This window comes from Pseudomonas graminis (assembly GCF_004364335.1).
In the GTDB taxonomy this organism is placed as follows: Bacteria; Pseudomonadota; Gammaproteobacteria; order Pseudomonadales; family Pseudomonadaceae; genus Aquipseudomonas; species Aquipseudomonas graminis_D.
The window spans coordinates 1-216,962 of sequence record NZ_SOCR01000011.1; the positions used below are offsets into that span (position 1 = coordinate 1).

Genomic DNA, 216,962 nt, shown 5'->3' on the forward strand with positions numbered 1-216,962 from the left:
AAACCGAGTGGGAAAAGACTGATTATGCCGTATGGATGCGGTCAGAGAGGGGGAGCAAGCTCCCCCTCTGGACTTTCCCCGGACACTAGTGACGCGGAGCGTGGGAACGATCATGGCGCCTGGAAAGGCCTCTTCCCGGCTGAAGCCAGTCCCACGGAGACCCCGCGTTCACCTGCAGGACTGGCTTTAGCCGCCCGCGTTGAATCAACGCGGTGAAAGGTGAACCACCATCAGTTGCACCGTTTCGTTGCCGCGGAATTCGTTCAGGTCCAGCTTGTACGCCAGCTCGACCCAGCGCACGGTCGGGTTGGGCCACACGTCGCGGTCGACGCTGAAGGCAATGCCCTCGAGCCTGACGCTGCCGCATTCGGTCTTGAGTACCATCTTCAGATGGCGCTCGCCGACCACTCGCTGCTCAACCAGCTGGAACACGCCATGGAACAACGGCTCGGGAAAGTGTTGCCCCCACGGGCCGGCATTGCGCAACGCACGGGCGAGTTCCAGATGAAACTCTTCCACCGCCAGGGTGCCGTCGGACAACAACCGGCCGGTCAGGTCTTCTTCATTGAGCTGACGGCGAACCTCGGCGTCGAAGGCTTCGGCGAATGCCGGGAAGTTGCCTTCCGGCAGCGACAGCCCGGCCGCCATCGCGTGACCGCCGAACTTGCTGATCAGCTCGGGATGTTTCGCCGCCACGGCATCGAGTGCGTCGCGGATGTGAAAGCCCGGCACCGAACGCGCCGACCCCTTCAGGACACCCTCGCCTGCACTGGCGAACGCAATGGTCGGGCGGTGATAACGCTCTTTCAAACGCGAGGCCAGAATGCCGATCACGCCTTGGTGCCACTCGGGTTCGAACAGGCACAGACCAAACGGCATCGACTCCAGCGGCAGGTCCTTGAGCTGGGCGAGCGCCTCGCGCTGCATACCCTGCTCGATGGATTTGCGGTCCTGATTGAGCTCGTCCAGCCGCACGGCCATTTCCCGCGCCTCGGTCTCGTCATCGCACAGCAGGCATTCGATGCCCAGGCTCATGTCATCCAGACGCCCCGCTGCGTTCAGGCGCGGGCCAATGATGAACCCAAGATCGGTGGAGGTGATGCGCGACGCCTCGCGCCGGGCGACATCAAGAATGGCGCGCAACCCCGGACGTGCACGCCCGGCGCGGATGCGCATCAGGCCCTGGTGCACCAGAATCCGGTTGTTGGCATCCAGCGGCACGACGTCAGCGACGCTGCCCAGGGCCACCAGATCCAGCAACTCGCCCAGATTGGGTTGAGCGCGGCCCTCGAACCAGCCGATGTCCCGCAGTCGCGCGCGCAAGGCCATCAACACATAAAAGATCACGCCGACCCCGGCCAGCGACTTGCTCGGGAAGGTGCAGCCGGGCTGGTTCGGGTTGACGATGGCATCCGCTGCCGGCAATTCGTTACCAGGCAAGTGGTGATCCGTGACCAACACCTGCAAGCCTGCCGCCTTCGCTGCCGCCACGCCTTCGACGCTGGAAATGCCGTTGTCCACGGTCATGAGCAAATCAGGCTGGCGTTCAAGGGCGACCTGGACGATTTCCGGTGTCAGGCCGTAGCCGAATTCGAAACGGTTCGGCACCAGGTAGTCCACATGGGCGGCACCGAGCAGGCGCAGGCCCATCACGCCGACGGTGCTGGCTGTCGCGCCATCGGCGTCGAAGTCGCCGACGATAAGGATGCGCTGGCGCTGCTGCAACGCCGTCACCAGCAAATCGACGGCGGCGTCGATGCCCTTGAGCTGTTGATACGGAATCAACCGGGCGAGGCCCTTGTCGAGTTCGGCCTCCGAGGCGACACCGCGGGCCGCGTACAGCCGAGTGAGCAAAGGAGGCAGGTCGCCAAGAAAAGGCAGGGTGTCAGGTAACTCGCGTGGTTCGATGCGCATTCAGGTTCCGCTGGTGTTCTCGTGGAGGCCGGCTAGGGGTTGCGATGCACTCGCGATGCCGTCGTAGCAGCGTCGCGATACCGTCGCACTGCAGGACTGAATCAGCCCCGCTCGCCCGCCAGCCACTGCAGTTGCACTTCGTGCTGGCCGCGATCATCTGTGACGAAGATCGTGCCTTCGCTGATCATCACGTCCCACTTGATCACCCGGGGCATGTCCTTGGACAGGATTTCCAGCGCCTCCTGGGGTACCGAAGCGATATTGACGTTCTTCAGCGTCTTGATCGCCGGTATGACCTTGCCTTCCCACACCCGCAGACTGCCGTAGGCCAGCAGGCTGGTGCGCTCGGTGCGGCGCGAGCACCAGGTCAGGCGGTCGGCGTCGGGCTGGCCGACTTCGATCCAGTGCAGGACACGATCGTCCAGACTCTTTTCCCACAACGCGGGTTCGTCGACGTCCGACAGACCCCGGCCAAACGACAGGTGCTCGTTGTACCAGAAGGCGTAAGCCAACAGGCGCACGGTCATGCGCTCTTCGGTCTCCGAAGGGTGACGGGCGATGGTCTGCTTGACGGTTTCGTAGACCCCGCGATCAAGGTCGGTGAGATTGAGTTCGAACTTGTAGGTCGTGGACGGCTGGGCCATGAACGGGCTTCTAGAGAGACGGGAAAGGCGCCAAGTCTACCCGATGCAGCCCCGTTGAACGACCGAACTCGATGAGCGATGCGGCTCGCCCCTCAAATGGGAGATGGGATACAACGTTCGCGAGCGGTTACTCAAGCTCACATGACATGTGTTACATAAATGAAGCACACCATCGATTCATTGCTGCGAGACGTCGTCAATGAGGGTCAACGCTTCCATGCCTGTCACCGGTCCCCGAATGCGCGTCCTGCTGATCGCCGCGTTGCTCGCCTGCGTGCCCGGTACCGTATCGGCACGAGAAACGCTGATCTGGCTGCTGCGCGATTTCCCGCCCCTGACCATATTTTCCGGCCCAGTGGCGGGCCAGGGGGCCATCGACAAGCTGATGCCCGAGCTGACCGCGCGGATGCCGGAGTACGATCACCAGATCATGCATGTCAACCGCGCGCGCGGAACGCAGATGCTCAATGACCCTGCCGTGTTTGCCTGCGATCCGACTCTGCTCTGGACGCCCGAGCGCGACAAAACCATTCTGTTTTCCATCCCCGCGTATGCCACGCCCAGTAATGGCGTGACGATCGAGCGCAGCCACCACGCGCTGTTCGCACCTTTCATCGACGCCGACGGCCGCCTCGACCTTGCCGCCCTGCTGGCCAGCGACAGCGTCGATGTCGGCATCGTCGGCGAACGCAGCTACGGCCCGGTCATCGACGAAGTGTTGCGCAAGACCAATCGCCCCGATCGTCTGATCCTGCACTACGGCAATACAGCGGTTGGCAGCATGCTGGAAATGGAACGGCTGGATCGCTTTCAGGCGATCATCAGTTACTGGCCGGAAGCCCGCTTTCACGCTCAGCAACAAGGGATTCCCCTGGATGAGCTGGAATTTCTGCCGGTCAAGGGCGTGCCCAAGTATCAGTTCGCCCACATTGCCTGTTCGAAGACCGAGAAGGGTCGCGCGGCGATGGAGGTCATCAACCGGGAAATGCGAGTGCTGCGAGTGACGCGACTGATCGGGTTTTACGCGGAGTGGATGGTCAAGAAGGAGGAATACCTGCGTGACGCCCAGACATTCTTCGATGAACCGCCGAACTGACACTGGGTGAAATTCGTGTCAGGGATCCAGTTACCGAATTGCAGACAAAAGAAACCCCGAGCAGCGGGGAGACTGCTCGGGGTCAACCGTGGTCCATCTTGGACCCGTACGGGAGGCAGCATGAACATCGGAGCACAATGCCTGCGCCTGCCGTAACTGATAGGAGCCTACTGAATAGAGAAGGTTCCCTGCGGCTCAGACGAAAGGTCGAGCTGCAGCGTAAGCGGCGGACTGGGAAACGTTGCGCATGGCAGCAATGACGCAAGGCTCGATGCGCCCTTCTGCCACCATCAAATCACGGTGAAGACCGTCTACTACGTCAGTCAGCTGACGCTTGTCGCCCAATTGCGATGCGGAAAAAACCCGTTCAATCACACTCGCACCCGCTGGACTTTTCAGCGTCACCATACGCTCGCCCAGAATACCGGCAGGGCCAATGCTCACCTGATAAGGGGACAGCGCTTCGCTCAGTAGCAAGCTGATATTTTCCATCCGGATCACCACTCAACAATTTGAATGCAAAGGTGCTAACCAATGACCATTGGCAGCAGTGGAAAGTTCTGAGCACTGTGGCGCATTGACACATGCGCACTGCCTGCCGCAGCCTGATTCCGGAGCATGCCTGCCGAATGTGACAGGCAGAGTTCACCTCCCTGACGCCTTCTCCTGCCCCAGATCGTCAAGCAGCGCCTTCAACTGGCCTGCCGCCCGCTCTGCGGCCTGACGTGCCTCGCGCAACTCGCTTTCCAGGCGCTTGCGCTCGCTGATGTCCATCCAGCCGCCGAGCAATCCCTGCATCTGACCGTCGGCGCGATGGTAGGGTACCGTCCATTGCCAGGCGTAGACCTGTCGCCCGGCCAGCGTAAGGGTGCGTTCGGTAAACACAGGCTCCTGCGTTTCCAGCAGCTTCATGTAATCCGCGTGCATTTGCCTGGCCATGTCACGGTCAACGAGATCGACGTCGATCAGGCGACGGCCCTGCATCTGTTCATAACTGATCCCGAAGCTTTCCTCATAACTGCGGTTGCAGGCGACGAGCCGGCCTTGAAGGTCACGCACATAAACAGGATTGGGGAAGGCATCGAGCAGTGTCCGTTTGAAGGCAAGCTGATCACCCAGTTGTGCCTCGGCGCGCTGGCGCTGATGAATCTGATACTTCAGGCGGCTACTCCAGGCCAGCGACATCAGGCCCAGCAACAGTGAGCCGCCCGTGACCCAATAAACCCAGTAGGGAATACGGTTCCAGACCGAAGCCGGAGCGGCTGCCGCGCCGAGCCATTTGAGGCGAATGGCGCGCATTTCCGTCACGGAAAATTCTTCCAGGGCCTTGTTCAGAATGCCGAGCAATTCGGGATGGGCCTTGACCACGGAAAAACGGTCCGGAGACCACAGCCCTTCGACGCTGCGCCCCACTTTCAGCTCGCCGGGTGGATACCGCCAGGCGCCTGCTTCGTTCTGAATAGTGGCGTGCGCCTCACCCTCCTCGACGAGCTGGCGGGCCTCGGCATAAGTGGGCACGAGCAGCAGGCGGATCTGTGGGTAGCGTGCCTGAATGAACTCCAGCAACGCATGTCGCGCGGGGAGCGCAAGGACCTTGCCGGTCATGTCCGCCAGCTGAAGGGACACGTCGCTGTCGGCGCGCTCCAGAAACACCCAGCTGTTGCCTCCAAATGCATAGGTGAAATACAGCCATTTCTTGCGCTCAGGGTTCTCGGCAAGGGTGGTGTTCATGTGGGCGCTGCCGTCTGCCAGGGTCTCAAGCAGCGACTGGGTGGAAGGCGCTTCCTGATACACAAACTGCAACCCGGTCAGGCGCGAAATTCGCGCCAACAGATCAACATTCAACCCCACCCATTGACCGCGAGTGTCTTTGTAAATGTAGGGAGGGTGCTGAGTTGACGCGACCACCACCCGCGGATGTTTACGAATCCATAACTGTTCAACGGAATTGAGACTGACTTGCCGACGAGCAGGGTCAGCGCCAAGCCCGACGGTCCATCGCCCCAGGATTTCCCGGTGTAAAGCCTCGTCCATTTCGGCCAGTACGCGGTCGATTAGCTGGTGAAGTCTCGAGTCTTCCTCCCGAAGTGCGAACGCAAAACCTGCAGGTGGCAACAGACTGTCGAACTTGCTGTGCAGCCGCAGATACGGGCGCAAGAGGCTGTAGGACTGCACCACGAGCTCGTTGGCAATCAGAGCGTCAGCGTCGTCGTGGGCCAATGCCTCCATGGCGCTATAGAGCGTCGGCGCAAGCACGATGTTGCTTGCGGGATAGATGCGCTGCACAACCGCAGCATCGGCATAGCCATCCAGCACCAGTATGCGTTTGCCTGCCAGGGCAGGCTTGAGGCGGGTGTCGTTGACTCGCCCGAACACCACCGCGCGGTCCGGCACATAGTCGCGGGTCAACGCCAGACCGGCTTGGTTTCGCTCGAATCCGCTGGCGCTGGTCAGCACGTCGATGTCGCCGTCGAGCAGTGCTTGCACCGCTTGCGCACGTTTGGCGAACCCTCGCACGTGAACGGGGATTGCCAACCGGGCGCTGACCACGCTGAGATAATCCGCGCTGATGCCCTGATAGCGATTGCGGTCGGTGGTGATGTCGACGGGCTCGTGATCGGCGACGGAAATACCAACCCGGAGTACTTTCCGTGCGTCCAGCCACTGACGGTCCGCGTCATTGAGGACGAGAGGCTGTTGCGGGAGGAAAGGCGCGCCCAGGGCGAACGGCAGGTTTTCACTGGAGTGACCGACGCGACTGTAGAGGCACACGAGCAGCAGAAATGCCCATAGTGCCGGTCCGAGATCAAGGTAACGGCCATTGAATGCCGTTGAGTACACATGTTTAACAACCACAGGCTTATCCGAAAAATGAAAATTCTTCGGAAGTGTGGCACGCAGAAAAAACAAGGCCCGCTGCGAGGCGGGCCTTAGTTGTTACACGGCGATACGGTCAGAGAGGTTTGCCACGATTACCGTGTTGGCTGACGAAGGCCTGTACGGCCTTGAGGTCATTTGGCAGGACGGTGCAGCGTTCGTCTCGCTCAAACAAATCAGACAAATGTGCAGGCAGCTCAAGTGCTTTTCCTACACCGGCCTTCAGCACGGCGTCCGGGAACTTGACCGGATGTGCCGTTCCCAGAATCACCATCGGCGTGTCCAGGCTGCGGCGGCAGTCACGTGCGGCTTTCACGCCAATCGCAGTGTGCGGATCGAGCAGCTCGCCGGTGCTGGCGAACACTTCGGCGATGGTTTTGCAGGTGTCTTCGTCACTGACCGCCAGCGAATCAAACAGCTTGCGGGTTTCGGTCCAGCGTTCTTCATCAACGCTGAAACCGCCGCCTTGCTTGAACGTGTCCATCAGCTTGGCAATCGCGCCGCCATTGCGACCGTGCATGTCGAACAGCAGACGCTCGAAGTTGGACGACACCATGATGTCCATCGACGGAGTCAACGTCGCGTGCAGGGTTTCCTTGACGTACTGATTGCCGCTCATGAAGCGGTGCAGGATGTCGTTGCGGTTGGTCGCGACCACCAGCTGGCTGATCGGCAAGCCCATGTTGCGGGCCAGGTAACCGGCGAAGATGTCGCCGAAATTGCCGGTCGGCACGGAGAACGCCACCGAACGCGCGGGGCCGCCCAATTGCAGCGATGCGTGAAAGTAGTAGACGATCTGGGCCATGATCCGCGCCCAGTTGATCGAGTTGACCGCCACCAGACGCGTGCCTTTGAGGAAGCTCTGGTCGGCGAAGCTGTTCTTGACCATTTCCTGGCAGTCGTCGAAGTTGCCTTCGATCGCGATGTTATGGATGTTCTCGCCGAAGATGGTGGTCATCTGGCGGCGCTGAACATCGGACACGCGGTTGTTCGGGTGCAGGATGAAGATGTCGACGTTGTCGCAACGACGGCAGCCCTCGATGGCGGCCGAGCCGGTGTCGCCCGAGGTAGCGCCGATGATGACCACGCGCTCGCCGCGCTTTTCGAGCACGTAGTCCAAAAGACGACCCAGCAGTTGCAGGGCGAAATCCTTGAACGCCAGGGTTGGGCCGTGAAACAGCTCCAATACCCACTCGTTGCCGTTGAGCTGACGCAGTGGCGCAATCGCAGCGTGGGAGAACACGCCGTAGGTTTCTTCGAGAATCTTCTTGAAATCCGCGTCGGGGATACTGCCCGTCACGAACGGACGCATCACGCGAAAAGCCAGCTCGTGATAAGGCAGACCGGCCCAGGATGCGATCTCTTCTTGAGTGAAGCGCGGCAGGTTTTCCGGCACATAAAGGCCGCCATCGCTCGCCAGACCGGTCAGTAGCACGTCTTCGAAATTCAGGGCCGGTGCCTGGCCGCGGGTACTGATATAGCGCATTGTTCAAACCTTCGGTTTGGGCGGCAAGCCTCAAGGGGCAAGCGGCAAGTCAAAGCGGTTTGTCTTTGACCTGCAGCCCGGTGCCCTAAGCTCACCGCGATATAAGTTTGCTGTTACTTGCGGCTTAGCGCTTAACGCAGGCGGCTCATCTCAGTTCAGATGCTCGACGCGGATGCGTACAACCGGGCCGGCGATATCTTCCAGCGCTTCCAGCGCTTCGATCGCATCGTTCATGCGCTTCTCGACCACACGGTGGGTCAGCAGAATCATCGGCACCAGGCCGTCATGTTCTTCGACTTCTTTCTGCATGATCGATTCGATATTGATGCCGCGCTCTGACAGGATGCTCGCCACCTGCGCCAGCACGCCCGGATGATCCTTGGCCTGGATGCGCAGGTAGTAGGCGCTTTCACACGCGTCGATCGGCAGAATCGGGTGGGCCGACAGCGAATCGGGCTGAAAGGCCAGATGCGGGACGCGGTTTTCAGGGTCGGTGGTCAGGGCACGGACCACGTCGACCAGATCCGCCACCACGGATGAAGCGGTCGGCTCCATGCCGGCGCCTGCGCCGTAGAACAGGGTCGAGCCGGCTGCGTCGCCGTTGACCATCACGGCGTTCATCACGCCATTGACGTTGGCGATCAGGCGGTCCGCCGGGATCAGGGTCGGGTGAACGCGCAGTTCGATACCGCTCGGGGTGCTGCGGGCGACGCCCAGGTGCTTGATGCGGTAACCCAGCGCTTCGGCGTAATTGACGTCGGCGGTGGTCAGCCTGGTGATGCCTTCGGTGTAGGCCTTGTCGAACTGCAGCGGGATGCCAAAGGCGATGGACGCCAGAATGGTCAGCTTGTGCGCCGCGTCGATGCCTTCAACGTCAAAGGTCGGATCGGCTTCTGCATAGCCCAGCGCCTGCGCTTCAGCGAGGACGTCCGGAAAGGTACGGCCCTTTTCACGCATCTCGGTGAGGATGAAGTTGCCGGTGCCGTTGATGATGCCGGCGACCCAGTTGATACGGTTGGCCGACAGGCCTTCACGAATGGCCTTGATCACCGGAATGCCACCCGCCACTGCCGCTTCGAAGGCCACGATGACGCCCTTCTCACGGGCCTTGGCGAAAATCTCGTTGCCGTGCACGGCGATCAGCGCCTTGTTGGCGGTGACCACGTGCTTGCCGTTTTCGATGGCCTTGAGCACCAGTTCGCGGGCGATGGTGTAGCCACCGATCAGCTCGATGACGATGTCGATTTCAGGGTTGCTCGCCACGTCGAACACGTCGGTCGTGGTCGGGGTACCGGTAATCTGGCAATTGGGGTTTGGTGTACGCATGGCAATCTGCGCCACTTCGATTCCACGCCCGGCACGGCGGGCAATTTCCTCGGCGTTACGCTTTAGCACATTGAAGGTACCGCCACCGACAGTACCCAGCCCACAGATGCCTACTTTGACCGGTTTCACTATGAACTCCCCATAAAACGGCCGACGCGAGGCCGGCCGTGGAATCAGCCGCATTCAACACGGCTCGCTATTGATGAAGCGCTGCAGACAGGCCGCTTCAACGTCTACCGCAGGAGGCTGCGATAAACGAAATTACTTGGCACTCAGCGCCAGTTTGGCGACTTGTGGCGCCGGCTGGTAGCCCGGGATCAGCTGACCGTCGGCCAACACGATGGCCGGTGTGCCGTTCACGCCGATCGACTGGCCGATTTCAAATTGCTTGGTGACCGGGTTGTCGCACTTGGGCGCCTGAATATTCTTGCCGTCGACCATACGGTCCATGGCACCGCGACGGTCCTTGGAGCACCACACTGCCTGAAGTTGCTCGTCACCCGGCGAACCCAGGCCCTGGCGCGGGAACGCCACGTAACGCACTTCGATGCCGCGCTTGTTCAACTCCGGCACTTCGGCGTGCAGTTTGTGGCAGTACGGGCAAGTGGTGTCGGTGAATACCGTGATGTGGGATTTGGTTTCGCCAACCGCTGGGTAGACGACCATTTCAGCGGCAGGAATGCCGTTGATAGTCTTGGAAATCGCCTGACGCTCGACCTTCTCGGTCAGGTTGACCGGCTTGCCGGCCTGCATCTGGTACAGGTTGCCCTGCATCACGAACTGGCCGTCGGCACTGGCGTACAGAACACGACCGCCTTTCAGATTGACTTCATAGAGGCCGTTCAAAGGACTGCTGGAAATGCTCTCGATGGGAATTTCCAGATTGAGCGATTCCAGGGTCTTGCGAATGGCTTTGTCGGACGCCTCATCGGCGTGGGCAAACAGGCTGAAAGAGCTGGCCAGCGCTACAACGGCAGCACCGAGAAAACGAGTAACGCGCATGAAAACTCCTCGAGCGGTGAGCAGACGGGCCGCGCTGAAAACGGGTGGCGGAAAAGCACCGGGATGTTTTCAGGGCCTTGATCTGCGAAACCGGCAAAGCCTATCACATAAGGCTCGCAAGGCCGACGCCCGCTGATGTAAGACACGTCGTAAATTACTGAAGCCACCTACCCTCTCGGGTGATGCTTCGCATGGATTTCCTGCAACCGCGCACGGGCGACGTGGGTATAGATTTGCGTGGTCGACAGGTCGCTGTGGCCGAGCAGCATCTGCACCACGCGCAGGTCGGCGCCGTGGTTGAGCAGGTGGGTGGCGAAGGCATGACGCAGGGTGTGGGGCGACAGGGATTTGCCGATACCGGCGACTTTGGCCTGGTGCTTGATGCGATGCCAGAAGGTCTGGCGGGTCATCTGTTCACCGCGCTGGCTGGGGAACAGCACGTCGCTGGGCCGACCGTTGAGCAATTCGTGGCGAGCGTCGCGCATGTAACGCTCGACCCACACGATGGCTTCCTCCCCCATCGGCACCAGCCGCTCCTTGCTGCCCTTGCCCATGATGCGCAACACGCCCTGGCGCAAGTTGACCTGCTCCAGCGTCAGGCTGATCAGTTCGGTCACCCGCAGTCCGCAGGCGTAGAGCACTTCAAGCATGGCTCGGTCGCGCTGACCGATGGCGTCACTCAGGTCGGGGGCAGCCAGCAAGGCTTCGACGTCGGCTTCGGACAAGGATTTGGGAAGTGGCTTGCCCAGCTGCGGCATGTCGACCTGCAACGTCGGGTCAACCGCAATCAGCTTTTCTCTGAGCAGGTAGCGATAGAAGCCGCGCACGCCGGAAAGCAAACGTGCCGTCGAGCGAGGTTTGTAGCCATTGTCGACCCGCCACCCCAAGTGGTCGAGAATCGCTTCGCGACTGACGCTCATCAGGTCCACGCCCTTTTCCTGCAACCAGCCGTTGAACAGCGCGAGGTCACTGCGATAGGCATCGCGCGTGTTGTCCGACAGCCCTTTCTCCAGCCACAGGGCATCGAGGAAGCGGTCGATCATGGGATGGTCAATGGCAGGCATGGGTTCTGACTTGAGTGATGGAAAGCGGCGGGCAGTTTTTCATAACTGCGCAGGCGGGACAAAACCAAATGCCAGAAAGCAAAAAAGCAGCCCGTAGGCTGCTTTTTCATTCGCATGGGAAGACTGGGATTAAACCAGTTTTTCCTTGATGCGAGCTGCTTTACCGGACAGGTCACGCAGGTAGTACAGCTTGGCCTTGCGAACGTCGCCGCGACGTTTCACAGCCATGCTGTCGATTTGCGGGCTGTAGGTCTGGAAAGTACGTTCAACGCCGACACCGTTGGAGATTTTACGAACAGTGAAAGCACTGTTCACACCACGGTTACGCTTGGCGATAACAACGCCTTCGAACGCCTGCAGACGAGCGCGGTCGCCTTCCTTCACTTTCACCTGAACGACAATGGTGTCGCCCGGGGCAAAGGGAGGGATCTCTTTGGTCATCTGCTCTGCTTCGAGTGCAAGGATGATTTTGTTAGTCATGCTGTGCTCCTAAGGTAAACCGGTTTGATTTACCATCGATACGTTAACTATCGTCCCGCTCGCGGAGGTATTCCGCCAGCAGCTTCTTCTCTTCTCCAGAAAGCGAGCGGCTTTCCAGAAGATCGGCGCGTCGTTCATAGGTCCGCCCAAGGGACTGCTGTAAACGCCAACGCCGGATGTGTGCGTGATTGCCACTAAGCAATACGTCGGGAACACGCTGATCCGCATACACCTCCGGTCGGGTGTAGTGCGGGCAATCCAGCAGACCATCCGTGAAGGAATCTTCCTCCGCGGAATCTACATGCCCTAAAGCTCCAGGCAGCAGTCGCGTAACCGCATCTATCAGGACCATGGCTGGCAGCTCACCGCCAGATAACACATAGTCGCCAATCGACCACTCTTCATCGACATGAGCTTCAATAAAACGCTCGTCAACGCCTTCATAACGACCGGCAATCAGGATAAGTGCTTCTTCCTGCGCCAGTTCGCGTACCGCAGACTGATCCAGCTTGCGGCCTTGTGGTGACAGGTAAATCACCTTCGCCGCATCCCCCGCTGCCTGCCTGGCCTGAGCCAGAGCATCTTCGAGGGGCTTGATCTTCATCACCATGCCAGGGCCACCGCCAAACGGGCGATCGTCCACAGTGTGATGTCGATCAGTGGTGTAATCCCGCGGATTCCAACAGGTGAGCTGCAACAGCTCCTGTTTCACCGCACGGCTGGTAATGCCGTATTCGCTGATGGCGGAAAACATCTCGGGAAACAGCGTGATGACTTCTATGCGCAGGCTGGCCATTGCTTAGAAATCCGCGTCCCATTCCACCTTCATCTCGCCTGCAACCAGATCAACTGCCAACACGCATTGCTCCGTATAGGGCAAAAGGCGTTCGCGATCGTCCAGACTGCCTGCGCAGGGTTTGACCACCATTACATCGTTGGCGCCGGTTTCCAGAAGATGATCGACCTTCCCGAGCAACTGCCCAAGACCATCAATGACCTTCAGACCTTCAAGCTGGTACCAGTAGTACTCGCCGTCGGTCAATTCAGGGAACAGATTGCGCGGCACGCAGATCTCATAACCGGCCAGAAGACGGGCTTCTTCACGATCATCAAGACCCTTGAGCTTGGCGACCAGGAACTTGTCGTTCCCGCGTCCACTGACCAGCTCGACCTGTTTCACATTGCCCTCGCGCTTGAGCGTCCAGGTTTTGTACTGCAACAGGTTTTCGGTTGGATCAGTAAAGGAATAGACCTTCACTTCGCCGCGAACGCCGTGTACCGAGTAAATCTTGCCGATGACGATCAGATCGTCGGCGGAAGCTGGCGTCGCGTTCATATTGCTCAGGCCGCAGCCTTGGCAGATTCCTTCAACAGCGAAGCAACACGCTCAGAAGGTTGTGCACCAACGCTCAGCCAGTAGGCCAGACGCTCTTGGTTCACGGACAGACGGATTTCCTGACCACGGGCAACCGGGTTGAAGAAACCGATTTGTTCCTTGTGGGAACCGTCACGTGGGTTGCGGCTGTCGGTGACAGTCAGGTGGTAGAACGGGCGCTTTTTAGAGCCGCCAAGGGCAAGACGGATTGTTAGCATTGAACAATTTTCCTGTAGTCGGTGCTGCAAATCTAAGATGCACAGCGGGCATGGGTGCCCGAAAGGCCGCATATTCTAAGGAATATCCGGATTTTTGCAAATGACTTTTTCCGGCGTACGCCGTCGGGCCACCTAGATCTGCCATGGAGCCGTCAGGGATGACGGCGTTGAGTGCCTGCAGAAGCAGGCCACCGGGACGGTTGCCCCAATGAAGAACGCGCGGGAATAACGCCCGCGCGATGCAATTTACATTTTGGGCATACCGCCGCCGGGCAACATTCCGCCCATGCCGCGCATCATTTTGGCCATACCGCCCTTGGTCGAAAACTTTTTCATCATCTTCTGCATCTGTTTGTGCTGCTTGATCAGACGACCGATGTCCTGCACCTGGGTACCGGAACCCATGGCGATACGGCGCTTGCGTGAACCGCTGATCAGGTCAGGGTCGCGACGCTCGGCCGGGGTCATCGAATTGATGATGGCTTCCATCTGCTTGAACTGCTTTTCGGCCGCGCCTTGCGCGTTGCCCATCTGCGACAGGTTCACGCCACCGATGCTTGGCAGTTTATCCATGAGCCCGCCCAGGCCGCCCATGTTCTTCATTTGTTGCAGCTGATCGCGGAAGTCTTCGAGGTCGAAGCCCTTGCCCTTCTTCAACTTCTTGGCCAGTTTGTCGGCCTTGTCCTTGTCGAGGGTCTGTTCGGCTTGCTCGATCAGGCTGAGCACGTCGCCCATGCCGAGGATCCGCGACGCGATACGGTCCGGGTGGAAAGGCTCCAGCGCCTCGCTCTTCTCGCCCATACCGATGAACTTGATCGGCTTGCCAGTAATGGCGCGCACCGACAGCGCAGCACCGCCACGGGCGTCGCCGTCGACCTTGGTCAGGATCACACCGGTCAGCGGCAGCGCGTCACCGAACGCCTTGGCCGTGTTGGCGGCGTCCTGACCGGTCATGGCGTCGACGACGAACAGCGTCTCGGCCGGCTTGACCGCCGCGTGCAGCGCCTGGATCTCGCCCATCATCTCGGCGTCGATGTGCAGACGACCGGCGGTGTCGAGAATCACGACGTCGATGAACTTGAGCCTGGCTTCTTTAATAGCTGCTTCGGCAATGTCCACCGGCTTCTGGCTGATGTCGGACGGGAAGAACGTCACGCCGATGTCGTTGGCCAGGGTTTCCAGCTGCTTGATCGCGGCCGGACGATAGACGTCCGCCGACACCAGCATCACGGTTTTCTTTTTGCGTTCTTTCAGGAATCGGGCGAGCTTGCCGGCAGTGGTGGTCTTGCCCGCACCTTGCAGACCCGCCATCAGGATGACCGCCGGCGGCGTGACGTTGAGGGTCAGCTCTTCGTTGGCCGCCCCCATCATCTCTTCCAGCTCGGCCTGGACGATCTTCACGAACGCCTGGCCCGGCGTCAGGCTGCGCGACACCTCGGTGCCGACGGCGCGCTCCTTGATGCGATTGACGAAGTCTTTGACAACCGGCAAGGCGACGTCGGCTTCAAGCAGCGCCATACGCACTTCACGCAGTGTGTCCTTGATGTTGTCCTCGGTCAGCTTGGCCTTGCCAGTGACCTGGCGCAGCGTCTGCGAGAGACGATCTGTCAGATTTTCAAACATGCGTGATCCTTTGGGTTCGCGCTGAACCCCGATTGATGCGGCCCGGCCCGTAGCGGCCTTTTCAGTCGGCTGCCGACATCGCGACGCCTGCGCTTTACAGGATGGCTATCAATAATAGCGACGCTATAAAGGCGGCTGAAACAGCGATCGGCGAGCCTGTGGCTTGAGCAGGTCGCGGATTATAGCGAAGAGTCCGGCGCACGGACACCACGGCGTCTGCTTCTGTAGTCTTTCGTGAAATGCGCGTTTTATGCCAAACTCACCCGCTTTCGGGCACGCCCAACAGGATCTATGTTCCCCTTGTCACCGAGTTTGCTCTTCAGCCTCGCCGCCGCCGTCTTTTACGCCGCTGCGACCGTCTACCAGGGTATGCGCCTGCGTCAGGGCCAAAAGGCTGACAAATGGCTGCTGTGCCTGATCGGCACCCTTGCCGTTGCCTGCCAGGCCAGTGCCCTGTTCGGCCAACTGGTGCGCCCTATCGGCCTGGGTCTGGACTTTTTCAGTGCCGCCAGCCTGATTGCTGTTGCCGTGATCATCGTGACCATGCTCGCGTGCATTCGCCTCCCGGTCGAAATCCTGCTGATCCTTCTGTTCCCGCTGGGGCTGCTGACGACCCTGATGGCCCAGTTCGCGCCCTCCGGTACGCTGCAGCCCATCATTGAAGAACACGGCATCATCAGCCATATCCTGCTGTCGATCCTCGCCTACGGGATGTTCACCATTGCAGTCTTCCAGTCTTTGCTCTTGCTGCTGCAGGATCGTCAACTGAAGAACAAGCACCCCCTTGGCCTGATCAAAAGCTTCCCCCCGCTGCAGACCATGGAAAGCCTGCTCTTCGGCTTTCTATGGGCCGGCTGGGTCCTGCTGTCGATGTCGCTGATTTCCGGCTGGCTGTTCGTCGAAAACCTGTTTGCCCAGCATCTGGTGCACAAAACCCTGCTGTCGATCCTCGCGTGGATGGTCTTCAGTGTGCTGCTCTGGGGGCGTCATCACCTGGGCTGGCGCGGCCACAAAGCGATCCGCTGGACGCTGGGCGGGTTCCTGCTCCTGATGCTGGCCTACTTCGGCAGCAAGCTCGTTCGTGAATATATCCTGCACATCTGACGGGCGTTGATCATGGATAATCTGCCGGTCGGCACAATGCTCGCGCTGCTTGCCCTGCTCACGCTGTGGTCAGGGCTGTTCAGTGCAGTCGAGGCGGCGCACCACAATCTCAGGGCGATGCCGGTCAATCCACGCTCCAACGAGCCACCGAAGCCGGTTCTTGCGTTCAACCTCAACAGCCTCATTCTCGGCAACACGCTGCTCAAGGCGCTGATTACCGTCCTCGCCACGTTGCTTGCCATCGGGCACTGGAATTTCCACGGTCCGCTGATTGCCTGGCTGGGCGTCGCCAGCGTGCTGGTGGTGGTGACCGAGTTCATTCCACGAAAGCTGGCGGCCCGTCGTCCCGAGTCGATCCTGTTGCTGGGCAACAACGTGCTGCGCATTCCGGTTCGGCTACTGCAACCGCTGACCTGGATCTACAAGAACATCGCCAAGACGCTGCTGCGCCCTTTTCTGTCGAAGCGTCGGCCAGACACCATCGATGACGAAGACGACACGCACCCGGCGGTCTATCAGGACAACGAAAGCCAGTATGGCCGCGCCCATGTGATCTCCGGGATTTACGCGCTGGACCGCATGACCGTAAATGACATCCTGGTGCCGCGCAGCGAAGTCGACGGTATCAACCTCGACGACAGCATCGAGGAGATCATCGACAAGCTGATCATCTCCCGTCACACCCGTCTGCCGGTCTATCACAACGACATCAATCAGGTGGAAGGCGTGCTCAACACGCGGATGATCAGCCACCTGCTGCCGCGCAACGAGCTGACCAAAGAGGCGCTTCAAGCCGCCTGCTACGAACCCTACTTCGTGCCGGAGAGCACGCCGCTGCAGATGCAACTGCTCAATTTCCACAAACAGCAGCGGCGCATGGGCGTGGTGGTCGATGAATACGGCGAAGTGCTGGGCATCGTCAGCCTTGAGGACATTCTCGAGGAGATCGTCGGCGAGTTCGAAAGCGAGCAGGCCCTCGATAACCCGCACATCCAGCCGCAGCCTGACGGGCGCCTGGTGATCGAAGGCGCGGCGTCGATTCGCGATCTGAATAAAAGCCTCGGCTGGCATCTGCCCTCCGATGGTCCCAAAACCCTCAACGGTTTGATCACCGAAGCGCTGGAAACCATCCCCAACAGCGCGGTCTGCCTGAAGATCGGCCCCTACCGCCTGGAAATCCTCGAGACCGAAGACAACCGCGTCAGCCGGGTGCTGATGTGGTTGAACACCCGCACCAAAGACGTGATCTGAAAAGGCAGCCGGCGCTTTGTAACACTTGTTTCCGCGCCGATCCCCTTCCTATAATCGATCCGCTTACCCAGCCCCGCCGCTCCGCGTGCTATCCGCACAATCCGCGATCCGGCCAGTCCCACAGCCTGACCGCTCACGCGACACCCTGGCTTTCGCTCCCATCCCGAGCACGCCACGCGCCTTTGCCCGCATCCGGGCTAGTCTGTTCAGCGCTGGACCAAAAAAACAATTAACGATTGCCGCAGCGCGCGTACGAATCTTCGTCTCCCGCTGACAGGCGATACGACTGCCAGGGATATCCCCATGACCACGACTTCTGCCTGTCCAACCCGCGACGACAGCGAGGCCCGCCCCGCCAATTCTGCGGCCCGCGTCGCCACCGCCAGTTTCATCGGCACCGCCATCGAGTTCTACGATTTCTACGTGTACGCCACCGCCGCCGCGCTGGTGATCGGGCCTGTGTTCTTCCCGCAAACCTCCAGCACCGCACAGATGCTGTCAGCGTTTCTGACATTCGGGATCGCCTTTCTCGCACGTCCCCTGGGCTCGGCGCTGTTCGGCCACTTCGGTGATCGCGTCGGCCGCAAATCGACACTGGTCGCCTCACTGCTGCTCATGGGCGTCTGCACCACGTTGATCGGCATTTTGCCGGGCTACGATGCCATCGGGTCATGGGCGCCGATCCTGCTTTGTGTGCTGCGCTTCGGCCAGGGCCTCGGACTGGGCGGCGAATGGGGCGGCGCGGCGTTGCTAGCGACCGAGAACGCCCCCAAGGGCAAACGGGCGTGGTTTGGCATGTTCCCGCAACTGGGCCCATCGATCGGCTTCCTCGCGGCAAACGGGCTGTTTCTGACATTGGCGATGACCCTGGATGACGAGCAATTCCGCTCCTGGGGCTGGCGCGTGCCGTTTCTGCTCAGCGCTGTGCTAGTGATCATCGGGCTGTATGTGCGCCTGAAGCTTGAGGAAACGCCTGTTTTCGCCAAGGCCATCGCCCGCCATGAGCGTGTGAAATTGCCGATTGCCGAGCTGTTCGGTCAGTACTGGAAGCCGATGCTGCTGGGGGCAGCGTCAATGGTGGTGTGCTACGCGTTGTTCTATATCTCCACCGTCTTCTCGCTGAGCTATGGCGTGAAAACGCTTGGTTACAGCCGCGAGTCGTTTCTGGCGATGCTGTGTTTTGCGGTGCTGTTCATGGCCCTCGCCACGCCGCTTTCGGCTTTGGCGAGTGACCGATTTGGTCGCAAGCCGGTGCTGGTCATCGGCGGCGTGCTGGCGATCCTGTCGGGCTTTCTGATGGAGCCTTTGCTGACCCACGGCACGACTTGGGCGGTGACGCTGTTTCTGTCGATCGAGCTGTTTCTCATGGGTGTCACCTTCGCGCCAATGGGGGCGATGTTGCCGGAGCTGTTTCCTACGCGGGTGCGTTATACCGGCGCGTCGGCGGCTTACAACATCGGCGGCATTGTCGGCGCCTCGGTCGCCCCTTTCTTCGCGCAGAAGCTGGTGGAAATGGGTGGTCTGAGCTGGGTCGGTGGGTATGTGTCGGCGGCGGCGCTGATCAGCGTGGTTGCCGTGCTGTGCCTGAAAGAAACCCGGCACGCGGATCTGGACACGATTGCCTGACCGCACCAGAAACGTACGTGTAGGAGCGCGCTTGCCCGCGAATGCGGTGTGTCAGTCACTGCATCCGAACCTGACACACAGCAATCGCGGGCAAGCGCGCGCCTACAGTGTCTGCGGTGTGGCGGGTGACAGAGTTATGCCTTGGCAACCGCATACGTGAGCACAGTGACCAAACAAAAACGGCGCCCCTGAGGGCGCCGTTTTTTATTTAGCGTGACGCTTACAACTGAACCTTCACCGCCATCGACGCGCGGGTGGCCTTGCGACGGGCTGCTTCGACGGACTCGTCACGGGCCAGTGCCACGCCCATGCGGCGCTGACCATTGACCTCGGGCTTGCCGAACAGACGCAGCGCGGTGTCCGGTTCGCTCAGGGCTTGCTCCAGGTTGGCGAACGCCGTCTGGGTCGAGTGACCTTCCACCAGAATCACCGCCGACGCCGATGGGCCGAACTGGCGAATCAACGGGATCGGCAGGCCGAGAATGGCGCGGGCGTGCAGCGCGAACTGCGACAGGTCCTGGGAAATCAGCGTGACCAGGCCAGTGTCGTGGGGGCGCGGCGAGACTTCGCTGAACCAGACCTGATCGCCCTTGATGAACAACTCGACACCAAACAGACCGCGGCCACCCAGCGCCTCGGTTACCGCCTTGGCGACGCGCTCGGACTCGGCCAATGCCACCGGGCTCATGGCCTGGGGCTGCCACGATTCCTGATAGTCGCCCTTCTCCTGACGATGGCCGACCGGTGCGCAGAAGGTGGTGCCGCCGACGTGACGTACGGTCAGCAGCGTGATTTCGTAATCGAAATCGATGAAGCCTTCGATGATCACCCGGCCTTTGCCGGCACGACCGCCTTCCTGAGCATAGTCCCAGGCCTTCTGAATGTCAGCGTCGGTTTTCAGCAGGCTCTGGCCCTTGCCCGACGAGCTCATCACCGGCTTGACCACGCACGGGAAGCCCAGGTCTTCGACGGCCTTTTTGTAGTCTTCGAAGGTGTCGGCAAAGTGATACGGCGAGGTCGGCAGGTCCAGCTCTTCAGCGGCCAGGCGACGAATGCCTTCGCGGTTCATGGTCAGCTGCGCAGCGCGGGCCGTCGGAATGACCGTGAAGCCTTCGGACTCCAGCTCCACCAGGGTCGCGGTGGCGATGGCTTCGATTTCCGGGACGATGTAATGGGGCTTCTCAGACTCGATCACCGCACGCAACGCTGCCCCGTCGAGCATATTGATGACATGGCTGCGGTGCGCGACCTGCATCGCCGGAGCATTGGCGTAACGGTCGACGGCAATCACTTCAACGCCCAGGCGTTGCAGCTCGATCACCACTTCCTTGCCAAGCTCGCCGCAACCGCAGAGCAAAACGCGGGTCGCGGTCGGCGACAGTGGAGTTCCGATTTGAGTCATCTCAGGTCCTCGTGGAGCAGGTCGAGGGTTGCTCGCCGTGTGCAGGCAACCGCAGGTAGAAAGGCGCGCAATTTAACATGAAGGCCGGGGAATGGGGTGCAGCGGCGCAGGGTTGGCTCAACGTCGAGGGCTGCTGCCGCTCACCTTAAACATCATCCCGCTTGCCCTCGCCCGCTCCTCGCAGGCGATCAACACCGCGCGGCGCTGCTGATTGTCCATGCGGCTCCAGCCAGTGATCTCGGCCACGGTGCGCTGGCAACCGGTACAGATGTCGGCGTCATCCAGCGCGCAAATGCTTACACAGGGCGAGCGGACCGGCTTTTCATGGATCGGCGCTTCATGGGACGGAGAGTCGGAGCTGGACATCAGTCTTCCTGTGGGGCCAGGTCACGCGCGTAGCGCTGGGCGTTGTGAACGTAATGGGCGGCGCTGGCGTCGAGCATCTGCTTCTGCGCATCGGTGAGCTCGCGGACGATCTTGCCCGGCGAGCCCATGACCAGGGAGCCATCGGGAATGACCTTGCCTTCGCCGATCAGCGAATTGGCGCCGATGATGCAGTATTTGCCGATCTGCGCGCCATTGAGGATGACCGAGTTGATCCCGATGAGCGTGCTGTCGCCCACGCTACAACCGTGAAGCATCGCGTTGTGACCGATGGTCACGTTGCGGCCAATGGTCAGCGGCGAACCCATGTCGGTGTGCATCACCGTGCCGTCCTGCACGTTGCTGTTCTCGCCGATGTCGATCAGCTCGTTGTCGCCGCGCAACACGGCGCCGAACCAGACGCTGGCGTTGGCCTGCAAGCGCACATTGCCGATGACGGTGGCTGTCGGCGCGATCCAGCTGCTGGCGTGCGCGTCGACGCGGGCATCGCCCAGACGGTATTTCATGGTCTGCTCCTCATGGCTCGGACCTCATCGCTCATTCCTTACGCACGGCGCCAGGGCAGCGGGTCAGGATTTCAGCGTGTGGATGATCGATCGTTTGGGCGGCTGGTTGAGGTCGATGCCGCTGTCAAACAACAGGTTCATCAGCTCAACGATCATGATCGCGGTCAGGCCCCAGATCTTGTACTCGCCGAAGCGATAACTCGGCACGTACCAGCTGCGCCCCTGATAGTCGATGCGGTGGGTGTGTTCGCGGGCGTCCTGCCGGAAGAAATCCAGCGGCACGCTGAAGACCGCCGCGATCTCGCCATCATTGGGGGTGTACTCAACGAAATCCGGAATGATGCCGACGTAGGGCGTCACTCTTATGCCGTGCTTGGAGATCAGCGGACTCAGCGGGCCGATCACTTCCACCAGGCCAGGCGGCAGGCCGATCTCTTCCTGGGCTTCGCGCAGCGCGGTGAAGACCAGGTCCGGGTCTTCCGGGTCACGCCGCCCGCCCGGGAAGGCCACTTCACCGCCGTGGGTCGACAGGCCGCTGGCGCGCAGGGTCAGCACCAGTTCGGGCTCCGCGTTGCGAGTAATAGGGAGAAGCACGGCGGCCTCGGGGAAGCGAGCGTCCGTCTCCAGCATCACCGGCTTATGGCTGCTCATACGATTAAGTAGCTCATCCAGCATGGGAATTCTCGATCGGTTGCCTGCCCGGCATCATGCACCAAAGCGGCGACGCGCCCAAGTCTTGTAGGACAACCCGCGCGCGAAGACGCCTCTTGCCGTCCACCCGCGCTACAGCTCAAGATAGCCGCTGCCAACAGGAACCCGATTCGATCATGAAATTCTGCAGCAATTGCGGCAAACAGGTCATCCAGCGTATTCCCGAGGGCGACAGCCGTCTGCGTTACGTGTGTGAACATTGCGACACCATTCACTACCAGAACCCCAACATCGTGGCCGGCGTCGTGCCGGTGTGGGGCGAAAAGGTGTTGCTGTGCCGCCGCGCCATCGAGCCGCGACTGGGCTACTGGACGCTGCCCGCCGGGTTCATGGAAAACGGCGAAAGTGTCGAACAGGCCGCCCGCCGGGAAACCCTTGAAGAAGCCTGCGCGCAGGTCAAGGACCTGCAGCTGTATTCGATGATCGACGTGCCGTACATCAATCAGGTGCATATCTTCTACCGCGCGAACCTCGTCAGCCCGGAGTACGCCGCGGGCATTGAAAGCCTTGAGGTGAAGTTGTTCGACGAAGCCGATATCCCGTGGTCGGAGCTGGCTTTCCAGACCGTAAGGCGTACCCTAGAATGCTTTTTCCGCGACCGGCAGCACCAGGATTTCCAGGTGCACACCGATTGCCTGTCCGCTACCCCCCCTCTTAAAACCACTTGATCAAGACGACGACGCGCGATCGCCGCGCAGGCTTCAGGGATACCCTTTTCATGCGTTGGTTGCTTGCCGTTTTATGCCTGTCGGTTGTGCCGCTGTCCCAGGCTGCATTCACTCAGACCATCGTGCCCAAAGGCAGCGAACAGAAGTTCGTCGGCGGTAAGGTTGTCGACACCCAGAACATCGCTGACCGGACCATCGATAAAGTGCTGGTGCTCAAATCCGCTCATCAGTTGCAGCTGATCAGCCGTGGCGAGGCGCTGAAGACGTACCGGATCTCACTGGGCAAAGCGCCCAACGGACCCAAACTGCAAGAGGGAGACCAGCGCACGCCGGAGGGTTTCTACTGGCTCGACTGGCGCAAGACCAGCGACGCCTACAACCTGTCGATGCACATTTCCTACCCCAACATCTCCGATGCCGCACGCGCCCGTCGCGAAGGCGTGAAACCCGGCAGCATGATCATGATCCACGGCACGCCGATCAACGACGATTACCCGGAGTGGTATTTCCACACACTGGACTGGACGAACGGCTGCATCGCCATGCGCAACAGCGATATTCGTGAGGTATGGGATCTGGTGAAAGACGGCACGATGATCGAGATCAGGCCGTAAGCATCTGCGAGGGTCATGCAGAAAGCATCTGTCTAAAGCAAGGCTGCGGGGAAAGCTAGATATCTTCCAGCTTCCAGACGTCATAAGCCGGTACTTCGTAAGGATGACTGTCCTTCAGCGCAGTCACCACCCGCCTGATCAGCTCGTCTGACACGACAAGCTCAACCTTCCATTCCTGAACCTGCTCGACCTCGCCGGCTTGCCCGATAAACGGCTGACTGCCGTCCAGCGGGCGAAACTGGCCTTGCCCTAGCACCTGCCATGAGCAGCAGTCATACGCGCCGATTCTCCCCGCACCGGCGGCGAACAACGCGTTTTTGACCTGCTCCACATGGCTGGGTGGCACAAAGAAGGCCAACTTGTACATCAGCGATCAGTTCACCCAGACGCGCGCATTGCGGAACATGCGCATCCACGCGCCATCTTCCGCCCACTCATCCGGACGCCACGAGTTGGTCACTGCGCGGAACACGCGCTCAGGGTGCGGCATCATGATGGTGACGCGACCGTCGAGCGTAGTCAGACCTGCGATGCCACGGGGCGAACCGTTCGGGTTGGCCGGATAGGTTTCAGTGACCTTGCCGTGATTGTCGACGAAACGCACGGCAACGGTGCCGGACAGATCGGTTTCAATCAGCGACTCAGGGGTCTTGAACTCGGCGTGACCTTCACCGTGGGCAATGGCGATCGGCATGTGCGAGCCGGCCATGCCTTGCAGAAAGATCGACGCCGATTTCTGGATTTCGACCATCGCCACGCGCGCTTCGAACTGCTCCGAGCGGTTACGCACAAAGTGCGGCCAGAATTCGCTGCCCGGAATCAGCTCGCTGAGGTTGGACATCATCTGGCAACCGTTGCAAACGCCCAGCGCGAAGCTGTCGGTGCGGGCGAAGAAGCCCTGGAACGCGTCCCGTGCACGGCTGTTGAACAGCGCGGACTTGGCCCAGCCTTCACCGGCACCCAGCACGTCGCCGTAGGAGAAACCACCGCAGGCAACCAGACCTTTGAAATCGTTGAGGTCGACGCGACCGGCGAGAATGTCGCTCATGTGCACGTCGACCGAGACGAAACCGGCGCGGTCGAAGGCAGCGGCCATTTCGACCTGACCGTTGACGCCCTGCTCACGCAGTACCGCCACTTGTGGGCGAACGCCCTTCTTGATGTAAGGCGCAGCGATGTCGTCGTTGACGTCATAGCCCAGCTTCACGTTCAGGCCAGGGTTGTCTTCTTCCAGCAGCGCATCGAATTCCTGATCGGCGCAATCGGCGTTATCACGCAGGCGCTGGATCTGATAGCTGGTTTCGCTCCACTGACGCTGCAGCAGGCGACGATCGCCTTTGAACACGGTATCGCCGCTCAGGCTGATGATCACGTCGCTGTTGTTGATCGGCTTGCCGATCACGGCGACGCAATCCTCGCCCAGGCCGGCAGCGCTGAACTGCGCGAGCACCAGCGGCGTGGCGTCCTGGCGAACCTGGATCACTGCACCCAGCTCTTCGTTGAACAGAATGGCCGCAACTTTTTCGCGCTTGCCGGTCAGCGTGTCGAGTTCGAGATTCAAGCCGCAATGACCAGCGAAGGCCATTTCCAGCACGGTCGCCATCAAGCCACCGTCGGAACGGTCGTGGTAGGCCAGCAAGTGGCCGTCGGCGTTGAGGCCCTGGATGACGGCAAAGAAGGCTTTCAGGTCTTCAGCGTCATCGACGTCCGGCGCGACGCTGCCGAGCTTGCCGTGGGTCTGGGCGAGAATCGACGCGCCCATGCGGTTCTGACCACGGCCCAAGTCGATCAGGATCAGATCGGTCAGGCCCTTGTCCATGCGCAGTTGCGGGGTCAGGGTCTTGCGGATGTCGGTGACCGGTGCGAAACCGGTGACGATCAGCGACAGCGGCGAGGTCACGGTTTTTTCGGTGCCTTCGTCGCTCCAGCGGGTCTTCATGGACATCGAATCCTTGCCCACCGGAATGGTAATGCCCAGCTCGGGGCACAATTCCATGCCGACGGCTTTCACGGTGTCGTACAGACGCGCGTCTTCGCCCGGGTGGCCGGCAGCGGACATCCAGTTGGCGGACAGCTTGATGTCGGAAAGCTGGCCGATGCTCGATGCGGCAATGTTGGTCAGGGTCTCGCCAATCGCCATGCGGCCGGACGCCGGAGCGTCCAGCAATGCCAGCGGCGTGCGCTCGCCCATCGCCATGGCTTCGCCGGTGTACACGTCAAAACTGGTTGCCGTAACGGCGACGTCCGCCACCGGCACTTGCCACGGGCCGACCATCTGGTCGCGATTGACCATGCCGGTGATGCTGCGGTCGCCAATGGTAATAAGGAAGCTCTTGCTTGCCACTGCCGGGTGATGCAGCACGCGCTGCACGCTTTCTTCGATGTCGAGCGCGCTCGGATCGAAGTCGTCACCCAGCTCGGTTTCACGCTCGGCTGAACGGTGCATGCGCGGGGCCTTGCCCAGCAGCACTTCCAGCGGCATGTCGACAGGGTTGTTGCCGAAGTGGCTGTCGGTGACGGTCAGTTGCGGCTCTTCAGTTGCCTCACCGACTACTGCAAACGGGCAACGCTCACGTTCGCAGATGGCTTTGAAGCGCTCGAAATCAGGGGCGCTGACGGCCAGAACGTAACGTTCCTGGGACTCGTTGCTCCAGATTTCCAGCGGTGCCATGCCTGGCTCGTCGTTCGGCACGTTGCGCAGTTCGAAGCGGCCACCGCGACCGCCGTCGTTGACCAGTTCCGGGAAGGCGTTGGACAGACCGCCCGCGCCGACGTCATGGATGAACGCGATCGGGTTGGCTTCACCCAGCTGCCAGCAGCGGTCGATGACCTCCTGGCAGCGGCGTTCCATTTCCGGGTTTTCACGTTGTACCGAAGCAAAGTCCAGGTCAGCCGAGCTGGTACCGGTGGCCATGGAGGAAGCTGCGCCGCCGCCCAGACCGATCAGCATGGCCGGGCCGCCGAGCACGATCAGCTTGGCGCCGACGGTGATTTCGGCTTTCTGCACGTGCCCTTCGCGGATGTTGCCCATGCCGCCTGCGAGCATGATCGGCTTGTGGTAGCCGCGAACCTCATCGCCGTGGGGCGTGCTGATCGACTGCTCGAAGGTACGGAAATAACCGGTCAGGGCCGGACGACCGAACTCATTGTTGAACGCCGCGCCACCCAGCGGGCCTTCGATCATGATGTCCAGCGGCGTCACGATGCGCTCGGGTTTGCCGTACGGCTTTTCCCAAGGCTGCTCGAAACCCGGAATGTTCAGGTTGGACACCGTGAAACCGGTCAGGCCGGCTTTCGGTTTGGCACCACGTCCGGTGGCGCCCTCGTCGCGGATCTCGCCGCCGGAACCGGTGGCCGCGCCCGGGAACGGGGCAATCGCCGTCGGGTGGTTGTGGGTTTCGACCTTCATCAGAATGTGCACCGGCTCCTGAACCGCACCGTACTCACGGCTTTCAGGATTCGGGAAGAAGCGGCCGGCCACGCTGCCGACGATCACCGAGGCGTTGTCCTTGTAGGCGGACAGCACGCCTTCGTTGTGCATCTGGTAGGTGTTCTTGATCATGCCGAACAGGCTTTTTTCCTGGCTCTGGCCGTCGATGTCCCAACTGGCGTTGAAGATCTTGTGACGGCAATGCTCGGAGTTGGCCTGCGCGAACATCATCAGTTCGATGTCGTGGGGGTTGCGCTTGAGGCCGGTGAACGCGTTCACCAGGTAATCGATTTCGTCTTCGGCCAGGGCCAGCCCCAGTTCGACGTTGGCTTTTTCCAGCGCCGCGCGGCCGCCACCCAGTACGTCGATGGCGATCAGCGGCTTGGGTTCAGCGTGGCTGAACAGGCTGGCGGCCTCTTCCAGCGCGCCCAGTACGATCTGGGTCATGCGGTCGTGAAGCGCGTCGGCGATCAGCTGTGCGTCGGCGTCGCTGAACTGGCCTTCTACATAAAAAGCGATGCCGCGCTCAAGACGCTGGATCTTGGTCAGGCTGCAATTGCGCGCGATGTCGGTGGCCTTGCTCGACCATGGCGAAATGGTGCCGAAACGCGGGAGGACCAGGAACAGGCGGCCCGCAGGCTCCTGAACCGGCACGCTCGGACCGTATTTGAGCAGGCGGGCAAGGACTTGCTGCTCGTCTTCGGTCAGAACGCCATTGACCTCAGCGAAGTGGGCGAATTCAGCGTACAGGCCACTGACAGCCGGAACTTTATCGTTCAGCTGTGCAAGTAATTTCTTGTGGCGGAAGGCGGAAAGGGCGGGAGCACCACGCAGGATCAACATCGTCGGGACAGCCTCGGGAAGGGGGTGTGCTTTGAGGCCGTGCATTCTAGCCTAATCAGTCTGCATCGGCACCCGAAACCACGGCATGGGATGCACCCGAATGTCGGCTCCGGGCGCTTGCCTGCGCCGGAAGGTAAAAAATCCTCTGCTCTATCAGACGCGACCCGCGCTGTCGAGATATGGCGGTATGGCTCCTTTGCGTATACTGCACCGATGTTTTCCCAATCAGATTTCCGCCCACGCTGTGCCAAGTGGCTCATCGCAACCGGAATCTTCCTGCTGCTCGGCGCGTGTGTGGAGAAACCCAACACGCTGGAACGAGTCAAGGAGGATGGCGTTCTGCGCGTCGTCACCCGCAACAGCCCGGCGACCTATTTTCAGGACCGCAACGGTGAAACCGGTTTCGAGTACGAACTGGTGAAGCGTTTCGCCGATGATCTGGGCGTTGAACTGAAAATAGAAGCTGCCGACAACCTTGACGACCTGTTCGATCAGATGGGCAAGCCCGGCGGCCCGGTCCTGGCGGCAGCGGGCCTGGTCAGCAGCGAAAACCGCGCGAAGCAGGTACGTTTTTCACACTCTTATCTTGAAGTCACTCCGCAGGTCGTTTACCGCAACGGGCAGTCGCGCCCCACCGATCCGGGCGATCTGGTCGGCAAGCGCATCCTCGTGCTTAAAGGCAGCAGCCACGCCGAGCAACTGGCAGCGCTGAAGGTCAAGTATCCCGGCATCAACTACGACGAATCCGATCAGGTCGAAGTCGTCGACCTGCTGCGCATGGTGGATGAGGGCCAGATCGACCTGACCCTGGTGGATTCCAACGAACTGGCGATGAATCAGGTGTATTTCCCCAACGTTCGCGTCGGCTTCGACCTCGGCGATGGCCGCGATCAGCGTTGGGCCGTGGCATTGGGCGATGACAACAGCCTGCTCAACGAGATCAACGCCTATCTCGACAAGATGCAGAAGAACGGCATGCTGCAGCGGCTCAAAGACCGCTATTACGGGCATGTCGACGTCCTCGGTTACGTCGGTGCCTACACCTTCGCCCAGCATTTGCAGGAACGCCTACCCAAGTACGAAAAGCACTTCCAGACCGCTGCCAAAGCAGAACAGGTGGACTGGCGCCTGCTGGCGGCGATCGGTTATCAGGAATCGTTATGGCAGCCGGGCGTGACGTCCAAGACCGGCGTGCGCGGCTTGATGATGCTGACGCAGAGCACGGCCCAGGCCATGGGTGTGTCCAATCGGCTTGACGCCAAGCAGAGTATTCAGGGCGGCGCCAAGTATTTTGCCTACGTCAAGGAACAGCTCGACGACTCGATTCAGGAGCCGGATCGCACCTGGCTGGCGCTTGCGTCCTACAACATCGGCACCGGCCATCTGGACGACGCGCGCAAGTTGGCGGAAAGCGAAGGCCTGAACCCGAACAAGTGGCTGGACGTGAAAAAAATGCTGCCGCGTCTGTCGCAGAAAAAGTGGTACAGCAAGACCCGCTACGGGTACGCCCGGGGTGGCGAACCCGTCAGTTTCGTTGCCAACATCCGCCGCTATTACGACATCCTGACCTGGGTGACGCAGCCGCAGATGGAAGGCGGACAGGTCGCGGAAGGCTCGTTGCATGTGCCCGGTGTGGACAAGACCAAGCCGTCGGAAGAAAAAGCACCGCTTTAATCACCCGCCAGAATCCGCTCAAAGCCGCACTGAATCAGCCCTTCGCCCGCCTCATCCTGAAAAACTCGCTCAGCATCGTCCCGCACTCCTCCCCCAGCACCCCGCCTTCAAACAGCACGCGATGGTTCAGGAAAGGCTGCGTGAAGAACTGACCCTGACTCTGTACCACCCCCGCTTTCGGCTCGGTCGCGCCATACACCACGCGGCTGATGCGCGAGTGGACGATCAACCCCGCGCACATGCTGCAGGGTTCCAGGGTCACGTACAGCGTGCTGCCGGGCAGGCGGTAATTACTGAGTGACTGCGCCGCTGCGCGAATGGCGACCATCTCGGCGTGGGCACTGGGATCGCTGCCGCTGATGGGGCAATTGAAACCGCGACCCACGATTTCACCGTCCTGCACCACCACCGCGCCGACCGGCACCTCGCCCAGCAGCGCACCCTCCGCCGCCAGCGCCAAAGCTTCACGCATGAAGTGCTGATCGCGGCTGCGATCGATGATAAGCGGCTGACGCATCAGGAAACCTCGATAGCGGCCATGAGACCGGTTTCCATGTGATCAATCACATGGCAGTGAAACATCCACACGCCGGGATTATCCGCCACCAAGGCGACGCGGGCGCGCTCGTTGCGCCCCAGCAGGTAGGTGTCGGTGAAGTACGGAATCACGTCCTTGCGATTGGAGGCGATGACTTTGAAGCTCATGCCGTGCAAGTGAATGGGGTGCTGATACTGGGTCATGTTCTTCAGCTCGAAGATGTAACTCTTGCCCCGTTCGAGCCTGGCGATCGGCCGGTCGGCGCAGGTCTTGTCGGTTATGTCCCACGCCTGGCCGTTGATCTGCCACAAGCTCGGCGGTTTACCGTTGTCGACATTCACTGACACCGAACCGACCCACTCGAAATTGAAATTGAGCTTCTCGGCGTTCGCCAGATCAGGCTCGGCGACCGGATTGGCCGGCAGCTCAGGCGGCCAGTCGCCCGGCGTATCGGTGCTGGCGATCGAACGAAATGTGCCCAACCGCACCGGGCCGTTGCGCAGGGAGATTTCTTCACCGGCGGCAGGCGCCTTGATCGCCAGACAGATGCGCATGCCCGGCCCCAGCCAGTAATCCTTGCCCAGCGGACGGGGTTGGACCGGGTTGCCGTCCAGGGCGTAGATCATCGCCTCGGCGCCCGGCAGGTTCAGGCGATAGGTCACGGTGTTGTCGAGATTGAGAAGGCGCACGCGGGTGATCTGCCCGGCAGGCAGCTCTACGATGCCTTGTGGCACGCCATTGATCGTCGACAATCGCCCGGCCGTGCCCTCGCGTGCGGCCTCGCGAATGACGCTGAATTCAGTGAAAGCGCCCTCCTCGTCAACGTGCCAGCTCTTCAGGCTGACGACGCGCTCGTGGGCAAATCCGCTGGGCTCACGCTCCTCGACGATCAGCGGACCGACCAGCCCGCGGCCCAGTTCTTCGCTGCTGCTGACGTGGGGGTGATACCAATAGCTGCCGGCGTCCGGCACACGGAATGTATAGTCGAAGTACTCGCCCGGCTTGACCGGCAATTGCGAGACATAAGGCACGCCGTCCATCTCCAGCGGAAGCCGAATGCCATGCCAGTGAATCGTGGTTTCAACGGGCAGATGATTGATGAAGCGCACCCGTAGCCACTCGCCCTGTCTGACGCGCAGTTCAGTGCCTGGCGCCGAGCCGCCGAATGCCCAGGCGGGCGTCTGGTGCCCGGCCACCAGCTCGACGTCCAGCGGCGCGGCGATCAGTTCGTAATCATGCCCTTCTCCCGGCCCGCGTTTGCCCAGCCAATACCGTGAAGCGCCGCCCGCGCCAAGCCCGACCACGGCAAGACCGGCCAGACCTCCGAGTATCTGTCGACGGGTAAAAGACATGTACAAAAAACCTCAACAACGACTGGCCACATCCGGGAGCGATGCGTGGGGCGCACACGATACACCGGCACTTACAGAAATTTAAGGTGACTGCGTACGCAATACATATTTAGTGCCAAATGAATCGGCAATCACGCCAAGCTTGTCTTCCCATTCATCAAGGAAGACGAATATGACCTTTGCACCTGCCCGCCCACCCGCTACCTCCCTGAGCCAGGACCGAACCGCGCTCATCAAAATGAGTGAGGGCCTGGTCGAGGCCTGCCCGGACATGCGCGAAATGGCCCGCAGCATCGCCCGAGAAATCCTCCTGCGTCACACCGGTCACGACACCGAGCCCGACACCGTTTACTGGCACTGCTTCCACACGGCAGAGAACAGTCCGCGATCGTTCAATGGCTGGCAACACCGGGACGCGCCCTATCAATCGATGACCCTCCCGCAGCTGGTCATGCACCGTTTCAATCCCCAGGATCAGGACAACGCCGACACCCTGCCGATGCTCAGCGGGTTCTACACCGCCGGCGCTGATGCAGACGCGTTCGATGAACGCAACGAGGTCAGGATGTTGCCCGCGCAGGTCATGAGCGACTTATGGGCCGTGGACTTCAAATCCCGCTATCAAGAGAAGTTGAAAGCGTTCTGGCGCGACTTCGCCGATGATTTCCGCACCATGGCCAAAGCCAACTTCATCGCCAGCGCCTTCGAAGACCACCACGCCGGCTGGCTCAGTGAAGAAGATCTACGAACCGTCTTGCGTGCGGCTAACGTTGAACCGACCGATTCTCCGAGCCTGCAAACACTCCAGGCCAGCGCGCCGGCCAGTGTTGACGCAAACGTCTGGACCTTCGACGTGATCGGCTATGAGGCCAGCGACATCTTGCGCATTGTGACCGCTGGCGGCCGGCAAATTCTCTACACGCCCGGCGAAGTACAGGCGTTTCATGCCTTCGCGACAGCGGAAGAATTGCACTGGTGGCTACTGTCGCAGAACAACCGCCCGGAGCGGCGCGCACGCTTCATGGGGCACTTCCCGTTGTCGGCACATGGCCAGGCTGATGAAAACATCGGGCTGTATCACGGCCTTGATGTGCTCTACACCACATGGGGATCTGCTCACTCCGGCCTGATCAATCAACAGAGTCGGCCTGTGTCAGGGGACCCGTTCGCTCATCTGCGCGATTCGATCCGAGCTCGAATGTTTGCCGACGCAGATCTGGCGCTGCATTCAAATGCCGACCTGCGCAAACAGATGTGGATCGGTTATCTGCGAGCGTTCTCTCAGCTTTCCGGTGCACTGGCAGCGATTGACTGGCCGGTTGCGCTGGCAGCAGTGGGCGCCGGCATCGCCGACATGGGCCTCAACATTGATCAGGCCGTTAACGGCGCGAGCACGGCACAACGCAAGGCCGGGGTCATCGGCGCCGTCACTGCGGGCATCGACACGCTGTTTAATAGCGCATTTCTTGCCGGCGGAGAGGCGTTGGCGGAAGGCGAGTTACCGCAGCCTGAAGCCGGGCTGGAGCCATCCCCCGAAGTCGATGAACCCGTTAGTGGGTTCGTTGAAGCGCCGTGCTTCGAACCCGAATCCGTTTACCCCTTTGAGCGCAACAATGCGCTGGCCTCCTTCGAGACCAACATGCTGCTGGATGCCTTCGAACCCGTCCGCGAAGAAGGCCGCATGAAAGGCGTCTACCTGACTGATCAGGGCGAGACGTTTATCGAGATCGATGGCTTCGCCTATGCCGTTCGCTACATCAACGAGCTGAAATGCTGGGCCATCATCGACCCTGAGAACCCCTTCTCGTTTTATCAAAACAGACCCGTACGGCTCAATAACGGGGGCAGGTGGGAGCCCATCATTCCGTTGAGCCTGCAAGGCGGAGGTAAAGCGCTGAGCAAGATAGGGATTGGACATGGGCCCGGCGTTTCACCGCACACAGCGCCTCTGCCCAGCCCCTACGAAATACCGGAGGCACTCAGGTCCGATGTAATGGAAGGCGCGCAATTTGGTGGACGTCGTGTGGATGAGCGTTACCACAGTGGCGATTTCAGCACGCGCGACCCCTACGATGATTTCAAACGCCTGCGTCACGATCTGCGCAATGACGCCGACGCATTTTTCACGACACTCCAACTGCCCCCGCGTCCGGAAATCCCGGAACTGCCTACCGACGCGCCGTTGAAAAGCACGCTGAAAACACTGTTCAAGCGCTCACCGGGTCTGGTCATCGGCGAGAGTCACGCGGGTGTGGGCAGTAAACGATTTTTAATCGAACAAATGCCGCGGCTCGCCAAGCTCAAGGTCCGGACACTGTACATGGAGCACCTGCTGACAGATTTCCACCAGGCAGAGCTGGATGCCTTTTCGAAGACAGGGGAGATGTCGCTTCAGCTTGAAGCGTATATAGACACGCTCGACAAAGGGCATCGGACTGATCCCACCGGCAAATACACATTCATGGCCGTGCTCAGAGCCGCCCGAGCCAATCGGGTGCGAATCAGAGCCATCGACTGCATGGCCAGTTATCGCCTAGATGGCGCACGGGGTGCTGAACGGACGCTCAGGCAAAAAATGATGAACTATTTCGCCAAAGGCGTTATCGATTCCCATCAGGCGGCAATGGGCGGTAACTGGGTTGCGCTCGTCGGTAACTCCCACGCCAACACGTTTCTGGGTATCCCCGGCGTTGCCGAACTGGAAGGCGCCGTCGGGTTGCGTATCGAAGACGTCCGCGTCATTGAATCGGTTGGGATAACGCCGGACCCAGGCGCCGAAATGTCCGACTCGTTGGGCCGTCGCGCGGGGACCGTGAGGAGCGACTTACGCCTGCAATACCTGCGAGAAGCGCCCAGCCAGCGGACCGACCTGGAGAGCAGGTTGCTCCACCCTGGCATGTTCACGCTCGAACGAACCGGCGACGGGGTGACGCTCGTGCACCGCAACAAGGCAGGCTCTACGGTGCGTACGGAGGTCAAACACGAGAGGAATCGCGTGTACATCGACCGCCCAGCTTGGCCCCGTGTGAGTGGGCGGCGATTCGATACCTTGGCGGATCTGACGACTGCGCTGGAGCTGATGGGGATGAGGTTGGTGGGTTGATTATCTGGGAGTGAAAAACCGAGTGAGACGTTGAGGCTCACTCGGCTTTCGCTTAAGAAGGTATAGCAGCTCTAAACTCCGCACAACCAACCTAACCCCGTGTCGGGCTGGTAATTCGTGCTGAAATTCAGTTAGTGTTCTGACCTGAATTTTTTGAAAAGCAAGGAGCTAATCATGTCATTTGATGCATTTATGAAGGTTGATAGGGTTGAGGGTGAGTCTCTTGACGATGTCTGTATATGGTGTAACTAAGCCGGTCTTAAAACCAGATTCTTGGCGCCTATTTAGATACATTAGAACTGACTATGTTCGCGCATATAGAAATACGTCAGTACCTGCATTAGTTCTAGACAGGGCCGCCGACGCTATCACAGTAGGCGGAATGCAAAAATAGTGAACCAACAAAAAGCTGGACGCATCATTTCAAACGCAAGAGTTTATTTGTTTGCGATTGCGTGCGCTGCCTTTCATTCAGTATGGATATTGCTTCTCGTTAATTATTTCTTTGATTTAAGCATTTTCGTGGCTAGATGTATTTTAGGAATATGCTTTATCATGATCTCATTCGTTTGCATTAAGTTATTTCATCGAAAAATAAACAGGCTTTGAGGGGCCCTATACTTCTCCTAGAGAAACGTTGTTCATACTGGAGCCCCCCAATACACGCCAGCTTGAAATTTAAAAAGATCAAGTTTTTATGATGTTAATTGCAAGCTCAATGGTTGACCCCCAATTTGAGCCAGCGGCGACATTTCCTTATAACGCCATGCACATAGCAATAGTTCCGGCTACCGCCCCCCGCGACGTAAACCGGATGATCAACCCAGCTTCGTTGATTCGCCTACGAGACGTAGCCGAGTCGCCGATTTGCGAAGGCTGACAGGTTCAACGTCGAGCCCAGCAGCAACCGCAATACCTCTGGATCGTTGCTCCTGAGAAGCTCGACCAGATCCTCTTGGTGAGGCTGCCCAAGCGCCGCGCGATGATGACGCTGGCGCGTCGAGCGATAACCTGAAACCGAGTGAGGCATTGGTGGCTTCACTCGGCTTTTTCGGGACGACAAGGCGGTGAGCCCGTACCGTGGGGGAAGATTACACGTTCACAAAACATGGACCTTTGACTAGCCGACGCCATTTTCCATCAGCTGTTGCGATGGTTAAGGATTGCAGTCATCAAATCCTGCACGTCGTCACTCAGGCGATTATCAATAACTTCTGCCACCCAAGGGCAGCCCGCCTTGAGCAAGTGATTGCGCCAGTCGCCTGGCCAATCTTCGAGCTCTAATAAGCCCAATCGAATTGCGCCACCACGTTCAGCATGTCCACCTCCTATCGACTCCTCAAAACAGAATGGTTTATCCGGTTCGCCGGGGATGATGTGGACCGCATAGACCCAATGCCCCGGCTCAACGGCGTTATTTTTCGCCCCTATTGTTATCCAGCGCGGCTTCGGAGCAGGAGCGTCAATTACGGATGAGTTCATTTGCGGTTCGCCGTTCCCGTAGTGTTATCCAAGATTCGCCTTCCTGTATTGATTGCAGAAGCTGCCAGAATTTGCCAGCCCCAAAAAGCCAAAAGCCCGCAATTGCGCGGGCTCCAGGGCATTTCTTGCTAGATGGTGCCGGACAGTGCCGGACGTCCCATCATTCCCACTCAATCGTCGCAGGCGGCTTGCTCGACACGTCATAAGTCACGCGCGAAATACCTTCGATCTCATTGATGATCCGGCCGCTCACCGTTTCCAGGAGTTCGTAAGGCAGGTGCGCCCAACGTGCGGTCATGAAGTCGATGGTTTCTACCGCACGCAGGGCCACGACCCAGGCGTAACGACGACCATCACCGACCACGCCAACCGATTTCACCGGCTGGAACACAACGAATGCCTGGCTGACTTTGTGGTACCAGTCGGCTTTGCGCAGTTCTTCGATGAAGATGTGGTCGGCGCGACGCAGCAGGTCGGCGTATTCCTTCTTCACTTCACCGAGGATGCGTACGCCCAGGCCCGGGCCCGGGAATGGGTGGCGGTAGACCATGTCGTACGGCAGGCCGAGTTCGAGGCCCAGACGACGGACTTCGTCCTTGAACAGTTCGCGCAGTGGCTCGACCAGTTTCAGGTTCATCTCTTCCGGCAGGCCGCCCACGTTGTGGTGCGACTTGATAACGTGGGCCTTGCCGCTTTTGGCGCCAGCGGACTCGATCACGTCGGGGTAGATGGTGCCCTGGGCCAGGTACTTGATGTTGTCGAGCTTGGTCGACTCGGCGTCGAACACGTCGATGAAGGTGCGCCCGATGATCTTGCGCTTCTTCTCCGGGTCGCTTTCGCCGGCCAGGTTGTTGAGGAACTGGTCCTCGGCGTTGGCGCGGATCACCTTGACGCCCATGTTCTCGGCGAACATTGCCATGACTTGCTCGCCTTCGTGCAAACGCAGCAGGCCGTTGTCGACGAAGACGCAGGTCAGCTGGTCGCCGATGGCTTTGTGCAGCAGGGCCGCGACCACCGAGGAGTCAACACCGCCGGACAAGCCCAGCAGCACGTTGTCGGTGCCGACCTGGGCGCGAACCTGGGCGATGGCGTCTTCGGCGATTTTCGACGGGGTCCACAGCGCTTCGCAGCCGCAGATGTCGAGGATGAAGCGCGACAGGATGCGACCGCCCTGCTTGGTGTGGGTCACTTCCGGGTGGAACTGCACGCCGTAGTAGCCGCGGGTGTCGTCGGCCATGCCGGCGATCGGGCAGCTCGGAGTGCTGGCCAATACGTGGAAGCCTTCCGGGATTTCGGTGACCTTGTCGCCGTGGCTCATCCATACATCGAGACCGAAAACGCCATCGGCGTCGACGTGGTCTTCGATGCCATCCAGCACGCGGCTCTTGCCGACGACGTCGACTCGGGCATAACCGAATTCACGCAATTCGGAGCCAGCCACGCGGCCACCGAGCTGCTCGGCCATGGTTTGCATGCCGTAGCAGATACCGAAGATCGGCACGTTGAGGTCGAACACGGCCTGCGGCGCGCGCGGGCTGTCAGCCACGTGGACGGACTCGGGGCCGCCGGCGAGGATGATGCCTTTCGGGGCGAATTCGCGTATCGCTTCGTCCGACATGTCGAACGGGTGCAGTTCGCAGTAGACGCCGATTTCGCGAACGCGACGGGCGATCAGCTGGGTGTACTGGGAACCGAAGTCCAGGATCAGGATGCGGTGGGCGTGAATGTCGAGGGCCATAGTCATTCTCGTCGAAAATCAGAAACAAGACGGGGCTGTCATGAACAGCCCCGGTACACAATTCGTGAAACGCGCCTGGGTCATCAGGCGCGTTCCGATCAACCTACGCGGTAGTTCGGCGCTTCCTTGGTGATCTGCACGTCGTGAACGTGGGACTCCGCCATGCCGGCACCGGTGATGCGTACGAATTCAGGCTTGGTGCGCATTTCGTGGATGTCGGCGCTGCCGGTGTAACCCATCGAAGAGCGCAGGCCGCCCATCAACTGGTGAACGATGGCAGTCAGCGAACCCTTGTACGCAACGCGGCCTTCGATACCTTCCGGCACGAGTTTTTCCGCGCCGTCGGACGAGTCCTGGAAGTAACGGTCCGACGAGCCCTGGGCCTGGGACATTGCGCCCAGCGAACCCATGCCGCGATAGGCCTTGTACGAACGGCCCTGGAACAGCTCGATCTCGCCCGGTGCTTCTTCGGTACCGGCAAACATCGAACCCATCATCACGCAGTAGGCGCCAGCAACGATGGCCTTGGACAGGTCACCCGAGAAACGGATGCCGCCGTCGGCGATCAGCGGAACGTCAGTGCCTTCCAGTGCCGAAGCCACGTTGGCGATGGCGCTGATTTGCGGGACGCCCACGCCAGCCACGATACGGGTGGTGCAGATGGAGCCAGGACCGATGCCGACCTTGACGCCGTCAGCGCCGGCTTCAACCAGTGCGAGCGCAGCGGCGCCGGTGGCGATGTTGCCGCCGATGACCTGGACGTCAGGGAAGTTCTGTTTGACCCAGCGAACGCGGTCGATCACGCCTTTGGAGTGACCGTGAGCGGTGTCGACAACGATGACGTCCACGCCCGCAGCAACCAGTGCGCTGACCCGTTCGCCGGTGTCTTTACCGGTGCCGACCGCAGCGCCGACACGCAGACGACCCTGGTCGTCCTTGCTCGCCAGCGGCCAGGCTTTGGATTTCTCGATGTCCTTGACGGTCATCATGCCCTTGAGCGCGAAGTTGTCGTCGACGATCAGGACTTTTTCCAGACGGTGCTTGTGCAACAGATCGCGCACTTCGTACTTGTCGGCGCCTTCGCGGACGGTGACCAGACGCTCTTTCGGCGTCATCACTTCGCGAACAGGCACATCAAGACGGGTTTCAAAGCGGACGTCGCGGGAGGTCACGATGCCGACGAGCTCGCCGTCATGCAGGACCGGAACGCCGGAAATGTTGTGTTGACGGGTCAGTTCGAACAGATCGCGAACGGTGGCGTCAGCCTCGATGGTGATCGGATCCTTGACCACACCCGCTTCGAACTTCTTGACCTTGCGCACTTCGGCAGCTTGCTGCTCGACGGTCATGTTCTTGTGGATGATGCCGATGCCGCCTTCCTGAGCCATGGCGATGGCCAGACGGGCTTCAGTGACGGTGTCCATAGCGGCGGAAACGAGGGGGATGTTGAGTTCGATGCCACGGGTCAATCGTGTTTTCAGACTGACTTCGTTGGGAAGCACCTCGGAATAACCGGGCACAAGGAGAATGTCGTCGAATGTAAGGGCTTCTTGGCTTATACGCAGCATCGCTGGGCTCCCGAGCGGGAAAATGGAAGCGCGCCATTGTACCCAGACACCTGCACTATCTCAATGTAAAGATCAGGCTATTTACTAATGAGCCGGTTTACTGCGCCCAATGACAGCAGTACGGATCTACAGCCTGACTTTCACATGGGACACCGGACGGTCCATGCGCTCGGCAAATGCCTCGACGAAGCGGCTTTTGAAGCCGGCATCCAGCCAGTTGTTGAAGATGAACCCCAGATTCGAAAACCCGCACGGCTCCAAAAACAGGAAGCCGTTGATGTCGTCTTCATGCCGGCATTCGGGGCACATGAAGTTGTCGGTGTGGCCCGGCATCCAGTCTTCCAGGCTGTCGAACAGGGCTTCGCCGATCTCGCGCCGACACTCCGGGCAACCGGCCTCCTCCTTGAAACCCTGCTGCGGCGTGTAGATGCATCGCTTGAGGACGATTTCCAGACCGTTGACCGGCTGACCGAACGGCAAGGCGTCAGGGTTTTCGACGAAACGCCGTGCGCCCGGGGCAACGGCGTAGGCCATGCGGTTGAAGCTGCGCCCGCAGGTGGTCAGCGATTCCTCGACGACGTTCAGCTTCACCAGCCAGCGCAGGATCGCCCGCGCCTTCGCTTCGTGCGCAGGAAAGCTGGAGATTTGCGGGACGATGATGCTTTGGGTGTCCATGACGGGCCTGTCTGACGAGTAATCGGGGGGCGGCAGCTTAATCGCGCTGTCGGTGACGTCAAGTATGGCCGTCGGTGCGCATGTATTGTTGCGTTTCGGCTGGCTGCTCGACTACAGCGCCGAAAGCGTACTGTGGCGTTTTCTCAGCCGCGCCGAAACCCCCGGTGAATTGCTGCTAGGGGACGACTGTCGTGGCAATCCGACCCCGGTCGACGACGCCGCGAGGGTTATCATTTCGGTGCTCAAACAGCTCCGAGATAGCCCTGACACTGCCAGCCTGTAGGAGCCGGCTTGCTGGCGAACGCGTCCTGTCAGTTGATGAGGGGTGACTGACCCACCGCGTTCGCGGGCAAGCGCGCTCCTGCAGGTGATTCGGGCCGTCCGTTAATCTGCGCTGGTGTTGGTAATCCTCGTTGGATGACCACCCTCAGGTATGAAATCGCAGGTGGAAGGGCATGGATCGCGGTCGGCCTCTGACCGAAGGACGTAGGAGCGCGCTTGCCCGCGATCTGGCGCGCAGCGGCAGTAAACCAGGTGAATACGGTGGGTCAGCGAACAGCGTCGCCTGTTTTTACGATGGCTGCGCAGCCGGTAGAAGTACGCACGCCTATAACACCTCGGATTTGGGCGCTATCTTGGCGCGTGCCGTCAGCGATCTCATCTGGTGACCCGTGCCCCAATGCCTTTATGATGCCGCCATGATCAAAGACCCCTTCGCAAGACTCGGCCTTGACCGAGACGTCCTCACTGTCAGCCAGCTCAACGGCCGCGCACGCGTGCTGCTGGAAGATGTGTTTTCCAGCATCTGGGTCGAGGGCGAGATTTCCAACCTCTCAAGGCCCGCCTCAGGGCACGTTTACTTCACGCTGAAGGACTCCGGTGCCCAAGTGCGATGCGCGCTGTTTCGCAGCAACGCAGCGCGGGTGCGCCAGGCGCTGAAGGACGGTCTGGCGGTCAAGGTGCGCGGCAAAGTTTCGCTGTTTGAGGGTCGCGGCGACTATCAGCTGATTCTCGACACCGTCGAGCCTGCTGGCGACGGCGCGCTGCGTCTGGCTTTCGATGCGCTGAAAGAAAAGCTCAGCGCCGAAGGGTTGTTCAGCGCCGAGCGCAAGGTCGCCCTGCCCCTGCACCCCAAGCGCATCGGCATCATCAGTTCCCCGACCGGCGCGGTGATTCGCGACATCATCAGCGTATTCCGGCGTCGCGCGCCCCAGGTTGAACTCACCCTGATTCCCACCGCCGTGCAGGGCCGCGAAGCCATCGGCCAGATTGTCCGTGCCCTGAAGCTCGCGGATGGAAGGGGCTTCGATGCGTTGATCCTCGCCAGGGGCGGCGGCTCGCTGGAGGACCTCTGGTGCTTCAATGAGGAAGCCGTCGCCCGCGCCATTGATGCGTGCGTGACGCCGATCGTCAGCGCGGTCGGGCACGAAACCGATGTCTCGATCAGTGACTTCGTTGCCGACGTGCGCGCCCCGACCCCCTCCGCCGCGGCTGAACTGCTGGCGCCGGATTCAAGCGACTTGCAGCGCCGCGTCGACAGCCTGGAGCGCCGGCTGATCAGCCGTATGCAGGATCGGCTGATGCGCGAGCAATTGCGCCTGGACGGTATTTCCCGCCGCTTGCGTCACCCCGGCGAGCGCCTGCGCCAGCGGGCCCAGCGCCTCGACGACCTGGACATGCGCATGCGCCGCGCCTTTGAGCAGCAGATGCACAAGCGACAGGTGCGCATGAGCCATCTGGAAAGCCGCCTGGCCGCGCAACATCCGGGACGCACGCTGATGTTTCTGCGTCAGCGCCTGGCGGTGTTGGCCGAGCGGCTGCCCCGTGCGATCAAGGAAAATCTCAAAAGCCGTCGCCTGCAGCTGCAAAGTCAGGTGCAGACGCTCAACGTGGTCAGCCCGCTGGCGACCCTTGGCCGTGGTTACAGTATTTTGCTGGATGAACGCGGCAGGGCCATTCGCGCTGCCGAGCAGACTCATCAGGGTCAGCGCCTGACGGCAAAGCTGGCGGACGGTGAGCTGCAAGTGCGCGTCGAAGACAATCATCTGACGCCTGTCACCCTTTCACTTCTGGATTGATCGATGCTGCCTTTTCTATACCGTTCGTTGGCTACTGTTACCTTGGTCTTTTGCGTTGCCCTGCCGGCCTGCGCTGACAGCTACCTTTCCCGCCTGCTCAACAAGCCGGTGCCGGGCGGCGTGGCGGTGGTCGACCTCGGCCCCGCCGCGCAAGCGCCGAAAGCCACCTGGCAGGGTAAGCCGGTGCTGGTGGTCAAGGATCAGGACGCTCGCTGGCTGGCCATTGTCGGGATTCCGCTGAGCATCAAGCCGGGCAGTCCTCAGCAGGTCAGCAGCAGCGGCCGCAACCTGCCTTTCGTGGTGGGCAACAAGAAGTACCCGGAGCAACGGATTACCCTGAAGAACCAGCGTCAGGTCAATCCGAACCCAGACGACTTGAAGCGCATCGAGCAGGAACTCGACGTGCAGGTCCGCGCCTACCGCACGTTCAGTCCCGTGACGCCGAGCAACCTTTTGCTGGACAAGCCGGTGGACGGGCCGCTCTCGAGCAAATTCGGTGTCCGGCGCTTTTTCAACGGTGAGGAGCGTAACCCTCACGCCGGACTGGACTTCGCAGTCCCTGCCGGGACGCCTATCAAGTCGCCGGCAGCAGGCAAGGTGATTCTGATCGGCAATTACTTCTTCAATGGCAACACGGTGTTCGTCGATCACGGGCAGGGTTTTATCAGCATGTTCTGCCACATGTCGAAGATCGACGTGAAAGTCGGCGATGCCGTGCCGCGCGGTGGCGTAGTGGGACGGGTGGGTTCGACTGGCCGCGCGACGGGGCCGCATATGCATTGGAACGTGAGCCTGAATGACGCGCGGGTGGACCCGGCGATTTTCATTAATGCGTTTCAGCCGTAGCGCACGATCGCTTTATTAACCCTGCAGGACCCCTGTAGGACCGGCTTTAGCCGGGAAGGCATCAGGCGCAACACCGCAACTCTGATGGTGTAAATTCTGGCCCCTTCCCGGCTGAAGCCGGTCCTACCATGACAGCCGATACACTCAGACCCAACCGTGACGGCAATTTAATCGCGCAGGTCCTCGAAATACGGCAATAACATCTCAACCTTAGGCTTATAGCAGTAACTTCTCTCAATTTTTCCCAACCGCTTGCCAGCTTTCACCCCATTGGTTACGTTTGGCGACATGAAAACCTCTCACACCCTCATTCTGATGCGTCAACATCGCTGCCTCTGCCTCGTCAGCGCACGACTGCAAAGCTGAACGCGGTGCCTCGACGCTCATCCCGCAGTGCTACTCTCGCATCTACCGGCTGGCCGCCTTCTTTCGGCCCTGAGTACAACAAGGATTATTCACATGACCATGCTCAAAGATCCCTCGACGAAGTACCGCGCCTTTCCTGTCATCGACCTGCCTGACCGCACCTGGCCTTCCAAGACCATCACTGCGGCGCCGATCTGGTGCAGTTCCGACTTGCGTGACGGTAACCAGTCCCTGATCGAGCCCATGGATGCGGTCAAGAAACTGCGTTTCTGGAAGACCCTCGTGCAAGTGGGCGTGAAGGAAATCGAAGCCTCCTTCCCGTCCGCGTCGCAAACTGATTTCGACTTCGTGCGCACGCTCATCGAAGACGGCCACATCCCGGACGACACCACCATTCAGGTGCTGACCCAGGCTCGCGAAGACCTGATCGCGCGGACGTTCGAATCCCTGCGCGGTGCGAAGAAAGCCATCGTGCACCTGTACAACGCCACCTGCCCGTCCTTCCGCCGCATCGTCTTCAACCAGGACAAAGCGGGCGTGAAAGCCATCGCCGTGAATGCCGCTCAGCTGTTCGTCAAATACGCCGCCCAGCAGCCGGAAACCCAATGGCAGTTCGAGTACTCGCCTGAAACCTTCAGCGCCACCGAGCTGGAGTTCGCCAAGGAAGTCTGCGACGCCGTTATCGAAGTGTGGAACGCGACGCCGCAGAACAAGGTGATCCTCAATCTGCCAGCGACTGTCGAAGTCGCCACCCCGAACATTTACGCCGACCAGATCGAATGGTTCTGCCGCAACATTTCCCGTCGTGACAGCGTGATCATCAGCCTGCACACCCACAACGACCGTGGCACCGGCGTCGCCGCGACAGAGTTGGGCCTGATGGCCGGCGCGGATCGTGTTGAAGGCTGCCTGTTCGGAAACGGCGAGCGCACCGGCAATGTCGACCTCGTGACCGTCGCGCTGAACATGTACACCCAGGGCCTGAATCCGCAGCTGGACTTCTCCGACATCGACGGCGTGCGCAAGGTGGTCGAGGAGTGCAACCAGATTCCGGTGCACCCGCGTCACCCGTATGTCGGCGACCTGGTGCATACCGCGTTCTCCGGCTCCCACCAGGATGCGATCCGCAAGGGCTTCACCCAGCAGAAGGACGGCACAATGTGGGAAGTGCCTTATTTGCCAATCGACCCGGCCGACATTGGTCGCAGCTACGAGGCGGTCATCCGCGTCAACAGCCAGTCCGGCAAGGGCGGGATCACTTACCTGCTCGAACAGGAATACGGCATTTCCCTGCCGCGTCGCATGCAGATCGAGTTCAGCCAGGTGGTTCAGGGCGAGACCGATCGTCTGGGCCTGGAAATGACGGCTCAGCAGATCTACTCGCTGTTCAAGCGTGAATACCTGCAAGCCAACAAGCCGTACGCATTGGTCAGCCACCGCTTGCAGGAAGAGAACGGCAACAGCGCCGTGGAAGTGGAAGTGACCGGCAAGGGTGACAGCGAGAGCAACCTGCGCTGGAAAGGCACGGGCAATGGCGCGCTGGAAGCATTGGTCGCCGGCCTGCCGGTACCGGTCGAGATCATGGACTACAACGAGCACGCCATTGGCGCAGGCACCACGGCCAAAGCCGCTGCCTACATCGAGCTGCGCGTGAATGGCGACCGCGCGGTACACGGCGTCGGTATCGATGAGAACATCACCACGGCCAGCTTCAAAGCCCTGTTCAGCGCCCTCAACCGTGGCGTGCTGCAGGCTGAAGAAGCCACCAAAGCGGCGTAATCCACTGCGATACAAAAAGGCCCTGAAGTGCAAGCTTCAGGGCCTTTTGTTTTGACGCTGATAATCAGGCCGTTGTGCTGACCGTGCCTTTCATCAGGTTCAGCAGCGCGCCCTGCTGAGCGTTCAACTGAGCCATGGTCCCGGAAATCTGCTGCTGGATAGCCATGACCTGGGCAGATTTCTCCTCATCCGACGCTTTGCTGTTCTGAGCGGCGGCCAGCTGAGCCTGCTGCTGTAGCAAAATCTTCTGGGTCTCCTTGATCTGCTCTTGCAGTTGCTGGATCGCCTGGTCCTGAGGGCTCGACGCCGCACCTGCCTTGCCGGCACCCGTCGCTTGAGGGTCCCCATAGACGTTGCCACGCAACTCGACGCTGGCGGTCTTGGCATCGCTCTTGGTGGAGTCGTCGGTTTTGACGGCAGCCGTGAACACGCTGGAGTAAGCACCCAACGAGCTGGTGTTGATGGTTGTCATGATGAACTCCTTATGAGGTGCACTTTGTATCGGCAATCGTACAAAAATCTGAAGTCGAATTTATTGCAGACGCACAAACGCCCCACGACCGAAGTCATGGAGCGTCTTTTCTCGGAATCAGTGAATCAGGCAGTGGTGTTGATGCTGCCGGACTTCTGCAGTTGCAAAAGCGCCGCCTGCTCCGTGGACAGGCTGGCGGTGGTCGACGAGATCTGCCCTTGTATGGCCATCACCCGCGCCGATTTTTCTTCGTCGGAGCCGGAGCTCGCCTGAGCGGCAGCCAGTTGCTGTTGCTGCTCCTGCAAGCGCTTCTGGGTTTCCTTGATCTGCTCTTCCAGCTTGGCGATGGCCTGTTCGCTGGTGCTGGAAGAATCAGACGCCCCGCCTGCCCCACCGGCACCGCCCGCGCCACCGGCTGCAGTCGCTGTCGTCGACGCAGACGCCGAAGTGGCATCTGTGGTGGTGGAGGTGTCGCTGTCAGCCGCCGCGGTGGTGGCGTCTTTCTTGACCGCGACGGTAAAGCTGGTGGAATACGAACTCAATGAGGATGTACTGATGGTGGTCATACCGATCTCCTGTCTGGGTACAACCGCTATCGACCCCTCCCCCCTCAACTCCATGACATTACTGTATCTCGAATGTATCAGCGTCGAGACAAGCCGGAAATTTCTCGCGGTACGCCGCGAGACTCTGCGCGGACAGGCTGACTTGGAACACGCCATCGGCCTCGCCGATGTTCAGCAAGCTCTCGCCCTGGAAGTCCAGCACCTGGCTGTCACCTGTGTACGCAAAGCCCTTGCCATCGATCCCGACGCGATTCACTGCCGCGACGTAACACAGGTTTTCGATGGCCCTCGCCGGCAGCAAGCGGTTCCAGTGCAGACGGCGCGCGCCCGGCCAGTTGGCGGTATAGAGCAACAGATCGGTGTTATGGGCGTCACGGCTCCACACCGGAAAACGCAGGTCGTAGCAGATCAGAGGACGAATCCGCCAGCCCTTGAGTTCGAATTGCACCTGGCGCTCGCCCGGGCTGTAATGCTCGTGCTCGCCGGCCATTCTGAACAGATGGCGCTTGTCGTAGTGCAGCAGCTCGCCGTCCGGTCGCGCCCACAGCAGGCGATTGCGATGGCTGCCGTCAGCGGCGCGAATGATCACGCTGCCGGTCACCACGGCATCCAGTTGCCTGGCCTGGGCCAGTATCCACCGGGCCGTCGGGCCCTCTTCGGGCTCGGCCAGGATTTCGGACTCCATGGTAAAGCCGGTGGTGAACATCTCCGGCAGGATCACCAGATCCGCGCCCTTGGCCTGAGCCAGCAACTCTTCGAAGTGGGCATGGTTCGCCGGGGCGTCGTGCCAGACCAGCGTGGTCTGGACCAGCGCGATGTTCAGGTTGGGCAGCGTACTCAGATCGCGCATAGTTTTTCCGCCGCCAAACGCAGCGTCTCCTCACGCTTGGGAAAGCACAGCCGGATCAGCCGCTGACCTTCAGGCGGACTCTGATAGAAAACAGAAATCGGAATGCTCGCCACGCCATGTTCGCGGGTCATCCACAGCGACATGTCGACGTCATTGAGGTCCGGGCGGATCTGCGAGTAATCGACGAGCTGAAAGTAGGTGCCGCTGGCCCGCGTGAAGGTGAAGCGCGAGGCTTCCAGGCGATCGCAGAAATAGTCGCGTTTGGCCTGATAGAACGCCGGCAGTTCGTCGACGTGCTCAGGGTGCGACGCCATGAAATCAGCCAGCGCCCACTGCAGCGGTGTGACGCCGCAGAATGCGACGAACTGATGGATCTTCCGCGCCTCAGCGGTCAGTGCCGGCGGCGCAACGAGGTAGCCGGTTTTCCAGCCGGTGACGTGGTAGGTCTTGCCGAACGAACTGACCACAAAGGCGCGTTGATAGAGTTCGTCATGGGCCAACACGCTGGCGTGCTGCAGGCCGTCGAAGACCAGGTGTTCATAGACCTCGTCGCTGAGCACGTAGATGTCCCGGTCACGAATCAATGCAGCCAGGCGATCCAGTTCTTCGCGGGTGATCAGCGCGCCGCTGGGGTTGTGCGGGGTGTTGATGACGATCATGCGTGTGCGAGGGCTCAAGGCGGCGCTGAGCTTTTCCCAGTCGATGGCGAAGTCACCGTCCTTGAGTTGCACATGCACGGTGCGCCCGCCGGCCAGTTCCACCGAAGGGGCATAACTGTCGTAGCACGGGTCGAAAACGATGACTTCATCGCCGGTACTCACGACGGTTTGAATGGCGCAGAAGATGGCGTGGGTGGCGCCGGGGGTGATGGTGATTTCGCTGTCGACGCCGACCTGACGGCCGTAGCATCGGGAGATTTTGGCGGCAACCTGCTCGCGCAATGCCGGCAGGCCAGCCATTGGCGCGTATTGATTGTTGCCGTCCATCACGCGGCGGCAAAGGGCTTCACGCAGTGCGTCGGGCCCATCGAAATCGGGAAAACCCTGAGACAGATTGATCGCCCCGGTTTCGGCGGCAAGCTGAGACATCACAGTAAAAATGGTGGTGCCAACGTTCGGCAGTTTGCTGGTGATCATGGGGTTTTCCTGCTCCACTCCCGACACCTGGAGGGCTCGGGGACTCGCAGAATAGCCCAGATGTCGCGCACAAAAAAAGGCGCCACTGGCGCCTTTTCCGAGAAAGACCTTTACACGATCAGCGCTTGTCGCGGCGCTTTTTGTCGGCTTTCTTGTGGTGCGACATCATCCGGCGCTTCTTGTTGACCTGGCGGTCGGTCAGCGTGTTCTTGTTGCCTTCATACGGGTTCTCGCCGCCCTTGAACTCGATGCGGATCGGCGTACCGACCAGCTTGAGCACACGGCGATAGGTGTTCTCGAGATACCGGACGTACGACTTCGGTACTTTCTCGACCTGGTTACCGTGGATCACGATCAACGGCGGGTTCGCGCCACCCAAGTGGGCGTAACGCAGCTTGATGCGGCGGCTGCCCACCATCGGCGGAGCATGCTCGCTGACCGCGTCTTCCAGAATCTGGGTCAGGCGGCTGGTCGGCCAACGGGTCACAGCGGATTTGAACGAGTTCTGCACCGACTGATACAGGTTGCCCACGCCCGTGCCGTGAAGCGCCGAGATGAAGTGGATGTCGGCGAAGTCGACGAAGAACAACCGACGCTCCAGCTCGACCTTCACGTAGTCGCGCTCGCTCGGCACCATGCCATCCCACTTGTTCAGCGCGATGACCAGGGCTCGACCGGACTCAAGGGCAAAGCCCAGCAGGTTGAGGTCGTGGTCGACGACGCCTTCACGGGCGTCCATCACGAAGATCACTACGTTGGCGTCTTTGATCGCCTGCAGGGTTTTCACCACAGAGAACTTTTCAACTTCTTCGTGGATCTTGCCGCGCTTGCGTACACCGGCAGTGTCGATCAGCGTGTACTTTTCCTCGTTGCGTTCGAACGGGATGTAAATGCTGTCGCGGGTGGTACCGGGCTCGTCGTAGACGATAACGCGGTCTTCACCGAGCATGCGGTTGACCAGCGTCGACTTGCCGACGTTAGGGCGACCGATGATGGCGATCTTGATGCCGTCCTTCTCGCTTGGGCCCGGAATGCGCTTGGCTTCCTGACCTTCGGCGACAACTTCCTCTTCTTCGCCTTCTTCGACTTCGTCAGCGTCTTTCGGGAAATCGCGCAGGGCGATTTCGAGCATCTGCGTGATGCCTCGACCGTGGGCGCCGGCGACCGGAATCGCGTCACCCATGCCCAGCGGTGCAAACTCGGCGCGGGCCATGTCAGGGTCGATGTTGTCGACCTTGTTGGCAACGACGTAGGACGTCTTGTTGCGCTTGCGCAGGTGCTCGCCAATCATCTGGTCGGCGGCTGTGAAGCCTGCTTTGGCGTCAACAAGGAACAACACGACATCGGCTTCTTCGATGGCCAGCAGCGACTGCTCGGCCATTTTTTCGTCCATGCCGTGTTCGTCACCGGAGATACCGCCGGTGTCGATCAGGATGTAGGAGCGCCCTTGCCACTTGGCCTCACCGTATTGGCGATCACGGGTCAGACCGGACAAGTCGCCGACGATGGCGTCGCGAGTCCTGGTCAGGCGGTTGAACAAGGTGGACTTGCCGACGTTCGGTCGACCCACCAGGGCGATTACGGGAACCATGCGGCTCTCCACTTCGTTATTTCAGAAAATACAAAAGCCGCTGCAAGGCAGCGGCCGGAGTTCGGAGCAACGCCGAAACGTCGCAGGCCCCATAAAAGCGGGGCCGCCCGGGGAAGCCGAAACACGACCTCCCCAAGCATAGACAGCCACTACTTGATCGTCAGCGCTTCCAGCTTGCCGCTGTTGCCGAAGACGTAAATGGTGCTGCCGGAGACCAGCGGGCGAGCCCGCAGGCCATCGCTGTCAATCTTTTCACGGGCGACGAAATGGCCGTCGACCTGACTCAGCAGGTGCAGATAACCTTCCATGTCACCCACCGCGACGTAGCTGGAGAACACTTCCGGCGCACCAAGTTGGCGACGGGCCAGCGAGTCGTTGCTCCACAGACCGGTGGAAGAGCGCTCATCGATGCCCTCCACGGTACCGTTGGCCAGCGAGACGTAAACGCTGCCGAAGCCTTGCGCCACACCCGAATAGCTGGAGGCATCACGCTGCCACAGCACACGACCGCTCTGAAGTTCCAGACCGGCTACGCGGCCCTGATAGGTCGCGACATACAGCGTGTTGCCGGACAACAGCAAGCCGCCGTCGATGTCGACCACGCGATCCAGTTCGGAACGCCCCGTCGGAACGGCAACGCGCTGCTCCCAGGCCGGGACGCCGTTGTTGATGTCCAGCGCCACGACCTTACCGGTCGACAAACCTGCAATGGCCAGCGCAGGGGTGGCAATCGGTGCACCGGTGCCACGCAGTGTCAGAACAGCAGGGCTGCTCTCGTAGATCCAGCGCTGATCACCGGTGACGGCGTCATAACCGATAACCCGGTCATCCTGGGTCTGGGCAACCACAACGCTGCCGTTGGTGGCCGGAGCGGACAGCACTTCACTGGTCGCCTTGGCTTTCCACTTCTGCTCGCCGGTCGCTTCGTCAAGAACGATGACTTCGCCACGCAACGTGCCGAGCATGACCAGACCAAAACCTACGCCGACGGCGCCGGAGACCGGTTGATCAAGTTCTTTTTTCCAGACCACGTCGCCGTTGCTGCGATTGATCGCCATGACCAGACCGTTCGCATCGGCAGCGTAGATGTTCTCGCCGTCGATGGCCGGAACCAGCATGTTGTAGATGTCGCCCTGACCGTCACCGACGGAGCGGCTCCACAACTTCTGCAGGGTCACTTCCTGTTTGAAGTCGACGAGTTCTGCCGGAGGCAGCTCTTTCTTGCTGTTGCTGCTGCAACCCGCGGCCAGAATGGCCAGAGCCAGCAATGCTGCATGTTTCCAACGAATCACGTCACGCATCCCCTTTCGCCAGGTCGTCGAGCTTCATTTGCAGACCGCCAACAGCCGCTTCTTCGGAAAGCGCCGCCTTGGCCTTTTTGTACGCAGCATAGGCATCATCGGTGCGACCCAGCTGAACCAGCAGGTCGCCGCGCAGCTCTTCACGGCTGGCCGCGAAGGACTTGTCGGCCTGACCGTCGAGCAGCTTCAGCGCGTCTTCAGCCTTGTTCTGTGCAGCGAGCACGCGAGCCAGACGCTGACGGGCGATCTCACCCAAGGTCGCGTTGACCGGCTTGTCGGTCACGGATTTCAGTTCGTTCGCGGCATCGTCCAGCTTGCCCGTGTCCACAGCCACTTTGGCCACGAACAGACTGCCGTACTGAGCGTACGCGGTGCCGCCGAATTCGCTCTTCAGCTTACCGGCGATCTCGGCCACTCGGCCTGCATCGGCCTGGCCGCTGGGCGTCAGTGCGGTTTCCAGCAATTGCTGATACAGCGCCGAACCACCTTGCGCCTGGTTGTTCTGATAGTGCTGCCAGCCTTGCCAGCCCAACACCACGATCACCGCCAGCAGGCCGCCGGTCAGCAGAGGCTTGCCGTTACGCTGCCACCAGTCCTTTACGGCAACCAGCTCATCATCATCGGTACTCGACACCCCAATACTCCTATTCGCTAAATCGGCTTTTATCTGCTTCAACCCTGCGGGATGCAGGTGGCCAGGTGCTCGGACAGAGCATCCCAGGCAATATTCTGTTGCTCGCCCTGACCACGCAGCGGCTTGACGCCCACTTCCTTGCGCGCAAGCTCTTCGTCGCCAAGGATCAACGCGTACAACGCGCCGCTCTTGTCGGCCTTCTTGAACTGGCTCTTGAAGCTGCCAGCCCCGGCATTGACTTGCAGACGCAGGTTCGGCGCCTGATCGCGCAAGCGCTCGGACAGCGTCAGTGCTGCCAGTTCGGCGGCCTCGCCGAATGCGCAGACGTAAACGTCGACCGTACGAGCGATCTCTTCGGGAATCTGCTCGAGGGTTTCCAGCAGCAGCACCAGACGCTCGATACCCATGGCAAAGCCCACGCCCGAGGTCGGCTTGCCGCCCATCTGCTCGACCAGACCGTCGTAACGGCCGCCCGCACAGACAGTGCCCTGAGCGCCGAGCTGGTCAGTGACCCACTCGAATACGGTCTTGCTGTAGTAATCCAGGCCGCGGACCAGCTTCGGGTTGATCACGTACGGAATGCCCGCCGCGTCGAGACGCGCCTTCAGGCCTTCGAAGTGAACCCGGGATTCGTCGTCCAGGTAATCTGCCAGCTTGGGTGCATCGACCAATACCGCTTGGGTTTCAGGGTGTTTGGTGTCGAGCACACGCAGCGGGTTGGTCTTCAGGCGGCGCTGGCTGTCTTCGTCCAGTTGCTCGTGACGCGCCGAGAGATACTCGACCAGCGCTTCACGATAACGGCCGCGCGCTTCACTGGTGCCCAGGCTGTTGAGTTCCAGTTTGACCGCATTGCGGATGCCCAACAGGCCCCACAGGCGCCAGGTCAGGACAATCAGCTCGGCGTCGATGTCCGGACCATCGAGGTTGAACACCTCGACACCGATCTGGTGAAACTGACGATAACGGCCTTTTTGCGGACGCTCGTGACGGAACATCGGGCCGATGTACCAAAGCTTCTGCACCTGACCGCCGCCGGTGATGCCGTGCTCAAGGACCGCACGCACGCAGGCCGCTGTGCCTTCAGGGCGCAGGGTCAGCGAATCGCCATTGCGGTCGGCGAACGTGTACATCTCTTTCTCGACGATGTCGGTGACTTCGCCGATGGAGCGCTTGAACAGGTCGGTGAACTCGACGATCGGCATGCGGATCTGGCGATAACCGTAGTTATCCAGCAAACGCGATACGGTGCCTTCGAAATAGCGCCACAGCGGCGTCTGATCCGGCAGGATGTCGTTCATGCCACGAATGGCTTGCAGAGACTTACTCACAAATATTCCTTGGAAACTGGGTTAGCCGCGCGCGATCAGCGCTGCGTCGGCCTCGACCTTTTCGGCCGCTCTCTGACGGATCAAGCGTTCAAGCTGATCCACCAGATTATCATTTGTCAGCTTTTGCGCCGGCTTGCCGTCGATGTAGATCAGGTTCGGCGTGCCACCGGTCAGACCGACGTGGGCTTCTTTCGCCTCGCCGGGACCGTTCACCACGCAGCCGATTACCGCGACATCCAGCGGGACCAGCAAATCTTCAAGGCGCCCTTCCAGCTCGTTCATGGTCTTGACCACATCGAAATTCTGCCGCGAGCAACTCGGGCAGGCGATGAAGTTGATGCCACGGGAACGCAGGCGCAGCGACTTGAGGATGTCGTAACCGACCTTCACTTCTTCCACCGGATCGGCAGCCAGCGAAATACGAATGGTATCGCCGATCCCTTCGGCCAGCAGCATACCTAGGCCGACGGCCGATTTCACTGTGCCCGAGCGCAAACCGCCTGCTTCAGTGATACCCAGGTGCAACGGCTGAATGATTTGTTTGGCCAGGAGGCGATAAGCCTCGACCGCCATGAACACGTCGGAGGCCTTGACGCTGACTTTGAAGTCCTGGAAATCCAGACGATCCAGATGCTCGACGTGACGCAGCGCAGACTCGACCAACGCAGCCGGCGTGGGCTCGCCGTACTTCTTCTGCAGGTCTTTTTCCAGCGAACCGGCGTTGACGCCGATACGGATCGGAATGCCGCGGTCACGGGCCGCTTCCACCACCGCGCGGACGCGGTCTTCGCGGCCGATATTGCCCGGGTTGATCCGCAGGCAATCGACGCCCAGTTCGGCAACGCGCAGGGCGATTTTATAATCGAAGTGGATGTCAGCGACCAGCGGGACCTTGACCAGCTGCTTGATACGGCCAAAGGCCTCGGCAGCGTCCATGTCGGGGACCGATACGCGGACGATGTCCACGCCGGCGGCTTCCAGACGGTTGATCTGAGCCACAGTGGCCGCGACGTCATTGGTGTCGCTGTTGGTCATGCTCTGCACTGCGATCGGGGCATCGCCACCGACCGGCACCGAGCCGACCCAGATTTTACGAGATTCGCGACGTTTGATCGGAGATTCGCCGTGCATGACTTATTGCCCTAGCTTCAGGCGAGCAGTTTCGCCACTGGTGAAAGGTGCCACATCAACCGGCTGACCGTTGTAACTGACCTGCGCGCCGCGAGCGTAGCCCAGGCGCAACGTCAGCGGCGGCTTGCCATTGACATCGAGGCTGTCGCCTTTTTTCTTGAGGCCGCTCATTAGCACCTTGCCGCTGCCATCGGTGACCTGGGTCCAGCAATCGTTGACAAACTGAACCTGCACGCGGCCGGCACCTGCCGGTACGGGTGCGGCGTCGGCCGTTGCGCTCGGCGCGGTGTTGACGGGTGCGGTGGTCGCAGGCGTCGGCGCCACGGTGGTGACCGGCGCGGTGGGCGTCGACGCGGTATGCGCAGGCGTCACCGGTGCGGTGGTGGATGTGCTGTGGGGAACAACAGCGCCCGCAACGGTGCCCGTGCTGCCGGGTGCACTGCTGGATGAAGCGGGAGCTTCAGGCGCGGACGCAGGCTCGGCGTTGTTCAACGGCAGCGTGGTCTGGCCTTGAGCGACCGCTTGATCTTCCGGCTCGTCGAGCGGATGGATCTGGGTGGTGCCGTCGGCGCTTTCGACTTCGACGTGCTCCATGCCCAGATTGGTCGGTTCCTTGCCGCGCAGCGTGGCCTGATCCTGCCACCACACGAAGCCGCCCCCGATCAATGCGATCAGCAGCAACAGGCTGACGATGCGCAGAATGTTGTGAGACAGGCGTACCGGTTCTTCGATTCGGCCCAGCGCATGAACGCTGCTGCCCTTGCCGTCGGTGCCGGTGTACTGATCGAACGCACTGACCAATGCAGCTTGATCAAGGTCCAGCAGCTTGGCGTAGGCACGGACATAGCCGCGGGCAAAGGTGTGACCGGGGAGCTTGTCAAAATCGCCTGCTTCCAGATGAGTCAGGGACGTCACAGTGAGGTTCAGCCTCAACGCCACATCTGGCAGCGACCAGTTCTTGCTTTCGCGGGCCTGTCGCAATGTTTCGCCTGGGTTTGTGCGAGTGGCTGCTACAACTTCGGGATGCGCCGCTTTCATCATTGCTCCGACAGGTATTGCTGATATTCCGGCGTACCGGGATAGAGTCTTTTTAGAAGCAGCCCGTAACTGGCTGCCTTGTTGCGATCATCAAACACCTTCGCCAGCCGCGTGCCGAGCAACAGGCTCCGCGCATTCTGCTCGCTTAACTGGCTGAAACGCTCGTAGTAATCGCGCGCCGGTACATAATGCCTGTCTTCGTACGACAACTCAGCCATTTCCAGCAACGCACGTGGCTGCTGACGATCGAGGCGCAGCGCTTTGTCGAAATGCTCACGGGCGGTGTCGCGATTGCCGAGCATCACAGCCGTCATGCCGAGGTTCTCGAACACTCGGGCGCGCTCGGCGTAGAGGTTATCCTCGGCGGCCTGCTCGAAGCGCTCGTAAGCTTCCTTGTAACGCTTCTGCTGGTAGAGAAAGCTGCCGTAATTGTTGAGGATCCGCGCGTCTTTGGAACGTGCCGACAACGCTTTTTCGTAATACTGGTTCGCCAGCTCAGGCTCCATCTCGGCCTGAAACACCAAGGCCAGCGCGGCATTGGCGTCCGCATCGGAGCCGTTCAGCTCGAGTGCCTTTTTCAGAGGCGCCTTTGCACGCTCCATCTGGCCTTGCTGAAGATAACCCAACCCCAATTGCACGTAAGCCTGACGAGCTTCCTCACGCCCCTTGCTGGTACTCAGCGGATCGACGTTGCCGGTGGACACACAACCGACCAGCAGCGTGGCAAAACAGAGCAGCAGCGCAGCGCGCAGGGACATAGAGATCCTCTCAGTCAAGTTCGCATTCAATTGCGAGCGGAAGCGACCTGCACCACGTCGGCATCGGCACTCAGCTCCCGAACAGCGATATAGCGCTCGCTGCGACGGGTGCGGTCCATTACCTGCCCGACCAACTGGCCGCAGGCAGCATCGATGTCCTCACCGCGCGTGGTCCGCACGGTGACGTTAAAGCCGGCTTGATGCAGCAGATCCTGGAAGCGACGGATCGCGTTGTTGCTCGGGCGTTCATAGCCCGAATGCGGAAACGGATTGAACGGGATCAGGTTGACCTTGCACGGCGTGTCCTTGAGCAGCTCGATCATCTCGATGGCGTGCTCAGGCTTGTCGTTGATGTCCTTGAGCAGCGTGTACTCGATCGTCAACACGCGCTTCTCGCCCAACGCAGACATGTAGTTGCGGCAGGACTCGAGGAGCATCTTCAGGGGGTACTTTTTGTTGATCGGCACCAGCTGGTTGCGCAGCGCGTCATTGGGCGCGTGCAGCGAAAGGGCCAGCGAAACGTCGATGTGCTTGGACAGCTCATCGATCATCGGCACCACGCCGGAGGTGGACAGCGTCACCCGGCGCTTGGAAATGCCATACCCCAGGTCATCCATCATCAGATGCATGGCGGAAACGACATTGTCGAAGTTCAGCAATGGCTCGCCCATGCCCATCATCACCACGTTGGTAATGGCACGGTCGACGGTAGCCGGGACACTGCCGAAAGATTTGTTGGCAATCCACACCTGACCGATGACTTCGGCGGCGGTGAGGTTGCTGTTGAAGCCTTGTTTGCCGGTGGAGCAGAAACTGCAATCCAGCGCACAGCCCGCCTGGGACGAGACACACAGCGTGCCGCGCTTGCCTTGCGGAATGTAAACGGTCTCGACGCAGCTGCCGGACTCGACACGGACGACCCACTTGCGGGTACCGTCGGTGGAGATGTCCTCGCTGACGACTTCAGGACCCCGAATCTCGGCACGGCTCTGCAGCTTTTCGCGCAGGGCCTTGCCGACGTTCGTCATGGCGTCGAAGTTATCGACGCCAAAGTGGTGAATCCACTTCATGACCTGACCGGCACGGAAGCGTTTCTCCCCGATAGACTCGAAGAATTTTTCCATTTCCAGCCGGGTCAGACCCAACAGGTTGATTTTGCCAGTTGATTCAGTCATGGATTCACCCTCACTCGCAGCAATAGCTTAGCGAGTGGTTACCTCGGTAGCAGCGAAGAAGTACGAGATTTCACGAGCAGCAGCGGCTTCGGAATCGGAACCGTGAACAGCGTTGGCGTCGATGGAATCAGCGAAGTCAGCACGGATGGTGCCGGCAGCGGCTTCTTTAGGGTTGGTAGCGCCCATCAGCTCGCGGTTCAGAGCGATAGCGTTTTCGCCTTCCAGAACCTGAACAACAACCGGGCCGGAGATCATGAATGCAACCAGATCACCGAAGAAACCACGGGCGCTGTGCTCAGCGTAGAAACCTTCTGCTTCGGCTTTGGACAGTTGCTTCAGTTTCGAAGCGACAACGCGCAGACCGGCTTTTTCGAAACGGGTGGTGATCTCGCCGATGACGTTTTTGGCAACAGCATCAGGCTTGATGATCGAGAAAGTACGTTGAACAGCCATGGTGTAACTCCAGAAGCAGTGATTATTGCGAAAAATTAAACCCGCGAATTATACGCGGGTTTGATGTTATTGCCTAACGTGCAAATCTGATCAGTCGATTTCGTCGGCCCAGAGCGTCTGGACCGCCTCGAGCACTTTCTCGCCGACGCGGCCAGAGGTGTCGTCGAAATCCGGCAGTTGCTTGATCATCAGTTGCAGCTTGGTGAACCCTACTGAATAAGGGTCAACGCCGGGATGGGTCTCGGCGAGTTCTTCAGCGATGCGTTGTACGTCATTCCAACCGTAACTCATGACAGCTTCTCGATCAGTGCGGCGCTTCGGCAGCGTGGTTAAGCGAATATTTCGGGATCTCGACGATGAGGTCTTCCGTGCCGACCTTGGCCTGGCACGCCAGGCGGGACTGCGCTTCCAGACCCCACGCACGATCAAGATAGTCCTCTTCCAGCTCGTCCGCTTCTTCGAGGGAGTTGAACCCCTTGCGAATGATGCAATGGCAGGTGGTGCAGGCGCAGACGCCACCGCATGCGCTTTCTATCTCGATGTGGTGATCGTGGGCGAGTTCCAGAATCGACTTGCCGACTTCGGCCTCGACAACCATCCCCTCCGGGCAATGCTCGGCGTGTGGCAGAAATGTAACCTGCGGCATCAGTTATTCCTCAATCTCATTCAGGTTGCGCCCTGACAGCGCGGCTTTCACCGTCGAGTCCAGGCGGCGGGCGGCGAACGCATCAGTCACCTGCGACAGACGCTTGGTCTGCAACTCGATGGCCGGACCGTCATCGCCCTTCATCAATTCACGAAGTTCTTCCATCTGCATGTCGATGACCATGCGCTCTTCGGCATCGAGCAAGCGCTCGCCGTCGGCCTGCAACGCACCTTCGACGGCTTCGAGCAAACGCTGGGCGTCGACCTGCTGTTCACGCAGCGCACGAGCCACCATGTCATCGCTGGCGTACTGGAACGAATCCTTGAGCATGCGGGTGATTTCACCGTCAGTCAGGCCATACGAAGGCTTCACCTGAATGCTCGATTCAACGCCCGACGCCAGCTCGCGTGCGGACACGCTGAGCAGGCCATCGGCGTCGACCTGGAAGGTCACGCGAATTTTCGCAGCGCCGGCGACCATCGCAGGAATGCCGCGCAGGTCGAAACGCGCCAATGAACGGCAGTCGCTGATCAATTCACGCTCGCCTTGCAGCACGTGGATCATCATGGCCGACTGGCCGTCTTTGTAAGTGGTGAATTCCTGGGCGCGGGCCACCGGGATCGTGGTGTTGCGCGGAATGACCTTCTCCATCAAGCCGCCCATGGTCTCCAGCCCCAGGGACAACGGGATCACGTCGAGCAGCAACAGCTCGCCGCCGTCGCGCTTGTTGCCTGCCAGGGTATCGGCCTGGATCGCAGCGCCGATGGCGACTACCTGATCCGGGTCGATCTCGGTCAACGGTTGACGGCCGAACAGTTCGGCCACCGCTTCGCGAACTCGCGGGACACGGGTGGAACCGCCCACCATGACCACGGCTTCGACTTCAGCCAGCTCGATGCCGCAATCACGAACGGCACGACGGCAGGCTTTAAGACTGCGGGCGATCATCGGCTCGACAAGGGCATCGAATGCGGCGCGGGTCAGTACGCCCTGCCAGTCGCCATGGACGACCTCTACCGAATCGGCGTCAGTCAGAGATTCTTTCGCCGAGCACGCCGTCTGCATCAGGCGGCGCTGGGCGGCCGGATCGAGATCGTCGGACAGACCGGCCTCAGCAATGATCCACGTCGCGATGGCATGGTCGAAATCATCGCCGCCCAGCGCGCTGTCGCCGCCAGTGGCCATGACTTCAAACACACCGCCGGTCAGGCGCAGAATCGAGATATCAAACGTGCCGCCGCCCAGATCGTAAATGGCGACCACGCCTTCTGCGTTCTGATCCAGCCCATACGCCACGGCAGCTGCCGTGGGTTCGTTCAGCAGACGAAGGACCGTCAGGCCCGCCAGCTTCGCGGCGTCTTTAGTGGCCTGACGCTGGGCATCATCGAAATAAGCGGGAACGGTGATGACCGCACCAACCAACTCACCACCCAGAGTATCTTCAGCGCGCTGGCGCAGCACCTTGAGAATGTCGGCCGACACTTCTACCGGACTCTTGGGACCCTGAACGGTTTCAATGAACGGCATGTGGGACTCGCCACCTGTGAAGCGGTAAGGCAATTGCCCACCCAAATGCTTCACATCGGAAATCCCGCGACCCATGAGGCGCTTGACGGAAATGATGGTATTCAGCGGGTCAGTCGCGGCAGCGTCCTTGGCAGGCTGGCCGACTTCGACGCGATCGGCGTGGTAGCGAACGGCAGACGGCAGGATGACCTGGCCGTGTGCATCGGGAAGCGGCTCGCTGATGCCACTGCGCAGGGCAGCCACCAACGAATTGGTAGTGCCGAGGTCAATCCCGACAGCCAGGCGACGTTGATGAGGTTTTGGAGCTTGGCCGGGTTCGGCGATCTGCAGTAGAGCCATTGCTTTTCTGATATCACTGGCGAGCCGCCCCAGAAGGACGGCGCGGGGTTAATCGTCGAGGCGCTCTTCGAGCTGGCGCACTTCGTAGGAGAGCTTGTCGAGGAACTGCATGCGGCGCATCAGCCTTTCAGCCTGCTCACGCTGTGCAGCATCGTCCCAACAGGCCGCGAAGCTTTCGTTCAGTTCTTCCTGGGCAGCCTTCAGCCGGCGCTTGAATACCGCGACACCTGCCAGATCGGCTTCGTCCTGCAGATCTTCGAGTTCTTCGCGCCACTGCATCTGCTGCATCAGAAACTCGGGATCCTGCACGGTGACTTCCAGCGGCACTTCACCCTTAAGCGCCAACAGGTAACGCGCCCTTTTGGGTGCGTTCTTCAACGTTTGGTAGGCGTCGTTCAGCGTGGCGGAGCGCTCCAGCGCAACCCGTTGCTCAGCCTCAGGGGCGTCGGCAAAACGGTCGGGGTGCACGCTCCGGGCAAGCTCGCGGTAACGCGTCGCCAGCAGGTCGAGATCCAGATTGAAGCCCGGCTGCAGGTCGAATAAAGCGAAGTGACAAGGAGTACCCACAATAAGCCTCAGACGTTGAAGCTTTCGCCGCAGCCACATTCACCGCGCGAGTTGGGATTGTTGAACTTGAAGCCTTCGTTCAACCCTTCCTTGACGAAATCGAGCTCGGTGCCGTCGAGATAAACCAGGCTCTTGGGATCGATGATCACCTTGACGCCGTGATACTCGAACACCGTGTCTTCGCTTTCCGGCTCATCGACAAACTCGAGCACGTAAGCAAGGCCTGAACAACCGGTCGTGCGAACGCCCAGACGAATGCCGTCACCCTTGCCGCGCCCATCGAGGGAGCGGCGTACATGGTTGGCGGCCGCTTCGGTCATGCTGATAGCCATCGGAACTCCTTACCTCACGCAAGTTACTTAACGCAGCGGAACAGGCTCTGCTTAGAGCAGGCCTTTCTTCTGCTTGTAGTCGCGAACGGCCGCCTTGATGGCGTCTTCAGCGAGCACGGAGCAGTGGATCTTCACTGGCGGCAGGGCCAGTTCTTCAGCCAGCTGAGTGTTCTTGATGGTCTCTGCTTCATCCAGAGTCTTGCCCTTCATCCACTCAGTGGCCAGGGAGCTCGACGCGATGGCAGAACCGCAACCGTAGGTTTTGAACTTGGCGTCTTCGATGATGCCTTGCTCGTTAACCTTGATCTGCAGACGCATGACGTCGCCGCAAGCCGGCGCGCCGACCATGCCGGTGCCGACATCAGGATCTTCCGCGTTCATCTTGCCGACGTTGCGTGGATTCTCGTAGTGGTCAATGACCTTTTCGCTGTAAGCCATGGTGCAATTCCTCATCAGTTACAACACGTCGCTCTCGCGGCACTCGGAAAATCTGTTTTCAAAGTGCCGCAGGTGTGGCGACTTTGAATTAATGCGCCGCCCACTCGATTTTGGAGATGTCGACGCCGTCCTGGAACATGTCCCACAGCGGCGACAAGGCGCGCAACTTGGTGACCGCCTCGCAGACTTTCTGCGCGGCGTAGTCGATCTCTTCTTCAGTGGTGAAGCGACCGAAGGTGAAACGGATCGAGCTGTGTGCCAGCTCGTCGTTACGGCCCAGGGCGCGCAGCACGTAAGACGGCTCCAGCGAAGCCGAGGTGCACGCGGAGCCGGACGATACCGCCAGATCCTTGAGCGCCATGATCAGCGACTCGCCTTCTACATAGTTGAAGCTCAGGTTGAGGTTGTGCGGTACGCGGGCAGTCATGCTGCCATTGACGTACAGTTCTTCCAGATGCGCAACCTGCTGATAGAAGCGATCGCTCAAGGCTTTGATGCGAACGTTCTCGGCTGCCATGTCTTCTTTGGCAACACGGAACGCCTCGCCCATCCCGACAATCTGGTGCGTCGCCAGCGTACCGGAACGCATGCCGCGCTCGTGACCGCCGCCGTGCATTTCAGCTTCAATGCGAACGCGCGGCTTGCGGCTGACCCAGAGTGCGCCAATCCCTTTAGGACCGTAGGTCTTGTGGGCCGAGAACGACATCAAATCAACTTTGAGGTTGGCCAGGTCGATTTCAACCTTGCCGGTGGCTTGCGCTGCGTCGACGTGGAAAAGCACGCCGCGGGACCGGGTCATCTCGCCAATGGCAGCGATGTCGTTGACCGTACCGATCTCGTTGTTGACGTGCATGATCGAGACCAGGACGGTGTCGTCGCGCATGACCGCTTCGATCATGGCCGGAGTGATCAGGCCATCTTCGGTCGGTTCGAGGTAGGTGACTTCAAAGCCTTCACGCTCAAGCTGACGCATGGTGTCGAGCACGGCTTTGTGTTCGATTTTGCTGGTGATCAGGTGCTTGCCTTTGGAGGCATAGAAATGCGCAGCGCCTTTGATCGCAAGGTTGTTGGACTCAGTAGCACCGGAGGTCCAGACGATTTCGCGCGGATCGGCGTTGACCAGATCGGCGACCTGACGACGCGCGTTCTCGACCGCCTCTTCAGCCTTCCAGCCAAAGACGTGGGAGCGCGACGCCGGGTTACCGAAGTTACCATCCACCAGCAAGCAATCGCTCATTTTCTGCGCAACACGCGGATCGACCGGGGTCGTTGCGGAATAATCGAGGTAAATTGGCAATCTCATTGAATATCTCCTATCGGGCAGGCGCGCCGCGCGTTCATCTGCGTTCACTCAACGGCGGATGTTTCAATCTTGTCCAGTATCTGGGTCTTGCTACCGCAACGGCGCAGATCCTGACGTTGGGCGACTTCTTGCACTTCACGGCGAGTGACGAGGTCGGCCAGGCTGATACCGCTTAGAAATTCGTGAATCTGCTGGCTGAGGTCGCACCACAAGTGGTGGGTCAGACAGGTGTCGCCAGCATGGCAATCACCGAGCCCCCGGCAACGCGTCGCATCAACCGATTCGTTGACGGCGTCGATCACCTGCGCAACCTGAATGCCCTGCATGTCACGGGACAACTGATAACCACCGCCGGGACCGCGTACGCTGGAAACCAGATTGCCGCGGCGCAGCTTGGCGAACAGTTGCTCGAGGTAGGAAAGGGAAATCCCTTGCCGCTCGGAGATATCGGCCAGGGACACTGGCCCATGCTGCGCATGCAATGCCAGGTCGAGCATGGCAGTGACAGCGTATCGGCCTTTTGTAGTCAGTCGCATGACGTTTACCGCGGAGGTTCGGAATGAGGGCGAGTATGCTATTCCCGAGTATTTAAGTCAACTATAAGACCTAGTGAAGTAGTCGGGATTACCCGCAAAAGCGCGGCCGCATCATAGCAAAACACGCCATGGATTGGCACTTGTGCCGTCTGCAGGCGCGCGCTGTTTTATTTGCGGGCAGCATCAGCCTCGCAACGTTCTTTCATGCAGTCGAACACTTCCTGGCGCAGCTCGGGCAGCTCTTTCTCACGGTACTCGCCGCCCAGACTCTTCAACGCCTTGCCCATGTCTTCCACGCGCACGTCCATTGCCTGCAGGTGATCGAGCAACTGCCCGATCGCGCGCGCTACCGGATCAGGCATGTCCTCGCTGACGCCATAAGCATCGAAGCCGAGCTTCTCGGCGATCGCCTTGCGCTTGGCTTCGGCCTCGTCGTCTGACTTGACGATGATCCGGCCCGGAATGCCTACCACCGTTGCACCCGCCGGCACAGGCTTGGTTACCACCGCATTGGAGCCAACCTTTGCTCCGGCGCCCACCGTGAACGGGCCGAGCACCTTGGCGCCCGCACCGACAACCACGCCGGACTCAAGCGTCGGATGGCGCTTGCCCTTGTTCCAGCTGGTCCCCCCCAGAGTCACGCCCTGGTAAAGGGTCACGTCGTCGCCAATCTCGGCGGTTTCGCCGATGACGATGCCCATTCCGTGATCGATGAAAAAGCGTCGGCCGACTTTGGCGCCCGGATGAATCTCGATTCCCGTCAGCCAGCGACCGAAATTGGAAACCATGCGCGCCGGCCATTTCAGGTCATTGCGCCACAGCCAGCCAGACAGCCGATGCAGCCAGATCGCGTGCATGCCGGGGTAGCAGGTCAGCACTTCAAAAGCATTTCGAGCCGCCGGATCACGATGAAACACGCTTTGAATGTCTTCCCGCAAACGCTCGAACATCACTGATCCTTCCGCCTATAGGGTTCGCCGTTCGCCGCTTTCTGGGTCTCGGTGAGAATGCCGCGCAAGATGCTCATCTCGGATCGATTCACCGCAGAGCGCCCGTACAGACGACGCAGACGCGCCATCAGATGACGCGGCTTCTCGGGATCAAGGAAGCCAATAGTGACCAGCGTGGACTGGAGATGCTCATAGAATTTCTCCATCTCATCCATGGTCGCCAGCTCGGTACTGCGCACGGAGTTGACTTCGAACTTCTCCACCTTGCTCGCCTGCCCGTCGGCCGCAAGCCAGGCCATGCGGGTTTCGTAACTCAAGACCTGCACGGCGGCCGCCAGATTCAACGAGCTGAATTCCGGGTCCGAAGGAATGTGCACGTGGTAATGGCAGCGCTGCAGCTCCTCATTGGTCAGGCCGGCGTATTCACGGCCGAACACCAGTGCGATCTCTTCGCCCAGCGCGGCGTGCTCGACGGTCTTGACGCCCGCTTCGCGAGGGTCGAGCAGCGGCCAGGGAATGCGGCGATCCCGGGCGCTGGTACCCAATACCAGGTTGCAACCTGCCAACGCATCTTCCAGCGTCGCCACGACCTGCGCACCTTCCAGAATGTCGCCCGCGCCAGACGCCCTTGCATCGGCTTCATGGTGGGGAAACATCGCGGGATCAACCAGCACCAGACGCGAAAGACCCATGTTTTTCATGGCACGCGCAGCGCCACCGATATTTCCGGGATGACTGGTACCGACCAGGACGACACGAATATTTTGCAGCACTGGTGAAGTCTCGCTAGCAGGTGAAAAGGGGGACGAATGTTACAGAAGCGCTTGCTTCAACGCCACGAACCTTGCGCCTCACGCACGGGATATGCCAATAAAAGCAGACACGGCGCCGCCGACTTGCTCACCTCAAGCCGACCGGGCGCTCGGCAAAGTCTGCACTCGCGCTGGAAATCATCCAAGAGAACCAATAGAATGCCCGGCTCTCTTTAACGACCTAGGTGATCCATCCATGCAGCCCATGCTGAATATCGCGCTGCGCGCCGCCCGCAGCGCCAGCGAATTGATTTTCCGCTCCATCGAGCGCCTGGATACCATCAAGGTCGACGAAAAAGACGCGAAAGATTACGTAACCGAAATCGATCGCGCCGCCGAGCAGAGCATCATCACTGCCCTGCGCAAAGCGTATCCAACCCACGGCATCCTTGGCGAAGAAAGCGGCCTGCACGAAGGCAGCGGCGAAGGCACCGACTACCTCTGGATCATCGATCCGCTCGACGGCACCACCAACTTCGTGCGTGGTGTTCCTCACTTTGCCGTCAGCATCGCGTGCAAATACCGCGGTCGCCTGGAACACGCCGTTGTTCTGGATCCGGTCCGCCAGGAAGAATTCACCGCCAGCCGCGGTCGTGGCGCTGCCTTGAACGGCCGTCGTCTGCGCGTCAGCCCGCGCAAGAGCCTTGAAGGCGCACTGCTCGGCACAGGTTTCCCGTTCCGCGAAAACCAACTCGATAACCTCGACAACTACATGAACATGTTCCGTTCCCTGGTTGGCCAGACTGCCGGCATACGTCGCGCCGGCGCTGCGAGCCTGGATCTGGCTTACGTGGCTGCGGGCCGTTTCGATGCGTTCTGGGAATCGGGCCTGTCGGAGTGGGACATGGCCGCAGGCGCCCTGCTCATTCAGGAAGCAGGCGGTCTGGTCAGCGATTTCAACGGCGGTCACGACTTCCTTGAAAAGGGCCACATCGTTGCCGGCAACACCAAGTGTTTCAAAGCGGTTCTGACCTCGATCGCTCCGTTCGTGCCGGCTTCGCTGAAGCGTTAAACTCAGCGCGCGGTAAAAGAAACCGGCCATGCGCCGGTTTTTTTGTACCTGAATGCTTAGTCATCAGGGCAATAAAAAAGCACCCGAAGGTGCTTTTTTAACGAGCCAATCAGCCTGTTACTGGCCCGCTTGACTCAACTCCAGCTGACCGTCCTTGTTGACGGGAATCTGGCTGCCCGGATCACGATCCATACGCACCTGCCCGACTTTGTCGTTGAGCTTGTACTTCACGTTGTAGCCGACAACTTTGTCGCTGATGTCGTTGACGGTGTTGCAGCGTGACTCGGTGGTTGTGTAGGTATCGCGGTTCTGCATGCCTTCCTGAACCTTATTACCGGCATAACCCCCGCCGACCGCACCGGCGACCGTGGCAATCTTCTTGCCAGTACCGCCACCCACCTGGTTACCGAGCAGGCCACCCGCTACGGCACCGATGACACTCCCCACGATCTGATGCTCGTCCTTCACCGGCGCTCGGTGAGTCACGGCAACGTCTTTGCAGACTTGGCGCGGGGTTTTGATTTGTTCTTTAACAGGCTCGACGGCAAGTACGTCTGCGTACTCTGGGCCGCTTTGTTTTACGAGGCTATAGGTGGCCAAAGCACCACCGGCGGTTACACCGACAGCACCCAATACTGCACCGATAAGCAACGACTTGTTCACGTGAACCTCCTGACGATATTCAGCGCGATTGCTCGCACTACTCCCAGCCTTGGAGCACAAAAAAAGGCGCGAGTTCACACTCGCGCCTTTTCAGGTGATGGCCGGTTACCAGTATCGGTTACGGACGGTCATCCACTTTGTCGACTGTGACCGGAGGCAGCAGGTCTTCGCTGCGAAGGTTCAGCCAGATCAGCACCACGTTGGCGATGTAGATCGACGAATACGTACCCGCCAGAACACCGATGAACAGCGCCACCGAGAACCCGTGCAGGCTGTCGCCGCCGAAGATCCACAGCGCGACGATGGCCAGCAATGTGGAAATCGAAGTGGCCATGGTCCGCAGCAACGTCTGCGTGGTGGAGATGTTGATGTTCTCGATCAGCGAAGCCTTGCGCAGCAGACGGAAGTTCTCGCGAACCCGGTCGAATACCACGATGGTGTCGTTGAGCGAGTAACCAATGATCGCCAGCACCGCAGCCAGCACAGTCAGGTCGAAGGTCACCTGGAAGAACGACAGGATGCCCATCGTCACCACCACGTCGTGGATCAGCGAGACGATGGCCCCTACCGCGAATTTCCACTGGAAGCGGAAGGCCAGGTAGACGAGAACACCGCCCAGCGCCAGCAGCATGCCGAGGCCGCCCTGGTCGCGCAGCTCTTCACCCACTTGCGGACCGACGAACTCGACGCGCTTGACGGTCACCGGGTTATCGGCACCGGTCTTGCGCAGCGCTTCGGCGACCTGAGTGCCCAGCTGCGGATCTTCACCCGGCATGCGAACGAGCAGATCGGTGGTCGCACCGAAGCTTTGCACAACCGCTTCGGTATAACCCGACGAAACCAGCTCTTCGCGCACTTTGTGCAGATCGGCGGGACGCTCGTAGGTCAGCTCGATCAGCGTACCGCCGGTGAAGTCCAGACCGAAGTTCAGTCCTTTATAGAACCAGCTGAACAACGCCAGCGCGGTGAGGAGCATGGTAATGGCGAACGCAATGTTGCGAACGCCCATGAAGTTGATCGTACGTTTCATGGCAGCCCCTTAAATCCACAACTTCTTGAAGTCACGACCGCCAAAAATCAGGTTGACCATTGCGCGGGTCACCATGATGGCTGTGAACATCGAGGTAAAGATCCCGAGGGACATGGTGACCGCAAAACCCTTCACCGGGCCTGTGCCCATCGCGAAGAGAATGCCGCCGACCAGCAGCGTCGTCAGGTTGGCGTCGAGGATCGCGGTATACGCGCGGTCGAAACCTTCGTTAATCGCGCGCTGGACCGTCATGCCGTTGGCGATCTCTTCACGAATCCGCGAGAAGATCAGCACGTTGGCATCGACCGCCATACCCATCGTCAGAACGATACCGGCAATGCCTGGCAGGGTCAGCGTTGCACCCAGCAGCGACATCAGCGCCAGCAGCATGACCATGTTGAAAGCCAGTGCAACCGTCGCGATCAGACCGAAGAAACGGTAGATGGCGAGGATGAACAGCGAGACGAACAGCATGCCCCACAGGGATGCATCGATACCTTTGGTGATGTTGTCGGCACCCAGGCTCGGGCCAATGGTGCGCTCTTCAGCGAAGTACATCGGCGCAGCCAGACCACCGGCACGCAGCAACAGCGCCAGCTCGGAAGACTCACCCGCGCCGTTCAGGCCAGTGATGCGGAATTGAGCACCCAGCGGCGACTGAATGGTCGCCAGGCTGATGATCTTTTTCTCTTCCTTAAACGTCTGGACCGGCACGTCTTTTTCGACGCCGTTGACCATTTGCTTGGTGTAGGTGGTGGTCGGCTTCTGCTCGATGAAGATCACCGCCATGCTGCGACCAACGTTCGCGCGGGTTGCGCGGCTCATCAGATCACCACCATGGCCGTCCAGCTTGATGTTCACCTGAGGACGGCCGTGCTCGTCAAAGCCGGCTTTGGCGTCAGTCACCTGGTCACCGGTGATGATCAGACCCCGCTCGACCGGCGCCGCTGGGCGACCGCCTTCGCGGAACTCGAACATCTCGGTGGTGGCTTTGCTGTCATCGGGACCTGCGCCCAGACGGAACTCAAGGTTGGCGGTCTTGCCGAGAATACGCTTGGCTTCGGCGGTATCCTGAACACCCGGCAGCTCGACCACGATGCGGTTCGCGCCTTGACGCTGAACCAATGGCTCGGCGACGCCCAACTCGTTGACCCGGTTACGCACGGTGGTCAGGTTTTGCTTGATCGAGTATTCGCGGATTTCAGCGATCTTGGCTGGCGTCATAGCCAGGCGCAGGGTCGGCATTTCGCCGCGATCGCTCGTGGTGATATCGAAATCGGTGTAGTCCTTGCGGATCAGCGCACGGGCCTGTTCGCGGGTATCAGCATCGCTGAAGCCCAGCTGGATGGCGCCGTTGTCTTGCGGCAGGCTGCGATAACGCACTTTTTCCTTGCGCAGCAGGCTCTTCACTTCGCCTTCGTAGACATTCAGACGCGCACTGAGCGCCTTGTCCATGTCGACTTCAAGCAGGAAGTGCACGCCGCCGGACAGGTCGAGACCCAGCTTCATTGGCGTAGCACCAATGCTGCGCAGCCACTTCGGCGTAGTCTGAGCCAAGTTGAGCGCCACAACGTAATCGTCGCCCAGCGCCTTGCGTGCAACATCTTTGGCGGGCAGCTGGTCTTCCTGTTTGGTCAGACGCAACAAACCGCCCTTGCCATTCTCGGCCAGAGACGCGCCCTTGACCGCGATGCCAGCATCGGTAAGCGCCTTGCTTACGCGATCCAGATCAGCCTGATTGACCTGCAGCGCAGTGCTTGCGCCAGTGACTTGAATCGCCGGGTCATCAGGGTAGAGATTGGGTGCGGAATAAATAAAACCGATCACCAGCACTGCCAGGATCAGGATGTATTTCCACAGAGGGTATTTGTTCAACATCACGCCGCCTGCTTATAACGCGGGGCGCCTTGCGCGCCCCGTCGATTGGTAAAAGACTGGAATCAGATGGCTTTCAGAGTGCCCTTGGGCAGGGTGGCAGCGATGGCGCCCTTCTGGATCTTCAGCTCTACGGTGTCGGACACTTCGATAACAACGAAGTCATCAGTCACTTTATTGATCTTGCCCGCGATACCGCCGGTCGTGACGACTTCATCACCCTTCTGCAAGTTGCCCAGCAAGTTCTTTTGCTCTTTGGCGCGCTTGGCCTGTGGACGCCAGATCATCAGGTAGAAGATGACCAGAAAGCCCACCAGGAAAATCCACTCGAAGCCGCCGCCCATAGGGCCTGCAGCGGCAGGGGCAGCCGCATCCGCGAAAGCGGAAGAGATGAAAAAGCTCATTTAACACTCCAGTTGCATATTTTAATAATAGGAAGCGAAAGACCGGATGTCGCTCAGTCCAGTAACGGCGTAACAAGCCCGCGTTTGGCATAGAACGTGTCGACAAAGGCGGCCAATGTACCTTGTTGAATAGCCTCGCGCAAACCAGCCATAAGCAGCTGGTAATGGCGCAAATTGTGGATCGTGTTGAGCATGCTACCCAGCATTTCGCCGCACTTGTCCAGGTGGTGCAGATAGGCGCGGGAGAAGTTTTTGCAGGTGTAGCAATCGCAGGTCGGATCCAGCGGCGACTCGTCGTAACGATGAAACGCATTACGGATTTTCAGAACACCAGTGTCGATGAACAGATGACCGTTGCGCGCATTGCGCGTAGGCATCACGCAGTCGAACATGTCGACGCCGCGGCGGACACCTTCAACCAGGTCCTCCGGCTTGCCTACACCCATAAGGTAACGAGGTTTGTCAGCCGGCATGCGGCCCGGCAGGTAGTCCAGCACCTTGATCATCTCGTCCTTGGGTTCGCCGACCGACAGGCCGCCAATTGCCAGGCCGTCAAAGTCGAGTTCGTTCAGGCCTTCGAGCGAGCGCATGCGCAGGTTCTCGTGCATGCCGCCCTGAACGATGCCGAACAGCGCCGCCGTGTTTTCGCCGTGGGCAACCTTGGAGCGCTTGGCCCAGCGCAGCGACAGCTCCATGGAGGTGCGCGCGACGTCTTCGTCGGCGGGGTAAGGCGTGCATTCGTCGAAGATCATCACGACGTCGGAACCGAGATCGCGTTGAACCTGCATCGATTCTTCAGGCCCCATGAACACTTTCGCGCCGTCGACCGGAGAGGCAAATGTCACGCCCTCCTCTTTGATCTTGCGCATCGCGCCCAGGCTGAACACCTGAAAACCGCCGGAGTCGGTCAGAATCGGGCCTTTCCACTGCATGAAATCGTGAAGGTCGCCGTGGCCTTTGATGACTTCAGTGCCCGGACGCAGCCAGAGGTGAAAGGTGTTGCCGAGGATCATCTGAGCGCCGGTGGCCTCAATGTCCCGAGGCAGCATGCCCTTGACCGTGCCGTAGGTGCCGACCGGCATGAACGCTGGCGTTTCGACAACGCCACGAGGAAAGGTCAGACGACCGCGACGCGCTTTGCCATCGGTGGCCAGCAGCTCGAAAGACATACGACAGGTGCGACTCATGCTTGATCCTCTGGGGCCGATTCCGTCGGGGTTGATTCCCTGGGAGCGGTCGGCGCGGGATTGCGGGTGATGAACATGGCATCCCCGTAACTGAAGAAGCGGTAACCATGCTCCACCGCAGCCGCATAGGCCGCCATGGTTTCGGGGTAACCGGCGAATGCCGAGACCAGCATCAACAGCGTCGATTCCGGCAAATGGAAGTTGGTGACCAGCGCGTCGACCACATGAAAGGGTCGGCCTGGGTAGATAAAGATATCGGTGTCGCCGCTGAAGGGCTTGAGCACGCCATCGCGTGCGGCACTTTCCAGCGAACGCACGCTGGTCGTGCCCACGGCGATCACCCGACCACCGCGTGCGCGGCAGGCGGCCACGGCGTCGACCACTTCCTGAGTGACTTCCAGCCACTCATTGTGCATGTGGTGGTCTTCAATGCGCTCAACGCGCACCGGCTGGAACGTACCCGCGCCGACGTGCAGCGTCACGAATGCGGTCTCGACGCCCTTCTCGGCAATCGCGTCCATCATGGTCCGGTCGAAATGCAGACCTGCCGTCGGCGCCGCCACCGCACCGGCGCGCTGGGCGTACACGGTCTGATAGCGCTCTCGGTCGGCATCGTCATCCGGGCGGTCTATATAAGGAGGCAACGGCATGTGCCCGACGCGTTCGAGCAACGGCAGCACCGGATCGGCAAACCGCAGCTCGAACAACGCATCATGGCGCGCGACCATTTCGGCCTCGCCACCGCCATCGATGAGAATCGTCGAACCCGGCTTGGGCGACTTGCTGGAGCGCACATGGGCCAGCACACGGTGCCGATCGAGAACGCGCTCAACGAGGATTTCCAGCTTGCCGCCCGAGGCTTTCTGCCCGAACAGCCGCGCCGGAATTACCCGGGTGTTGTTGAAGACCATCAGATCGCCAGGGCGCAAATGCTCCAGCAAATCAGTGAATTGGCGGTGTGCCAGCGCGCCGCTTGGCCCGTCGAGGGTCAGCAAACGGCTGCTGCGTCGCTCCGCCAAAGGATGGCGAGCGATCAATGAATCCGGGAGCTCGAAGGTAAAGTCAGCGACACGCATGATGGGGTTCGTCTAGCAGGGCCGGGAAGTTTAGCCGAATAAGTGAAAATTGACCATGAAACATGATTGACCAACGGTAGGCTCGTCTCTATACTTCGCCGCCATTGAGCCCTGATGGCGGAATTGGTAGACGCGGCGGATTCAAAATCCGTTTTCGAAAGAAGTGGGAGTTCGATTCTCCCTCGGGGCACCACACAAATCCTTGTAAATCAAGGACTTAGATGAGGGGTAGAAAGAAATTTCTACCCCTTTTTCTATCCAAAAAATCTATCCTTTTCCCCTCTTTTCACCCTCATTTACGCTTCGCTCAGGCTCGCAACAGCCTGCCATTCTGGTAGTGGTTTGCACCCTTAACATCAGTGACATACCTGACAGCCTGCTTACATATCCGACCTGCCAAGCCACGCATTCGCGGCGACTTTCTAATGCATCCAATTTGGCAAATTCACTCCCTCGCTTGATCTGCATAGACTTAACAGAAGCGAAAGCGTGGCCTTCGTCCTATCGCCCAACCACCCAACGAATGACTATGGCAAGCTAAGGGACCAAATTGGAGTGGAGATTCCCCGATGGATCGAGTACAGGCTCACGTAGCAAGACTCATGCGCTCAATTCTTCTGAGGCCCAACGCTGAGGACACAATGCCCGGAGCGCAGTTTTTTGCAGGGAGAGGAAAGCCGTTTACTTTCTCGGGTGGAATTGGACTCAATTGGTGGTACAGCCCAGAGACCTTCAATGCCATTGATACTGTAACAGCTCTTATCATCGAAACCGAACAGGAGTTCAAAGACTGTGATACCGAGTCCGTTGATAACATTGTCACTTCAACATTACAGAAAGTTTGTTTAGATTCACCGCTTTTCAATGGTGACGATGTAGCTTTTGGAAGAAAGCCAAACCTTTTTGAATGTAGGGGTGCTGTATCAGTTACCGAATTCACCAAAACAATTCTGGAAGAAATCAAACAAAATCTTAGAAGCGTAATAGGGAAAAGGTGCACGATTTACCCCCTGCCCAGATTTAAAGGGCCATCTCTTTCCCTTCCTGAAGAGGGATTGCATCTAATTTCATGTAGCGATGATGCGGCTTGGAATAATTTCTCCGGAGGAGGATATATTTTTGATAGCTGGACACCAAGCTCACCGTTCACAGCCAATAGCAACTTTTCATTCAATGGCGGCTATGGGTTCAATTATGTCTTAATCGGGGAAGATTACGGAACACAAAAAGGAGCTAAATTCGCAAGTAGTTTAAAGTTCAGAATGTTTATTACTGTACTTTTCGCTCACGCTTCAGAGCTTTCGAGATACGGCTACAACAAATCAATGGCCCAACCTTATACTTACTGCATACAACTCCCTCATGAAACTACGCCTGACAACTTATTAACTCTTAGTGATTGCGGCGCGCTCTCTCCATTTTACGCATCAGACATTATAATTACAGAAAACTTAACCAAAAAAGTAACAGAGTGGTACGTGTCGCTTAATAAATGCCCTACCGATTATAAACAGCGTATAAAAAAATCCGTAAACTTTTTCAATCGAGCCATGAACTCTGAAGACATTGAATCATATATCAATTATTTTATTGCACTTGACGCCCTATTTGGGCAGCGCGGTTCTGTAGAGGCGTCTATCATAGCTGGGGTGGGCAATCTCGGAATAGATGAAAAACTCAAAGAAAAAGCGTCATGGCTTTTTGATTTAAGAAATGAGCTCGTTCATGGTGGAAGTCGATATATTTCCGAATGGCCGAAGCACCAAAGGTACACAAAGCATTTTGGAAGTAAGCCCTTGAATGATCTAAAAGAACTTGCTCAAAAGGCAATACTAAAAGCACCTTCGATATTACCAATTTCTACCGTGGGCGAAACGCCCGAACAACCTTAATCTCTCTAACTGCGAGTTCTGTTTAGTTGCTATTTATCGTTTACCTAGCTTTTGGTCAAGGCGCTTAAAGGCGCGGGGACTTGTACCCGTGTCTTTATGAGCCGAACAAGATCTTTAAATATAGCGAATCGTTCTGGGCGGCATAAATGCCGTTTGTATGGTTCAGTTTTTAAAACAGAAATAGGGTTTTTAGGCTGTTATTTTTGTCGTTCATGCAATTTAACGCCAGAACAGATTTAATCGTCGTAAAGGACCTTTAGAACGTCAAACCTGACGCTCTGCCCTTCCCTTCAGCCTTTCAAGCGCGAAGCGCACCAGAATGGTGTGAGCTTTTGCCATTTGCCTTAACATCTCTAAGTCATTGGAAGTAAAGTGAATTTTCAATTTCACCTTTCTTAAGATTTTATTATTTATAATACTTATTTATATATATAGGAAAGTCGCGGTTTAGTCCTATCAAGGTCGTGTCTTGGTCCTATCGATGGTCGTGGTTTAGTCCTAAAAACTCCGCACCTTTGAGGAACCTTCTTTATCAAATCACAATGACACTTTCAGATATTTAAAGTCGGAAAACTTGACAAGGCATTTTAAAATGCAACAATGAATATCCACAATAAAAAAACATACCATGCAAGAGTACTCAAAAGAAAAGGATTATGGATTAACTCATATCTACACCGCTGGCGGTATAATTCCAATCGTAAAGACCTTTATGAGCTTAGCTCTTTTCAGCAAAACTAGAGGCGAAACAAGAACAAAAACGAGAAAAATACAGCTAGGCGACATGAAAGACTTTCATATAGAAATGGTTAGGCTTTCATATTTTGACTACAAGGTTTTCCTAGCAATTCTCAAACTTATAGACAACAACCAAGATATAAACACAGACCAGTTTGCAGACTACATTCAAACTTTCTCTGTGGACGAAGTATATAACCTTATAGGGCTAAAGCCCGGACTCCACAGAAAAACCGAAAAGAGAAGAACGCTTGTATCTATACTAAATACAATATCTGAAATGACGTTCGCAAAAACAAAAGATTGGACCGTAATAAAAACAAGACCTTTCTACGAGCTAACAACACACAACCAAGACCATGAAGAAAATTACAACTTTGAACTCAAAAACTTCACACTCAAAGTTGGATTTGAGTTTGTATGCTCCGTGAGAAAAGAAAGTAAAGAATTAAATTTCATTGGCATGATTTCAATGGCAAAGCTCAATTTGCTTGGCCCTGTTTCCGCAAACGCTTATATACACATGCTAGCTAACAGCGTCTATACAAAAATGTATTTCAACGCAATGATTTAACGCTTTGGCTTAGAATCATATACTGAAAGAAAGCACCAAAATGAGCAGATTTACATAGCGTTTAAAAAGCTTGAGGAAGCGGCGTTAATTAAAAAAGGCTGGCAAGTACACAATAAAGGAAACCGCCCTGAGTACATAGAATATGATTTAATAAAAGAAAGAAAATCAACCACAGAAAAAAAGCCAGAAGAATCGGAAAAATCCAAAGCATTCATTATCATTTTCGGATAATCCTCGAATTCAAAATAACCGCCTACAAGGCGGTCTTTTCATATACTTGGCATTTATAAAATGCCGTCTGCATAAGGAATATCAATTTTTTGGCTTTGGCTCTTTGACTGCTGGCTTTCTTTTTGAGACAAACTTCTTCAAGCTATTGTAAGCGTCAGAAACACTAAGTTTAACACTATCAGTTCGGTTGAGTATTTTCCCGCCAGAAACATCAACACCCTCACGAGCTAGACGCTCACGTATGTTATACATATAATAAACTCGCTCGCTTGGTGATAGAGACTTAAGCATATTAAAGTTAGACTCTTTAAATTCTGCAAAAACACGCCTCATATCTTGTTGTTCCCGAGCTGTATGAGCCAACAGTGCAATAGCTTTTTCTACAGAATGTACACGGTCCCCTAGAACTTTTTCGTTTGCTTCAATATTATCTAGCAATGACTTGTTCTGTTCTTCAAGCAGACGCTGCTGATCCTTCAAAGCCTCCACGTCTACTTTAGCATCACCGAACTCCTTATTAAGCACTGCTTTTTTTAATACCAGTTCGTTGGCTTGTTCTACAAGCTGATGGTTCTTTTTCACAATTCTCAATCTGAGCTTGTCAATAGACACTATCTTGTTTTTAATCGAATGCTGTTGAGCCGCTAGCTCAATTTTTTCCTTCTTCTACCTGATGGGCTTGGGCGTCACTGATACCCCCGCCAGCCTGGGCACGGAAATGCTCGCGTTTTCCGCTCAGCACCCCGACGCCAGCCCGCTCAAGGCACGCAAACAGTCCCAAGACAATCTGTTCACCGTTATGGCCCATGCCTTTAATTCATCACTGGCGCCGCAGATAGCCGTATGCGTCCTCTGCAAATCTGATGGCGCTCAAACCGGCCTCTTCCCGGTTGAGGCCGGCCCTGCCAAAACATTGCGCGCACCTATCGGGACTGGCTTTAGCTTGGGATGCGTCGGGTGGCACGCCGCAAAATTTAGGGTGGTCGCACTGGCTCTTCCCGATTCAAACAGGTCCCACTGACGCAACGAGTGCGCTTATTAGGACTGCCTTTTGCCGGGAATGCGCCGGGTGCCATACCTCAAAACTAAAGTAGTTCAAAAGCACCTCTTTCCAGTGCTCGCGTAACCGCTCCCGTACCTAGTCGTTTTGTCTGTAGGTAATGTCTGACGAAAAGCTCAGAAGCCTCTCTACTAGCATCAATATGTACAATGAGTATGATTGACAACGATGGCACGCAGCCAGTTTTCAAACTTCGGTGCTTCGGCTTTGCCAAATATATCGCCTCCATGAAACACCAGCTCAAAGACGAGAACTGACTATGATCACCTGCACATTGATTGAAGAACTCCGGCACCACATCGACCGCAGTGACCGTGACCACGTGTCATTGCTCGCCCGGCGCGGAAAGCTGGTTATCAGGTGGAGGCATTTAAAAAGACGACAGCAGAGGTCAAGGCTCCCTCGAGGGTTGAGGACGTGATTGCGAAAGTGTGAGCGGGCGCTGAGGAGTGCGGGACCTCAGCAGAGGTGGTGGAGAAGGTATACCGAGCAATGATTGCAGCGTTCATCGAAGAAGAGGTGTCGACTCATGCAGCATGGAAAATGCGGTATCGCGACCTAACCACCCCAGCCGCAATACCCGCCCCCATCAAAAGTCCCGCGACGTCGGCCGCAGCAAGATCTCGTTAATATCAATACTCCCGGTGGTTCGGCGCACTGGCCTTGTTGCGTAAGGAGCTCCTCACATCTACAATTTCTCAATTCTTGCCGGTACGTCAGGCAAGATGCTACTTTGGCTAATGTGATAGTTGCTTTTGAGCTAAAAGCAACTTATCAATGTTAAAGCGCTCTAACTAAAAAATTCATTACTCGCAAAGGGAATTCTGCAATGGCATTTGACGCATATGTAAAAATTGAAGGCATTCCAGGTGAAGCACTAGACGACAAGTACAAAGACTGCATCGAGATAACTGGATATGGCTTTGGGATGCACCAAAGCACTTCAGCTACTGCCAGTTCTTCTGGAGGCGCATCCTCAGGACGGACTTCACTCAGCGATTTCACATTTACAAAATCTTTAGATAAGGCTAGTTGCAAGATAATCGAAGCCGTATGCTCGGGAAAACACTTGAGCCAAGTAGTTCTTATGTTACACCGGGCAGGAGGTGATAAGCTCAAATATTTTGAAATTACATTGGAGGAGGTGATTATTTCTAATTACTCGCAAAATGCTAATGATGGTGTTCCGAGTGAAACCATCAGCCTGAACTACGGAAGGATAAAAACCACTTATACCCAGCAAAGCCGCGCCGATGGCAGTGGAGCAGGCAATGTCTCAGGTGGATGGGATCGCATCAATAACAAAATCTATTCTTGATGCCAATGCTTTTTATAGATACTCCATCAATGGCTTATATTATTAAGGATGAATAATGACTAGGCCTTTTTTTGCAGCTGCCTGGGCTGCGTCGCAACAAATTTACGATCCAGTCAACTCAGGACAAAGGGTTGCGACGTTGATAGGGGGATATGTTGAAAAAAATATTAACAATTCAGAACCCTCTCAAAAATGGACTAACACCTGCGCGGTACGCATGAGCTACATTTTAAATCATGCAGGGTTCATTATTCCAAAAATACCGGGGCAGACCGTATCTGGTGCAGATCAGCGGCAATATTTTTTTCGGGTAAAGAACTTAATCACCTTCTTGGAGGCTAAGTGGGGTAAGCCGGATGTAGTTAAATATCCTCCTTCTGGCGGCGGCGCACTGGCTGGAAAAAAGGGCGTTATACTTTTTGAGGTGTCCGGCTGGTATGATGCGCAAGGTCATGCGACTTTGTTTGACGGTAATACCTGCTACGATCACTGTTATTTCAATGAGCCAGGTGTCAATTACCATACAGATCAGGCAAACTTTTGGGGCTTAAGCTGATGAGACATTTCCTGGGTTTCTTAACTATTATGCTTGCAGCGTCTCTGGCCTTCGCCACTGATCGTCCCTCCTCTCCACAAAGCATCGGGCAAAGCTACGGACAAAACTACAAGGATATGGTGCTCGCAACGTGTGTGGCGAACGCTTACAAGGGTGACAAGAACGCAGCGACAGACGCCGGCAGTAGTGTTAGCGCGTTGCGAGACTGGACGTATTACGACTTGGAAAAAAGTCCGGACGAAGTCAAAGCCTTGGTAAATAGCTATCTGGGCAGGAGTTATAAAAACCCATTAGTTGAGGCTGAGGTTAAAGGTGTCAGGTTCGACTTTTTGAAATGCCTGGATCTGTATCACAGTAAAGAACTAGACGCCCTCGCAAAGAAAGTTGTTATCAACCCCGATCACACCTACAAGCAAGATAACCCTTAATTCTTGGATTTATCATGACTTGAAGCACAAAAAAACCGGCCAGATTTGAGCCGGTTTTTTGTGGGCGCGATTTGGTTTTCAGAAAAATCGAAGAGTCAGGAGCCGGAATTTGGGGCGCTGCGCCGGAAGATTCGACTCAATGCGACCGAACCGATGACGACCCGCTTCGGTCGAAAGCCGTGCGATACGTCCCGAGGCGCGCACACTGCTGGATGCTCCAGCGGTCAGCCATTCACCTAAAACCACCGGCCTTCCATGTTCGAACACATCGACTTCAACTATCTGCTTTCAAACTACGGGTACTGGGCCGTGTTCATCGGCTGTCTGCTGGAAGGGGAAACCATCCTGATCCTCGGCGGGCTGGCGGCGCACCAGCACGTACTGCAATGGCAGCAAGTGCTCATCTACGCCACGTTGGGCGGGATGCTCGGAGATCAGATTCTGTTCTGGACCGGGCGCTACTTCGGGCCACGCCTGCTGCCACGCTTGCACCGTCAGCAAGCGACCATCGATCGCGTGTCCGACCTGATCAAGCGTTACCCCACGGCGTCCATTTTCTCGGTGAGATTCCTCTATGGCATGCGCCTGATCGGGCCTCTGGTCATCGGCGCAAGTCGCTTGTCGCCCATCCGTTTCGCAATCATCAACCTGATCGGCGCGGCGGTCTGGGCGAGTCTGTTTCTGGCTGCGGGTTACTGGGCGGGCGGCTTCCTGGAGAACATGCTCGGCAACCTGAAACCCTATCGCCTGCCGATCTTCATCGGCGTGGTCGTGGTGGGAGCAGCCGTCGCGTTGTATCGACATCGTCGGGCGAAGACACGTCCTGCGCGGCAGGCTGCCAAGCGCGCGAAAGACGTCCCGCCCTCCTCTGCGGGATAACGCTTCCCATCTGCGGCGACCGCCTCTATAACGGCAGACAGGCATTTGACGCAGAGGGATCGACTCGATGAAGACACGTATCACCGCCGGTTTGCTGTTGGGCATGATCAGCGTTGCAGAGGTACAGGCCGTTGAGGCGCCGTCGCACCTGGACACTGTGATGCAGAAGGGTCAGCTGGCCGTTTGCACGACCGGGGATTACAAGCCTTACACGTTTCTCAAGCCCGACGGCCAGTACGAAGGCATCGACATCGAACTGGCCCAGTCGCTGGCGCAGAGCCTGGGCGTGAAGATCGAGTGGGTCCCGACCACCTGGAAAACCCTCATGCCCGATTTCACGGCCGGCAAATGCGACATCGCCGTCGGCGGCATTTCGGTCACCCTTGAGCGCCAGAAGAAGGCGGCGTTCAGCAGCACGCTGGACATCGACGGCAAGGTGCCGCTGGTGCGCTGCGAAGACGAGTCGAAGTACCAGACCCTCGAGCAGATCAATCAGCCCGGCGTTCGCTTGATCGAACCTCAGGGCGGCACCAACGAAGCGTTTGCCCACGCCTACCTGCCCAACGCCAGTCTGGCGTTCCACGACAACAAGACCATTTTCCAGCAGTTGCTCGACAAGCAAGCCGACGTGATGGTCACCGACGCGTCCGAAGCGCTGTATCAGCAGAAACGCATGCCCGGCCTGTGTACGGTCAATCCGTCGAATTACATGCAGTACGGCGAAAAGGCCTATTTGCTGCCGCGGGATGACGTGGCCTGGAAGGCCTATGTCGACCAATGGCTGCATCTCTCCAAAGCCACCGGCGCTTACAAGAAAGTGGTCGGCGAATGGCTGGCGATGCCCAACGAGTGACAGAGCGCAGCATGCCCGCAAGACTTCGGCACAGGACCCCGCCGTATCCATGAAAACCAACAGAACCATTACTCGCGCATTTTGCGTCGAGCTGCAGGAAGAGCTTTCCATCGTGGCGGCGCGGCGGGAGTATTTTTCTCAAGAACCACCTCGGGCGCGTTTCAGTTTTCTGTGCTCTTCCGAGCCGTGTCGCGCCCTGGGTGTCAAAGTCACCGGGGTACGCTACGACGTGAAGCCTCAGGAGCATCCGACCTTCGTCGCCGCGCATTACCGGGCCAACCCGAACTACGAACATCATGCCGATTGCGAATGGGTGGATGAGGCCATCGAAACGACGGTTGCGCAGGCGGACGAAACCGACGCTGAAAGCGAGCTGCGAAAGGTCAAGCGCAAGCTGGATGATTACATTGACGTCTTTGATCCGACGATCAACGACCGCGTTAAACCTGCGCCGCCCAAAGGCAAGCCTGACAACGTGGCGCCTGAAAAGGCCGACGATATCGCGGTCCCTGCCGACACGCTGAAGACCAGGCAGGACAAGCAGAACCGCACCAGCAATCTGGAGCGTCTGGTCGACAGCTTTCGTCAGGCCCAGGCCTCCTTGAGCAAGGAAGAACTCGCGCTGTTGACCCTGCGCATTCCAGGGCAGGGCGAGGTGTCCTTGCGCGCCTATTTCCGCCACATCAAGTTCGCGCTGCTCAATGACGAGCGTCGCGTGCTCTATGGCGGCGGGCTGGTGGAGCGCTACGGGACAGGCTTCAAATTCAAGTTCTTTGATCGCCTGCAAGGCAAGCTGGTGACTTTATACGTGTCACCCGCGCAGATGCTGGCTTACCGCTCCAGCCGCTACCTCAGCGAACTGCTGAGCCACGCCGATGAGGTGCGCTTCTTCACGGTCTTTGCCCTGGGCACACTGGTCGCCAGCCCTTCCGGGAAAAGCGTCAGCGTGGAGATCGAAGACTTGCGCCATCTGGCCATCGTCCTCGGGCCGGCAAAAGACCCCGAAGAGGCCTCCGCCAAAGGGCCAACCAGCTAAACCAGAGACTTTACTCAGCTCGAAAAAAAACCCGGTTCCTCTCGCGAGCAACCGGGTTTTTTTTCGTTTCATTCAAGCCACTAAGGCGCTGCGTATGTGACCAACAGTTCCTTAGTTACCTGAAAATCCAGCGACATGGCCACGCTCAAGGCAGTGATCGTGAAGATGGAGAACACGAACAGCTTGCGTGCCCAAACAGTATCGTCTTTGGCTTTGTAGCCGGTCCAGGCCATGTACAACCAGTACATGCCCATCGCCGCCGCAACGGCCAGATAATTGAGCCCGGCGTAGCCGCCGAAGGTCAGCATCAAGGTCGCCAGCAGGAAAGCCAGGATGTAAATCAGGATGTGCCGCTTGGCGACCCGGATACCGCGCTTGACCGGCAGGACCGGAATCGAGGCAGCCCGATAGTCGTTGAAGCGGAAAATCGCGATGGCGTACGAGTGAGGCATCTGCCACAGGCTGAACATCACCAGTAGGGTCAACGCCGCAAGGTCGAAGGTATTGCTGACCGCGACGTAACCAATGACCGGCGGCATCGCGCCAGACAGGCTGCCCACCAACGTGCCATGAACCGATCTGCGCTTCAGGTACAGGCTGTAGAAGCCGACGTAGATCACGAAACCGATCACGGCAAACAGCGCCGCCAGTGCGTTGGCCTTGGTGTACAGCAGGCCAACGCCGACAACGCCCAGCACGGTGGCATAGATCAGTGCCAGCTTCACTGACACCAACCCTTGCACCAGCACCCGATTCTTGGTGCGCTCCATCTTCACATCGATATCGCGATCGATGCAGTTGTTGAACACGCAGCCAGAAGCCACCACCAGTGAAGTCCCGATTATGGCTGCCAGGAACAGGCCGATGTCGACATGTCCCTTGGAAGCCAGAAAAAAGCCACCTGCCACCGAAAGCACGTTACCGAAAATGATCCCCGGTTTGGTGATTTGGATAAAGTGCTTCAGTGACATCAGGTCTTCCTCACTTCGCCATCATGGCGGTGTGGATGCTGAACATGATCCAGGTGCTCAAGCCCACCAGCAGCACGATCACAAGGCCAGCGAAGGCAAACGCGATCACGTTATTGCGCTGCGCTGCCGAGCGGTCAAGGTGCAGGAAGTACACCAGGTGAACGATAACCTGCACGACTGCAAAGATCAGAACGACCCACAGTGTGGCCACTTTCGAGATCGTCGGGAACATCACCAGACCGAAAGGGATCGCGGTCAGGATGATCGACAGTACGAAACCGACCATGTACGACTTGAAGCTGCCGTGGCTGGCAGGCTCATGGCTGGCAGCGTCATGGGAGTGATGTGAATTCGCCATTTAAATGGTCCCCATCAGATAGACAACGGTGAACACACAGATCCAGACAACGTCCAGGAAGTGCCAGAACAGACTGAGCATGCTCAGGCGAGTCTGGTTGGTCCCGGTCAGACCGTGCTTGGAGACCTGGTACATCATGATCGCCATCCAGATCAGGCCGCTGGTCACGTGCAGACCGTGGGTGCCGACCAGCGTGAAGAACGCCGACAGGAAACCGCTGCGGTTAGGCCCGTAGCCTTCGGAGATCAGCAGGTGGAACTCGTTGATCTCCATGCCGATGAAGCCCAGGCCGAACAGGAAGGTCACGAACAACCAGCCCAGAACGCCCGACTTGTTGCCCTTGTGCATCGCCAGCATGGCGAAGCCGTAGGTGATCGAGCTGAGCAACAGGCAGGCGGTTTCGCCAAGCACGTAAGGCAGTTCGAAGATGTCGTGGCCCGCAGGACCACCCGCTACGTTGTTAACCAGTACCGCGTAAATGGCGAAGATCGACGCAAACAGAATGCAGTCGGTCATCAGGTAGATCCAGAAACCGTAGATCTTCATCTCGCCGGCGTCATGGTGACCATGGTCGTGCTCGTGGTCATGACCGTGGTCGTGACCCTTCGCACCATCAAATACTAAGTTCGACATTGTTTATGCCTGCTCCAGCTTGTTGACAGGAGTGTTTGTCTGACCGTTGCGGACGCGCGCCAGGATCGCGTGCTGTTCGCCTTCGATGCGTGCCACTTCGGATGCAGGAACCATGTAGCCCTGGTCGTCACGTGCGGCGTGAATCACGAAGTACACGATGGTGCCGATCAAGCTGACGGCAGCCAGCCAGAAAATGTGCCAGATCATCGCGAAACCGAACACGGTCAGCAGGCCGCCCATGATCATGCCCGTTGCCGTGTTGTTCGGCATGTGGATGTCGGAGTACTTGGCCGGAACCTTGTACGCCTCGCCATCACGCTTGGCGGCATACCACGGGTCGATCTCGTTGGCTTTCGGCATTTCTGCAAAGTTGTAGAACGGAGGTGGCGACGAGGTGGACCATTCCAGGGTGTGGCCATTCCATGGGTCACCGGTCAGATCGCGGTTCTGCTCGCGGTCACGGATACTCACGAAGATCTGGATCAACTGACAGGCGATACCGATAGCGATCAGCAAAGCACCGACGAACGCGACGTGCAGGTACGGCGTCCAGTCCGGGTTATCAGTGGTGTTCAAACGACGGGTCATGCCCATGAAGCCCAGTGCGTACAGCGGCATGAAAGCGACGTAGAAGCCCGAGATCCAGAACCAGAACGCTGCCTTGCCCCACTTCTCGTTCAGCTTGAAGCCGAACGCTTTAGGGAACCAGAACGCGAAGCCGGCGATGTAACCGAACACGGCACCACCGATGATCACGTTATGGAAGTGCGCGATCACGAACAGGCTGTTGTGCAGAACGAAGTCAGCACCCGGGATAGCCAGCAGTACGCCGGTCATACCACCGATGGAGAAAGTCACCATGAAGCCCAGGGTCCACATGACTGGCGCAGTGAAGCGCAGACGGCCCTGGTAAATCGTGAACAGCCAGTTGAATAGCTTCACACCCGTCGGGATGGAGATCAGCATCGTCGCCAGACCGAAGAAGGCGTTGACGCTTGCACCCGAACCCATGGTGAAGAAGTGGTGCAGCCAGACCATGAAGCCCAGGATCGAGATCGCGCCGGAGGCATAGATCATCGAGTGGTGGCCGAACAGGCGCTTGCCAGTGAACGTCGAGATGACTTCGGAGAAGACCCCGAACGCCGGCAGAATCAGGATGTAAACCTCAGGGTGACCCCATGCCCAGAACAGGTTCACGTACATCATCGGGTTACCACCCAACTCGTTCGTGAAGATGTGGAAGTCCAGGTAACGGTCGAGGGTCAGGAACGCCAGGGTGCCGGTCAGGATCGGGAACGAAGCCACGATCAGGACGTTGGCCCAGGTGCAGGTCCAAGTGAAGATCGGCATGTCCATCAGTTTCATGCCAGGCGTACGCATCTTCAGAACGGTGACCAGGAAGTTGACCCCGGTTAGCGTTGTCCCGAGTCCTGACAGCTGAAGCGCCCAGATGTAGTAGTCCACACCCACGCCCGGGCTATAGCCCAGTTCGGACAGCGGCGGATAGGCAACCCAGCCAGTACGTGCGAACTCGCCGACGCCCAGAGACACGTTGACCAGAATCACGCCGGAAATCAGGAGATAGAGGCTCAAGGAGTTCAGGAACGGGAAGGCAACGTCGCGAGCACCGATCTGCAGAGGCACGACGATGTTCATCAGGCCGGTGAAGAAAGGCATCGCCATGAAGATGATCATGATCACACCGTGAGCGGTGAAGATCTGGTCATAGTGTTCAGGCGGCAGATATCCAGGAGAGCCTTCAGTGGCCATGGCCAGCTGCGAGCGCATCAGCACGGCATCGGCAAAGCCACGCAGCAGCATGACCATTGCAATGATGATGTACATGACACCGATTTTCTTGTGGTCGACGGACGTCAGCCACTCGGTGTAGAGGTAAGTCCACTTCTTGAAGTACGTGATCAGGCCCAACAACGCCGCACCACCGATCGCGATCATGGCGACCGTGATCATGACTATCGGCTCGTGGAACGGAATCGCGTCCAGACTTAATTTACCAAACATTGTTTACTCCTCTGCCTGAGCAGCTGAATTCTTACCCATGTCCATCCCTTCCGTACCTGCTACTTCTTTCTTCTCATGGACAATCTTGCCCGGCTTCATACCTTCATACTTGTCGATGATGATCTGGAACAGGTTCGGAGTGACCGAGGAGTAGAGTTCAACGGGGTTACGTTCGCTAGGCTTGGCCAGCGCGGCGTATTCGGCCGTTGCCAGTTGTTTTGGTGAATTCTTGACGTCGGCAACCCAAGCGTCGAAATCAGCCTGTGAGGTGGCAGTCGCCTTGAATTTCATGCCAGTGAAACCTGCGCCGCTGTAGTTGGCAGAGATACCATCGAACTCGCCGTTTTCATTGGCGATCAGGTGCAGCTTGGTTTGCATGCCGGCCATCGCGTAGATCTGGCCGCCCAGTGCAGGGATGAAGAACGAGTTCATGACCGAATCGGAAGTGATGCGGAAGTTGATCGGCGTATTGGCCGGGAACACGATCTTGTTGACGGTGGCGATGCCCTGTTCCGGATAGATGAACAGCCATTTCCAGTCCAGCGCGACCACTTCAATAGTCAGTGGCTTGACGTCCGACTCGAGCGGGCGGTAAGGGTCCAGCGCGTGGGTCGACTTGTAGGTCACATAGCCGAGCACGATGATGATGGCCAATGGAACCAGCCAGACCACCAGTTCAATGCGGGTCGAATGCGCCCAGTCAGGCGTGTACGTCGCGCTCTTGTTCGTAGCGCGATACTTCCAGGCGAAGATGATGGTCATGAAAATGACCGGCACCACCACCAGCAGCATCAGCAAGGTAGCAGTGATGATCAGGTCACGCTCTTGAACGCCGACATGGCCTTTTGGATCCAGCAGGGTGTAATCGCACCCGCTGAGCAGGAGCATGCTGAAAAGGGCCAAGAAGCCAAAAAACCTGGGGTACCTTTTTTTACTCATCTCACGACCTCTAAAAGCAGCTTTCGCATCGCAGTTGGGTTTCGACCGCCAACACTTCACCCTGCCAGGTGCTGGCAAATGCTTGGATTGAAAAGGGGCCTGTCAGGAAGCATGTGGGCCTCACAACAAATCCGGGTTGAGCTTCGGTTTCTTATTCGAATGGTGGAACCCGCTAATGCGGACCCTATCCCTTGGCGCAGACATTCAGAACGTGACTCAGGAGGCCATTCGAACCGCGTCTACTAGAGCGAAAAGACGCTCAATAACCTCGATTTACACCGTCCCGCAAATGAGGGGGGGCGTGAATTGGGGGCGATTGTAGATACGTAAAGTTTTATTGACTATAAGTTTCTGCGCAACAGTTAATTTCGGAATCGGTAAAAATGCGGTGTTATGTCGCACCTTGAAACGGCGCAAAGCCCCGGTTCCGTTGAAGCATCACAGGGGCTTTGTTACGCAACACTTTGTAATCAGCGCGCTTTCATCCGGTTACGAATAATGCCCACCGGAACCAGCACCGCAGTCAGCACAAACGCGACCAGTGCCCACTGCGCCAGAGACAAACCGAGAACTGGCGGATATGGCGTCTCGCAGAAACCACCTACCTGAAAGCCTAGCGGAAATAGCGACGCCAGGGGCAGACCGTCGACAATCGGCTGGAGCACGTCGATGCCGCAACTCTCGGTCGGATGGGTCTGGATATACACATGACGTCCCGCCGCAACGAGCCCGCCCAGTGCGCTCAACATCACCAGCCCTTCGCAGATAGTCAGGCTCAGGCGGCCTGGCATCGCTGCGCCAACGAACGCAAACACCGCGATGAACAACAGCGCATACCGCTGCAGAATGCACAACGGGCAAGGCGCTTCTCCCAGCACCACCTGCATGTACAAGGCACCGCCGATCAACGCCAGGCAGATAATTCCCAGCACTACCAGAAACTGCTTCTCACGCCGCAAGTACAACATCGCTTCAGTCATTCACATGCCCTTTGAATTGGAGTCATCCGGATCGACGGATGTGGAGTGTTGCGGCCCGGACGCCCCGCAAAGGCGGCGATTCTATCACCGTCATGACACCCCGTTCATGCAGGGCGATTCGCCACAGAACGCCGACGCCTCTCAGTCCACCGCCACAACCGGCGCAATGGTGGACAGACCCGCATTACCCGAGCGTTAACATTCCAATTCAAACGCTATCGTGACCCCTTCTGTTGCCTGCCTATATATAGAAACGTGCGGCTTTTTGTCGCAGGGGCGGATCGCCGCACAGACCCTTTCTATATATATGTAGGGTGCGTCTAATTGTCGCAGCGATTATTCCAGCGCTGAGGCAGGACCGAAGAACTCGTAGCGCGCCTGCGCATCGGGCACACCGGCCGCCTTCAATTGACGCTTGATCGCTACCATGAAGCCTTTCGGACCCAGGAAGTAGGCGTCGACATCGCGACTCTCAGGCAACCACTGCTCCAGCCGCGTCTGATCCAGCACACCGGTCGCATGGGCCGCCGGGCTGACGCCGTCATCTTCCGAGTAGCAATAGAAACGTTTGAGCTGAGGATGCTGACTGGCCAGGCCTTCGATCCAGTCGCGAAAGGCGTGAACCGAGCCGTTGCGCGCACAGTGGATGAAATAGATCGGCCGCTGGGTCGGCAACGCCGCTTCAAGCATGGTCAGGGTGGGCGTGATGCCGACGCCACCGCTGATGAGCACCAGCGGTTTGTCGCTCTCGGTCAGGATGAACTCTCCAGCCGGCGGGTAGAGATTGATGCTGTCACCGACCTGCAGTTGATCGTGCAGATAGTTGGAGGCGGCTCCGCCGGGCTCGCGCTTGACGCTGATGCGGTAATGATTGTTGCCGGCCAGCGCCGACAGCGAGTAATTGCGGCGGATCTCTTCGCCGTTCACGTGCAACTGCATGCCGATGTACTGGCCGGCGGTGAATGGCAGGATCGGCTGGCCGTCTGCCGGCGCGAAGTAGAACGAGGTGATTTCCGCGCTCTCCGGCGTCTTGGCGACCACCTTGAATTCACGCTCTCCACGCCAGCCACCCACCGCCTGGGCTTTCTCTTGGTAGATGGCTTCTTCAGCGCCCATCAGAATGTTCGCCAGTTGCCCGTAGGCGTTGCCCCACGCGGTGATCACTTCTGGCGTCGCTATCTCGCGCCCAAGCACCGTGCTGATGGACTCCAGCAGGCACTCGCCGACGAGCGGATAGTGCTCGGGAAGGATCTGCAGAGCCACGTGCTTGTTGATGATCTTGGCGACCAGATCGCCCAGTTGGTCCAGCTGATCGATGTGCCGCGCGTACATCAACACCCCGTTCGCCAGTGCGCGAGGCTGATCACCACTGGCCTGGTGAGCCTTGTTGAAGAGGGGTTGCACCTGCGGGTATCGGTCGAGCAGCAGTTTGTAGAAATAGGTGATCAGCGCCTCCCCGCCGCTTTCCAGCAGTGGCACTGTCGATTTAACGATGGCACGATCCGATGCAGACAACATAGAGAACTCCTGAGAAGCGATGAGCAAGCGTCACCTCGGTAGTTCAGGAATCGTGCCAGCCGTTCGAAGGCCTGAACCCAAGGGATGGGGGAGAAAGCGTCAATATGACCCCATCGCATGGAAGGTCAAAATGACACTTGTGCAGTCAATTTGACTGGGGTATTGACCGGCCAGCGCAACGGGAAAAACCGAAAGGGTTAAAGCCTGCCTTCCACAGGTCGATAAACCGTCATCGAAAGCTGTTGGCCGAAACCACGCGGCCAGGCAACGCATCACAGAAGGTTTATATGTCCAAGAACGTCCGCGCAGATTCACTCTCGCTTCTGCTGTTCACGTTACGCAGCGGAAAGCTGATGGCGATCAACCTGCTCAAGGTCAGTGAGATCATCCCCTGCCCTCCCCTCACGCGTTTGCCGGAATCCCACCCGCACGTGAAGGGCGTCGCCACGTTGCGCGGCAACCCGCTGTCGGTCATTGACCTGAGCCGTGCCATTGGCGAGCGTCCCTTGGTGGACCCGGATGGCGGCTGCCTGATCGTCACCGATGTCAGCCGCTCCAAGCAGGGCCTGCATGTGCAGGCCGTCAGCAAGATCGTTCACTGCCTGACCACCGATATTCGTCCGCCGCCCTTTGGCTCCGGCAACAAGTCGTTCATCACCGGCGTGACGCAGGTGGACGGGACGCTGGTTCAGGTGCTGGACATCGAGAAGGTCATCCACGGCATCGCCCCGCCGCGGATCGTCGCCGAACGCGCCGAGCTGAGTGCCGAAGACGCCGCAGTGCTGGCCAAGGCGCGCATTCTGGTGGTCGATGACAGTCAGGTGGCGCTTCAGCAATCGGTGATCACCCTGCGCAATCTGGGGATCGAATGCCACACCGCCCGCAGTGCGCGGGAAGCCATCGATCAGTTGCTTGACCTGCAAGGCACCGCACAGCAGATCAACGTGGTGGTGTCCGACATCGAGATGTCGGAGATGGACGGCTACGCGCTCACCCGAACGCTTCGGGAAACACCGGATTTCCAGGAGCTGTACGTGTTGCTGCACACTTCACTGGACAGCGCGATGAATGCCGAGAAAGCCAGTGCTGCCGGCGCCAACGCTGTTCTGACCAAGTTCTCCTCGCCCGAGCTGACCCGATGCTTGATCGAAGCCGCCCGTACAGTCGAAGCTCAGGGAATCTGAGACCCGCCGCAGGCGACGCCTCTACCGCGCATTACTGGCTAATGCGCCGCGACCTCGCCCCGGCCTTTGATGATCCGGACTGGCCCGGTGCCGTGCGTCACGTTGCACTCACCGCGCAGAACGCCTCGGCTGTCCACCAATTGCTGGTGCTGGGTCGCGAGCATGGCGGCGGTCGTGTCGCAGACTACGCCACTTGGCTGCACGCCTTCGAGACGGATCCCGAGTTCGATCAGGCGCTGTGTTTCGTTCTGGAAGATGCTCAGGGTGTGGTGGCCGTTGCGCAATGCTGGACCAGCGCGTTCATTCGCAATCTGGTCGTTCACCCGCGCGCGCACCGTCAAGGCGTGGGCTTGGCGTTGCTGAGTCAGGCTTTCGCGGCCTTCCGTCAGCGAGGCGAAGGCCACGTCGATCTCAAGGTGATGGAAAGCAATCAGGGCGCACGCCGGCTGTATGAGCGCGCCGGTATGCAATATATTCAGCGCCACGAACTCGAACCGCGCTGAATCTGCGTCGAGACGCGTCACTCCCTCACGCTATGGAGAGCCCTACCCATGAAGCTGTACACCGCACTGTTGCTCGTCCTGACCGCCTGCGCTGCTGGCCAGGCCAATGCCTCCAGCCCTGATGCCTGGGCCGCCTTCAACAAAACCCTGGTCGACAGTTGTGTCAGCGCCAGCTCCCTGAAAAACGCCAAACCTGCCGGCGCCGATGCGGCTTTCGATGACAGCGTCGGCTTCAACGCGCTGTTGATCAAAGGCCAGTACAAACAAGCGTTCATGAAAAACAAGACCGGCACCGAGCTGTGCCTCTACGACCGCAAGAACAAGAAAGCGCTGATTACCGAATGGGATAACGTCACCACGTTGCCGAAGAAGTAAGGCGACTTGAGCTCGGACCGTTCGCGACTTGGGGCAATCGGGCGGGATAAATCCCACAGCAACGGGCGCTTCCGGCTCCCCCCTTCCGTCTGGAGCTTGCCCGCATGAAGCGCGTCGCGATCGTGCTGTTCCCCAACGTGCAGTCCCTGGACGTGGCCGGCCCACTCGACGTTTTCGCCGAAGCCAATCGTTTCCTCCCCGAGGATGATGGCTACGACATCATCACCCTTGGCGCTGCGCCCTACCCGATCATCGCATCCAACGGCATGCCATTGGGTGCGCAGTATTCACTGGCAGATGCGCCGAAGACGTTCGACATCCTGTTAATTCCCGGCGGCCCTTCGCTGCCGGACGGGGCCGAAATGCCCGCCATCACCCACTGGTTGCGGGACGCCGTGCCCCACGCGCAACGCTACGGCTCGGTCTGCACCGGAGCATTCATCCTCGGGCACGCCGGTTTGCTGGATGGCAAGCAAGTGGCTACCCATTGGAGCCACGCTCGGCAACTCGCCGATCAGTTCCCCCACGCCAGGGTCGAGCCCGATCGCATCTATGTTCGCGACGGTGCGCTCATGACATCGGCCGGGGTCACGGCGGGCATCGACATGGCGCTGGCATTGGTGGCGGAGGACCACGGCCCGGCGATTTCACTGGCGGTGGCCAAGCGTCTGCTGGTGGTGGCGCAGCGTCAGGGCGGGCAGTCGCAATTCAGCCCTTACCTTGCGGCGTCGGCCGATGACGATTCGCCCGTGGCCAAAGTGCAGCGCTACGTGATGGAGCACATTGGCGAGCCGTTTTCAGTGGAGCGACTGGCCGATGTGGTGGCGATGAGTCCGCGCTCTTTCGCCCGGGTGTTTGCCCGGGAGGCCAAGGTCACGCCTGCGGAGTTCGTGCAGCGCGCGCGCATCGACGCCGCCCGCCACTTGCTGGAAGGCAGCGAAATGGTGATCAAGGCGGTGGCGTACCACTGCGGATTTGGCAGCGCCGCGCGGATGCGGCTGATCTTCAGTCAGCGTCTGGGGGTGACGCCGACTCAGTACCGTGACAGTTTTCGCAAAGAGGCATGAGCACGGCGGGGGTCGGATAACCCTGCAGTGCGCGCCCGCGAAGGTGTGATCAGCGCTTGCCCATCGAACGACGCGTGCCTGATGGCGCAACGCCCGGACGCTTGTCATGGTTCGATTTGCCAGAGCCTTTGTAGTGCTGCTGATCCTTCTTCGCCTGCAACAGCTCACCCGGTTTGAACGGGAAGCTGAACGCCGGAATCGCAGGTTTTGTATCCGTCGCCGCAGCGCTGGCGTCGACCGAAGCGTGCGATTCACGAGCATCAGGAGCGGGCGTGTGTTCAGGGGTGGTCATGAAAGCTCCGGAATGGCAGACGGTCGAGAAACGGGCGGCGCCCGAGGGCCGCGCAGCATACCTGAATCGCTGGCGGATCGCTTCTGCCAACAGACCGACTGCGCGCGCCTATTTGTAGAACAGATCCACCATCACTTCCGCCGAAAACGGGCCGGCGGTCGGCGTGCTGGTTTGCCACAGCAATTCGGCGTTGAAGTCCGCCGTCTCGGAGTAATTGCCCTCCAGCAGATCGGTCAGGTGGAAGGGTTCGTGGAACGGCACGGGCGAGCCGTCGCGGGCATGGGTGATGCGAACGCCGATGCTGTCGTTGTTGACCGGCACCAGTACGTCGCCCTTGAGTATTCCGGACACCGGCGTGATGCGCGCATTGAGGCTGAACGGTGATTCGCAGGTGCGGCTGGTCGCCAGGGCAAAGCGCTGAAAGGTGGCGACTTCTCCCACTCTTACGTTGCGGATAGCCACGTCGCCAAAATCAACGGTCTCGGGCATGACCCGCAATTCAGCGTCACAGGCGACGAAGCGCAGACCTTCAAGGTTGTTGATGACGTAGCTGAACGTGCGGTCAGGACCCGGGCTTTGCCCGCTGCTGCCGTCGAGCTGGAACATCCGATAGTCATGCAGACCGCTCGCGACGCCGGAGGGCGGGGTCGGCCCGTACTTCTGGATGAACACTGAAAACGGCAGGCTGAACGTAACGCTCGGACAGGCCGAGCTTGCGTCTGTGCAGGCCGGAGCTTGCTGCCGCGTGGGAATGCGCCCGCTGGTTTGCACGAAATCAATGCCACCCAACGTGAGTCCGGCGCGAATCCCCTGTCCGATCTGCAGGTTGTCAGGGTTCAGGTCAATGAATACATCCTCGGGGCCGCCCGGTTCGTCCCTCGCACATTCAACGGCAAGGTTCAGTCGCTCCGAGCGCCAGACCGCGCTGCCATCGGGCAGATTCGCCGGGATGGCGACGGTGCTGCTGAGGTCCGCGCGGACCACCGACTCGCCGGCGCCCTGGGTTTTGCAGGTCAGCGCCAGTGCGCAGCCAGGCATCAACAGCATCAGCAGCGGTGTCGTCAGCAACGTCAGCCACCCTCGGATGATGGGTCTTTTCATGTCAGCATTTCCCTATGAGTGAGTGTGAATCCGGCATGCGCAGCGGCACATTGAACGGCTGTCCTCCCTGAACCGGCGCACAGTAATCGCGCTGTCCGCCGTAATCAGTCATGGCCTTGAAGCTCAGGATTTCAGGCTCCGAACCCTTCGTGCCGAGGACAGGCAGGGTCAGTGATGCGTCCGAAAGAGGCGCCAGCAACCGCTGGTCTGCGACCTCGACTCCATTGATGCGCAGGTCTTGCAGCGAAACGTGATACGGCGTCGGGTTGCGCACGGAAAGCCTGGCGCCAGGTGATGGAGCGCCCTGCCAGATCAGCGTTTGCGCCGCGTCCGCCGGATCGCCGGTCAGCCCCGCTGGCCGATAGAACACGTTGATGCGCTGGCGGATGGCGATGCTCAACTGCTGAGCCGCCGTGCTGCGCCGGGGGATTTCCAGCACATACAGATGCAGCATCGACTCCCGGTCCCGAGGCATGCCGACGCCTTCATAGAGCAGCCGCAAGGTCTGCTTGCCCTTGGCCGGCAGGCGCACCAGGTGCGGGGTCAACGCAAACGGAAGATCAGCGGCGCGCGTATCGCCAGATTGATCGTCCTCTCGGGGCGCATCCAGCCAGGCCTGTATCAGGGTCTCGGCATCGCTGCGGTTGCTGACCTCGATGGTCGCCTCGTTGTAGCGACCGTCGAAGATCAACCGCGTGCCTGACAGCGACACCGCGCCATGCGCCATGCCGCTGATCACGGTCAACAAAACCCCTGACAGATAAGCGTATTTCATTGGCACTGCACCTTCAGCCGATCGTAGCTACGGTGGGCTTCTTTGGGCGGCAACGCGAACGCGGCTCGGCACTGCTGATCGGTCCATTTGACGATGAGCTCGCCGCTGTCCCGCTCGCTCAGCACCAGCGCTCGCCCGCCCGGGGTCGACGGTTGCCAGTGGCTTGCCCTGCTCGTCTTCCACCGCTGCACCCATGGGCACGCGGCTGCCATCGGCTCGCACCAGTTCGAATTGCACACGCCGACCGATTGCCGTGCGAAAGCTGACCAAGGGCGCCGCGCCGCGCCGGGGCACGACTTGATCCACGGCATTTTCCAGTTCGATATCGGCACCCAACTGACGGGTGTCGAGGTTGACCCAGTTGGTTCGATACGGCTGGACATAGGGCAGGATGGCGTAGCCGTTGTCGGCGGTTTCGACGTTACTGAAGTTGGTGAGCCGTGCACCGCTGACGCCTTTTACCTGCACCAGCGCGAAGGTCTCGCCCAGGGGCTGACCGAAGTTCACCCCGCCCGCATGGGCGACCACCGACCCCGAAGCGCCCATGCTCAGGGCCTGATAATCCCTGCCCTGCCCGTAGCCCGCATCGAAACGCCCGTAGGCCGTGTTGGTGCTGAGCTTGCCGAAACCTGACGACCCCGACTCACTGTCATGCCCCGCCTGTACCGAGTAGAAGCTGTTGCGGTCGTCGAATATCTGGCCATTGAGGCCCGACTGCACGCTGGAGGCGCCGGAGCTGTCGCGAACGGCATTTCCGAACACCCGCGACGAACCGGAATCACTCCCCAGCGGCAGGCTCAAAGTCAGCGCGATGCGGTTGTCCGATTGATTATCTCCGCTGCGCTCGAAGGTCTGGTTGCGCTCGAGCGAGACGCTGTAGCTGAGGCTGCGCCAAGCGGAGTTCCACGACAGAAAAAGCTGGCGCGTCTTGCTGCCCCGATCCCAGTAACGTTGCTCGGATCCGGTAAAGCTGAGCGACGCAGACTGCTCCGGCAGCGACTGCGTCAGGCTGATTTCGAGGCGATCTTTGGCGCGCCCGCGGGCTGATCCGTCACGGGCTTGCAACGCGTCTACATGGTCATCGAACGTCAGGTACTGGTTCGTTGAATAGCGGTAGCCGGCCACGGCAAGGGTGGTTTGGGTCAGGTCCAGCGTGTTGGCGTAGCGCACGCGCAGGCTCTGGCCACGGTAGCGTTGCTCACGCTGGCGGCTGAGGGACTGAGTCACGTCCAGTGACACCGCGCCCAGCCCGGTATTGACTCCCGCGCCGATGTTGCCGGCCTGGTAATCCTCGGCGATTTGTACGCCGCCCGCTGCCGTCACCTGCTCGGTCAGGCCGTAGAGCAGCGTGCCGGACGTAAAGCCGGGAGAAAGACCGTCTTCTATGTTGCTGTCGTATTGGCCTGCGGCAAGGCTGTACCGCAACGCGCCTTTCGGCACCATGATGGGCAGCGACGCATAGGCCTGGACGAATACGCGCTTGCTGCCGTCGGCTTCGACGACCGTCACTTCCAGGTCGCCGTTCGACCCGCTGGGGTAGATGTCGGTGATTTCGAACGGGCCTGGCGAGACGTTGCCGCTGTACAGCATGAAGCCGTTCTGACGCACCTCCACCAAGGCGTTGGTGTCGGCGATGCCACGAACGACCGGCGCGAAAATCCGCTCGCTGTCGGGCAGCATGCCCTCGTCGGACATCACCATGGCGCCGAGGAATCGAACGCTGTCGAAGACTTGCGAGTCGGTGAAGGTTTCGCCCAGGGTCAACTGGCCTTTCAATGCCGTGAGGTCGCGCTGCATGAACGTCCGGTTGCTGCGAAAGCGGTACGGCTGGTCATTGCCATAGGTCAGCGACGACTCGTTGCGCAGTCGCCAGGCACCGAGGTTCACGCCGTTGCGCAGGCTCAGGTAATACTGGTCCTGCGCCTGGGATTGGCCCTGGCCGCTGCGGGTACGGCGCGCGCCGCTGAAGTTGTAATTGACGAAACCGACCGTCTCGCCCGCGTCCCATAACTCCGGCGGCACGTAGCCGCGAGCGCTGCGGGACATCATGGCCTGAGGAATGCTGATGTTCAGGCGCAGGCTCGCCGGCTGATAGTCGACGCGGGCGAATTCGACCCGCGCCGGCAGATCGAAACATTCCGTCGGCGAAGCGCCGCCGGCTTGCACAGCCTCGGGGTTCATGCCGAACTGGCGAAGCATGTCCAGCGTGAGGCAGGCCTCGACAGTGCCTTTTGCAGGGTTGGCGACGAAATTGATGTCACGCCGCCCGCTCAGGACACGATTGACGTAGACATCCACCCGGTAGCTACCCGGGACAACGCTGTTGCCGTGCAAAAACGTCGCGAGATCGGCGGGCTGATCGGTGCCCTGGATGAACGAGGTATTGAATTTCACATCGGTCGCGGCACGGGGTTGATCAGTCATTGCCGTGGCGGACGAGGCCAGTGCCAGTCCTGCCGATGCCAGGATAATCCTCACCAACGGGCTGATCCGGAACGGCATGTATGCCAGATGTCTGCGGTCGATGCGGGAAGAGCATGCTGCGGTCCGTGCATATCCCTGGGTGTGATCTCGGGGTTCCATTGGCTGGTTTCACTCGTGTTCTCGATTCCGACGCACTGGCAAATCATGTTTGGCAGGCGCAAGGCGCTGGAGCCGCATGACTGCGACCGAAGAAAGACCTGGGTAAAATCCGATCCGCGACTGAGTGGCTACTCGGTCCGGGTGATAACGTTGGCAGCCTTGATGGCTTGAGTCGTCTCGCCACCGGAAACCTTTGCGGTGTAAGGCTCCTGCGCGCCGAAATCGTTGATGCTGATGAACCGGAGGTCTATCGCGTGACCGCCGGCCAGTTGCTTGAGTGGCAATTGAACGGACTGCCTGGGTGCAAGCATCCGGCTGTCCGCAGTGAGCAGTGTCTTGCCCTGCTGCCGGGCCTCGATCTGGATCATCGACACGTGATACGGCGTCGGATTGCTAACCTCCAACTGGCCGTCGCGTACTCGCCATTGCAGGCTCTTGGCAGCGTCGAGGGGATCGCCATCCAACGCAGCGGGGCGGTAAAACAGCTTGATGCGCTGGCGAATCGCGATCTGCAGCTGGTTGTCCTTCGCCGATTGCGGGATCTCCTGGACGTTGAGCCAGAACACCGACTCGCGGTCGGCGGGCAGACCTTCGCCGGCATAGATCACCCGAATCATTTGCCGGGCACCGCCTGCCATTCGCGCGAGTGGCGGAGTGACGACGAAGGGCAGATTCTCGGTGTCGCCCTGCGCTTCGAGCCATGACTGGGCGAGGATGTCGGCCGTGCCGCTGTTGTTCACAACCAAACTGACCTCCTTGTCCTGGGCCTGATAAATGACACGCGTGGTGTTGAGCACGATACCCGCCTGCGCCGGGGCAGCCAGAAGCAGACCCAGCCAGAGGGCTGAGCCGCGAATGAAATCAGGAAACATGGTGAGACCGTCTTGGGCTGTGAGGTGGACAAGCCAGGAAGGCGAGCGAGCCATTGCCCGCTCGCCCGCTACATCACAGGTAATCCATCACGAACGGCAGGAAGCCGTCGGCATTACCCGGGTTGGTCGGCGCGCCGTTGAGGACATAAACGGCGCCGAAGTTGATCTCGGCGGTCGCGCCATCGGCGCCGTCCTTGACCAGCGGCGTGTCGATGGTTTCGTTGCCGCTCAGGTCCATCAACTGGTTGGACGCATTGAGCAGGCCGATGCCCACGCCGTCTGCCGCGCCGGTGGCTCGCAGCAGTTTCTGATCGAGGTTATCCAGACCGCTGCCCTGACGGGCGACGAAGCGCATGTTCACGGTGTTGTATTGAGCGGCGCCGCCGGTGCAATTGACCAACAGCTGGATGGGCGAAGCGGTTTCGAGCTTGTTGTCGGCGAAGCGACCGATGTCGGAAAACGAGACGTTGCCCAGGTCTACGTTGATCTCGCCGGGGTTGTTGCCAGGGGTTGCGCCCGCTCCGGCGCCGATGTCACACGTGATGTTGGTCAGGGTGCCGGTGAAAACAAGTTTGCCGTTGTTCGCAGCATTCGCGGTCCCGGAAATGCCAAGCCCCATTGCGGCCACGATAGCCAGGGTAAGAGAAAGCTTTTTCATATAACGACGTTCCTTGTGTCGATTCGTGTGTGCCCAAAAGGACGAGACGAACTATAAGCAGCGTCTGCAATGCCGGCTGTCAGGCGTTCTACTTCCTGTGGACTGAAAAGACAGTGGCGCGCGTCAGATCTTTCGGTAGGAGATGACGCTTTTATGTCACAGGGCCCGTAGGCTGGGGCCTGTAGCTTCAAGCCCTCACCAAAGCCGGGGCGAACCTTTGCGCGCACACCGAAAAGAGTCGATTGAGGTATGGCAGGTGCAGCCCGGCGACCCGCGAAAAAAAACCCGACTCGATTGAGTCGGGTTCGTCAGCAGATGTTTCGGGTAAGGGAGAAAGCGCTTATTGGTAAGTCAGCGTGACGATGCCCGCGTGAACATTCGGCTCGGCTGAGGACAGCTCGGCGTAACTGGCCTGCAAGGGCAAAGCACGTTGGCCGCAGGCGTCGTCACCGCGACTCAAGCCCACGCTGACATGAGCGCCCGCTCGCAAGGTTTTAAACGGGGAGGTTGTCGACGGAGCACTAAAAGCCTGCGCGTCGCATGCCGCATTGACGACGCTGCCGTGAAACATTAATACGCTTTGGGCAGCCCAGGCGGCAGGCCCCGTCATGGCACACGCACCAACGACCGCGATCGAGAAAAACAGCGAAACAGCCTTTTGGCTTTTCATCGCACTACTCCGGAGTAGGAACCGGGTGACTCAGGTCATCTCAGGCCCTGTGAACAAGCATTCAGAACTCACGAAGTTTATGTAGGAATTTTCCCCGTCACAGTCGAACTCGTTCATCAAAACTCGTGCCCTCTATTTGGGTATCGCCCTGCGGCGTTCTTTCTTTACCCACGTTCATCCTCTGCCGTTATTCACCTGACAATATTGACAGGCAGCAGTCATTTTGCTGACCGGGTCAAAGGGTTATAAAGAACGCTTGGTTACCCGCCCCTCATTCACTGGTTGGCCCTGTCCCTGTATGCAGAAGAAGAACAACGTTGTGATGCTCGCGACCCTGTTGGTCGTAGTTGTGGTGATAGGCGCCTGGGCAGTGACCCGCCCTGCGGCGAAAAAGGTCAGCGCGCCGGTTGCCGTGCCGGTGCGCGTGATCAACGTGACGCAGGAAGACGTGCCGCGTTATGTCACCGGGATCGGCTCGGTGTTGTCGCTGCAAAGCGTGGTGATCCGTCCTCAGGTGGACGGCATTCTGACCAGGGTGCTGGTGAAGGAAGGGCAGCAGGTCAAGGCGGGTGATCTGCTGGCAACCATCGATGATCGTTCGATCCGCGCCGCCCTCGACCAAGCCAAAGCGCTGTTGACCCAGAGCCAGGCGCAGCTGAACGTGGCCACTGTGGACCTCAAGCGTTACAAGCTGCTGACCGAGGACAACAGCATTTCCAGGCAACAATACGATCAGCAGCAAGCGCTGGTCGATCAACTCAAGGCCACGGCGCTGGGCAATCAGGCGTCGATCAATGCCTCGCAGGTACAGCTTTCCTACACGCAAATACGCTCGCCGGTGACGGGTCGGGTCGGCATCCGCAACGTCGATGAAGGCAACTTCCTGCGCGTCAGCGATGCGGCCGGGCTGTTCTCGGTCACGCAGATCGACCCGGTGTCGGTGGAGTTTTCCCTGCCGCAGCAGATGCTGCCCACGCTCCATGACCTGATTGCCTCCAGCACGCCCGCGCCGGTGGACGCCTACCTCGGCGAAGGCGCAACCGGCACGCTGCTGGGTCAGGGCAAGTTGCTGTTGATCGACAATCAGGTGGCGGCCAGCACGGGCACCATCCGCGCCAAAGCGATATTCGACAATGCGGCAGAGAAGCTGTGGCCGGGGCAGCTGGTGACCGTGCGGATTCAGACCGCCATCGATCGCAATGCCTTGAAGGTTCCGCCGCAGGTAGTGCAGCGCGGTATCGACCAGCATTACGTGTATCGGGTCAAGGGCGACACTGCCGAGGTGGTGCCGGTCAACGTGCTGTATCAGGACAGCGATCTGATGCTGATCAGCGGGGTGGAGGCCAATGATGTACTGGTCAGCGACGGGCAATCGCGTCTGAAAAACGGTGCGCACATCGAGGTGGTCAAGGGTGATCCTGTGGACACCCTGGCCGATTCCACCGGGGCGACGAAATGAACAGCCGCGGTTCTATCTCGGCATGGTGCGTCAACCACCCGGTCGCCACGGTTTTGCTGACCTTCGCGCTGGTGCTGCTGGGCTGCATCGCCTTCCCTCGCCTGCCGGTGGCGCCGCTGCCGGAAGCCGAATTTCCGACGATTCAGGTGGCGGCCCAGTTGCCCGGTGCCAGCCCGGAAACCATGGCGTCCTCGGTAGCGACGCCCCTTGAAGTGCAGTTCAGCGCCATTCCCGGCATGACCCAGATGACGTCGAGCAGCGCCCTGGGCTCTACCAACCTGACGCTGCAATTCACGCTGAACAAAAGCATCGACACGGCCGCGCAGGAAGTGCAGGCGGCCATCAACACGGCAGCCGGGCGCTTGCCGGCGGATTTGCCGACGCTGCCGACCTGGCGCAAGGTCAACCCCGCGGACAGCCCGGTGCTGATCCTCAGTGTCAGCTCGAACCTGCTGCCCGGCACGGAACTCAGCGACGTCACCGAATCCCTGCTGGCGCGTCAGTTGAGTCAGATCGACGGCGTCGGACAGGTCAACATCACCGGCCAGCAACGTCCGGCGATTCGTGTCCAGGCCGCACCTGAAAAACTTGCGTCCATCGGGCTGACCCTCGCCGACCTGCGGGAATCCCTGCAGCAGACCAGCCTCAACCTGGCCAAGGGCGCGCTCTACGGCAAAGACAGCATTTCCACCCTCGCCTCCAACGACCAACTGTTTCAGGCGAAGGACTACGAACAACTGATTGTTTCCTACAAAAACGGCGCGCCGGTTCATCTGCGCGATGTGGCGAAAGTCATCAACGGTTCAGAAAACGCCTACGTGCGGGCCTGGTCCGGGGATCAGCAGGGGGTGAACATCGTGGTGTTCCGCCAGCCCGGCGCGAACATCGTCGAGACGGTCGATCGCGTGCTCGGCCAGTTGCCCAAGTTGCAGGAAATGCTCCCGGCGTCGGTGGACGTCTCGGTGCTCAGCGACCGCACCAAAACCATTCGTGCGTCGCTGCATGAAGTGGAAATGACGCTGCTGATCGCCATCGCCCTGGTGATCGCGGTCATGGCGCTGTTCCTGCGCCAGCTCTCTGCGACGCTGATCGTGACTGCCGTGCTGGGCGTGTCCCTGGTCGCCAGTTTCGCGCTGATGTACGTGCTCGGCTTCAGCCTGAATAACCTGACATTGGTGGCGATCGTGGTGGCGGTGGGGTTTGTCGTCGACGATGCGATTGTCGTGGTGGAGAACATCCACCGGCACCTGGAAGCCGGCGACAGCATGCGCGAGGCGGCTATCAAAGGGTCCAGCGAAATCGGCTTTACCGTGGTGTCGATCAGCTTCTCGCTGATTGCCGCGTTCATTCCGCTGCTGTTCATGGGCGGCGTGGTGGGCAGGCTGTTCAAGGAGTTCGCGCTGACCGCGACGTCGACCATCCTGATTTCGGTGGTGGTCTCGCTGACGCTGGCGCCAACCCTAGCAGCGCTGTTCATGCGCGCGCCGAAGCACGACCCCCACGCCAAACCCGGCTTCGGTGAGCGACTGCTCGCGCGGTATGCCCGCGGTGTGCGCTTCGCCCTCGCCCACCAGCGATTGATGCTGGGGATTTTCGGCCTGACCCTGGTGCTGGCGGTGGCCGGCTATGTGCTGATCCCCAAAGGTTTCTTCCCGGTTCAGGACACCGGGATGGTCCTGGGCACGAGCGAAGCGGCGGCGGATATTTCATTTCCGGACATGATCGAGAAACACAAACAGCTGGCGAAAATCATCGCCGCGGACCCTGCGGTCAAGGCGTTCTCACACTCCGTCGGCGTCAGCGGCAGCAACCAGACGATCGCCAACGGCCGGGTGTGGATCGCCCTCAAGGACCGCGAAGACCGGGATGTCACGGCCAGTCAGTTCATCGACCGGATCCGCCCGAAACTGGCGCAGATCCCTGGCATCGTCCTGTATCTGCGGGCCGGGCAGGACATCAACCTGAGTTCCGGTCCGAGCCGCGCGCAGTATCAATACGTGCTCAAGAGCAACGATGGCGCGCTGCTGAATGTCTGGACGCAGAAGCTGACCGACAAACTGAAGACCATGCCGGCCTTTCGCGATCTTTCCAATGACTTGCAACTGGGCGGCAGCGTGACCCACCTGGATATCGACCGCAGCGCCGCCGCGCGCTTCGGCCTAACCACGGCGGACGTCGATCAGGCGCTGTACGACGCCTTTGGTCAGCGGCAGATCAACGAATACCAGACCGACATCAACCAATACAAAGTCATTCTGGAACTGGAGCCGCAGCAGCGCGGCAAGGCCGAAAGCCTGAACTACTTCTACCTGCGCTCGCCGCTGACCAATGAAATGGTGCCGTTGTCGGCTCTAGCCAAAGTCGGTGCACCGAAAATGGGCCCGTTGTCGATCAGCCATGACGGGATGTTCCCGGCCGCCAACCTGTCGTTCAACCTTTCGGCCGGTGTGGCGCTGGGGGATGCGGTGGTGCTGCTCGATCAGGCGAAGAACGAAATCGGCATGCCGGCCTCAATCATCGGCAACTTTCAGGGCGCGGCCCAGGCGTTCCAGAGCTCGCTGGCGAACCAGCCGTGGCTGATCCTCGCCGCGCTGGTGGCGGTGTACATCATCCTGGGTGTGCTTTATGAAAGCTTCGTCCATCCGCTGACGATCATTTCAACCCTGCCTTCCGCCGGTATCGGTGCGCTGTTGCTGCTGTGGCTGATGGGTCAAGACTTTTCGATCATGGGTCTGATCGGGATCGTGTTGCTGATCGGCATCGTCAAGAAGAACGGCATTCTGCTGGTGGACTTCGCCCTGGACGCTCAGCGCAATCGCGGGATGTCCCCGCGCGACGCCATTTATGAAGCGTGTCTGACGCGTTTCCGGCCCATCATCATGACCACCCTGGCCGCATTGCTCGGCGCGCTGCCCTTGATGCTCGGTTATGGTGTCGGCGCTGAACTGCGTCAGCCATTGGGCATTGCCGTTGTCGGAGGATTGCTGGTGAGCCAGGCGCTGACGCTGTTCACCACGCCCGTGATCTATCTGCAGCTTGAGCGACTGTTCCATCGTAAGCGTCCGGCGCCTACATCGACAGCACCAGGCTCCACAGCATCCGGTAAGCCGGCAGCTGCGGAGTTGGTCGCTGAAAAGTAAGCACCCGAAACCAAGCACCTAATAAGCAAGCAGCGAAAAAAGTGAGCGTGGACCGATGCGTGTCCTGATTATCGAAGACGAAGAGAAAACCGCCGATTACCTGCACCGGGGTCTGACCGAGCAGGGTTACACCACCGACGTCGCGCGCGAAGGCATCGAAGGCCTGCACATGGCGCTGGAAAGCGAATACGCGGTGATCATTCTCGACGTCATGCTGCCCGGCCTTGATGGCTATGGCGTGCTGCGGGCCCTGCGCGCGCGCAAGCAGACGCCGGTGATCATGCTGACCGCCCGAGAGAACGTCGACGATCGCATTCGCGGCCTGCGCGAGGGCGCAGACGATTACCTGGGCAAGCCGTTCTCATTCTTGGAACTGGTCGCGCGCCTGCAAGCCCTGACCCGGCGCAGTGGCGGCCACGAGCCGGTGCAGATCAGCGTCGGCGATTTGTGGATCGACCTGATCAGCCGCAAGGCCACCCGGGCAGGCGTGCGTCTGGACCTCACGGCGAAGGAGTTTTCGCTGCTCAGCGTGCTGGCACGGCGACAGGGCGAAATCCTGTCGAAGACGTCGATTGCCGAGATGGTGTGGGACGTGAATTTCGACAGCGATGCCAACGTCGTCGAAGTCGCGATCAAACGCCTGCGCGCCAAGCTAGACGGGCCGTTCGAGCAAAAACTGCTGCACACCATTCGCGGCATGGGTTACGTGCTGGAGAGCCGTCGTGTCGACTAATTCCATCGCCCTGCGCCTGAGCGGCATGTTCGCCCTCGTGGCGCTGCTGGTGTTTCTGTTGATCGGCTGGGCGCTTTACCTGCAAGTGGACAAAGGCTTGGGGCTGCTGCCGGAAGCCGAAGTCGACGCCCGTTACAGCGTGCTCGAATCGGCGGTCCAGCGTTACGGAACGCCTGAGCACTGGGCCAAGATCAACGCCAAACTCAAGCTGCTCAGCGAGGAAGACAAACGCCTGCGCTTCTGGGTGGTCAGCGACAACCCGACGTATGAATTCGGCAACCCCGACGCCGAGATCCGCGCCTTCGCCAAAGGGCCGCTGGGCATGCGCGACTTGAACCTGAGCGGCCATGCTTACCCGTTCAAGGTGCTGGTCAGTCAGTTCCCGGCGAAAGATCAACGTCCGCCGCTGCGTTTTTTGACAGCAGTGGACACCGAGACCTTCTGGCAGACCCAACATTCCCTGCTCATCGCGCTGATCAGCCTGGCCGCCGTTGGCATCCTGCTCGCTTCAGCGCTGGGTTACTGGGTGGCGCGGATCGGTCTGAAACCGCTGACGGAGTTGTCGCTGGAGGCGCGCAAGCTGACGCCGCCGCGATTGAGCGGGCGCCTGAAATTGTCGCAGCTGCCGCCGGAACTGGATCAGTTCGTGACCTCGTTCAATTCGACGCTGGACCGGGTCGAGCAGGCCTACTCGCGGCTGGAATCCTTTAACGCAGACGTCGCCCACGAGTTGCGCTCTCCCCTGACCAACCTCATCGGTCAGACCCAGGTGGCGCTGACCCGGGGACGATCGGCCGAGCATTACTTCGAAGTGCTGCAATCCAATCTCGAAGAACTCGAACGGCTGCGCTCGATCATCAATGACATGCTGTTTCTCGCCAGTGCCGACCAGGGCAGCAAAGCCACGCAGCTGACCCAGGCCTCACTCGCTCAGGAAGTGGCGAAGACCCTGGACTATCTGGATTTCATTCTGGAAGACGCACAGGTGCAGGTTGAGGTGCGTGGTGATGCCTGCGCGCCCATCGAAACCGCGCACTTGCGCCGGGCGCTGATCAACCTGCTGCACAACGCGGTTCAGCACACCTCGCCGGGGCAGTTGATTCAGGTGGATATTCGCAATGAGGGCGATCACGTCAGCATCGGCGTGACCAATCCCGGCGCGCCGATCGCCGGGGAGCATCTACCCAAGTTATTCGAGCGCTTCTACCGCGTCGATGCCTCGCGCAGCAACAGCGGCGCCAATCACGGGCTGGGCCTGGCGATCGTCAAAGCCATCGCCCTGATGCACGGAGGCACCGTGTTCGTGCGCAGCGAGCAGGGGATGAATACGTTCGGGATCAATTTGCCGAGTTGAGGTGGGCGCTTGTCACTCCACCATGATCGTTCCCACGCGAAGCGTGAGGAACGATCACAGCGCACGATAGCGAGGCCGCATGGATCACACCTACCAACTAAGCCCTGTGCTTTTTCAACTCGCGCCTCAAGCGCGTGTTGTCCACCGCAAGCGACACAACCATTAACGTGCTTAATAGCTCAAAACCGTTCAGACCAACGTAGTGCCAGAACACCCACGCAGCAAAGGCGACAATCACAGCGACTGCCAGCAGCAAGATTGAGTCTTTCACACTACATGCCCCAACAATCCATAATCGGCTTGATCGTTCCCACGCGGAGCGTGAGGAACGATCCTCGTGGCGATCAACCCTTCTTCACAAACTCCGACTTCAACTTCATTGCGCCGATGCCGTCGATTTTGCAGTCAATGTCGTGATCACCGTCCACCAGGCGAATGTTTTTGACCTTGGTGCCGACCTTGACCACCAGCGACGAGCCTTTGACTTTCAGGTCTTTGATGACCGTGACGGTGTCGCCGTCCTGCAGGGTATTGCCCACTGCGTCCTTGATGACCTTGGTGTCATCGCCCGCTTCGGCGCTGGCGCCGTCAGCCGACCATTCGTGGGCGCATTCCGGGCACACGAGCTGGCTGCCATCTTCGTAGGTGTACTCGGAACTGCATTTTGGGCACGGCGGTAAGCTCACGGCGAATCTCGCATCAGATAAATAGGCGCAGGATTATAAGGGTTTTTAGCCGATTGCGGAGCGGACGCCCGAAAGAGCTGGAAACATTGCCTGCTGCGGTAGTCTCAATTGCAAGCACGGCGAGATGCCGTGGTCAGGGCGAGGAGTCAGCCATGAACGATCCATTTGACCTGCAGCGGTTTGTCGAGGCGCAAGCGTCGACACACGAACGCGCACTGGCGGAACTGAAATCCGGGCGCAAACAGTCGCACTGGATGTGGTTCGTGTTCCCGCAACTCGCGGGTTTGGGCCACAGCGACATGGCCCGGCGGTACGGCATCAGTGGGCGTGAAGAGGCGATTGCCTATTTGCAGCATCCGATATTGGGCGAACGGTTGGCGAGCTGTTGCGAGGCGTTGCTTGAATGGAAAGACCGCAGCGCCATGCAGATCATGGGCTCGCCGGATGACATGAAGCTGCGGTCGAGCATGACCCTGTTTGCATTGGTCGCGCCGGACCCGCCGGCTTTTCAGAAGGTGCTTGAGGCGTTTTTTGACGGCAAGCTGGATGCCGTGACACTGTCGAAGCTAGGGTGAGAAATATTCAGCGAGCCGTCCTGACAGGAGAGTTGATCGCCTGATGAGACACGCCCAGAGGAACGCAAATCCGTAGGAGCCGGCTTGCTGGCGAACCCGTTATGTCAGCGACATCCACGTATCTGACGCTCCGCGTTCGCCAGCAAGCCGGCTCCTACAGGTTTGAGACCAGCCGCAAAGATATAAGCCAAGTCGGGGATTCCGCGTTACAGCGCTAAGGCCGCACCATGCAGCCCAACGTTACGCCAGCGCCGTGTCCATCACCATCATCAGGCAGAACCCGACGAGCAAGCCGACGCTGGCGATTTTGTCGTGACCGTTCCGGCGGGATTCGGGGATGATTTCGTGGGTCACCACCAGCAGCATCGCCCCGGCCGCCAGCGCCAGTCCCACCGGCAACAGCAACGCGGCCACTTCCACCAGCCAGGCGCAGAGCACCGCGAACACCGGCTCGACCAACCCGGACGCCGCGCCGATCAGGAAAGCGTTGAGCCGCGACATGCCGGCCGCTGCCAGCACCAGCGCGATCACCAGCCCTTCGGGCACGTCTTGCAGGGCAATGCCCATCGCCAGGCTGTCGGCGTGGGCCAGGCCGCCGCCCGCCGAAACGCCCACCGCCATGCCTTCCGGAATGTTGTGGGCAATGATGGCGATGACAAACAGCCAGATGTTCGAGGGGATCGCCGGTTTCTCGGCCACTGCCGACAACTGTGGCCCTCTGGAAACCAGGGTGTCGACCACAAACAATCCGGCCGCCCCGAGCAGTAGCCCGAAGCTGATCAACGCCCCGGCGCCCCACGGGGTGAAGCCGAGATCGTGGGCAGCGCCAAGGCCCGGCACAATCAACGAAAACGCTGTCGCCGCCAGCATGATGCCGGCGCCGAAACCCAGCAGGCCGTCGGACACCGCCACCGGCATCCCGCGAATCACCAGCACCGGCACGGCGCCCAAGGCAGTGCCCAACGCGCAGATGGCGCCGCCTTCCAGCGCTCGCAACATTCTAGGCTCAAGCGCCATCCACGAAAGTCCCTGACTCACCAGCAAACCGGTGCCGACGAGGACCAGAATCGAGCCCAATGCCAGTCGCAATAACCGCACGCTGCCGAGAGCCAGTATGTCCGAGCGCATAAATCGCCTTATCCGAGGTCTGGGAGTTTTCAGCCGAGCGCCGCAGCGTAGCGCCGGGCAACTTCATCCCAGTTGACGACGTTATAGAACGCGGCGATGTATTCCGGACGACGGTTCTGATAGCGCAGGTAGTACGCATGCTCCCAGACGTCGAGCCCGAGGATTGGCGTGTTGCCGTTCATGAGCGGGCTGTCCTGATTGCCGCTGCTTTCCACGACGAGCTTTTTGCCCGGAGTGACGCTCAACCAGGCCCAGCCGCTGCCGAAACGGGTCAGCGCTGCTTTGGTGAACGCATCCTTGAACGCTTCGAATCCGCCCACTTGTTCGTCGATCGCCGTTGCCAGCGCACCGCCGGGCACACCCCCACCTTGTGGGCTCATGACCTCCCAAAACAGCGAATGGTTGGCATGACCGCCGCCCTGATTGATCACCGCCGGGCGCAGTTTTTCCGGAAGCTCGGCGACGCTGGCGACCAGTTTCTCGATGGGCCATTCCGCGTATTCAGTGCCGTCAACGGCTGCGTTGAGGTTATTGATGTAGGTCTGGTGGTGCTTGCTGTAGTGGATTTCCATGGTCTGCGCGTCGATGTGGGGCTCGAGCGCATCGTAGGCGTAGGGCAAGGCTGGCAAGGTAAAGGGCATGTCAGTGGACTCCGAAAGAGAGGGTGCCGGCGCGAGCAACGTGGTGCTGAAGCGCCGAGCGGGAATGTTCGCCGTTGCTGTTGAGCAGGCGACGGGTACGTGGGTATTCGCCGTATTGGCCGACGAAACCCAAGAGTTCGCTGTAGGTTTTATTACTGTGCCGCAGCGCTGCCTGTCGCAGGGCGGGCGTCATTTGCGGGTCCTGAATCACATTCAACAGGCGCTGATGGACGGCGCAGAGGTATTCGGCGCTCTCCTCCGGCTGACCCAGGCTCAGGTGCAGATCCGCCAGGTTGTGGTGCGAAATCACGAACGCCGCCACGGCTTCATCGGCGACGCTCCAGCGGTCGAACAGCACCTGCGCCAGCGCAAGGGCCTGCAGGTACAGCTCGCGCGCATCGATCAGGTCGCCTCGGTTGAAGCAACTGTTACCGCTCAGGATGGTACGTTTCCATTGCTCCATGGCGCAGGTCCTCACGAGTGGCGCCGGCGATCAGAAGCCGTCGGCAGGGCGTTTTGCGGATTCGATGGCGAGAGTTCTGTGAGAGGAATCGATGGCAGCAGCGCACAGGTCGCCAGGCGCTGGGTGAAGGCCTGAACCCGTTGGTGTTGTGCAGCGGATTCGGCGAGCGCCTGCATGTCCCGCAGCGGACGCCATGCCTGGTCCAGGCACAGACAACGCCAATGCCAGGGCAGCGCGGTATCGCTGGCGGTGTCGATCAGCAGGCGGAAGGCGCTTTCACAGATGAGGGATTTGGGCGTGGCGGTAAAGCGCGCCAGATAGCGACCTTCCGCAAGGTAGTGTTCGATGAGCCGCGGCTCGTCCGGATCCAGCGCGCAACGAATCCGCAGACTCAATGCGCGCCAGTTTTCCAGGTACGGCGACTCGTGCAGAACAGTGCCCATGACCGAGGCCCACTTAACGAATGAGATTCATTATTAAATGAGTTTAAGAATCAAAACAACCCCAGCGACGGATTGAGATCATGCTCTGATCTCAAGAACATCCAACTGTAGGAGCGCGTTTGCCCGCGAATGGCGGTGGATCAGCTCCATTTCCTGTGACTGACACACCGTAATTCGCGGGCAAGCGCGCTCCTACAGGGTTCGGGTGTGACCTAAATCGAAAAACACCCACAAAAAAGGCCCGCGCCGAAATTGGGGCAGGCCTTTGAGATGAAGCGCTAAAGCAGAGCGAACTCAGCTTCCCGCCACCATCATTTTCTCGATCAGCACAGAACCCGTGCGGATGTTGCTGCGCAGCTCCAGATCACTGCCCACGGCGACGATCTGCTTGAACATGTCGCGCATGTTGCCAGCGATGGTCACCTCCTGAACCGCGAACTGGATCTCGCCGTTCTCGACCCAGAAACCCGCCGCACCACGGGAATAATCGCCAGTGACCATGTTCAGCCCGCTGCCCATCAGCTCGGTGACCAGCAGCCCGCGTCCCATTCGGCGGATCAGCGCTGCCTGGTCTTCCGTACCGTGGCTGACGAACAGGTTATGCACGCCCCCCGCGTTCGCGGTGCTCGGCAGACCCAGTTTGCGCCCCGAATACGTGCTGAGGATGTAGGACACCAGATCGCCATTTTCGACGAACGGCTTGGCGTAAGTCGCCAGGCCATCGCCGTCGAAGGCGGAGCTGCCCATGGCGCCGACCAGATGCGGGCGCTCGTCGATGGTCATCCACTCGGGGAACAGGCGCTGGCCGATCGCGCCTTCGAGGAACGAGGATTTGCGGTACAGGTTGCCGCCGGAGATCGCGCCCAGAAAACTGCCGAACAGACCGCCCGCCAGCTCCGCCGAGAACAGCACCGGCACTTCGCAGGTCGGCACTGGCCGTGCGCCCAATCGGCTTGCCGCGCGCTCGGCGGCTTTCTGGCCGATGAGTTTGGCGTCCATCAGTAGCTCGCCACGGCGATTGACGTCGTACCAGTAGTCGCGCTGCATCTGCCCTTCGCCTTCGGCGATCATCACGCAGCTCAGGCTGTGGCGAGTCGAAGCATACCCGCCGATGAAACCGTGACTGTTGCCATACACGCGGCAGCCCTGATGCACGTTCAGCGTGGTGCCGTCGGCGTTTTTGATCCGGCTGTCGGCGTCGAAGGCAGCAGCTTCGCAGATCAGCGCGCGTTCGATGGCCTGCTCGGGGGTGATGTCCCACGGGTGATAAAGATCGAAATCCGGTTGGTCTTTGGCCATCAACGCGGCGTCAGCAAGACCCGAGGCTTCGTCTTCCGAGGTGTGTTTGGCGATGGCCAGCGCGGCGGCAACGGTTTCGCGAATGGCATCGGGGCCGCTCGCGGAAGTGCTGGCCGAACCCTTGCGGTGCCCTACGTACAAGGTGATGCCAAACCCTTGGTCGCGGTTGAATTCGACTGTCTCGACTTCGCGCTGGCGAACCGTGGTGGACAGGCCCTGTTCCAGCGACACGGCGACCTCGCACGCGGTCGCGCCCTGACGTTTGGCTTCAGCGACGATCTGCTCGACCTGCTGCTGCAATGCCGGCAAGGCCTGCGGGCCGACGGTTTCTGATGCACTCATGACGTTCTCCATCAAATTCTGATTTCAGCAGCCGGGCCGGACAATCGGGTCCTGACTGGTTATCATGGCGGCGTTTATTTGCGGACGGCCCCCATGGTTGATTCTTACGACGACTCCTTCGACGGAGAGAAAAGCAAAACCCAGGTCAAACGAGAGCTTCACGCTCTGGTGGAGCTGGGCGAACGCTTGACGACATTCAAGCCCGATGTGCTGGCCAAGCTGCCTCTGACCGACCCTCTGCGTCGGGCATTGGCCGATGCTTCCAAGCACACCGCGCACATTGCGCGCAAACGCCACATCCAATTCATCGGCAAGCTGATGCGCGATCAGGATCTGGATGAAATCCTGGTGCTGCTCGATCAGCTTGACGCCTCTACGCGCCAGTACAACGAGCGCTTCCACAATCTGGAACGCTGGCGTGATCGCCTGGTGACCGGTACCGACGACGTGCTTGAGCAATTCGTCAGTGAATACCCGGACGCCGACCGTCAGCAACTGCGCTCGCTGATCCGTCAGGCTCAGCATGAAGCTGCGCAGAACAAGGCCCCTACCGCGACCCGCAAAATCTTCAAATACATCCGCGAGCTAGACGAAAGCAAACGCGGACTGCGCTAAAAACTGCTGCGCCGTTTGAATCACTCAACCGGCGCAAGCCCCTCGACTATCAAGCCCCGCCTGTGCCGCCAACGGTGATCGCGTCGATCTTCAGCGTGGGCTGACCGACGCCTACCGGAACCGATTGACCGTCCTTGCCGCAGGTGCCGACGCCGCTGTCCAGGGACAGATCGTTGCCGACCATCGACACGCGGCTCATGCATTCCGGCCCGTTGCCAATCAGTGTCGCGCCTTTGACCGGTGCGGTGATTTTGCCGTCTTCGATCAGATAGGCCTCGCTGGTGGAGAACACGAACTTGCCGCTGGTGATGTCCACCTGTCCCCCGCCGAGGTTGGCGCAGTAAATACCGCGCTTGACCGAGGCGATGATTTCCGCCGGATCGCTCTGGCCGCCGAGCATGTACGTGTTGGTCATGCGCGGCATCGGCAGGTGCGCGTAGGACTCGCGACGACCATTACCCGTGCGCGCGACGCCCATCAGCCGTGCATTGAGCTTGTCTTGCATGTAGCCCTTGAGCACGCCGTTTTCGATCAGCGTGGTGCATTCGGTCGGGGTGCCCTCGTCATCGACGGTCAGGGAACCGCGGCGATCGGCCAGGGTGCCGTCATCGACGATGGTGCAGAGCTTGGACGCGACCATCTCGCCCATGCGACCGCTGTAGGCCGAGCTGCCCTTGCGGTTGAAGTCGCCTTCAAGGCCGTGGCCGACCGCTTCGTGCAGCAATACGCCGGACCATCCGGAGCCCAACACCACCGGCAAAGTGCCCGCCGGGGCCGGGATGGCTTCAAGATTGACCAGCGCCTGACGCAGCGCTTCACGGGCATAACCCATGGCGCGGTCGTCGCTGAGGAAATAACGGTAGTCGGTGCGACCGCCGCCGCCATGTCCGCCGCGCTCGCGACGGCCGTTCTGCTCGACGATCACGCTGACGTTGAAACGCACCAACGGACGAACGTCGGCCGCAAGACCACCGTCAGTGGACGCCACAAGGATGCGTTCCCAGACGCCCGCCATGCTCACGGTGACTTGCTGAATCCGCGGGTCCAGCGCACGGGTGGCAGCGTCGACGCGCTTGAGCAGGTCGACTTTCTCGGCGCGGGTCATGACTTCCAGCGGATTGTCCGGCGCGTACAACTGCGCGACGTCCTGGGTGGTGAATGCCTGAACCCGGCCGTTCTGGCCCGCGCGGGAAATCGAGCGCGCAGCCCGGGCTGCCTGGGTCAGGGCTTCAGGGGTGATGGCGTTGCTGTAGGCGAAGCCGGTTTTCTCGCCTGACTGCGCGCGTACACCGACGCCCTGGTCCAGGTTGAAGCTGCCTTCCTTGACGATGCCGTCTTCCAGCGCCCAGGACTCGGAAATCTGCCCCTGAAAATACAGGTCGGCGGCGTCGATGCCTGGGCCGGCCAGCTCGCCGAGCACCGATTGCAGGCTGTCGATGCTCAGGCCGCCTGGTGCCAGAAGGTGTTCGCTGACAGAGGACAAGTGGCTCATATTCACTCCGGGGTATTGGCAGGTCGCACCGCGGCCTGCGAAAAAAATCGCCGGTGATTCGCTACCGGCATGCGCGCCCGTATGGACGCTTGTTCTACGCTGTCTCGTTCGGCCAGCAGCACGGCTTCACCCTGTGCCTGCTCGGCCAGCACGCGGCCCCATGGATCTATGATCGCCGCGTGCCCAAATGTTTCTCTCGGCCCCGGATGAACCCCGCCTTGCGCCGCCGCCAGCAGGTAGCACTGGGTTTCAATGGCCCGGGCGCGCAGCAGAATCTCCCAGTGCGCCTTGCCGGTCACGGCGGTAAAGGCCGACGGCGCGGTGATCAATTCAGCCCCCGCTTCCCGCAGCGCGGTGTATAGCTCGGGAAACCGCAAGTCGTAACACACCGAAAGCCCCAGCCGTCCGACCGGCGTGTCGGCCACCACGATATTATTACCGTGGGCGTAGTCGTCGGATTCCCGGTAACGCCCTCGTGCATCGGCGACATCCACGTCAAACAGATGCAGCTTGTCATAACGGGCGACTTGCTGGCCCTGAGCGTCAATCAGCAATGAACACGCCGTGACTTTGCCATCCGGCTGACCTTCGGGCGGCAGCGGCAAAGTCCCGGCAACTATCCATAAGGTGAGGTCGCGAGCGGCAAGTTTCAACCATGGTAGGATCGGTCCTTCACCAAGGGCCTCGGCGCGGCCGATGGCAGCCACATCCCGCCGGCCCATCGCGGCGAAGTTTTCCGGGAGCACGGCCAGTTTGGCACCCGACGCAGCGGCTTGTTCCAGCAATCTGCGCGCCTGGGCCAGATTGCCGAGCACATCGCTCTGGCTAACCATCTGAATGACTGCGAAGGACATAAGTGATCCCTGATCGATAGAACTGCACTCTACTCCAAGCGCCGATGATCCGGCTCGCCCAGCCGCGCGATTTCATCGTGACTGCACCATTCTTCCCGGCTGAAGCCGGTTCCACTAACACCGCGCGCACCCTGTGGGACTGGCTTTAGCCGGGAAGGCGTCAGGCGTCACCCCGCAGATTTATTGACGTGCCTCACACCTGAATGCAGGAGCGCGCTTGCCCGCGAAAGCGTAGGTACGGACGACCAATATGCGTCGGATGTACCGGCCTCTTCGCGGGCAAGCGCGCTCCTACACCGATCAGCGGCAGACAGTGAACGCTCGTGGCACCCACCGGCCTCTTCCCGGCTGAAGCCGGTCCCACTGACACCGCGCTCACCTAGTGGGACCGGCTTTAGCCGGGAAGGCGTCGGGTGTCACGCCGCAGAGCAATTGACGTGCCGCAGATCTGAATGTAAGAGCGCGCTTGCCCGCGAAAGCGTAGGTACGGACCCCCAATATCCGTCGGATGTACCGGCCTCTTCGCGGGCAAGCGCGCTCCTACACCGATCAGCGGCAGACGATGGATTCTCTTGGCACACACTGGCCTCTTCCCGGCTGAAGCCGGTCCTACATACCGCGCGAACCGTGTAGGACTGGCTTTAGCCGGGAAGGCGTCGGGCGTCACACTGCAAAGGTCTGCGTCGTGCCAAGGCAGTGATCATTGCGGTTTCTCGAAGATCACTGCGGTTTCTCGAATGGCTTGTCGAAGGTGATCTTGGGTTCTTTCCATGGCCCTTCGACCTTGTACTGGACGCTGGCGAAGCGCGACACGCGATCGCCCAACAACTTGTCGACCAGAAACAACGCGCCGCCGATCGCCGGTGCGCCGACGATCAACGCCGCGATTGGCAGGTTATTGGTCACGGGCAGCGTTACCAGCAGCTTGGCGTCGACGCGGTCGCGGACCATGTCCAGCGTGCCGTCCAGTTCCAGGTTGGTGGACGGGCCGGTCATGGTGATTGGATTACGTGTGACGTACACACCATCGCTCGCGACCAGCAAGCCTTTGACCTTGTCGTAGCTCAGCCCCTTGCCCAGCAGGTCGGAGAAGTCCAGACGCAGACGCCGGCCAATTGAATTGAAGTTGAGCAGACCGAACACCCGCAGCGCCTGCGCGCCACCCTCGACCTCAACGAACTGACCGTTCTTCAGCGTCGCATCGAGACTGCCGGAATAACGCTTCAAGCCCACCCACGCAGGCGAACCCGGCCAGCGTCCGTCAGCGTTCAGCTCGAATTCCTGACTGGTCACCGTGGGCGCAAAACCCCAGGCCTTGAGCACATCCGCGAGATTCTTGCCGCTGACCTGGCCCTTGAACCAACTGCTGGTCGTCCCCGGCGTGCCTTCCCAGCCGCCATTGCCCAGCAGCGCAATGCCTTTGAGGCCCAGATTCATATCGGTCATCTGGATGCCGTTCGGCGTCGGGCGGACCTTAAGCGACCACGCGCCCATTAATTGATCGCCTTGAAACAGCTGCGTGATTTTGATGTTCAGCGCGGGGATCTTGCGGGGATCGACATCCGCCAACGGATCCGGAGCGTTTTCCACCACCGCTGCATTCGGATCCGGCGCGGGCAAGCGCACGTAAAGCAGGCTGATGTCTATCGGCGCGGTTTTGCTGTCCGGCAACGTCGCCGTGCCTTTCAACTTCGAGCTGTCCAGCGACAGTGCCCACGCGGTATCACTGCGGTTGAGCTGAACCCCCGCCTGCTCCAGGGTCGTGCCCATCGCGGTCAGCTTGCCGATCTGCAGATCGACGCTATTGAGCAACTGCTTGGCGCTGCCCCCAGGGTCATTGCCGGCATAACGCTCAGCCATGGCTTGCCAGGGCGCGATGTCCAGTTCCGACAACGAGCCGCGCACACGCAACCCCTTGCTGTCCGGCACAATCGCCCCGCCTTCACCGAGGAACAGCTCGCCACGCCCGTCACCGAATTTGCCCGGCGGCGATGCGAACGCGAGGTTGGCGATATTGCCGTAGCCGACGTCGATGCGCCGTTCCGGGCCTTGCAGGTTCATGCGCAAGTCGGTGTCACGCGTGTCATCAGCGGTTTTGCCGAACGGTGCTGGCAGATCGACCGCCAGCCCTTTCAAATTCGAGTTGATCTGCAGCTGACTGGCGTTGCCGCTCAACGTCAGCTGCAACTGATAGGGCAGATCCCCCGAAATCGGCAACGGCTGCGTCACGCCCAGCCAGTCGGTCAGACGCTTGCTGGCAATCTGGCTGCTGGCGGTAATACGCGTCACCGGCGCACCCGGTTTGCCTTCGGCAAAAATCTCGGCATTCACCGGCTTGTCGAACGCGACGGCCTTGATGTTCTTGCCGCTCAGCCCTTTGGTGTAATCGAAGCGGAAATCGCCGCGCAGTTGCGTCAGTTCCAGCACCGGGTCGGCGAGCTTGAGCCGCGAGTTCTCGGTACTGAAATCGACGACGACTTTGGGCTCCTGCCCCTTCACCAGCGGAATATCCAGATTGATATGGCCCTGCAGCGGCCCTTCCGCCTGCCAGCCGGCGAAGGTCTGGCCGGTGCCAATCGGCGCTTCCTGGAGAATCTTCATGCCGTCCTGAAGGCTGCCTTTCAGATCCCCGTCCACCAACAGATGGCTGGACTGGCCGGCCGGGACATGGGGAATGTCCACGGCGACATTGCTGACCTGGGTGTTCAGCAGCTGACCCTTGTTGGCCCGAATGCGCACGCCGCTGTTTTCCACGAACACATCACCGTCCACGTTGTTCAACTGCGGCCACCCTGACTGGAACGCCAGGCTCGCGTTGCGCACCTTGAAGAACAGGCTGATGACCCGCGCCACATCAGGCGCGTCTTTGTTGATCGAGCCCTGATACTGGAAGAACCCCTGATCGACGTTGCCACCCAGAATGGCGGTACGCAGCCACTGATCGAGGGAAGGGCTGAGCACGGCGGGCAGGTACTTGGAAGTGTAGCGACCGTCGCCGTCGACCAGCCCGACGCGCAGGTCCATGTAGTCTTCCTGGCTGTGGTCGAAGTGCAGGCGGATCAGGAAATCGCTGGCGATATTGCCCTCCTCCCCCTGGACCTTGATGTACGGCGCAACCAGCGTGAAGCCCTGATCGTCCAGCGACCAGGTCAGCTTTGCGTTGGCATGACGGTACTTCCATTCATTACGGAAGATCGGGTCCAGGTGCAGCATGAAATCGTCGGTGTCGAGGCGCAGCTCGCCCTGGCCCAGATCCCCGCTGATGGCACCGCTGACGTTCCCTGCTGCCGGCGCGCCGTGGTAGGCGTCGAAACCGACCTTGTCCAGATTGGCGGCGAAGCTCACTCGTTTCGGGGGCTCGGCTTGCGGTCGGTAATCCACCAGCACGTTGCGCAGCCCGCCGGTGACTTTCAGCCGGTCGACCGCCACCATCACTTTGTCGGGCAACGGCGCGAGAGAGTCCAGCAGCGGCGTGATCGGCGTCAGGTCAAGCCGGTCAGCCTGGACGTGCCACAGCTCTTCGGCGTCGGCCGTCGCGGCGGTCTGCTGCAGATGCACGCGACTTTCCCAGCGCTTGCTGTTCAGGTCCATCGCCAATGAGTCGAGCGTGGTGCTGAAGCCTTTTTCGTCGCGCACAAACCAGGCGTTGAGGGCCAGATTATCGATGCGCGCAGGCTTGCGGTCAGCGTAGGCGCCCTTGAATTGCGGCGCATTCAAGCGGGCAACGGCGCTTTGCAGATTGCCCTTGCCCCAGTTGAGCCACAACTCGCCGCCGGCCTTGAGCTTCTGAATTTTCCAGTCGCGGGTCAGGCTCTTCGGCAACCATTGCGACCACTCGCTTTGCGGCAAGCTCAAGTACGCTTGGGCCTCGCCGTCGCGCCACTCGTGGGCGCGAACAGTGGAGCGGACGTTCAGCGACAGCGGCTGGCCGTCGGGCAGGTTCAGGCGAGCGTCGAGGCGCTGATGCAGGCTGCCGGTTTTGAGCGTCAAGCTCACGTAGGTCAGCGTCAGGGGCGCATGTTCATAGGGCTGCAAGGTGATCTGGCTGTCGAACAGCGACAGGTGCGAGACCATTTGCATCTGATTGAGAATTTTCTCGGGATCGGCGACCTGATCGGGCTGTACAGGTAAGCCTTGTAGTGCCCAGTGGCCGGTCTGGTCTTCTTTCAGGCCGATCTGCAGGCCGTCCAGCTCAAGCCGTTCGAGGCGCACTTCGCGGGTACGCAGGCTGGCGAGCAGGTCCGGCATGGCCCGTACGTGATCGAGCCGAACGGCATTGCCGCCCTCACCGATCATCACGTCACGGGCGACGAACACCGGGGCGAAACCGCTCCAGCTGCCTTCCAGCCGGCCAATGCTCACCGGCATGCCCAGCGCGGTCTGCGCCTCGGCTTCAACGTCGGCGCGGTATTCGGCCACCATCGGCACCAATTGACGGCCGACGCTCACGTACAGCGCGACCAGCACCACGAAAAAGGCGCACAGACTCAGCGCCCAACGGGTCAGCACAGCCAGAAACCGGGTCAGACGCTCCATGTCGCTACGCCTCCGCAAAAACCGCCTGCAGATGGCATCCGGCCCAATCGTGCAGGTGCGGGTACGTCCAGGTTGTGCTCAATCGCCACGCGTTGTTCTCGTTGGACGGCATCCGTTCCGTCTGCCTCAAGGGCACTGTTTACTGTATTCCACTGCACCGCCACTCGGCAGCGAGGCGCATCACGCACTCTCAGAGCAGCACGACGTCATATTGTTCCTGGGAGTACATGGTCTCGACCTGAAAGCGAATGGTCCTGCCAATGAACACTTCCAGCTCGGCCACATTGCCGGATTCTTCGTCGAGCAGCCGGTCGACCACTTTCTGATTGGCCAGCACCCGGTAGCCCACTGCCTGATAAGCGCGGGCTTCGCGCAGGATCTCGCGGAATATCTCGTAGCAGATGGTTTCCGGGGTCTTCAGCTTGCCACGGCCCTGGCAACTGCTGCACGGCTCGCACAGCACTTGCTCCAGACTTTCCCGGGTGCGCTTGCGCGTCATCTGCACCAGACCCAGTTCGGTGATGCCAATGATGTTGGTTTTGGCGTGATCGCGCTCGAGCTGTTTTTCGAGAGTCCGCAGCACCTGGCGCTGGTGCTCGGCGTCTTCCATGTCGATGAAATCGATGATGATGATGCCGCCGATATTGCGCAGCCGCAGCTGTCGGGCAATGGCGATCGCCGCTTCAAGATTGGTCTTGAAGATGGTCTCTTCGAGGTTGCGATGACCGACGAACGCACCGGTGTTCACGTCGATGGTGGTCATGGCTTCGGCAGGATCGATCACCAGATAGCCGCCGGACTTGAGCGGCACCTTGCGGTCCAGCGCCCGCTGAATTTCATCCTCGACGCCGTACAGGTCGAAAATCGGCCGCTCGCCGGGATAGTGCTCAAGGCGGTCGGCGATTTCAGGCATCAACTCAGCCACAAACTGGGTGGTCTTCTGGAACGTCTCGCGGGAATCGATACGAATCTTCTCGGTGCGCGGGCTGACCAGATCTCGCAACGTGCGCAGCGCCAGACCGAGGTCTTCGTAGATCACGCTGGCCGGGCTGATGGTCTTGATCTGCTCGCCAATTTGATCCCACAGCCTGCGCAGGTAGCGGATGTCCATCATGATCTCGTCGGCGCCCGCACCTTCGGCAGCCGTGCGCAGGATGAACCCGCCCTTCTCCTTGATCCCTTCCTTGGCGACGCAATCGCTGACCACTTGTTTAAGGCGCTCGCGCTCGGCTTCGTCTTCGATTTTCAGGGAAATGCCGACGTGGGCCGTGCGCGGCATGTACACAAGGTAGCGCGACGGGATCGACAGTTGAGTCGTCAACCGCGCGCCTTTGCTGCCGATCGGGTCCTTGGTGACCTGCACCACCAAACTCTGGCCGTCGTGGACCAGCGAGCTGATGGTCTCAACGGCCGGGCCTTCGCGCATGGAGATTTCCGATGCGTGAATGAACGCCGCGCGGTCAAGCCCGATGTCGATAAACGCCGCCTGCATGCCAGGCAGCACGCGCACGACCTTGCCCTTGTAGATATTGCCCACGATCCCGCGACGCTGGGTGCGTTCGACGTGCACCTCTTGCAACACCCCGTTCTCAACGACCGCCACGCGCGATTCCATCGGCGTGATGTTGATCAGAATCTCTTCACTCATGACTTGTCACCTTCCGGGCGTTGCCAACAGGGTATGCCGAAACGCTGGAGGATTTCTGCGGTTTCGCACAAGGGCAAACCGACCACGGCGGAATAACTGCCACTGAGGTTTTCCACGAACACGGCGCCCAGCCCTTGAATGCCATAGCCGCCGGCCTTGTCGCAGGGCTCGCCGCTGGCCCAGTAACGGCGGGCCTCGTCTTCCGGGATCGCCCGGAAACGGACACGGCTGGTGACGGTCCGGGTTTCGCAGCGCTCTTCGTGAACCACGGCAATGGCGGTCAGGACGTCGTGTTCCCGGTTCGACAGTGCGGCAAGCATCGCCAGCGCCTCGGCTTCGTCCGCCGGTTTGCCGAGGATGCGGCCGTCGAGGACCACGGCGGTGTCGGCGCCCAGAACGCAGGCGGTCGGGTAGGCGGGATCGTTGGCGAGCTGCAGCAGCCCGGCATCCGCCTTGCCACGGGCCAGCCGCAAGACGTAGGCGGCAGGGGTTTCATTGGCCAGAGGGGTTTCGTCGATGTCGGCGCTGAGGGTCGTGAACGGCACGCCGATCTGGGTCAGCAGCTCACGACGGCGCGGGGAGCCGGAGGCAAGAAGAAGTTGGGGCATGGGACGTCTCCGTGTCGTTGATCACAAGCGTAGCCTTGGTGCACACCGCTGAAGTGAGGATGCTCACACCGGCCTCTTCCCGGCTGAAGCCGGTCCCACTAAAACATCCCGTTCAAATTGTGGGACCGGCTTTAGCCGGGAAAGCGTCGGGTGTCACGCCGCAGAATTGAGGGTGCTCACACTGGCCTCTTCCCGGCTGAAGCCGGTCCTACAAAAAACCGGCAGATGCCGTTCCCAATTACTTAGTTGATCTTCAAACGCAGACGCAATCCGCGCAGGCCGTAGCTGACCCATGGCCAGAGCAATGCGCTGACCAGGGCTGGCAGCACCAGCGCCAGGGTCGGCTGACGGTTGCCGGTAAGGGCACTGAGCCACAACTGGACCAGCTGCGCGAGGCCGAAGATCACCAGGATCACCAGGCACTGCTGCCACATCGGGAACATGCGCAAGCGCTGCTGCAGCGACAGCACCAGAAAGGTAATCAGCGTGAGGATCAAGGCGTTCTGCCCCAGCAACGTCCCGTAGAGCACATCCTCGGCCAGCCCCAGCATCCACGCCGTGACCATGCCGATCTTGTGCGGCAACGCCAATGCCCAGAAGGCCAGCAGCAATGCGAGCCAGAGCGGGCGAAATATTTCCATGAACTGCGGCAGCGGCGAAACGCTGAGCAGCAGGCCGATGGCGAAGGTCAGCCAGACCACCCAGCCGTTTCGTGCGGGAGCATGACGGGCCATTATTCTTCCCTCTCGCGTGGAGCGGCCGGGGTAGCAGCAGGTGTCGCCGGTCGGGTTGCGGCAGGCTTCGCCGCAGGTTTGGCGGCTGGCTTGCTGGTCGCGGGCTTCGCAGGCGTGGTGGCCGCCGGTGCGGTGGTCGCCGGCGCCGACGCAGTGTTGGCGTTGGCCGGCGTCGACGAAGAGCTGTGCCCGGCCGTTTTAGGCACGGTGGCCGGAACCACCGGTTTGCTCGGCGTCGCGGCAGGGGCGGCACCCGGCACAGTGGCCGATGGCACTGCCGACGGATCAGCCGCCTGACGATCAAGGGATTCCTGCTGCTGCGCGGCGTCGGCAGCGCGCTCTTCAGGGGAACGGCCGTCGGAGAACACCAGCAGCAGGTAACGGCTGCGGTTCAGAGCAGCGGTCGGCACTGCTCGCACGATGGCGAAGGGCTGACCGGAGTCGTGAATCACTTCCTTGACCGTCGCCACCGGGTAACCCGCCGGGAAACGCTGGCCCAGGCCGGAACTCACCAGCAGGTCGCCTTCCTTGATGTCAGCGGTGTCCGCCACATGGCGCAGCTCAAGGCGTTCCGGGTTGCCGGTGCCGCTGGCAATCGCGCGCAGTCCGTTACGGTTCACCTGCACCGGAATGCTGTGTGTGGTGTCGGTCAGCAGCAGCACGCGGGATGTATAGGGCATCAACTCGACCACCTGACCCATCAGGCCGCGTGCATCGAGCACTGGCTGACCGAGGACCACACCGTCGCGCTCACCCTTGTTGATGATGATCCGGTGGGTGAACGGATTGGGGTCCATGCCGATCAGCTCGGCGACTTCGACTTTCTCGTTGACCAGCGCCGACGAATTAAGCAACTCGCGCAGACGCACGTTCTGCTCGGTCAGGGCGGCCAGCTTTTGCAGGCGGCCCTGGAGCAGCAGGTTTTCGGTCTTGAGTTTTTCGTTTTCGGCGGCGAGCTCGGTGCGGCTGCCAAACTGGCTGGCGACGCCCTGATACAGACGCTCGGGCAGGTCGGCAATCCAGTAAGACTGCATCAGCACCAGCGACATCTGACTGCGGACAGGCTTGAGCAGGGTGAAGCGCGCGTCCACGACCATGATGGCCACCGACAGCACGACCAGCACCAGTAGACGGACGCCCAGGGACGGGCCCTTGGAGAAAAGCGGTTTAATGGGCCGCTCCTTCCAGAGATGCGTGGGTGGGGCTGTGCTTATTCATGCGACATGAAACCGGCCTGATGCGGGTTGATGGAAATGCAGGGCGTCAGACTTGCAACATCGCTGCGCGACGTCAACAGGTCGGACACGAACAGGCAGCACTGTGAGGTGCTGCCCGTTAAGCGCAACATGCTGCGTTCCGGCGACTTATTCGCTGGAGAGCAGGTCCATGGTGTGCTTGTCCATCATTTCCAGCGCACGACCACCGCCACGCGCGACGCAGGTGAGCGGGTCTTCGGCAACGATCACCGGCAGACCGGTTTCCTGGGCCAGCAGCTTGTCGAGGTCACGCAGCAACGCGCCACCACCGGTCAGCACCAGACCACGCTCGGCGATGTCCGAGGCCAGCTCTGGCGGGGATTGCTCCAGCGCGCTCTTCACGGCCTGAACGATGGTTGCCAGGGATTCCTGCAACGCTTCCAGCACTTCGTTGGAGTTCAGGGTGAAGGCACGTGGCACGCCTTCCGCCAGGTTGCGACCGCGTACGTCGACTTCACGCACTTCGCCGCCCGGGTAAGCCGTGCCGATTTCCTGCTTGATGCGCTCGGCGGTGGACTCGCCGATCAGGCTGCCGTAGTTGCGACGCACGTAAGTGATGATCGCTTCGTCGAAACGGTCGCCACCCACACGGACGGACTCGGCATACACGACGCCGTTCAGGGAGATCAGCGCGATTTCAGTGGTACCGCCACCGATGTCGACAACCATCGAGCCGCGGGCCTCTTCGACCGGCAGGCCGGCACCGATGGCAGCAGCCATTGGCTCTTCGATCAGGAATACTTCACGTGCACCGGCGCCCAGCGCGGATTCGCGGATGGCACGGCGCTCGACCTGAGTCGATTTGCAGGGAACGCAGATCAGCACACGAGGGCTTGGCTGCAGGAAGCTGTTCTCATGAACCTTGTTGATGAAGTACTGAAGCATTTTTTCGCAGACGCTGAAGTCGGCGATGACGCCGTCCTTCATCGGGCGAATGGCGGCGATGTTGCCCGGGGTACGGCCCAGCATCCGCTTGGCTTCCATCCCGACAGCAACAACGCTCTTCTGATTTCCGTGGGTCCGAATGGCCACAACTGATGGCTCATTCAGCACAATACCGCGCTCACGCACGTAAATAAGGGTGTTGGCAGTGCCCAGGTCGATGGAAAGATCGCTGGAAAACATGCCACGCAGTTTCTTGAACATGGGGAAAGGACCCTAGGCAACGCGTGGGTAAAAAAGTGCGGCAAACTCTAACAACGACAGGGATTTTGGGCAAGGAGCCAATATGTTAAATTGGCGGTTTTTCCGAGCACTACCCTGGAAGATCGCGGCCTTATGACCGTTTAAAGGGCGTAGTGTTCCGCAATCTGACGTACGGCCTGGCCCGTCCGCATTCCACTGGAGAACCCCATGGCGCTTGATCGCTCCGACGTGGAAAAAATCGCTCATCTGGCCCGACTGGGCCTCAATGACGCCGATATCCCGCGTACTACTGAAGCACTTAACAGCATTCTCGGGCTGATTGACCAGATGCAGGCGGTCGATACCACCGGCATCGAGCCCCTCGCGCATCCCCTTGAAGCCTCGCAACGGCTGCGTGTAGACGCCGTTACCGAGATCAATCATCGCGATACCTATCAAGCCATCGCACCAGCGGTCCAAGACGGCCTTTATCTGGTTCCGAAAGTCCTCGACTAAGGGAATGTGCCTGCAATGCATCAAATGACTCTGGCAGAGATCGCTCGCGGACTCGCCGATAAACAGTTTTCTTCCGAAGAATTGACCCGCACTCTGCTGGCGCGCATCGCCCAGCTGGATCCGCAGCTCAATAGTTTCATTACCGTCACCGAAGACCTGGCGATCACCCAGGCTCAGGCCGCTGACGCCCGTCGCGCGGCAGGCGAAACCGGCGCGCTGCTGGGTGCTCCCCTGGCGCACAAGGACCTCTTCTGCACCAAGGGCATTCGCACCAGTTGCGCGTCGAAAATGCTCGACAACTTCAAGGCGCCCTACGACGCCACGGTGGTTGCCAGGCTCGCCGCCGCCGGCACCGTGACGCTGGGCAAGACCAACATGGACGAATTCGCCATGGGGTCGGCCAATGAATCCAGCCACTATGGCGCGGTGAAAAACCCGTGGAATCTGGATCACGTCCCGGGCGGTTCGTCCGGCGGTTCGGCGGCAGCGGTCGCAGCGCGTTTGCTGCCTGGTGCCACCGGTACTGACACTGGCGGTTCCATTCGCCAGCCTGCCGCGCTGACCAACCTGACCGGCCTTAAGCCGACGTACGGTCGCGTGTCGCGCTGGGGGATGATCGCTTACGCTTCCAGCCTCGATCAGGCCGGCCCGATGGCGCGTACCGCTGAAGACTGCGCATTGCTGCTGCAAGGCATGGCCGGTTTCGACGTCAACGACTCCACCAGCATCGACGAGCCCGTACCGGATTACAGCGCAGGCCTGAATGCCTCGCTGCAAGGCCTGCGTATTGGCGTGCCGAAGGAGTACTTCAGCGCAGGTCTCGACCCGCGTATCGCCGATCTGGTCATGGCCAGCGTCGAAGCGCTGAAAAAGCTCGGCGCAGTGGTCAAGGAAATCAGCCTGCCGAACCTGCAACACGCGATTCCGGCTTATTACGTGATCGCGCCGGCCGAGGCTTCTTCCAACCTGTCGCGTTTCGACGGCGTGCGCTTCGGCTATCGCTGCGAAGACCCGAAAGACCTCACCGATCTGTACAAGCGCTCCCGTGGCGAAGGCTTCGGCCCTGAAGTGCAGCGCCGGATCCTGGTCGGTGCCTACGCGCTGTCGGCCGGTTACTACGACGCTTACTACTTGCAGGCGCAGAAAATCCGCCGCCTGATCAAGAACGACTTCATGAACGCGTTTGCCGACGTCGACGTGATCCTCGGCCCGACCACGCCGAACCCGGCCTGGAAAATCGGCGCCAAGAATGCCGACCCGATCGCCGAGTACCTGGAAGATTTCTACACCATCACCGCCAACCTCGCGGGCCTGCCCGGCCTGTCGATGCCTGCCGGTTTTGCCGACGGCCTGCCGGTGGGCGTGCAATTGCTGGCGCCGTATTTCCAGGAAGGCCGCTTGCTGAACGTTGCCCATCAATATCAGCAAGTAACCGATTGGCACACTCGCTCGCCGGCTGGCTTCTAAGGAGAAAACACATGCAATGGGAAGTCGTCATCGGGCTGGAGATTCACACCCAGCTCACCACCCAATCGAAGATTTTCTCCGGTAGCGCCACTACGTTCGGCTCCGAGCCGAACACTCAGGCCAGCCTCGTCGACCTGGGCATGCCCGGCACGTTGCCGGTGCTGAACAAGGAAGCCGTGCAGATGGCGGTGAAGTTTGGCCTGGCCATCGACGCCGAGATCGGTCAGCACAACGTGTTCGCCCGCAAGAACTACTTCTACCCGGACCTGCCGAAGGGTTATCAGATCAGCCAGATGGAATTGCCGATCGTTGGCAAAGGTCACCTGGACATCACCCTGGAAGACGGCACCATCAAGCGCATCGGCGTGACCCGCGCCCACCTTGAAGAGGACGCCGGCAAGAGCCTGCACGAAGACTACAGCGGCATGACCGGCATCGACCTGAACCGCGCCGGTACGCCGTTGCTGGAGATCGTTTCCGAGCCGGACATGCGTTCGGCCAAAGAAGCCGTCGCCTACGTCAAGGCGATGCACGCGCTGGTTCGCTACCTGGGCATCTGCGACGGCAACATGGCCGAAGGCTCGCTGCGCTGCGACTGCAACGTGTCGATTCGCCCGAAAGGCCAGGTCGAGTACGGGACGCGCTGCGAGATCAAGAACGTCAACTCGTTCCGCTTCATCGAGAAGGCGATCAACAGCGAGATCCAGCGTCAGATCGACCTGATCGAAGACGGCGGCAAGGTCATTCAGCAGACCCGCCTGTACGACCCGAACACCAACGAAACCCGCGCCATGCGCAGCAAAGAGGAAGCCAACGACTACCGTTACTTTCCCGATCCTGACCTGTTGCCGGTGATCATCGAAGACGCGTTTCTGGAGCAGACTCGCGCCACCCTGCCGGAACTGCCACCGCAGAAACGCGAGCGCTTCCAGTCGCAGTTCGGCCTGTCGCTGTATGACGCGAGCGTGCTGGCGTCCAGCCGCGAACAGGCGGATTTCTTCGAGAAGGTCGTCAGCATTTCCGGTGACGCCAAGCTCGCGGCCAACTGGGTGATGGTCGAGTTGGGTTCGTTGCTGAACAAGCAAGGCGTCGAGATCGACGAGTCGCCGGTCAGTGCCGAGCAACTGGGCGGGATGCTGCTGCGCATCAAGGACAACACCATTTCCGGCAAGATTGCGAAGATGGTGTTTGAGGGCATGGCTAACGGTGAAGGCAGCGCCGACGAGATCATCGATCAGCGCGGTCTGAAGCAAGTCACCGACAGCGGCGCCATCGAGTCGATGCTGGACGACGTCCTCGCCGCCAACGCCGAACAGGTTGAACAGTACCGCGCGGCCGATGAAGCCAAACGCGGCAAGATGTTCGGCTTCTTCGTCGGGCAAGCGATGAAGGCCTCGAAAGGCAAGGCCAACCCGGGCCAGGTCAACGAACTGCTGAAGCGCAAGCTGGAAGGCTGAGTGCACAACCTGTAGGAGTGACCGGGGTGGCGCTCCTACAGGGAACTGCGTTTACTCGTTATCAGCACATTTCTGTAGGGACCCTCCCCATGCGGCGAATCCTCGGCGCTTGCGCCCTGCTCTCTCTGCTGGCCGGCTGTGCCAGTGACGGCATCATCGACCCGCACGGTTACAACGACACCGGCGGCGCCTCCTATTACGGCTCGCAACATCACGGTCAGCGCACCGCCAGCGGTGAACGCTTCGACGCCAATTCCCTGACCGCCGCGCATCGGCAATTGCCGTTCGGCACGCGCGTGCAAGTCACCAATCTGGACAACGACCGCAAGGTGATCGTCCGTATCAACGACCGCGGCCCGCACACCCGGGGGCGGCTGATCGATGTGTCACGTGCAGCCGCCGCGCAATTGGGTATGCTGCGCAGCGGAACCGCCCAAGTGCGGGTACAAGCCCTCGACGACTGACTGGTGCCCTGAATTCTCGCCCTAACGAATCTGCCCTTGCCCACGCTGATCGAGCTGGCCTGCGGCCTGCTGTTGATGATCATCGGCGCGCAGCTGTCGGTGCGCGCCGCCGTGGCCCTTGCCGCCCTGCTCAGAACCCGCCCGCTGTTCCTCGGCCTGACCGTCGTCGCCCTGGGCAGCAGTGCCCCGCAACTGGCGGTCGGGCTGCAAGCGGCGTTCACTGACAGCACCGACATTGCGGTCGGCAGCGTCATCGGCAGCAATATTTTCAACGTGCTGGTCACGCTGGGGCTGTCCGCCCTGATCATCCCGCTGCGCGTGGCCCGGCAACTGGTGCGCGTCGATTTGCCTTTGATGATCGCTGCCACGGCCCTTGTCGCGGCGCTGGCGTGGAACGGCGAATTGAGCGCGCTGGATGGCGTCGTGCTGTTGCTGGGCATGGCGGCGTATCTGTTCGTCGTGGTGCGCCAGTTCGCCCACGGCGCGCGGCATGTGGCCAGAACGGACCTTGAGCCGCGCCGGCGGATCTGGCCATTGCTGGGCCGACTGGCACTGATGGCCTGTGGTCTCGCGCTGCTGACGTTTGGCAGTCATCTGCTGGTCGGCGCGGCGGTTTCGGTGGCGCTGGATCTGGGCCTGTCGGAGCGGGTGATCGGCCTGACGGTGATCGCTGTCGCAACCTCGCTGCCCGCGTTGATGACCTCGCTGGTCGCCGCATTGCGCGGTGAGCGGGATATCGCGGTGGGCAACATCATCGGCAGTAACCTGTTCAACCTGTTGGGTGTGCTCGGCATCACGGCGTTGATTTCCACCGGGCCGCTGTCGATTTCGCCCAATGCGCTGGATTTCGATTTGCCGGTGATGCTGGGCGTCGCGGCGCTGTGCGTGCCGCTGTTCTATTCAGGGTATCGAATCACCCGGCTGGAAGGGATGTTGCTGCTCGGGCTTTACGCGGTGTACGGGCTGCACATCGTTTCGTTTACCACGGGCATGCCACTGGCCGAGCGGCTGGAGCGTTTGATGATTCACTACGCGTTGCCGGTGATTGCGCTGTGCGTTGTGGTGGGTACGGTACGGGCCTGGCGGCGTCAGCATTGAGCAATGAGCAATGACAAATTGTAGGAGCGCGCTTGCCCGCGATTGCGGTGGATCAGCAGACGATGCGCCGACTGACGAAATCCATTCGCGGGCAAGCGCGCTCCTACAGGTCTGGGTTAAATCCACCCGCCCCACTGCAGAATGAATATCCCGACATTGGTCGTGACAGCCGCTGCCAGGGTGGTCATGACGATGATCGACGCGGCCAGTTCATGATTGCCATTGGCCGCGCGGACCATGACGAAACTGGCCGATGCCGTCGGGGCGCCGAAGTACAGAAACAGAATCCCCAGCTCCGCATGACGGAAGCCCAGCAGCCAGGCACCCAGTGTGCAGATCAGCGGCAGCCAGACCATCTTCATCAGGCTTGCGCTGATCGCCAACGTGCCGCTCTCTCGCAACGACTTCAACGAAAGGGTGCCGCCGATGCACATCAGCGCCAGCGGCAGGGTCATCTGCGCCAGGTAGCTGCCGGACGTGTCGAGCCACTTGGGGAGCGGGATCTGGAAGTAGGCGAACGGTGCCGCGACGACAATGCTGATGATCAGCGGATTGGCCATGACGCTCTTGGTGATGCTCCACGGATCGGACTTGATCACCGGGCTATAGACCGCGAGCACGACGGTGGACAGGGTGTTGTAGAAAAGAATGACCAGCGCGGCAAGGATCGCACCGAGGGAAATGCCGTAGTCGCCATACATGCTCGCGGCCAGGGCGAGACCGATGACGCCGTTGTTGCCGCGAAACGCCCCTTGGGTGTAAGTGCCGCGCTCGGCGAACGGCACGCGGTAAATGGCCCAGCCCCACGACAACGCGAAACCCGCCAGCGTGGCGACAATGAAGTAGATCAGGACGCCCGGCTGAAACGCCGCGTGAAGGTCAGCGTGAATGATCCCCAGAAACAGCAGCGCCGGCATGGTGCAGTTGAACACAAGCGACGAGGCGGTGTGGATGAAGCTGTCGTTGATCCAGCCCACGCGCTTGAGCAACACGCCGAGGAACAGCATCGCGAAGACCGGCGCGGTGATGTTCAGGGTTTCCAGAAAGATTGCCAGCATGCACGCCAAACCCTGAGCCGTCGTTAGGTGGCTAATGATAGGCCAGCGGCGCGGGAAGTGTTACCGGCAATTGCCTGGTTATCGTACAACTGATCAAGAAGCGGGACCGCATTGCCTGTAGGAGCGCGGCTTGTCCCGCGATCGGCTGCGAAGCAGTCGTGAATTCGGTAAAGGCGGTACCTCAGACATCACCGTGCTTACAGGCTTTGCCGCCGCTTCGCGCCAGATCGCGGGACAAGCCACGCTCCTACAGGGTGTTGCGTCAGGCCTGGTTGGCCGGCTGCAGCTTCTTCTCAAACACCGAAACCCCATCCAGATCCCGCAGGGTCACGGTCATCTCGCCGCTCTGGCCGTCGATGTTCACCTCACCAAAGAACTGAAACCCGGCGAACGGCGAGGTGTTCTGCGCCGGCGGAGCCTTCTGGAACACCAGCTCAGGCCCAAACGTCTTGTCCAGGGTGTTAGGCCCGAAACTGCCCGCGTTCAGCGGCCCGGCAACAAACTCCCAGAACGGGTCGAAATCCTGAAACACCGCCTGATCCGGGTGGTAGTGGTGAGCCGCGCAGTAATGCACATCGGCCGTCAGCCAGACAGTGTCGCGGACCTTCTGTTGACGCAGGAACCCCAGCAGCTCGGCAACTTCCAGCTCCCGGCCTTTTGGCGCGCCATTGTCAGTGTTGGCGATTGCCTCCCAGCGCATCACGCCCGGGCTGATTTCGCCGTCGGGCACGCCGAGGCCAATGGGCATGTCGGCGGCGATGACCTTCCACTGAGCGCCGGAAGCTTGAAGTTCACGCTTGAGCCAGTCCAGTTGCTCGCGGCCCAGGAAGGCGGTGGTCGACCCGGGCTTGTCGGCCAGATTGGCGTCGTTGCCATCTCGGTAGCTGCGCATGTCGAGCACGAACACGTCCAGCATCGGGCCGTAAGCGATCTTGCGATAGACCCGCCCGCCGTTGTCGGCGCTCTGCAAGCGCATCGGGGAGAATTCGAGAAACGCCTGACGCCCGCGCGCCGCCAACAGCTGGATGTCCTTGACCTTGTAGCGATCGTCGAGCTGTTTGCTCGGCGACCAGTTGTTGGTCACTTCGTGGTCATCCCACTGCCAGATCTGCGGGACCTCGGCGTTGAAGCGCCGCAGGTTCTCGTCCATCAGGTTGTAGCGATAGGCGCCGCGGTATTCGTCGAGGGTTTCCGCGACCTTGCTCTTCTCTTCGGTGGTGATGTTGCGCCAGATGCGCCCGCCTTCGGTGACCACTTCGGCGGGCACCGGGCCGTCGGCGTAAATGGTGTCGCCGCTGTGGATGAAAAAGTCCGGCAAGCGCAGGCGCATGGCTTCGTAGATGCGCATGCCACCGATCTCGGGGTTGATGCCGAAGCCCTGACCGACGGTGTCGCCGCTCCAGACAAAGCGGATGTTGCGGCGATTGCCCGGCACACTGCGCAGGTGACCGAACCAGGGTTCGCTGGCGACGCCGGTTTGCGCGTCTTCGAAGAACACGCGGTAGAAGATGGCTTGATCGGCGGGCAGGCCAGTCAGTTCGACGCGCGCGGTGAAGTCAGTGCGCTGGTCGGCGAGCAGCGAAACCGTGCGGCGGGGGGTGCTGAACATGCTGCGGGTGTCCCATTCGACCACCATGCGCGCAGGCCGGTCGCTGCGACTCCACACCATCGCGCGATCGCCGAGCACGTCGCCGGACTGCACGCCGTCGGTCATCTTCGGGCGGTCCTTGACCGAGGCGATGACCGCTGGCGCAAGCCCCGGCAACAACAATCCAGCGCCAGCGGCCTGGATGATACGGCGGCGAGTCAGGTCGAACCGGGACATGTTTATCCTCCTCAAGCGAATGCCAAAAGGAGGACGCTAGCAGCGGATTGTTTGCGGGAGATGACAGGGAACCAGATGGCAGGCTTAACGCAAAACTGCAGGAGCGCGCTTGCCCGCGAAGGCGCCGGTACATCCAACGCATGTTCAGCGCCTGGGATATCGCATTCGCGGCAAGCGCGCTCCTACAATTGATCGCGTTCGGCAGATTGTTATCCGTCGATCACAATGTATGTGATCGGCGAATAATGGTGCGCCAAACGCGGTCGCTGTAGGAGCGCGCTTGCCCGCGAAGGCGCCAGTACAATCAGCGACGACTATGCGCCGGCCGGCACTGCGTCAAGCTCTGCGGTTTCAGGCCGTTTCAACAGCGCGTACAGCACGCCGGTCACGACGCTGCCTGCCACGATTGCCAGCAGGTACAGCAGCGCATGGTTGATCGCGTTCGGGATGAGCAACACGAACAAACCACCGTGGGGCGCCATCAGTTTGCAGCCGAAGAACATCGACAGCGCACCGGTCAGGGCGCCACCGACAATGCTCGCCGGGATCACCCGAAGCGGGTCTTTCGCCGCAAAGGGGATCGCGCCTTCGGAGATGAAGCACAGCCCCAACACGAAGGCCGCCTTGCCCGCCTCACGCTCGCTCTGGGCAAACTTGCGACGGGCGATCAGGGCGGCAATGCCCATGCCGATCGGCGGTACCATGCCGGCAGCCATCGTCGCGGCCATCGGCGCGCCACTGCTAGAGGCCAGCAAGCCCACGGAAAACGCATAGGACGCCTTGTTGATCGGTCCACCCAGGTCCACGCACATCATCGCGCCCAGCAACACGCCGAGCAGCACCGCATTGGCCGTGCCCATGGTGTCCAGGAAGTGGGTCAGCCCTTCGAGCATGCCAGCGACCGGCTTGCCCACCACGTAGATCATCACCAAACCGGTGAACAGGCTCGCCAGCAGCGGGATGATCAGAATCGGCTTCAGCGCTTCGACACTCGCCGGCAGCTTCGCGTAGCGATTGACCGCCCAGGCGCTGTAGCCCGCAAGAAACCCGGCGATGATCCCGCCGATGAAGCCGGCGCCCAAGGTGCTGGCGAGCAGACCGCCGATCATCCCCGGCGCCAGGCCCGGACGGTCGGCAATGGAATAGGCGATGTAACCGGCCAGCAACGGCACCATCAACTGGAACGCCGCGCCCGCGCCGATCTGTTTCAGCGCTGCCGCCAGCGTCCCCGGTTCTTCTGCCGCGTGAATGCCGAACACGAACGACAACGCAATCAGCAAACCGCCCGCCACCACCATCGGCAACATGAACGACACGCCGGTGAGCAGGTGTTTGTAGACGCCGGTCTTCTCCTTTTTGGAGGACGCTTTGGACGCCGAAGCCGTGGACTCGACCTCCGCCTCCGCCAGCGCTTTTTTCAGCGTCGCTTCAGCTTGCTTGAGTGCTACACCGGTGCCGCAGCGATAAATGCGCTTGCCAGCGAAACGCTCGGTGGCGACTTCGATATCACACGCCAGCAGCACCACATCGGCGTCGGCAATGGCCTGGGCGCTGAGCGGATTACGCGCACCGACCGAGCCCTGGGTTTCCACCTGCAGGTCATAGCCTAGTTTTTTCGCCGCCTGCTGAATCGCCTCAGCGGCCATGAAGGTGTGGGCGACGCCGGTCGGACACGCTGTCACCGCCACCAGACGCGGCTGCGCACCGGGAGCCGCCGCAGCCGGAGTTGCAGAGGTCGCGGTGTGCTCGGTCGCCAGCGCCGCTGCTGAACGCAGAAAGCCATCGGCGTCCTGCAACGCTTGCGCGGGCGTGGCCTGATACAGGCGCTTGCCGGAGAAGCGCGCCAGGTCCAGCGCACCGGTGTTGACCACCAACACCCAGTCCGCCGCTTCAATGTCGCCCGGGGACAGTTGCTTCTCCGGATGCCGCGGATCGTGGATCTCGACGCTGGTGCTCCAACCTTGGCGCTGGGCTGCCGCGTCCAGCAGACGGGCGCTGAGGACGCTGCTGATCTTGCCGTTCGGACAGGCCGTAACGATGGCTAACTTCATCACACTTCCTCTCTTGTTATGCCGTCAGGACGCGGACGTTGACGCCGCTTTCCAGACGTTTCAATTGCGCCGGATCATTGATGCCGAAGCCGATCTGAGTGACGGCCATGGCCGCGATGGCCGTGGCTGTACGCAAGGTTTGCTCGGGCTTGTGCCCGCAGAGCAAGCCGTGAACCATGCCGGCCAGCAGCGAGTCTCCCGCGCCGACGGTGCTGGCGACGGTGACCTTGGGCGGCAATGCCTGCAACGCCACGTTGGAACTGAACCAGTGAACGCCTTCCGAGCCCTGGGAAATCACCACATGCTCGATGCCACGCTGGCGCAGGTCCGCCGCTGCTTGCGCTTGAGCGGCGATGGAGATGATCGGCGCATCGAGGGCGTCGGCCAGTTCTTCGGTGTTGGGCTTGATCATCCACGGCGAGGCTTCCAGCCCGGCGCGCAAGGCTTCGCCGCTGGTGTCCAGCGCCACTTTCAAACCCATCGCGTTGAGGCGCAGCAACAGGGTTTTCAGCCACTGTGCGCTCACACCACGGGGCAGACTGCCGGCCACGATCACTGCATCAAAATCCGATGCGATCTGCTCAACCCGAGCGGCCAGCGCCTGTTGCGCCTGCGCGCTGACCTCCGGGCCCGGGCCGTTGAGGTCGGTGATGCGCCCGCTGCCTTCGGCCAGCTTGATGTTGCTGCGCGTCTCGCCCGGCACCCGCACGAACTCATCGACGAAGCCGCGCTTGGCGAACAGCGTTTCGAACGGCTGCTGGTTATCGACGCCGAGGAAGCCGGCAACGGTCAGCTCGTGCCCCAGATCCGCCAGCACCTGAGCGACGTTGATACCTTTGCCCGCCGCGTGGCTGAGCATGGCGTCGCTGCGGTTGACCTGGCCGATCTGCAAAGGGCCCAACTGCACGGTCAGGTCCAGCGCCGGGTTCATGGTCAATGTCAGAATTTTCGCCATTACAGCCCCTCCACCAGGGCACGCACGTCCGCCGCGCTGCCAACGGCCAGGGCCGCCTGCGCAAGTTTCCGGGCTTCGATCAGATTCAATTCACGGACGCAGGCTTTGACTTCGCCGATGCTCCGCGCCGAGACGCTCAATTCATCCACACCCAGACCGACCAGCACCGGCACGGCCAGCGGGTCGGCGGCCAATTCGCCGCAGACGCCCACCCACTTGCCATTGGCATGGGCCGCGCGCACGGTGATGTCGATCAGTTGCAACACCGCCGGGTGCAGGCCATCGGCCTGGGCGGACAGGGTCGGGTGACCGCGATCGATCGCCATCGTGTACTGAGTCAGGTCGTTGGTGCCGACGCTGAAGAAGTCCACTTCCTTCGCCAGCACCGGCGCCAGCAACGCCGCCGACGGCACTTCGATCATGATGCCCAGTTGCAGGTCGGCGACCGGGATCTCCAGGCGCAGACGCTCGGTCATGTCCCGGGACTGACGCCACTCTTCGACGGTGCCCACCATCGGGAACATGATGCGCAGCGGGCGATTGTCCGCCGCACGCAGCAACGCGCGCAGCTGGCTTTCCATGATGTCCGGGCGCTGCAAGGTCAGGCGAATGCCGCGCACGCCGAGAAACGGGTTTTCTTCTTTATCGATGGGCCAGTACGGCAGCGGTTTGTCGCCGCCGACGTCGAGGGTGCGAACCACCAGCGGGCGGCCGTTGAGGTCATTGAGCACGCGACGGTATTCCGCTTCCTGGGTGGCTTCATCCGGCGCGGAACTGTGGGCCATGAACAGCAACTCGGTGCGCAGCAGGCCAATCCCTTCGGCGCCCTGCTCCACCGCTGCTGGCGTACCGGCGCTGTCACCGATGTTGGCGAAGACCTCAACGGCGTGGCCGTCCTGGGTGATCGCCGGCTCCATGCGCAGCGCAGCGGCAGCCTTGAGGCGTTGCTCGCGGGTGTCCCGGTCCTTTAAGGCGCGCTGCAGGGTTGCTTCGTCCGGCGCGACGTCGAGGCGCCCGCGCTGGCCGTCGATCAACAACTGCGTCCCGGATTTGATCAGCAACACCGCATCGCCCGCACCGACCAGCGCGGGGATGCCCAACGCCCGGGCAACGATGGCGCTGTGGGCCGTGGCGCCGCCGCGCGCGGTGAGAATCCCGGCGACACGGGCAGGGTCCAGACGGGCAACGTCGGACGGACCGACTTCATCCATTACCAGGATGTAAGGTTCTTCCGGCTCAACCAGGTCCTCGACGCCGCAGATCTGCGCCAGCACCCGCCGACCGACATCCCGTAAGTCAGCGGCACGCTCGGCCAGCAGCGCATCTTTGAGCTGTTCCTGCTGACGCGCGGCGGCTTCGATCACGTTCATCCACGCAGCAGCGGCGCTTTCGCCTTGTTTCAGGCGCTGGGCCACTTCGTCGACCAGTTCGGGGTCGGCGAGCATTTCCTGGTGGGTGACGAAAATCTCGCGAATGGCCTTCGCGGTGCTGCGCTGAATCAACTGCTCGATGTCGATGCGCACTTGCGCCAGCGCGCTGTGCAGGCGTTCGTGTTCAACGCTTTGCGATTCGCCCCGCGCCGGGTAGTCGAACACTGGCAGAACATGCACATGGGCCGGGCCAACGGCGATACCGGGCGCAGCAGGAACGGCCTGAATCTGGGAGCCTGGAGTGGGCGCGCTGAGAGTCTTTTCTACAACTGCCGGTGCGGGTGCAGTCTCGGCGTGGGTCGGCAACGGTTGAATTTCTTCGCCCAGGCCTTCGAGCACCGCGGCGATCAAGGCAGGCAAGGCGTCGGCAGCAATCGTCGGCTCGGCAATGAACTCAAGGGACTGACCGCGCTGCACGCCGAGGCTCAGCAGCTTGCTCAGACTTTTGGCGGACACGGGATTCTCGGCGCCGTCGACAATGCGCACGCGGATGTCGCCCTCAAAACCCTTGGCCAGTTGCGCGAGGATTTTCGCCGGGCGCGCATGCAGGCCATGGGCATTGGCCAGGGTCACACGCTCGCTCGGCCAGTCTGGCGGCACTTCGCCGCCCAATGCCTGAAGCACGGCGCGGCTGCTGGTCGCCTCACCCAGTACGTGGCCGCGACCTTCGATCAGCAACGCGCAAAGACGTTCGAGCAACGCCTGGTGGGACTCGCCCAGACTGGCGAGACAGAACAGGCCGGTCAGGGACTGGCCCAGATGCCGCATCGGCTTGTCCGGGGTGACGAACGCCAGGCCGGGCTTGTTGACCATCTGCTCGCTGTGCAGCCACCAGAGGCCTTCGCCCAGCGGCAGCGGCTCGACCTGCTGCAGGACCGCCGCAAAACCGTTGCTCACACACTCGGCTTTGCGCAGCAGACGCGCGCCGCGCCAGACCAGTTCTTCGAAATCATCGACCATGACGCCCAAGCTGATCATCTGCGCATCGAGGGCCAGTTCCTGCGGCGCGCCCTGCAGCAGCTTGAGCAACGACTCGGGGTCCTTCGCTTGACGCAACGCTTCGCCCAGGTCGTTCTCACCGAGGGCGCGGGTCAGCAACTGAAGCAAGCGCAAATGCTCGTCGGACTTGGCGGCAATGCCGATGGCCAGATAGACCATTTGCCCGTCGCCCCAGTCCACGCCTTCGGGGAATTGCATCAGGCGCACGCCGGTGGCGAACACCTGGTCGCGGGTCTGTGGCGTGCCGTGGGGAATGGCGATGCCTTGGCCCAGAAAGGTCGAGCCCTGTTGCTCACGCGCCTGCAAGCCTTCGAGGTAGCCGGCAGCCACCAGGCCATCGGCGACGAGCAGGTCCGCCAGCAGTTGCAACGCGGCGGGTTTGTCCACCGCCGACTGGTCCATGGAAATTTGCTCTATGGTCAGCTCGAGCATTGCGTTCTCCTGTGCTGCGCGGGGTCGCGCCAGATTCTTGTTGTAGGACCGGTCATACACACCGATGACTGACGGTTTGCGAATATTCAACGCGAAAACGCGCATTGTTGCGTTCGTTCATGGCGACCTTTAGGCGAAAGACGCCATAAACAGGCCTGCTGAATCGTTTAATCTAAAGTGCCGCGCACGTTACTTGATAATCCCGGCGGTTTGAAGCTCATCCGGTCGAATCGTGTAGGAAACATCCTGAGCGGGCTACATGCTTCCTACAAGGCGACGGTCTGCTGTCATGATGGCTGTTAATCGGTGAAAATCCCTGCCACGGTAGTTCAGCTCTTACTTCTGCTTCTCATCACGAAAGGATGCCCGGCTTGAAACTCAGTGATATTGCGCGTCTGGCCGGTGTTTCTGTGACCACGGCCAGCTACGTGATCAACGGAAAGGCCGAACAGCAACGTATCAGCAGTGCAACGGTCGAGCGCGTGCGCGCGGTGGTCGACGCCCACGGCTTCCGGCCCAACCCGCAGGCGGCCGGGCTGCGCAGCCGGCATACCCGAACCTTGGGCTTTATCCTGCCCGACCTGGAAAACCCCAGTTACGCGCGTATCGCCAAACAACTGGAACAAGGCGCCCGCGCGCGCGGTTACCAATTGCTGATCGCCAGTTCAGACGACGATCCCATCAGCGAGTTGCAGTTGCTGCAGCTGTTTCGTGCGCGACGCTGCGATGCGCTGTTCGTCGCCAGTTGCCTGCCGGCCAGCGATGACAGCTACCGCGCGCTGCAACAGCAAGGGGTTCCAGTCATTGCGATCGACCGGGAGATGGACCCGACGTACTTCTGCTCAGTGGTCAGCGACGACCACGACGCCAGCCAGCAACTGACCCGCAGCCTGCTGGAGATCAAGCCCCGGCACATCGCCCTGATCGGCGCGCGGCCAGAGCTGAGCGTCAGTAAGGCGCGGGCCAGCGGCTTCGAAGACGCGCTGGAGGGGTTCGAAGGCTCGGTGATCGTCGAGCACGGCGAGGCGTTCAGCCGTGACTGTGGCCAGCAGCTGGCAAGCGACATGTTTGATCGTCTGGGGTATTTCCCCGACGCGCTGATCACCACGTCCTACGTCCTGCTGCAAGGTGTGTTCGATCTGCTGCACCAGCGCCGCCTGAATCCGGATCAGCTTCATCTGGGGACATTCGGTGACACGCAGCTGCTGGATTTCCTGCCATTGCCGGTCAATGCCATGGCTCAGCAGCATCACTTGATCGCTGAAAAGGCCCTGGCGCTGGCGCTGTCGGCCATCGAGCAGGATCAGTACGAGCCAGGCGTGCATGCCATCGTGCGGACATTCAAACAGCGGATTCACGAGGCGTAAGCAACGTGCGACTGATAGACACCCATACGCACCTGGACTTCGACGATTTCGACGCCGACCGCGACGCCGCGCTCGCCAACAGCCGGCAGCTGGGTGTCGAGCGCATCGTGGTGTTGGGCGTCTATCAGCGCAATCTGCAACGGGTGTGGGATCTGGCGCTCAGTGAGCCTTCGGTGTACGCCGCGCTGGGCTTGCACCCGGTGTTCCTTGAAGAGCATCAGCCCGAGCATGTGCAGCAATTGCGCGACTGGCTGACGCGCCTGGCCGGGCATCCCAAGCTGTGCGCTGTGGGCGAGATCGGTCTGGATTACTACATCGAATCCCTGGACCGCCCCCGTCAACAGACCTTGCTCGACGAGCAGTTGCAGATGGCCGCCGACTTCAACCTCCCTGCCCTGCTCCACGTACGCCGCAGCCACGCCGACACCATCGCCGCACTCAAGCGTTTCAAGCTCAAGCGCTGTGGCATCGTTCACGCCTTCGCCGGCAGCCGCGAAGAAGCGCGGGAATACATCAAGCTGGGTTACAAGCTGGGGTTGGGCGGTGCAGCGACGTGGCCGCAGGCCTTGCGAATGCATCGAGTGATCGCCGACCTGCCGCTGGAAAGCGTTTTGCTGGAAACCGATTCCCCGGACATGGCGCCCGCGATGTTTCCCGGCATGCGCAACAGTCCCGAGCATCTTCCCGATATCTGCGTGGTCATCGCCAAACTCATGAACATCCCTGCCGACGCACTGGCCGCAGCGAGCACCGCCAACGCGTGTGAAGTGTTCGGCTGGGACTGAAACCTGTCGCCGATTTCATGTTGTGAGAAGAAATTTCAAAGACTTAGCGCGGTCCCTTGGGTATCTCTCTTGGTAAACGAAGGAAACCCGTTAATGAAATTCTCGAAGTTCGCGCAGGCCTTGTCGCAGTGGTCCGGCAGCCCACGAACCTTCCTCGTGGCGATTGCGCTAATTTGTGTGTGGGCCGTAACCGGGCCATTCTTCCATTACAACGACACTTGGCAGCTGATCATCAACACGTCCACCACCATCATCACCTTCCTGATGGTTTTTCTTATTCAAAACACTCAGAACCGCGACACCGATGAGATGCATATCAAGATCGACGAACTGCTGCGCGTGACCAAAGACGCGCAGAACGCCGTGCTGAGCCTGGATAACCTCGATCAGAAGGAATTGCACGCACTGCGCAAGAAGTACAAGGCAATGGGCGAAGGTGTGGAGTTTGATCACACCGAGGCGTTTCCGGAGCCGGAACCTGAGGCGGGTAAAGAAAAAGAGGAGTTGGTGACTGGCCGCTGATACGTCAGGGGTCAATTACTGCGGAAGCCGGTTTGCTGGCGATTGGATTGGGTCAGCAATATTTGCGTTGTCTGGTTTGACGCGTTCGCCAGCAAGCCGGCTCCTACAGTGGGTCGGCGTCAAACCGCGAGTCTGAGTTGCATGCAAATCCGTAGGAGCCGGCTTGCTGGCGAAGGTGGTGGGTCAGCAACGGCAGTGTTGTCTGATCTGGCGCATTCGCGGGCAAGCGCGCTCCTACAGTGGGGCCGCGTCAAACCTCGGGGCTGAGATGCATGCAAATCCGTAGGAGTCGGCGTCAAACCCCGAGTCTGAGATGCATGCAATTCCGTAGGAGCCGGCTTGCTGGCGAAGGTGGTGGGTCAGCAACGCAAGTGTTGTCTGATCTGGCGCATTCGCGGGCAAGCGCGTTCCTACAGTGGGGCCGCGTCAAACCTCGGGGCTGAGGTGTATGTAAGTCCGTAGGAGCCGGCCTCAAACCTCGGGGCTGAGTTGTATGTAAGTCCGTAGGAGCCGGCTTGCTGGCGAAGGCAGCGGGTCAGCAACGAAAGTGTTGTCTGATGTGGCGCATTCGCGGGCAAGCGCGCTCCTACAGTGGGGCCGCGTCAAATCCCGAATCTGAGTTGCATGCAAATCCGTAGGAGTCGGCTTGCTGGCGAAAGCAGTGGGTCAGCAACGACAGTGTTGTCTGATCTGGCGCATTCGCGGGCAAGCGCGCTCCTACAGTGGGGCCGCGTCAAATCCCGAATCTGAGTTGCATGCAAATCCGTAGGAGCCGGCTTGCTGGCGAAGGTGGTGGGTCAGCAACGAAAGTGTTGTCTGACCCTATGCGCTCGCAAGCAAGCCGGCGCCCACGGGGTTGTAGCGCAGATTGCTTACGTAATCGGCGCCGGGTTGAACAGGGTGATGTCGTTGTGCAGACGATAGTGCTCGGTCCAGGTCTTTTTCTTGCCGCTGGCCACGTCCAGATAGAAGTGGAACAGCTCCCAACCCAAGTCCTCGATGCTCGCGCGACCGGTTGCAATGCGCCCGGCATCGATGTCGATCAGGTCCGGCCAGCGCTGGGCCAGCTCGGTGCGGGTCGACACCTTCACCACCGGTGACATCGCCAGTCCATACGGCGTGCCGCGTCCTGTGGTGAACACGTGCAGGTTCATGCCGGCCGCCAGTTGCAGCGTCCCGCAGACAAAATCGCTCGCCGGCGTTGCGCAGAAGATCAGGCCTTTGCGCGTCACCCGTTCGCCAGGGCCAAGCACCCCGTTGATGGCGCTGCTGCCGGACTTGACGATCGACCCCAGAGACTTCTCGACGATGTTCGACAACCCGCCCTTCTTGTTCCCCGGCGTGGTGTTGGCGCTGCGGTCTGCCTCGCCCTTGGCCAGGTAACGGTCGTACCAGTCCATTTCACGAACCAGTCCTTCAGCGACTTCCATGTTTTCCGCGCGGGAGGTCAGCAGGTAGATCGCGTCACGCACCTCGGTCACTTCCGAAAACATAACGGTCGCGCCCGCGCGCAGCAGCAAGTCCGACGCATAACCCAATGCCGGGTTGGCGGTGATGCCGGAAAACGCATCGCTGCCGCCGCACTGCATGCCCAGAATCAACTCCGACGCCGGCACGGTTTCGCGGCGACGCTGGTCAAGCTTCTTCAAACGCGTCTCGGCCAATTCCATGATCTGCTCGATCATTTCGTTGAAGCCGTGTTTGGAATCCTGCAGGCGATACAGCCAGGGCTCGCTTAGATCAACCGAGGCGTCGCCAGTGTGCATGACCTGATCGGCCTGCAACTTCTCACAGCCCAGGCTGATCACCAGCGCCTCGCCACCCAGGTTCGGGTTGCGCGCCAGATTGCGCACAGTACGAATCGGGATGTACGCGTCCTTGGCCGTGATGGCGACGCCGCAGCCGTAGCTGTGGGTCAGCGCTACCACGTCATCGACGTTCGGGTATTTGGGCAGCAGTTCTTCGCGGATACGCTTGACGGCGAAATCCAGAACGCCGGTGACGCATTGAACGGTCGTCGTGATGCCCAGGATATTGCGCGTACCGACGGTGCCGTCGGCGTTGCGGTAACCCTCGAAGGTGAAGCCTTCCAGCGGTTCCCCCCTGACCGGCACGGCATCGGACATCGGCAGACTGTCCAGCGCCGGCGCTGACGGCATGCGCAGCTGATCTTCCTTGACCCAACTGCCCTTCGGGATCGGCTGCAGCGCATAGCCGATGGTGTGGCCGTAACGAATGATAGGCTCCCCTTCGGCGATGTCCACGGTGTTCACCTTGTGGCTCTGCGGCACATTGTCGACGGTCACCAGACCGTTATCGAATTCAGTCCCCGCCGGAACGCCCTGGTCATTGACCACGACGACGACGTTATCAAGCGCATGCAAGCGAATGTAACGCGGCGAGTCGGCATGTTGGATCAAGTTCATCACGGTTTTTCCTCAGAGTTTCGCTTGAGAAAGCTCGGCTTCACTGGCCGGCAAGGCACCCTTCGTTGGGGTTTCCTTGAGTTCTACACGTTTGATTTCACCGACGATGAAGATGTAGCTGATCACCGCCACCAGCGCGTTGGCGCCGACGAACACCAGGGCCCATTTGAACGAACCGGTGGTGCTGATGATGTAGCCGATGACGATCGGGGTGGTGATGGAGGCGATGTTACCGAACATGTTGAACAGACCGCCGCTCAAACCGGCGATTTGTTTCGGTGATGCGTCGGACATGACCGCCCAACCCAATGCGCCCACGCCCTTGCCGAAGAAGGCCAGTGCCATGAAGCCCACCACGACCCATTCGATGTCGACGTAGTTGCAGGTCACGATCGAGGTCGACAGCAGCAAACCACCAATGATCGGCGCCTTGCGGGCGAAGGTCAGCGAGTGGCCTTTGCGCAGCAGGTAGTCGGAAATGATCCCGCCCAGCACGCCGCCGATGAAGCCGCAGATCGCCGGCAGCGAAGCGATGAAGCCCGCCTTGAGGATGGTCATGCCGCGCTCTTGAACCAGGTACACCGGGAACCAGGTCAGGAAGAAGTAGGTGATGCCGTTGATGCAGTATTGAGCCAGGTAAATGCCCAGCATCATGCGGTTGGTCAGCAACTGACGCACGTAGTCCCATTTCGGACCGCTGGCCGAGCCTTTACCCTTGTCCTGATCCATGTCGACCATGCCGCCGTTGTTGGCGATGTGATCGAACTCTTCCTTGTTGATTTTCGGGTGGTTGCGCGGGCTGTGGATAACTTTCAGCCAGATCAGCGAGAACAGGATGCCGATGCTGCCCATCACGAGGAACACGTGCTGCCAGCCGAAGGTGTAAACGATCCAGCCCATGATCGGTGCGAAAAGCACGGTGGCGAAGTATTGCGCCGAGTTGAAGATCGCCGAAGCCGTGCCGCGTTCAGACGTCGGGAACCAGGCCGCCACGATGCGGGCGTTGCCGGGGAACGACGGTGCTTCGGCGAGGCCGACCATGAAGCGCAGGGCGAACAGCAGGAAGATGGCGGTCGATAGACCGAACTCACCGACATAGCCTTGCAGCACGGTGAACAGCGACCAGGTGAAGATGCTCAGTGCGTAGACTTTCTTGGAGCCGTAGCGGTCGAGAAGCCAGCCGCCGGGGATCTGGCCCGCGACGTATGCCCAACCAAATGCGGAGAAGATGAAACCGAGGGTAACGGCGTCGATGCCGAGGCTTTTCTGCAGGCTGGAGCCCGCGATGGCGATGGTTGCGCGGTCGGCGTAGTTGATCGTGGTCACCAGGAACAGCATGAGCAAGATCAAATAGCGGACGTGAGTCGGCTTGGTTTTCTGCATGTTCGAAACTCCCACTAATTATTTTTTTGTGCGGGTAAACGATCTTATGTGTGTGCTGCTCGCCCCTGCCCCTAAAACAGATGCGATTTGAAACTGTACTGCCAGGTATCTGTTAGCGAAGCCCCGAGGGCAAAAAACCGCTGATCGCTCAGCGGTTTTGCGGCAACTGGGCTGTTACTGCTTGCCCTGCTTGTCCATCAGTGCAGCCAGCATGTCGACTTCATCCGAAGTCAGGTCAGTCAATGGCGCGCGGACAGGACCTGCGTCGTAGCCGGCAAGCTTGGCGCCGGCCTTGACGATGCTCACGGCGTAGCCGTGTTTGCGGTTACGGATGTCAAGATACGGCAGGAAGAAATCGTCGATCAGCTTGCCGACGGTCTCGTGATCGTCTTTGGCGATGGCGTGGTAGAAGTCCATCGCCATTTTCGGCAGGAAGTTGAACACCGCCGAGGAGTAAACCGGCACGCCCAGCGCCTTGTAGGCGGCGGCGTAGACTTCAGCGGTTGGCAGACCACCCAGGTACGAGAAGCGGTCGCCAAGACGACGGCGGATCGAAACCATCAGTTCGATATCACCCAGACCGTCTTTGTAGCCGATCAGGTTAGGGCAGCGCTCGGCCAGTTGCTCCAGCAGCGCAGGCGTCAGGCGGCAGACGTTACGGTTGTAGACGACGACGCCGATCTTGACCGATTTGCAGACCGCTTCAACGTGGAGGGCGACGCCGTCCTGGCTGGCTTCGGTCAGGTAATGAGGCAACAGCAGCAGGCCTTTGGCGCCCAGGCGCTCGGCTTCTTGAGCCATCTGAATCGCCTGGCGGGTCGGACCACCGACGCCAGCCAGAATCGGCACTGTGGTTTCGCAGGTGTCGACGGCAGTCTTGATGATTTCGGAGTATTCGTCGCCGGTCAGGGAGAAGAACTCACCTGTGCCGCCAGCGGCGAACAGCGCGGAGGCGCCGTACGGAGCGAGCCATTCCAGACGCTTGATGTAGCCAGCGCGGTGGAAGTCGCCCTGGGCATTGAAATCGGTAACCGGGAAGGAAAGCAGACCGTGAGAGAGGATGGACTTCAGTTCTTGTGGATTCATTATTCGAACACCCTGGGGAGCTATTTTTGTGGATGAAGCACCAGTCCTGCGCTGATGTCGTAAGTCATCGTACAACTGGTAAGGGGATCACTCAATAGCGATTTGAAATATTTATGACGGGTAAGGATGAGTGGTGCCTGGCTGGTATCGGCATTGGTAGCGGAGCATGATTATAAGTTGCCGCAGGCGTTGCGCTGAATGGCGCTATTTGTAGGAGTGAACTTGCTCGCGAACGCATTTCTCCAGACACCGCTGCGCTGAATGACCCTCCGCCTTCGCGGGCAAGCGCGCTCCTACATTTGATCTGCGTCGCCTGCGGATCCGCGACCCGTCGCAGGTTGTATGAGTGAGCTTGCTCGCGATCTGGCGCGAAGCGGCAGCATTCCGGTTAATGCGGTGTGTCGGAAAGAACTGCAGCTTCAGCTTTACGACTGCTGCGCAGCGGATCGCGAGCAAGCTCACTCCTACGGCCTCCGGCCAGAATCACCCGCTTTCACCGCCCTCTCGGATTATTCCGTAGTCCAGTGATCCAGACGTTGTAGTCCTTCTCTGAAACTGCTCGCGCACAGGCTTCCAAAACCTTCTGCGGGCCGCGTCACGTCGCTAAAGTCGTTGCGGTTCAAATTCAAATTTCTTAACCACTGCGAACCGCAAGGAAGGAAACGAAATGGCAATTGATGCATTTTTGAAAATGGCTGACATCCCGGGTGAGTCACTGGATGCCCAGTTCAAAGACTGGATTGAGATGGAGGACTTTGATGTTGGCGCCAGCCAGTCAGCCTCCGCAACCACGACGAGTTCGGGTGGGGCCAGCAGTGGTCGCGCGAAAATGAGTGATTTGTACTTCCGAAAAGCTGTCGACAAAGCAACGCCGAAACTGCATGAAGCCTGCTGCAGTGGCAGGCACTTCAAAGAAGTCACCATCGCGTTGAATCGGGCCGGCAACGACAAGATCAAGTACCTGGAAATAAAACTTGAGGAAGTGATTGTTTCCTCAGTCTCGCTGAATGGCAACGGCAGCAAAGAAACCGGTTTCCCCACTGAAACGGTCCGTCTGAATTACGCACGGATCAAGATGACCTACATACAGCAGAAGCGCTCTGATGGATCAGGCGGCGGCCAGATAGTCGGGGGCTGGGATGGTGTTGCGAACAAGGTATACGCGTAACGCCCATCCAGGGGAGGATAGTTGGCATGGCTGGTAGAGATGAGCGGAACCCGAATATTGCTTACTGCACCTATGTACTTAACGGCGAACCGATGAGTGAGTTGACGTGTGAGGGTAGAAGTTACGAAGCGTTTTCCGGAGATGTTGCGACGTACGTTAATAATGCACGCTATCAAGATGTGGTTAAGGAGGGGCCTTTGCCCCTCGGCAGGTATTACATATTAGACCGAGAATCTGGTGGCATGCTGGGCTGGATCAGACAGCCAGTTAAAGACGTATTTGCAGGAACTGACAGGAGCGAGTGGTTCAGCCTTTATCGAGACGACGGCCAAGTGGACGACCAGACGACAATCAACAACATTCAGCGAAGCGCGTTCCGGATTCATCCGGTTGGACCGCAGGGAATTAGCCAGGGCTGCGTGACCATGACATCGAAGTTGGCATTCGATGAGCTACGTCGATCCTTGAGAAATATGCCAGGGGAAATCTTGCCTAGCACTGGAATAAAATACTTCGGAGTGTTGGATGTGCTGGAAAACTCTCAGGGGGCCAAATGATTAGAATGCTGGGGATATTCCTGCAAATCATCTTCACACTTACGCTTTCAATATTACTCGAACGCTGGGTGATGATTGGCGGACCGATGAAGTGGATACTTCACACTGAAAGCGGGATGAATGCTTATGTATGGCTACTAACGCTCTTCAATTTGGAGGGTCTGGAAGACGGGGAAGACATGCTCATTCTCTTGACGCTCAGCGTGACGCTTATCTTTTCAACGCTGGCATGCGTAGCGCTGACTAAAGCCCTACGAAAATTGAGACGCGCACCGGTTGATCCGGGCGTCGAATAACCCAACCAGAACGTGTTCAATCAAGGGCACCGCAGCTACGCCATGCCCTTTCAAACAATCCACATCAAGCCCGCTGCGACTCAGCCTCTTCATGGGCATGGCGAAGACGTTCGCGGCTGTTGGTCAGGTGCAGGCGCATGGCGGCGCGGGCGGCATCGGAGTCCTGGCGCGCGATGGCGTCGTAGATTTCTTCGTGCTCGCGGCTGAGGCGGCTCATGTAATGCTGGTTATCATCGTGCGCCAGGCGCGCAGAGTTCAGGCGCGTGCGGGGAATGATGCTCGTGCCCAGGTGATTCATGATGTCGGTGAAGTAGCGGTTGCCGGTCGACAGGGCGATTGCCATGTGGAACTGGAAATCGGCGCCCACGGCATCGCTGGCGTGGGCCGCGCTTTCGTTGAGTGCGTCAAGGGCGGCGCGCATGTCGGCCAGTTGTTCGGCGGATCGGCGTTGAGCAGCGAGTCCGGCCGACTCGACTTCAAGACTGATGCGCAGCTCAAGAATCGCCAGGACGTCGCGCAGGGTGACGATAGTGGCCGGGTCGATACGGAAACCGCTCGGGCTTGGCGTGTCGAGGACGAAGGTGCCAATGCCGTGCCGGGTCTCCACCAGCCCGGACGCCTGCAAGCGCGAGATGGCTTCGCGTACGACCGTTCGGCTGACGCCCTGCTCTTCCATGATGGCTGACTCGGTAGGCAACTTATCGCCGCGTTTGAGTCCGCCCGTGCGGATGCGCTCGGAGAGTTCGGTAACCAATTCCTGCGCGAGGCTGCGGTGCTTTCGGCGGGCGCGAGGCGGAGCGCTCTGATTTTCCATATCCAACATGCATCTCTAAATACGCTGAACGCTGATGATAGCTCACCGGGTTATGCGATCACACAACAACCCCGGCGAGGCACCTTGTTTACGACACTTTATCGCTTCAGCACTTTACGCTCAAAGTGCCGTTTCGGTGAGCGGCTGCTCATGCAGTTGGCCGCCCTCGATGCGCACATGGCGACGATGGAACCGCTTGAGACTGCTGCGGTGGCCGATGCTGAGCAAGGTCACGCCCGGCAACTCGTCCAGCAACGCCTGGTACAGCGCGGCTTCATCCTCTTCGTCCATCGCTGACGTGGCCTCATCCAGGTACAACCAGTCCGGCGCGAACAGCAGGGCGCGGGCAAATGCGACACGTTGTTGCTCGCCCGGCGACAGCATGCGCTGCCAATGCTCGGTCTCGTCCAGCCGCGGAATTAGATGACCCAGGCGGCAAGTTTCCAGCACTTGGGCAAAGCGCTCGGCCGGATAGACTTCGGGCGCCTGGGGATAGCTCAACGCCTCCCGTAAGGTGCCAATCGGCAGATAGGGTTTCTGCGGCAGGAAGAATGCACGTTTGGCCGGTAATTTCACCGCACCGTGCCCTTCTTTCCACAACCCGCCCATCGCCCGCAGCAGCGTACTTTTGCCACTGCCGGAGCGGCCGCTGAGCATGACCTTCTCGCCTGCTGCAATGCTGATGTTGGCGTTGTCCAGGAGATGGCGACCGCCTGCGAGGGAAAGCGCCAGGCCTTGGAGCTGCAAGCCATCGCTGTCATGACTGACCTTGATGGCCGGGACGCGCGCTTCGTTTTCGTCCATGGCCTGACGGAAGCTGAGCAGACGATCACAGGTGGCGCGCCACGACGCCAGTTGGGTGTATGCGTCGATGAACCAGCTGAAATTCTCCTGCACGTTGCCGAACGCCGAGTTGATCTGCATCAGCTCGCCCAGCTCGATCTTGCCGGCAAAATAACGCGGCGCGGCCACCACAAAGGCGAAGACGATGGCGATCTGCGAGTAACCGGCGGTGAAGAACGTCAGGCGCTTCTGCACCTTCATGATCGTCCAGAAGTTGCTCCAGACCATGCCGAAGCGCGCGCTCAGGCGCTGGTTCTCGTTGGGCTCACCGTCGGACAGGGCGATGCTTTCGGCGTTTTCACGCACGCGCACCAGCGAAAAACGCATGTCGGCCTCGTAACGCTGTTGCTGGTTGCTCAGCAGGATCAAACGTTTGCCGATCAGGTGAGTCAGCAAGCTGCCGACCGCTGCATAAATAAGCGCCGCCCAAAACATGTAGCCGGGAATGGTGATGCCAAACAGCTCGATGCTGCCGGACACGCCCCACAGAATCACCGAGAACGACACCAGGCTGACCACGGTGCGCAGCAGGCCAAGGCTCAGGCTGAGGGTGTCGGACGTGAAGTTGTTGAGGTCTTCGGACAGACGCTGGTCGGGGTTATCGGTGTAACCGCCCTGCTCCAGCCGGTAGTAGTTCTTGTGCGCAAGCCATTTGGCGAAATGCTGTTCGGTCAGCCAGCGACGCCAGCGGATGGTCAGCATCTGGGTCAGGTAGAGGCGATACACCGCGCCGAGAATGGCAATGGCGGCAATGCCGCAGAAATACAAAATCAGGTGCGTGAAGGCCCCCAGATCCTTGTTCTGCAGCGCGTTGTAGAAGTCGCGGTACCAGTTGTTGACCAACACCGAGATGAATACACTGAACAGCGACAGCACGATCACTGCGATCAGCAGCACCCAGGCCATGCCTTTTTCTTCGCTGCGCCAGTAAGGCGTCACCAGCTTCCAGACCCGGGAAAAGAAATTCCCGTTTACAGCGTCATTGACCCTGGATTCGTCTACATCAAAATTCATGGCAAAAAGCTCGGCAGCGGGCAGTTATAGGCGTTTGGCGCCAATGTGCCAGACGCCACAGACGATCTTCCATGAAGAAATGTTTAAGGAGCATTCCCTGCTTAACGACGGACCGGGCGCTTCTGCAACTTGCGCTGCAAGGTGCGCCGATGCATGCCCAAGGCACGCGCCGTCGCCGAAATATTACCTTCGTGCTCGGTCAACACGCGTTGGATGTGCTCCCACTGCAAGCGGTCCACCGACATCGGGTTTTCCGGCACCAGGGTGTCCAGATCGGCATGTTCAGACAGCAGCGCTGCCAGCACATCATCGGCGTCGGCGGGTTTGCACAGGTAGTTGCAGGCCCCGCGCTTGATCGCTTCGACCGCCGTCGCGATGCTTGAATACCCGGTCAGGATCAACACGCGCATTTCCGGGTCCAGCTCCAGCAGCTTGGGCAGCAGCACCAGCCCCGAGTCGCCTTCCATTTTCAGGTCGACGGCGGCGTAGTCCGGGATGTCCTGCTGGGCGAGTGCCAGGCCCTCATCGGCCGAACCGGCGGTGCTCACGCGAAAGCCACGGCGCGCCATGGCCCGTGCCATCACGCGAGTGAAAGTGGCGTCGTCGTCCACCAGCAGCAGGTGCGGCAGTTCTTCGCCTTCAACCTGGATTTCGTCAGTCATGCTTCATCTCCTCGTGCGTCACGGGGCAGGCGCAGCTCGGTAAGCGTACCGCCCTCCTCGTGAGGATAGAGTTTCACCGAGCCGCCCGCGCGGGTCACGCTGGCCTTACTCAAGAACAGGCCAAGGCCGAAGCCTTTGCCCTTGGTGGTAAAAAACGGTTTGCCGATCTGTTCGGCGATGGCCAGCGGTACGCCGGCGCCGTGATCGCGGATGCTGATGCGAATCTCGGTGGCGGTCCAGTCCAGATTCACCTCAAGCCCTTCGGCGCAGGCGTCGGCTGCGTTGTTGAGCAGGTTCAGCAGCGCCTGGGTCAGATCCGGCGGCGGCGCCAGCATCGGCACGTCGCCCTGGCCCAGACGTTGAAAGCGGTAAGTGGCTTCCGGGCGCATCAGGTGCCAGCGGTTGAGGGCCTGATCGAGCCAGTGCGTGACGGTCTGTTCCTGCACCGAAAGCCGGCGATTCGCTTCAGCGGCGCGAACCAGTTGCTGCAATGTCTCTTTGCACAGTTTGACCTGATCCTGCAGCACCGAAAGGTCTTCCTGCAGCGCAGGGTCCTTGTGGTGATGCTGCATTTCCTTGAGCAACACGCTCATGGTCGCCAGCGGCGTGCCGAGTTCATGGGCGGCGCCGGCGGCTTCGGTCGCCACCGCGAGCAATTGCTGATCCCGGGCGCCCTCCTCACGGCGCAAGGCTCGCATGTGTTCCTGACGGCGCAGCTCTTCAGCCATGCGCGCGGCGAAGAAGGTGATCACACCGGCCGCCAGCGCGAAGCTCAGCCACATGCCGTAGATTTGCATGTTCTCGCGCGCCACAAAGGCATCCAGCGGGAAGAACTTGGCCAGCATCAGGGTATACAGCGCGAGTGCGATGCCTGACAGGATCAGCGAATAACGCCACGGCAGCGTCACGGCAGCGATGGTCAGCGGCACCAGATAATAAGAAACAAAGGGATTGGTCGAGCCGCCGGAGAAGTACAGCAGGGCGCTGTGGATAAACAGGTCGAACGCCAGTTGCACGGCGTATTCGAGCTCGGTCACCGGCCACGAGGTGCGCAGGCGAATGGCCGTCAGCAGGCAGACGATTGCCGAGAAACCCAGGGTAATGTCCAGCTGTAACCAGGGCAGCGGCAGCAGATCGAACAGATAGGCGAACCCCACCGAGCCCGCCTGCGCACCCAGCACCAGAATGCGGATGAACGTCAGGCGCCAGAGGTTCTGACGGGTAGCGGAAAGCAGTTGCAAGGGGGCGAGCATGAGCTCTCCTGATGAGCGCTCCAGGCGAATCGGAGCGAGTATAACCAATGCGACAACAGTTGCCGTCAAAGTGCGTCAAAGCGCCACATCCATTTTGAGGTGTGCGGGGCCGTGCAGGAACAAGCCCCCGGCTTCACAGTCAGATGGGCATCCGCCCGCCGAGGGCTTGCAAAACGCCTCGGGACGGTTCGCCAAACAAGGAGTTTTTATGTTCAGCCTTCGCCCCACTGCCACATTGTTCACCCTCGGCGCACTCGCGCTGGCCAGCGCCCCTGCCCTCGCCGACGACGTTCACTACAACCAGGTTTCAGTCCGCGCCGAGGTCAGCCAGGAAGTCCAGCGCGACCTGATGACCGTCACCCTCTACACCGAATCGCAGAACACCGACCCGGCCAAACTGGCTGCTGGCGTGACCGAGACGCTGAACAAGGCGCTGGGCGAAGCACGTGAGGTCAAGGACATCAACATCCGTCAGGGCAGCCGCAACAGCTACCCGATCTACGACGACAAAGGCCAGAAGATCACCGGCTGGCGTGAGCATGCCGAACTGCGCCTGGAAAGCGCCGACTTTGCCGCGCTGTCCAAGCTGACCGGCGACCTGCTGGGTGGCGACATGAAGATGGGCGGCATGGACTTCTCGATTTCCAATCCCGCACGCAAAACCAGCGAGGACGCGCTGCTTAAAGACGCCGTTACCGCGTTCCGCGCGCGCGCGAAACTGGTGACTGACGCACTGGGCGGTACCGGCTACAAGCTGGTCAACCTGAACCTGAATACCTCCGGGTTTCCGCAGCCGTATCTGCGCGCGCCGGTCATGATGATGAAGGCCGCCCGTGCCGACGCCGCGCCAACGCCTGACGTCGAAGCCGGCACCAGTCAGGTCAGCGTGGCAGCAGACGGTGTCATCGAAGTCGCTATCCCTTGATGCACACGGCGGCAGCCGCTGGCTGCCGCCCTTTCGTTCCCCCTTCCCCACTTTTTTCCGGCACTCCTGTCGCCCCTTCCCCATCAGCGCGGCACCCTTCTCCTACGGCTCAGGGCGATTCGCCCGATTTCCACGCTGGCCGGAATAAATAGAATTGTCGCCAGAAACACACACTTAACCCGCACTCAAAGCCGACTGCACCTCAAGTGCACGACCGTGCGCCGCCAATGATTCAAGGAAGAATCCGATCATGCCTTTTCAAGCTCAACCTGTTATTCCGGTCGACATGCCCGCCCGTACGTTACGCAGCACTTTCGCGCTGGACCTGCTGACCCAAGTGGCCGAAACACTCGCGCCAGACGCCTTTGCCCGGGAGATGAGCAACGTCTTCGGCAACGACATCCCGCCTCACCTCTACACGAAGCTGCAAGACAAGCTACTGGCGGGAGAAGTGCAAAACCCTGCCGTCCTTCTCGCCCGGGATCTGGGCTTCGAAGCGGACTACGATAACCGCGAGCGGGTCATCCGCGTCGACTGGGCATTCTTCCTGCGCACCACTGCCCATCCACAGCACCACTGGTGGCTGCTGACCGCACTGCTCCACGAATTCGGCCACCACATCGACAATGTCCTGCGCCGGGAGCTGAGCGATGAGAACGCGCCATTGGAGACCGATGCGCCATTCGAGGAAGGGCATCTGTTCACCTTGTGGATGACCGAGGCAGCCTCTCCTTCGCAGGACGACATGACCTTCGCTGCCTATTCCGAAGTTGCCTCCACCGATCGTCAGTACGCGACTTCCTGGCAGCAAGCATGCGAAGCCATTCGCGACTATCTGGCCTCGACCGACCTGCGCTTCGAGCCCTCGCACAGCCATTGCGATCGTGAAGCCTTCGAAGCCGGCACTGACTCCAAAGGCAGCACCCACCAGACGATCGAATGGGTGCTGCGGGATTTCAACTTCAGTCAGAACGAGATAGACGCGGTTTACTTCGGCAACTGGCTGCGGGATTACTCCCAGGTCGTCGATCCCAAGATCACCCGCGCAGCGGACATGCCAAAAGAATTTCCGGCGACCCTGTCCCGCGAGAGCTGGACCGACCTCGTCGATGTGTTGGCCGCTAAAAAATTCTTCGACCTACGGATGCACTATCCGAACGAAATGAAGGTCACGCCGAACAAGCTGGGTGTTTATCGGCCCACGGAGCATATCGACAATCCGTTGGTCATCGATCCGCCTTTCCCGGACCCGAAAGTGCGTGACCCGGACTTCGAAGCCTGGGTGCTTCCCGGCGATCCATCCCTTGGTGCGGACCGAGACACGTCGATGAAGCGCTACATCGGCAACGCGGTGGGCTACATGGGGCAAGAGCTGCGTCTGGCCATGCAACAGGGCCGTTCCCTCGACGGACTGCGCAGCTTCGGCGCCGCACTGCATGTGCTCGAAGACCTGTTCGCCCATTCAAACTTCGCAGAGCTGAGCCTGATCAAGGCCGGATATGTCAATGTTCTGCCCTGGACAACGCCTGCACACGTCAAATGGAATCTGCCCCTGGTCACGGGCACGTTCGGGGCCACTGACGTGATCGCCAGTCTGGCGGGTCCGCTGGGCAAAATCCTCTTCTCCACCGCAGAGCTGGAGTTCGAGCTCACTCAGCCGGGTTATCGCTCGGACCGGGACAAAGTGATGCTGGTACTACTGAGCGAGCATCCGGACCGGGATTATTACAACGCCTTCAACGCGCTGCTGCAGGCCAGGGACGGTCTGGTCACGCTTGCCCGGAAAATGGGCGTAGACACCCTCAAGTTCTATCGCTGGCTGATCAACACCCCGGCGGGCATTCTGCTGAACGCCTACAACAGCGCGGCGCAGGGTGTTCTGACCTGGATCGGCAATAGCGTCGACGACGCGCAAACGCTGCTGGGCAGTGACCCGAATGTCGATCCGACCCTTGAACCGAGCCATTCGCAACTGTCCAAAGATCACGCCGAACACCCGCTTCACGATCTGGCGGCGCTGCTCGCCACCGAAGCCGTGCGCAAGGTCGCCCAGTCCATGGTCGATTACTGGGCTGGCAAACCCGGTGCCGATCCGGTCGCCGTCGCATCGGCGTTCTTCTGCCATCCCGCCGACAGCGAATGGCAGTACCCGATCGTCATGGCATGGGCGGAAAGCAACCCGGCGGACGTCGCGCGCAGTGAATCGAAGAGCGAGCTGGACAAGACCCAGCAAGCGGCGATTGACGAACTTCGCGCTATCCAGAACACACTCATCAAAGACAGTCAGCGTTATCTGGACTACGTGTTCAACAGCAAAACCTCGCAGGCCTCTGGCGTGCAGGGCGTTCTGGAGCAGGGGTTCATGAAGGTGGTTTCCAGCACAACCTGGTGGAAAGACCTGCAAACGCTCATCAAGTAATAAGCTTATGAATTTCCGTGGCTTGTTGCTCAAGTGAGCTGTGCGGCATTCTTGGCGGTCTATCATCCCGTCGATGAATTCAGGCATGAGTGCCGCACTTTATGAGGTTCACATGGACACAACCTTCAAACCCCTGCTTCTGGCAGCGGCCATGGCGCTTTGCGTTCCGTCGGTCCAGGCGGCAAGCACCCTTGTCTATTGCTCGGAAGCCAGCCCTGCCGGCTTCGATCCCAGCCAGTACACCAGCGGCACCGAGTTCGATGCGTCTGCAGAAACAGTCTTCAACCGCCTGACCCAGTTCAAGCGCGGCGGTACGGACGTCGAGCCGGGCCTGGCAACCAAATGGGAAGTGTCCGACGACGGCTTGACCTACACCTTTCACTTGCGGCCCGGCGTGAAATTCCACACCACGGACTATTTCAAACCGACCCGCGACTTCAACGCCGATGACGTGCTGTTCACCTTCAACCGCCTGCTGAACCCGGATGACCCGTTCCGCAAGGCATACCCGTCCGAGTCGCCGTACTTCACCGACATGGGCATGAACACCACCATCAAGCAGGTCGAAAAGGTCGATGATCAGACGGTCCGCTTCCAGCTGAACAACATCGATGCCGCGTTCATCCAGAATCTGGCGATGAGCTTCGCCTCGATTCAGTCGGCTGAATATGCCGCGCAACTGATCAAGCAAGGCAAGGCTGGCGATATCAACCTGAAGCCGATCGGTACCGGACCCTTCGTGTTCAAGCGCTATCAGAAAGACGCGCAAATCCGTTACGTCGGCAACAAGGAATACTGGAAGCCGGAGGACGTGAAGCTCGACAACCTGATCTTCTCGATCAACACCGACGCCGCCACCCGCCTGCAGAAGCTGAAGACCGGCGAATGCCAGATCAGCGGGTATCCGCGTCCACAGGACATCGAAGAAGCGCAGAAGGACCCGAACCTCAAGGTGCTGAGTCAGGCGGGTTTCAACCTGGGCTTTCTCGCCTATAACGTGACCCATCCGCCGCTCGATCAGTTGAAAGTGCGTCAGGCGCTGGACATGGCCATCGACAAGCCGGCCATCATCAAGGCGGTGTACCAGGGCGCCGGGCAGTTGGCACAGAACGCTCTGCCACCGGCGCAATGGAGCTTTGATCCGAACATCAAAGATGCGCCCCACGATCCGGAAAAAGCCAGGCAACTGCTCAAGGAAGCCGGCGTTGCGCCAGGCACGCAGATCAACCTGTGGGCGATGACCGTACAGCGCGCGTCCAACCCGAATGCACGCATGTCGGCGCAGATGATTCAGTCGGACTGGGCGAAGATCGGTATCAAGGCCAACATCGTCAGCTACGAATGGGGCGAGTACATCAAGCGCGCCAAGGCCGGCGAGCACGACGTGATGATCTACGGCTGGACCGGTGACAATGGCGACCCCGACAACTGGCTCGGCGTGCTGTACAGCTGTGGCGCGGTGAAGGGCAGCAACTATGCGAAGTGGTGCAACCCTGCCTACGACAAGCTGGTGACCCAGGCCAAACTGACCAGCAACCGCGAGGAGCGGATCAAGCTGTATCAGCAGGCGCAGACCATTCTGAAAAACGACGTGCCGATCACCCCGATCGCCAATTCCAAGGTGTTTCAGCCGATGCGCAAGGAGGTTCAGGACTTCAAACTCAGCCCATTTGGCCTGACGCCCTTCTACGGTGTCAGCCTGACCAAGTAATCAGCTGAAACCAACAGCGAAGTAACACTTGATGACCGAAGCGGGTGCAATCGCCACGTTGCGATGCACCTTTTTGGTGCTTCAAAGATATCAATATGCGACACGCAAACGTTCAACAGCGTCAGTAATTACACTTATGCGACATTCGTGTACGTTCGTGCCACTGTTTGTCACCTTGCTGGCGCCGACATCTTGCTTTGGGTATGGCGCCTGCATAAGTATCTGCGGGACCGGCTCAAAAGGCCGTACCCTCAATCAAAAAAATGACAACAACTGAGGCCACCATGCTCAAAAAAGCGGTCATTCCGTTTCTTCTCGGCGCAGGTTTGATCGCCAGCGCTCCCTTCGCCCATGCAGCATCGAACCTGGTGTTCTGCTCCGAAGGCAGCCCTGCTGGTTTCGATCCAGGTCAATACACCACCGGTACTGACTTCGATGCTTCGGCCGAGACCGTTTTCAACCGTTTGAGCCAGTTCGAACGTGGCGGCACCGCTGTCATTCCAGGCCTGGCCACCAGCTGGGACGTTGCCCCGGATGGCCTGACCTACACCTTCCACCTGCGTGAAGGTGTGAAATTCCACACCACGCCGTACTTCAAACCGACGCGTACCTTCAATGCCGATGACGTGCTGTTCACGTTCAACCGCATGATCAACAAGGACGACCCGTTCCGTAAGGCGTACCCGACCGAATTCCCGTACTTCACCGACATGGCGATGGACACCAACATCACCAAGATCGAGAAAGTCGACGATCACACCGTCAAGATGACCCTCGGCACCGTCGATGCTGCATTCATCCAGAACCTGGCGATGAGCTTCGCGTCCATTCAGTCCGCTGAATACGCAGCCCAGCTGCTCAAAGAAGGCAAGCCGGAAGACATCAACCAGAAGCCGATCGGCACTGGCCCGTTCGTGTTCAAGAGCTACCAGAAAGACTCCAACATCCGCTTCACCGGGAACAAGGACTACTGGAAGCCTGAAGACGTCAAAGTCGACAACCTGATTTTCGCCATCACCACTGACGCTTCGGTTCGTGCGCAGAAGCTGAAAAAAGGCGAATGCCAGATCACCGCGTACCCGCGTCCGGCTGACCTCGCTCCGCTGAAGGCTGATCCTGCTTTGAAGATGCCTGATCAGGCCGGCTTCAACCTGGGTTACATCGCCTACAACGTGATGCCGAAGATCAAGGGCGACGACAAGCCGAACCCGCTGGCTGACCTGAAAGTACGTCAGGCGCTGGACATGGCAGTCAACAAGAAATCCATCATCGACGCGGTGTATCAAGGTGCGGGCCAACTGGCGACCAACGCCATGCCGCCGACCCAGTGGTCCTACGACACCACGATCAAAGACGCACCGTACGATGTCGCCAAGGCCAAGGAGCTGCTCAAGCAGGCAGGCGTGAAGGAAGGTACCGAGATCACCCTGTGGGCGATGCCGGTTCAGCGTCCTTACAACCCGAACGCCAAGCTGATGGCCGAGATGCTCCAGAACGACTGGAAGAAGATCGGCATCAACGCCAAGATCGTTTCCTACGAGTGGGGCGAGTACATCAAGCGCGCCAAGGCCGGCGAAAACGGTGCCATGCTGATTGGCTGGAGCGGCGACAACGGTGACCCGGACAACTGGTTGGGTACCCTGTTTGGCTGTGACGCCCTTAACGGCAACAACTTCGCCAAATGGTGTGACAAGCCGTTCGATACCTTGATTCACCAGGCCAAGGAAACCACCGATCAGGCCAAACGCACCGAGCTGTACAAGCAGGCTCAACATCTGCTCAAAGATGCCGTGCCTATGACTCCAATTGCCCACTCGACTGTTTATCAGCCGATGCGCAAGGAAGTTCAGGACTTCAAGATCAGTCCATTCGGTCTGAACTCGTTCTACGGCGTCAGCGTCAGCGGCAAGTAACACTTCCAGATGACCACCCGGTCGCGTTGCCTCAGGGCAACGCGACCGCGTTGTCATGTGCACGATCGTTAAATGAAATTGACTATCGTTAGATGAGTAGCGACTTGCTTACAGCCCTTGCCTACTAACGATAAGCACTTTTCCTACAAACTTTGAAGCACGCGTAACTATGGACTGTGTGGCGCCAGAGACATACCTTCTGACGAGCCGCAAATGCAGTCCGTTATTTATCTTGAACAGTGAGATGTATTCGGGCGATGACTCTCCATTTGCGCAAACGGTTGCCATGGATCGCGCAGGTGTTCGCAATTAATGCGCCTCTCACGATAAGGAATATCATGCGTTCGAATATCGTTATGCCATCACTTATTGCCGCTGGCCTTCTGGCTCTGACCCCCGTAGTTCAGGCCGCCAGCAAAAGCCTGGTCTTCTGCTCGGAAGGCAGCCCGGCCGGGTTTGATATCGGTCAGTACACCTCCGGCACTGACAACGACGCCGCCGAGCCGATCTATAACCGTCTGGCCGAGTTCGCACGGGGCGAGACCACCGTCGTACCCGCTCTCGCAACGAGCTGGGACATCTCCCCTGACAACCTGACCTACACGTTCCATCTGCGTGAAGGCGTCAAATTCCACAGCAACACGTTCTTCACGCCCACGCGCGATTTCAATGCCGACGACGTGCTGTTCACGTTCAATCGCATGCTGCACAAGGACCACCCTTTCCGCGTGGCTTATCCGACCGAGTTCCCGTTCTTCACCAGCATGGGCCTGGACAAGAACATCAAGTCAGTGGAAAAGACCGACCCGATGACCGTCGTGTTCACACTGAACAAAGTTGACGCGGCGTTCATCCAGAACGTTTCCATGAACTTTGCGTCAATTCTTTCCGCTGAATACGCTGACAAACTGATGGCCTCGGGTGATGTGCGCGATATTAACCAGGCACCCATTGGCACCGGGCCGTTTGTGTTTCAGCGATATCAAAAAGATTCGCAGATTCGCTATGTGAAGAACAAACAGTTCTGGGACCCGAGTCGGGTCAAGATTGATCAGTTGATCTTTGCAATCAATACAGATGCTTCGGTCCGCATTCAAAAACTCAAAAAAGACGAGTGTCAGGTGACGCTGAATCCGCGCCCGGCGGACGTTGAGTCGATCGAGGCGGACAAAGACCTGCAAGTGATCAAAAAGCCCGGCTTCAACCTCGGTTACATCTCCTACAACGTGCGCCACGCCCCGCTGGACAACTTGCAGGTCCGCCAGGCGCTGGACATGGCGGTGGATAAGAAAGCGATCATTGAGGCGGTGTACCAGGGCGCCGGGCAACTGGCCCAGAACTCCATGCCACCGACGCAGTGGTCCTACGACGACACGGTCAAGGACGCGCCCTACAACCCGGAAAAAGCCCGCGAGTTGCTGCGCGCCGCCGGCGTCAAGGAAGGCACCGAACTGACTCTCTGGGCGATGCCGGTCCAGCGCCCCTACAACCCCAATGCCAAGCTCATGGCTCAGATGCTTCAGGCCGACTGGGCGAAGGTGGGCATCAAGGCAACCATCGTCAGTTACGAGTGGGGCGAATACCTCAAGCGCAGCAAGAACGGCGAGCATGACATTTCGCTGATCGGCTGGACCGGTGACAACGGTGACCCGGACAACTGGATGGGCACGCTGTACAGCTGCGCATCCATCGGCGGCAACAATTACTCCATGTGGTGCGACGAAAAATACGACGCACTGGTCAAGGCCGCCGTGTCGACCACGGACAAGGACCAGCGCATCGCGCTGTACAAACAGGCTCAGCATTACCTGAAAGAACAGGTACCCATTACGCCGATTGCCCACTCGACGGTGATTCAGCCGCTGCGTAAGGAAGTGCAAGGTTTCCTGGTGAGTCCGTTCAACCGCAACAACTTCTCGGGCGTCAGCGTCGCCGAATAATTCAGAACATGCCTGAGGGCGCCACCACGCCCTTTGGCATTGCTTTATCCGCGTTTCGCCGGATAGGCAGAAAAATGGCCATGAGGCCGCACCACCGAGCGGGCTACACCATAAAAAGCCCGCCTCTAAAAAAGCAGCAATCGGGAGCTTCAAACGTGAAAAAAGCCAGCACCGCTGTATTCGCCTTATCCGTCCTCGCCATCAGCGTCGCGGCACAGGCAGAGCCGACCAGTCAGGAGTTCGTTCCGACCACACTGGCCACCACCAACCTCCAGGGCGAAGCCAAGGGCTTTCTGGAAGACTCGAAACTGACCGGTTCGACCAAGAACTGGTACGCCAACGAACTGTTGCGTCGTGGCGGCGAGTTCACCCGCAAAGAGAACGGCGTCGTGGTCGACAGCGACCCGCGCCGGATCAACTGGGTTCAGGGCACGATCGTTGACTACAGCTCGGGCTTCACCCAGGGCACTGTCGGCTTCGCCACGCAAATGGCGGTCTACAACGCCGTTGCGCTGGACCGCGACAAAGACGACCTGATGGGCGGCGCCAACCGTACGCTGACCGAAAACAACGGCGACCCTGTTGGACAGTGGAGCAAGTTGGGCCTGGGCAACATCAAGGCGCGCGTCTCCAACACGACCCTGACCGCCGGCCGCCAGTCGATGAACACCCCGGTGCTGGCTTACATCGGCAACCGTGCGCTGCCTTCGAGCTTCGAAGGTGTGAGCATTCTGAGCGAAGAGTTCAACAACATCTCGATCCAGGCCGGCAGCTTCGACCGCGTGTCGCCACGTACCGAGCAGAGCCTGACCAAGTTCCGTTCCGAGTACACCAACAACACCGCCACCGCCGATCGCGTTGACATGGCGGGCGTTGATTACAAACCTTTCAAAAGCCTGACCACCAGCTTCTACGCCTCCAACGTCGAAGACTTCTGGCATCAGTACTACTTCGCGTTCACCCACGAACTGGGTGACCCCGATGTACTGGGCTTGAGCACCAACCTGAACTACTACAAGACCAAGGATTCCGGTCAGAAGAAAATGGGCGAGATCGACAACGACACGTACAGCCTGTCGTTGACCGCCACCCACAAGGCCCACAGCTTCAGCGTCGCGTACCAGGAAGTCGAAGGCGACACCTACTTCGACTACGTCCACGACACCAACGCCATCTTCCTGGCCAACTCCCTGCTCTCGGACTTCAACGGCCCGAACGAGAAGTCGGTGCAACTGAGCTACCTGCTGAACATGGCTGACTACGGCGTGCCAGGCCTGAAGTTCAACATCTACCAGGCGCGCGGCTTCGACATCGACGGTACCCATTACAAAGGCACCGCTTACGACGTCTCGAGAATGGACGGCGAAACTCACTACGAATACGGTGTTGGCTCGTCGTACACCCTGCAGTCCGGCCCGCTGAAGGCCTCGACCATGCGTGCGACCTACACCACGCACCGCGCGAGCGCCAACCAGGCTGACGGCAACATCAACGAGTTCCGTCTGGTGACCACGATTCCATTCAACATTATGTAATCAACGCGATTGATCGGGCCTCGATGTGCGGTTTACCGAACTTCGTGGCCCGATACCGACTCACTTATGGCTTCATCACTTGCGGAGTGCGTTACTTGAAATCGACATTCAAACTCGCAACATTGCGCGGCGCGATCGCACTGGCGGTATTCAGCGTCGCGGTCGGCATATCGGCCAAACCTCTGGTGGTCTGCACCGAAGCCAGCCCGGAAGGTTTCGACACGGCGCTGTACACCACCGCCGTGACCGCCGATGCGTCGGCGGAAACCATTTACAACCGTCTGGTGGATTTCAAGCCAGGCACCACGGAAATCGTTCCCGCGCTGGCTGAGACTTGGGAGATCAGCGATGACGGCCTGACCTACACGTTCCACCTGCGCAAGGGCGTCAAGTTTCACACCACCGAATACTTCAAACCGACCCGCGACATGAACGCCGATGACGTGATCTGGAGCTTCCAGCGTCAACTGGACCCCAACCACCCGTGGCACAAACAGTCGCAGGTCGGCTACCCGTACTTCGAGAGCATGGGTTTCAAAGAGCTGCTGAAGAACGTCGAGAAAGTGGACGACAGCACCGTCAAGTTCACCCTGACCCGCCGCGAATCGCCGTTCCTGGCTGACGTCGCCATGGCCTTTGCCTCGGTGTACTCGGCGGAATACGCCGATCAGTTGCTCAAGGCCAACAAGACCGACAACCTCAACAGCCAGCCCATCGGCACCGGTCCGTTCGTCTTCCAGCGCTACGCAAAGGACGCTCAGGTTCGCTTCAAGGCCAACCCGGAGTATTTCCGTGGCAAGCCGCCGGCCGACACTCTGATCTTCGCCATTGCCACCGACAACAACGTGCGCCTGCAGAAGCTCAAGGCCAACGAGTGTCAGGTTGCGTTGTACCCCAAGCCGGACGACATTCCGAACATCAAGAAAGACCCGAACCTCAAGGTCGATGAGCTGAACTCGATGACCACCGCTTACATCGCCATGAACACCACGCACAAATACATGAGCGACGTGCGCGTGCGTAAGGCCATCGAGCTTGCGTTTGATAAAGAGGCCTACGTCAAAGCTCTGTTTGGCAAGGACAATGCTACCGTCGCCGTGAACCCGTATCCGGACACGCTGCTGGGTTACAACAAAGACCTGAAAAACCCTGCCCACGATCTGGACAAGGCGCGCGCCCTGCTCAAGGAAGCCGGCGTTCCGGAAGGCACCGTGCTGACCCTGTTCACGCGCAACGGCGGCGGTCCGACCAACCCTAACCCGGCCATGGGCGCACAAATGATGCAGTCCGACCTGGCCAAAGTCGGCATTAAGTTAGATATACGCGTCATGGAATGGGGTGAAATGCTCAAACGTGCCAAAAACGGCGAACACGACATGGTGTCGGCCGGCTGGTCAGGTGACAATGGCGACCCTGATAACTTCCTGACGCCGAACCTCAGTTGCGAGGCCGCCAAGAACGGCGAAAACTACGCGCGCTGGTGTAATCAGAAGTTCCAGACGTTGATCGATCAGGCACGGGAAAAAACCGACCCGGCCGAGCGTGCTGCGCTCTACGAGCAGGCTCAAGTGATCTTCAACCAGGACCTGCCATGGATCAGCATGGCCTACACCAAGGCGTTCACTGCCATGCGCAACAACGTAGAGGGCTACCACATCAGCCCTCTCACCACTAATAACTTCGCTACCACCCAAGTGAAGTAGAAGAATAAGCCGGCGGGCTCTACCCAGAGACCCGCCGGAATACGCCTAACCGGCTGATGAGGTACACGAGAAGATGTTTAGTTTTATCGCTCGCCGAGTGGGGTTGCTCATACCCACCTTCTTCGGCATCACCTTGCTGACCTTCGCACTGATTCGCCTGATTCCCGGCGACCCTGTCGAAGTCATGATGGGTGAACGCCGGGTCGATCCGGAAATGCACGCCCAAGCCATGGAACGTCTTGGCCTGAACAAACCCCTTTATGCGCAATACATCGATTACGTCGGCAAGCTCGCCCATGGCGACCTGGGCGAATCGCTGCGTACGCGCACGAGCGTGTGGTCCGAATTCACTTCGCTGTTCCCGGCAACCCTGGAACTGTCGATTGCGGCGCTGATCTTCGCGGGCATTCTCGGGCTGCTGGCCGGTGTCATTGCGGCACTGAAGCGAGGGTCCCTGTTCGACCATGGGGTCATGGGTATCTCCCTGGCGGGGTACTCGATGCCGATCTTCTGGTGGGGCCTGATCCTGATCATGTTCTTCTCGGTATCGCTGGGCTGGACCCCGGTATCGGGACGTATCGACCTGCTCTACGACATTCCCCCCAAAACCGGCTTCATGCTGATCGACACCCTGCTCAGCGATGAAGAAGGTTCGTTCATGGACGCCCTGCGTCACCTGATTCTGCCGGCCATCGTGCTGGGCACCATTCCGCTGGCGGTCATCGCCCGGATGACCCGCTCCTCGATGCTCGAAGTCCTGCGTGAAGACTATGTGCGCACTGCTCGCGCCAAGGGCCTTTCGCCGGCTCGCGTGGTGTTCGTTCACGGCCTGCGCAACGCGCTGATCCCGGTACTGACGGTGTTCGGTCTGCAAGTGGGCACGCTGCTGGCCGGTGCGGTTCTGACCGAAACGATCTTCTCCTGGCCGGGCATCGGCAAGTGGCTGATCGAGGCCATTGGCGCCCGTGACTACCCTGTCGTGCAAAACGGCATCCTGCTAATCGCCTGCCTGGTGATTCTGGTCAACTTCGTGGTGGACATCCTCTACGGCTTTGCCAACCCACGCATTCGTCATCAGCGCTGAGATCCCTTTTTATGAGCACACCTACTCCCGTAGTAGCAGTCGATCAAAGCCTGCTCTACCCGTCCGTCTACAAAGAGTTCTGGCAGCACTTCTCCAAGAACAAAGGCGCCGTCGCGGGCCTGGCGTTCATGCTGGTGATCGTGTTCTGCGCCCTGTTCGCGCCGTGGGTTGCCCCCCATGACCCGAGCGAGCAATACCGTGATTTCCTGCTGACCCCGCCGGTCTGGCTTGAAGGCGGCCAATGGCAGTTTCTACTGGGTACCGATGAACTGGGCCGCGACCTGCTGTCGCGTCTGATTCAGGGTTCGCGCCTGTCGCTGCTGATCGGCCTGTCCTCGGTGGTGATGTCGCTGATTCCGGGGATCCTCATGGGTCTGCTGGCCGGTTTCTTCCCGAAAATCCTCGGCCCGACCATCATGCGTCTGATGGACATCATGCTGGCGCTGCCGTCGCTGCTGCTGGCTGTGGCCATCGTCGCGATCCTCGGCCCTGGCCTGATCAACACCGTCATCGCCATCGCCATCGTTTCCCTGCCGTCCTACGTGCGTCTGACCCGTGCAGCCGTTATGGGCGAACTGAACCGTGACTACGTGACCGCCGCGCGTCTGGCCGGCGCAACGCTGCCGCGCCTGATGTTCATCACCGTGCTGCCCAACTGCATGGCGCCGCTGATCGTTCAGGCCACGTTGAGTTTCTCCTCGGCAATCCTCGACGCTGCGGCGCTGGGCTTCCTGGGTCTGGGTGTACAACCGCCGACGCCAGAGTGGGGCACCATGCTCGCTTCGGCCCGCGACTACATCGAACGCGCCTGGTGGGTGGTCAGCCTCCCGGGTCTGACCATTTTGCTCAGCGTGCTGGCAATCAACCTGATGGGCGACGGTCTGCGCGATGCGCTGGACCCGAAACTCAAGAACGCCGCCTGAGGACGTCCGAATGTCTCTTTTAAACATCAAGAACCTCAACGTGCGCTTTGGCGACGCCACGGCCACCCCGGTCGTCGACGGCCTGGACCTGGCGGTCGACAAGGGCGAAGTGCTGGCGATCGTGGGCGAATCGGGTTCGGGTAAATCCGTGACCATGATGGCGCTCATGGGCCTGATCGAGCACCCCGGCATCGTCACCGCCGATGCCCTGGTCTTCGACGGCAAGGACATGCTCACGCTCAATGCGCGTCAGCGTCGCAAGATCGTCGGCAAAGACATGTCGATGGTCTTCCAGGACCCGATGACGGCGCTGAACCCGAGCTACACCGTGGGTTTCCAGATCAAGGAAGTGCTTAAGCAGCACTTGGGTCTGTCCGGCCGCGCTGCCCATCAGCGCGCACTGGAGCTGTTGCAGAAGGTTGAAATTCCGGGCGCCGCACAGCGTCTGGACGCCTACCCGCATCAACTGTCCGGCGGCATGAGCCAGCGTGTTGCGATCGCCATGGCCATCGCCGGCGAACCAAAACTGCTGATCGCCGACGAACCGACCACTGCGCTGGACGTGACCATTCAGGCGCAGATCATGGACCTGCTGCTCGCGCTGCAAAAAGAGCAGGACATGGCGCTGGTGCTGATCACCCACGACCTTGCCGTGGTGGCTGAAACCGCTCAGCGGGTCTGCGTGATGTATGCCGGTCAGGCGGTGGAAGTGGGTCAGGTACCGGGGCTGTTCGACGTCCCGGCGCACCCGTACAGCGAAGCGTTGCTGGCGGCGATTCCCGAGCACAGCATGGGCGCCGCGCGCCTGTCGACGCTGCCGGGCATCGTCCCGGGTCGTTACGACCGTCCAAGTGGCTGCCTGCTCTCGCCGCGCTGCCCGTATGTTCAGGACAAATGCCGCCAGCAACGCCCGGGCCTCGACCCGAAAGCCCATAGCCTGGCGCGTTGCTTCTTTCCGCTGAATCAGGAGGTGGCGTGATGAGCGAAATCGTACTGACCGCTCGTGACCTTACTCGTCACTACGATGTGTCCCGTGGGCTGTTCAAGCCCCATGCAACCGTGCGCGCGCTCAACGGCGTGTCGTTCGAACTCGAAGCCGGCAAGACGCTGGCGGTGGTCGGTGAGTCCGGTTGCGGCAAGTCGACGCTGGCCCGCGCACTGACGCTGATCGAAGAGCCTTCTTCGGGATCGTTGAAAATCGCCGGCCAGGAAGTCACCGGCGCGACCAAGGCGCAACGCAAACAGCTGCGCAAAGACGTGCAGATGGTGTTCCAGAGCCCCTACGCGTCGCTCAATCCGCGGCAGAAAGTCGGTGATCAACTGGGCGAGCCGCTGCTGATCAACACTAATCTTTCCGCCGCCGAACGCCGCGAGAAGGTGCAGGCGATGATGGCTCAGGTCGGTCTGCGTCCCGAGCACTATCAGCGCTACCCGCATATGTTCTCCGGCGGTCAGCGTCAACGTATCGCGCTGGCGCGGGCGATGATGCTGCAGCCTAAAGTGCTGGTGGCGGACGAACCGACGTCGGCGCTCGACGTATCGATTCAGGCGCAGGTGCTGAACCTGTTCATGGATCTGCAGCAAGAGTTCAACACCGGTTACGTGTTCATTTCCCACAACCTGGCGGTGGTGCGTCACGTCGCCGACACGGTGTTGGTGATGTACCTCGGTCGCCCGGCCGAGATGGGGCCCAAGGAAGAGATCTACAACCGCCCGCTGCACCCGTACACCCAGGCGCTGCTGTCGGCGACCCCGACGATCCACCCGGACCCGTCGAAGCCGAAGATCAAAATCGTCGGCGAGCTGCCCAACCCGCTGAACCCGCCGTCAGGCTGCGCGTTCCACAAGCGCTGCCCTTACGCGACCGAACGCTGCGCCGTCGAAGTGCCGGAGCTGCGTTGGGTCGACAACCGTCAGGTGGCCTGCCATTACGCGGAACAGTTTGTGGCGTGATGGTTGAGTCATAAAAAAGGCCGTTGCGTGTGAGCGCAACGGCCTTTTTTTGTGGCTTGATTTTGTGGCGCCTGAACCACTGCTTCGCGATAACGGATGCCTTGGTCCCGGCTGAAGCCGGTCCTACTGAATGCACGCCACTTCACTGTAGGAGCCGGCTTGCTGGCGAATGCGGTGGGTCAGATATGAAGATATAGACTGACCCACCGAGTTCGCCAGCAAGCCGGCTCCTTGTATCTCGACTTTGTCTTCTCAGAAGGTAAAGTTCTCGACTGATCATCGAGGGAAAGGCGTGAAGACGACCGGCTCCTAGTGGCGTTATAGCCTGCGAAGTAGATCCATTCTCCGCCTTTCCAACCTTACTCATTGAGCTCGTACGATATCTAGAGCCACGTTGTGAGCTCGCATTTACAAGGTCGAAGCCGAGTGACGCGATGATTGATCTTCAGTTGAAAAGGAGAACAGCATGTCTGCATTCGTTGGCGTTGACATGGCCAAGAATACTTTTGATGTTGCAACGCCGTTGGACAATGGCAAACACCGCACCAAGGGCAAGTTGAGCAATGATGCCAAGGGATTTGCCGAGTTTGAGTCCTGGCTCCAGAAGCACGCCACACCGGATGCGCTGATAGTCATTGAGGCCACGGGCAATTACCACGAAGCGTTGGCAGATTTCCTTTTTCAAAAGGGATACCGGCTTCATATCGCGAACCCTGCCACCACCGCCGCTCATGCCAAGTCGGAGTTGTCACGCAACAAGACTGACAAAACCGATGCCAAACTCATCTCCGATTTCGCCATGCAGAAGCATCGCAAGCTGCGGCTTTGGGTGCCTGAGCCTCAGTCGCGGCGCCGTCTGAGGGCGTTGGTCCGCCGTCTGGAAGATCTCAACGAGATCCGTCAGATGGAGAAAAACCGCCTGGAAGTTGCCAGCCCGAACGTCGTAACGTCCATCGAATCGGTGATTGCTCATGTCTCGGAAGAAATCACCGAAACCGAAAAAGCGATCAAGCAGCACATCGACGATGATCCTGACCTGCGCGGCAAGAGCGAGTTGATGACCTCCATTGATGGCATAGGCGAGAAAACTGCCGCGCTGATCCTCGCGGAACTGGGAGACCCTTTGGATTACGAGGGACCGAAAAAGCTCTCTGCCTTCGCTGGATTATCGCCCAGACAGGACCGCTCTGGAGGTTACGTCGGTGCAACCCGCATTAGCCGAACCGGCTCGTCGCGGCTCAGGGGCGGCCTTTACATGCCCGCGATCGTAGGAATTCAACACAATGAGGTGCTGAGCGAGTTCGCCAAGAGATTGAAAGCGAACGGAAAGGCTCCCAAGCAAGTTATCTGTGCAGTGATGCGCAAGATGTTGCACCTGATCTATGGCGTGCTTAAGAGCAACAAGCCATTCGACCCTGGAATTGCTTTGGCCGCTTGAAGGCTGATCGACAAAGACTTGGATGGCCAGGTTGGCGCTGCCGTGTGAGCTGCGGAGGTACCGTTGTGCCTGCCTGAAAGCAGCAGCGCTAACGCGCTGCTGGGGTTGCAGTCGGGACATCAAGACGATATCAACAGCGGATCGCGTGCATTCAGCGGAACCGCCTTTAGCCGGGAATGAAAGGGTTCCATCGTAGAACGAACCACCTCAATACACATCCCGCCGATACCGACCCTGCTCGATCAACTCCCGCACCGCGTCCTCACCCAGCAGCGCGTTCAACGTCGCATCCACCCCGCCTGCCATGCCTTCCAGACTCCCGCAGATGTAAATCACAGCGCCCTCGGCCAGCCAGCGACGCAGTTCATCATCTGCCTCACGCAAGCGGTCCTGCACATAGATTTTTTCAGCCTGATCCCGGGAAAATGCCAGGTCCAGACGCGCCAGATCTCCATTCGCCAGCCAGCCGTTGAGCTCATCCGCGCAGTGGAAATCGTGTGCACTGTTTCGCTCGCCGAACAGCAACCAGTTGCGCTGCTCACCGGACGCGACGCGCGCCTTGAGCAAGCTGCGCAGGCCCGCCAGGCCAGTGCCGTTGCCGATCAAAATCATCGGCGCCGACTCGGCCGGCAGATGGAAACCACTGTTGCGACGCACCCGCACACTGACAGCGCCGCCTACCGCAACATGCTCGGTCAACCAGCCCGAACACAGCCCAAGGCTGCCATCGGGGTGCAGCTCCTGACGCACGATCATCTGCAACACACCGTCCTCAGGAATCGACGCAATCGAATACTCGCGCATCGCCAGCGGCACCAGTGCATCGACCAACGCCTGCGCGTGCAAGCCCACCAGATGACTCCGATTCACCGGCAACTGACGCGTGGACAAGGCTTGGCCGAGGGTCTCGCTCAAGCCATCGACGGTGACCTGGGTGTCTGCAGGAATGCCCAGTCCGGACAGTAACTGCTCGACCGCAGAGGCCGGGTTGCGCGGCAACACCTCCACCAGATCGCCGGCCTCCCAACGAGCCGCTGAATCCCACGTCAGGCCGAGTAAAAACACCTTCGAGCCCACGCTGCCGGGGTTCAGCCATTCCCGGGCCACCAGCGTCCAGTTTTGATACTCCGGTGCTTGCCAGACGGTCGTCGGCGTCGAGCCCGTCAGCTGGCCCAGTTGCTGTTGCCAGTGTTGCAGCGCCGCGCCGTCGCCACTGTCCACTTCCACCGGTGCGAACAGCGTGCGCCCACCGCGCTCGGACAACCAGCCGTGCAGGCGCTGAGCGAAACCGCAGAACTGTTGATACTGGCGATCGCCCAGCCCCAGCACCGCGTAGTTGAGATTATCCAGTGCCAGCGGCCGGCCCAACACCTTGCGCTCGAAGGCTCGGGCACTGTCCGGTGCTTCGCCATCGCCAAAGGTGCTGACGACGAACAGCGCGTTGCGGCTCTGATGCAAGTCCTGCTCGGTGATGTCGCCCAGACGCTGCACCTTGACCGCCACACCGGCCGTTTGCAGCTGGCCGGCGGTTTGCCAGGCCAGTTGCTCGGCGAACCCGCTCTGGCTGGCAAAGCCGATCAACCAGGCCGCGCCCTGCTCGCCCGTCGTTGCCGACACTTCACCGCGCGCGTTGCGGATCTCGCGCTTCTTGCGTCGACGGTCCAGGTACAGCAGCCAGCCGGTGATGAAAAACAAGGGCATCAACAGCGCGGCCACGGTCACGACGATACGCCCGATCAGACCAAAATAGCTCCCGGTGTGCAGCGCGTAGTTGCTGACCAACAACTGCGCGCCGAGGCTTTTCTCGGAATAGCGCGACACTGCCTTGAGCGAGCCGTCGGCCGGATCGAGAGTCATCTGGTTCAACGCGCGGGGGTGCGGGCCCGTTTTAAGCAGGTAGAACACCGTCGCCATCTGGCCCGGTGCCTGGGGCATGCGCAGGTTGTACGTCTTGAGGTCCGGTCCGGCGGTGCTCTGGATGGTCTGCCAGATGGCGTCGTAATCCGGGGTCGAAGCCGTTACGACTTTAGGCGCCTCCTTCACAGCAGGGCCCGGACGCGGCCCTCCACTACGGCGCTGTTCGCCCGCCACCGGAGGATCGCCAATCAGCTTGGTCATGCCGTTGCTGAACCACTCGTAGGACCACATCAACCCGGTGATCGCCAGCAGCAGATAGATGATCAGGCACCAGGTGCCAAACACCGAATGCAGGTCCCAATTGAAACTGCGTCCCTTCTTCGCCCAGTCCATGGTCAGCCAGACGCGCCAGTTCAGCGGCTTGCGCGGCCAGCGCAGATACAGCCCGGACAGGCAAAAGAAAATGAGGATTAGGGTGCAGGCTGCGGTGACTTGCTTGCCGTACTCCCCTGCGGCAAGGAATCGGTGCAGGTTGAGGATGAAGCCGAAGAAGTCCTGACCTACGGCGTCCTCGGTAAAGTCTCCGGTGTAGGGGTTGAAGTTGTGCATTTCGCCGCGACGCTGGCCCGGCGGCGGTGTGAACCAGACCTGGGCGATCCGGTCGCCGTCGACATCGATGCGGAACATCGCTACCTTGTCTTTGCCCTGGGCTTCAACCTTGCTGACCATTTCCGCCAGTGACAGTTGACGAGGCTGAAGATGGGGCTGGGGCTGCACGAACAATACGTCGGGGTTGAGCGCGTCGAGTATTTCGTCCTCGAAGGAATACAGCGCGCCAGTGATCCCCATCAGGGCAAGCACCAGACCCGCCGTGATTCCGAAGAACCAGTGCACTTGAAACAGGACTTTCTTCAACACCCTCGACACCTCACTCACCCGCTACGGCGCGCATTATGCGCACAAACGGCATGTATTCTCATCTGTGTCTGATTCTTGATGCAAAAGCTGCGGTAGCGACCGTGATACCGCTACCACAGGTGATGCGTCCGCTTGCAGATCAGAAGTGGAAGCTGGCACTCATCAGCGCAGTACGCCCGGCGGCCATGTGCGCGTAGTGGGTGCTGAAGACCTGGTCGTAATAACGCTTGTCGGTCAGGTTCTGCACGTTCAGCTGCAGGTCGACGTTCTTGGTCAGCGCGTACGTGGCCATGGCGTCGTAGCGCCAGTAGGACGGCACTTCCACCGAGTTGGCTTCGTTGCCGAAACGCGAATCGACGAAGGTCGCGCCGCCGCCCACGGTCAACTTCGGCATCAGTTCGTAGGTCGACCAGAAATTGAAGCTGTTGCGCGGCGTGCTCGGCATGTGGTTGCCCTCGTCCGCCTTGCTGGTCGCGCTGACGATCTCGCTCTCCATGTAGGTGTAGCCGCCGTAGACTTTCCATTTGCCGGTGATGTTGCCGCTGTAGGTCAGCTCCAGGCCATCGACACGCTGCTCGCCGTCCAGCACCTGAAACGTCGCGTTATCAGGGTCGGTCACCCGCGCGTTGGTCTTCTCGGTGCGGAACAGCGCAGCGGTCAGCGACAGGTTGTCGTCGAAGAAGTCCCACTTGGTGCCCAGCTCATAGTTGCGGTTCTTTTCCGGATCAAGGTTGGCGTTGTTCGCCGCGATTTCCAGACCGCCATTGCCGCTGGTTTCACCCGAGGGGTTGCTGGACGTCGACCATGCCGCGTAGATGCTGCCGTTCGGCAGTGGCTTATAGGTCACCCCGACCTGGTAATTCCACAGCTGGCTGGTGTTCTCGCGCTTGAAGCTGCCCGCCACCGAACCACGGCCGCCGGTGCTGTAACCACTGGAGCGCACGTCGTAATCGTCATAACGCAGGCCGAGATTCAACGACCACTGCTCGTTGAATTTCAGCGTGTCGAAAACGTAGGCGGCACTGGTTTTGGTGTCGGTATCGGTGTACGCCTGGCTGTCGGTGATGGTGCCGTTCCAGTCGTCTTTCGGCGACGGGTTGGACAGGCTGGTGCAATCGCCTGACGCCAGTAGCGCTGCATTACACGTCGAGCCAATGGTCCCGCCGCTGGCGCTAAGTACGTTGTAGCCGCGGTTGTGGGTGTCCTGGTAAGAAAACTCGAGCCCCGTCACCAGGCTGTGCTGAATGAAACCGGTGTCGAATTTCGCTTGCAGGTCGGTCTGGTTGACGAAGCCGCTGGAGGTGGAATTGCGGCTTTTTGCCGAGCGCGAGACCAGGCCTCTGGCGACGTTACCGCGGCTGTCGTCCGGGTTGGTGACGATGTAGTCCAGCGTCGAGCGCGACATGCGGAAGCTGTTGGAAATCGTCAGGTTGTCGTTGAGGTCGTGTTCGAGGCGGATCGTGCCGCTGTCGTTGACGCTCTTGCGGTAGTCGCGGTCGGTCAGGCCGTAAAAGTTGTTTTCGTTGACGTGGGCCGGCTTGTCAACCACGTACTTGCTGCGGCCGGTGGTGTTGGTCAACGGAATGCCGTAGTCGGGCATGTCGTCCGTGGACAGGTGGTAGTAATCGACCTTGACCCGCGTGTCGGTGCCCAGACCGAACGCGAACGAAGGCGCGACGCCCCAGCGGCTGTTGTCGACATCGTTGCGGCCAGCGACGTTGGAATCATGCTTCATCAGGTTCAGGCGGAAGGCCGAGGTGTCGGTCATCTGCTTGTTGACGTCGAGGGTGTAACGCTGGGTCTGGTCCGAACCGAAGGTGTAGCCGCCGTTGAAGTCATCGCCCAGATGAGCGCCTTTGGTGACGAGGTTCAGGCTGCCACCCGTTGAGCCTGCGCCGGTGAATGCCGAGCCAGGGCCTTTGCTGACCTCGACCGATTCGACGTTGAAAATCTCCCGGCTCTGCGCTGCTACGTCGCGCATGCCGTCGATGAACACGTCGCTCTCTGCGTTGAAGCCGCGAATGATCGGGCGATCCGCATTCGGGTTACCGCCCTCGCCCGCGCCAAACGTAATGCCGGGGGTGGTGCGCAAAGCGTCGGCCAGGCTCGTGGCGGCGGTGTCGCGGATGACTTGCTGCGGGATCACCGTGACGCTTTTCGGCGTCTCGCGCAGAGGCGCAGTGTACTTTTTCGAGGCCGATTCTTCGGTCTTGTAAGCCGTGTCGGCCCGCTCGCCGTCAATGTTGGTGGCCCCGAGATTCAGAGCATCCGAGGCAGGTTCCGCAGCCTGCGCCACATGGGCGGCTGACATCGCGGCAAGGGCGACGCTGACTGCGCCGACGATGGAACGCTGCGGATGTGCGGTAACGGGTTGTGGCTGGCGCGGCATTTTCCTTCCCCAAGGAAACAATAAGGCGGCGGAATATAGTTGAGACTGCTTCGCATTCGCAGAAAACTTACATTCTTTACACTTTACCATTACTCAATTTTCACATCCGCCCATTCACGCGCGCGGGTGACGTTTTACACGATCAATAAGAATCACTATCATCCGCCGCCTCATTCTTCTCGCAGGTCGCGATTCATGCTCCTACATATCCCCGGTCTGTTTTCACCCGAGGAGGTACGTCGCATTCGACAGGCGCTGGAAGAAACCGAATGGGCCGACGGCAAGATCACCGCCGGGCACCAGTCGGCGAAAGCCAAGCACAACCTGCAGTTGTCGGAAGGCCATCCACTGGCATTGGAGATCGGCGCGGCGATGCTCGAACGCCTCTGGCAGAACCCGCTGTTCATGTCCGCCGCCCTGCCCCACAAGGTCTTCCCGCCGTTGGTGAATTGCTACACCGGCGGCGGCAGTTTCGATTTCCACATCGACAACGCCGTGCGTCAGGCCAAGGGCAGCGCCGAGCGCGTGCGCACGGATCTGTCATCGACGCTGTTCTTCAGCGATCCCGATGACTACGACGGCGGCGAGCTGGTGATTCAGGACACCTTCGGCACCCGTCAGGTCAAGCTGCCGGCGGGTGACCTGCTGCTTTATCCGGCCAGCAGTCTGCACAAGGTCAACGCCGTGACACGGGGTGCGCGGTACGCCTCGTTCTTCTGGACCCAGAGCCTGGTGCGCGATGATGGCCACCGCACGCTACTGTTCGAAATGGACGCCGCCATCCAGCAACTCAGCCGCGATGTGCCCGACCACCCCTCGCTGCTGCAACTCACCGGCACTTATCACAATCTGCTGCGGCAATGGGTCGAGGTCTGAGTCATGACCTGGAATCTGCGACGTGAAGAGGTGCTCGATGGCGATCAGTTGCGCGCCATGCTTGAAGACAGCCCTGCCAGTGCCGCACGGGCGATTCTGATTGCGGCGCAGGCCAACATCGTCGACGCCCAGGCGCTGCTCGGACAGATCCTGCTCGACGGTAGCGGCATAGAACGCGATCCGGCGCTGGCGTTGGTCTGGTTTCAGATCGCGGCGCGCCAGGGCCATGCCATGGCGCAGAACATGCTGGGACGTTGCCATGAACATGGATGGGGCTGCGACCCTGACGCCACCAAAGCCGCAGAACATTATCGCCTTGCCGCCGAGGCCGGTCTGGATTGGGGCTTTTATAACTACGGCAATCTTCTGGCGACCGGACGTGGCGTCAATAAAGACCAGGCCCGAGCGCTGGCCTGCTATCGCAAGGCGGCAGAACTGGGCCATGCAAAGTCGATGAACCTAGTGGGGCGTTATCTGGAAGAAGGTCTTTGCTGCGAGCAGGATCTCGCTGCCGCCCATGACTGGTATCGGCGCTCGGCCGAGGGCGGCGACTTTCGCGGGCAGTTCAGTCACGCCGCAGTACTGGCCGAACAAGGCCGTGTCGAGGAAGCCGTCGAATGGCTCGAAACAGCGTTGAGCATTGGCAACCTTAAATTCCTGCGTGTCAGTCGCCAGGTGCTCTTGCACGCAGTCCACCCGGATATTCACACGTTGGCGCTGGACTACCATGCAAAAGCGGCACAGCTGGGAGACGAAACGGACGCTACGGCATATCGTGACCTCTTGAACGCTCTTTAATGGTTAATTGTAAGTTCCGTTTTCTAAATATAACCCTACGAAACTCTTGCAACGCTTCGAGAGTGCTGGTTTCTGGGCATTAGCCAGTCGTGATACCTAAGCCGCTGGAATTTTCCTACACTTTCAACCTACTTTTCCACTTTGACCTCCGCAGGAGCACAACTTACTCTCTTGTTCGTGCAGACAACTTAACGAGCCTGCATCCGGAAATGACAAACCTCCGGAATAGTAACGCGACATCATTAAAGGACTAATGATATGTCTCAACCAGAGCAAAACCTTGTAACTGCCGCAGCGACAGACCCTGCGGCACTGTTCAGTTTATCCGTTGCAACACCTGAGACCGATGCTCGGGACACCGGCCTGATATTGACCAAAGAACAGATCAAAAGCCTCAAAAAATATGAAGTCGCCGGACTCGCTCTTCCGATCGAGCTCAAAGACGTCATTGCCTATCTGGGCTATGAACACGGTGCTGGTAATGGTCTGGAGGCCGCAGACTTTCAGAAGACGTTCCAACTTGTCAATCGTCACGCCAGACTCTGGAATCCATTGCGCACGGACTTGCTGACCGTCAATACCAAACTGGTGGTTTTCGCCGGCTCAATTCAAGTCTATGGCCAAAGCATGGCTGAGGTGTTCAGCGAAATAGCGGCATTAGGCCTGGTCGAAAAACACGGTATCAAAACACTTGAAGATCTGCGCAAATTCGAATTCGAATCAGGAATAACGTTCCCCGGTATCGAAGCAGAAGACCGCAACGATCTCGGTTATTATCTGGATCAAATACTTGAAAAAGTAAAAGACCAGGCGGTCGAAGCCAATCGAATCAAAGAGCGCCTTGACTCATTCGGCAAAGAGTTAGGCGAGAAAGTGGGCCCTGCCATCAGCCGCAAACTGTCTCTCATCGACAACAATTCCCTGGGCGGCGAAATCAGCGATCTGCAGATAAAAATTGATAAGCGCGCGTTGACCATCGACGAGAAGAATAAAGAATACAAAACGCTCGTGATGGAAGCCATCGGCTCTGTCATGGGCAATTTGGCCATGATGATCTACTCAAGCGTCCAGGCTGAAAAAATCCGAAAGGCGCGTAATGAGCTCACCAAAGAACAGGAGAAGGACATCGCCCTGATGGCGCAGAAAAACAAGATTCTGGCTGCGCTGGGTCGTATACGAATGGATTTCCAAAACCTCGACCTGGTTGTGATTGATGCCAACATAGCCACCAATAACCTGATCACCGTCTGGAACTCGCTTAGCACATTCATCGCCGCTTCCATTACCGAAATTGACGGTATTCACGACGGGCTTTCCATGCGCAGATTTCGAAACCACTTCAACCTGGTGGTCAAGCCTTGGGAAACCATCGAACGCAATACCCAACAACTGGAAGAAGTTTTTTCTGCCGCCGACCGCGAATTCAAAGAAGAATACGGAGTTTAAAATGAACAATATTTCTCAATTTCCAGGCAGCATCGAATACCCGGCACTGAACCCGCAAACGTTCCGAGAGGCGAAAGCCAAAGCAAACAATGCCGCCACTGAAGTTAACAGCCTGTTCATCCAGGCAGCCTACCTTCCGTCTTTGGACAGCCGAATTACTGCCCAGGACCAGGCGCTGCGTAAAGCTGATTTCGAACTGCGCGAGGCCGTTAAATCACTGGATATCGGAACAGGCATCCAGGTTGAAACGCTTCGAGGACTTCAATCCGAGCTACGCAGCGCGCCTGAGTCCGACCATGAGGAAATCATCGTAGACATCGTCCAACGGGTCCAAATCATCATGGGGATCGTCAGCAAAAAAGAGCAGGTACTCAAAAACCTGATTCCTGCCATGGCAGCCCCGATTGATCGCATGGCTACGGGGAAATACCTCACCCAGCTCGAGGCGGATCAGGCACGCCTGCCGACAGAAGTACTCGAAATCAAAGAACGTCAAAACGCGCTGGAAGCAAAACGCAAGGCGCTGACTGACGCGATGGCGCTGATCGAAGCCAGAAACTTCACCCAAATTGCCAGAGATACAGCACTGACCGCGCAGGAAATGACCAAGCTTGGTATGTCCCCGCCCGAGCTGATCGCGGTTGAGGCAGCTATCGATGTGGCTTTGAAGGTCCTGGAACGGGCCGAGAGCCTGATCAATTATGTAGGCATGATTGAAGCCCGTGACAGGCTACGCAAACAGATCGACGATCTGATCGATCGCACCCAAGCGAAGAACGACGAGTTGCGTCTGGTCACCTTGAAAAAGGATCTGGTCATCGAATCCCATCGTTTCGACGACCACCGAGCGCAGTACGTTGCCGAGTTCGAGAAATGTGTCACGGCCCATCGCTTTTTCCTGAGCACTCATAGCACCGTCAATGGCGCCGATCAGGACGGTGTCGCTCAATTTGCGGCGGACGTACTGGCGCTGGCAAAACATTTGAAGGTCATGGCTGATTAAATCCGCTAATGCGCAACAGTGTGGCCGGGAAAGTTCAAGGATGTTCGTCCCGGCCTCATGCGTGGAGTGTGCTGGTTACACCAGCGCTCTGCGTCGCACATCATCTCTTTAAAGGATTAACGACATGAACTCATCCGAACCACTGGATGACGCCCCCGTTCACGATCAGACACTTGACCTGGCAGTGCGCCTGCCCGGCACGTTGATTTCTGCAGCAGCGGGCGCTTCAGAAGACGCCGTCCGCGCGCCGGGCCTCATTCTGACGAAAGAGCAATTGGTTGAGTTGAAGCGCTATGAAACCCTCGGCCTCGCACTTCCAACGGAACTCAACGACGTCATCTTTTACCTTGGCTACGAGACAGGCGCAGGCCCGTATCTGGAAGCCCGGGACTTCCAGACTACTTTTAATCACATTAATCAACATGCCCTGCGATGGAACCCGCTTCGCACCGACCTGATGAACGTCGGCAGCGAACTCTGGGTGTTCGCCGACCAGATGCTGGTTTACGCAGCCGGCGTAAGACGCCTTTATAACGAGATCAAAACGAAGCCGTCCGAAACGGCTGATCCAGAAGCTCAAGCAGACTTTTTGCAGTACATCGAGCAGGTCGCATCGCTCGTTCTGCAGCGTCGAAACGTGACGGAGGCACTCAAGCGCCGGCTCAAGGCCTTCGCCGAAGAATTGTCGACCGCAGTGATGCCCGAGGTGAAGCTCAAGCTACGGAGCATCGACACCAGCAATTTACCGACTGACATCCAATCGCTGATCGACACCCTTGAGAGAGGGGGCGCTGACATTGAAGCGAAACATCTTGAATACAAGGCGCTGGTAAAAAAGTCGGCGGCAGACAGTATTGGTCTGCCGCAATTGAGCCTTTATCGCAGCAGCGACGCGGATAAAGTGCGCAAACAAATCAGCGCGCTGCGTCAGCAACAGGAGGCCAGCATTGTTCTGCTTGAGCAGAAGAACAGGATTCACGCCTCACTTCATCGCGTTCGCAGTGAGTTACACGACTTGACACTGGTCCTTGTGGATGCAGACATCGCTACCCAGAACTTGACTGACGTGTGGAACGGCCTGCATACCTACCTGACTTATTCGGTTCAGGAAGCAGGAAGAATCGACAGTGTGCTGTCCCTGCGTCGCCTCTTCAACGCTTTCAATCTGGTGGCTAAGCCCTGGGGCCAGATAAAGCAGGACGCGGATACTTTGCTCAACGTGTTCAAAGAGGCAGATCGTGAGTTCCGCATGAGTCATGGACATCAATGACATGTGGAATTCGAAGACTCTGGATCAGGCACCATGCCAAGCCACCTTGCAGGGGCAACGCATCGAGTTCGCGCTGTAACGCCATGGAGGGCGAAGAATGACAACACATCTCATCGAATACGACGACGTCGCTTATCTAGGATTCAACATCGGCTATATGGAGAAGCTTCCCCAATACATCGAAGCCTTCAAAATCAAACTCGATCTGGTTCCTGAAGCCGAATACGGAAAGTACAGGGAGCCCGCGATGGATCAGGTCGTCGCCACCGCACGGCAAGGCAGCTCGCTCTGGCACTCCAGCGCGAAGCAGCTTCGCGCGCTCCATCAGGACACCAAAAAGACACTGACCGACATGATCGCACTGTTGGACAGCAACCCGTTTGACAGCCGGGTCGCGCAGTTTACAAAGGATATGCTGCGCCACGAGGCAGAATTCAAGCGGCAACAGGCAGAATGCGACTGGATCATCGAATGCACCAGGCAGACCATTCCTCGGTTCATGGATTTCATGAACGTAAGAACCTATGAATACGCGGAACGCAAAAGGCTGCTGGTGAAAGGAAAGTCCAGCAACCTACCGAAGACGCTTAACAGCGGAGTGACGGACGAAAGCAGTCTCGCTTCGGCGAGAAGCAGCCTGGAATGGCATCGTCGCGCCTACAACACGGCGATCCTCTCGGCGGGGAATATGGGGGCCTATTGTTCGCGGCTGTCTGGCCTGTTGAACGCCACCCTTCGGGAGATCCATGCGCTCAAGCCCGATCAGTCCGCTCGGCGGTTGACCGTGTCGTGTCAATCAGCGGCCAGTGCAGCACGCGAGGCGCAGCGCCTGATCAATTACACCCTCGACAATATTTTTCGATTCAGTATTTGAGCCGCACAAAAAAAGGCACCCACTGGGTGCCGTTTTCTTGTTACAGCTGACGTTTACACGTAGTAGGACTTCAGCGGCGGGAAGCCGTTGAACTCTACGGCGCTGTAGCTGGTGGTGTACGCACCGGTGGACAGCCAGTACAGGCGGTCACCGATAGCCAGGTTCAGTGGCAGGCCGTACTTGTAGTTTTCGTACATGATGTCGGCGCTGTCGCAGGTCGGGCCTGCAATGACCACTTCTTCCATTTCACCTTTCTTCTCGGTCCAGATCGGGAACTTGATGGCTTCGTCCATGGTTTCGATCAGGCCGGAGAACTTGCCCACATCCGTGTACACCCAACGCTCGACGGCAGTGCGGGATTTACGCGACACCAGCACCACTTCGCTGACCAGGATACCGGCGTTGGCGATCAACGAACGGCCCGGCTCCAGAATGATTTCCGGCAGATCGTCACCGAAATCTTCTTTCAGGTAGCGAATGATTTCTTCGGCGTAGGTTTCCAGGCTGTTGGTGCGGGTGATGTAGTTGGCCGGGAAGCCGCCGCCCATGTTGATCAGCTTGAGAACGATGCCGTCTTCTTCTTTCAGACGCTCGAAGATCACCTTCACTTTGGCGATCGCGGCGTCCCAGACGCTGATGTCGCGCTGCTGCGAACCAACGTGGAAGGAGATGCCGTAGGGCACCAGGCCCAGTTCACGAGCGAGGATCAAAAGGTCCATCGCCATGTCGGTCTGGCAGCCGAACTTGCGTGACAGCGGCCAGTCAGCCGTGGTCGAGCCTTCGGTGAGGATACGAACATAAACTTTCGAGCCCGGCGCGGCCTTGGCGATGTTGCGAAGGTCAGCTTCGGAGTCGGTGGAGAACAGACGCACGCCCTTCTCGTAAAAGTAGCGGATGTCTCTGGATTTCTTGATGGTGTTGCCGTAGCTGATGCGATCCGGGGTGACGCCGCGGTCCATCACTTTATCCAGCTCGTAGATCGAGGCGATGTCGAAACTGGAGCCCTTTTCCTTCAGCAGGTCGATGATTTCGACCGCCGGGTTGGCTTTGACGGCGTAATACACTTTGGCGAATTCGAAGCCTGCACGCAGGTCGTCGTAGGCCTTGCTGATCATCGCGGTGTCGATGACCACGAACGGGGTTTCTTGCTTGTCGGCAAACGCCTTCATTTTATCGAAGGTGCTTTTCTCGAAATAGTCTTCGACCTGGATCGACATGCGGGGACTCCTGTTGGCAAACGGTAAAAAACAATGGGTGTGAGCGCGCGGCTCGTGAACGTCCTCCGTATCCCCACTTTGGTTCGCCTACTTCCCAAGGCTGCTCGGCCGAAAGCAAAAAGGCCATCCGGTGATACACCACGGTTGGCCTTGCTGTCTCGTCGTCAGTACTTGAGCCGGATGGATCGTTTCCAGCATGGACGTTCGGCGCGAACTGTAGGACCTGAGGGGCCGGAGATCAACTAAAAATGTCGCGTTTCTGCCCGTTTTTGCCAGACGGGAATCCACGCGCGTTCAATCAACCCGTAGTAACCGACCGATGTGACAGGGTGATGTTCCCGGTGATTGCCAATGTCGAAGTTATCACCAGCCCTTGTAGGAGCGCGCTTGCCCGCGAAGGCGGTGTGTCAGCTAGCCTATTGAGCAATGACACACCGCAATCGCGGGCAAGCGCGCTTCTACTAAGCGTTCGCGCTACCTCAAGCCGAAGCAGCCTGCTCCACCAACTCAGCCGGCGAAACAATGCTGGTCTTCATCCCGCGCGACTGGCCGGAACTCAGATAAGCCGCGATGGACTCCTGCGTCACTTCACCCAGGAACACATTCTCGGCATCCAGCACCGGCAGCCACGAGCGGTTGAACTCGTACATGCGCGACAACAGGATGCGCAGGTGTTCGTCGTAAGCGGCGGTGGCGTTGAACGGGCGCAGGTATTGCTCGCAGGTACCGGCCTGACGGTGCAGGTCGCGGCGACGGACGTAGCCCATGGCCTTGTTTTCGGCATCGGTGACGACCACGTAGCGGCGGTCGTTTTCGTCCATGATTTCCAGCGCATCGGCAACGGGCGTTTCCGGGCTCACGGATGGCGCGTTGTCCGCCGCGTCTTCGGCCTTGACCAGCAGCAGACGCTTGAGCGTGCTGTCCTGGCCGACGAAGTTGCTGACGAAATCATCTGCCGGGTGCGCCAGCAGTGTGTCCGGGTGGTCGATCTGCAGCAGCTTGCCGGCGCGGAAGATGGCGATCTTGTCGCCCAGCTTGATGGCTTCGTCGATGTCGTGGCTGACCATGATCACGGTCTTGTTCAGCGCGCGCTGCATCTCGAAAAACTCGTTCTGGATCATCTCGCGGTTGATCGGGTCGACCGCACCGAACGGCTCGTCCATCAGCAGCAGAGGCGCGTCTGCGGCCAGCGCACGAATCACGCCGATCCGCTGTTGCTGACCACCCGACAACTCGCGCGGATAGCGATGCAGGTACTGCTTGGGTTCCAGCTTGATCATGCTCATCAGTTCGCGGGCACGGTCGTGGCACTTCTGCTTATCCCAACCCAGGAGCTTGGGCACGACCACGATGTTTTCCTCGATGGTCATGTTGGGGAACAGGCCGATCTGCTGAATCACGTAACCGATGTTGCGGCGCAGAGTGACTTCGTCGAGACCGGTGGTGTCCTCGCCGTTGATCAGCACTTTGCCGGAGGTCGGCATGATCAGCCGGTTGATCATTTTCAGCGTTGTACTTTTGCCGCAACCCGATGGGCCCAGAAACACGCAGATCTCGCCTTCATTGACGGTCAGGCTCACGGAATCGACAGCCTTCACTTCCTTGCCGTTGCTCTGGAAAGTCTTGGTCAGGTTCTGCAGCTCAATCATTTGTTTGGCGATCATTTCAGGAGTCCTTTTGGAGTCAGCGAGCGTTGCAGCCATTGCAGAAGCAGGTCGGCGAAGATGGCCAAAATGCTGACCAGTACGGCGCCGACGATCAGCATCGACATGTCGCTGCGGCTGATGGAAGCGAGGATGAGTACGCCCAGACCGCCAGCGCCGATGGTGGCGGCGATGGTCATGACACCGATGTTCATGACCACGGCGGTGCGTACGCCGGCGAGGATCACCGGCACGGCGATCGGCAGTTCAACCATGCGCAGGCGCTGGCCGAAGGTCATGCCGATGCCCTTGGCGGCTTCACGGATGCCGGGCTCGACGCCGGTCAGCGCCAGGTAGGTGTTGCGCATGATCGGCAGCAGCGAGTAGAGAAACACTGCGGTGATCGCCGGCATCGGGCCTAGGCCCTGGCCGAATTTGGAGTAGAACGGCAGCAGCAAGCCAAACAGGGCAATCGACGGGATGGTCAGCAGTACGGTGGCGCTGGCCTGCAACGGCCCGGCGAGGGTCGGGAAGCGCGTCATCAAAACGCCCAGTGGAACGCCGACGACAATCGCCAGTGTCACTGCGATGCCGACGAGGGTGATGTGTTGCAGGGTCAGGTGCATGACCTGATTCCAGTCCAGATGGGAGAAAGCGCTGAGGAAACTCATGGTTTCTCCTCCTGTTTTGCCGCCGGCGCCGGTGGGACCGGCACGCTGTCGGCGGAGGGGTTGATCGGATGCTCGCGCAGGAATTCAGCCGCCACCACAGTGGGACTTTCATGGTCGACGTCGATGCGCGCGTTCAGCGTACGCATGGTCTGGTTATCCAGCAGCGCGGCGAGCGGTTTGAGCAAATCGGCCAGTTCCGGGTGCTTGTCCAGGTACTCTTTGCGAATGACTGGCGCAGCGGTGTAGTCCGGGAAGTAATGTTTGTCGTCCGCCAGCACCTTGAGTTTGAACGCGTTCAAGCGGCCGTCGGTGGTGTAGACGAGGCCCGCAAAAACCTGCCCGTTGCGCAGCGCGGTGTAGACCAGACCGGCGTCCATCTGACGGGTGTTTTCACGCCCCAGGTTCATGCCGTAATGCTTGACCATGCCCACCAGACCGTCGGAACGGTTAGCGAACTCGGTGTCCAGCGCAACGATGTGGCCCTTGTCGGCTTCAGCCTTGAGCACCGTGGTCAGGTCAGACATGTTATTGACCTGGGGATACTGCTGCGCAATTTTGTCCGGCAGCGCCAGCGCGTAGGTGTTGTTGAACTTGGACGGCGACAGCCAGACCAGGCCCTTCTTGGCGTCCAGTTCCTTGACGCGCTGATAGGTCTGCTCGCTGTCGAGTTTCTCGTCGACATGGTTGTAGGCCACCAGCGATACGCCGGTGTATTCCCACAGCAAATCCAGCTGGCCGCTTTCCTGGGCACTGCGCGCCAGGTTACTGCCAAGGCCGCCGGTGATCTGGACCTGATAGCCCTTGTCGCGCAGGTATTGCGCGGTCAGTTCGGCCAGCATGGTCTGCTCGGTGAACACCCGCGCGCCGATGCGCAGCACGGGCATTTCAGCCGGTGCATCCGCGGCCTGGGCGAATCCGGACAGCAACATCCCGACGCCCATGATCAATGTGCATAACTTCTTCATACCAATTCCTTTCTCAGCGGGGCTCGACTTATCGAGCCAGGCCGCGTTCCAGCCAGAGACGGCTTGCCAGGGTCACGGCGCCATCGAGCAACAACGCCAGCAACGCGGTACACGCGGCGCCCAGCACCAGTTGCGGCTGATTGTTCAGGGCGATGCCGGGGAAAATCAGGCTGCCCAGGCTGTTCGCGCCAATGAGGAACGCCAGTGGCGCGGTCCCGACGTTGATCGCCAGCGCCACGCGCACACCGCCGATGATGATCGGCACGGCATTGGGCAGCTCGACACGCCACAGCACCTGACGCGGTGTCATGCCGATGCCGCGCGCGGCTTCTTTGAGGGATCCCTGAACGTTTTTCAGGCCTTCGTAGGTGTTGCGAACGATGGGCAACAGCGAAGCGAGGAACAAAGCGAAGATCGCCGGACCGCTGCCGATGCCCAGGATACCCAGAGCGATGGCCAGTACGGCGAGAGGAGGAACGGTGTTACCGATATTGAAGATCTGCATGAAGCGTTCGGCGCGGCCAACCATGTTCGGTCGGCTAAGGACAATGCCGGTCGGGATCCCGACTACCAGTGCCGCCAGCATCGAAGCCAGCACAAGCCAGACGTGGGCTTGCAGATAAAACAGCAGATCATCCTGATATTGCCTGATGGTACTGATGCCGATCCATTGGACCAGCAGGGCCAGGAGTGCAATGACAATCACACCTCCCAACAGCCCCTTGCCATAGCGATTTGCCACGGGCGGACTCCTTATTTCAGTCGGCGAACGTCTGGCGTGGAACCGGCCTTTTCAGGCAGCACGCGAACGTTCGCGAAGAGCAGCGGGTGGGTCGCCGGAAAGGTGGATACCTCGGCGAAAACACAAGCCATGAGCGCAGCTTCGTCAAGCTAACTTGCTGATTTTGCAACCCTTGGCGTCTTGCGATACCTGGGAATGGACGTCTCCTTAACCGCAAAGGTTCCCACGTGCGATGGTATCTGGCCACCCCTTATTGACTGAACGGTTCGGTTATTGCTCTGGTTTGGGCTATAATCGCCGCCCTTTTTTTGAATCACCTCTCGGGCGATTTCCCATGACCAGACAGGCCGCCGAAGTCGCGAAACGCCGCACTTTCGCCATTATTTCCCACCCCGATGCGGGTAAGACCACCATCACTGAAAAGCTGCTGCTGATGGGCAAGGCCATTGCCGTCGCCGGTACGGTGAAGTCGCGTAAATCCGACCGTCACGCCACGTCCGACTGGATGGAAATGGAGAAGCAGCGCGGCATTTCCATCACCACCTCGGTCATGCAGTTTCCGTATCGCGATCACATGATCAACCTGCTCGACACCCCGGGCCACGAAGACTTCTCCGAAGACACCTACCGCACGTTGACCGCCGTCGACTCGGCGCTGATGGTGCTCGACGGCGGTAAAGGCGTTGAGCCCCGCACCATCGCGCTGATGGATGTATGCCGCCTGCGCGACACGCCGATCGTGAGCTTCATCAACAAACTCGACCGCGACATTCGCGACCCGATCGAGCTGCTGGACGAGATCGAAGCGGTCCTGAAGATCAAGGCTGCGCCCATCACCTGGCCGATCGGTTGCTATCGCGATTTCAAGGGCGTGTATCACCTCGCCGACGACTACATCATCGTCTACACCGCTGGTCACGGGCATGAGCGCACCGATGTGAAAATCATCGAGAAGCTCGACTCCGACGAAGCCCGCGCTCACCTGGGTGATGAGTACGATCGCTTTGTCGATCAGCTGGAGCTGGTGCAAGGCGCCTGTCATGAATTCAACCAGCAGGAATTCCTGGACGGCCAGCTGACACCGGTGTTCTTCGGTACCGCGCTCGGCAACTTTGGTGTGGACCACGTGCTCGATGCGGTCGTGGACTGGGCGCCGAAGCCGCTGGCACGCGTTGCCAACGAGCGCACGGTCGAGCCGGTCGAGGAGAAATTCGCAGGTTTTGTGTTCAAGATTCAGGCGAACATGGACCCGAAACACCGCGACCGCATCGCGTTCATGCGCATCTGTTCGGGCAAGTACGACAAGGGCATGAAGATGCGCCATGTGCGCACTGGCAAGGACGTGCGCATCGGCGACGCGCTGACGTTCTTCTCCAGCGAGCGTGAGCAACTGGAAGAAGCCTACGCGGGCGACATCATCGGCCTGCACAACCACGGCACGATTCAGATCGGCGATACCTTCAGCGAAGGCGAAGCCCTGAGCTTCACCGGCATTCCGCACTTCGCCCCGGAGCTGTTCCGCCGCGTGCGCCTGAAGGATCCGCTGAAATCCAAGCAGCTGCGTCAGGGTCTGCAGCAACTGGCCGAGGAAGGCGCCACTCAGGTGTTCTTCCCGCAGCGCAGCAACGACATCATCCTCGGCGCCGTCGGTGTGCTGCAGTTCGATGTGGTCGCCAGCCGCTTGAAGGAAGAATACAAAGTCGAATGCGCCTACGAGCCGATCACGGTCTATTCGGCGCGTTGGATCGAGTGCAGCGACAAGAAGAAGCTCGAAGAATTCGAGAACAAGGCCGTGGAAAACCTGGCCGTGGACGGCGGCGGTCACCTGACCTACCTCGCGCCGACGCGGGTCAACCTGGCCTTGATGGAAGAGCGCTGGCCCGACGTGAAATTCCGCGCGACGCGGGAGCATCACTAAGTCTCACTCCTCCAGTGATCGTTCCCACCTCTGCGTGAGAACGATCGGAATCTGCAGCCAGACACAACACTCTGTGGAGCGCGCTTGCCCGCGAAGCTTAGGTTCGAACGACAGATATGTGTCGAATGTACCAACCATTCGCGGGCAAGCGCGCTCCTACATTAGGGCAGCGCCGCGAACCAGTTTTGCGTCTGACGGCAGACTCGGTAATCCGCCGTCACACCCTCACTTCACCACCATCCCCACACCCCGCCCACGGGGATCGGACGCGGTTTCGACTTTCGTGCCGTCGATCTTGATCGCCTGCACATTGCCCATCGACCAGCCCTGGTCCTTCAGCGTGTAACCCATGGCCGTCAGCTCGTCCGCCACCGGGGTCGCCAGCGGTGCAAATTTCTCTGTATAGATCGTGTCTTTCGGCAGCAACTGGTGGTGAACCCGCTGGGCGGCAACGGCGTCTTTGAGCGGCATGTGGAAATCGTAAATGTTGTTCAACACCTGAAACACCGTGGTGAAAATCCGTGAGCCACCTGGTGTGCCCAGCACCAGCGTCACCGCACCGTCGCGGGTGACCAGGCTCGGGCTCATCGACGACAACATGCGCTTGCCGGGCTGGATGGCGTTGGCATCCCCGCCCACCACGCCGAACGCGTTGGCAACGCCCGGTTTGGAACTGAAATCATCCATCTCGTCGTTCAGCAAAAAGCCTGCGCCCTTCACCACTACCCCACTGCCGTAATCCCAGTTCAAGGTGTAGGTATTGCTGACCGCATTGCCCTTGGCATCGACGATGGAGAAGTGCGTGGTCTGGTGCGATTCAAGCCCGGCCTTCACGTTTTCCGTGGGCGAAATCGCCGTCGGGTTGACCTCGTGGGCGCGCTTGGCCAGATAGGCGTTGTCAGTCAGTTGATTCACCGGCGCCACGGAAAAGTCCGGATCGCCCAGGTAGTTGGCGCGATCGGCGAACACGCGTTTTTCTATTTCTGCCAGCAGATGGATATAGCGCGCCGAATTGAGCGGCACGTCTTTGAAGTCATCGGCAAGCTGCTGCTTCATGCCGATGAGCTGCGCCAGTGCGATGCCGCCGGAACTGGGCAGCGGCGCGGTGTAGAGCGTGTTGCCGTTGAAGTTCACGTGCAGCGGCTTGCGCCAGATCGCCTTGTAATCCTGCAGGTCCTCTTTGGTGATCAGGCCGTTGTCGTGCTGCATTTGCGCCACCAGCAGGTCAGCCGTCTGGCCCTGGTAAAACTCGTTGGCGCCCTTGTTGGCGATACGCTCCAGAGTTTTGGCCAGCTCCGGTTGACGGAAGGTCTCGCCGGTCTTCATGCCGCCGAAATAATCCGCAAAATTGGTCTTGCCGTTGAGCTGCTTGATCGCCTCGGCACCGTACATGTACTGCTTGTCGGCGACTTTGAAGCCGTTTTTGGCATAGCCAATGGCCGGCGTCAGCAGCTCGGCCCACGGCAGCTTGCCAAACTTCTCATGCGCTTCCCACAGCCCCATCACCGTGCCGGGAACGCCCGAGGCACGTGCACCGACCAGACTCATGCCCGGGATGACCTCGCCCTTGTCGTCCAGGTACATGTTGCGCGTGGCCGCTTTCGGTGCGGCTTCGCGGTAGTCGAGAAAGTACGGTCGGCCGTTCATGAACAGCGTCATGAAGCCACCGCCACCGATGTTGCCCGCCTCAGGGTAGGTGACCGCCAGGGTGAACGCCGTGGCAACGGCAGCATCAACGGCGTTGCCACCCTTTTTCAGAATCTGCGCAGCGACCTGAGCACCGTATTGATCGGGGGACGCCACGGCGCCGCCTTCCAGCACCACGGCATACACCGGCGAACTCGCGACGAAGATCACCGACAGGGCAAGGGTTTTGAGAGTCACTGCACGCATGGGGCTTCCTTGATGACAAATGCGACAGCTTGTAACTGATGGGCTGTCTGGAGGCTGAAGAGACTAACGGTCCGGCTGCACATTAATGATGAAACTTGCCGCAAACGCAAATGGCCAGGCGCCTAGACTCGCGCACGTCCAGCTTCATCCCGAACGGAAAACACCACCGCCCTCTCCCGCCGCAGATTGAGCGCCAAGACACTCGCCAGCACCACAATCGACCCAACGATCACCCGCTGCGAAGGCATCTCGCCCAGCATCACCGAGGCAATGGCGATGGCCATCGGTGGCGTCAGGTACAAACTCATCGAGGCGCGGCTGACGTCCATGTGCTTCAGGACATATGCCCAGGCCAGATAGGCCAGCGCGCTGGGGAACAGGCCTAATACGCCCACTGCCACATTGACCCGCAGCGGCGCGTTGAGGATTTCGCCGACCAGTCCAGGCAAGTAAACCAACAGAAATACCGTGCCCGCCCAGACCGTGTAACAGACCATGGTCAGGCCGTCGTACCGATGGCTGTGACGCTTCTGCAGCGAGAAATAAACGCTCCAGGAAAACGCCGCCACCAGAATCAGCAGCCCGCGCGCGTCCATGTGGCCGATGCCGCGACCACCGGTGACGACAATCGCGGCGCCCACCAACCCAAGCGCCACACAGCCCCAACGCCAGGCGCTGACCCGCTCCCTGAACACGAAGTGCGCCAGCAACGCGGTAAACAAAGGCGTCGACTGCACCAGCACGCTGGACGCCCCGGCACTGACGCCGGCCTGGCCGAAATTCAGGGCGATGTGATGCAGGCTCACGGCGAAGAAACCCAGCACCGCGAGCAACGGCAGATCTTTCAGGCGCGGTAACGCGATGCGTTGTGATGAGGCGATTAACAGCATGAACACTGACGCGATCAGAAAACGAAGCAGCGCCAGATGCCCTGGATCGTAGGCCTGCAAACCGATGCGAATGCCGGTCGGCGAGAAGCCCCAGCAAGTCACCACGAAGAAAGTCGCGAGGGCGACTTTGACCCCTTGCCATGGCACCGCAGCACTCACCGTTGTATCCGAACTGCAAACTGGCTCAGCCACCACGCTCATCTCAATAACTCCTGCCGACAAGCCCGGCGCCTGCCATGGCTGCGAGTATCGAAACAACCTATGCTCACCACAACCGAACAATAATGATGAAACCCCTCACTTTTGGTGATGAATGGAACTGGCCCAGATCCGCATGTTCAAGACCGTCGTCGACACCGGCAGCATTGCCCGCGCAGCGGAGGTTTTGCACTGCGTGCCGTCGAACATCACCGCCCGGATCAAGGCACTTGAGGCGGAGCTGGGCACCGAGCTGTTCTACCGTCAGGGTCGCGGTTTGCGTATCAGCCCGGCGGGAGAAATCCTCCTCATCTACGCCGGCAAAATGCTCAGCCTGGCCGACGAAGCCAAACGCGCGGTGCATCCGGATGCGGCGCCCTCCGGACCGTTGCGAATCGGCGCCATCGAATCTTCGGCCACGGCGCGGCTGCCGCGACTGCTGGCGCGCTTTCATGCGCGTTATCCGCAGGTGTCACTGGAGCTGACGACGGGCACCGGCATGCAGTTGCTCGACGCGACGCTCAATCAGAAGCTCGATGGCGCCATTGTCGCGATCGACGTCAAACGCCCACGGCTTAAGCGCACGTCGATGTACCGGGAGGATCTGGTGCTGATTGCGGCCGAGTCGCTGGGGCCGATTCGCAGCGCGGCGGATCTGCAGGGCAAATCGATCTTCATGTGGCCCGAAGGCTGCCCCTATCGCGCAGCGCTTGAGCGATGGTTGCAGAATAACGGCCAGACTCAGCCCATCGTCAGCATCGCCAATTACGGCACCATCGTCGGTTGCGTCAGTGCCGGCGCTGGCGTGGCGCTGGTGCCCAAAGGCATTTACGAGCAATACCGGAAGGACTCGGGCTGGGTCGGTTATGAATTCCCTGAACTGACCTCCATCGACAACCTGTTTTACTGGCACGAGAACGCCGAGCACCACCCGGCGCGGGAGGCGTTTGTGGAGATGTTGCGGGCAGAATTCAGCGAGATTAGTGAGGCGTGATACCTGCCTGTAGGAGCGTGGCTTGTCCCGCGATCTGCTGCGCAGCAGTAGCAAAACCATTCCAATCAAGTCCTCCAGACAGACCGCGTTTGCAGGGTTTGCTGCCGGTTCCCGGCAGATCGCGGGACAAGCCACGCTCCCACAGGGAATGTAAGCAGCCTCACGCCGCGTACACCGTCAGCTTTTTCTGAATGAAGTCCAGAAAGCACTGAATCCGCAGCGCCAACTGCGAGTTGCGGTAGTAGACGGCGTGGATCGGCTGTCGATAGCCGCTGTTGGCCTGGGGCAGGATGACGTTGAGGCGGCCCAGGCGGATGTCTTCGTGGGTCATGAAGTGCGACAGGCAGACGATGCCCTCCCCCACCAACGCCAATTGGCGCAAGGTCTCGCCGCTGGAGGCCGAAACCGTCGGCTGAATGAACAGCCGGTCTCCGTCGGCGTGGCGCAACGGCCAGTGGTTGAGGGTTTCGGTCTGGGTGAAGCCGAGCAGTGAATGTCCGCTCAACGCGTCCACGGTTTTCGGCGTGCCGTGCTTTTCGAGGTATTCAGGGCTGGCGAGAATGTTCAGCGGGCTGCTGCCGAGTGGCCGGGCGTGCAGGGTTGAGTCGGCGAGCACGCCAATGCGGATCGCCACATCGGTGCTCTGTTCCAGCAGATCGATGATCAGATCATTACTGTTCAGCTCCAGCTGGATGTCCGGGTACAGCGCGCGAAACTCGGCGACGTAAGGGACGATGGAATGCAGCATGAAGGGCGACGCCGCGTTGATCCGCAAACGACCGGACGGCGTCTGCTGTCGCACCGACATGCGTTCTTCCAGCTCTTCCATCTGATCCAGAATCTGCCGGGCCCGCTCGAGGAAATACTTGCCCTCCTCGGTCAGGTCCATGCGCCGCGTGGTGCGGTTGATCAACGTCGTGCCCAGCTTGCCTTCGAGTCGCGACAGCGTGCGGCTGATCGCCGAAGGCGTCTGCCCTACCTGCTCGGCGGCAGCGGAAATCGACCCGCTTTCGATCACCGTGACAAACACCTGCAACTCATCCGACCTGGCTTTCACTGTTGTCTCCCGCTCACAAGAGACTGGATATTAGCGTGCTTGCGGGCCCGCGCTCAGATTCCGAACACCGAGGCCAGATGCGCTTCATACCGCTTCACGTCTGCTTCCACATTCGGCATCTTCATCACGTCCACCGCCAGAAAGGTCGGCAGGCCGGTCATGCCCAGGAACTGGTTGGCCTTGTGGAACGGGAAGTAAACGGCATCCACGCCCTTGGCTTCGAAGAAGTCAGCCGGGTCGTCGAACGCTTGCTGCGGCGCGTTCCAGGTGGCGGAAATCATGTATTGCTTGCCGTGCAGCAAGCCGCCGCTGCCGTACCGCCGGGACGCATCGGAACGGCTGCGACCGTCGTGTGCGTAAAGGCTGCCATGACCTTCGGTGAACACTTCGTCGATGTACTTTTTCACGGTCCACGGCGCGCCCATCCACCAGCCCGGCATCTGCCAGATGATCACGTCAGCCCAGAGAAACTTCTGCACTTCCTCGACCACGTCGTAGCCGCCGTCGATGAAGGTCTGCTGCACATCAAACCCGGCGCGATCCAGAAACGCCCGGCCGGCTTCATGCAGCGTGGTGTTATAGCGGCCGTCGGAGTGCGCGAATTGTTTGCCGCCGTTGAGAAACAGTAATTTTTTCATATCAAGCCTCGTCTGCCGTCAATGCAGCCCGCGGTTCAGCGGCACTGGATTGAGGGTCTTCAATTGGAATGGACGGCAGGATATCGGTCAGACGAGGGAGGAATAAGCCGCGGAGGGGCAAAATACATTTGCGCCTGAATCACGAATTAGGCGCCTATTGATGAATTTATGTTGGCTGAATGGCAGCGTTAATCCGGGCCAGACGCCGCGAAATCAGCCGGCGATCATCAGGTGCGCGCCCAGCAGCGCCATGCCGATGAAGAACATTCGCTTGAACACCAGCGCGCTGATCCGCTGACGCAGCCACTGGCCGAACATCATGCCGAGCAATGCGGGCACCAGCGCCAGCAAGGAGGCGCCCATTTCGGCGCTGCCCACCGCCCCGTTCCAGAACAGACCGACGCCCAGTGCCAGGGTCGAGACAGTGAACGATAGCCCCAGCGCCTGCACCAGTTCGTTGCGATCCAGCCCCAGGCCCTGGATGTAGGGCACCGCCGGAATCACGAAGACGCCGGTGGCTGCGGTGACCAGGCCGGTAATAAATCCGCACAACGGCCCCAACCAGCGCTCGGCAGCGGGCGGCACCTTGAGCGTCGGCAGAAACAGGCCACACAGCGCGTACACAAACAGCGCGCCGCCCAGCGCCCTTGCCATGCCGTGCCCATTGCCAAGCCCCAGCGCGTAGGAGCCGAGCAGCGTGCCGATGACGATCATCAACAACAGCGGCCACAACCGCGCGCACAGGCCCCGCAGATGCCCGCCGGTTGCCAGCTGCCAGAGATTGGTCAGTGTCGAGGGAATCAGCAGTAGCGCCGCCGCCTGGGTCGGCAGCATCATCGCACCGAGCAAGCCCATCGCCACCGTCGGCAGCCCCATGCCGATGACGCCCTTGACCGTCCCCGCCAGCAGAAACGTCAACAGCACCAGCACTGACAAGGTCCAGCCAAGGTTCTGATAGAGCGATAGGGAACCATCCATGGGCGCATCCTGCGAAAAGGTCGAAGAGGGAAAACATCGAGCGTTGCAATCGGCGCCACTTCAACACATTTGGGCAGCTGCGATAACAGAAAAATAGTCAGCACGACGTCACTGAACAGCGATTTGATACCCCAGCTTTCCATTTCTGCCAACCCGACTTGCCATTTGTAACGTTTCACCGTCCGCCGGTTTTTCCTAGGATCACCTGACGTCATCGACGCCTGGCTCGCCAGCAATCACGTGTTAGAGGGGGAATGCCTATGTCCGATGCAACTGAGCGCCTGTGGGGCGCGCGCTTCAAGTCAGCGCCGGCTGAAGCGATGGCCAATCTGTCACGCTCGCCGGCCGTCTATTTCCGCATGACGCCCTATGACGTCGCAGGGTCCAAGGCCCATGCCCACGAGCTTGAGCGCGCCGGCTTGCTGGACGCCGACGAAACCCGCCGCATCATTGAGGCGCTGCAATCGATTGACGAGGATTTCGCCGCCGGCAAGATTCAGCCGATTCCCGCCGACGAGGACGTGCACACCTTCATCGAGCGTCTGCTCACCGAACGCCTCGGCACACTGGGCGGCAAGCTTCGCGCCGGGCGCTCGCGCAACGATCAGACGGCCAACGACATGCGGCTGTTTCTGCGCGACCGGATTCGCGTGCTGACCCTGTCGATTCTTGATCTGCAGCAGGCATTGGTCGGTCAGGCCGAGGAGCATGTCGAGACCATTGCGCCCGGCTTCACCCATTTGCAACAGGCGCAGCCGATTGTGTTCGGTCATCACTTGATGGCCCACGCCCAGGCGATTCATCGTGACATCCAGCGCCTGCAGGATTGGGACCAGCGCTTCAACCTTTCCCCCCTCGGCGCCGCCGCAATGGCCGGGTCCGCCATTGCGCGCGACCCTCAACGCTCGGCGGCGGAAATGGGTTACGCCGGGCCGTGTGAGAACTCCATCGACGCTGTCGCCAGCCGCGATCACGTGGCTGAATTCCTGTTCTGCGCGAGCATGCTGGGAATCAACATTTCGCGCATGGCCGAGGAGTTCTGCATCTGGACGTCGCGGCAGTTTCACTGGGTCGAGCTGGACGATGCCTACGCTACGGGCAGCTCGATCATGCCGCAGAAGAAGAACCCGGACATCGCCGAACTGGCCCGTGGGAAATCCGGCCGTTTGATCGGTTCGTTGACAGCGATCTTATCTGTGCTCAAGGCGCAGCCGCTGTCGTACAACCGGGATTTGAGCGAAGACAAGCACGCCATCTTCGACGCCTTGGACACGCTGAATCTGGTGCTGCCTGCCTTCGCAGGCATGGTTCGAACAATGACGGTAAGCAAAGACGAGTTGCTGCGTCAGGCCCCATTGGGGTTCACCCTGGCGACGGAAATTGCTGACTGGCTGGCCGTTCGCGGCGTGCCGTTCAAGGAAGCCCACGAGATCACCGGGCAACTGGTGCAGCTGTGCGAGGCGCAGGACATCGGGCTGCCGGAACTGACGCCAAAGATGCTCGCCGACACCGACCCGCGCCTGACGCCGGAGGTGCTGAAGAGCCTGACGCTGGAAGCTGCACTGGCAGCGCGCAGCGGCTGGGGCGGGACGTCGCCGGTGCGCGTGGCCGAGCAGATCGCACGGTTTAAACAGCACCTGGTCGCCCAGGAGCAGTGGGCCAAGGAATACAGCGGCCCGCGGGGTTGATTGCAGCCTCCAGGCATTCGCACGTGTAGGAGCGCGCTTGCCCGCGATTGAGGTGGGTCAGTTTCAGAGATGCTTCTGACCCTACGCATTTCGCGGGCAAGCGCGCTCCTACACCAACTGTGTTTGTCACCCGCCCGCACGACCATGCAGATGCGACGGCACAGCGCGGGGTTCATACCTTCTTGATGTACCCCTCAACCACCGCGGAGAAGTCCTTGCCGCCATCACCGCGCAAACTCATCGCCTGGTAAAGCTGCTGCGCCAACGCGCCCATGATCACGGGTTGGCGCGCGGCTTTGGCGGCCTCGGTTGCCAGGCCCAGATCCTTGAGCATCAGCTCCGCGCCGAACCCTCCGGTGTAGCCGCGCGACGCCGGGGCGGTTTCCACGACGCCGGGCCACGGGTTGTACATTTCCGAGCTCCAGCAGCGCCCGGTCGAGCTGTTGATGATGGTCGCCAGCACGCCAGTGTCGATGCCCAGGCTATTGCCCAGCGCCATGGCTTCTGCCACGCCGATCATGGAAATGCCCAACAGCATGTTGTTGCAGATCTTCGCGATCTGCCCCGTGCCGACATCGCCGCAGTGGACGATATTGCGGCCCATCTGCGCCAGGATCGGCTTGAGCACCGTGAAGTGTTCAAGACTCGCGCCGACCATGAACGTCAGCGTCCCGGCCTGCGCCCCGCCGGTGCCACCGGACACCGGCGCATCGCCGACGACTACGCCTTGTTTCGCCGCAGCCGCCGCCACATCGCGGATGGTCTGTGGATCGATCGTGCTGCAATCCACCGCCGGCACCCCTGCGCTGATGCCAGCCAGGACGCCGTCGTCATTCAGGTACACCGCGCGAACATGAGCCGCCGCCGGGAGCATGGTGATGACCAGGTCGGCACCCTGAGCAGCATGTTTGGGCGACTCACTGATCCGGCTGCCCAATTCGGCCAGTTCGGCCAAGACCTGTTGGTTGACGTCGAACAAATGCAGCTGATGCCCGGCACGGATCAGGTTCCGCGCCATCGGCGCACCCATATTGCCCAGACCGATGAATGCGATTTTCATGGTTGTTCTCCTTGTTCAAAACCCAGCTCAAACCCACTGACGGAATACGATCTGTGTAGGAGCGCGCTTGCCCGCGATGGCGTCGTGTCTGTCAACTCACCCGCCACAGACATATCGCTTCCGCGGGCAAGCGCGCGCCTAAAAAAGGGCGTCGCACTCAACGCAAATTGATCGTCGTATTCACCCCGTCATTCACGCTGTCGTCATCAAACCAGCGGCTGGTGACCGTCTTGGTCTGAGTGTAGAACTGCACCACCTGCTTGCCGTACGGCCCCAGATCCCCCAGCTTCGAACCGCGCGAACCGGTGAAGCTGAAGAACGGCACCGGCACCGGAATCGGGATGTTGATGCCGACCTGACCCACATCAATTTCACTCTGGAATTTGCGCGCCGCCGCACCGCTCTGGGTGAAAAGTCCGACTCCGTTGCCAAACGGGTTGGCGTTGACCAATGCGATGGCCTGATCGAGCGTATCGACCTCCAGCACAACCAGCACCGGCCCGAAGATTTCCTGAGTGTAGATCTGCATGTCGGTGGTCACGCCGGTGAACAGCGTCGGCCCGACGAAATTGCCTTCCTCAAAGCCCGCCACTGTGATGTTGCGCCCGTCCAGTTCGAGGGTGGCACCTTCCTGAACGCCACTTTCAATCAAATCAAGAATCCGCTGTTTAGCGCGCCTGGAAATCACTGGCCCGACATCGGTGCCCGCCTCGCTTCCCGCATTCACCTTGAGCTTCTGCGCCAGCGCTTTCAGATCGGGGATCCACTGCTTCGCCGCGCCGACCATGACCACCGCCGACGTCGCCATGCAGCGCTGACCCGCCGCACCAAAACCGGCGCCGACCAATGCGTTGAGGGTCTGCTCGCGATTGGCATCCGGCAGCACGACGGCATGGTTCTTCGCGCCCATCATCGACTGCACGCGCTTGCCGTGTTTGCCCGCCAGGTCGTAAACGTGAGTGCCCACCGCCGTCGAGCCGACGAAGGACACCGCCTTGATGTCCTTGTGGGTGCAGATCCCGTCCACCACCTCTTTGCCACCATGCACGACATTGAGCACGCCCGCCGGCACGCCCGCCTCGACCGCCAGTTCGACCAGCAGCATGGTCGACATCGGGTCCTGCTCGGACGGCTTGAGCACGAAGGTATTGCCGCACGCGATGGCCATCGGGAACATCCATAGCGGAATCATCGCCGGGAAGTTGAAAGGCGTGATCCCTGCGCAGACGCCGATGGGCTGACGCAGCGTGTAGGTGTCGACGCCACCGGCCACGTTTTCGGCAAATTCGCCCATCTGCAGCGTGCCGATGGAGCACGCGTGCTCGACCACTTCCAGGCCGCGGAAGATATCGCCCTCGGCGTCCGCGATGGTCTTGCCCTGTTCGGCGCTGAGCACGACGGCGATGCGTTTGGAGTGTTCACGGATCAACGCCTGCAACTTGAGCATGATGCGCATGCGGACGCCAATCGGCGTGTGCCGCCAGGTGGTGAATGCCTTCTGCGCGGCGGCGACAGCGGCATCGACCTCGGCGGCAGTGGCAAATGGCACGTGGGCCAGCACTTCCTGGGTGGCAGGGTTTACCACGTCGAGCCACTCGGTGGTTTGCGACTCAACCCATTCGCCGCCGATCAGCAGCTTCACGCGGGCCACGGTGGTGTTGTTCTTGTTCAGTGACACGTTCATTGCCGTTGCTCCATTCAAGGCAGCGCGCCAGCATGGGCGCGCTGAAAAAAGTCGACTTCAGGCAGCGCGATGGCGAGGGGGATCACGCTTCATCAGCGCGGTGCAGACCAATGCCACCAGCGCCATGCCGATCAGGTAGGCAATCACATAGCGCGGACTGCCGCCGCCCATGGCCAGCAATTGCGTGGCGATCATCGGCGCAAATCCGCCGCCCAGGACGCCCGCCAACTGCACCGAAACGGAAATACCGCTGTAGCGAATTTCCGCCGGAAACTGCCGAGCGAACAACAGGGATTCCGGCGCATACAGGATCGGGAAGACCACACCGACTGCCAGCACCATCGCCCACCACACCATCTGCGGCTCGCGGGTACCGAGCATGGCGAAGAATGGATAAACGAACGCGCAGAGCAGCAGAAGCCCGGCGAAATACAGACGTTTCTGACCAACCTTGTCGGACAGGTGCCCACACAGCGGCATGGTCACAAGGGACAGCGCAGCGCCGGCGGTGATCGCGCTCAGCACGTCAGCGCGGGGGATGAGCAACTGGTTGGCGGCGTATGCCAACGCGAAGGTCACCGACATGTAAAACCAGGCGTTCTCGGCGGTGCGCGCGCCGATAATGGTCAGGGTTTCTTTCGGGTATTCGCGGAACACTCTGAACAGCGGCACCTTGACGGCGATGTTGTCTTTTTTGAGCTTCTCGAAATCGGGCGACTCCGGGACTTTCAGGCGAATCAGCCAGCCCACGCCCAGCAGCACGACGCTGGCGAGAAACGGAATGCGCCAGCCCCAGCTGAGCATGTCGGCCTCAGGCAATTTCGCGACCATGCCCATCGCCAGCGAGGCCAGCACCAGCCCCGCGCCGACGCCGGTTTGCGGCAGGCTGCCGTAGAAACCTTTGCGGCCCTCGGGCGCATGTTCGACGGCCATCAGCACCGCCCCGCCCCATTCACCGCCGACTGCCATGCCCTGCAAAAAACGCATCGCCACGAGCAGCACCGCGGCCCAGTAGCCAATCTGTTCGTAGGTGGGAATCAGGCCGATGATGATGGTCGGAATGCCCATCAGCATCAGGGTGAATAGCAGCATGGACTTGCGACCGATCTTGTCGCCGAAATGGCCAAACACGATGCCGCCCAGTGGCCGGCCGAGAAAGCCCACGGCGTAGGTGGCGAACGCCGCCAGCACAACGATGATCGGGTCCAGTGCAGGGAAGAAGATCTTGTTGAAGATCAGTGCGGCAGCTGTGCCGTAGAGGAAAAAGTCATACCACTCGATGGTCGTGCCAGCCATGCTCGCCGCGCCGGCAAGCCGGTAGGATCGGGCGTTCTTCACGGGGCCGGCATCGAGTGCACCGGCATCCGCCGTAATAGCGTTCTTCATAAACTCCTCCGCTTATTTATTGTTGTGCAGGGTGTTATGGCGTGTGTTTTCTGGATGTATTTGAACCTGGAACTCGTCCTCGATGGATCACTGATTCCGTAGGAGCCGGCTTGCTGGCGAACCGCGTTGTGTCATCAAACATCGCTGTCGCTGACCCGACGTGTTCGCCAGCAAGCCGGCTCCTACAGGTTTCGCGTACCTCGCAGATTTTGCAGTTGGCGCAGATCAACTGTAGGAGCGCGCTTGCCCGCGAACTCGGTTAACCCTCCACCGCAGCAGCGCCGGCTAGAATGCTTTCGCCAGCAAGCCGGCTCCTACAGATCGCGTCGTTACGGGTCGGTTGGATCCGGCCGCGCTTCGGAGTATAGATGTGCAAACTTCTAATAAGAACGCACATAAAAGCAGGTTCAACATGCAAAAAAACATCACGTCCCTGAGCGCATTGAACTGGGATGACCTGAAGTTTTTTCTGGAAGTGGCGCGCACGCGCAAGGCCAGTTCGGCAGCCAAACGCCTTGGGGTGGACTACACCACGGTGTCGCGACGGATCAGCTCGCTGGAGACGTCACTGGGCACGCTGCTGTTCGAAAAATCGCGCAACACCGGCTTCATCCTCACCGCAGAAGGCCAGCGATTGCTAGGCGCGGCGGAGTCCATCGAAAGCACGCTGCACATCGCCTGCGAGCAGGTTTCCGGCTCCGGCGTCGCGCTGTCGGGGCACGTGCGCATGGGCTGCACCGAAGGCTTCGGCAGTTTCTTCATCACCCCGCAACTGAGCCACTTCACCAACACGTACCCGGCCATCTCGGTGGACATCCTGCCGCTGCCGCACTTCATCAGCCTGTCCAAGCGCGAGGCGGACATCGTCATCGCGCTGGAGCGTCCGGAGCATGGGCCCTACGTGTGCTGCAAGTTGTGTGACTACAGCCTGAGGCTCTATGCCACTCAGGATTACCTGGACAATCACACGCCGATCCGCAAGACCGAAGACCTCGCCGACCATCCGTTCATCAGCTACGTCGACGACCTGGCCTTCAGCTCTGAATTGCTCTACCTCAGCAACCTCCTCCCCGGCGCCCACGCCACCCTGCGCAGCACCAGCGTCATTGCCCAATACGTCGCCGCGCTGCAGGGACGAGCGCTGGCGATCCTGCCATGCTTTCTGGCGGCGCAAGATGCTCGACTGCTGCCGGTGCTGGAAAGTGAGGTGGATATCACAAGGCAGTTCTGGATGTATTGCCGGGAGGACCTGAGAAAGCTCAAGCGGATTACGTTGTTGTGGGATTACATCCGCGAGGCCACCGAGCGCAATCAGGCGTTTCTGTTAGGCAAGACGGAACGGATGACGTTTGTGGATTGAGTGATCGGACACAGCAAATTGTAGGAGCCGGCTTGCTGGCGAAGGCGCCTGGACAGCCGACCTCAATGTGTCGGATCGGGATCGGACGCTCTAAGCAATCGGGCTTTTTCTGGATCGCATCCCAACGATGGCGTGGCATCAGGCACATCAATGGCGCCTGATGCATTTTTCGCGGGCAAGCGCGCTCCTACACAGGTCCGAACGTCTGCCCTGCCCCTCCCCGCCATAGTTCAGAATTCTCTGAACTATGCATTTGAGCTTTCCTATTCTTTCCGTTCATCGGCCGAACCTAAGATCAGCCCCAATAAAGGAGCCCGTCCATGAGAGACACGGCCCGAAGATTGCCTTTTCTGATGTGACTGCCGTTGTACCCCGTCTTGGCCTGGGCCGTGGCGGAGCCCTGTTTCGGGTCCCACGTCAGCCGCTCGACGCAATCTTTGAGGACGCTCGATGAAACTGGAAATCTTCCGCACGCTCTGGGGCTACCGCGCCAGCAAGGCTCAGGCGCTGGATGAGCTGCTGGAGGCCGGGTTCGACGGCATGGAAGCACGCCTGCCGCTGACGCCTGTGGAGCGAGCGGAATTCGGTGCCTTCCTGCGCGCCAATCACGTGCCTTACATCGCCACGGTATTCACCGCCTACGATGTCCTCCCGGAACAATCGGCGACCACCGCAGAACACCTCACCGATCTGGAGCAGAAGCTCGCCTGGTCAACCGAACTGGCGCCGCGCTTCGTCAATGTGCTGGCCGGCAATGACCGCTGGCAATTGCCCCAGCAGGTGGACTTCTTCGGTCAGGCGCTGGAAGTGGCGCGCAAGCAGGGTCAAGCGGTGGCGTTCGAAACCCACCGCGCGCGCTCGCTGTTCAATCCGTGGGTCACCCTTGAGCTGATCCGCCAACTGCCCGATCTGCGCTTCACCAGCGACATCAGCCACTGGATCGTCGCCTGCGAGCGTTTGCTCGACGACCCCGAAGACGACCTCAGCACGTTCGTCGAGCGCGTTCATCACATTCAGGCTCGGGTCGGTTACGACCAGGGCCCGCAAGTCCCGCATCCCGCCGCCCCCGAGTACGCCCGCGAGCTGGCTTTCCATCAGCAGCACTGGGAAGCCGTGTGGAAATCCCAGCAGGCGCGCGGTTATCAGCTCAGCACGATGACCCCCGAATTCGGCTCCGACGGCTATCTGCATCATCTGCCCTTCACCAATGTGCCAGTCGCCGATCTCTGGTCGCTGAACGTGTGGATGGGCCAGACCGAACGCGAACACTTCCAGCGCTTCACCCATACAACAAGCCGATAAGGAGCGTTTCGTCATGCCAGATCCGTCGCACGCAGCAGCCCCGAAGGTCGCCAACTTCAGCAGCATCCCGGTGGTCGATATCGCCGGGCTGTTCAGCCCCGACATCGCTCTGCGCCAGGCCGTCGCCGACGAACTGGGCAAGGCGGCACGGGAGGTGGGTTTTCTGTACGTCAGGAATCACGGCATCGCGCCGTCGCTGATCGACGATCTGCGCCAGGCCGCCAAGGACCTGTTCGCCCAATCCCTCGACTACAAAATGCAGCATTACATCGGTACTTCGCGCAGCCACAAAGGCTTCGTGCCCGAGGGCGAAGAGGTGTATGCCAAGGGCAAGCCGGATCACAAGGAAGCCTTCGATATCGGTTTTGAAGTGGGCGATGACGACCCGCTGGTGATCGCCAAAACCCCGCTGATCGGCGCTAACGAGTGGCCGGACCTGCCCGGTTTTCGCCCTGCGGTGGAAGCGTATTACGCGGCGGTTTTTGCATTGGGCCGGCGCCTGTTCGACGGCTTTGCGCTGGCGCTGGGCCTGGAGGAAGGCTACTTCGAAGCGATGGTCACCCGCCCGCCCTCCAAGCTGCGTTTGATTCATTACCCGTTCGACGGCGCCGCGCAGGATGCGCCCGGAATTGGTGCGCACACCGATTACGAGTGCTTCACCATGCTGCTGGCCGACAAGCCCGGGCTGGAAGTGATGAACGACCTTGGGCAGTGGATCGACGCGCCGCCGGTGGATGGCGCGTTCGTGGTCAACATCGGCGACATGCTGGAGGTCATGACCGCTGGTACGTTCGTTGCTACGGCTCACCGGGTACGCACGGTCAGTGAGGAGCGCTATTCGTTTCCGCTGTTCTTCGCTTGCGACTTCCACACCCAGATCAAGCCCCTTGCGCAGTTCGACAAGGGCACTGCCAACTACGAAGAAATCACCATCGGCGAGCATATGTTCGGTCAGGCGTTGCAGACCTACCAATACCTGCGGCGCAAGGTCAAGAACGGCGAACTCAAGTTGTACGAAAAGGCGCGCAAGCCGTCGAGCTTCGGCCATTTGAAGAACCAGACACAGGACCCATCGTGATGCGATGCGTCCCACTGTTCCACCCGAATATTCAACACACCCAGCCCTACCTTTCTGACGTGGAGTCGCCGACGATGCGCAACACTTTGAACACCGCTATCCGCTTGACCGTGCTTGCCTCCGCCATGCTCGGCGCGTCGTTATTGGCTGCCACGGCCGTGCAAGCTGCTACTACCGTGACGCCGGGGCAGTTCAAGGTCGGGATGGAAATCACCTACCCGCCGTTCGAATCCTATGACGAGAAGAAGAACGTCGTCGGCGCCGACCCGGACCTGTCGCGCCTGCTCGCCAAGCACATGGACCTCAAAGCGGAGTTTGTCGACACCAAGTTCTCCAGCCTGATCCTCAGCCTCAATGCCGGGCATTACGACGCGATCATTTCGGGCATGTACATCACGCCGGAGCGCCAGACCCAGGCCCAGACCATTCCTTACGCCGTAACGGGCGCGGCGATCATGGTGCTCAAGGACAGTCCACTCAAACCCAAGGTGCCGGAAGACCTGTGCGGGCTGAAAATTGGCCTGGAAAAAGGCACCACGTGGGTCACCCAGTTCAACAAGCTGTCCGCCGAATACTGCGTGCCGAAGGGCAAAGGCCCGGTCGCCGTAAGCGAATTCCCGTCCGCACCGGAAGTGACGCAGGCGCTGCTGTCGGGCAACGTTCAGGCGCAAGTGGAAATCGACGGCGCTGCCGGCATGATCGCCGAACGCACCAAGGGACGCGTGGTGGTCAGCACCGAGCATTCCATCTATCAGCAGACGCTCGGCATCTACGTGAAGAAGGGCAATGACGAGCTGTATCAGGCGCTGCTCAAGGCCTTCGACGAAACCAAAAAATCCGGCGAATACGCTGCGCTGTTGAAGAAATACAACCTGGAAGAGCCCGCCAACTGACGGCTTGATGCGTCACCCCGTGTAGGAGTGAGCTTGCTCGCGATTGGCCGTACCAGACGATGAAGGTGTGTCGGCTGTACCCAAGTCATCGCGAGCAAGCCCACTCCTACAGGGATCGTGTTTGATAAGAGAATCCCGCCGGGCCCCGCCCTGCTGAGGTGTGTGTATGCAATTCGAATGGTCCTACTTTTTTTCTTTGTTCTCGGTCGCTGACTTCTGGGAATCCTGCATCACCGTGATCGAACTCAGCGCCCTGGGCTGGTTCATCGGCATGCTCCTGGGTTTCCTGCTGGCGTCGGCCAAACTCTCGACCGCGCGCTGGATCAGCGTGCCGGCGTCGATTTATATCTGGTTCTTCCGCAGCGTCCCGCTGCTGGTGCTGGTGGTGTTTACCTACAACTTGCCGCAGATGTTTCCGGTCACCCGCGATGTGCTGTCCAACCCTTTCTATTCCGGTCTTCTGGCGTTGGTGGTCACGGAAGCGGCGTACATGGCGGAGATCCACCGGGGCGGCCTGATCTCCGTTGCCAAGGGCCAGAAAGAAGCGGGCCGCGCCCTGGGCGTCGGTCTGATCGGCATGCAGCGTCTGATCGTCATCCCGCAAGCATTTCGTATCTCCCTGCCAACGCTGGTGAATGAATACATCACCGTGGTGAAACTGACCTCGCTGGTGTCAGTGATTTCCCTGACCGAACTGCTGACCGTGGGCCAGCGCCTGTACGCGCAAAACTTTCTGGTCATGGAAACGCTGTCAGCCGTCGCGGTGTATTACGTGATGATCGTGACGGTGTTCGGCTGGCTGTTTCACTGGCTGGAGCAGCACCTGGAGCTGAGCAACCGCAAGCCGCAGGCCCTCGACGACACGGCCCTGACTCACCTGCGCGCCAGCCTGGTCGCGCAGCCCGCGGTAGTACGCCAGCCGACAACAGGACCGGGGTCAGCGCCGGCGCTGCAACTGGTCAACCTCCACAAAAGCTACGGGCAGCATGACGTGCTCAAGGGGATCAATCTGGAGGTGGACGCCGGGCAGGTGATTTCCATCATCGGCCCGTCGGGCTCGGGAAAGACCTCGCTGATTCGCACGGTCAACAGCCTCGAAACCATCGACAAGGGCGAGATCATCCTGTTTGGCGAGGGCTACATTCACGCGGGCGACAACCCCAACGCGCCGCAGATTCGCCGTGGCGTGCAGCGCATCGGCATGGTGTTTCAGAACTTCAACCTGTTCCCCCACCGCACCATTCTCGACAACGTGACCCTCGCGCCGCGTTACCACGGCCGCGACCGGGACGTCAGCGAGCAGCGTGCCTACGCCCTGCTCGACAAGGTCGGGCTGCTGGCCCACGCGCACAAATACCCGCATCAGTTATCCGGCGGTCAGCAGCAACGCGTGGCGATTGCCCGGGCACTGGCGATGGACCCGCAGATCATGCTCTTCGACGAACCGACTTCTGCGCTTGATCCTGAGCTGGTGGGCGACGTGCTGAAGGTCATCGCCAACCTGGCGAAGGAAGGCATGACGATGCTCATCGTGACCCATGAGATGGACTTCGCCCTGTCGATTTCCGACCGTGTGATCTTCATGGAAAACGGCATCGTGCAGGTCGACGCCGCACCGCAGACGATTCTTGCCAACCAGTGCGGCGCGCGCGTGCGCACGTTCATGGGCCTTGACTCGTCTTCGCCCAGCCCACAAACCGTCAGCAGGAGCCGGCTTGCTGGCGAACGCGGTTAATCATCCACCACAACAGCGCCGGGTAGAATGCTTTCGCCAGCAAGCCGGCTCCTACAGGTTTCGTGTACATCGCAGATTTCGCAGCTGGCGCAGATCAACTGTAGGAGCGCGCTTGCCCGCGAACGCGGTTAATCATCCACCGCAGCAGCGCCGGGTAGAATGCTTTCGCCAGCAAGCCGGCGCCTACAGGTTTCGTGTACATCGCAGATTTCGCAGTTGACGCAAATCAACTGTAGGAGCGCGCTTGCCCGCGAACGCGTCAGGTCATTCACCTCGAAGCTGACTGACCTGCACGATCGCCAGCAAGCCGCTCCAGTGACAGATCCAATCTCGACGCGCCGGTCACAGCCCCAACATCAACCCGCTCAGGCGCTTGACCTTGCGCCGCAGTGCCTCTTCAAACACGCCCTGACGCGGCTCGATCAGGCTGAACCAGTGCTTCGCCCGGGTGATGCCGGTGTAGATCAACTCCTTGGTCAGCACCGGGTTCAGCGCCTCCGGCAGAATCAGCGCTGTGTGTGCGAACTCCGAGCCCTGGGATTTGTGTACCGTCATCGCGTACACCGTCTCCACGTCATTGAGCCGACTCGGCAGCACAAAGCGCACGCCACCGCTGCCGTCGTTGCGCGGGAACGCGACACGCAGCGCCTGACGGTTCTCCTCGACCGGCCCTTCGGGCAAACGCAGGGCGATGCCGATGTCGCCGTTCATCAAACCGAGCCCGTAGTCGTTGCGCGTCATCAGCACCGGGCGGCCCTCGTACCATTGGTGATCGCTCTCGATCAGCCCGGCGCTGAACAACGTTTCAGTGATACGCCGATTCAGCCCTTCCACACCCCACGGCCCTTTGCGCACAGCACACAGCAGCTGGAACTCATCGAATGCATTCAGCACCTGCCGCGCCCACTCGACGCTGCGCGGGTCTTCGATCTGCGTCAGGCCTTGCGGGCGCTGCGCGTTCATCACGCCCAGATAATGGCGATAGCCTTGCGGGCCCTCGCCATGACCGTCGAGCAGCAGCCGCGACAGCGCGCGGTCCTGCTCGCCCTTGAGCACCAGGGAAAACAGATCCGGATACTGGCGAGCCGCGAGCAATGCGCGCGCGTCCTGGTCCTGCTGCTGATTGACCAGTTTGGCCAACTGGCCGATGCCGCTGCCCGCCACGAAACGCCGGGAATGGCGCAGCATCACCACTTGCTGAGCCAGCGCGTGATGCTGGTCGTCGCCCTGCTGCAAACCGCTTCTGGAAAGATCTTCGCCGCTGACCGACTCAAGCCACGCCTGGGTCTGCGGGCTGTACATCCCCGCCTCCGCATCGCGGCACAGATCGCCCAGCACCGCGCCCGCCTCAACCGACGCGAGTTGATCCTTGTCACCCAGCAGTACCATGCGCGCGTGGGGCGGCAATGCGTCGAGCAAGTTCGCCATCATTTCCAGGTCGATCATCGAAGCTTCATCGACCACCAGCACGTCCAGCGGCAACGGGTTGCCCGCGTGATGACGAAAATGCCGCGTGCCTGGACGGCTGCCCAGCAACCGGTGAACCGTCGTGACCTCGCTGGGGATTTTCTGCCGCACGTCTTCCGGCACTTGCAGCGATTGCACCTGGTGACTGATGGACTCGGTCAGACGTGCCGCGGCCTTGCCGGTCGGTGCCGCCAGGCGAATACGCAACGGCTTGCCGCGCTCAACCGCCGGCGATTGCAGCAGCGCCAGCAACCGCACGACCGTGGTGGTCTTGCCGGTGCCGGGGCCGCCGGTAATGATGCTGAACGCGCCACGGGTTGCCAGCGCACAGGCCAGCTTCTGCCAGTCGATCAACGCATCAGGCGCGTGATTGGCCGGGCCGAACAGCGCATCGAGACGCTGGGGCAAATCGCTGAACCCCGTTTCCACCTGAGCCAGCCGACGACGCAACGCCGCATCGATCCGCCGCTCATACGTCCAGTAACGGCGCAGGTACAGGCGTCGATCCGATAAAACCAACGGCCTCTGCGCCGCCGCTTCGCTGTCATCCCCGGCGTGAGCAACCAGCGCGCTCGCTTCCAGCGCCTTGCACCAGGTCGCGCCGTCGAGGGATTTGAGCAGCGAGGACGGCAGCAACATCGGCGTCGACAACACATCACCCTCGGGCGGCAGCGACAGGGCGAAGTCAGGTTCTTTCAAGGTTTCGTAGAGGTCCAGGCAGACGTGGCCGTGGCCCAACTGGTGGCTGGTTAACGTGGCCGCCAACAGCACCAGGGAATCGGCATCAGGATCAAGGTCGGCCAGAAACGCCACGAAGGCCTTGTCCAGCGCTCGCAGCCAGCCGCGTTCGACCCAGCGCTGCAGCAACAGCAGCAAATCCTCTACGCGGCTGAGGGGCTTAAGATCGGCCAGGCTGTCGGCGTCCAGCGCCGTGGGCATCAAGTGAGCGAAGGTGCGGTTCATGGGAGTTCTCCTGACAGGACTTCGGCCGCGACCGGCGCTCGCCCCTGAAACAGCAGGTCAAGACCTTCGATCAGCTCGCGGGGCGGTCGGGTAAACCAAGCACCCTGACTCGCCGCGCGGCTGCCGCGCACAAACAGGTACACCGCGCCGCCCATGTGCCGGTCGTAATCGTAATCGGCGAGCCGCGCCTTGAGCTGACGATGCAAGGCCAGCAGATAGAGCACGTATTGCAGGTCGTAGCGGTTGTCCAGAATCGAGTTTTCCATCGCCTGCTCGGTGTAGGCATCGTCGTCGACGCCCAGCCAGTTGGATTTGTAATCGGCAACGAAATAACGACCTTCGTGCTCGAACGTCAGGTCGATGAAGCCCTTGAACATGCCGTTCAGCGAGACCGTCTCAGCGGCCGCCCGCGGGGCGCCGTTGTGGGTGTAGCGGCGAACCAGGGCGTCCATCTGCGCCACATCGACCTTCGAGCAGGCGAACCAGAATTCCATTTCGACGCGGTACTGGTTCGGCTGATCCAGCTCGCACAAAGCCATGGGCTGCACCTCTGTGCCCAAACGCAGCGGCAGGGTCAGCAGATGCTGTAGCCAGTCGGTCAGCGTGGTGATCCAGCCCTTCCAGTCGCGACGGTTGCAGCGCTGAGCGACAACTTTCTCCAGCGCCAGTGGATCAGCCGCCGCTTCGGCAAACCCTTTCTCGCCTGCCCACTCCAACAGGCCGTGCAGGAAGGTGCCAGGGTTGGGACCGCGCGGGAATCGGTGGATATCGCCGCCGCTGACCATCACCTCGCGCGGCGCATCCGGGTCGAGACGCTCATCGTCGAACAGCTTCTGCGCCTGCGGGCTGTCCGGCGACTGGTCGCCGCTGTCAGTAATGGTGTCACCGATGCGCAGTGCGCTGTAGGACGCGATCCACCAGTTCTCCCGAGCGCTGCGCCGGGGCACGCGCGGCTTGCTCAACGCGACCTCGCTGCGCGGCGCGCTGAAGGACTCGGTTGTCGGCAGCGGAACAGGCTCAACCTTCACGGCCGGGTGACCTTCTACCAGCGAACGCAGCCACTGGCCCAACGCCACCGATTCAGCCAGCTTCTGCTCGCCGCCGAGCAAATAACCCAGCGCCGAACGATGGAGTATCGAGGCGCTGTTGCTGCCACGTTTGAGATCGGCAACGCCCAGCCAGCACGCGTGTTGCGCGCGGGTCAGGGCCACATACAGCAGACGCAGGTCCTCCGCCAGACGCTCGTCATCCGCCTGCTCGATCAGCGCAGGCGTGGGCTTTAGGCTGATCTGCGCGTGGCCCTCGGCGTCGTGAAAATGCAGTGGCAAACGGCTGCCGTCCACCGGCTTCGTCGAACAGATGAAGGGCAGAAACACCAGCGGGTATTCCAGGCCTTTGGATTTGTGGATGGTCACGACTTTGACCAGTTGCTCATCGCTTTCGAGGCGCAGGATCTGCTCCTCTCCCGCTTGGCCGGACAAGGCCAGATGCTCGCTCAGATGACGAATCAGCGCCTGCTCGCCATCCAGTTCGGCGGCGGCCTGCTGCATCAGTTCGCTGAGGTGCAGCAGGTTGGTCAGTACACGCTCGCCATCGGTTCGCTGGACCAGCGCCTGCGGCAGTTTGAAGTCGTGCAGCAGTCGCCGCAGCATGGGCAGCACGCCCTGGGTGCGCCAGATGCGTCGATAATCGCGGAACTGCATGACGCGGTTTTCCCACGCCAGTTCGTCCTGATTGAGCAGCTCGAGTTCGGCCAGCGGCAACGCGAGGGTGATACAGGCCAATGCGGCGCGCAGGGTTCGCTCAGCGTCAGGCTCGGCGCAGGCCTTGAGCCAGGCGAGCAGATCATGTGCCTCCTGCGCCGCGAACACCGAGTCCTTGTCCGAGAGGTACACACTGCGCACGCCACGCGCCGACAACTCGCCTCGCACCGCCTGGGCTTCCTTGCCGTCACGCACCAGAATCGCAATGTCAGCGGGCATCAGCTTTTTCAGCGGCTCGCCGGCTTTCGCAAAACCTGCCCGCTCTTGTTGCCCGGCGTTGAGCAAGCGCACGATCTCACTGGCGCAGCTCGCCGCCAGTTGCGCTCGATAGACCGTGCCCGACACCGGCTGATCGGTTTCCAGCTGCCAGACGTTGAGCGCCGCAAGCACCTCCCCGTCGACCTGTAACGTCTCTTTACGGCCCTGAGAACCGACCGCCAGAAACGGCACGGGATTGTCCTCGGACGTGCGGAACAGGAACGCCCCCCTACCCGCCTCGCTCGTTTCGGCGCGCGTGAACACGTGGTTCACCGCATCGACCATCGCGTGGCTGGAACGGAAGTTGGTGCCCAGCGTGTGCAACCGTCCGGTGGTGGCCTGTCGGGCGCGCAGGTAGGTGTAGATGTCGGCACCACGAAAGGCGTAGATCGCCTGCTTCGGGTCGCCGATGAGGAACAGGCCGGTGCTCTCGTCGTTGGCCTCTAGCCGATAGATGCTGTCGAAAATGCGGTACTGCACCGGGTCGGTGTCTTGAAATTCATCGATCAACGCGACCGGGAACTGCTCGCGGATCAACGTCGCCAGGCGCTCGCCACCGCTGCCGCGCAACGCAGCGTCCAGGCGCAGCAGCATGTCGTCGAAGCCCATTTCAGCACGGCGTCGCTTCTCTTCTTCAAAGCGAGCGCCGACCCATTGCGCAGCGTGTTCGAGCACCGCTGCATCAGGTGTTGGCAGCGTGTCCAGCGCGACCTTGAGCTCGACCATCGCCTCGAACGCGGGGTGCGACGGCGGATTGTTCTTCCACGCTTCGGCAATGCCGTCAGGCGTCAGCCGGGTGAAACCGGTGCCGAGGTCCAGTTGCTCCTGCTCATCGTCATTGGCCCAGGCAATCAGCTTGTCGAACCAGGGTCTGAAATAACGCTCCTGCATCTTGCGGCCATCGACCACTTTGCAGGCGACGCCGTCGATGCAGATCGCATGCAGCTCCGCGGCCCAGTTGGCCCAGGGCGCCTTGAGCTGCCGAAGGGTCTCGCGCCGCTCCTGAATCGACTGCTCGATGATCTGCGTCGGACTTTGCGTCACGCTTGCCCGCTCACTGCCGAACAACGCGCGCACCCTCGGCAGCAGCGCCGCAGGACCACCCCAGTTATCGCGCACCCAAAGCAGCGCGTCACCGCTCATGGGATAACAGAACTTGCGCCAGTAATCGCGCAGCACTTCGCTGAGCAAATCGGTGTGATCGGTCTCTAGGCTCTGGGTGAACAGGCTGCCGCTGTCGAAGGCGTGCTCGCGCAGCATCCGCTGGCACCAACTGTGGATGGTCGATACCGCCGCTTCGTCCATCCACTGCGCTGCGATATCGAGACGGCTGGCGCAGCCGGGCCACTGCTCGATGGCGAACTCGTCCCGCAAACCAGTGATCAACGCGTCAGGTGCGTCGATTTCTTCACGGAAGAACCGCGCGGCTTCAGCCAGTCGAGTACGAATACGGTCGCGCAGTTCCTTGGTCGCTGCGTCGGTGAACGTCACCACCAGAATCTGCGGCGGCAACAGTTCACAGCCGAAGCCAGAAATCTCGCTGCCATGACCCAACACCAGACGCAGGTACAGCGCCGAGATGGTGAACGTCTTGCCGGTGCCGGCGCTGGCTTCAATCAGCTGGCTGCCTTTGAGCGGGAAGCGCAGCGCCAGAGGTTGTTGTGCGTCACTCATGCGCCGGCCTCCTCGCGAGAAAGTGCCTGCCAGGGCGCTTCAAAAATGGGTTTGTACAACGCCTCGCACCATCCCACGAATTCCTCGCTGCCCAGCAATGCATCGAAGTCCGGGAACTGACGCGCCAGGGCAGTGCTTTCGGCACGCTCGCCCTTGCTGTTCTGGCCATCGCCTTCATAGGCTTTGCGCGAGGCGGCTTCGGCTTTGATTTCATCGTTCTGCCCCAGCCACGCAAAGGCCGTTTTCACGGCAATCGGCAGTGGTCGCTGCATGCCCTGATGCCAGGCCAGCAGCAGGTCATTCAACGTCCGCGTGGCGGTGTCTTTGTCCAGCGGCGGCAGCAAGAGCGTTTCGTCGCTGGCCACCAGTGCGGTGGTCAACGGCAGATCGCATGCGCAGGCCACCAGATGGTTTACCCACGGTTTGGTCAGACGGTGCCACTTGCGCGTCTTCTTGCTGGCAATGGCATTGGGGATAGCGGTGATCGCGAGTAGCTCGTTCTGAGGATTTTGATAAAGCCCATCGACCCAGCCATCGAGTTCGACACCCTGATGCTGATAACTGACCGGCAGCGCGCTGTGCAGCCGCACCGGCCAGCGAATCAGGAGCTCGTGATAGCGGGCGACGAGATCGGGCAGCGGTTCGATCAGCTCATCCTGCAACAAGGTGCCGAACCCGGCCATCGGCAGCAAGCCGCTGCCCTGCAAGCGCGTTGCTTGAGCATGCAGTGATTCCTGAATGTGCTCGGGGTCGGTGAGTGCCGCTTGCAGCAAGCTGTCGCTGAGGCCATAGCGCTCGAGCGCATCGAGCACGAAGGGCTCCTCGTCCGCCAACGGCGCTTCGGCCACTTCGAAGAATATCTTCAAGCGCTGACTGAAGAAGTGCTTGACCGGATTGCGCAGGAAATCCTGCAACTGCATCAGACTCAGCGGCTCTTCCTGCTGGTGCTTTTGCAGCGCTTTTTTTTCGCCTGCTTCGGTGACGGCTTCGTGCAGCACCTGCCACTCGCGGGCAAAGCTGAAGAACTCCGGGTTCTCTTGAAAGTATTTGGCACTGAACGGCTGCAGCGGATGTTCAACGGTGAGTTTGTGCAGCAACTGCTGACCCGGATCACGCTTGTTATCGTCCTCGGGCTCGATAGCATTGGCCAGCCGCCAACCGCTGGACAGATGATCGCGCAACTGCCCGATGAGCACCGAAGCCGGCCGCTCGGAATTGTCACGAATGCTTCGTCCCACCCAACTGATGTACAGCTGATCACGGGCGGACAACAGCGCTTCCAGCAGTAGATAGCGATCATCCTCGCGCCGGGAACGGTCGCCGGGACGGTAGTCGCTGCCCATCAGATCGAAATCCAGCGGCGGTTGCGCGCGCGGGTAATCGCCGTCATTCATGCCCAGCAGGCAGACGATTTTGAATGGAATCGCGCGCATCGGCATGAGCGTGCAGAAGTTGACCGATCCGGCCAGAAAGCGCTGGGACAACCTCCCTTGATCAAGCCCGGCCAGCCAGGCTTCACGTACGACCGTTAACGGCAACTCCTCTTCCAGTCCAACGGCCTCGCAGGTCTGCAGCCAGGTTTCGCGCAACGTTTCGAGTTGGCTGAGGAGGTAGTCGTCGTGCTCACTGTCGGCCATGAAGAATAGCTGCATGACGGCTTGAAGGCGCGCGCCCCACATCGCGGGGGTCGCGGGTTGGGAGAGCTCGTTGTGCGCGACCTGAAGCGCGTCGATCAGGGACACCAGCGGGCCAATCAGCGCAGCGTCCAGCCCGCCGATTTCGTCATATGGCTGAATGCCGTCGTAGGCCGCACCTGCCCCGACGGCGTACCCCAGCAACATGCGACGCAGCCCAAAATGCCAGCTGTTCTGCTCAAGCTGTTCAGGCAAGCCCAGCCCCTCGCGCTGTACCGCATTGAGCCCCCATCGCACACCCGCTCCCTCAATCCAGCGGTGCAGGGTTGGCAGGTCTCGCTCATCAATGCCGAACCGCGTGCGTAATGCGGGAACATCCAGCAGATCGAGGATTTCACTGACCGGGAATCGACTGTCCGGAATCTTCAGCAAATGCTCGACGGCGATCAACAGCGGATCACGGCCGCGTTGGCCCTGATCCGCGAGGGTGAAGGGGATAAAGCGGCGATCGTCGCGATCCAGCTGGCCGAACACCGCGCGAATGTGAGGGGCATAGCTGTCAATGTCCGGCACCATGACGATAACGTCGCGGGGACGAAGATCCGGATCCTTACTGAAACGCGCGAGCAGTTGGTCGTGCAACACCTCCACTTCACGCTGGGCACTGTGTGCGACATGAAAGCGGATCGAGAGGTCAGTCTTTATGTCCACGGCCGGCCAGACGTCACGGGTCTCGCTCAAAGGACGCAGCTCAAGGATATCGTCCTGGAGTTGATTCAGGAGGGACGTGGGTTCGCTCTCGCTGAACAGGTCAATGCGCCCGTCACGAAAGATCGACCGGTAGCTGTTCGGGTCATCATGACTGTCGAGCAAGTTGATGTAATCACGACCCTGCTTGCCCCACGCAGCCAGCAGCGGGTGAGCGTGCTGGTGCAGCGCGTCAGGGTTCAGCACCACCGGCATGCCGGGTTTTCGCGATTGGCGTTTGTATTCGTGACGTAGGAGATCCTTGTCAGCCACGATGTCTGCCCAGTGATGACGGCAGGGGTTGTGCACGCATAGCAGGACCTGGCTGAAACGAGCCAGCCCGGCAAGCGCCTCTAATGCCTGGGCTGGCAATGAGGAGATTCCGAAAACAATCACTCGCGCCGGCAAACCGGCCGGTGCCTCGGCCAGGCTGTTGATGCGTTCGATGTAACGCTGATGCACCCCGGCACGGCTCTGGGCCATGCCCTCTGCCCCGACATCATGGAGCAGCGCACGCCACAGTTCGGCTTGCCAGCAGTTCTCTGCTTTCAGCGGCTTTGCCTCTCCCCGCCCGGTTCTGAGTTGATGCTTGCCGGCCGCCCAATCTTCCAGCCAGTCAGCGCGGTACACCTGATATTGGTCGAACAGGTCAGCAAGCCGCTCAGACAACTGGTAACGCTTGCGCAGGTCGGTGTCCGCCGTCAGGAATCGCTGCAGCGGCTCGAAGTGTGGCTGGTTGATCAGGCCGGGGAGCAGCCGCATCAATCGCCAGGTCAGGGGAGCTTTATCCAGCAACGAGGTTTCCGGAATCTCCGCCTTGCCCAACACCGCGCGATACAACTGCCACATGAAGCTGCCAGGGAGCTGCACATCGATCGCGGCGGCAATGCCGCAACCGCCTTGATCATCGTCCTGTGCATCTTCTGCCAGGGCGAGCTTTAACCATTGGGCAATACCGTTGCTCTGTACCAGCGCCACTTCGTTCTCGAGCGGAGTGAGGGGGTAACGCCGCATCCATGACACAACAAGGCCACGCAGCTCATCCAGGCGATTCCCATGGACCACCATAAACCCGGAGTTGAGATCGGATGTCACCGGCATAGCTGCGTCCCTTGGTCTTTCAAAAGAGGGAGAAGACTACCAGAGGGAGAGGAATCGTTAGCGGTCGATCTTGTCAGAGCGGCTGGCAACCGCTCTCCGGAGGTGGTGATGCGGGGCAGTGTGGTTGGCAGCTTTCCACGCCTGAAGCTTTTCCGCGCGCAAAAACAAAACCCCATCTGCTTACGCAAATGGGGTTCTGGAATTTAATCTTGACGATGACCTACTCTCACATGGGGAAACCCCACACTACCATCGGCGATGCATCGTTTCACTGCTGAGTTCGGGATGGGAT

General features: G+C 59.9%; 180 protein-coding genes, 1 tRNA gene, 1 rRNA gene and 4 pseudogenes. 72 read left to right on the forward strand and 114 right to left on the reverse strand.

Annotated elements, in window-relative coordinates; all coding sequences use genetic code 11:
* Positions 1 to 204: 204 nt before the first annotated feature.
* Positions 205 to 1,914, reverse strand: a complete 1,710-nt coding sequence (gene recJ / locus EC919_RS20345; RefSeq protein ID WP_133776161.1) for a single-stranded-DNA-specific exonuclease RecJ — start codon at positions 1,912 to 1,914, stop codon at positions 205 to 207.
* Positions 1,915 to 2,015: 101 nt separating this feature from the next.
* Positions 2,016 to 2,558, reverse strand: coding sequence for a YaeQ family protein (locus tag EC919_RS20350; RefSeq protein ID WP_133776162.1), 543 nt, complete (start codon positions 2,556 to 2,558; stop codon positions 2,016 to 2,018).
* A 250-nt stretch (positions 2,559 to 2,808) separates the two neighbouring features.
* On the opposite strand from EC919_RS20350, the gene EC919_RS20355 reads away from it, so the two are divergent.
* Positions 2,809 to 3,654, forward strand: coding sequence for a TIGR02285 family protein (locus tag EC919_RS20355; protein WP_432213834.1), 846 nt, complete (start codon positions 2,809 to 2,811; stop codon positions 3,652 to 3,654).
* 195 nt (positions 3,655 to 3,849) lie between these two features.
* Here the strand turns inward: EC919_RS20355 and EC919_RS20360 are convergent, their stop codons facing one another.
* From EC919_RS20360 to ffh, 11 genes are all read right to left on the reverse strand, one after another.
* Entirely contained in the window at positions 3,850 to 4,146 is a 297-nt protein-coding gene (locus tag EC919_RS20360; RefSeq protein WP_133776164.1) for a DUF3509 domain-containing protein, read from the reverse strand.
* 153 nt (positions 4,147 to 4,299) lie between these two features.
* Positions 4,300 to 6,510, reverse strand: a complete 2,211-nt coding sequence (locus tag EC919_RS20365; RefSeq protein ID WP_243842302.1) for a transporter substrate-binding domain-containing protein — start codon at positions 6,508 to 6,510, stop codon at positions 4,300 to 4,302.
* A gap of 97 nt (positions 6,511 to 6,607) precedes the next feature.
* Positions 6,608 to 8,017, reverse strand: a complete 1,410-nt coding sequence (thrC, locus tag EC919_RS20370) for a threonine synthase (RefSeq protein WP_133776165.1) — start codon at positions 8,015 to 8,017, stop codon at positions 6,608 to 6,610.
* Positions 8,018 to 8,167: 150 nt separating this feature from the next.
* Complete coding sequence (locus EC919_RS20375; protein WP_133776166.1) at positions 8,168 to 9,472, reverse strand: homoserine dehydrogenase; 1,305 nt, start codon at positions 9,470 to 9,472, stop codon at positions 8,168 to 8,170.
* A 132-nt stretch (positions 9,473 to 9,604) separates the two neighbouring features.
* Positions 9,605 to 10,345 carry a bifunctional protein-disulfide isomerase/oxidoreductase DsbC gene (dsbC, locus tag EC919_RS20380; RefSeq protein WP_133776167.1) on the reverse strand — a complete coding sequence of 247 codons (741 nt, stop codon included), beginning with the start codon at positions 10,343 to 10,345 and terminating at the stop codon, positions 9,605 to 9,607.
* A gap of 167 nt (positions 10,346 to 10,512) precedes the next feature.
* Positions 10,513 to 11,409: a site-specific tyrosine recombinase XerD gene (xerD, locus tag EC919_RS20385; RefSeq protein ID WP_133776168.1), complete on the reverse strand. Its 897-nt coding sequence runs from the start codon at positions 11,407 to 11,409 to the stop codon at positions 10,513 to 10,515.
* Between the two features lie 129 nt (positions 11,410 to 11,538).
* The gene (gene rplS / locus EC919_RS20390) at positions 11,539 to 11,889 is read right to left on the reverse strand and encodes a 50S ribosomal protein L19 (RefSeq protein ID WP_037012438.1); all 351 of its coding nucleotides are present in this window, start codon (positions 11,887 to 11,889) and stop codon (positions 11,539 to 11,541) included.
* Positions 11,890 to 11,932: 43 nt separating this feature from the next.
* Complete coding sequence (trmD, locus tag EC919_RS20395) at positions 11,933 to 12,685, reverse strand: tRNA (guanosine(37)-N1)-methyltransferase TrmD (RefSeq protein WP_065989956.1); 753 nt, start codon at positions 12,683 to 12,685, stop codon at positions 11,933 to 11,935.
* 3 nt (positions 12,686 to 12,688) lie between these two features.
* Positions 12,689 to 13,225: a ribosome maturation factor RimM gene (gene rimM / locus EC919_RS20400; protein WP_037012440.1), complete on the reverse strand. Its 537-nt coding sequence runs from the start codon at positions 13,223 to 13,225 to the stop codon at positions 12,689 to 12,691.
* A gap of 5 nt (positions 13,226 to 13,230) precedes the next feature.
* Positions 13,231 to 13,482 (reverse strand): 30S ribosomal protein S16, encoded by a 252-nt coding sequence (rpsP, locus tag EC919_RS20405; RefSeq protein ID WP_037012442.1) that lies wholly within the window; start codon positions 13,480 to 13,482, stop codon positions 13,231 to 13,233.
* A gap of 246 nt (positions 13,483 to 13,728) precedes the next feature.
* Positions 13,729 to 15,105, reverse strand: coding sequence for a signal recognition particle protein (gene ffh, locus EC919_RS20410; protein ID WP_133776169.1), 1,377 nt, complete (start codon positions 15,103 to 15,105; stop codon positions 13,729 to 13,731).
* A 291-nt stretch (positions 15,106 to 15,396) separates the two neighbouring features.
* Here ffh and EC919_RS20415 point away from each other — a divergent pair, with 291 nt between their 5' ends.
* The 3 genes from EC919_RS20415 (at position 15,397) to EC919_RS20425 (ending at position 19,086) form a co-directional block, all read left to right on the forward strand.
* Complete coding sequence (locus EC919_RS20415) at positions 15,397 to 16,209, forward strand: cytochrome C assembly family protein (protein ID WP_133776170.1); 813 nt, start codon at positions 15,397 to 15,399, stop codon at positions 16,207 to 16,209.
* Positions 16,210 to 16,221: 12 nt separating this feature from the next.
* Positions 16,222 to 17,460 carry a transporter associated domain-containing protein gene (locus EC919_RS20420; RefSeq protein WP_133776171.1) on the forward strand — a complete coding sequence of 413 codons (1,239 nt, stop codon included), beginning with the start codon at positions 16,222 to 16,224 and terminating at the stop codon, positions 17,458 to 17,460.
* A gap of 303 nt (positions 17,461 to 17,763) precedes the next feature.
* Positions 17,764 to 19,086, forward strand: coding sequence for an MFS transporter (locus EC919_RS20425; protein ID WP_133776172.1), 1,323 nt, complete (start codon positions 17,764 to 17,766; stop codon positions 19,084 to 19,086).
* A gap of 220 nt (positions 19,087 to 19,306) precedes the next feature.
* On the opposite strand, the gene purT is transcribed toward EC919_RS20425, so the two are convergent.
* From purT to EC919_RS20445, 4 genes are all read right to left on the reverse strand, one after another.
* A complete protein-coding gene (purT, locus tag EC919_RS20430) occupies positions 19,307 to 20,488 on the reverse strand; it encodes a formate-dependent phosphoribosylglycinamide formyltransferase (protein WP_133776173.1) in 1,182 nt (393 codons plus the stop codon).
* Positions 20,489 to 20,605: 117 nt separating this feature from the next.
* Positions 20,606 to 20,854 (reverse strand): DUF1289 domain-containing protein, encoded by a 249-nt coding sequence (locus tag EC919_RS20435; RefSeq protein WP_133776174.1) that lies wholly within the window; start codon positions 20,852 to 20,854, stop codon positions 20,606 to 20,608.
* Positions 20,854 to 21,378, reverse strand: a complete 525-nt coding sequence (locus tag EC919_RS20440) for a gamma carbonic anhydrase family protein (RefSeq protein WP_133776175.1) — start codon at positions 21,376 to 21,378, stop codon at positions 20,854 to 20,856. Before EC919_RS20440 ends, EC919_RS20435 begins: the two co-directional genes overlap by 1 nt.
* A gap of 63 nt (positions 21,379 to 21,441) precedes the next feature.
* Positions 21,442 to 22,053, reverse strand: a complete 612-nt coding sequence (locus EC919_RS20445; protein ID WP_133776176.1) for a CoA pyrophosphatase — start codon at positions 22,051 to 22,053, stop codon at positions 21,442 to 21,444.
* A gap of 152 nt (positions 22,054 to 22,205) precedes the next feature.
* Here EC919_RS20445 and EC919_RS20450 point away from each other — a divergent pair, with 152 nt between their 5' ends.
* Both EC919_RS20450 and EC919_RS20455 read left to right on the forward strand, forming a co-directional pair.
* On the forward strand, positions 22,206 to 22,757 hold the full coding sequence (locus EC919_RS20450; protein WP_133776177.1) for an NUDIX hydrolase: 552 nt from the start codon (positions 22,206 to 22,208) through the stop codon (positions 22,755 to 22,757).
* A gap of 50 nt (positions 22,758 to 22,807) precedes the next feature.
* Entirely contained in the window at positions 22,808 to 23,371 is a 564-nt protein-coding gene (locus tag EC919_RS20455) for a L,D-transpeptidase family protein (RefSeq protein WP_074892288.1), read from the forward strand.
* 55 nt (positions 23,372 to 23,426) lie between these two features.
* On the opposite strand, the gene EC919_RS20460 is transcribed toward EC919_RS20455, so the two are convergent.
* The gene (locus EC919_RS20460; RefSeq protein ID WP_133776178.1) at positions 23,427 to 23,738 is read right to left on the reverse strand and encodes a YqfO family protein; all 312 of its coding nucleotides are present in this window, start codon (positions 23,736 to 23,738) and stop codon (positions 23,427 to 23,429) included.
* A gap of 6 nt (positions 23,739 to 23,744) precedes the next feature.
* Positions 23,745 to 27,644 (reverse strand): phosphoribosylformylglycinamidine synthase, encoded by a 3,900-nt coding sequence (gene purL, locus EC919_RS20465; protein WP_133776179.1) that lies wholly within the window; start codon positions 27,642 to 27,644, stop codon positions 23,745 to 23,747.
* Positions 27,645 to 27,857: 213 nt separating this feature from the next.
* On the opposite strand from purL, the gene mltF reads away from it, so the two are divergent.
* Positions 27,858 to 29,318: a membrane-bound lytic murein transglycosylase MltF gene (gene mltF, locus EC919_RS20470; RefSeq protein WP_208295006.1), complete on the forward strand. Its 1,461-nt coding sequence runs from the start codon at positions 27,858 to 27,860 to the stop codon at positions 29,316 to 29,318.
* 34 nt (positions 29,319 to 29,352) lie between these two features.
* Here mltF and tadA read toward each other — a convergent pair whose 3' ends face one another.
* Positions 29,353 to 29,835, reverse strand: a complete 483-nt coding sequence (gene tadA / locus EC919_RS20475) for a tRNA adenosine(34) deaminase TadA (RefSeq protein WP_133776181.1) — start codon at positions 29,833 to 29,835, stop codon at positions 29,353 to 29,355.
* Positions 29,835 to 31,208, reverse strand: coding sequence for a multicopper oxidase family protein (locus tag EC919_RS20480; protein ID WP_133776182.1), 1,374 nt, complete (start codon positions 31,206 to 31,208; stop codon positions 29,835 to 29,837). The genes tadA and EC919_RS20480 overlap by 1 nt, the downstream gene beginning before the upstream one ends.
* A gap of 238 nt (positions 31,209 to 31,446) precedes the next feature.
* On the opposite strand from EC919_RS20480, the gene EC919_RS20485 reads away from it, so the two are divergent.
* Entirely contained in the window at positions 31,447 to 34,311 is a 2,865-nt protein-coding gene (locus EC919_RS20485; protein ID WP_347876989.1) for a membrane-targeted effector domain-containing toxin, read from the forward strand.
* A 229-nt stretch (positions 34,312 to 34,540) separates the two neighbouring features.
* Positions 34,541 to 34,705 carry a DUF4225 domain-containing protein gene (locus tag EC919_RS20490; RefSeq protein WP_243842306.1) on the forward strand — a complete coding sequence of 55 codons (165 nt, stop codon included), beginning with the start codon at positions 34,541 to 34,543 and terminating at the stop codon, positions 34,703 to 34,705.
* A 746-nt stretch (positions 34,706 to 35,451) separates the two neighbouring features.
* Here the strand turns inward: EC919_RS20490 and EC919_RS20500 are convergent.
* The 4 genes from EC919_RS20500 to EC919_RS20515 form a co-directional block, all read right to left on the reverse strand.
* The gene (locus EC919_RS20500) at positions 35,452 to 35,793 is read right to left on the reverse strand and encodes a hypothetical protein (RefSeq protein ID WP_133776185.1); all 342 of its coding nucleotides are present in this window, start codon (positions 35,791 to 35,793) and stop codon (positions 35,452 to 35,454) included.
* 160 nt (positions 35,794 to 35,953) lie between these two features.
* On the reverse strand, positions 35,954 to 37,531 hold the full coding sequence (gene guaA, locus EC919_RS20505; RefSeq protein WP_108120879.1) for a glutamine-hydrolyzing GMP synthase: 1,578 nt from the start codon (positions 37,529 to 37,531) through the stop codon (positions 35,954 to 35,956).
* Between the two features lie 98 nt (positions 37,532 to 37,629).
* Entirely contained in the window at positions 37,630 to 39,099 is a 1,470-nt protein-coding gene (gene guaB / locus EC919_RS20510; RefSeq protein WP_133776186.1) for an IMP dehydrogenase, read from the reverse strand.
* Positions 39,100 to 39,225: 126 nt separating this feature from the next.
* The gene (locus EC919_RS20515; protein ID WP_133776187.1) at positions 39,226 to 39,774 is read right to left on the reverse strand and encodes a sugar ABC transporter ATPase; all 549 of its coding nucleotides are present in this window, start codon (positions 39,772 to 39,774) and stop codon (positions 39,226 to 39,228) included.
* A 79-nt stretch (positions 39,775 to 39,853) separates the two neighbouring features.
* On the opposite strand from EC919_RS20515, the pseudogene EC919_RS20520 reads away from it, so the two are divergent.
* The 4 genes and pseudogenes from EC919_RS20520 to leuA all read left to right on the forward strand — a co-directional run.
* Positions 39,854 to 40,027, forward strand: a pseudogene (locus tag EC919_RS20520) (sugar nucleotide-binding protein); the annotation flags it as partial.
* Positions 40,028 to 40,472: 445 nt separating this feature from the next.
* Positions 40,473 to 41,852: an exodeoxyribonuclease VII large subunit gene (gene xseA, locus EC919_RS20525; RefSeq protein WP_133776188.1), complete on the forward strand. Its 1,380-nt coding sequence runs from the start codon at positions 40,473 to 40,475 to the stop codon at positions 41,850 to 41,852.
* Positions 41,853 to 41,855: 3 nt separating this feature from the next.
* Positions 41,856 to 42,698 carry a peptidoglycan DD-metalloendopeptidase family protein gene (locus EC919_RS20530; RefSeq protein ID WP_133776189.1) on the forward strand — a complete coding sequence of 281 codons (843 nt, stop codon included), beginning with the start codon at positions 41,856 to 41,858 and terminating at the stop codon, positions 42,696 to 42,698.
* A gap of 459 nt (positions 42,699 to 43,157) precedes the next feature.
* Positions 43,158 to 44,843: a 2-isopropylmalate synthase gene (leuA, locus tag EC919_RS20535; protein ID WP_133776190.1), complete on the forward strand. Its 1,686-nt coding sequence runs from the start codon at positions 43,158 to 43,160 to the stop codon at positions 44,841 to 44,843.
* 64 nt (positions 44,844 to 44,907) lie between these two features.
* On the opposite strand, the gene EC919_RS27460 is transcribed toward leuA, so the two are convergent.
* From EC919_RS27460 to trmJ, 23 genes are all read right to left on the reverse strand, one after another.
* Positions 44,908 to 45,315 (reverse strand): hypothetical protein, encoded by a 408-nt coding sequence (locus tag EC919_RS27460; RefSeq protein WP_243842303.1) that lies wholly within the window; start codon positions 45,313 to 45,315, stop codon positions 44,908 to 44,910.
* Positions 45,316 to 45,440: 125 nt separating this feature from the next.
* Positions 45,441 to 45,881, reverse strand: coding sequence for a hypothetical protein (locus EC919_RS20545; protein WP_133776191.1), 441 nt, complete (start codon positions 45,879 to 45,881; stop codon positions 45,441 to 45,443).
* A gap of 58 nt (positions 45,882 to 45,939) precedes the next feature.
* Positions 45,940 to 46,731, reverse strand: coding sequence for an amidohydrolase (locus EC919_RS20550; RefSeq protein WP_133776192.1), 792 nt, complete (start codon positions 46,729 to 46,731; stop codon positions 45,940 to 45,942).
* Positions 46,719 to 47,867: a pyridoxal phosphate-dependent aminotransferase gene (locus EC919_RS20555; RefSeq protein ID WP_133776193.1), complete on the reverse strand. Its 1,149-nt coding sequence runs from the start codon at positions 47,865 to 47,867 to the stop codon at positions 46,719 to 46,721. The genes EC919_RS20550 and EC919_RS20555 overlap by 13 nt, the downstream gene beginning before the upstream one ends.
* A 118-nt stretch (positions 47,868 to 47,985) precedes the next feature.
* A complete protein-coding gene (der, locus tag EC919_RS20560; protein WP_065990003.1) occupies positions 47,986 to 49,458 on the reverse strand; it encodes a ribosome biogenesis GTPase Der in 1,473 nt (490 codons plus the stop codon).
* 149 nt (positions 49,459 to 49,607) lie between these two features.
* Positions 49,608 to 50,759, reverse strand: coding sequence for an outer membrane protein assembly factor BamB (gene bamB, locus EC919_RS20565; protein WP_133776194.1), 1,152 nt, complete (start codon positions 50,757 to 50,759; stop codon positions 49,608 to 49,610).
* Positions 50,752 to 51,393: a tetratricopeptide repeat protein gene (locus EC919_RS20570; protein ID WP_133776195.1), complete on the reverse strand. Its 642-nt coding sequence runs from the start codon at positions 51,391 to 51,393 to the stop codon at positions 50,752 to 50,754. Before EC919_RS20570 ends, bamB begins: the two co-directional genes overlap by 8 nt.
* Before the next feature lie 38 nt (positions 51,394 to 51,431).
* On the reverse strand, positions 51,432 to 52,721 hold the full coding sequence (hisS, locus tag EC919_RS20575; protein WP_133776196.1) for a histidine--tRNA ligase: 1,290 nt from the start codon (positions 52,719 to 52,721) through the stop codon (positions 51,432 to 51,434).
* A 21-nt stretch (positions 52,722 to 52,742) separates the two neighbouring features.
* Positions 52,743 to 53,852, reverse strand: a complete 1,110-nt coding sequence (ispG, locus tag EC919_RS20580) for a flavodoxin-dependent (E)-4-hydroxy-3-methylbut-2-enyl-diphosphate synthase (protein ID WP_133776197.1) — start codon at positions 53,850 to 53,852, stop codon at positions 52,743 to 52,745.
* A 3-nt stretch (positions 53,853 to 53,855) separates the two neighbouring features.
* Positions 53,856 to 54,890: a RodZ domain-containing protein gene (locus tag EC919_RS20585; RefSeq protein ID WP_133776198.1), complete on the reverse strand. Its 1,035-nt coding sequence runs from the start codon at positions 54,888 to 54,890 to the stop codon at positions 53,856 to 53,858.
* Positions 54,890 to 55,648, reverse strand: coding sequence for a type IV pilus biogenesis/stability protein PilW (gene pilW, locus EC919_RS20590; protein ID WP_133776199.1), 759 nt, complete (start codon positions 55,646 to 55,648; stop codon positions 54,890 to 54,892). Before pilW ends, EC919_RS20585 begins: the two co-directional genes overlap by 1 nt.
* Before the next feature lie 26 nt (positions 55,649 to 55,674).
* Positions 55,675 to 56,823, reverse strand: a complete 1,149-nt coding sequence (rlmN, locus tag EC919_RS20595) for a 23S rRNA (adenine(2503)-C(2))-methyltransferase RlmN (RefSeq protein ID WP_133776200.1) — start codon at positions 56,821 to 56,823, stop codon at positions 55,675 to 55,677.
* Between the two features lie 27 nt (positions 56,824 to 56,850).
* Entirely contained in the window at positions 56,851 to 57,276 is a 426-nt protein-coding gene (ndk, locus tag EC919_RS20600; RefSeq protein WP_007916882.1) for a nucleoside-diphosphate kinase, read from the reverse strand.
* Positions 57,277 to 57,366: 90 nt separating this feature from the next.
* Positions 57,367 to 57,567: a Fe-S cluster assembly protein IscX gene (iscX, locus tag EC919_RS20605; RefSeq protein ID WP_108120869.1), complete on the reverse strand. Its 201-nt coding sequence runs from the start codon at positions 57,565 to 57,567 to the stop codon at positions 57,367 to 57,369.
* Positions 57,568 to 57,580: 13 nt separating this feature from the next.
* On the reverse strand, positions 57,581 to 57,922 hold the full coding sequence (fdx, locus tag EC919_RS20610; protein ID WP_133776201.1) for an ISC system 2Fe-2S type ferredoxin: 342 nt from the start codon (positions 57,920 to 57,922) through the stop codon (positions 57,581 to 57,583).
* Positions 57,923 to 57,925: 3 nt separating this feature from the next.
* Positions 57,926 to 59,788: a Fe-S protein assembly chaperone HscA gene (hscA, locus tag EC919_RS20615; protein ID WP_133776202.1), complete on the reverse strand. Its 1,863-nt coding sequence runs from the start codon at positions 59,786 to 59,788 to the stop codon at positions 57,926 to 57,928.
* A 48-nt stretch (positions 59,789 to 59,836) separates the two neighbouring features.
* Positions 59,837 to 60,355, reverse strand: coding sequence for a co-chaperone HscB (hscB, locus tag EC919_RS20620; RefSeq protein ID WP_133776203.1), 519 nt, complete (start codon positions 60,353 to 60,355; stop codon positions 59,837 to 59,839).
* Between the two features lie 8 nt (positions 60,356 to 60,363).
* Complete coding sequence (gene iscA, locus EC919_RS20625; RefSeq protein ID WP_065990022.1) at positions 60,364 to 60,687, reverse strand: iron-sulfur cluster assembly protein IscA; 324 nt, start codon at positions 60,685 to 60,687, stop codon at positions 60,364 to 60,366.
* A 51-nt stretch (positions 60,688 to 60,738) separates the two neighbouring features.
* On the reverse strand, positions 60,739 to 61,125 hold the full coding sequence (gene iscU, locus EC919_RS20630; RefSeq protein WP_062383507.1) for a Fe-S cluster assembly scaffold IscU: 387 nt from the start codon (positions 61,123 to 61,125) through the stop codon (positions 60,739 to 60,741).
* 88 nt (positions 61,126 to 61,213) lie between these two features.
* Positions 61,214 to 62,428, reverse strand: coding sequence for an IscS subfamily cysteine desulfurase (locus EC919_RS20635; protein ID WP_133776204.1), 1,215 nt, complete (start codon positions 62,426 to 62,428; stop codon positions 61,214 to 61,216).
* Between the two features lie 44 nt (positions 62,429 to 62,472).
* Positions 62,473 to 62,964: a Fe-S cluster assembly transcriptional regulator IscR gene (gene iscR / locus EC919_RS20640; RefSeq protein WP_133776205.1), complete on the reverse strand. Its 492-nt coding sequence runs from the start codon at positions 62,962 to 62,964 to the stop codon at positions 62,473 to 62,475.
* Positions 62,965 to 63,131: 167 nt separating this feature from the next.
* On the reverse strand, positions 63,132 to 63,914 hold the full coding sequence (cysE, locus tag EC919_RS20645) for a serine O-acetyltransferase (RefSeq protein ID WP_133776206.1): 783 nt from the start codon (positions 63,912 to 63,914) through the stop codon (positions 63,132 to 63,134).
* Positions 63,914 to 64,687: a tRNA (cytosine(32)/uridine(32)-2'-O)-methyltransferase TrmJ gene (trmJ, locus tag EC919_RS20650; RefSeq protein WP_133776207.1), complete on the reverse strand. Its 774-nt coding sequence runs from the start codon at positions 64,685 to 64,687 to the stop codon at positions 63,914 to 63,916. The genes cysE and trmJ overlap by 1 nt, the downstream gene beginning before the upstream one ends.
* A 235-nt stretch (positions 64,688 to 64,922) precedes the next feature.
* Here trmJ and suhB point away from each other — a divergent pair, with 235 nt between their 5' ends.
* Entirely contained in the window at positions 64,923 to 65,738 is an 816-nt protein-coding gene (gene suhB, locus EC919_RS20655; RefSeq protein ID WP_074886357.1) for a type III secretion system regulator SuhB, read from the forward strand.
* A gap of 117 nt (positions 65,739 to 65,855) precedes the next feature.
* Here the strand turns inward: suhB and EC919_RS20660 are convergent, their stop codons facing one another.
* From EC919_RS20660 to queA, 6 genes are all read right to left on the reverse strand, one after another.
* Entirely contained in the window at positions 65,856 to 66,401 is a 546-nt protein-coding gene (locus tag EC919_RS20660) for a glycine zipper 2TM domain-containing protein (protein ID WP_133776208.1), read from the reverse strand.
* A gap of 118 nt (positions 66,402 to 66,519) precedes the next feature.
* Positions 66,520 to 67,431, reverse strand: a complete 912-nt coding sequence (secF, locus tag EC919_RS20665; protein ID WP_133776209.1) for a protein translocase subunit SecF — start codon at positions 67,429 to 67,431, stop codon at positions 66,520 to 66,522.
* A gap of 9 nt (positions 67,432 to 67,440) precedes the next feature.
* Entirely contained in the window at positions 67,441 to 69,309 is a 1,869-nt protein-coding gene (gene secD, locus EC919_RS20670) for a protein translocase subunit SecD (protein ID WP_133776210.1), read from the reverse strand.
* Between the two features lie 62 nt (positions 69,310 to 69,371).
* Positions 69,372 to 69,710: a preprotein translocase subunit YajC gene (yajC, locus tag EC919_RS20675; RefSeq protein ID WP_037012510.1), complete on the reverse strand. Its 339-nt coding sequence runs from the start codon at positions 69,708 to 69,710 to the stop codon at positions 69,372 to 69,374.
* 53 nt (positions 69,711 to 69,763) lie between these two features.
* Positions 69,764 to 70,879: a tRNA guanosine(34) transglycosylase Tgt gene (gene tgt / locus EC919_RS20680; protein ID WP_166650599.1), complete on the reverse strand. Its 1,116-nt coding sequence runs from the start codon at positions 70,877 to 70,879 to the stop codon at positions 69,764 to 69,766.
* Positions 70,880 to 70,893: 14 nt separating this feature from the next.
* Positions 70,894 to 71,973 carry a tRNA preQ1(34) S-adenosylmethionine ribosyltransferase-isomerase QueA gene (gene queA / locus EC919_RS20685; protein ID WP_133776212.1) on the reverse strand — a complete coding sequence of 360 codons (1,080 nt, stop codon included), beginning with the start codon at positions 71,971 to 71,973 and terminating at the stop codon, positions 70,894 to 70,896.
* Positions 71,974 to 72,081: 108 nt separating this feature from the next.
* On the opposite strand from queA, the gene EC919_RS20690 reads away from it, so the two are divergent.
* From EC919_RS20690 to EC919_RS20700, 3 genes are all read left to right on the forward strand, one after another.
* Positions 72,082 to 72,166: transfer RNA gene (locus tag EC919_RS20690), tRNA-Leu, on the forward strand.
* Positions 72,167 to 72,542: 376 nt separating this feature from the next.
* Positions 72,543 to 73,865 (forward strand): HEPN domain-containing protein, encoded by a 1,323-nt coding sequence (locus EC919_RS20695; RefSeq protein ID WP_133776213.1) that lies wholly within the window; start codon positions 72,543 to 72,545, stop codon positions 73,863 to 73,865.
* Between the two features lie 628 nt (positions 73,866 to 74,493).
* On the forward strand, positions 74,494 to 75,177 hold the full coding sequence (locus EC919_RS20700; RefSeq protein ID WP_243842304.1) for a hypothetical protein: 684 nt from the start codon (positions 74,494 to 74,496) through the stop codon (positions 75,175 to 75,177).
* Between the two features lie 312 nt (positions 75,178 to 75,489).
* Here EC919_RS20700 and EC919_RS20705 read toward each other — a convergent pair whose 3' ends face one another.
* Positions 75,490 to 75,990 (reverse strand): hypothetical protein, encoded by a 501-nt coding sequence (locus EC919_RS20705; RefSeq protein WP_208295007.1) that lies wholly within the window; start codon positions 75,988 to 75,990, stop codon positions 75,490 to 75,492.
* 85 nt (positions 75,991 to 76,075) lie between these two features.
* Here EC919_RS20705 and EC919_RS20710 point away from each other — a divergent pair.
* The 8 genes and pseudogenes from EC919_RS20710 to EC919_RS20745 all read left to right on the forward strand — a co-directional run.
* Positions 76,076 to 76,204 (forward strand): annotated as a pseudogene (locus EC919_RS20710) (GPO family capsid scaffolding protein); the annotation flags it as partial.
* Positions 76,205 to 76,727: 523 nt separating this feature from the next.
* Positions 76,728 to 77,002 (forward strand): annotated as a pseudogene (locus EC919_RS27465) (chorismate mutase); the annotation flags it as partial.
* Between the two features lie 295 nt (positions 77,003 to 77,297).
* Entirely contained in the window at positions 77,298 to 77,786 is a 489-nt protein-coding gene (locus tag EC919_RS20720) for an Hcp family type VI secretion system effector (protein WP_133776214.1), read from the forward strand.
* A gap of 55 nt (positions 77,787 to 77,841) precedes the next feature.
* Positions 77,842 to 78,342 (forward strand): type VI secretion system amidase effector protein Tae4, encoded by a 501-nt coding sequence (locus EC919_RS20725; protein WP_133776215.1) that lies wholly within the window; start codon positions 77,842 to 77,844, stop codon positions 78,340 to 78,342.
* On the forward strand, positions 78,342 to 78,770 hold the full coding sequence (locus EC919_RS20730; RefSeq protein WP_133776216.1) for a type VI secretion system amidase immunity protein Tai4: 429 nt from the start codon (positions 78,342 to 78,344) through the stop codon (positions 78,768 to 78,770). Before EC919_RS20725 ends, EC919_RS20730 begins: the two co-directional genes overlap by 1 nt.
* Positions 78,771 to 79,025: 255 nt before the next feature.
* Positions 79,026 to 79,649 carry a DedA family protein gene (locus EC919_RS20735; protein WP_133776217.1) on the forward strand — a complete coding sequence of 208 codons (624 nt, stop codon included), beginning with the start codon at positions 79,026 to 79,028 and terminating at the stop codon, positions 79,647 to 79,649.
* A gap of 67 nt (positions 79,650 to 79,716) precedes the next feature.
* Positions 79,717 to 80,502, forward strand: a complete 786-nt coding sequence (locus EC919_RS20740) for a transporter substrate-binding domain-containing protein (RefSeq protein WP_133776218.1) — start codon at positions 79,717 to 79,719, stop codon at positions 80,500 to 80,502.
* A 49-nt stretch (positions 80,503 to 80,551) separates the two neighbouring features.
* Positions 80,552 to 81,538, forward strand: coding sequence for an ATPase (locus tag EC919_RS20745; RefSeq protein WP_133776219.1), 987 nt, complete (start codon positions 80,552 to 80,554; stop codon positions 81,536 to 81,538).
* An 80-nt stretch (positions 81,539 to 81,618) separates the two neighbouring features.
* Here the strand turns inward: EC919_RS20745 and cyoE are convergent, their stop codons facing one another.
* The 7 genes from cyoE to hmpA all read right to left on the reverse strand — a co-directional run bounded on the left by cyoE (position 81,619) and on the right by hmpA (position 88,959).
* A complete protein-coding gene (gene cyoE, locus EC919_RS20750; RefSeq protein ID WP_133776220.1) occupies positions 81,619 to 82,509 on the reverse strand; it encodes a heme o synthase in 891 nt (296 codons plus the stop codon).
* 10 nt (positions 82,510 to 82,519) lie between these two features.
* Positions 82,520 to 82,867 carry a cytochrome o ubiquinol oxidase subunit IV gene (cyoD, locus tag EC919_RS20755; protein ID WP_108120862.1) on the reverse strand — a complete coding sequence of 116 codons (348 nt, stop codon included), beginning with the start codon at positions 82,865 to 82,867 and terminating at the stop codon, positions 82,520 to 82,522.
* Positions 82,868 to 83,500: a cytochrome o ubiquinol oxidase subunit III gene (locus EC919_RS20760; protein WP_074886388.1), complete on the reverse strand. Its 633-nt coding sequence runs from the start codon at positions 83,498 to 83,500 to the stop codon at positions 82,868 to 82,870.
* Positions 83,501 to 83,503: 3 nt separating this feature from the next.
* Entirely contained in the window at positions 83,504 to 85,522 is a 2,019-nt protein-coding gene (gene cyoB, locus EC919_RS20765) for a cytochrome o ubiquinol oxidase subunit I (RefSeq protein WP_133776221.1), read from the reverse strand.
* A 3-nt stretch (positions 85,523 to 85,525) separates the two neighbouring features.
* Positions 85,526 to 86,461: a ubiquinol oxidase subunit II gene (gene cyoA, locus EC919_RS20770; protein ID WP_133776222.1), complete on the reverse strand. Its 936-nt coding sequence runs from the start codon at positions 86,459 to 86,461 to the stop codon at positions 85,526 to 85,528.
* A gap of 470 nt (positions 86,462 to 86,931) precedes the next feature.
* Positions 86,932 to 87,441: a disulfide bond formation protein B gene (locus EC919_RS20775; protein ID WP_133776223.1), complete on the reverse strand. Its 510-nt coding sequence runs from the start codon at positions 87,439 to 87,441 to the stop codon at positions 86,932 to 86,934.
* Positions 87,442 to 87,777: 336 nt separating this feature from the next.
* Complete coding sequence (gene hmpA / locus EC919_RS20780) at positions 87,778 to 88,959, reverse strand: NO-inducible flavohemoprotein (protein WP_133776224.1); 1,182 nt, start codon at positions 88,957 to 88,959, stop codon at positions 87,778 to 87,780.
* Between the two features lie 287 nt (positions 88,960 to 89,246).
* On the opposite strand from hmpA, the gene EC919_RS20785 reads away from it, so the two are divergent.
* The 4 genes from EC919_RS20785 (at position 89,247) to EC919_RS20800 (ending at position 92,088) form a co-directional block, all read left to right on the forward strand.
* Positions 89,247 to 90,143, forward strand: a complete 897-nt coding sequence (locus EC919_RS20785; RefSeq protein WP_133776225.1) for a chemotaxis protein CheV — start codon at positions 89,247 to 89,249, stop codon at positions 90,141 to 90,143.
* A gap of 41 nt (positions 90,144 to 90,184) precedes the next feature.
* Positions 90,185 to 90,646: a GNAT family N-acetyltransferase gene (locus tag EC919_RS20790; protein ID WP_133776226.1), complete on the forward strand. Its 462-nt coding sequence runs from the start codon at positions 90,185 to 90,187 to the stop codon at positions 90,644 to 90,646.
* A gap of 48 nt (positions 90,647 to 90,694) precedes the next feature.
* Positions 90,695 to 91,021 carry a hypothetical protein gene (locus EC919_RS20795; protein ID WP_133776227.1) on the forward strand — a complete coding sequence of 109 codons (327 nt, stop codon included), beginning with the start codon at positions 90,695 to 90,697 and terminating at the stop codon, positions 91,019 to 91,021.
* A gap of 104 nt (positions 91,022 to 91,125) precedes the next feature.
* Positions 91,126 to 92,088, forward strand: a complete 963-nt coding sequence (locus EC919_RS20800; protein WP_133776228.1) for a GlxA family transcriptional regulator — start codon at positions 91,126 to 91,128, stop codon at positions 92,086 to 92,088.
* A 49-nt stretch (positions 92,089 to 92,137) separates the two neighbouring features.
* Here the strand turns inward: EC919_RS20800 and EC919_RS20805 are convergent, their stop codons facing one another.
* From EC919_RS20805 to EC919_RS20835, 7 genes and pseudogenes are all read right to left on the reverse strand, one after another.
* Positions 92,138 to 92,380: a hypothetical protein gene (locus tag EC919_RS20805; RefSeq protein WP_133776229.1), complete on the reverse strand. Its 243-nt coding sequence runs from the start codon at positions 92,378 to 92,380 to the stop codon at positions 92,138 to 92,140.
* A gap of 108 nt (positions 92,381 to 92,488) precedes the next feature.
* Entirely contained in the window at positions 92,489 to 93,481 is a 993-nt protein-coding gene (locus EC919_RS20810) for a fimbrial protein (RefSeq protein ID WP_133776230.1), read from the reverse strand.
* A gap of 1 nt (position 93,482) precedes the next feature.
* Positions 93,483 to 94,256 (reverse strand): fimbrial biogenesis chaperone, encoded by a 774-nt coding sequence (locus EC919_RS20815; RefSeq protein WP_133776231.1) that lies wholly within the window; start codon positions 94,254 to 94,256, stop codon positions 93,483 to 93,485.
* Positions 94,253 to 96,758: pseudogene (locus EC919_RS20820) on the reverse strand (fimbria/pilus outer membrane usher protein). The gene EC919_RS20815 and the pseudogene EC919_RS20820 overlap by 4 nt, the downstream one beginning before the upstream one ends.
* Before the next feature lie 209 nt (positions 96,759 to 96,967).
* Positions 96,968 to 97,711: a fimbrial biogenesis chaperone gene (locus EC919_RS20825; protein WP_133776232.1), complete on the reverse strand. Its 744-nt coding sequence runs from the start codon at positions 97,709 to 97,711 to the stop codon at positions 96,968 to 96,970.
* Positions 97,712 to 97,784: 73 nt separating this feature from the next.
* Positions 97,785 to 98,369 carry a fimbrial protein gene (locus EC919_RS20830; RefSeq protein WP_133776233.1) on the reverse strand — a complete coding sequence of 195 codons (585 nt, stop codon included), beginning with the start codon at positions 98,367 to 98,369 and terminating at the stop codon, positions 97,785 to 97,787.
* A gap of 340 nt (positions 98,370 to 98,709) precedes the next feature.
* Positions 98,710 to 99,039 (reverse strand): hypothetical protein, encoded by a 330-nt coding sequence (locus EC919_RS20835; protein ID WP_133776234.1) that lies wholly within the window; start codon positions 99,037 to 99,039, stop codon positions 98,710 to 98,712.
* A 298-nt stretch (positions 99,040 to 99,337) separates the two neighbouring features.
* Between EC919_RS20835 and EC919_RS20840 the strand changes: the two genes are divergently transcribed.
* Genes EC919_RS20840 through EC919_RS20855 form a run of 4 tightly spaced genes read left to right on the forward strand, consistent with a single transcriptional unit; the run spans position 99,338 to position 105,725 of the window.
* Positions 99,338 to 100,498, forward strand: coding sequence for an efflux RND transporter periplasmic adaptor subunit (locus EC919_RS20840; RefSeq protein WP_133776235.1), 1,161 nt, complete (start codon positions 99,338 to 99,340; stop codon positions 100,496 to 100,498).
* Positions 100,495 to 103,638: a multidrug efflux RND transporter permease subunit gene (locus EC919_RS20845; RefSeq protein ID WP_133776236.1), complete on the forward strand. Its 3,144-nt coding sequence runs from the start codon at positions 100,495 to 100,497 to the stop codon at positions 103,636 to 103,638. The genes EC919_RS20840 and EC919_RS20845 overlap by 4 nt, the downstream gene beginning before the upstream one ends.
* Positions 103,639 to 103,693: 55 nt before the next feature.
* Positions 103,694 to 104,371, forward strand: coding sequence for a heavy metal response regulator transcription factor (locus EC919_RS20850; protein ID WP_133776237.1), 678 nt, complete (start codon positions 103,694 to 103,696; stop codon positions 104,369 to 104,371).
* A complete protein-coding gene (locus EC919_RS20855; protein ID WP_133776238.1) occupies positions 104,361 to 105,725 on the forward strand; it encodes a heavy metal sensor histidine kinase in 1,365 nt (454 codons plus the stop codon). The genes EC919_RS20850 and EC919_RS20855 overlap by 11 nt, the downstream gene beginning before the upstream one ends.
* A 344-nt stretch (positions 105,726 to 106,069) precedes the next feature.
* On the opposite strand, the gene EC919_RS20860 is transcribed toward EC919_RS20855, so the two are convergent.
* A complete protein-coding gene (locus EC919_RS20860; protein ID WP_065990097.1) occupies positions 106,070 to 106,411 on the reverse strand; it encodes a zinc ribbon domain-containing protein YjdM in 342 nt (113 codons plus the stop codon).
* A 152-nt stretch (positions 106,412 to 106,563) separates the two neighbouring features.
* Between EC919_RS20860 and EC919_RS20865 the strand changes: the two genes are divergently transcribed.
* On the forward strand, positions 106,564 to 106,986 hold the full coding sequence (locus EC919_RS20865) for a DUF1810 domain-containing protein (RefSeq protein ID WP_133776239.1): 423 nt from the start codon (positions 106,564 to 106,566) through the stop codon (positions 106,984 to 106,986).
* Between the two features lie 240 nt (positions 106,987 to 107,226).
* Here EC919_RS20865 and EC919_RS20870 read toward each other — a convergent pair whose 3' ends face one another.
* From EC919_RS20870 to pmbA, 5 genes are all read right to left on the reverse strand, one after another.
* Positions 107,227 to 108,114 carry a ZIP family metal transporter gene (locus tag EC919_RS20870; RefSeq protein WP_133776240.1) on the reverse strand — a complete coding sequence of 296 codons (888 nt, stop codon included), beginning with the start codon at positions 108,112 to 108,114 and terminating at the stop codon, positions 107,227 to 107,229.
* A 29-nt stretch (positions 108,115 to 108,143) separates the two neighbouring features.
* Positions 108,144 to 108,755, reverse strand: coding sequence for a superoxide dismutase (locus EC919_RS20875; RefSeq protein ID WP_133776241.1), 612 nt, complete (start codon positions 108,753 to 108,755; stop codon positions 108,144 to 108,146).
* 1 nt (position 108,756) lies between these two features.
* A complete protein-coding gene (locus tag EC919_RS20880) occupies positions 108,757 to 109,218 on the reverse strand; it encodes a hypothetical protein (RefSeq protein ID WP_133776242.1) in 462 nt (153 codons plus the stop codon).
* A gap of 11 nt (positions 109,219 to 109,229) precedes the next feature.
* Positions 109,230 to 109,661: a FagA protein gene (locus EC919_RS20885; protein WP_133776243.1), complete on the reverse strand. Its 432-nt coding sequence runs from the start codon at positions 109,659 to 109,661 to the stop codon at positions 109,230 to 109,232.
* Positions 109,662 to 109,955: 294 nt separating this feature from the next.
* Entirely contained in the window at positions 109,956 to 111,302 is a 1,347-nt protein-coding gene (pmbA, locus tag EC919_RS20890) for a metalloprotease PmbA (RefSeq protein ID WP_133776244.1), read from the reverse strand.
* Between the two features lie 93 nt (positions 111,303 to 111,395).
* Here pmbA and yjgA point away from each other — a divergent pair, with 93 nt between their 5' ends.
* Positions 111,396 to 111,917 (forward strand): ribosome biogenesis factor YjgA, encoded by a 522-nt coding sequence (gene yjgA / locus EC919_RS20895; RefSeq protein WP_133776245.1) that lies wholly within the window; start codon positions 111,396 to 111,398, stop codon positions 111,915 to 111,917.
* A 49-nt stretch (positions 111,918 to 111,966) separates the two neighbouring features.
* Here yjgA and tldD read toward each other — a convergent pair whose 3' ends face one another.
* The 8 genes from tldD to mreB form a co-directional block, all read right to left on the reverse strand.
* A complete protein-coding gene (gene tldD, locus EC919_RS20900) occupies positions 111,967 to 113,409 on the reverse strand; it encodes a metalloprotease TldD (protein ID WP_133776246.1) in 1,443 nt (480 codons plus the stop codon).
* A gap of 2 nt (positions 113,410 to 113,411) precedes the next feature.
* On the reverse strand, positions 113,412 to 114,263 hold the full coding sequence (locus EC919_RS20905) for a carbon-nitrogen hydrolase family protein (protein WP_133776247.1): 852 nt from the start codon (positions 114,261 to 114,263) through the stop codon (positions 113,412 to 113,414).
* A 720-nt stretch (positions 114,264 to 114,983) separates the two neighbouring features.
* A complete protein-coding gene (locus tag EC919_RS20910; RefSeq protein WP_133776248.1) occupies positions 114,984 to 118,799 on the reverse strand; it encodes a YhdP family protein in 3,816 nt (1,271 codons plus the stop codon).
* 190 nt (positions 118,800 to 118,989) lie between these two features.
* Positions 118,990 to 120,447, reverse strand: coding sequence for a ribonuclease G (gene rng, locus EC919_RS20915; protein WP_133776249.1), 1,458 nt, complete (start codon positions 120,445 to 120,447; stop codon positions 118,990 to 118,992).
* Positions 120,444 to 121,055, reverse strand: a complete 612-nt coding sequence (locus tag EC919_RS20920) for a Maf family protein (protein ID WP_133776250.1) — start codon at positions 121,053 to 121,055, stop codon at positions 120,444 to 120,446. The genes rng and EC919_RS20920 overlap by 4 nt, the downstream gene beginning before the upstream one ends.
* 242 nt (positions 121,056 to 121,297) lie before the next feature.
* Positions 121,298 to 121,789, reverse strand: a complete 492-nt coding sequence (mreD, locus tag EC919_RS20925) for a rod shape-determining protein MreD (RefSeq protein ID WP_065990112.1) — start codon at positions 121,787 to 121,789, stop codon at positions 121,298 to 121,300.
* Positions 121,789 to 122,931 carry a rod shape-determining protein MreC gene (gene mreC / locus EC919_RS20930; protein WP_243842307.1) on the reverse strand — a complete coding sequence of 381 codons (1,143 nt, stop codon included), beginning with the start codon at positions 122,929 to 122,931 and terminating at the stop codon, positions 121,789 to 121,791. The genes mreD and mreC overlap by 1 nt, the downstream gene beginning before the upstream one ends.
* Before the next feature lie 222 nt (positions 122,932 to 123,153).
* Positions 123,154 to 124,191, reverse strand: coding sequence for a rod shape-determining protein MreB (mreB, locus tag EC919_RS20935; RefSeq protein ID WP_020292894.1), 1,038 nt, complete (start codon positions 124,189 to 124,191; stop codon positions 123,154 to 123,156).
* Positions 124,192 to 124,398: 207 nt separating this feature from the next.
* Between mreB and gatC the strand changes: the two genes are divergently transcribed.
* From gatC to EC919_RS20960, 5 genes are all read left to right on the forward strand, one after another.
* Positions 124,399 to 124,686, forward strand: coding sequence for an Asp-tRNA(Asn)/Glu-tRNA(Gln) amidotransferase subunit GatC (gatC, locus tag EC919_RS20940; RefSeq protein WP_065990114.1), 288 nt, complete (start codon positions 124,399 to 124,401; stop codon positions 124,684 to 124,686).
* A gap of 15 nt (positions 124,687 to 124,701) precedes the next feature.
* Positions 124,702 to 126,153, forward strand: coding sequence for an Asp-tRNA(Asn)/Glu-tRNA(Gln) amidotransferase subunit GatA (gene gatA, locus EC919_RS20945; protein WP_133776252.1), 1,452 nt, complete (start codon positions 124,702 to 124,704; stop codon positions 126,151 to 126,153).
* A gap of 11 nt (positions 126,154 to 126,164) precedes the next feature.
* Positions 126,165 to 127,610: an Asp-tRNA(Asn)/Glu-tRNA(Gln) amidotransferase subunit GatB gene (gene gatB, locus EC919_RS20950; protein ID WP_065990118.1), complete on the forward strand. Its 1,446-nt coding sequence runs from the start codon at positions 126,165 to 126,167 to the stop codon at positions 127,608 to 127,610.
* An 89-nt stretch (positions 127,611 to 127,699) separates the two neighbouring features.
* Positions 127,700 to 128,074 (forward strand): septal ring lytic transglycosylase RlpA family protein, encoded by a 375-nt coding sequence (locus EC919_RS20955; RefSeq protein WP_133776253.1) that lies wholly within the window; start codon positions 127,700 to 127,702, stop codon positions 128,072 to 128,074.
* 45 nt (positions 128,075 to 128,119) lie between these two features.
* A complete protein-coding gene (locus EC919_RS20960) occupies positions 128,120 to 129,172 on the forward strand; it encodes a calcium/sodium antiporter (protein WP_133776305.1) in 1,053 nt (350 codons plus the stop codon).
* 116 nt (positions 129,173 to 129,288) lie between these two features.
* Here EC919_RS20960 and EC919_RS20965 read toward each other — a convergent pair whose 3' ends face one another.
* From EC919_RS20965 to ptsP, 5 genes are all read right to left on the reverse strand, one after another.
* Positions 129,289 to 130,230, reverse strand: a complete 942-nt coding sequence (locus tag EC919_RS20965) for an AEC family transporter (RefSeq protein WP_133776254.1) — start codon at positions 130,228 to 130,230, stop codon at positions 129,289 to 129,291.
* A 262-nt stretch (positions 130,231 to 130,492) separates the two neighbouring features.
* Positions 130,493 to 132,055, reverse strand: a complete 1,563-nt coding sequence (locus EC919_RS20970) for an alkaline phosphatase D family protein (protein ID WP_133776255.1) — start codon at positions 132,053 to 132,055, stop codon at positions 130,493 to 130,495.
* 314 nt (positions 132,056 to 132,369) lie between these two features.
* Entirely contained in the window at positions 132,370 to 134,106 is a 1,737-nt protein-coding gene (locus tag EC919_RS20975; protein WP_133776256.1) for a PTS fructose-like transporter subunit IIB, read from the reverse strand.
* Between the two features lie 16 nt (positions 134,107 to 134,122).
* Positions 134,123 to 135,061 (reverse strand): 1-phosphofructokinase, encoded by a 939-nt coding sequence (gene pfkB, locus EC919_RS20980; RefSeq protein ID WP_133776257.1) that lies wholly within the window; start codon positions 135,059 to 135,061, stop codon positions 134,123 to 134,125.
* Positions 135,061 to 137,922 (reverse strand): phosphoenolpyruvate--protein phosphotransferase, encoded by a 2,862-nt coding sequence (ptsP, locus tag EC919_RS20985; RefSeq protein WP_133776306.1) that lies wholly within the window; start codon positions 137,920 to 137,922, stop codon positions 135,061 to 135,063. Before ptsP ends, pfkB begins: the two co-directional genes overlap by 1 nt.
* Before the next feature lie 371 nt (positions 137,923 to 138,293).
* Here ptsP and cra point away from each other — a divergent pair, with 371 nt between their 5' ends.
* The 3 genes from cra (at position 138,294) to EC919_RS21000 (ending at position 140,596) form a co-directional block, all read left to right on the forward strand.
* Positions 138,294 to 139,289 carry a catabolite repressor/activator gene (gene cra, locus EC919_RS20990; RefSeq protein WP_133776258.1) on the forward strand — a complete coding sequence of 332 codons (996 nt, stop codon included), beginning with the start codon at positions 138,294 to 138,296 and terminating at the stop codon, positions 139,287 to 139,289.
* A 5-nt stretch (positions 139,290 to 139,294) separates the two neighbouring features.
* Positions 139,295 to 140,074: a TatD family hydrolase gene (locus EC919_RS20995; protein ID WP_133776259.1), complete on the forward strand. Its 780-nt coding sequence runs from the start codon at positions 139,295 to 139,297 to the stop codon at positions 140,072 to 140,074.
* 93 nt (positions 140,075 to 140,167) lie between these two features.
* On the forward strand, positions 140,168 to 140,596 hold the full coding sequence (locus EC919_RS21000; protein ID WP_133776260.1) for a low affinity iron permease family protein: 429 nt from the start codon (positions 140,168 to 140,170) through the stop codon (positions 140,594 to 140,596).
* Positions 140,597 to 141,468: 872 nt separating this feature from the next.
* Here the strand turns inward: EC919_RS21000 and garD are convergent.
* From garD to kdgD, 3 genes are all read right to left on the reverse strand, one after another.
* The gene (garD, locus tag EC919_RS21005; protein ID WP_133776261.1) at positions 141,469 to 143,022 is read right to left on the reverse strand and encodes a galactarate dehydratase; all 1,554 of its coding nucleotides are present in this window, start codon (positions 143,020 to 143,022) and stop codon (positions 141,469 to 141,471) included.
* A gap of 12 nt (positions 143,023 to 143,034) precedes the next feature.
* Positions 143,035 to 144,405 (reverse strand): MFS transporter, encoded by a 1,371-nt coding sequence (locus EC919_RS21010; protein ID WP_133776262.1) that lies wholly within the window; start codon positions 144,403 to 144,405, stop codon positions 143,035 to 143,037.
* A 174-nt stretch (positions 144,406 to 144,579) separates the two neighbouring features.
* Positions 144,580 to 145,491, reverse strand: a complete 912-nt coding sequence (kdgD, locus tag EC919_RS21015; protein ID WP_133776263.1) for a 5-dehydro-4-deoxyglucarate dehydratase — start codon at positions 145,489 to 145,491, stop codon at positions 144,580 to 144,582.
* Positions 145,492 to 146,158: 667 nt separating this feature from the next.
* Here kdgD and EC919_RS21020 point away from each other — a divergent pair.
* The 3 genes from EC919_RS21020 to EC919_RS21030 are packed head-to-tail and all read left to right on the forward strand — an operon-like array spanning position 146,159 to position 147,512.
* Positions 146,159 to 146,659, forward strand: coding sequence for an Hcp family type VI secretion system effector (locus EC919_RS21020; RefSeq protein WP_065990148.1), 501 nt, complete (start codon positions 146,159 to 146,161; stop codon positions 146,657 to 146,659).
* Positions 146,660 to 146,685: 26 nt separating this feature from the next.
* The gene (locus EC919_RS21025; RefSeq protein WP_133776264.1) at positions 146,686 to 147,216 is read left to right on the forward strand and encodes a DUF2778 domain-containing protein; all 531 of its coding nucleotides are present in this window, start codon (positions 146,686 to 146,688) and stop codon (positions 147,214 to 147,216) included.
* Positions 147,213 to 147,512 (forward strand): hypothetical protein, encoded by a 300-nt coding sequence (locus tag EC919_RS21030; RefSeq protein WP_133776265.1) that lies wholly within the window; start codon positions 147,213 to 147,215, stop codon positions 147,510 to 147,512. Before EC919_RS21025 ends, EC919_RS21030 begins: the two co-directional genes overlap by 4 nt.
* A gap of 64 nt (positions 147,513 to 147,576) precedes the next feature.
* On the opposite strand, the gene EC919_RS21035 is transcribed toward EC919_RS21030, so the two are convergent.
* The 4 genes from EC919_RS21035 to EC919_RS21050 form a co-directional block, all read right to left on the reverse strand.
* Entirely contained in the window at positions 147,577 to 148,326 is a 750-nt protein-coding gene (locus tag EC919_RS21035; protein WP_133776307.1) for a FadR/GntR family transcriptional regulator, read from the reverse strand.
* Between the two features lie 120 nt (positions 148,327 to 148,446).
* Positions 148,447 to 150,183, reverse strand: coding sequence for an ABC transporter ATP-binding protein/permease (locus EC919_RS21040; protein WP_133776266.1), 1,737 nt, complete (start codon positions 150,181 to 150,183; stop codon positions 148,447 to 148,449).
* 101 nt (positions 150,184 to 150,284) lie between these two features.
* Positions 150,285 to 150,845 carry a response regulator transcription factor gene (locus tag EC919_RS21045; RefSeq protein ID WP_065990162.1) on the reverse strand — a complete coding sequence of 187 codons (561 nt, stop codon included), beginning with the start codon at positions 150,843 to 150,845 and terminating at the stop codon, positions 150,285 to 150,287.
* A complete protein-coding gene (locus EC919_RS21050) occupies positions 150,842 to 152,098 on the reverse strand; it encodes an ATP-binding protein (protein WP_065990166.1) in 1,257 nt (418 codons plus the stop codon). The genes EC919_RS21045 and EC919_RS21050 overlap by 4 nt, the downstream gene beginning before the upstream one ends.
* 208 nt (positions 152,099 to 152,306) lie before the next feature.
* On the opposite strand from EC919_RS21050, the gene EC919_RS21055 reads away from it, so the two are divergent.
* From EC919_RS21055 to EC919_RS21110, 12 genes are all read left to right on the forward strand, one after another.
* Positions 152,307 to 153,023: an SIMPL domain-containing protein gene (locus tag EC919_RS21055; RefSeq protein WP_133776267.1), complete on the forward strand. Its 717-nt coding sequence runs from the start codon at positions 152,307 to 152,309 to the stop codon at positions 153,021 to 153,023.
* A gap of 250 nt (positions 153,024 to 153,273) precedes the next feature.
* Positions 153,274 to 155,442 (forward strand): HET-C-related protein, encoded by a 2,169-nt coding sequence (locus EC919_RS21060; RefSeq protein WP_133776268.1) that lies wholly within the window; start codon positions 153,274 to 153,276, stop codon positions 155,440 to 155,442.
* 112 nt (positions 155,443 to 155,554) lie between these two features.
* Positions 155,555 to 157,153, forward strand: coding sequence for an ABC transporter substrate-binding protein (locus tag EC919_RS21065; protein ID WP_133776308.1), 1,599 nt, complete (start codon positions 155,555 to 155,557; stop codon positions 157,151 to 157,153).
* 284 nt (positions 157,154 to 157,437) lie between these two features.
* A complete protein-coding gene (locus EC919_RS21070) occupies positions 157,438 to 159,066 on the forward strand; it encodes an ABC transporter substrate-binding protein (RefSeq protein WP_133776269.1) in 1,629 nt (542 codons plus the stop codon).
* 338 nt (positions 159,067 to 159,404) lie between these two features.
* Positions 159,405 to 161,006, forward strand: a complete 1,602-nt coding sequence (locus EC919_RS21075) for an ABC transporter substrate-binding protein (RefSeq protein ID WP_133776270.1) — start codon at positions 159,405 to 159,407, stop codon at positions 161,004 to 161,006.
* A 155-nt stretch (positions 161,007 to 161,161) separates the two neighbouring features.
* Positions 161,162 to 162,541 carry an OprD family porin gene (locus tag EC919_RS21080; protein WP_133776271.1) on the forward strand — a complete coding sequence of 460 codons (1,380 nt, stop codon included), beginning with the start codon at positions 161,162 to 161,164 and terminating at the stop codon, positions 162,539 to 162,541.
* Between the two features lie 95 nt (positions 162,542 to 162,636).
* Positions 162,637 to 164,244 carry an ABC transporter substrate-binding protein gene (locus EC919_RS21085; RefSeq protein WP_243842305.1) on the forward strand — a complete coding sequence of 536 codons (1,608 nt, stop codon included), beginning with the start codon at positions 162,637 to 162,639 and terminating at the stop codon, positions 164,242 to 164,244.
* Between the two features lie 73 nt (positions 164,245 to 164,317).
* Complete coding sequence (locus EC919_RS21090) at positions 164,318 to 165,328, forward strand: ABC transporter permease subunit (protein ID WP_065990182.1); 1,011 nt, start codon at positions 164,318 to 164,320, stop codon at positions 165,326 to 165,328.
* Between the two features lie 11 nt (positions 165,329 to 165,339).
* A complete protein-coding gene (locus tag EC919_RS21095) occupies positions 165,340 to 166,251 on the forward strand; it encodes an ABC transporter permease subunit (protein ID WP_133776273.1) in 912 nt (303 codons plus the stop codon).
* Between the two features lie 10 nt (positions 166,252 to 166,261).
* Positions 166,262 to 167,230, forward strand: a complete 969-nt coding sequence (locus tag EC919_RS21100; protein ID WP_065990186.1) for an ABC transporter ATP-binding protein — start codon at positions 166,262 to 166,264, stop codon at positions 167,228 to 167,230.
* Entirely contained in the window at positions 167,230 to 168,204 is a 975-nt protein-coding gene (locus EC919_RS21105) for a peptide ABC transporter ATP-binding protein (protein WP_133776274.1), read from the forward strand. The genes EC919_RS21100 and EC919_RS21105 overlap by 1 nt, the downstream gene beginning before the upstream one ends.
* Before the next feature lie 466 nt (positions 168,205 to 168,670).
* Complete coding sequence (locus tag EC919_RS21110) at positions 168,671 to 169,642, forward strand: IS110 family transposase (protein ID WP_133776275.1); 972 nt, start codon at positions 168,671 to 168,673, stop codon at positions 169,640 to 169,642.
* A gap of 207 nt (positions 169,643 to 169,849) precedes the next feature.
* On the opposite strand, the gene EC919_RS21115 is transcribed toward EC919_RS21110, so the two are convergent.
* A complete protein-coding gene (locus tag EC919_RS21115) occupies positions 169,850 to 172,414 on the reverse strand; it encodes a sulfite reductase flavoprotein subunit alpha (protein ID WP_133776309.1) in 2,565 nt (854 codons plus the stop codon).
* A gap of 142 nt (positions 172,415 to 172,556) precedes the next feature.
* Positions 172,557 to 174,806 carry a TonB-dependent receptor gene (locus tag EC919_RS21120; RefSeq protein WP_133776276.1) on the reverse strand — a complete coding sequence of 750 codons (2,250 nt, stop codon included), beginning with the start codon at positions 174,804 to 174,806 and terminating at the stop codon, positions 172,557 to 172,559.
* A gap of 195 nt (positions 174,807 to 175,001) precedes the next feature.
* On the opposite strand from EC919_RS21120, the gene EC919_RS21125 reads away from it, so the two are divergent.
* The 6 genes from EC919_RS21125 (at position 175,002) to EC919_RS21150 (ending at position 181,073) form a co-directional block, all read left to right on the forward strand.
* Positions 175,002 to 175,682 (forward strand): Fe2+-dependent dioxygenase, encoded by a 681-nt coding sequence (locus EC919_RS21125; protein ID WP_133776277.1) that lies wholly within the window; start codon positions 175,002 to 175,004, stop codon positions 175,680 to 175,682.
* A 3-nt stretch (positions 175,683 to 175,685) separates the two neighbouring features.
* Positions 175,686 to 176,480, forward strand: coding sequence for a tetratricopeptide repeat protein (locus EC919_RS21130; RefSeq protein ID WP_133776278.1), 795 nt, complete (start codon positions 175,686 to 175,688; stop codon positions 176,478 to 176,480).
* A gap of 258 nt (positions 176,481 to 176,738) precedes the next feature.
* Positions 176,739 to 177,926 (forward strand): alpha-xenorhabdolysin family binary toxin subunit A, encoded by a 1,188-nt coding sequence (locus tag EC919_RS21135; protein ID WP_166650598.1) that lies wholly within the window; start codon positions 176,739 to 176,741, stop codon positions 177,924 to 177,926.
* Between the two features lies 1 nt (position 177,927).
* The gene (locus tag EC919_RS21140; protein WP_133776279.1) at positions 177,928 to 178,929 is read left to right on the forward strand and encodes an alpha-xenorhabdolysin family binary toxin subunit B; all 1,002 of its coding nucleotides are present in this window, start codon (positions 177,928 to 177,930) and stop codon (positions 178,927 to 178,929) included.
* 124 nt (positions 178,930 to 179,053) lie between these two features.
* Positions 179,054 to 180,199, forward strand: coding sequence for an alpha-xenorhabdolysin family binary toxin subunit A (locus EC919_RS21145; RefSeq protein WP_133776280.1), 1,146 nt, complete (start codon positions 179,054 to 179,056; stop codon positions 180,197 to 180,199).
* A gap of 97 nt (positions 180,200 to 180,296) precedes the next feature.
* A complete protein-coding gene (locus tag EC919_RS21150; RefSeq protein ID WP_133776281.1) occupies positions 180,297 to 181,073 on the forward strand; it encodes a hypothetical protein in 777 nt (258 codons plus the stop codon).
* Between the two features lie 53 nt (positions 181,074 to 181,126).
* Here EC919_RS21150 and EC919_RS21155 read toward each other — a convergent pair whose 3' ends face one another.
* The 5 genes from EC919_RS21155 to EC919_RS21175 all read right to left on the reverse strand — a co-directional run bounded on the left by EC919_RS21155 (position 181,127) and on the right by EC919_RS21175 (position 186,311).
* On the reverse strand, positions 181,127 to 182,290 hold the full coding sequence (locus EC919_RS21155) for a type III PLP-dependent enzyme (RefSeq protein ID WP_133776282.1): 1,164 nt from the start codon (positions 182,288 to 182,290) through the stop codon (positions 181,127 to 181,129).
* A gap of 479 nt (positions 182,291 to 182,769) precedes the next feature.
* Positions 182,770 to 183,939 (reverse strand): osmoprotectant ABC transporter ATP-binding protein OsmV, encoded by a 1,170-nt coding sequence (locus tag EC919_RS21160; protein WP_133776311.1) that lies wholly within the window; start codon positions 183,937 to 183,939, stop codon positions 182,770 to 182,772.
* 11 nt (positions 183,940 to 183,950) lie between these two features.
* Positions 183,951 to 184,604, reverse strand: a complete 654-nt coding sequence (locus tag EC919_RS21165) for an ABC transporter permease (RefSeq protein WP_065990219.1) — start codon at positions 184,602 to 184,604, stop codon at positions 183,951 to 183,953.
* Positions 184,601 to 185,569: a glycine betaine ABC transporter substrate-binding protein gene (locus tag EC919_RS21170; RefSeq protein WP_133776283.1), complete on the reverse strand. Its 969-nt coding sequence runs from the start codon at positions 185,567 to 185,569 to the stop codon at positions 184,601 to 184,603. The genes EC919_RS21165 and EC919_RS21170 overlap by 4 nt, the downstream gene beginning before the upstream one ends.
* A 28-nt stretch (positions 185,570 to 185,597) precedes the next feature.
* The gene (locus tag EC919_RS21175) at positions 185,598 to 186,311 is read right to left on the reverse strand and encodes an ABC transporter permease (protein ID WP_074886589.1); all 714 of its coding nucleotides are present in this window, start codon (positions 186,309 to 186,311) and stop codon (positions 185,598 to 185,600) included.
* Positions 186,312 to 186,645: 334 nt separating this feature from the next.
* On the opposite strand from EC919_RS21175, the gene EC919_RS21185 reads away from it, so the two are divergent.
* The gene (locus EC919_RS21185; protein WP_133776284.1) at positions 186,646 to 188,229 is read left to right on the forward strand and encodes a peptide chain release factor 3; all 1,584 of its coding nucleotides are present in this window, start codon (positions 186,646 to 186,648) and stop codon (positions 188,227 to 188,229) included.
* A 225-nt stretch (positions 188,230 to 188,454) separates the two neighbouring features.
* Here EC919_RS21185 and ggt read toward each other — a convergent pair whose 3' ends face one another.
* Entirely contained in the window at positions 188,455 to 190,122 is a 1,668-nt protein-coding gene (gene ggt / locus EC919_RS21190) for a gamma-glutamyltransferase (protein ID WP_133776285.1), read from the reverse strand.
* Positions 190,123 to 190,244: 122 nt separating this feature from the next.
* On the reverse strand, positions 190,245 to 191,213 hold the full coding sequence (locus EC919_RS21195; protein WP_133776286.1) for a DMT family transporter: 969 nt from the start codon (positions 191,211 to 191,213) through the stop codon (positions 190,245 to 190,247).
* 112 nt (positions 191,214 to 191,325) lie between these two features.
* Between EC919_RS21195 and EC919_RS21200 the strand changes: the two genes are divergently transcribed.
* Positions 191,326 to 192,204 carry a LysR family transcriptional regulator gene (locus EC919_RS21200; protein ID WP_133776287.1) on the forward strand — a complete coding sequence of 293 codons (879 nt, stop codon included), beginning with the start codon at positions 191,326 to 191,328 and terminating at the stop codon, positions 192,202 to 192,204.
* Positions 192,205 to 192,364: 160 nt separating this feature from the next.
* Here EC919_RS21200 and EC919_RS21205 read toward each other — a convergent pair whose 3' ends face one another.
* The 3 genes from EC919_RS21205 to EC919_RS21215 all read right to left on the reverse strand — a co-directional run bounded on the left by EC919_RS21205 (position 192,365) and on the right by EC919_RS21215 (position 194,877).
* Positions 192,365 to 193,261 carry a LysR family transcriptional regulator gene (locus EC919_RS21205; protein ID WP_133776288.1) on the reverse strand — a complete coding sequence of 299 codons (897 nt, stop codon included), beginning with the start codon at positions 193,259 to 193,261 and terminating at the stop codon, positions 192,365 to 192,367.
* A 53-nt stretch (positions 193,262 to 193,314) separates the two neighbouring features.
* Positions 193,315 to 193,899 (reverse strand): NAD(P)H-dependent oxidoreductase, encoded by a 585-nt coding sequence (locus EC919_RS21210; protein ID WP_133776289.1) that lies wholly within the window; start codon positions 193,897 to 193,899, stop codon positions 193,315 to 193,317.
* 213 nt (positions 193,900 to 194,112) lie between these two features.
* On the reverse strand, positions 194,113 to 194,877 hold the full coding sequence (locus EC919_RS21215; RefSeq protein WP_133776290.1) for a sulfite exporter TauE/SafE family protein: 765 nt from the start codon (positions 194,875 to 194,877) through the stop codon (positions 194,113 to 194,115).
* A 260-nt stretch (positions 194,878 to 195,137) separates the two neighbouring features.
* Between EC919_RS21215 and argH the strand changes: the two genes are divergently transcribed.
* A complete protein-coding gene (gene argH / locus EC919_RS21220; RefSeq protein ID WP_133776291.1) occupies positions 195,138 to 196,565 on the forward strand; it encodes an argininosuccinate lyase in 1,428 nt (475 codons plus the stop codon).
* 172 nt (positions 196,566 to 196,737) lie between these two features.
* Here the strand turns inward: argH and mmsB are convergent, their stop codons facing one another.
* The 3 genes from mmsB to EC919_RS21235 all read right to left on the reverse strand — a co-directional run bounded on the left by mmsB (position 196,738) and on the right by EC919_RS21235 (position 200,695).
* Positions 196,738 to 197,625 carry a 3-hydroxyisobutyrate dehydrogenase gene (gene mmsB / locus EC919_RS21225; protein WP_133776292.1) on the reverse strand — a complete coding sequence of 296 codons (888 nt, stop codon included), beginning with the start codon at positions 197,623 to 197,625 and terminating at the stop codon, positions 196,738 to 196,740.
* Between the two features lie 157 nt (positions 197,626 to 197,782).
* Positions 197,783 to 199,309 (reverse strand): CoA-acylating methylmalonate-semialdehyde dehydrogenase, encoded by a 1,527-nt coding sequence (locus tag EC919_RS21230; protein WP_133776293.1) that lies wholly within the window; start codon positions 199,307 to 199,309, stop codon positions 197,783 to 197,785.
* Positions 199,310 to 199,366: 57 nt separating this feature from the next.
* A complete protein-coding gene (locus EC919_RS21235) occupies positions 199,367 to 200,695 on the reverse strand; it encodes an MFS transporter (RefSeq protein ID WP_133776294.1) in 1,329 nt (442 codons plus the stop codon).
* Between the two features lie 412 nt (positions 200,696 to 201,107).
* On the opposite strand from EC919_RS21235, the gene EC919_RS21240 reads away from it, so the two are divergent.
* From EC919_RS21240 to EC919_RS21260, 5 genes are all read left to right on the forward strand, one after another.
* A complete protein-coding gene (locus EC919_RS21240; RefSeq protein WP_133776295.1) occupies positions 201,108 to 202,055 on the forward strand; it encodes a LysR family transcriptional regulator in 948 nt (315 codons plus the stop codon).
* Between the two features lie 450 nt (positions 202,056 to 202,505).
* Entirely contained in the window at positions 202,506 to 203,357 is an 852-nt protein-coding gene (locus tag EC919_RS21245) for a sugar phosphate isomerase/epimerase family protein (RefSeq protein ID WP_133776296.1), read from the forward strand.
* Positions 203,358 to 203,370: 13 nt separating this feature from the next.
* Entirely contained in the window at positions 203,371 to 204,435 is a 1,065-nt protein-coding gene (locus EC919_RS21250) for an isopenicillin N synthase family dioxygenase (protein ID WP_133776297.1), read from the forward strand.
* Positions 204,436 to 204,509: 74 nt separating this feature from the next.
* Entirely contained in the window at positions 204,510 to 205,328 is an 819-nt protein-coding gene (locus tag EC919_RS21255; RefSeq protein WP_133776298.1) for an ABC transporter substrate-binding protein, read from the forward strand.
* A gap of 166 nt (positions 205,329 to 205,494) precedes the next feature.
* Positions 205,495 to 207,063, forward strand: a complete 1,569-nt coding sequence (locus EC919_RS21260; protein WP_133776299.1) for an amino acid ABC transporter permease/ATP-binding protein — start codon at positions 205,495 to 205,497, stop codon at positions 207,061 to 207,063.
* Between the two features lie 342 nt (positions 207,064 to 207,405).
* Here EC919_RS21260 and recD read toward each other — a convergent pair whose 3' ends face one another.
* The 4 genes from recD to rrf form a co-directional block, all read right to left on the reverse strand.
* Complete coding sequence (recD, locus tag EC919_RS21265; RefSeq protein ID WP_133776300.1) at positions 207,406 to 209,493, reverse strand: exodeoxyribonuclease V subunit alpha; 2,088 nt, start codon at positions 209,491 to 209,493, stop codon at positions 207,406 to 207,408.
* A complete protein-coding gene (gene recB / locus EC919_RS21270) occupies positions 209,490 to 213,188 on the reverse strand; it encodes an exodeoxyribonuclease V subunit beta (RefSeq protein ID WP_133776301.1) in 3,699 nt (1,232 codons plus the stop codon). The genes recD and recB overlap by 4 nt, the downstream gene beginning before the upstream one ends.
* Complete coding sequence (gene recC / locus EC919_RS21275; RefSeq protein ID WP_133776302.1) at positions 213,185 to 216,670, reverse strand: exodeoxyribonuclease V subunit gamma; 3,486 nt, start codon at positions 216,668 to 216,670, stop codon at positions 213,185 to 213,187. Before recC ends, recB begins: the two co-directional genes overlap by 4 nt.
* A 207-nt stretch (positions 216,671 to 216,877) precedes the next feature.
* Positions 216,878 to 216,962: ribosomal RNA gene (gene rrf / locus EC919_RS21280) — 5S ribosomal RNA — on the reverse strand; the annotation flags it as partial.

What these genes read in the sequence shown, in the direction of transcription:
- EC919_RS20845 (WP_133776236.1), top strand. Translation starts at nt 100,495, where the DNA reads ATGAACAGCCGCGGTTCTATCTCGGCATGGTGCGTCAACCACCCGGTC.
- guaA (WP_108120879.1), bottom strand. Translation starts at nt 37,531, where the DNA reads ATGGCCCTCGACATTCACGCCCACCGCATCCTGATCCTGGACTTCGGT.
- EC919_RS20725 (WP_133776215.1), top strand. Translation starts at nt 77,842, where the DNA reads ATGACTAGGCCTTTTTTTGCAGCTGCCTGGGCTGCGTCGCAACAAATT.
- mreD (WP_065990112.1), bottom strand. Translation starts at nt 121,789, where the DNA reads ATGGCCCGTCATGCTCCCGCACGAAACGGCTGGGTGGTCTGGCTGACC.
- EC919_RS20790 (WP_133776226.1), top strand. Translation starts at nt 90,185, where the DNA reads ATGCGCCGCGACCTCGCCCCGGCCTTTGATGATCCGGACTGGCCCGGT.
- EC919_RS21035 (WP_133776307.1), bottom strand. Translation starts at nt 148,326, where the DNA reads ATGGAAAATCAGAGCGCTCCGCCTCGCGCCCGCCGAAAGCACCGCAGC.
- EC919_RS21100 (WP_065990186.1), top strand. Translation starts at nt 166,262, where the DNA reads ATGTCTCTTTTAAACATCAAGAACCTCAACGTGCGCTTTGGCGACGCC.
- EC919_RS21060 (WP_133776268.1), top strand. Translation starts at nt 153,274, where the DNA reads ATGCCTTTTCAAGCTCAACCTGTTATTCCGGTCGACATGCCCGCCCGT.
- EC919_RS20460 (WP_133776178.1), bottom strand. Translation starts at nt 23,738, where the DNA reads ATGTACAAGTTGGCCTTCTTTGTGCCACCCAGCCATGTGGAGCAGGTC.
- EC919_RS21110 (WP_133776275.1), top strand. Translation starts at nt 168,671, where the DNA reads ATGTCTGCATTCGTTGGCGTTGACATGGCCAAGAATACTTTTGATGTT.
- xseA (WP_133776188.1), top strand. Translation starts at nt 40,473, where the DNA reads ATGATCAAAGACCCCTTCGCAAGACTCGGCCTTGACCGAGACGTCCTC.
- EC919_RS21075 (WP_133776270.1), top strand. Translation starts at nt 159,405, where the DNA reads ATGCGTTCGAATATCGTTATGCCATCACTTATTGCCGCTGGCCTTCTG.
- EC919_RS21030 (WP_133776265.1), top strand. Translation starts at nt 147,213, where the DNA reads ATGATTAGAATGCTGGGGATATTCCTGCAAATCATCTTCACACTTACG.
- EC919_RS20585 (WP_133776198.1), bottom strand. Translation starts at nt 54,890, where the DNA reads ATGAAAGCGGCGCATCCCGAAGTTGTAGCAGCCACTCGCACAAACCCA.
- yajC (WP_037012510.1), bottom strand. Translation starts at nt 69,710, where the DNA reads ATGAGCTTTTTCATCTCTTCCGCTTTCGCGGATGCGGCTGCCCCTGCC.
- cyoD (WP_108120862.1), bottom strand. Translation starts at nt 82,867, where the DNA reads ATGGCGAATTCACATCACTCCCATGACGCTGCCAGCCATGAGCCTGCC.
- iscX (WP_108120869.1), bottom strand. Translation starts at nt 57,567, where the DNA reads ATGAGTTACGGTTGGAATGACGTACAACGCATCGCTGAAGAACTCGCC.
- EC919_RS21170 (WP_133776283.1), bottom strand. Translation starts at nt 185,569, where the DNA reads ATGAAGAAGTTATGCACATTGATCATGGGCGTCGGGATGTTGCTGTCC.
- EC919_RS21055 (WP_133776267.1), top strand. Translation starts at nt 152,307, where the DNA reads ATGTTCAGCCTTCGCCCCACTGCCACATTGTTCACCCTCGGCGCACTC.
- EC919_RS21120 (WP_133776276.1), bottom strand. Translation starts at nt 174,806, where the DNA reads ATGCCGCGCCAGCCACAACCCGTTACCGCACATCCGCAGCGTTCCATC.
- EC919_RS21095 (WP_133776273.1), top strand. Translation starts at nt 165,340, where the DNA reads ATGAGCACACCTACTCCCGTAGTAGCAGTCGATCAAAGCCTGCTCTAC.
- EC919_RS20870 (WP_133776240.1), bottom strand. Translation starts at nt 108,114, where the DNA reads ATGCGCTCGGACATACTGGCTCTCGGCAGCGTGCGGTTATTGCGACTG.
- EC919_RS20955 (WP_133776253.1), top strand. Translation starts at nt 127,700, where the DNA reads ATGCGGCGAATCCTCGGCGCTTGCGCCCTGCTCTCTCTGCTGGCCGGC.
- EC919_RS20775 (WP_133776223.1), bottom strand. Translation starts at nt 87,441, where the DNA reads ATGACTGAAGCGATGTTGTACTTGCGGCGTGAGAAGCAGTTTCTGGTA.
- EC919_RS21050 (WP_065990166.1), bottom strand. Translation starts at nt 152,098, where the DNA reads ATGCTCGCCCCCTTGCAACTGCTTTCCGCTACCCGTCAGAACCTCTGG.
- EC919_RS21090 (WP_065990182.1), top strand. Translation starts at nt 164,318, where the DNA reads ATGTTTAGTTTTATCGCTCGCCGAGTGGGGTTGCTCATACCCACCTTC.
- rimM (WP_037012440.1), bottom strand. Translation starts at nt 13,225, where the DNA reads ATGAACGCGACGCCAGCTTCCGCCGACGATCTGATCGTCATCGGCAAG.
- tldD (WP_133776246.1), bottom strand. Translation starts at nt 113,409, where the DNA reads ATGAGCCACTTGTCCTCTGTCAGCGAACACCTTCTGGCACCAGGCGGC.
- dsbC (WP_133776167.1), bottom strand. Translation starts at nt 10,345, where the DNA reads ATGCGCGTTACTCGTTTTCTCGGTGCTGCCGTTGTAGCGCTGGCCAGC.
- EC919_RS20880 (WP_133776242.1), bottom strand. Translation starts at nt 109,218, where the DNA reads ATGGAGCAATGGAAACGTACCATCCTGAGCGGTAACAGTTGCTTCAAC.
- EC919_RS20970 (WP_133776255.1), bottom strand. Translation starts at nt 132,055, where the DNA reads ATGTCCCGGTTCGACCTGACTCGCCGCCGTATCATCCAGGCCGCTGGC.
- tgt (WP_166650599.1), bottom strand. Translation starts at nt 70,879, where the DNA reads ATGTCTTTCGAGCTGCTGGCCACCGATGGCAAAGCGCGTCGCGGTCGT.
- leuA (WP_133776190.1), top strand. Translation starts at nt 43,158, where the DNA reads ATGACCATGCTCAAAGATCCCTCGACGAAGTACCGCGCCTTTCCTGTC.
- EC919_RS21200 (WP_133776287.1), top strand. Translation starts at nt 191,326, where the DNA reads ATGGAACTGGCCCAGATCCGCATGTTCAAGACCGTCGTCGACACCGGC.
- EC919_RS20440 (WP_133776175.1), bottom strand. Translation starts at nt 21,378, where the DNA reads ATGAAATACCGTCTGGGCGATGCCCGCGTCGACGCGCACGCCAGCAGC.
- EC919_RS20550 (WP_133776192.1), bottom strand. Translation starts at nt 46,731, where the DNA reads ATGCGCGATCTGAGTACGCTGCCCAACCTGAACATCGCGCTGGTCCAG.
- fdx (WP_133776201.1), bottom strand. Translation starts at nt 57,922, where the DNA reads ATGCCGCAGGTTACATTTCTGCCACACGCCGAGCATTGCCCGGAGGGG.
- ndk (WP_007916882.1), bottom strand. Translation starts at nt 57,276, where the DNA reads ATGGCTGTTCAACGTACTTTCTCGATCATCAAGCCTGATGCTGTTGCC.
- EC919_RS20760 (WP_074886388.1), bottom strand. Translation starts at nt 83,500, where the DNA reads ATGTCGAACTTAGTATTTGATGGTGCGAAGGGTCACGACCACGGTCAT.
- mltF (WP_208295006.1), top strand. Translation starts at nt 27,858, where the DNA reads ATGTTTTCCCAATCAGATTTCCGCCCACGCTGTGCCAAGTGGCTCATC.
- EC919_RS21025 (WP_133776264.1), top strand. Translation starts at nt 146,686, where the DNA reads ATGGCTGGTAGAGATGAGCGGAACCCGAATATTGCTTACTGCACCTAT.
- EC919_RS20720 (WP_133776214.1), top strand. Translation starts at nt 77,298, where the DNA reads ATGGCATTTGACGCATATGTAAAAATTGAAGGCATTCCAGGTGAAGCA.
- EC919_RS20815 (WP_133776231.1), bottom strand. Translation starts at nt 94,256, where the DNA reads ATGAAATACGCTTATCTGTCAGGGGTTTTGTTGACCGTGATCAGCGGC.
- rng (WP_133776249.1), bottom strand. Translation starts at nt 120,447, where the DNA reads ATGAGTGAAGAGATTCTGATCAACATCACGCCGATGGAATCGCGCGTG.
- hmpA (WP_133776224.1), bottom strand. Translation starts at nt 88,959, where the DNA reads ATGTTGTCTGCATCGGATCGTGCCATCGTTAAATCGACAGTGCCACTG.
- recC (WP_133776302.1), bottom strand. Translation starts at nt 216,670, where the DNA reads ATGCCGGTGACATCCGATCTCAACTCCGGGTTTATGGTGGTCCATGGG.
- EC919_RS20795 (WP_133776227.1), top strand. Translation starts at nt 90,695, where the DNA reads ATGAAGCTGTACACCGCACTGTTGCTCGTCCTGACCGCCTGCGCTGCT.
- cyoB (WP_133776221.1), bottom strand. Translation starts at nt 85,522, where the DNA reads ATGTTTGGTAAATTAAGTCTGGACGCGATTCCGTTCCACGAGCCGATA.
- EC919_RS20450 (WP_133776177.1), top strand. Translation starts at nt 22,206, where the DNA reads ATGAAATTCTGCAGCAATTGCGGCAAACAGGTCATCCAGCGTATTCCC.
- EC919_RS20490 (WP_243842306.1), top strand. Translation starts at nt 34,541, where the DNA reads ATGTCTGTATATGGTGTAACTAAGCCGGTCTTAAAACCAGATTCTTGG.
- EC919_RS20840 (WP_133776235.1), top strand. Translation starts at nt 99,338, where the DNA reads ATGCAGAAGAAGAACAACGTTGTGATGCTCGCGACCCTGTTGGTCGTA.
- pmbA (WP_133776244.1), bottom strand. Translation starts at nt 111,302, where the DNA reads ATGAGTGCATCAGAAACCGTCGGCCCGCAGGCCTTGCCGGCATTGCAG.
- EC919_RS21040 (WP_133776266.1), bottom strand. Translation starts at nt 150,183, where the DNA reads ATGAATTTTGATGTAGACGAATCCAGGGTCAATGACGCTGTAAACGGG.
- EC919_RS20740 (WP_133776218.1), top strand. Translation starts at nt 79,717, where the DNA reads ATGAAGACACGTATCACCGCCGGTTTGCTGTTGGGCATGATCAGCGTT.
- EC919_RS21240 (WP_133776295.1), top strand. Translation starts at nt 201,108, where the DNA reads ATGCAAAAAAACATCACGTCCCTGAGCGCATTGAACTGGGATGACCTG.
- ffh (WP_133776169.1), bottom strand. Translation starts at nt 15,105, where the DNA reads ATGTTTGAAAATCTGACAGATCGTCTCTCGCAGACGCTGCGCCAGGTC.
- EC919_RS20825 (WP_133776232.1), bottom strand. Translation starts at nt 97,711, where the DNA reads ATGTTTCCTGATTTCATTCGCGGCTCAGCCCTCTGGCTGGGTCTGCTT.
- EC919_RS21125 (WP_133776277.1), top strand. Translation starts at nt 175,002, where the DNA reads ATGCTCCTACATATCCCCGGTCTGTTTTCACCCGAGGAGGTACGTCGC.
- cysE (WP_133776206.1), bottom strand. Translation starts at nt 63,914, where the DNA reads ATGTTCGAGCGTTTGCGGGAAGACATTCAAAGCGTGTTTCATCGTGAT.
- argH (WP_133776291.1), top strand. Translation starts at nt 195,138, where the DNA reads ATGTCCGATGCAACTGAGCGCCTGTGGGGCGCGCGCTTCAAGTCAGCG.
- EC919_RS21245 (WP_133776296.1), top strand. Translation starts at nt 202,506, where the DNA reads ATGAAACTGGAAATCTTCCGCACGCTCTGGGGCTACCGCGCCAGCAAG.
- EC919_RS21150 (WP_133776281.1), top strand. Translation starts at nt 180,297, where the DNA reads ATGACAACACATCTCATCGAATACGACGACGTCGCTTATCTAGGATTC.
- EC919_RS20425 (WP_133776172.1), top strand. Translation starts at nt 17,764, where the DNA reads ATGACCACGACTTCTGCCTGTCCAACCCGCGACGACAGCGAGGCCCGC.
- EC919_RS20360 (WP_133776164.1), bottom strand. Translation starts at nt 4,146, where the DNA reads ATGGAAAATATCAGCTTGCTACTGAGCGAAGCGCTGTCCCCTTATCAG.
- EC919_RS20350 (WP_133776162.1), bottom strand. Translation starts at nt 2,558, where the DNA reads ATGGCCCAGCCGTCCACGACCTACAAGTTCGAACTCAATCTCACCGAC.
- EC919_RS20785 (WP_133776225.1), top strand. Translation starts at nt 89,247, where the DNA reads ATGTCCAAGAACGTCCGCGCAGATTCACTCTCGCTTCTGCTGTTCACG.
- EC919_RS20805 (WP_133776229.1), bottom strand. Translation starts at nt 92,380, where the DNA reads ATGACCACCCCTGAACACACGCCCGCTCCTGATGCTCGTGAATCGCAC.
- garD (WP_133776261.1), bottom strand. Translation starts at nt 143,022, where the DNA reads ATGAACTTGATCCAACATGCCGACTCGCCGCGTTACATTCGCTTGCAT.
- EC919_RS20415 (WP_133776170.1), top strand. Translation starts at nt 15,397, where the DNA reads ATGTTCCCCTTGTCACCGAGTTTGCTCTTCAGCCTCGCCGCCGCCGTC.
- EC919_RS21145 (WP_133776280.1), top strand. Translation starts at nt 179,054, where the DNA reads ATGAACTCATCCGAACCACTGGATGACGCCCCCGTTCACGATCAGACA.
- EC919_RS20555 (WP_133776193.1), bottom strand. Translation starts at nt 47,867, where the DNA reads ATGATCACCAGCAAACTGCCGAACGTTGGCACCACCATTTTTACTGTG.
- EC919_RS21070 (WP_133776269.1), top strand. Translation starts at nt 157,438, where the DNA reads ATGCTCAAAAAAGCGGTCATTCCGTTTCTTCTCGGCGCAGGTTTGATC.
- ggt (WP_133776285.1), bottom strand. Translation starts at nt 190,122, where the DNA reads ATGCGTGCAGTGACTCTCAAAACCCTTGCCCTGTCGGTGATCTTCGTC.
- EC919_RS21165 (WP_065990219.1), bottom strand. Translation starts at nt 184,604, where the DNA reads ATGAGTTTCCTCAGCGCTTTCTCCCATCTGGACTGGAATCAGGTCATG.
- EC919_RS21255 (WP_133776298.1), top strand. Translation starts at nt 204,510, where the DNA reads ATGCGCAACACTTTGAACACCGCTATCCGCTTGACCGTGCTTGCCTCC.
- gatA (WP_133776252.1), top strand. Translation starts at nt 124,702, where the DNA reads ATGCATCAAATGACTCTGGCAGAGATCGCTCGCGGACTCGCCGATAAA.
- EC919_RS20530 (WP_133776189.1), top strand. Translation starts at nt 41,856, where the DNA reads ATGCTGCCTTTTCTATACCGTTCGTTGGCTACTGTTACCTTGGTCTTT.
- bamB (WP_133776194.1), bottom strand. Translation starts at nt 50,759, where the DNA reads ATGCGTGACGTGATTCGTTGGAAACATGCAGCATTGCTGGCTCTGGCC.
- EC919_RS20445 (WP_133776176.1), bottom strand. Translation starts at nt 22,053, where the DNA reads ATGCTGGATGAGCTACTTAATCGTATGAGCAGCCATAAGCCGGTGATG.
- EC919_RS20700 (WP_243842304.1), top strand. Translation starts at nt 74,494, where the DNA reads ATGCAAGAGTACTCAAAAGAAAAGGATTATGGATTAACTCATATCTAC.
- EC919_RS20910 (WP_133776248.1), bottom strand. Translation starts at nt 118,799, where the DNA reads ATGGAGCGTCTGACCCGGTTTCTGGCTGTGCTGACCCGTTGGGCGCTG.
- thrC (WP_133776165.1), bottom strand. Translation starts at nt 8,017, where the DNA reads ATGCGCTATATCAGTACCCGCGGCCAGGCACCGGCCCTGAATTTCGAA.
- EC919_RS21210 (WP_133776289.1), bottom strand. Translation starts at nt 193,899, where the DNA reads ATGAAAAAATTACTGTTTCTCAACGGCGGCAAACAATTCGCGCACTCC.
- EC919_RS20830 (WP_133776233.1), bottom strand. Translation starts at nt 98,369, where the DNA reads ATGAAAAAGCTTTCTCTTACCCTGGCTATCGTGGCCGCAATGGGGCTT.
- xerD (WP_133776168.1), bottom strand. Translation starts at nt 11,409, where the DNA reads ATGCCTGCCATTGACCATCCCATGATCGACCGCTTCCTCGATGCCCTG.
- EC919_RS20920 (WP_133776250.1), bottom strand. Translation starts at nt 121,055, where the DNA reads ATGCCCCAACTTCTTCTTGCCTCCGGCTCCCCGCGCCGTCGTGAGCTG.
- purL (WP_133776179.1), bottom strand. Translation starts at nt 27,644, where the DNA reads ATGTTGATCCTGCGTGGTGCTCCCGCCCTTTCCGCCTTCCGCCACAAG.
- EC919_RS20515 (WP_133776187.1), bottom strand. Translation starts at nt 39,774, where the DNA reads ATGGACACCCAAAGCATCATCGTCCCGCAAATCTCCAGCTTTCCTGCG.
- EC919_RS20965 (WP_133776254.1), bottom strand. Translation starts at nt 130,230, where the DNA reads ATGCTGGCAATCTTTCTGGAAACCCTGAACATCACCGCGCCGGTCTTC.
- iscA (WP_065990022.1), bottom strand. Translation starts at nt 60,687, where the DNA reads ATGGCTATCAGCATGACCGAAGCGGCCGCCAACCATGTACGCCGCTCC.
- rpsP (WP_037012442.1), bottom strand. Translation starts at nt 13,482, where the DNA reads ATGCTAACAATCCGTCTTGCCCTTGGCGGCTCTAAAAAGCGCCCGTTC.
- queA (WP_133776212.1), bottom strand. Translation starts at nt 71,973, where the DNA reads ATGCGTGTCGCTGACTTTACCTTCGAGCTCCCGGATTCATTGATCGCT.
- rplS (WP_037012438.1), bottom strand. Translation starts at nt 11,889, where the DNA reads ATGACTAACAAAATCATCCTTGCACTCGAAGCAGAGCAGATGACCAAA.
- EC919_RS21155 (WP_133776282.1), bottom strand. Translation starts at nt 182,290, where the DNA reads ATGTCGATCCAGGTCGAAGACTATTTCGAGAAAAGCACCTTCGATAAA.
- EC919_RS20975 (WP_133776256.1), bottom strand. Translation starts at nt 134,106, where the DNA reads ATGAAGTTAGCCATCGTTACGGCCTGTCCGAACGGCAAGATCAGCAGC.
- mmsB (WP_133776292.1), bottom strand. Translation starts at nt 197,625, where the DNA reads ATGAAAATCGCATTCATCGGTCTGGGCAATATGGGTGCGCCGATGGCG.
- gatB (WP_065990118.1), top strand. Translation starts at nt 126,165, where the DNA reads ATGCAATGGGAAGTCGTCATCGGGCTGGAGATTCACACCCAGCTCACC.
- pfkB (WP_133776257.1), bottom strand. Translation starts at nt 135,061, where the DNA reads ATGGCGAAAATTCTGACATTGACCATGAACCCGGCGCTGGACCTGACC.
- EC919_RS20420 (WP_133776171.1), top strand. Translation starts at nt 16,222, where the DNA reads ATGGATAATCTGCCGGTCGGCACAATGCTCGCGCTGCTTGCCCTGCTC.
- EC919_RS20435 (WP_133776174.1), bottom strand. Translation starts at nt 20,854, where the DNA reads ATGTCCAGCTCCGACTCTCCGTCCCATGAAGCGCCGATCCATGAAAAG.
- EC919_RS21260 (WP_133776299.1), top strand. Translation starts at nt 205,495, where the DNA reads ATGCAATTCGAATGGTCCTACTTTTTTTCTTTGTTCTCGGTCGCTGAC.
- EC919_RS20885 (WP_133776243.1), bottom strand. Translation starts at nt 109,661, where the DNA reads ATGGGCACTGTTCTGCACGAGTCGCCGTACCTGGAAAACTGGCGCGCA.
- yjgA (WP_133776245.1), top strand. Translation starts at nt 111,396, where the DNA reads ATGGTTGATTCTTACGACGACTCCTTCGACGGAGAGAAAAGCAAAACC.
- EC919_RS20850 (WP_133776237.1), top strand. Translation starts at nt 103,694, where the DNA reads ATGCGTGTCCTGATTATCGAAGACGAAGAGAAAACCGCCGATTACCTG.
- ispG (WP_133776197.1), bottom strand. Translation starts at nt 53,852, where the DNA reads ATGCACGGCGAATCTCCGATCAAACGTCGCGAATCTCGTAAAATCTGG.
- EC919_RS20455 (WP_074892288.1), top strand. Translation starts at nt 22,808, where the DNA reads ATGCGTTGGTTGCTTGCCGTTTTATGCCTGTCGGTTGTGCCGCTGTCC.
- EC919_RS20500 (WP_133776185.1), bottom strand. Translation starts at nt 35,793, where the DNA reads ATGAACTCATCCGTAATTGACGCTCCTGCTCCGAAGCCGCGCTGGATA.
- EC919_RS20730 (WP_133776216.1), top strand. Translation starts at nt 78,342, where the DNA reads ATGAGACATTTCCTGGGTTTCTTAACTATTATGCTTGCAGCGTCTCTG.
- EC919_RS21000 (WP_133776260.1), top strand. Translation starts at nt 140,168, where the DNA reads ATGAAATTCTCGAAGTTCGCGCAGGCCTTGTCGCAGTGGTCCGGCAGC.
- EC919_RS20735 (WP_133776217.1), top strand. Translation starts at nt 79,026, where the DNA reads ATGTTCGAACACATCGACTTCAACTATCTGCTTTCAAACTACGGGTAC.
- cyoE (WP_133776220.1), bottom strand. Translation starts at nt 82,509, where the DNA reads ATGTCACTGAAGCACTTTATCCAAATCACCAAACCGGGGATCATTTTC.
- EC919_RS21140 (WP_133776279.1), top strand. Translation starts at nt 177,928, where the DNA reads ATGAACAATATTTCTCAATTTCCAGGCAGCATCGAATACCCGGCACTG.
- EC919_RS20745 (WP_133776219.1), top strand. Translation starts at nt 80,552, where the DNA reads ATGAAAACCAACAGAACCATTACTCGCGCATTTTGCGTCGAGCTGCAG.
- pilW (WP_133776199.1), bottom strand. Translation starts at nt 55,648, where the DNA reads ATGTCCCTGCGCGCTGCGCTGCTGCTCTGTTTTGCCACGCTGCTGGTC.
- recJ (WP_133776161.1), bottom strand. Translation starts at nt 1,914, where the DNA reads ATGCGCATCGAACCACGCGAGTTACCTGACACCCTGCCTTTTCTTGGC.
- recD (WP_133776300.1), bottom strand. Translation starts at nt 209,493, where the DNA reads ATGAACCGCACCTTCGCTCACTTGATGCCCACGGCGCTGGACGCCGAC.
- rlmN (WP_133776200.1), bottom strand. Translation starts at nt 56,823, where the DNA reads ATGACTGAATCAACTGGCAAAATCAACCTGTTGGGTCTGACCCGGCTG.
- EC919_RS20835 (WP_133776234.1), bottom strand. Translation starts at nt 99,039, where the DNA reads ATGAAAAGCCAAAAGGCTGTTTCGCTGTTTTTCTCGATCGCGGTCGTT.
- EC919_RS21215 (WP_133776290.1), bottom strand. Translation starts at nt 194,877, where the DNA reads ATGGATGGTTCCCTATCGCTCTATCAGAACCTTGGCTGGACCTTGTCA.
- secD (WP_133776210.1), bottom strand. Translation starts at nt 69,309, where the DNA reads ATGTTGAACAAATACCCTCTGTGGAAATACATCCTGATCCTGGCAGTG.
- EC919_RS20695 (WP_133776213.1), top strand. Translation starts at nt 72,543, where the DNA reads ATGGATCGAGTACAGGCTCACGTAGCAAGACTCATGCGCTCAATTCTT.
- secF (WP_133776209.1), bottom strand. Translation starts at nt 67,431, where the DNA reads ATGAAACGTACGATCAACTTCATGGGCGTTCGCAACATTGCGTTCGCC.
- suhB (WP_074886357.1), top strand. Translation starts at nt 64,923, where the DNA reads ATGCAGCCCATGCTGAATATCGCGCTGCGCGCCGCCCGCAGCGCCAGC.
- kdgD (WP_133776263.1), bottom strand. Translation starts at nt 145,491, where the DNA reads ATGAATCCACAAGAACTGAAGTCCATCCTCTCTCACGGTCTGCTTTCC.
- cyoA (WP_133776222.1), bottom strand. Translation starts at nt 86,461, where the DNA reads ATGAGTAAAAAAAGGTACCCCAGGTTTTTTGGCTTCTTGGCCCTTTTC.
- EC919_RS21130 (WP_133776278.1), top strand. Translation starts at nt 175,686, where the DNA reads ATGACCTGGAATCTGCGACGTGAAGAGGTGCTCGATGGCGATCAGTTG.
- EC919_RS21160 (WP_133776311.1), bottom strand. Translation starts at nt 183,939, where the DNA reads ATGATTGAGCTGCAGAACCTGACCAAGACTTTCCAGAGCAACGGCAAG.
- EC919_RS21010 (WP_133776262.1), bottom strand. Translation starts at nt 144,405, where the DNA reads ATGCAGAAAACCAAGCCGACTCACGTCCGCTATTTGATCTTGCTCATG.
- iscR (WP_133776205.1), bottom strand. Translation starts at nt 62,964, where the DNA reads ATGCGACTGACTACAAAAGGCCGATACGCTGTCACTGCCATGCTCGAC.
- EC919_RS20905 (WP_133776247.1), bottom strand. Translation starts at nt 114,263, where the DNA reads ATGTCCTTCGCAGTCATTCAGATGGTTAGCCAGAGCGATGTGCTCGGC.
- iscU (WP_062383507.1), bottom strand. Translation starts at nt 61,125, where the DNA reads ATGGCTTACAGCGAAAAGGTCATTGACCACTACGAGAATCCACGCAAC.
- guaB (WP_133776186.1), bottom strand. Translation starts at nt 39,099, where the DNA reads ATGCTGCGTATAAGCCAAGAAGCCCTTACATTCGACGACATTCTCCTT.
- EC919_RS21020 (WP_065990148.1), top strand. Translation starts at nt 146,159, where the DNA reads ATGGCAATTGATGCATTTTTGAAAATGGCTGACATCCCGGGTGAGTCA.
- EC919_RS21105 (WP_133776274.1), top strand. Translation starts at nt 167,230, where the DNA reads ATGAGCGAAATCGTACTGACCGCTCGTGACCTTACTCGTCACTACGAT.
- EC919_RS20875 (WP_133776241.1), bottom strand. Translation starts at nt 108,755, where the DNA reads ATGCCCTTTACCTTGCCAGCCTTGCCCTACGCCTACGATGCGCTCGAG.
- EC919_RS20800 (WP_133776228.1), top strand. Translation starts at nt 91,126, where the DNA reads ATGAAGCGCGTCGCGATCGTGCTGTTCCCCAACGTGCAGTCCCTGGAC.
- EC919_RS20480 (WP_133776182.1), bottom strand. Translation starts at nt 31,208, where the DNA reads ATGTCTTTTACCCGTCGACAGATACTCGGAGGTCTGGCCGGTCTTGCC.
- purT (WP_133776173.1), bottom strand. Translation starts at nt 20,488, where the DNA reads ATGACTCAAATCGGAACTCCACTGTCGCCGACCGCGACCCGCGTTTTG.
- EC919_RS20865 (WP_133776239.1), top strand. Translation starts at nt 106,564, where the DNA reads ATGAACGATCCATTTGACCTGCAGCGGTTTGTCGAGGCGCAAGCGTCG.
- EC919_RS27460 (WP_243842303.1), bottom strand. Translation starts at nt 45,315, where the DNA reads ATGACAACCATCAACACCAGCTCGTTGGGTGCTTACTCCAGCGTGTTC.
- EC919_RS21235 (WP_133776294.1), bottom strand. Translation starts at nt 200,695, where the DNA reads ATGAAGAACGCTATTACGGCGGATGCCGGTGCACTCGATGCCGGCCCC.
- trmD (WP_065989956.1), bottom strand. Translation starts at nt 12,685, where the DNA reads ATGGCCAGCCTGCGCATAGAAGTCATCACGCTGTTTCCCGAGATGTTT.
- EC919_RS21135 (WP_166650598.1), top strand. Translation starts at nt 176,739, where the DNA reads ATGTCTCAACCAGAGCAAAACCTTGTAACTGCCGCAGCGACAGACCCT.
- ptsP (WP_133776306.1), bottom strand. Translation starts at nt 137,922, where the DNA reads ATGCTCGAGCTGACCATAGAGCAAATTTCCATGGACCAGTCGGCGGTG.
- recB (WP_133776301.1), bottom strand. Translation starts at nt 213,188, where the DNA reads ATGAGTGACGCACAACAACCTCTGGCGCTGCGCTTCCCGCTCAAAGGC.
- gatC (WP_065990114.1), top strand. Translation starts at nt 124,399, where the DNA reads ATGGCGCTTGATCGCTCCGACGTGGAAAAAATCGCTCATCTGGCCCGA.
- der (WP_065990003.1), bottom strand. Translation starts at nt 49,458, where the DNA reads ATGGTTCCCGTAATCGCCCTGGTGGGTCGACCGAACGTCGGCAAGTCC.
- EC919_RS21045 (WP_065990162.1), bottom strand. Translation starts at nt 150,845, where the DNA reads ATGACTGACGAAATCCAGGTTGAAGGCGAAGAACTGCCGCACCTGCTG.
- EC919_RS21230 (WP_133776293.1), bottom strand. Translation starts at nt 199,309, where the DNA reads ATGAACGTGTCACTGAACAAGAACAACACCACCGTGGCCCGCGTGAAG.
- hscA (WP_133776202.1), bottom strand. Translation starts at nt 59,788, where the DNA reads ATGGCTCTACTGCAGATCGCCGAACCCGGCCAAGCTCCAAAACCTCAT.
- EC919_RS20485 (WP_347876989.1), top strand. Translation starts at nt 31,447, where the DNA reads ATGAGTGAGGGCCTGGTCGAGGCCTGCCCGGACATGCGCGAAATGGCC.
- EC919_RS20635 (WP_133776204.1), bottom strand. Translation starts at nt 62,428, where the DNA reads ATGAGATTGCCAATTTACCTCGATTATTCCGCAACGACCCCGGTCGAT.
- mreB (WP_020292894.1), bottom strand. Translation starts at nt 124,191, where the DNA reads ATGTTCAAGAAACTGCGTGGCATGTTTTCCAGCGATCTTTCCATCGAC.
- EC919_RS21250 (WP_133776297.1), top strand. Translation starts at nt 203,371, where the DNA reads ATGCCAGATCCGTCGCACGCAGCAGCCCCGAAGGTCGCCAACTTCAGC.
- EC919_RS21185 (WP_133776284.1), top strand. Translation starts at nt 186,646, where the DNA reads ATGACCAGACAGGCCGCCGAAGTCGCGAAACGCCGCACTTTCGCCATT.
- EC919_RS20810 (WP_133776230.1), bottom strand. Translation starts at nt 93,481, where the DNA reads ATGAAAAGACCCATCATCCGAGGGTGGCTGACGTTGCTGACGACACCG.
- EC919_RS20545 (WP_133776191.1), bottom strand. Translation starts at nt 45,881, where the DNA reads ATGACCACCATCAGTACATCCTCATTGAGTTCGTATTCCACCAGCTTT.
- tadA (WP_133776181.1), bottom strand. Translation starts at nt 29,835, where the DNA reads ATGCGTCAGCCGCTTATCATCGATCGCAGCCGCGATCAGCACTTCATG.
- EC919_RS21065 (WP_133776308.1), top strand. Translation starts at nt 155,555, where the DNA reads ATGGACACAACCTTCAAACCCCTGCTTCTGGCAGCGGCCATGGCGCTT.
- EC919_RS21195 (WP_133776286.1), bottom strand. Translation starts at nt 191,213, where the DNA reads ATGAGCGTGGTGGCTGAGCCAGTTTGCAGTTCGGATACAACGGTGAGT.